At 62.5% G+C, this 230,686-nt stretch carries 200 protein-coding genes, 6 tRNA genes and 1 pseudogene (2 of these 207 only partly in view); 140 read left to right on the top strand and 67 right to left on the bottom strand.

Features of this window, described 5'->3' with window-relative positions:
- The 5 genes and pseudogenes from uxaC to CVS28_RS06590 all read left to right on the top strand — a co-directional run.
- Nucleotides 1-430, top strand: partial view of a glucuronate isomerase gene (uxaC, locus tag CVS28_RS06610; RefSeq protein ID WP_103481051.1) — the final stretch only. 1,028 nt of this gene lie to the left of the window's left edge; only the last 430 of its 1,458 coding nucleotides appear in the window; its start codon lies off the left edge, out of view; the stop codon is at nt 428-430.
- Nucleotides 431-474: 44 nt separating this feature from the next.
- Nucleotides 475-1,899: a mannitol dehydrogenase family protein gene (locus CVS28_RS06605; protein WP_103481098.1), complete on the top strand. Its 1,425-nt coding sequence runs from the start codon at nt 475-477 to the stop codon at nt 1,897-1,899.
- 344 nt (nt 1,900-2,243) lie between these two features.
- Complete coding sequence (uidB, locus tag CVS28_RS06600) at nt 2,244-3,620, top strand: glucuronide transporter (RefSeq protein ID WP_103481050.1); 1,377 nt, start codon at nt 2,244-2,246, stop codon at nt 3,618-3,620.
- Between the two features lie 99 nt (nt 3,621-3,719).
- Entirely contained in the window at nt 3,720-4,949 is a 1,230-nt protein-coding gene (gene manD, locus CVS28_RS06595) for a D-mannonate dehydratase ManD (protein WP_103481049.1), read from the top strand.
- A gap of 41 nt (nt 4,950-4,990) precedes the next feature.
- Nucleotides 4,991-7,249 (top strand): annotated as a pseudogene (locus tag CVS28_RS06590) (gluconokinase, GntK/IdnK-type).
- A 116-nt stretch (nt 7,250-7,365) separates the two neighbouring features.
- Here the strand turns inward: CVS28_RS06590 and manD (CVS28_RS06585) are convergent.
- The 5 genes from manD (CVS28_RS06585) to CVS28_RS06565 form a co-directional block, all read right to left on the bottom strand.
- The gene (gene manD, locus CVS28_RS06585) at nt 7,366-8,592 is read right to left on the bottom strand and encodes a D-mannonate dehydratase ManD (RefSeq protein ID WP_103481048.1); all 1,227 of its coding nucleotides are present in this window, start codon (nt 8,590-8,592) and stop codon (nt 7,366-7,368) included.
- Between the two features lie 73 nt (nt 8,593-8,665).
- Nucleotides 8,666-9,487, bottom strand: coding sequence for a carbohydrate ABC transporter permease (locus tag CVS28_RS06580; RefSeq protein WP_103464586.1), 822 nt, complete (start codon nt 9,485-9,487; stop codon nt 8,666-8,668).
- Nucleotides 9,487-10,437 carry a carbohydrate ABC transporter permease gene (locus CVS28_RS06575; RefSeq protein ID WP_103481047.1) on the bottom strand — a complete coding sequence of 317 codons (951 nt, stop codon included), beginning with the start codon at nt 10,435-10,437 and terminating at the stop codon, nt 9,487-9,489. The genes CVS28_RS06580 and CVS28_RS06575 overlap by 1 nt, the downstream gene beginning before the upstream one ends.
- Nucleotides 10,427-11,785, bottom strand: a complete 1,359-nt coding sequence (locus CVS28_RS06570) for a sugar ABC transporter substrate-binding protein (RefSeq protein WP_165788087.1) — start codon at nt 11,783-11,785, stop codon at nt 10,427-10,429. Before CVS28_RS06570 ends, CVS28_RS06575 begins: the two co-directional genes overlap by 11 nt.
- 38 nt (nt 11,786-11,823) lie before the next feature.
- Nucleotides 11,824-12,885: a zinc-dependent alcohol dehydrogenase gene (locus CVS28_RS06565; protein WP_103481046.1), complete on the bottom strand. Its 1,062-nt coding sequence runs from the start codon at nt 12,883-12,885 to the stop codon at nt 11,824-11,826.
- A gap of 137 nt (nt 12,886-13,022) precedes the next feature.
- Between CVS28_RS06565 and CVS28_RS06560 the strand changes: the two genes are divergently transcribed.
- From CVS28_RS06560 to CVS28_RS06510, 10 genes are all read left to right on the top strand, one after another.
- On the top strand, nt 13,023-13,796 hold the full coding sequence (locus CVS28_RS06560; protein ID WP_133159072.1) for a FadR/GntR family transcriptional regulator: 774 nt from the start codon (nt 13,023-13,025) through the stop codon (nt 13,794-13,796).
- A gap of 490 nt (nt 13,797-14,286) precedes the next feature.
- Nucleotides 14,287-14,838, top strand: a complete 552-nt coding sequence (locus CVS28_RS06555) for a gluconokinase (RefSeq protein ID WP_103464581.1) — start codon at nt 14,287-14,289, stop codon at nt 14,836-14,838.
- On the top strand, nt 14,822-15,331 hold the full coding sequence (gene soxR, locus CVS28_RS06550; protein WP_103464580.1) for a redox-sensitive transcriptional activator SoxR: 510 nt from the start codon (nt 14,822-14,824) through the stop codon (nt 15,329-15,331). The genes CVS28_RS06555 and soxR overlap by 17 nt, the downstream gene beginning before the upstream one ends.
- A gap of 187 nt (nt 15,332-15,518) precedes the next feature.
- Nucleotides 15,519-16,049, top strand: coding sequence for a flavin reductase family protein (locus CVS28_RS06545; RefSeq protein WP_243399730.1), 531 nt, complete (start codon nt 15,519-15,521; stop codon nt 16,047-16,049).
- A 333-nt stretch (nt 16,050-16,382) separates the two neighbouring features.
- Complete coding sequence (locus tag CVS28_RS06535) at nt 16,383-17,729, top strand: hemolysin family protein (protein WP_103464578.1); 1,347 nt, start codon at nt 16,383-16,385, stop codon at nt 17,727-17,729.
- Nucleotides 17,726-18,784, top strand: coding sequence for a hemolysin family protein (locus CVS28_RS06530; RefSeq protein ID WP_103481044.1), 1,059 nt, complete (start codon nt 17,726-17,728; stop codon nt 18,782-18,784). Before CVS28_RS06535 ends, CVS28_RS06530 begins: the two co-directional genes overlap by 4 nt.
- A gap of 87 nt (nt 18,785-18,871) precedes the next feature.
- Nucleotides 18,872-19,792, top strand: coding sequence for a metal ABC transporter solute-binding protein, Zn/Mn family (locus CVS28_RS06525; protein ID WP_103464576.1), 921 nt, complete (start codon nt 18,872-18,874; stop codon nt 19,790-19,792).
- On the top strand, nt 19,789-20,640 hold the full coding sequence (locus tag CVS28_RS06520; RefSeq protein ID WP_243399729.1) for a metal ABC transporter ATP-binding protein: 852 nt from the start codon (nt 19,789-19,791) through the stop codon (nt 20,638-20,640). The genes CVS28_RS06525 and CVS28_RS06520 overlap by 4 nt, the downstream gene beginning before the upstream one ends.
- Nucleotides 20,637-21,515, top strand: a complete 879-nt coding sequence (locus CVS28_RS06515) for a metal ABC transporter permease (protein ID WP_103464575.1) — start codon at nt 20,637-20,639, stop codon at nt 21,513-21,515. The genes CVS28_RS06520 and CVS28_RS06515 overlap by 4 nt, the downstream gene beginning before the upstream one ends.
- A 161-nt stretch (nt 21,516-21,676) precedes the next feature.
- Nucleotides 21,677-23,155, top strand: a complete 1,479-nt coding sequence (locus CVS28_RS06510) for a lipase maturation factor family protein (RefSeq protein WP_103481043.1) — start codon at nt 21,677-21,679, stop codon at nt 23,153-23,155.
- Here the strand turns inward: CVS28_RS06510 and CVS28_RS06505 are convergent.
- A complete protein-coding gene (locus CVS28_RS06505; protein WP_103464573.1) occupies nt 23,152-23,574 on the bottom strand; it encodes a Fur family transcriptional regulator in 423 nt (140 codons plus the stop codon). The two genes, CVS28_RS06510 and CVS28_RS06505, sit on opposite strands and share 4 nt — an antisense overlap.
- A gap of 141 nt (nt 23,575-23,715) precedes the next feature.
- Between CVS28_RS06505 and CVS28_RS06500 the strand changes: the two genes are divergently transcribed.
- Nucleotides 23,716-24,372, top strand: coding sequence for an MBL fold metallo-hydrolase (locus CVS28_RS06500; RefSeq protein WP_103481042.1), 657 nt, complete (start codon nt 23,716-23,718; stop codon nt 24,370-24,372).
- Nucleotides 24,373-24,536: 164 nt separating this feature from the next.
- Here the strand turns inward: CVS28_RS06500 and CVS28_RS06495 are convergent, their stop codons facing one another.
- Nucleotides 24,537-25,616 carry a PLP-dependent cysteine synthase family protein gene (locus CVS28_RS06495; RefSeq protein WP_103481095.1) on the bottom strand — a complete coding sequence of 360 codons (1,080 nt, stop codon included), beginning with the start codon at nt 25,614-25,616 and terminating at the stop codon, nt 24,537-24,539.
- A 61-nt stretch (nt 25,617-25,677) separates the two neighbouring features.
- Here CVS28_RS06495 and CVS28_RS06490 point away from each other — a divergent pair, with 61 nt between their 5' ends.
- The 3 genes from CVS28_RS06490 to CVS28_RS06480 are packed head-to-tail and all read left to right on the top strand — an operon-like array spanning nt 25,678 to nt 28,040.
- A complete protein-coding gene (locus tag CVS28_RS06490) occupies nt 25,678-26,523 on the top strand; it encodes a sulfurtransferase (RefSeq protein WP_103481041.1) in 846 nt (281 codons plus the stop codon).
- A complete protein-coding gene (locus tag CVS28_RS06485) occupies nt 26,520-27,569 on the top strand; it encodes an NAD(P)-dependent alcohol dehydrogenase (protein WP_103464570.1) in 1,050 nt (349 codons plus the stop codon). Before CVS28_RS06490 ends, CVS28_RS06485 begins: the two co-directional genes overlap by 4 nt.
- Nucleotides 27,570-27,611: 42 nt before the next feature.
- A complete protein-coding gene (locus CVS28_RS06480) occupies nt 27,612-28,040 on the top strand; it encodes an HIT family protein (protein WP_103464569.1) in 429 nt (142 codons plus the stop codon).
- Nucleotides 28,041-28,163: 123 nt separating this feature from the next.
- Here the strand turns inward: CVS28_RS06480 and CVS28_RS06475 are convergent, their stop codons facing one another.
- Nucleotides 28,164-28,766, bottom strand: a complete 603-nt coding sequence (locus tag CVS28_RS06475; RefSeq protein ID WP_103481040.1) for a helix-turn-helix domain-containing protein — start codon at nt 28,764-28,766, stop codon at nt 28,164-28,166.
- Between the two features lie 95 nt (nt 28,767-28,861).
- On the opposite strand from CVS28_RS06475, the gene CVS28_RS06470 reads away from it, so the two are divergent.
- Nucleotides 28,862-29,914, top strand: a complete 1,053-nt coding sequence (locus tag CVS28_RS06470; protein WP_103481039.1) for an SDR family NAD(P)-dependent oxidoreductase — start codon at nt 28,862-28,864, stop codon at nt 29,912-29,914.
- Nucleotides 29,915-29,995: 81 nt separating this feature from the next.
- On the opposite strand, the gene hrpA is transcribed toward CVS28_RS06470, so the two are convergent.
- Together hrpA and CVS28_RS06460 are read right to left on the bottom strand one after the other, a co-directional pair.
- Nucleotides 29,996-33,961 (bottom strand): ATP-dependent RNA helicase HrpA, encoded by a 3,966-nt coding sequence (gene hrpA, locus CVS28_RS06465; RefSeq protein ID WP_103481038.1) that lies wholly within the window; start codon nt 33,959-33,961, stop codon nt 29,996-29,998.
- Nucleotides 33,962-33,974: 13 nt separating this feature from the next.
- Nucleotides 33,975-34,820 carry a hypothetical protein gene (locus CVS28_RS06460; RefSeq protein ID WP_103481037.1) on the bottom strand — a complete coding sequence of 282 codons (846 nt, stop codon included), beginning with the start codon at nt 34,818-34,820 and terminating at the stop codon, nt 33,975-33,977.
- Nucleotides 34,821-35,130: 310 nt separating this feature from the next.
- Here CVS28_RS06460 and CVS28_RS06455 point away from each other — a divergent pair, with 310 nt between their 5' ends.
- Nucleotides 35,131-36,990, top strand: coding sequence for an HNH endonuclease (locus CVS28_RS06455; protein WP_165788086.1), 1,860 nt, complete (start codon nt 35,131-35,133; stop codon nt 36,988-36,990).
- 1 nt (nt 36,991) lies between these two features.
- Here CVS28_RS06455 and CVS28_RS06450 read toward each other — a convergent pair whose 3' ends face one another.
- The 6 genes from CVS28_RS06450 to CVS28_RS06425 all read right to left on the bottom strand — a co-directional run bounded on the left by CVS28_RS06450 (nt 36,992) and on the right by CVS28_RS06425 (nt 47,077).
- Nucleotides 36,992-37,636, bottom strand: a complete 645-nt coding sequence (locus CVS28_RS06450; protein ID WP_103481035.1) for a class I SAM-dependent methyltransferase — start codon at nt 37,634-37,636, stop codon at nt 36,992-36,994.
- Between the two features lie 103 nt (nt 37,637-37,739).
- A complete protein-coding gene (locus CVS28_RS06445) occupies nt 37,740-42,005 on the bottom strand; it encodes an alpha-L-fucosidase (protein ID WP_103481034.1) in 4,266 nt (1,421 codons plus the stop codon).
- Nucleotides 42,006-42,241: 236 nt separating this feature from the next.
- The gene (locus tag CVS28_RS06440) at nt 42,242-43,702 is read right to left on the bottom strand and encodes a carboxylesterase/lipase family protein (RefSeq protein WP_103481033.1); all 1,461 of its coding nucleotides are present in this window, start codon (nt 43,700-43,702) and stop codon (nt 42,242-42,244) included.
- Between the two features lie 58 nt (nt 43,703-43,760).
- The gene (locus tag CVS28_RS06435; RefSeq protein ID WP_103481032.1) at nt 43,761-45,173 is read right to left on the bottom strand and encodes a GH1 family beta-glucosidase; all 1,413 of its coding nucleotides are present in this window, start codon (nt 45,171-45,173) and stop codon (nt 43,761-43,763) included.
- 94 nt (nt 45,174-45,267) lie between these two features.
- Nucleotides 45,268-46,230 carry an endonuclease/exonuclease/phosphatase family protein gene (locus CVS28_RS06430; protein WP_103481031.1) on the bottom strand — a complete coding sequence of 321 codons (963 nt, stop codon included), beginning with the start codon at nt 46,228-46,230 and terminating at the stop codon, nt 45,268-45,270.
- Between the two features lie 52 nt (nt 46,231-46,282).
- Nucleotides 46,283-47,077, bottom strand: a complete 795-nt coding sequence (locus CVS28_RS06425; RefSeq protein ID WP_103481030.1) for an AraC family transcriptional regulator — start codon at nt 47,075-47,077, stop codon at nt 46,283-46,285.
- 72 nt (nt 47,078-47,149) lie between these two features.
- On the opposite strand from CVS28_RS06425, the gene CVS28_RS06420 reads away from it, so the two are divergent.
- Nucleotides 47,150-47,659 (top strand): VOC family protein, encoded by a 510-nt coding sequence (locus tag CVS28_RS06420; protein WP_103481029.1) that lies wholly within the window; start codon nt 47,150-47,152, stop codon nt 47,657-47,659.
- Between the two features lie 52 nt (nt 47,660-47,711).
- Here CVS28_RS06420 and CVS28_RS06415 read toward each other — a convergent pair.
- Nucleotides 47,712-47,784: transfer RNA gene (locus tag CVS28_RS06415), tRNA-Arg, on the bottom strand.
- Nucleotides 47,785-47,958: 174 nt separating this feature from the next.
- Between CVS28_RS06415 and CVS28_RS06410 the strand changes: the two genes are divergently transcribed.
- The 10 genes from CVS28_RS06410 (at nt 47,959) to CVS28_RS06365 (ending at nt 61,402) form a co-directional block, all read left to right on the top strand.
- Nucleotides 47,959-49,236, top strand: coding sequence for an MFS transporter (locus CVS28_RS06410; protein WP_103481028.1), 1,278 nt, complete (start codon nt 47,959-47,961; stop codon nt 49,234-49,236).
- A gap of 43 nt (nt 49,237-49,279) precedes the next feature.
- Nucleotides 49,280-50,932: an arginine--tRNA ligase gene (argS, locus tag CVS28_RS06405; RefSeq protein ID WP_103481027.1), complete on the top strand. Its 1,653-nt coding sequence runs from the start codon at nt 49,280-49,282 to the stop codon at nt 50,930-50,932.
- A gap of 3 nt (nt 50,933-50,935) precedes the next feature.
- Nucleotides 50,936-52,402, top strand: coding sequence for a diaminopimelate decarboxylase (gene lysA, locus CVS28_RS06400; RefSeq protein ID WP_243399728.1), 1,467 nt, complete (start codon nt 50,936-50,938; stop codon nt 52,400-52,402).
- A gap of 37 nt (nt 52,403-52,439) precedes the next feature.
- The gene (locus CVS28_RS06395) at nt 52,440-53,777 is read left to right on the top strand and encodes a homoserine dehydrogenase (RefSeq protein ID WP_103464750.1); all 1,338 of its coding nucleotides are present in this window, start codon (nt 52,440-52,442) and stop codon (nt 53,775-53,777) included.
- On the top strand, nt 53,777-54,880 hold the full coding sequence (gene thrC / locus CVS28_RS06390; RefSeq protein WP_103464553.1) for a threonine synthase: 1,104 nt from the start codon (nt 53,777-53,779) through the stop codon (nt 54,878-54,880). Before CVS28_RS06395 ends, thrC begins: the two co-directional genes overlap by 1 nt.
- Nucleotides 54,881-54,907: 27 nt before the next feature.
- A complete protein-coding gene (thrB, locus tag CVS28_RS06385; protein WP_243399727.1) occupies nt 54,908-55,882 on the top strand; it encodes a homoserine kinase in 975 nt (324 codons plus the stop codon).
- A gap of 330 nt (nt 55,883-56,212) precedes the next feature.
- Nucleotides 56,213-58,378: a transcription termination factor Rho gene (rho, locus tag CVS28_RS06380; RefSeq protein ID WP_103481025.1), complete on the top strand. Its 2,166-nt coding sequence runs from the start codon at nt 56,213-56,215 to the stop codon at nt 58,376-58,378.
- Nucleotides 58,379-58,532: 154 nt separating this feature from the next.
- Complete coding sequence (prfA, locus tag CVS28_RS06375; protein WP_103464550.1) at nt 58,533-59,609, top strand: peptide chain release factor 1; 1,077 nt, start codon at nt 58,533-58,535, stop codon at nt 59,607-59,609.
- Complete coding sequence (prmC, locus tag CVS28_RS06370) at nt 59,572-60,462, top strand: peptide chain release factor N(5)-glutamine methyltransferase (RefSeq protein ID WP_103481024.1); 891 nt, start codon at nt 59,572-59,574, stop codon at nt 60,460-60,462. The genes prfA and prmC overlap by 38 nt, the downstream gene beginning before the upstream one ends.
- 73 nt (nt 60,463-60,535) lie before the next feature.
- Nucleotides 60,536-61,402 carry an L-threonylcarbamoyladenylate synthase gene (locus CVS28_RS06365; RefSeq protein WP_103481023.1) on the top strand — a complete coding sequence of 289 codons (867 nt, stop codon included), beginning with the start codon at nt 60,536-60,538 and terminating at the stop codon, nt 61,400-61,402.
- Between the two features lie 84 nt (nt 61,403-61,486).
- Here the strand turns inward: CVS28_RS06365 and CVS28_RS06360 are convergent, their stop codons facing one another.
- The 4 genes from CVS28_RS06360 to CVS28_RS06345 form a co-directional block, all read right to left on the bottom strand.
- Nucleotides 61,487-61,876, bottom strand: coding sequence for a (R)-mandelonitrile lyase (locus tag CVS28_RS06360; RefSeq protein ID WP_103481022.1), 390 nt, complete (start codon nt 61,874-61,876; stop codon nt 61,487-61,489).
- Nucleotides 61,877-61,994: 118 nt separating this feature from the next.
- On the bottom strand, nt 61,995-62,996 hold the full coding sequence (locus tag CVS28_RS06355; RefSeq protein WP_103481021.1) for an NAD-dependent epimerase/dehydratase family protein: 1,002 nt from the start codon (nt 62,994-62,996) through the stop codon (nt 61,995-61,997).
- Nucleotides 62,986-63,969 (bottom strand): glycosyltransferase, encoded by a 984-nt coding sequence (locus CVS28_RS06350; RefSeq protein ID WP_165788085.1) that lies wholly within the window; start codon nt 63,967-63,969, stop codon nt 62,986-62,988. The genes CVS28_RS06355 and CVS28_RS06350 overlap by 11 nt, the downstream gene beginning before the upstream one ends.
- Nucleotides 63,966-64,865 (bottom strand): glycosyltransferase family 2 protein, encoded by a 900-nt coding sequence (locus CVS28_RS06345; RefSeq protein WP_103464749.1) that lies wholly within the window; start codon nt 64,863-64,865, stop codon nt 63,966-63,968. Before CVS28_RS06345 ends, CVS28_RS06350 begins: the two co-directional genes overlap by 4 nt.
- A gap of 195 nt (nt 64,866-65,060) precedes the next feature.
- Between CVS28_RS06345 and CVS28_RS06340 the strand changes: the two genes are divergently transcribed.
- The 14 genes from CVS28_RS06340 to CVS28_RS06280 all read left to right on the top strand — a co-directional run bounded on the left by CVS28_RS06340 (nt 65,061) and on the right by CVS28_RS06280 (nt 77,177).
- Complete coding sequence (locus tag CVS28_RS06340) at nt 65,061-66,944, top strand: nucleoside-diphosphate sugar epimerase/dehydratase (RefSeq protein WP_243399726.1); 1,884 nt, start codon at nt 65,061-65,063, stop codon at nt 66,942-66,944.
- A complete protein-coding gene (locus CVS28_RS06335; protein WP_103481020.1) occupies nt 66,944-67,981 on the top strand; it encodes an MraY family glycosyltransferase in 1,038 nt (345 codons plus the stop codon). Before CVS28_RS06340 ends, CVS28_RS06335 begins: the two co-directional genes overlap by 1 nt.
- Before the next feature lie 145 nt (nt 67,982-68,126).
- Entirely contained in the window at nt 68,127-68,636 is a 510-nt protein-coding gene (locus CVS28_RS06330; RefSeq protein ID WP_207767446.1) for a Cg1360 family ATP-synthase-associated protein, read from the top strand.
- Nucleotides 68,626-68,880, top strand: a complete 255-nt coding sequence (locus CVS28_RS19380; protein WP_103464543.1) for an MFS transporter — start codon at nt 68,626-68,628, stop codon at nt 68,878-68,880. Before CVS28_RS06330 ends, CVS28_RS19380 begins: the two co-directional genes overlap by 11 nt.
- Before the next feature lie 91 nt (nt 68,881-68,971).
- On the top strand, nt 68,972-69,784 hold the full coding sequence (gene atpB / locus CVS28_RS06325; RefSeq protein WP_165788084.1) for a F0F1 ATP synthase subunit A: 813 nt from the start codon (nt 68,972-68,974) through the stop codon (nt 69,782-69,784).
- Nucleotides 69,785-69,871: 87 nt separating this feature from the next.
- Nucleotides 69,872-70,087: an ATP synthase F0 subunit C gene (locus tag CVS28_RS06320; protein ID WP_038463392.1), complete on the top strand. Its 216-nt coding sequence runs from the start codon at nt 69,872-69,874 to the stop codon at nt 70,085-70,087.
- A 75-nt stretch (nt 70,088-70,162) separates the two neighbouring features.
- A complete protein-coding gene (locus tag CVS28_RS06315) occupies nt 70,163-70,717 on the top strand; it encodes a F0F1 ATP synthase subunit B (protein ID WP_370739465.1) in 555 nt (184 codons plus the stop codon).
- The gene (locus CVS28_RS06310; RefSeq protein WP_103464542.1) at nt 70,717-71,532 is read left to right on the top strand and encodes a F0F1 ATP synthase subunit delta; all 816 of its coding nucleotides are present in this window, start codon (nt 70,717-70,719) and stop codon (nt 71,530-71,532) included. Before CVS28_RS06315 ends, CVS28_RS06310 begins: the two co-directional genes overlap by 1 nt.
- Before the next feature lie 114 nt (nt 71,533-71,646).
- Nucleotides 71,647-73,284 carry a F0F1 ATP synthase subunit alpha gene (gene atpA, locus CVS28_RS06305; RefSeq protein WP_103464541.1) on the top strand — a complete coding sequence of 546 codons (1,638 nt, stop codon included), beginning with the start codon at nt 71,647-71,649 and terminating at the stop codon, nt 73,282-73,284.
- A 71-nt stretch (nt 73,285-73,355) separates the two neighbouring features.
- Nucleotides 73,356-74,249, top strand: a complete 894-nt coding sequence (locus CVS28_RS06300) for a F0F1 ATP synthase subunit gamma (protein ID WP_103464540.1) — start codon at nt 73,356-73,358, stop codon at nt 74,247-74,249.
- Between the two features lie 51 nt (nt 74,250-74,300).
- The gene (gene atpD / locus CVS28_RS06295; protein WP_103464539.1) at nt 74,301-75,758 is read left to right on the top strand and encodes a F0F1 ATP synthase subunit beta; all 1,458 of its coding nucleotides are present in this window, start codon (nt 74,301-74,303) and stop codon (nt 75,756-75,758) included.
- A 2-nt stretch (nt 75,759-75,760) separates the two neighbouring features.
- Nucleotides 75,761-76,051: a F0F1 ATP synthase subunit epsilon gene (locus tag CVS28_RS06290; protein WP_103464538.1), complete on the top strand. Its 291-nt coding sequence runs from the start codon at nt 75,761-75,763 to the stop codon at nt 76,049-76,051.
- A 10-nt stretch (nt 76,052-76,061) separates the two neighbouring features.
- On the top strand, nt 76,062-76,493 hold the full coding sequence (locus CVS28_RS06285; protein WP_103481019.1) for a DUF2550 domain-containing protein: 432 nt from the start codon (nt 76,062-76,064) through the stop codon (nt 76,491-76,493).
- Nucleotides 76,494-76,619: 126 nt separating this feature from the next.
- Nucleotides 76,620-77,177, top strand: coding sequence for a DM13 domain-containing protein (locus CVS28_RS06280; protein WP_243399725.1), 558 nt, complete (start codon nt 76,620-76,622; stop codon nt 77,175-77,177).
- 75 nt (nt 77,178-77,252) lie between these two features.
- Here CVS28_RS06280 and CVS28_RS06275 read toward each other — a convergent pair whose 3' ends face one another.
- The 3 genes from CVS28_RS06275 to nucS form a co-directional block, all read right to left on the bottom strand.
- Nucleotides 77,253-77,456: a cold-shock protein gene (locus tag CVS28_RS06275; protein WP_103464536.1), complete on the bottom strand. Its 204-nt coding sequence runs from the start codon at nt 77,454-77,456 to the stop codon at nt 77,253-77,255.
- Nucleotides 77,457-77,658: 202 nt separating this feature from the next.
- Nucleotides 77,659-78,903 carry an N-acetylglucosamine-6-phosphate deacetylase gene (locus tag CVS28_RS06270; protein ID WP_103464535.1) on the bottom strand — a complete coding sequence of 415 codons (1,245 nt, stop codon included), beginning with the start codon at nt 78,901-78,903 and terminating at the stop codon, nt 77,659-77,661.
- Nucleotides 78,904-78,937: 34 nt separating this feature from the next.
- Complete coding sequence (gene nucS / locus CVS28_RS06265) at nt 78,938-79,633, bottom strand: endonuclease NucS (protein ID WP_103464744.1); 696 nt, start codon at nt 79,631-79,633, stop codon at nt 78,938-78,940.
- 122 nt (nt 79,634-79,755) lie between these two features.
- Between nucS and CVS28_RS06260 the strand changes: the two genes are divergently transcribed.
- Nucleotides 79,756-80,079, top strand: a complete 324-nt coding sequence (locus tag CVS28_RS06260; protein WP_103464534.1) for a hypothetical protein — start codon at nt 79,756-79,758, stop codon at nt 80,077-80,079.
- A 10-nt stretch (nt 80,080-80,089) separates the two neighbouring features.
- Nucleotides 80,090-80,881 carry an alpha/beta hydrolase gene (locus CVS28_RS06255; RefSeq protein WP_103481018.1) on the top strand — a complete coding sequence of 264 codons (792 nt, stop codon included), beginning with the start codon at nt 80,090-80,092 and terminating at the stop codon, nt 80,879-80,881.
- 82 nt (nt 80,882-80,963) lie between these two features.
- Here CVS28_RS06255 and CVS28_RS06250 read toward each other — a convergent pair whose 3' ends face one another.
- Nucleotides 80,964-82,391: an AI-2E family transporter gene (locus CVS28_RS06250; RefSeq protein ID WP_103481017.1), complete on the bottom strand. Its 1,428-nt coding sequence runs from the start codon at nt 82,389-82,391 to the stop codon at nt 80,964-80,966.
- Nucleotides 82,392-82,597: 206 nt separating this feature from the next.
- On the opposite strand from CVS28_RS06250, the gene CVS28_RS06245 reads away from it, so the two are divergent.
- The 7 genes from CVS28_RS06245 to CVS28_RS06215 all read left to right on the top strand — a co-directional run bounded on the left by CVS28_RS06245 (nt 82,598) and on the right by CVS28_RS06215 (nt 91,644).
- Nucleotides 82,598-84,763, top strand: coding sequence for a DUF8094 domain-containing protein (locus CVS28_RS06245; protein WP_133159070.1), 2,166 nt, complete (start codon nt 82,598-82,600; stop codon nt 84,761-84,763).
- An 86-nt stretch (nt 84,764-84,849) separates the two neighbouring features.
- Nucleotides 84,850-85,782 (top strand): tetratricopeptide repeat protein, encoded by a 933-nt coding sequence (locus tag CVS28_RS06240; RefSeq protein WP_103481015.1) that lies wholly within the window; start codon nt 84,850-84,852, stop codon nt 85,780-85,782.
- A 151-nt stretch (nt 85,783-85,933) separates the two neighbouring features.
- Nucleotides 85,934-86,725 carry an ABC transporter ATP-binding protein gene (locus tag CVS28_RS06235; protein WP_103464529.1) on the top strand — a complete coding sequence of 264 codons (792 nt, stop codon included), beginning with the start codon at nt 85,934-85,936 and terminating at the stop codon, nt 86,723-86,725.
- The gene (locus CVS28_RS06230) at nt 86,707-88,302 is read left to right on the top strand and encodes a transporter (protein WP_103464528.1); all 1,596 of its coding nucleotides are present in this window, start codon (nt 86,707-86,709) and stop codon (nt 88,300-88,302) included. Before CVS28_RS06235 ends, CVS28_RS06230 begins: the two co-directional genes overlap by 19 nt.
- A 97-nt stretch (nt 88,303-88,399) precedes the next feature.
- Nucleotides 88,400-89,182 (top strand): glucosamine-6-phosphate deaminase, encoded by a 783-nt coding sequence (gene nagB, locus CVS28_RS06225; RefSeq protein ID WP_103464527.1) that lies wholly within the window; start codon nt 88,400-88,402, stop codon nt 89,180-89,182.
- A 264-nt stretch (nt 89,183-89,446) separates the two neighbouring features.
- Nucleotides 89,447-89,770, top strand: coding sequence for a DUF3039 domain-containing protein (locus CVS28_RS06220; protein WP_103464526.1), 324 nt, complete (start codon nt 89,447-89,449; stop codon nt 89,768-89,770).
- Between the two features lie 104 nt (nt 89,771-89,874).
- Nucleotides 89,875-91,644, top strand: a complete 1,770-nt coding sequence (locus tag CVS28_RS06215) for a DEAD/DEAH box helicase (protein ID WP_103464525.1) — start codon at nt 89,875-89,877, stop codon at nt 91,642-91,644.
- Nucleotides 91,645-91,752: 108 nt separating this feature from the next.
- Here the strand turns inward: CVS28_RS06215 and CVS28_RS06210 are convergent, their stop codons facing one another.
- Nucleotides 91,753-92,370: an isochorismatase family protein gene (locus CVS28_RS06210; protein ID WP_103481014.1), complete on the bottom strand. Its 618-nt coding sequence runs from the start codon at nt 92,368-92,370 to the stop codon at nt 91,753-91,755.
- 12 nt (nt 92,371-92,382) lie between these two features.
- Nucleotides 92,383-93,687, bottom strand: a complete 1,305-nt coding sequence (locus CVS28_RS06205; RefSeq protein WP_103481013.1) for a nicotinate phosphoribosyltransferase — start codon at nt 93,685-93,687, stop codon at nt 92,383-92,385.
- 76 nt (nt 93,688-93,763) lie between these two features.
- On the opposite strand from CVS28_RS06205, the gene clpS reads away from it, so the two are divergent.
- From clpS to rdgB, 7 genes are all read left to right on the top strand, one after another.
- The gene (clpS, locus tag CVS28_RS06200; RefSeq protein ID WP_103464522.1) at nt 93,764-94,069 is read left to right on the top strand and encodes an ATP-dependent Clp protease adapter ClpS; all 306 of its coding nucleotides are present in this window, start codon (nt 93,764-93,766) and stop codon (nt 94,067-94,069) included.
- Nucleotides 94,062-94,628 carry a DUF2017 domain-containing protein gene (locus CVS28_RS06195; RefSeq protein ID WP_103481012.1) on the top strand — a complete coding sequence of 189 codons (567 nt, stop codon included), beginning with the start codon at nt 94,062-94,064 and terminating at the stop codon, nt 94,626-94,628. The genes clpS and CVS28_RS06195 overlap by 8 nt, the downstream gene beginning before the upstream one ends.
- Before the next feature lie 61 nt (nt 94,629-94,689).
- Nucleotides 94,690-95,727 (top strand): glutamate racemase, encoded by a 1,038-nt coding sequence (gene murI, locus CVS28_RS06190; RefSeq protein WP_207767444.1) that lies wholly within the window; start codon nt 94,690-94,692, stop codon nt 95,725-95,727.
- A complete protein-coding gene (locus CVS28_RS06185; RefSeq protein WP_103464520.1) occupies nt 95,724-96,521 on the top strand; it encodes an MBL fold metallo-hydrolase in 798 nt (265 codons plus the stop codon). Before murI ends, CVS28_RS06185 begins: the two co-directional genes overlap by 4 nt.
- 153 nt (nt 96,522-96,674) lie before the next feature.
- Complete coding sequence (locus CVS28_RS06180) at nt 96,675-97,202, top strand: hypothetical protein (RefSeq protein WP_103464519.1); 528 nt, start codon at nt 96,675-96,677, stop codon at nt 97,200-97,202.
- A gap of 202 nt (nt 97,203-97,404) precedes the next feature.
- Nucleotides 97,405-98,151: a ribonuclease PH gene (gene rph / locus CVS28_RS06175; protein ID WP_103464518.1), complete on the top strand. Its 747-nt coding sequence runs from the start codon at nt 97,405-97,407 to the stop codon at nt 98,149-98,151.
- Nucleotides 98,151-98,777, top strand: a complete 627-nt coding sequence (gene rdgB / locus CVS28_RS06170) for an RdgB/HAM1 family non-canonical purine NTP pyrophosphatase (protein WP_103464517.1) — start codon at nt 98,151-98,153, stop codon at nt 98,775-98,777. Before rph ends, rdgB begins: the two co-directional genes overlap by 1 nt.
- 128 nt (nt 98,778-98,905) lie before the next feature.
- On the opposite strand, the gene CVS28_RS06165 is transcribed toward rdgB, so the two are convergent.
- On the bottom strand, nt 98,906-99,640 hold the full coding sequence (locus CVS28_RS06165; protein ID WP_243399724.1) for a VTT domain-containing protein: 735 nt from the start codon (nt 99,638-99,640) through the stop codon (nt 98,906-98,908).
- A 205-nt stretch (nt 99,641-99,845) separates the two neighbouring features.
- Between CVS28_RS06165 and CVS28_RS06160 the strand changes: the two genes are divergently transcribed.
- The 6 genes from CVS28_RS06160 to CVS28_RS06135 all read left to right on the top strand — a co-directional run bounded on the left by CVS28_RS06160 (nt 99,846) and on the right by CVS28_RS06135 (nt 104,057).
- On the top strand, nt 99,846-100,205 hold the full coding sequence (locus CVS28_RS06160) for a GntR family transcriptional regulator (RefSeq protein WP_103481092.1): 360 nt from the start codon (nt 99,846-99,848) through the stop codon (nt 100,203-100,205).
- A complete protein-coding gene (locus CVS28_RS06155) occupies nt 100,202-101,149 on the top strand; it encodes an ABC transporter ATP-binding protein (RefSeq protein WP_103481011.1) in 948 nt (315 codons plus the stop codon). The genes CVS28_RS06160 and CVS28_RS06155 overlap by 4 nt, the downstream gene beginning before the upstream one ends.
- A complete protein-coding gene (locus tag CVS28_RS06150) occupies nt 101,146-101,835 on the top strand; it encodes a hypothetical protein (protein WP_207797169.1) in 690 nt (229 codons plus the stop codon). Before CVS28_RS06155 ends, CVS28_RS06150 begins: the two co-directional genes overlap by 4 nt.
- A 129-nt stretch (nt 101,836-101,964) precedes the next feature.
- On the top strand, nt 101,965-102,963 hold the full coding sequence (locus CVS28_RS06145) for a 3'-5' exonuclease (RefSeq protein WP_103481010.1): 999 nt from the start codon (nt 101,965-101,967) through the stop codon (nt 102,961-102,963).
- 50 nt (nt 102,964-103,013) lie between these two features.
- The gene (locus CVS28_RS06140) at nt 103,014-103,421 is read left to right on the top strand and encodes an MmcQ/YjbR family DNA-binding protein (protein ID WP_103481009.1); all 408 of its coding nucleotides are present in this window, start codon (nt 103,014-103,016) and stop codon (nt 103,419-103,421) included.
- Nucleotides 103,422-103,514: 93 nt separating this feature from the next.
- Nucleotides 103,515-104,057: a DUF4395 domain-containing protein gene (locus CVS28_RS06135; protein ID WP_103464513.1), complete on the top strand. Its 543-nt coding sequence runs from the start codon at nt 103,515-103,517 to the stop codon at nt 104,055-104,057.
- Between the two features lie 46 nt (nt 104,058-104,103).
- Here CVS28_RS06135 and CVS28_RS06130 read toward each other — a convergent pair whose 3' ends face one another.
- On the bottom strand, nt 104,104-105,195 hold the full coding sequence (locus CVS28_RS06130; RefSeq protein ID WP_103481008.1) for an ADP-ribosylglycohydrolase family protein: 1,092 nt from the start codon (nt 105,193-105,195) through the stop codon (nt 104,104-104,106).
- A gap of 85 nt (nt 105,196-105,280) precedes the next feature.
- Between CVS28_RS06130 and CVS28_RS06125 the strand changes: the two genes are divergently transcribed.
- From CVS28_RS06125 to CVS28_RS06095, 7 genes are all read left to right on the top strand, one after another.
- Complete coding sequence (locus CVS28_RS06125; protein WP_103464511.1) at nt 105,281-105,637, top strand: YidH family protein; 357 nt, start codon at nt 105,281-105,283, stop codon at nt 105,635-105,637.
- 1 nt (nt 105,638) lies between these two features.
- Nucleotides 105,639-106,046 (top strand): DUF202 domain-containing protein, encoded by a 408-nt coding sequence (locus CVS28_RS06120; RefSeq protein WP_103464510.1) that lies wholly within the window; start codon nt 105,639-105,641, stop codon nt 106,044-106,046.
- A 51-nt stretch (nt 106,047-106,097) separates the two neighbouring features.
- Entirely contained in the window at nt 106,098-107,099 is a 1,002-nt protein-coding gene (locus CVS28_RS06115; RefSeq protein WP_103481007.1) for an aquaporin, read from the top strand.
- Between the two features lie 110 nt (nt 107,100-107,209).
- Nucleotides 107,210-107,572, top strand: a complete 363-nt coding sequence (locus CVS28_RS06110) for an SdpI family protein (protein ID WP_103464508.1) — start codon at nt 107,210-107,212, stop codon at nt 107,570-107,572.
- 78 nt (nt 107,573-107,650) lie between these two features.
- Nucleotides 107,651-108,835: an exonuclease SbcCD subunit D gene (locus CVS28_RS06105; protein ID WP_103481006.1), complete on the top strand. Its 1,185-nt coding sequence runs from the start codon at nt 107,651-107,653 to the stop codon at nt 108,833-108,835.
- Nucleotides 108,832-111,906 (top strand): AAA family ATPase, encoded by a 3,075-nt coding sequence (locus CVS28_RS06100; RefSeq protein ID WP_103481005.1) that lies wholly within the window; start codon nt 108,832-108,834, stop codon nt 111,904-111,906. The genes CVS28_RS06105 and CVS28_RS06100 overlap by 4 nt, the downstream gene beginning before the upstream one ends.
- 100 nt (nt 111,907-112,006) lie before the next feature.
- Nucleotides 112,007-113,338: an MFS transporter gene (locus CVS28_RS06095; RefSeq protein WP_103481004.1), complete on the top strand. Its 1,332-nt coding sequence runs from the start codon at nt 112,007-112,009 to the stop codon at nt 113,336-113,338.
- Here CVS28_RS06095 and CVS28_RS06090 read toward each other — a convergent pair.
- Complete coding sequence (locus tag CVS28_RS06090; RefSeq protein ID WP_103481003.1) at nt 113,307-114,125, bottom strand: alpha/beta fold hydrolase; 819 nt, start codon at nt 114,123-114,125, stop codon at nt 113,307-113,309. The genes CVS28_RS06095 and CVS28_RS06090 overlap by 32 nt on opposite strands.
- A 118-nt stretch (nt 114,126-114,243) precedes the next feature.
- Complete coding sequence (locus CVS28_RS06085) at nt 114,244-115,716, bottom strand: amino acid permease (protein ID WP_103464503.1); 1,473 nt, start codon at nt 115,714-115,716, stop codon at nt 114,244-114,246.
- 233 nt (nt 115,717-115,949) lie between these two features.
- On the opposite strand from CVS28_RS06085, the gene CVS28_RS06080 reads away from it, so the two are divergent.
- The 6 genes from CVS28_RS06080 (at nt 115,950) to CVS28_RS06055 (ending at nt 122,528) form a co-directional block, all read left to right on the top strand.
- Entirely contained in the window at nt 115,950-116,813 is an 864-nt protein-coding gene (locus CVS28_RS06080) for an NUDIX hydrolase (RefSeq protein WP_103481090.1), read from the top strand.
- A gap of 70 nt (nt 116,814-116,883) precedes the next feature.
- A complete protein-coding gene (gene nadA, locus CVS28_RS06075; RefSeq protein ID WP_103481002.1) occupies nt 116,884-118,224 on the top strand; it encodes a quinolinate synthase NadA in 1,341 nt (446 codons plus the stop codon).
- The gene (locus CVS28_RS06070; RefSeq protein WP_103481001.1) at nt 118,221-119,975 is read left to right on the top strand and encodes an L-aspartate oxidase; all 1,755 of its coding nucleotides are present in this window, start codon (nt 118,221-118,223) and stop codon (nt 119,973-119,975) included. The genes nadA and CVS28_RS06070 overlap by 4 nt, the downstream gene beginning before the upstream one ends.
- On the top strand, nt 119,972-120,883 hold the full coding sequence (gene nadC, locus CVS28_RS06065) for a carboxylating nicotinate-nucleotide diphosphorylase (RefSeq protein WP_103481000.1): 912 nt from the start codon (nt 119,972-119,974) through the stop codon (nt 120,881-120,883). Before CVS28_RS06070 ends, nadC begins: the two co-directional genes overlap by 4 nt.
- 3 nt (nt 120,884-120,886) lie before the next feature.
- Entirely contained in the window at nt 120,887-122,101 is a 1,215-nt protein-coding gene (locus CVS28_RS06060; RefSeq protein ID WP_103480999.1) for a cysteine desulfurase family protein, read from the top strand.
- A gap of 133 nt (nt 122,102-122,234) precedes the next feature.
- Nucleotides 122,235-122,528 carry a DUF1540 domain-containing protein gene (locus tag CVS28_RS06055; protein ID WP_103464498.1) on the top strand — a complete coding sequence of 98 codons (294 nt, stop codon included), beginning with the start codon at nt 122,235-122,237 and terminating at the stop codon, nt 122,526-122,528.
- Between the two features lie 32 nt (nt 122,529-122,560).
- Here CVS28_RS06055 and CVS28_RS06050 read toward each other — a convergent pair whose 3' ends face one another.
- Together CVS28_RS06050 and CVS28_RS06045 are read right to left on the bottom strand one after the other, a co-directional pair.
- Nucleotides 122,561-123,076 carry a GtrA family protein gene (locus CVS28_RS06050; RefSeq protein WP_103480998.1) on the bottom strand — a complete coding sequence of 172 codons (516 nt, stop codon included), beginning with the start codon at nt 123,074-123,076 and terminating at the stop codon, nt 122,561-122,563.
- A 24-nt stretch (nt 123,077-123,100) separates the two neighbouring features.
- A complete protein-coding gene (locus CVS28_RS06045) occupies nt 123,101-123,934 on the bottom strand; it encodes a fumarylacetoacetate hydrolase family protein (protein WP_103464496.1) in 834 nt (277 codons plus the stop codon).
- A gap of 113 nt (nt 123,935-124,047) precedes the next feature.
- Between CVS28_RS06045 and CVS28_RS06040 the strand changes: the two genes are divergently transcribed.
- Both CVS28_RS06040 and CVS28_RS06035 read left to right on the top strand, forming a co-directional pair.
- Nucleotides 124,048-125,541 (top strand): M20/M25/M40 family metallo-hydrolase, encoded by a 1,494-nt coding sequence (locus tag CVS28_RS06040; protein WP_165788083.1) that lies wholly within the window; start codon nt 124,048-124,050, stop codon nt 125,539-125,541.
- A gap of 148 nt (nt 125,542-125,689) precedes the next feature.
- Nucleotides 125,690-126,496 (top strand): hypothetical protein, encoded by an 807-nt coding sequence (locus CVS28_RS06035; RefSeq protein ID WP_133159069.1) that lies wholly within the window; start codon nt 125,690-125,692, stop codon nt 126,494-126,496.
- Here the strand turns inward: CVS28_RS06035 and CVS28_RS06030 are convergent.
- The gene (locus tag CVS28_RS06030) at nt 126,493-126,945 is read right to left on the bottom strand and encodes a MarR family winged helix-turn-helix transcriptional regulator (RefSeq protein WP_103464493.1); all 453 of its coding nucleotides are present in this window, start codon (nt 126,943-126,945) and stop codon (nt 126,493-126,495) included. The genes CVS28_RS06035 and CVS28_RS06030 overlap by 4 nt on opposite strands.
- 1 nt (nt 126,946) lies before the next feature.
- Nucleotides 126,947-128,035, bottom strand: a complete 1,089-nt coding sequence (locus CVS28_RS06025; RefSeq protein WP_103464492.1) for an LLM class flavin-dependent oxidoreductase — start codon at nt 128,033-128,035, stop codon at nt 126,947-126,949.
- A 212-nt stretch (nt 128,036-128,247) separates the two neighbouring features.
- On the opposite strand from CVS28_RS06025, the gene CVS28_RS06020 reads away from it, so the two are divergent.
- Nucleotides 128,248-129,720, top strand: coding sequence for an MFS transporter (locus tag CVS28_RS06020; RefSeq protein ID WP_103481089.1), 1,473 nt, complete (start codon nt 128,248-128,250; stop codon nt 129,718-129,720).
- A 112-nt stretch (nt 129,721-129,832) separates the two neighbouring features.
- Here CVS28_RS06020 and CVS28_RS06015 read toward each other — a convergent pair whose 3' ends face one another.
- From CVS28_RS06015 to CVS28_RS06005, 3 genes are all read right to left on the bottom strand, one after another.
- On the bottom strand, nt 129,833-133,111 hold the full coding sequence (locus CVS28_RS06015) for an efflux RND transporter permease subunit (protein ID WP_103480995.1): 3,279 nt from the start codon (nt 133,109-133,111) through the stop codon (nt 129,833-129,835).
- A gap of 52 nt (nt 133,112-133,163) precedes the next feature.
- Nucleotides 133,164-134,663: a malate:quinone oxidoreductase gene (locus CVS28_RS06010; RefSeq protein ID WP_103481088.1), complete on the bottom strand. Its 1,500-nt coding sequence runs from the start codon at nt 134,661-134,663 to the stop codon at nt 133,164-133,166.
- Nucleotides 134,664-134,764: 101 nt separating this feature from the next.
- The gene (locus CVS28_RS06005; protein WP_341476400.1) at nt 134,765-136,528 is read right to left on the bottom strand and encodes an ABC transporter substrate-binding protein; all 1,764 of its coding nucleotides are present in this window, start codon (nt 136,526-136,528) and stop codon (nt 134,765-134,767) included.
- Nucleotides 136,529-136,669: 141 nt separating this feature from the next.
- Between CVS28_RS06005 and CVS28_RS06000 the strand changes: the two genes are divergently transcribed.
- Nucleotides 136,670-136,754: transfer RNA gene (locus CVS28_RS06000), tRNA-Leu, on the top strand.
- Between the two features lie 77 nt (nt 136,755-136,831).
- Here CVS28_RS06000 and bcp read toward each other — a convergent pair.
- The 3 genes from bcp to CVS28_RS05985 form a co-directional block, all read right to left on the bottom strand.
- Nucleotides 136,832-137,311 (bottom strand): thioredoxin-dependent thiol peroxidase, encoded by a 480-nt coding sequence (gene bcp / locus CVS28_RS05995; RefSeq protein WP_103480994.1) that lies wholly within the window; start codon nt 137,309-137,311, stop codon nt 136,832-136,834.
- 426 nt (nt 137,312-137,737) lie between these two features.
- Nucleotides 137,738-137,810, bottom strand: a tRNA-Lys gene (locus CVS28_RS05990).
- Between the two features lie 87 nt (nt 137,811-137,897).
- Nucleotides 137,898-137,970, bottom strand: a tRNA-Lys gene (locus CVS28_RS05985).
- Nucleotides 137,971-138,542: 572 nt separating this feature from the next.
- Between CVS28_RS05985 and ilvD the strand changes: the two genes are divergently transcribed.
- The 6 genes from ilvD to metG all read left to right on the top strand — a co-directional run bounded on the left by ilvD (nt 138,543) and on the right by metG (nt 147,813).
- Nucleotides 138,543-140,291 carry a dihydroxy-acid dehydratase gene (gene ilvD / locus CVS28_RS05980; RefSeq protein ID WP_103480993.1) on the top strand — a complete coding sequence of 583 codons (1,749 nt, stop codon included), beginning with the start codon at nt 138,543-138,545 and terminating at the stop codon, nt 140,289-140,291.
- 427 nt (nt 140,292-140,718) lie between these two features.
- Nucleotides 140,719-142,608, top strand: coding sequence for an acetolactate synthase large subunit (locus CVS28_RS05975; protein WP_103480992.1), 1,890 nt, complete (start codon nt 140,719-140,721; stop codon nt 142,606-142,608).
- A 3-nt stretch (nt 142,609-142,611) separates the two neighbouring features.
- Nucleotides 142,612-143,124: an acetolactate synthase small subunit gene (ilvN, locus tag CVS28_RS05970; RefSeq protein ID WP_103464485.1), complete on the top strand. Its 513-nt coding sequence runs from the start codon at nt 142,612-142,614 to the stop codon at nt 143,122-143,124.
- Between the two features lie 73 nt (nt 143,125-143,197).
- A complete protein-coding gene (ilvC, locus tag CVS28_RS05965) occupies nt 143,198-144,223 on the top strand; it encodes a ketol-acid reductoisomerase (protein WP_103464484.1) in 1,026 nt (341 codons plus the stop codon).
- A 252-nt stretch (nt 144,224-144,475) separates the two neighbouring features.
- The gene (gene serA / locus CVS28_RS05960; RefSeq protein WP_103464483.1) at nt 144,476-146,071 is read left to right on the top strand and encodes a phosphoglycerate dehydrogenase; all 1,596 of its coding nucleotides are present in this window, start codon (nt 144,476-144,478) and stop codon (nt 146,069-146,071) included.
- Between the two features lie 161 nt (nt 146,072-146,232).
- Nucleotides 146,233-147,813 carry a methionine--tRNA ligase gene (gene metG, locus CVS28_RS05955; protein WP_103464482.1) on the top strand — a complete coding sequence of 527 codons (1,581 nt, stop codon included), beginning with the start codon at nt 146,233-146,235 and terminating at the stop codon, nt 147,811-147,813.
- 95 nt (nt 147,814-147,908) lie between these two features.
- On the opposite strand, the gene CVS28_RS05950 is transcribed toward metG, so the two are convergent.
- The 3 genes from CVS28_RS05950 to CVS28_RS05940 all read right to left on the bottom strand — a co-directional run bounded on the left by CVS28_RS05950 (nt 147,909) and on the right by CVS28_RS05940 (nt 152,327).
- Entirely contained in the window at nt 147,909-148,907 is a 999-nt protein-coding gene (locus tag CVS28_RS05950; RefSeq protein ID WP_103464481.1) for a type IV toxin-antitoxin system AbiEi family antitoxin domain-containing protein, read from the bottom strand.
- Nucleotides 148,908-149,081: 174 nt separating this feature from the next.
- Nucleotides 149,082-151,571 (bottom strand): FtsX-like permease family protein, encoded by a 2,490-nt coding sequence (locus CVS28_RS05945; protein WP_103480991.1) that lies wholly within the window; start codon nt 151,569-151,571, stop codon nt 149,082-149,084.
- Nucleotides 151,572-151,574: 3 nt separating this feature from the next.
- Nucleotides 151,575-152,327, bottom strand: coding sequence for an ABC transporter ATP-binding protein (locus CVS28_RS05940; RefSeq protein ID WP_103464479.1), 753 nt, complete (start codon nt 152,325-152,327; stop codon nt 151,575-151,577).
- A gap of 174 nt (nt 152,328-152,501) precedes the next feature.
- Here CVS28_RS05940 and CVS28_RS05935 point away from each other — a divergent pair, with 174 nt between their 5' ends.
- The gene (locus CVS28_RS05935) at nt 152,502-153,614 is read left to right on the top strand and encodes a class I SAM-dependent methyltransferase (protein ID WP_103480990.1); all 1,113 of its coding nucleotides are present in this window, start codon (nt 152,502-152,504) and stop codon (nt 153,612-153,614) included.
- 12 nt (nt 153,615-153,626) lie between these two features.
- Here the strand turns inward: CVS28_RS05935 and CVS28_RS19625 are convergent, their stop codons facing one another.
- On the bottom strand, nt 153,627-153,803 hold the full coding sequence (locus CVS28_RS19625) for a hypothetical protein (protein WP_165788082.1): 177 nt from the start codon (nt 153,801-153,803) through the stop codon (nt 153,627-153,629).
- 107 nt (nt 153,804-153,910) lie between these two features.
- Between CVS28_RS19625 and CVS28_RS05930 the strand changes: the two genes are divergently transcribed.
- A complete protein-coding gene (locus CVS28_RS05930) occupies nt 153,911-154,171 on the top strand; it encodes a metal-sensitive transcriptional regulator (RefSeq protein WP_103464477.1) in 261 nt (86 codons plus the stop codon).
- Between the two features lie 10 nt (nt 154,172-154,181).
- Here the strand turns inward: CVS28_RS05930 and CVS28_RS05925 are convergent, their stop codons facing one another.
- Complete coding sequence (locus CVS28_RS05925; protein WP_103480989.1) at nt 154,182-155,303, bottom strand: winged helix DNA-binding domain-containing protein; 1,122 nt, start codon at nt 155,301-155,303, stop codon at nt 154,182-154,184.
- A 58-nt stretch (nt 155,304-155,361) separates the two neighbouring features.
- A complete protein-coding gene (locus CVS28_RS05920) occupies nt 155,362-156,054 on the bottom strand; it encodes a FadR/GntR family transcriptional regulator (RefSeq protein ID WP_103480988.1) in 693 nt (230 codons plus the stop codon).
- A gap of 237 nt (nt 156,055-156,291) precedes the next feature.
- On the opposite strand from CVS28_RS05920, the gene CVS28_RS05915 reads away from it, so the two are divergent.
- From CVS28_RS05915 to CVS28_RS05900, 4 genes are read left to right on the top strand one after another with little or no spacing between them, the layout of a single operon-like run.
- The gene (locus CVS28_RS05915) at nt 156,292-157,506 is read left to right on the top strand and encodes an aminotransferase class V-fold PLP-dependent enzyme (RefSeq protein WP_243399723.1); all 1,215 of its coding nucleotides are present in this window, start codon (nt 156,292-156,294) and stop codon (nt 157,504-157,506) included.
- Nucleotides 157,507-157,552: 46 nt separating this feature from the next.
- Entirely contained in the window at nt 157,553-158,854 is a 1,302-nt protein-coding gene (locus CVS28_RS05910) for an ABC transporter substrate-binding protein (RefSeq protein WP_103480987.1), read from the top strand.
- Nucleotides 158,855-158,860: 6 nt separating this feature from the next.
- Nucleotides 158,861-159,832: a carbohydrate ABC transporter permease gene (locus CVS28_RS05905; protein ID WP_243399722.1), complete on the top strand. Its 972-nt coding sequence runs from the start codon at nt 158,861-158,863 to the stop codon at nt 159,830-159,832.
- Nucleotides 159,829-160,665, top strand: coding sequence for a carbohydrate ABC transporter permease (locus tag CVS28_RS05900; protein ID WP_103464473.1), 837 nt, complete (start codon nt 159,829-159,831; stop codon nt 160,663-160,665). Before CVS28_RS05905 ends, CVS28_RS05900 begins: the two co-directional genes overlap by 4 nt.
- 200 nt (nt 160,666-160,865) lie before the next feature.
- Here CVS28_RS05900 and CVS28_RS05895 read toward each other — a convergent pair whose 3' ends face one another.
- From CVS28_RS05895 to CVS28_RS05885, 3 genes are all read right to left on the bottom strand, one after another.
- Entirely contained in the window at nt 160,866-161,570 is a 705-nt protein-coding gene (locus CVS28_RS05895) for a response regulator (protein WP_103464472.1), read from the bottom strand.
- A 1-nt stretch (nt 161,571) separates the two neighbouring features.
- A complete protein-coding gene (locus CVS28_RS05890; protein ID WP_103464734.1) occupies nt 161,572-162,825 on the bottom strand; it encodes a sensor histidine kinase in 1,254 nt (417 codons plus the stop codon).
- A gap of 92 nt (nt 162,826-162,917) precedes the next feature.
- Nucleotides 162,918-164,402 carry an SDR family oxidoreductase gene (locus CVS28_RS05885; RefSeq protein ID WP_103480986.1) on the bottom strand — a complete coding sequence of 495 codons (1,485 nt, stop codon included), beginning with the start codon at nt 164,400-164,402 and terminating at the stop codon, nt 162,918-162,920.
- Nucleotides 164,403-164,498: 96 nt separating this feature from the next.
- Between CVS28_RS05885 and CVS28_RS05880 the strand changes: the two genes are divergently transcribed.
- From CVS28_RS05880 to CVS28_RS05815, 14 genes are all read left to right on the top strand, one after another.
- Complete coding sequence (locus tag CVS28_RS05880) at nt 164,499-165,017, top strand: MarR family winged helix-turn-helix transcriptional regulator (RefSeq protein WP_103464470.1); 519 nt, start codon at nt 164,499-164,501, stop codon at nt 165,015-165,017.
- A 5-nt stretch (nt 165,018-165,022) separates the two neighbouring features.
- Nucleotides 165,023-166,183, top strand: a complete 1,161-nt coding sequence (locus tag CVS28_RS05875; RefSeq protein ID WP_103464469.1) for a polyprenyl synthetase family protein — start codon at nt 165,023-165,025, stop codon at nt 166,181-166,183.
- 2 nt (nt 166,184-166,185) lie between these two features.
- Nucleotides 166,186-167,199: a phytoene/squalene synthase family protein gene (locus CVS28_RS05870; protein WP_103480985.1), complete on the top strand. Its 1,014-nt coding sequence runs from the start codon at nt 166,186-166,188 to the stop codon at nt 167,197-167,199.
- Entirely contained in the window at nt 167,196-169,013 is a 1,818-nt protein-coding gene (gene crtI, locus CVS28_RS05865) for a phytoene desaturase family protein (protein WP_243399721.1), read from the top strand. Before CVS28_RS05870 ends, crtI begins: the two co-directional genes overlap by 4 nt.
- Nucleotides 169,010-169,348, top strand: a complete 339-nt coding sequence (locus CVS28_RS05860) for a lycopene cyclase domain-containing protein (RefSeq protein WP_103480984.1) — start codon at nt 169,010-169,012, stop codon at nt 169,346-169,348. Before crtI ends, CVS28_RS05860 begins: the two co-directional genes overlap by 4 nt.
- Entirely contained in the window at nt 169,345-169,662 is a 318-nt protein-coding gene (locus CVS28_RS05855) for a lycopene cyclase domain-containing protein (RefSeq protein ID WP_103464466.1), read from the top strand. Before CVS28_RS05860 ends, CVS28_RS05855 begins: the two co-directional genes overlap by 4 nt.
- A gap of 11 nt (nt 169,663-169,673) precedes the next feature.
- Complete coding sequence (locus tag CVS28_RS05850; protein ID WP_103481083.1) at nt 169,674-170,507, top strand: prenyltransferase; 834 nt, start codon at nt 169,674-169,676, stop codon at nt 170,505-170,507.
- Between the two features lie 22 nt (nt 170,508-170,529).
- Nucleotides 170,530-171,930 (top strand): cryptochrome/photolyase family protein, encoded by a 1,401-nt coding sequence (locus CVS28_RS05845; RefSeq protein WP_103480983.1) that lies wholly within the window; start codon nt 170,530-170,532, stop codon nt 171,928-171,930.
- Nucleotides 171,931-171,988: 58 nt separating this feature from the next.
- Nucleotides 171,989-173,041, top strand: coding sequence for a 3-isopropylmalate dehydrogenase (locus tag CVS28_RS05840; protein WP_103480982.1), 1,053 nt, complete (start codon nt 171,989-171,991; stop codon nt 173,039-173,041).
- Between the two features lie 188 nt (nt 173,042-173,229).
- Complete coding sequence (locus CVS28_RS05835; RefSeq protein WP_103464463.1) at nt 173,230-174,342, top strand: branched-chain amino acid aminotransferase; 1,113 nt, start codon at nt 173,230-173,232, stop codon at nt 174,340-174,342.
- Nucleotides 174,343-174,516: 174 nt separating this feature from the next.
- A complete protein-coding gene (locus CVS28_RS05830) occupies nt 174,517-175,293 on the top strand; it encodes a fumarylacetoacetate hydrolase family protein (protein WP_103464462.1) in 777 nt (258 codons plus the stop codon).
- A gap of 151 nt (nt 175,294-175,444) precedes the next feature.
- Nucleotides 175,445-176,665, top strand: coding sequence for a sensor histidine kinase (locus CVS28_RS05825; protein WP_103480981.1), 1,221 nt, complete (start codon nt 175,445-175,447; stop codon nt 176,663-176,665).
- Nucleotides 176,665-177,318 carry a response regulator gene (locus tag CVS28_RS05820; protein WP_103480980.1) on the top strand — a complete coding sequence of 218 codons (654 nt, stop codon included), beginning with the start codon at nt 176,665-176,667 and terminating at the stop codon, nt 177,316-177,318. Before CVS28_RS05825 ends, CVS28_RS05820 begins: the two co-directional genes overlap by 1 nt.
- A gap of 276 nt (nt 177,319-177,594) precedes the next feature.
- Nucleotides 177,595-179,040 (top strand): amino acid permease, encoded by a 1,446-nt coding sequence (locus CVS28_RS05815; protein WP_243399720.1) that lies wholly within the window; start codon nt 177,595-177,597, stop codon nt 179,038-179,040.
- Nucleotides 179,041-179,137: 97 nt separating this feature from the next.
- Here the strand turns inward: CVS28_RS05815 and CVS28_RS05810 are convergent, their stop codons facing one another.
- A complete protein-coding gene (locus CVS28_RS05810; protein ID WP_103480979.1) occupies nt 179,138-181,297 on the bottom strand; it encodes a YhgE/Pip domain-containing protein in 2,160 nt (719 codons plus the stop codon).
- A 272-nt stretch (nt 181,298-181,569) separates the two neighbouring features.
- Nucleotides 181,570-182,940, bottom strand: a complete 1,371-nt coding sequence (locus tag CVS28_RS05805; RefSeq protein ID WP_103480978.1) for a GAF domain-containing protein — start codon at nt 182,938-182,940, stop codon at nt 181,570-181,572.
- Nucleotides 182,941-183,125: 185 nt separating this feature from the next.
- Here CVS28_RS05805 and CVS28_RS05800 point away from each other — a divergent pair, with 185 nt between their 5' ends.
- Nucleotides 183,126-184,928 carry an NAD(P)/FAD-dependent oxidoreductase gene (locus tag CVS28_RS05800; RefSeq protein ID WP_103480977.1) on the top strand — a complete coding sequence of 601 codons (1,803 nt, stop codon included), beginning with the start codon at nt 183,126-183,128 and terminating at the stop codon, nt 184,926-184,928.
- A 99-nt stretch (nt 184,929-185,027) separates the two neighbouring features.
- On the opposite strand, the gene CVS28_RS05795 is transcribed toward CVS28_RS05800, so the two are convergent.
- Both CVS28_RS05795 and CVS28_RS05790 read right to left on the bottom strand, forming a co-directional pair.
- Nucleotides 185,028-185,525 carry an SRPBCC family protein gene (locus CVS28_RS05795; RefSeq protein WP_103464456.1) on the bottom strand — a complete coding sequence of 166 codons (498 nt, stop codon included), beginning with the start codon at nt 185,523-185,525 and terminating at the stop codon, nt 185,028-185,030.
- 14 nt (nt 185,526-185,539) lie between these two features.
- Entirely contained in the window at nt 185,540-185,872 is a 333-nt protein-coding gene (locus CVS28_RS05790) for an ArsR/SmtB family transcription factor (protein ID WP_103480976.1), read from the bottom strand.
- A gap of 144 nt (nt 185,873-186,016) precedes the next feature.
- Between CVS28_RS05790 and gltX the strand changes: the two genes are divergently transcribed.
- The 10 genes from gltX to CVS28_RS05750 all read left to right on the top strand — a co-directional run bounded on the left by gltX (nt 186,017) and on the right by CVS28_RS05750 (nt 193,607).
- Nucleotides 186,017-187,516 carry a glutamate--tRNA ligase gene (gene gltX, locus CVS28_RS05785; RefSeq protein ID WP_103464454.1) on the top strand — a complete coding sequence of 500 codons (1,500 nt, stop codon included), beginning with the start codon at nt 186,017-186,019 and terminating at the stop codon, nt 187,514-187,516.
- A 5-nt stretch (nt 187,517-187,521) separates the two neighbouring features.
- Nucleotides 187,522-188,319 (top strand): HAD family hydrolase, encoded by a 798-nt coding sequence (locus CVS28_RS05780; protein WP_103480975.1) that lies wholly within the window; start codon nt 187,522-187,524, stop codon nt 188,317-188,319.
- Between the two features lie 131 nt (nt 188,320-188,450).
- Nucleotides 188,451-188,522, top strand: a tRNA-Gln gene (locus CVS28_RS05775).
- Between the two features lie 89 nt (nt 188,523-188,611).
- Nucleotides 188,612-188,684: transfer RNA gene (locus CVS28_RS05770), tRNA-Glu, on the top strand.
- Nucleotides 188,685-188,804: 120 nt separating this feature from the next.
- Nucleotides 188,805-188,963, top strand: a complete 159-nt coding sequence (locus tag CVS28_RS19620; RefSeq protein ID WP_165788081.1) for a hypothetical protein — start codon at nt 188,805-188,807, stop codon at nt 188,961-188,963.
- 135 nt (nt 188,964-189,098) lie between these two features.
- Nucleotides 189,099-189,257, top strand: a complete 159-nt coding sequence (locus CVS28_RS19615; RefSeq protein ID WP_165788080.1) for a hypothetical protein — start codon at nt 189,099-189,101, stop codon at nt 189,255-189,257.
- Between the two features lie 172 nt (nt 189,258-189,429).
- Nucleotides 189,430-189,690, top strand: a complete 261-nt coding sequence (locus CVS28_RS05765; protein WP_103464452.1) for a GlsB/YeaQ/YmgE family stress response membrane protein — start codon at nt 189,430-189,432, stop codon at nt 189,688-189,690.
- A 177-nt stretch (nt 189,691-189,867) separates the two neighbouring features.
- Nucleotides 189,868-190,053, top strand: coding sequence for a CsbD family protein (locus CVS28_RS05760; RefSeq protein ID WP_103464451.1), 186 nt, complete (start codon nt 189,868-189,870; stop codon nt 190,051-190,053).
- 90 nt (nt 190,054-190,143) lie between these two features.
- Nucleotides 190,144-191,997, top strand: coding sequence for a dynamin family protein (locus CVS28_RS05755; RefSeq protein ID WP_103480974.1), 1,854 nt, complete (start codon nt 190,144-190,146; stop codon nt 191,995-191,997).
- A complete protein-coding gene (locus CVS28_RS05750; RefSeq protein WP_103480973.1) occupies nt 191,994-193,607 on the top strand; it encodes a GTPase in 1,614 nt (537 codons plus the stop codon). The genes CVS28_RS05755 and CVS28_RS05750 overlap by 4 nt, the downstream gene beginning before the upstream one ends.
- 195 nt (nt 193,608-193,802) lie before the next feature.
- Here CVS28_RS05750 and CVS28_RS05745 read toward each other — a convergent pair whose 3' ends face one another.
- Entirely contained in the window at nt 193,803-194,333 is a 531-nt protein-coding gene (locus tag CVS28_RS05745) for a DUF1697 domain-containing protein (RefSeq protein WP_103464448.1), read from the bottom strand.
- Nucleotides 194,334-194,562: 229 nt separating this feature from the next.
- On the opposite strand from CVS28_RS05745, the gene CVS28_RS05740 reads away from it, so the two are divergent.
- Nucleotides 194,563-196,389: a CAP domain-containing protein gene (locus CVS28_RS05740; protein ID WP_103464447.1), complete on the top strand. Its 1,827-nt coding sequence runs from the start codon at nt 194,563-194,565 to the stop codon at nt 196,387-196,389.
- Between the two features lie 109 nt (nt 196,390-196,498).
- On the opposite strand, the gene CVS28_RS05735 is transcribed toward CVS28_RS05740, so the two are convergent.
- The gene (locus CVS28_RS05735; protein ID WP_103464446.1) at nt 196,499-197,218 is read right to left on the bottom strand and encodes an IclR family transcriptional regulator; all 720 of its coding nucleotides are present in this window, start codon (nt 197,216-197,218) and stop codon (nt 196,499-196,501) included.
- Nucleotides 197,219-197,431: 213 nt separating this feature from the next.
- Between CVS28_RS05735 and leuC the strand changes: the two genes are divergently transcribed.
- Both leuC and leuD read left to right on the top strand, forming a co-directional pair.
- Nucleotides 197,432-198,904 carry a 3-isopropylmalate dehydratase large subunit gene (gene leuC / locus CVS28_RS05730; RefSeq protein WP_103464730.1) on the top strand — a complete coding sequence of 491 codons (1,473 nt, stop codon included), beginning with the start codon at nt 197,432-197,434 and terminating at the stop codon, nt 198,902-198,904.
- A 12-nt stretch (nt 198,905-198,916) separates the two neighbouring features.
- Nucleotides 198,917-199,516, top strand: a complete 600-nt coding sequence (gene leuD, locus CVS28_RS05725; protein WP_103464445.1) for a 3-isopropylmalate dehydratase small subunit — start codon at nt 198,917-198,919, stop codon at nt 199,514-199,516.
- A 102-nt stretch (nt 199,517-199,618) separates the two neighbouring features.
- Here leuD and CVS28_RS05720 read toward each other — a convergent pair whose 3' ends face one another.
- Nucleotides 199,619-200,578, bottom strand: coding sequence for a hypothetical protein (locus CVS28_RS05720; protein ID WP_103480972.1), 960 nt, complete (start codon nt 200,576-200,578; stop codon nt 199,619-199,621).
- 290 nt (nt 200,579-200,868) lie between these two features.
- Between CVS28_RS05720 and murA the strand changes: the two genes are divergently transcribed.
- From murA to CVS28_RS05695, 5 genes are all read left to right on the top strand, one after another.
- A complete protein-coding gene (gene murA, locus CVS28_RS05715; RefSeq protein ID WP_103464443.1) occupies nt 200,869-202,206 on the top strand; it encodes a UDP-N-acetylglucosamine 1-carboxyvinyltransferase in 1,338 nt (445 codons plus the stop codon).
- 68 nt (nt 202,207-202,274) lie between these two features.
- Complete coding sequence (locus CVS28_RS05710; protein ID WP_103464729.1) at nt 202,275-203,081, top strand: lysophospholipid acyltransferase family protein; 807 nt, start codon at nt 202,275-202,277, stop codon at nt 203,079-203,081.
- Nucleotides 203,078-204,115 carry an NAD(P)H-dependent glycerol-3-phosphate dehydrogenase gene (locus tag CVS28_RS05705; RefSeq protein WP_103480971.1) on the top strand — a complete coding sequence of 346 codons (1,038 nt, stop codon included), beginning with the start codon at nt 203,078-203,080 and terminating at the stop codon, nt 204,113-204,115. Before CVS28_RS05710 ends, CVS28_RS05705 begins: the two co-directional genes overlap by 4 nt.
- A gap of 3 nt (nt 204,116-204,118) precedes the next feature.
- Nucleotides 204,119-205,255 (top strand): D-alanine--D-alanine ligase family protein, encoded by a 1,137-nt coding sequence (locus tag CVS28_RS05700; protein ID WP_243399719.1) that lies wholly within the window; start codon nt 204,119-204,121, stop codon nt 205,253-205,255.
- Between the two features lie 364 nt (nt 205,256-205,619).
- Nucleotides 205,620-207,863 (top strand): alkaline phosphatase family protein, encoded by a 2,244-nt coding sequence (locus CVS28_RS05695; RefSeq protein WP_103480970.1) that lies wholly within the window; start codon nt 205,620-205,622, stop codon nt 207,861-207,863.
- Nucleotides 207,864-207,948: 85 nt separating this feature from the next.
- Here the strand turns inward: CVS28_RS05695 and CVS28_RS05690 are convergent, their stop codons facing one another.
- Complete coding sequence (locus CVS28_RS05690) at nt 207,949-208,188, bottom strand: hypothetical protein (RefSeq protein WP_133159068.1); 240 nt, start codon at nt 208,186-208,188, stop codon at nt 207,949-207,951.
- A 214-nt stretch (nt 208,189-208,402) separates the two neighbouring features.
- Between CVS28_RS05690 and CVS28_RS05685 the strand changes: the two genes are divergently transcribed.
- Together CVS28_RS05685 and CVS28_RS05680 are read left to right on the top strand one after the other, a co-directional pair.
- Nucleotides 208,403-210,259 (top strand): hypothetical protein, encoded by a 1,857-nt coding sequence (locus CVS28_RS05685; RefSeq protein ID WP_133159067.1) that lies wholly within the window; start codon nt 208,403-208,405, stop codon nt 210,257-210,259.
- Between the two features lie 77 nt (nt 210,260-210,336).
- On the top strand, nt 210,337-211,476 hold the full coding sequence (locus tag CVS28_RS05680) for a N5-glutamine methyltransferase family protein (protein WP_103480967.1): 1,140 nt from the start codon (nt 210,337-210,339) through the stop codon (nt 211,474-211,476).
- 3 nt (nt 211,477-211,479) lie between these two features.
- On the opposite strand, the gene CVS28_RS05675 is transcribed toward CVS28_RS05680, so the two are convergent.
- The gene (locus CVS28_RS05675) at nt 211,480-211,965 is read right to left on the bottom strand and encodes a DUF3515 family protein (protein WP_103467236.1); all 486 of its coding nucleotides are present in this window, start codon (nt 211,963-211,965) and stop codon (nt 211,480-211,482) included.
- Between the two features lie 173 nt (nt 211,966-212,138).
- Between CVS28_RS05675 and CVS28_RS05670 the strand changes: the two genes are divergently transcribed.
- Nucleotides 212,139-212,894 carry an alpha/beta fold hydrolase gene (locus CVS28_RS05670; RefSeq protein WP_103480966.1) on the top strand — a complete coding sequence of 252 codons (756 nt, stop codon included), beginning with the start codon at nt 212,139-212,141 and terminating at the stop codon, nt 212,892-212,894.
- A gap of 21 nt (nt 212,895-212,915) precedes the next feature.
- Here the strand turns inward: CVS28_RS05670 and CVS28_RS05665 are convergent, their stop codons facing one another.
- The 4 genes from CVS28_RS05665 to CVS28_RS05650 form a co-directional block, all read right to left on the bottom strand.
- Nucleotides 212,916-215,021 carry an iron ABC transporter permease gene (locus CVS28_RS05665; protein ID WP_243399718.1) on the bottom strand — a complete coding sequence of 702 codons (2,106 nt, stop codon included), beginning with the start codon at nt 215,019-215,021 and terminating at the stop codon, nt 212,916-212,918.
- Nucleotides 215,018-216,076 carry an iron-siderophore ABC transporter substrate-binding protein gene (locus CVS28_RS05660; RefSeq protein WP_103480965.1) on the bottom strand — a complete coding sequence of 353 codons (1,059 nt, stop codon included), beginning with the start codon at nt 216,074-216,076 and terminating at the stop codon, nt 215,018-215,020. Before CVS28_RS05660 ends, CVS28_RS05665 begins: the two co-directional genes overlap by 4 nt.
- 25 nt (nt 216,077-216,101) lie before the next feature.
- The gene (locus CVS28_RS05655; protein WP_103480964.1) at nt 216,102-216,947 is read right to left on the bottom strand and encodes an ABC transporter ATP-binding protein; all 846 of its coding nucleotides are present in this window, start codon (nt 216,945-216,947) and stop codon (nt 216,102-216,104) included.
- Nucleotides 216,948-217,221: 274 nt separating this feature from the next.
- Nucleotides 217,222-218,049, bottom strand: coding sequence for a helix-turn-helix domain-containing protein (locus CVS28_RS05650; RefSeq protein ID WP_103467240.1), 828 nt, complete (start codon nt 218,047-218,049; stop codon nt 217,222-217,224).
- Nucleotides 218,050-218,284: 235 nt separating this feature from the next.
- On the opposite strand from CVS28_RS05650, the gene hutU reads away from it, so the two are divergent.
- The gene (gene hutU / locus CVS28_RS05645; protein WP_103480963.1) at nt 218,285-219,964 is read left to right on the top strand and encodes a urocanate hydratase; all 1,680 of its coding nucleotides are present in this window, start codon (nt 218,285-218,287) and stop codon (nt 219,962-219,964) included.
- Nucleotides 219,965-220,064: 100 nt separating this feature from the next.
- Here hutU and CVS28_RS05640 read toward each other — a convergent pair whose 3' ends face one another.
- On the bottom strand, nt 220,065-221,534 hold the full coding sequence (locus CVS28_RS05640) for an MFS transporter (RefSeq protein WP_103480962.1): 1,470 nt from the start codon (nt 221,532-221,534) through the stop codon (nt 220,065-220,067).
- A 93-nt stretch (nt 221,535-221,627) separates the two neighbouring features.
- Here CVS28_RS05640 and CVS28_RS05635 point away from each other — a divergent pair, with 93 nt between their 5' ends.
- On the top strand, nt 221,628-222,065 hold the full coding sequence (locus CVS28_RS05635; protein WP_103467243.1) for a MarR family winged helix-turn-helix transcriptional regulator: 438 nt from the start codon (nt 221,628-221,630) through the stop codon (nt 222,063-222,065).
- Between the two features lie 141 nt (nt 222,066-222,206).
- Here CVS28_RS05635 and CVS28_RS05630 read toward each other — a convergent pair whose 3' ends face one another.
- Complete coding sequence (locus tag CVS28_RS05630) at nt 222,207-223,001, bottom strand: GNAT family N-acetyltransferase (RefSeq protein ID WP_370739533.1); 795 nt, start codon at nt 222,999-223,001, stop codon at nt 222,207-222,209.
- A gap of 183 nt (nt 223,002-223,184) precedes the next feature.
- On the opposite strand from CVS28_RS05630, the gene CVS28_RS05625 reads away from it, so the two are divergent.
- On the top strand, nt 223,185-223,979 hold the full coding sequence (locus CVS28_RS05625) for an alpha/beta fold hydrolase (protein ID WP_103467244.1): 795 nt from the start codon (nt 223,185-223,187) through the stop codon (nt 223,977-223,979).
- A 66-nt stretch (nt 223,980-224,045) separates the two neighbouring features.
- Here CVS28_RS05625 and CVS28_RS05620 read toward each other — a convergent pair whose 3' ends face one another.
- Nucleotides 224,046-225,644 carry a signal peptidase I gene (locus CVS28_RS05620; RefSeq protein ID WP_165788079.1) on the bottom strand — a complete coding sequence of 533 codons (1,599 nt, stop codon included), beginning with the start codon at nt 225,642-225,644 and terminating at the stop codon, nt 224,046-224,048.
- 61 nt (nt 225,645-225,705) lie between these two features.
- The gene (locus CVS28_RS05615; protein WP_103467246.1) at nt 225,706-226,305 is read right to left on the bottom strand and encodes a hypothetical protein; all 600 of its coding nucleotides are present in this window, start codon (nt 226,303-226,305) and stop codon (nt 225,706-225,708) included.
- 254 nt (nt 226,306-226,559) lie between these two features.
- Here CVS28_RS05615 and CVS28_RS05610 point away from each other — a divergent pair, with 254 nt between their 5' ends.
- From CVS28_RS05610 to CVS28_RS05595, 4 genes are all read left to right on the top strand, one after another.
- Nucleotides 226,560-227,018, top strand: a complete 459-nt coding sequence (locus CVS28_RS05610) for a MarR family winged helix-turn-helix transcriptional regulator (protein ID WP_133162986.1) — start codon at nt 226,560-226,562, stop codon at nt 227,016-227,018.
- 202 nt (nt 227,019-227,220) lie between these two features.
- Nucleotides 227,221-228,237, top strand: coding sequence for a thiamine-phosphate kinase (thiL, locus tag CVS28_RS05605; protein WP_103480960.1), 1,017 nt, complete (start codon nt 227,221-227,223; stop codon nt 228,235-228,237).
- A 22-nt stretch (nt 228,238-228,259) separates the two neighbouring features.
- On the top strand, nt 228,260-229,216 hold the full coding sequence (locus CVS28_RS05600; RefSeq protein ID WP_103467249.1) for a DAK2 domain-containing protein: 957 nt from the start codon (nt 228,260-228,262) through the stop codon (nt 229,214-229,216).
- Nucleotides 229,203-230,686 carry the 5' portion of an ATP-dependent DNA helicase RecG gene (locus CVS28_RS05595; protein WP_243399717.1) on the top strand. It continues 724 nt past the right edge of the window, so 1,484 of the gene's 2,208 nt are visible here — the first part of the coding sequence; the start codon lies at nt 229,203-229,205; its stop codon lies off the right edge, out of view. The genes CVS28_RS05600 and CVS28_RS05595 overlap by 14 nt, the downstream gene beginning before the upstream one ends.

Here is a 230,686-nt window from a genome sequence, read left to right as displayed (position 1 = left end):
TGACATCCCCTTTGCCGTCAGCTACACCGAGGCGCTGCGCCCCATGCTGGAGGACTTCGGCACGGCGCCGGGGTTCCACTTCATCCCCTTCACGATCGATGAGACCGCCTTCTCCCGTGAAATCGCCCCGCTGGCAGGGTTCTACCCGTCGGTCTTCATTGGCGCCCCGTGGTGGTTCCTTGATGCACCCGACGCCATGCTGCGCTTCCGCGCCGCCGTCACCGAGACCGCAGGTTTCTCGCGTTCGTCGGGGTTCATTGACGACACCCGCGCCTTCTGCTCCATCCCGGCCCGCCACAACACCTCACGCCGCATTGAGGCTGCCTTCTTGGCCCGCCTGGTGGCTGAAAGCCGGGTCAGCGAAGCCCGCGCCCATCAGATCATCGTCGACATTGTTGACGCCGCCCCCCGCCGCGCGTTCAAGCTGTGAGCACCTCAATGACCACCAGCCAGGAAACGGAAACCAGTCCCGCCATGACAGCAGTCAAGCCCCTGAACCGCAGCAACGCCGCCGCGGTACCGCCCGCACCCGTGCGCATTGTCCACGTGGGTCTCGGTGCCTTCCATCGCGCCCACCAGGCGTGGTACACCCAGCATGCAAGCGACGGTGCGCAATGGGGAATTGCGGCGTTCACCGGCCGCCACCCCGCCGCGGCCACTGCACTGTCCGCCCAGGACGGTCTCTACACCTTGATCGAACGCGGTGGCAGTGGCGACAAGTTTGAGCTCATGACCTCCATCGTGGAAGCTCACGACGGCGCCGATGTAGCAGCGCTTTCCCGTCTGGTTGCAGCTCAGGCCACGGCCTTGGTCACCCTGACCATCACCGAGGCAGCCTACAACTTGGCGGCCGACGGCTCCTTGGACCTGTCAAACCCGGCAGTCCAGGACGACATTGATGTCCTGCGCACACTCACGGCCGGTGGCCAGGACGACGCCGCCACCGTGACAGCTGCCGGCCGTCTCGTCCAGGCCCTGGCAGCGCGCCGCAGCGCCGGCACGGGCCCCATCGCCGTGGTCTCGTGCGACAACCTGGCCAACAATGCGATTGCCGCGCGCGCCGCCATTGGTGGCCTGGCCGACGTCGTAGATCCCGGCTTGGGTGCATGGATTGCCGAAAATGTCAGTTTTGTGGGCACCTCGATTGACAGGATCACCCCGCGCACCACCGACGCCGAAATCGCGTTGGTTGCGGCGGAGTGTGGCTACGTGGACTCCTCGCCCGTGGTGACCGAACCCTTCAGCGACTGGGTTCTCAGCGGTGATTTCCCCGCCGGGCGCCCGGATTGGGCCAGCGCAGGAGCTGTGTTTGTGGACGAGATTGAGCACTTTGAGAACCGCAAGCTGTGGTTGCTCAATGGCTCACACTCCCTCATGGCCTACGCCGGTCAGCTCAAGGGACACACCACCGTGGCGGAAGCCTTGGCTGACCCTGTGTGCGCTGCCTGGATCACCGAATTCTGGGACGAGGCCCAGGCGAACCTGCCAGCCGAGGGCCTGGCCATTCCTGCCTACCGTGCTGCACTGTTGGAGCGGTTCGGCAATGCCCGGATAGCCCACCACCTGGCCCAGATCGCCATGGACGGATCCAGCAAGCTGCGCATGCGTGCCGTGCCGGTGTTGAAGGCCGAGCTGGCTGCCGGGCATTCCGGCACCGGTGCTGCCAGGATGATCGCCGCATGGGTGGCTTTCCTGCGACGAGCTCACCAAAGTGGAGCGACCATTGCGGATTCTGCCGCAACCGAGCTGGTGGCGGCGTTGAAGCTGGACTCCGGGGCGGATCTCGTGGCCCTGATGGCCATTCTGGATGCGCAGCTGGCAGGCGATGCAGCGGCTGTTGCTGCCGTGACGGTCCTGGCGGATGGCTTTGCCGCTGAGGATGGCGCGGCGCAGGGATAGCTTCCAGCAAGCCGCCTCAAGCCACCGTGAACGGGCAGTAGTTGTTGATGTTCTCGCCCAACATCAACAACTACTGCCCGTTCGGCTTAAGGGGATGGGGTGGTGGCGGCGCGGAGGGGATATGAGAAATTAAAGAAAATGTTGGCAAGCGGTTGCCATTTGTTGTCTTAGCTGGTTAACTGGTGGGTAATACAGCTCACACGCCGGCGTACAAGCTGCGGCAGGCACCCCCGCGGGGATGGCCCCGCAGCGGTCCACCGAAGGGCCATCTGGGACCGGCGAAATGGGAATTGTCCGGCGCAGCACACCTGCGCAGGATTTGGGTAAAGGAGCCCGCATTGACCATGACACAAAAGCAATCCAGCCAGAGCGCGGAAGCGCCGGCCACGGGCGTGCTGTCCAAGATCAGCGTTTTGGGGTACGGCGCCGGTGACGCCGCCAACAACCTCGCCTTCACCACGGCCACCATGTTCTTGTTGCTCTACTACACAGACGTAGCAGGCATCAGCGCAGCCGCAGCCGGCACCCTGCTGCTCGTGGTGCGAATCTTTGACGCCTTCGCGGACATCTTCGCCGGACGCATGGTGGACAAGACTTATCACAAGAAGCTCGGCAAGTTCCGCCCCTACATCATGTTCGGGTCCGTGCCGCTGCTGCTGCTCAGCGTTGCCACCTTCTCCATCCCCCAGATCGGGGAATCGGGCATGTTGCTGTGGGCCTACCTCAGCTACGCACTGCTTGGCCTGGCTTACAGCTTCGTCAACATCCCCTACGGATCTTTCGCCGGGGCCATGACCCAAAATTCCGGTGAACGCGCCAAGTTGGCCAGCGCCCGCACCATCGGCGCCGTCGCGGTCGGCTCCTTCCTGGGCATCTTCATCGCCCCGCTGATGAAGGGCGGGGAGAACCTGCAGCCGCTGTTCACCACCTTGACCATCATCTTCGCCGTCGTGGGCACCGGGCTGTACATGTTCACTGTTTTCACCACCAAGGAACGCGTGGTCCGAGAGGTCTCCAAGGTTTCGATGAAGCAGAGCATCGCCACGCTCAAGGGCAACAAGCCCCTGTTGCTGCTGTGCATCAGCTCCTTCCTGTTCCTGACCGGCCAGCTGGCTCTTGGTACTGTCCAGATCTACTACTTCCGCGACGTTCTGCACAATCTGGGCCTCTATGCTGTGATGTCCATCATCAACATCTTCCTCACCTTTGGCATGGCAGCCATCCTGCCGCGACTGGTGCGGGCCGCCGGCAAGAAGAACATCTACATGGGTGGCGCACTGTTCATGGCCATCGGTGGAATCACCGTGTTCCTCGCACCCAGCTCCATGGTCTGGCTTGCCTTCACCGGCGTCATCATCACGCAGGTGGGCCTTCTGCTGGTCAGCATGCTGGTATGGGCCCTCGAAGCTGACACCGTTGAATACGGCGAGTGGAAGACAGGCATCCGCACCGAAGGAATCACGTATGCGTTGTTCTCCTTCACCCGCAAGACCGGCCAGGCCGTTGGTGGCGCGCTAGCCGCCTTCGCTCTCGCCTGGGGTGGTTACACCGCCGGTGCCGCCCAGCAAACAGAGCAGGCAATCCTGGGCATCCGCGCCGGTGCCGGCCTGCTGCCGATGGTATTCGCGCTCCTGGCGCTGCTCGTCATGGTTATCTACCCCCTGACGGATGCCAAGCACAAGGAAATCGTCGCCGACATTTCAGCTCGCAGCCGCCCTTGATCAGCGGGATACCGACGAAAACTCGTAGCGACAAAGAAATTCTCCTCCTGCAACACCCGCAATTCGCCCTTATCAATCCATTTTGGAAGGACTCCTTTCGTGAAAATCATCTCCGCAGAAGTATTTGTCACCAGCCCCAGCCGCAACTTTGTCACCTTGAAGGTCACCACCGATGAGGGTGTTGTGGGCATTGGTGATGCCACCCTCAACGGCCGCGAACTGGCCGTTGCAGCATATCTGAAGGAGCACGTTGCCCAGCTGCTGATTGGCAAGGACCCGCACCGGATTGAGGACACCTGGCAGTTCCTGTACCGCAGCTCCTACTGGCGCCGCGGCCCGGTCACCATGGCCGCGATTGCCGCCGTGGACATGGCACTGTGGGACATCAAGGGCAAGCTTGCCGGCATGCCGGTCTACCAGCTGCTCGGCGGTGCTTCACGCAACGGCCTGCGTGCCTACGGCCACGCCTCCGGTGCCGACATTCCCCAGCTCTTCGACTCCGTGCATGAGCACCTGGAACTGGGCTACAAGTCCATCCGCATCCAGACAGCCATCCCCGGCATCAAGGCCGTGTACGGCGTTGCGGCTCAGGCGCAGGCTTCCGGTGAACGCTACGACTACGAGCCCGCCGGCCGCGGCGCCCACCCGCAGGAAGAGGACTGGGACACCCGCGCCTACCTGCGCCACCTGCCCACAGTCTTTGAAGCGGTCCGCAACGAGTTTGGCCCGGAAATCCCGCTGCTGCATGACGGACACCACCGCATGACCCCCATCCAGGCAGCCAAGCTGGGCAAGTCCCTGGAACCGTATGACCTGTACTGGTTGGAGGACTGCACCCCGGCGGAAAACCAGGAGGCACTGCGCCTGGTGCGCCAGCACACCACCACCCCGCTGGCCATTGGTGAAATCTTCAACACGGTTTACGACTACCAGACCATCATCAAGGAACAGCTCATTGACTACGTGCGCGCCGCCTCCACCCACTTCGGCGGTATCTCGCCGTTGAAGAAGGTCATGGACTTCGCCGCCCAGTACCAGATCAAGTCCGGCTTCCACGGTCCCACCGACATTTCCCCGATCGGTTTCGCCGCCCAGCTGCACGTGGGCCTGGCCATCCACAACTACGGCATCCAGGAGTACATGCAGCACTCGGATGCGACCAACGAAGTCTTCTCGCAGTCCATGACCTTCAAGGACGGCTACCTGCACCCCGGCGACGCCCCCGGCATCGGCGTCGAATTCAACGAGGAAGCCGCTGCGGCGTTCCCGTACCAGCAGGCCTACTTGCCGTACAACCGCCTGGTTGACGGAACGGTCCACGACTGGTGACCGACGCCTCAACAACAGCAGCACCGCAGCACATTGTGGTGATGGGAGTCTCCGGCTGCGGCAAGACGACGATCGGCGCCCTGGTGGCGCACGAGCTCGGCCTGCCGTTCATGGACGGGGACTCCCTGCACCCGGTGGAGAACATCGCCAAGATGGCTGCCGGCACACCCCTGAACGACGGCGACCGCGCACCCTGGTTGGAGATCGTCGGTGCGGAGCTGGCTGGCTCCGCCAACGGACTGGTGGTGGCCTGCTCTGCACTGAGGCGCAGCTACCGGGACACGATCAGGAGTCAGGCGCCCGGGGCGGTGTTTCTGCATCTGGACGGCACTCGGGAGGTGCTGGGTTCCCGCCTTGAGGGCCGTTCGGGCCATTTCATGCCGGCGGCGCTGCTGGAATCGCAGCTGGCTACGCTGGAACCGCTGGAAGCAGACGAGCGTGCCGTGGTGATTGACATTTCGGCACCGGTCCCGGCCTTGGTGAGTGACGCCGTCGTACGTCTGCAACAAACTACCTAAAGACTCAGAATTCAAAGCACGACGTCAGGAGAAGCAATGACCTACGCAGTGGATATGCGCAGCGCCCCGTTCAATTTGGACGACGCCGGCGTGGCATGGGTGGAGTCGACGATTGGGTCGATGACGCTCGAGGAAAAGATCGGCCAGCTGTTCATCAACCACAACAACAGTTACGCCCCCGAATACCTCGATGAGGTGCTGGAGAACTTCCACGTGGGCGGCATGCGCTACCGGCCGGGGCCCTCCGGTGCTGTGCAGGAACATATCCGCCACGCACAGTCGAAGTCGAAAATCCCGCTGCTGATCGCCTCCAACCCGGAAATGGGCGGAGCCGGCAGCTGCGATGACGGCACCTTCGTGTCCACCCACCTGCAGGCAGGCTCGCACCCGGACAAGACCATTGCCCGCCAGATGGGCCAGGTGGCCGGTGTTGAAACGGCCGCCTTGGGCTGCAACTGGGCGTTCGCGCCGATCGTGGACATCCACTACAACTGGCGCAACACAGTTATCTCAACCCGCTCCTTCGGCAACACGCCCGAGGTGGTGGTTGAGCGGGCCAAGGAGTACTTCGACGGCATCAGCGAGTCAGCCACCGCGTGCGCCATGAAGCACTTCCCGGGCGACGGCATCGACGAGCGCGACCAGCATGTGGTCACCTCCTACAACACCCTCGGCTATGAGGAGTGGAACAAAACGTACGGGCACGTGTACCGCGAGATGATCGGGCACGGCGTGCAGTCGATCATGATCGGTCACATTGGTGCGCCGGAACTCTCCCGGCGCTTCCTGCCCGGCCTGGCCGACGCGGACATCCTGCCCGCCACGCTGGCCCCGGAATTGCTCGGTGGCCTGCTGCGCGGCGAGCTGGGCTTCAACGGCCTGATCCTCACCGACGCCTCCCAGATGATCGGCATGACGCAGGCCATGAAGCGCCGCGATCAGGTGCCTGCGGCCATCGCCGCAGGTTGCGACATGTTCTTGTTCTTCCGCAACCCGGAAGAAGACTTTGGCTTCATGCTCGATGGCTACCGCAACGGCGTCATCACCGAGGAACGGCTGACGGACGCGCTGCGCCGCATCCTGGCCCTGAAGGCGTCCCTGGGGTTGCATGTCAAGGACCGTGGATCCCTGGTCCCGCCGGTGGAGGCGCTGTCCGTGATCGGTTCCGCCGAGCACCGGGCCATAGCCGCCGAGATCGCCGACAAGACAGTCACCTTGGTCAAGGACACTCAAAGCAACCTGCCGCTGACCCCGGAGACGCACAAGAAGATCCGCCTGTACGGGATTTCCGGCGGTTCGGACTTCACCATGGCGGACCCGCTGGGCTACCTGGATGTGGTGGCCGAGGAACTGGAGCGGGTGGGTTTTGAAGTTCACATCTTCAAGACCGCCGACCAGCGCAAGGCGGCCGGGGAGGAGGGCGTGAACTTCATGTCAGTCATCTCCGAGGAGGGCACTGCGGATTACCCGGAGAAGTACGACGCCGCCTTCGTGTTCGCCAATGTGAAGGGATTTGCCCAGGAAGCGGCCATTCGGATCAAGTGGTCCACCCCGATGGCCGCGGAGATCCCGTGGTACGTCACCGAGGTGCCCACCGTGTTTGTCTCGCTCAACCAGCCCAACCACCTGATCGACGTGCCGATGGTCAAGACCGCCATCCACGCCCACGCCGACACCCGCGAAGCCATCCGGGTGACAGTGGAGAAGATCCAGGGCCTCTCCGAGTTCCAGGGCACGTTCAACGAGAACGTGTTCTGCAATTCCTTCGACACCCGGCTCTAGAACCCTGCACGACGGCGCCGGCCCACCGCCGTCGTGCAGGCTCGCCCAGGCGTGAGAAAAAGCAGGCCGCCTGCCATCCGGTTTCCCGAGTGGCAGGCGGCCTGCTTTTTTGCCTGTTACCAGTCGTGGACTGTTCCGTCCAGCAAACGGTTGACGGGCAAGTACGCCGGTGCGTAGTCGAACGTGTTGGCCAATTCGTCGTTGTAGTCAACGCCGAGTCCCGGGTTGTTGCCAGGGTGCAGCAGGCCGTCGGTGAAGGTGTAGCTGGTCTGGAACACTTCCAGGGTTTCGGCGGAGTGCTTCATGTACTCCTGGATGCCAAAGTTGTGGATGGCCATGCCCAAGTGGAGCTGGGCAGCCTGGCCCACAGGGGAAATGTCGGTGGGGCCGTGGAAGCCTGACTTGATCTGGTAGATCGCGGCGAAGTCCATGATCTTGCGCAGTGCGCTGATCCCGCCGGTGTGGGTCACCGCCGAGCGAACGTAGTCGATGAGCTGTTCGGTGATCAGCGTCTGGTAGTCGTGGACGGTGTTGAAGACCTCGCCAATGGCCAGCGGCGTTGTGGTTTGGGAGCGAACCCGGCGCAACCCCTCCTGGTTCTCGCCGGGTGTGCAGTCCTCCAGCCAGAACAAGTCATACGGTTCCAACGACTTGCCCAATGAGGCCGCCTGGTTGGGGGTCATGCGGTGGTGTCCGTCATGGAGCAGGATTAGTTCCGGCCCAAACTCTTTACGCACTGCAGCGAACACCGTGGGGACGTGGCGCAGGTACGCGCGGGTGTCCCAGGTTTCCTCCGCCGGCAGCGGAAGGCGTTTGGCCGGTTCGTAGTCATAGCGTTCCCCCGGACGCTGGTCGCCGGCGACGCCATAGATCTGGCCCAGGCCCGGGACGCCGGTCTGGACGCGAATGGCCTTGAATCCCTGGTCCAGGTGGTTGCGGATGGAGGTGAACAAGGACTCGGTGTCTGAGCCGGAGGCATGGCCATAAGCCAGGGCCCCGATGCGGGACGCGCCGCCGAGGAGCTGGTAGAGGGGGAGGCTGGCGATCTTGGCCTTGATGTCCCACAACGCCACGTCGACGGCGGCAATCGCGGCCATGGTGATGGGGCCGCGGCGCCAGTACGCGCCGCGGTAGAGGAACTGCCACATGTCCTCGATGTTGTGTTCGTCCTTGCCAATGAGCAGCGGCACAACGTGCTCCTTGAGATAGGCCACGGTGGCGAGTTCGCGCCCGTTCACTGTGGCATCGCCGAGTCCCACCACACCGTCGTCGGTGGTGATGCGCAAGGTGACAAAGTTGCGTCCGGGACTGGTAACCAGCACCTCGGCTGTACGAATGGTCAAAACAAACTCCTTTGGGTTAAGAGTGGCGAGGAGCCGGCCAAAAGGCTGACCCCTCGCCGTGGGATTGCTGGAACTAGCCCTTGAAGGCGCCCTCTGCTGCGCCCTGAACAACCCAGCGCTGGGAAATGTAGTAGACAACCAACACGGGGATGGCCGAAAGTACGGCTCCGGCCATGATGGGCCCGTATTGCTGGACGTCGCCGGTGCTCATATGCTGCAGTGCAACCGGGGCCGTCATGACGCCCTGGCCTTTGACAAATGTCAGCGCCAGGAAGAGCTCGCCCCACGCCATCATGAAGGCCAACGATGCTGCCGTGGCCAGGGCCGGTGCGGAGACAGGCAGCAGGATGCTGACAAGTGTGCGCATTTTGGATGCCCCGTCCAGCGACGCGGCTTCCTCCAGGTCCTGCGGGAAGTCCCTGAAGTGGCCCAGAATCAGCCACGTGCACAGTGGAACGGCAAACGTCAGGTAAACCAGCACCAAACCGGACAAGGTGTCGGCCAGACCCAAGTTGCCCACCACCACGCTGAGCGGGATGAACAGCAGAACCATGGGGGTCAGGTAGCTCATCAAGATCAGCTGGCTGGCCGCATTTCGGCCCGGAAACTTGAACCGGGCAATGGCATAGGCAGCCAGCACACCGAGAATCATGGCCAGCAAAGTGGTGGCCAGGGCAACGATGAGGCTGTTGCCAATGTTCACCAGGAACTTGTCGTTGACCAGCACCTTGACGTAGTTGTCTAGGCTCGTGCGATCGGGCAGCCACGACGGCGTCCGGTAGATCGCCGAGCGCGGCTTCAGCGAGACGATGATCATGTAGTAGACAGGCGGCACCACCAGGAGGGCAAGAAACGCCATGCCAAGAATGGTTGTCAGTCGGCCCTGCTTTTGCATCAGATCTCCTTCTTTCTGCGGCTGAGCAACATGATGAACAACGCCATGACCGGGAGTATCACCACGGCGTAGGCTGCGGCTTGTCCCAGTTGGCGGCTCTGCAGGCTCAGGAATGACAGGACCGGGAAGGTCATGGTGGTGGTGGACGGTCCGCCCTGGGTCATGAGCCAAATGTTTTCAAAGCCGTTGGCAGTCCAGATGGCGGAGATGACCGCCACCACGGCAACTGTGGAGCGAATTTGCGGGACCGTGATGTGGACGAACTGCTGCCAGGCTGAGGCGCCATCCATGCGGGCTGCTTCATACAGTTCCTTGGGAATGGTTTGCAGGGCGGCCAGGATGGAGATGGCCCAGAACGGGAAGCCGCGCCATACCGTTGCCAGTACCACTGAAACACGTGCCCATTCGGGGTCGCTGAGGAACGGGATGGGGCTGGTAAAGGTTTCCAGGGCCACGTTGATGGCACCGTACGGTGATTCAAACATCAGGCGCAGGCCCATGAAGGCGACGAATCCGGGCATCGCCCACGGCAGCATGACCAGCAGGCGCCACAGATTGCGCCCCGGCATGGGCCGGTTCAGGATCACTGCCACCACTGTGCCCAAGACCAGCTTGAGAATCAGTGACACGCCAACAATGAGGACAAGGTTTGCCGCTGCTGAGAGGAATCCGGAGTCGGTGACGAGCCGGGTGTAGTTGGCCAGCCCGATGAAAGTGCCGGGGGAGCCAACCATTCGGTCGGTGAAGCTGTACCAGATCGAAGAAATGGTGGGGTATCCGATGAGGATGACGATGACGGCTACTGCAGGCAGGACCAGCAGCAAACCCAGCCGGGCTTCCTTGCCAATAGCTGACGGCCGCCGGCCCTTGCTCCGTCGTGACGCGCCCGCAGGCCCTGCCGGAGCGTGTGCTCCGGCAGCGGCCGCTGCTTGTTTTGTCTTAGCTTGCATGCTGGTTGTAAATTGTCTGGCAGGAAGCCTGCGCTTCGGCCATGGCTTTGTCGATGGAGATCTTATCCACCACTACCCGCTGGACCATCCTCGGGGTGGAGAAGGCGTTCTGGTAGTCGGAGTAGGAGGCGTTGGCGGTGTCCGGGAATGCCGGTGCGGTGCCCTTTTCTGCCTGTTCGAGCAAGCCAGCGTGGACAGGACTGTCGGTGAAAACGGGGTATTCCAGCTGCGATTTCAGCACGGGACCGTAGGTGGCATTTTCCATGAATCCGGCCATGTAGGTGTCATCGGCCAGGGTCGTGAACAGGTCTTGGGCGAGGGTCTTGCCGGCGTCGGAGGTGCTGGTGGGAACTACCCGGTAGCGCGGATCAACCGGGGCAACCTGGCCCTTGGGCCCGGCGGGAAGGGCTGAATAGGCGCTGGACTCGGCGAGGTCGGGATCGTCCTTCTTCATCGACTGGTAGACGCTGCCGGTGTTGACAATGAACAGCGATTCCCCGGAGGTGAAGGAGTTGTTGTCCCCTGCGCCATCCCAGGTGACGGACGACGGCGGGAACTGCCCGTCGTCGAAGGCGCCCTTGATCCAGCCCAGGAAGTTTGCCGTCTCGGGGCTGTTGATGGTGCACTGCTTGCCGGCGTCATCGGCGACGCGGCCGCCGAAGGACTGCATCATGGAGGTGGTCAGGTTTCCGTCAAGGACATTGGAGAGGGCAAAACCCATGCCGAAGGTCTTGGGCGGGTCCTGGGCGGCCTTTGACTGGGAGAGCAGCTCGTCCCAGGTCTTGGGCGGGGCGTCAAAGCCCTTTTCCTTGAGCACGTCGGCGCGGCTGAAGAGCACATTGCCGAAGAATCCGAAGGGAACGCCATAAATCTTATCGCCAAAGCTCGTGGCCTTGGTGGCGGCATCTATCGAGTCCAGCCAGCCGCCGTGGGCGTCGCCCACAGCTGTGTAGGCGTCCGGGACGGGTGAGAGCTGACCGCCCGTGGACATGGTTGACATCAAGTCATAGGGGACAGTCATGGCGCTGGGCAGTGACTTGGCTTCGATGGCTCCGGACGTCTGTTGGACAACCTCGTTTTGGTTGACCTTGACGATCTCGGTCTCGATGCCCAGGTTGTCACCCCAGGCCTTGATGCGGGCTGCTTCGAGGTCGTTGCTGGATTCCGGAAAGGTCAAGCCTATCCAGTAGGTAAACGGTCCCTTGAAGTCCTTCGCGGCCTGGGCCAGTTCGGGCGACGGTGTGCCGAGGCCCTCAGCGGCAACTGCGTCGTTGCCGCCCGTCTCGGCGGAACAACCCGTGGCCAACATTGCTAATACGGCGAGGACGCCGAGTCCTTTGATTTTCATGGAGTGACGCATCATTGTGTCCTTTTGCTCGTTGTGATCTAAAGAATGTTTTGCTTGGTGAAGTGAATGTGGACTTTCAGGGGCGGTCCGCCTTGGGTGGGCGGCTCAAACACCTCCCGGATCCGGTGGAAGGGAACGCGCTGTTCCACCAGCCAGGAGATGTCCGTTTTGTTGTCGCGCAGAAAGTCAAGGGCCGGCTTCAGTCCGCCGGCAAAACGCATCGTGGAGGTGACCCACGACTCCGCCTGGGAAATGTACTTGTAGGGAATTCCGGCTCCGGCGGGAAGATTGCCCACCAGCACCACCCGTCCCGTGCCGGGGCGGGCGGCCCGAAGCGCCAGTTCCACTCCGGCCGGGTGGCCGGAGGCATCGAAGACCACGTCGTAGTGGCTGCCGCCGTTGATGCCGGATTCTGCTTCTTCGATGGTGAGGGCAAGGTCCGCACCGTGTTCGACGGCGGCGCCGGCGCGGCGCTCGCTGACATCTGTGACAGTGACGGATGCGGCGCCCAGGCTCTTGGCCGCCAGGGCCGTCAATTGCCCAATGGCCCCTCCGCCAACAATGAGCACTGTTGCCCCCGCAACGGGGGTCTTCCTGACTGCGTGCAAGGCAACGGCCAGGGGTTCAAGCAGCGCCCCCTCCTCCAGGCTGACTCCATCAGGGAGGGGCAGCACATGTGTGGCCGGAACAGCGAGGTATTCCTGCAGGGCGCCGTCGCGGTGCGGGGTGACTGCTGCCGAGCCAAGGTATCGGGTGTGCGGGCACAGGTTGTCGAAGCCGCTGCGGCATTGCTCGCATGCTCCGCAGGCCAGGCTCGGGACCACTGCCACGGCTGTTCCCAGCGGGAGCCCGGCGACGCCGTCGCCCAATTCGGCAATGGTGCCGCTTGCCTCGTGACCCATGATGAAGGGCGCCTTGATGGTGTACGCTGCCGTGCCCTGAAAGTAGGCGGTGTCGGATCCACAAATGCCCACGGTGTGGATTTTCACCAGGACTTCGCCGGGCTCGGGGACGGGGCGGGGGTGGATCTTCAGGTGCAGCTCGCCGGGTGCGGTGAGCACTGCTGCGGTCTGGGTTTCGGTGGAGATGATAAGTGGCATGTGTCACAAACTATACGACACCTATCTGCCTGTCAACCTATGTGACAGGTTGGATTTGCGTGGCTATGATTGGGTAGTGGAAGCAGTCCACACTCAATCAGCGCCGTTGCCACGGTGAGAAAATCCTAGGGGGATGCGTGCATACGCCATTGACTCGCACCAAGCTCAGCCTGCAGATTTTCGACGCCATGATTGCGCACATTGTGGACAATGACTTGCAGCCGGGCAGTGCCCTGCCGTCCACGGCGGCCCTGTGCGAGCAATTTGCCACGAGCCGACCAGTGGTTCGCGAAGCCCTCAGTGCCCTGGAGGCAGTGGGGCTGGTTGAGGTCCACAACGGGCGCAATGCCGTGGTCAAGGAACTTGACGGGCATTTGATCAAGCTTTTCCTCTCACGTGTACTCCACAACAACACGCGCCCCCTGACGGACATGATGGATGTGCGGGTGCCGCTGGAGGTTCAGGCGGCACGGTTGGCGGCCGAACGCGCCACGGTTGAGGACTGCAGGATTCTGGAGGATCTGCTGCTGCAAATGGACGCGGCGCTTCTTGATACGGCAAACTACCCGGTCCTTGACATTGCCTTCCACCTTGCGATCGCACGGTCCACCGGAAACGGCGCACTGGAATGGTTCAGCGATGCCTTGCGGCATGAGCTGACAACCGTGATGGTGGAGGTGCGCCGCTACCGTGAAGTCAACGATTTGGTGGGCGACGAGCAGCAGCAGCACCGCAGGATCGCCGCGGCGATCCGCGCCGGTGATGTTGAGGGGGCGGAACTGGCCATGCGTGAACACATGAAATCATCCGAAGGCTACGTCCGCATGATCGAGGAATCCCTGCTTGAAGTGGGGGACGGGACCTTGCGGGACATTCTCGCGGCCCGGGCATCCGGGGCAAAGGGCCGCTAGTCAGGTGCCCCGGCCGCCAAAGCTATTTTCCGGGCACGACGGCTTTGGCTATGCGTCGCGCCAGGAGCCAGTGCGGCGCAGCTGTGACACTGGCGCCATGCCCGGTATCAGTAGCGCGCATGCCCAAAGTGGCCCAACTCCCAGGCTGGCGCATAAGCTGCCCAACCCACCCTATTCACGTATCAACGGGCCGCCGGCGCCTGAGCCTCACAAGGCGTCAAACCGACCGGCAGGTGAAGATGTGGTGGCATTATTGACCATGCTGGGTCAGCCCTGGCCGATGACTCAAGGATGGTTGCCAGCTTGAGGCGTGCATCGCCAGCCTGCAAGGCCAGCCACAAGTCACCTTTTAGGCAATGCCCTTGATGGGTGAAACGCCTCCGGGAACCGATAAATGCGGTATCCGGCCCGCCCTTCACAATTCCCGTCGTTGCCCGCTACGACAGAGCTTTTGGGACTATCCGCACACATGTTTGATATACAGGAAACTATGACTACATTCGATTCCGCGTCCGAATCTACCCCGTTGAACGCCGCTGCCCCGCAAGTGGTGGTTATGGGTGTGTCCGGCTCCGGCAAGAGCACCATTGGGGCCTTGGTGGCCGACGCCATGAATATCCCCTTCCTCGATGGTGATTCCCTGCACCCCCTGGCCAACATTCACAAGATGGCCGAGGGTACCCCGCTGACAGATGAGGACAGGTGGCCGTGGCTGGGGATTGTTGGTGATGAATTGGCCAGCGCCTCCGCCAAGGGCATGGTGATTGCGTGTTCGGCCCTTAAGCGCAGATACCGCGACGTCATCAGGGCCAAGGCGCCGGGGACGATTTTCCTGCATTTGGACGGTTCGATCGAGGTTCTCAGCGCGCGTTTGGAAGGGCGGTCGGGCCACTTCATGCCGCCGTCGCTGCTCGCGTCCCAGCTGGCTTCCTTGGAGCCGCTTGATACTGACGAACGGGCAGTGGTCATTGATGTTGCCGCGGGCATTACGGCCATCCTGGTGGAGGCTGAGGCCGGCATCTTGCATGTCCTGGCCAGCTGATCCGGTCGCTTCTGTGCCCGTTGGCCCACTGACGGACGACGCCGGCCACCCCCTCGGTGCCGACGAAGAGCTAAGCGTTGGCCAGGTCGCCCAACGAGCCGGAGTCAACGTCTCGGCCCTGCATTTCTATGAGCGGCAAGGGCTGATCTTTTGCACCCGCACCGCGGGCAACCAGCGCCGCTACCAACGCTCGGTGCTGCGCCGGGTGGCAGTCATCAGGGCTGCCCAGCGGGCAGGGATTCCACTGGCGTTGATCGGCCAGGCCTTTGCTGAACTGCCGCGCAACGGTGTTCCCACTAGAACCGACTGGCAGCGGCTCTCCGCAGCTTGGCAGCACGAACTGGACGCCCGCATACTGGCTCTCGAGAAGCTGCGGGGCAGCCTAGGAGGCTGCATTGGGTGCGGTTGCTTGTCCTTGGCTGAATGCAGCTTCGTCAACCCGGGAGACCAAGTGGGCGGAGAAGGTCCCGGTGCCCGCGCTTTCGATGGCTAAACGGTCCGGCCACCGGGCAGCCAGGCGGCCACACGCCGTCGTCCACTCACAGCAGGCCCCTCACAACACGATGGTGCATGTGAGTGGGATCATGGCGGCCTGACTTGACCTCAACTAAGGTTGAGGTTTTAGAGTCAATGGTGGTTGGCCGGGGTGGCCGAACCGTTGCGAGAGGAATTCCTTGACAATGACTGTGCGTCCGGAAACGGTTCCGGCCCGTAATATGACGAGCGACTTTAAGAATGCTTTTGGCGGACACCCCGCGGGCGTTGCCATTATTACCGCCGACTCCGGCACGGGACCCGTTGGCATCACAGCCTCGTCGGTGGCATCGGTGTCGGCTGAACCGGCCATTTTTGCCTTCTCGCTGGCCGCACAAACCGGATCCGCGGCCGCCATCGCCGTGGCGGATTCTGTCATGGTTCACCTGCTGAGCGCTGACGATCTGCACTTGGCCAAGATATTCGCCAGCCCCGTCACCGAGCGGTTCACCAACACCATGGACTGGACTGCCCTGGAAACCGGTGAACCCCTGCTGCGTCATGGCGGTTACGCTTTGAGAGCAAAAATCCTGACCCGCACCCAGGCCGGCAACTCCTTGTTGCTGGCTGCGCAAGTGCTCGAAGTTATTGCCCCCGCCAGCCCGGGCGCGCCGTTGGTGTACCACCAACGCAACTATCACGGCCTGGCCGGGCACACCATTTTGCCCAGTCAGTAGACGGCTGCCTGTAGGTACAACCCACAGGGCTGTCCGGGAGCGCTCATGTACACTGAAGAGCCTATGGAAAGTAAATCTAGGGGCCGGCGCAACGGCTTGATGGGCGCTTCATTACGCTCACGCAAGCCGCTTGGCAATGCCGGCAAATCCCTCACACGTGACCACAGTTCCTCTTCCTCGACAGCCCCTTGCGGAGCCACATTCTCCTGCGGAGCCACAGACTCCGGCGGAGCAACAGCGGCCGGCCCCGGCGCCGACCACCCTCCGCCGGCGAGCAACCCCCGCCTCAGCGCAGCTTTTGCGCTTGATGCCTTGGAACGGGGGATTCGCTAAATGGAATGGATTCTCCTGGCAGCAGGATTACTGCTGATCTTAGGTACCGGCTTCTTCGTAGCCGTTGAATTTTCCCTCGTTGCCCTTGACCAGTCTTCGGTCCAGCGGGCAGTGGACAATGGCGATAAAGCCGCCCAACCCTTGTTGCGCTGCTTGAAATCGCTCTCCACCCAACTCTCCAGTTGCCAGCTCGGCATCACCTTGACCACCCTGCTGACGGGTTTCTTGATGGAACCCTCGCTCGGTGCGTTGTTGACCGGGCCCTTGGGTGCTGTGGGAGTGCCGGAAGCTGCCGCGTCAGGCATTGCGCTGGCCCTGGCCATGCTGATCGCCACCCTCTTGTCGATGCTGATTGGCGAGCTGGTGCCCAAGAACATGGCAATCGCCAAGTCCTTTGAAATTGGCAAGGTAGTGGCCCGCCCCCAGTTGGTGTTCACGGCCATTTTCAAGCCAGCCATTGTGGTGTTGAACGGCTTCTCCAACAAGGTGTTGAACCTCTTCGGCATGGAGGCCAAGGAAGAGATTTCCGGCGCCCGTTCGCCGGCGGAACTTGCCTCCCTGGTGCGCCGTTCGGCAGCCATGGGCACACTGGATCTAGGCACCGCCACGTTTGTGGCGCGTACCCTGAGCTTCTCCAAGCGCACTGCCGCCGATGTCATGACGCCGCGCATGCAGGTGGAAACTGTGGAAAGCACCCAGTCGGTGGCGGCAGTGGTTGACCTTGCCCGGCGCACCGGTTTCTCCCGTTTTCCCGTCATTGGTGAGTCGCCGGACCATATCTTGGGTGTTGTCCACCTGAAGAAGGCCGTGGCCGTCCCCTTTCACAAGCGTCCCTCGATTGAGGTTGGCGCCATCATGACTGATGTGCTGTTTGTGCCCGAGACGGTACATCTGGACGCCTTGATCCTGGAACTGCGAGAAGGCAATCTGCAGATGGCAGTTGTCCAGGACGAATACGGCGGCACGGCCGGGGTCACCACCTTGGAAGACCTGGTCGAGGAGATTGTTGGCGAGGTTTCCGATGAGCACGACAGGGTCAAACCCGGCCTTTTGCTGGCAGCGGATGGCACCTGGTTCTTCCCGGGCCTGATGCGCCCTGACGAGGTCAGCGAACGCATTGGCCCGCTCAACGTTCCCGATGAGGCCGGCTATGAGACAGTGGGCGGATTCATGATGGCCGAGCTTGGCCGCATTGCAGTAGTGGGGGACACGGTGGCCGTTGAAGGCGGATTGTTGGTTGTGGACAGACTTGAACGACGCCGGATAGACCGGATCCGCTTCATCCCGGCGCCTTCGCCCGATGGTGCGGCAACAGACGCCACCACTGCAGCCGGTGATTCCCGATGAGCCCCTGGGCCGGAATTGCCTGGTTGGTGGTGCTGCTTGCCGGCAACGCCTTCTTTGTTGCCGCCGAGTTTGCCATCATGACTGCCCGCCGCAGCCAGATAGAACCCTTGGCCGACGCGGGCTCCAAGCGCGCCAAGATCACTCTTGGTGCCATGGAAAACGTGTCTCTCATGCTTGCCTGCGCGCAGCTGGGCATCACGGTATGTTCCTTGTTGATCTTGAATGTTTCCGAACCTGCCATCCACCACCTTTTGGCGGAACCCCTGCACGCGCTGGGTGTCCAGGACAATGTGGCGTCTCCGCTCGCCTTTGTGGTGACCTTGGCCCTGGTGACCTTCCTGCATGTGACCTTTGGCGAAATGGTGCCCAAGAACATGAGCGTGTCAGCCGCTGACAAGGCTGCCTTGTTGCTGGCCCCGCCGCTGGTGCTGGTCAGCAAGGTGGTGCGCCCGCTCATTGTGGCGCTCAACTGGGCCGCCAACCACATGGTGCGCCTCTTTGGCATTGAACCGGCGGACGAGGTCGTCTCCAGCTTCACCTTGGAACAGGTGCAGTCCATTGTTGCCGAATCCACCCGCAGTGGCTTGGTGAATGACCAAACAGGCCTCATTACGGGCGCCCTGGAATTCTCCTCGCAAACGGCGCAGGGAATCATGGTTCCCCTGGGGCAACTTATCACCCTGCCCGCCGACGCCACTCCCGTGGACTTTGAACACGCGGTGGGCAAGACGGGGTTCTCCCGGTTTGTGGTGGCCGACGGAACAGGAACGCTGCTGGGCTATCTGCACCTCAAGGACGTTCTGCGTATTCCGCTGGAACGCTACCAAAAGCCCATTGGCGAGGGGCGCGTGCGCTCCATGGTGAACTTGGCCGCCACTGAGGAAATCGAGGACGTGCTCTCCACAATGCAGCGCACGGGCTCACACATGGCACGAGTCATCGATGCGAGTGGCCAAACCATGGGTGTTTTGTTCCTCGAGGATGTGATTGAGCAGCTGGTGGGCGAGATCCGCGACGCCACTCAAACGCACATCCAGGAGCGCAGAAGGAGCTAGTCGCACGGCTTGATGCGAACGATTCCTAATATGGGCTATGCTGGACTTATTGGTAATTGTTCTCATTAGCACTCTCAAAGGACCAGCATGTCTTTTCGCCGCCGCTCACTTCTGTTCATGGGTGCAACCCTGGGCGCCACTCTCACGTTGGCTGCCTGCGGTGGCGGGGGAGAGCCGAGCCAGGTCCCGGAAGGCACAGTGTCGGTGGTTGCCTCCACCAATGTCTATGCAGATATTGCACAAGCCGTTGGTGGAGAGCAGGTCACCGTACACTCCATCATCAGCAAGGCCGGTGCCGATCCGCACGGCTATGAGGCCAACGCCCAAGACAAGCTGGCAGTGTCCAAAGCCCAGATTGGCATTGAAAACGGCGGCGGCTATGACGATTTCTTCGACCAGCTGGCCAAGGGGCAGCTGGAGACCGGGCAGATCATCAACGTGAGCGAGCTGTCCGGCCTGGACATGGGCCCTGGCTTCAACGAGCATCTCTGGTACTCCCTGCCAGTCATGTCCAAGGTGGTGGATGAGATGGCCGCCCGCTTCGGCGCCGCCTTGCCCGAGCAGGCCTCGACCTTCACCGCCCGGGCCGCCGACTACAAGGCAAAATTGCAGGACTTGGACGCTAGGCTGGCGCAGCTGAAGAAGACCCATGACGGCACGCCCGTTGCCATCACGGAACCGGTGCCCCTGTACCTGCTTGAGCAGGCCGGCCTGGTCAATGAAACGCCCGAAAAATTTAGCGAAGCCGTTGAAAATGGTACTGACGCCGCTGCGTCGACCGTGACGGAGATGAAGACCCTGCTGACCGGCGGAACCCTGGCCTTCCTGGCCTACAACGAACAAACCCAGAGCCCGCAAACAGAGCAGCTCAAGGCGGACGCCCAGACCGCCGGACTGCCTGTAGTTGATTTTTCTGAGACACTTCCGGCAGAAACCAGCTACTTGGACTGGATGGTTGGTAATGTTTCTTCCTTGGAACAAGCACTAGCATCCGGCGCGGCCAAGTGAGCCCATCAGCTCCGGCAATCGTCAGCCTCAGCGCCGCCACCTTAAAATATGGCCAGCGCACCCTCTGGAAAGACCTGAATCTCCAGGTAGCGCCAGGAGAGTTTCTGGCTGTCCTGGGTGCCAATGGCAGCGGCAAAACCAGCTTCCTCAAGATTCTTCTGGGCCTTTCCCCGCTCAGTTCCGGGCAGCTCACCATCAACGGCGCCCCAGCCAAACGCGGCAACCGTGGCATTGGCTACATTCCCCAGCAAAAGAACTTTGCCCCTGACACGCCCCTGCGGGCCCGCGACGTGGTGGGGCTGGGCGTTGATGGTGACAAGTGGGGATTCCGCCTGCGCGGCAAGTCCTATCACCAGCGCGTGGATGAACTGTTGGCCCAGGTGGGTGCCACCAGCTATGGCAAGATTCCGGTGGGAATGCTCTCCGGCGGTGAGCAGCAAAGACTGCGTGTAGCCCAGGCCCTGGCCGCCAATCCCCAGGTCCTGCTTTGCGATGAACCGCTGCTGTCCCTTGACTTGAACCACCAAAAAGCTGTCAGCGCCCTGGTGGGCCAGCAAGCCAAACAGCACGGGACCGCCGTCGTCTTCGTCACACACGAGATCAACCCAATCCTGGAACACGTGGACCGTGTCCTGTACCTGGCCGGGGGACGCTTCACGCTGGGCACCCCCGCGGAAGTCATGACCACCGAGGTTCTGTCGAAGCTTTACGGCACGCGCGTTGAGGTGCTGCACATTGACGGCCGGCTGGTTGTTGTTGGCAGGCCGGATTCTGTCCTTGACGGACACCTGCCAGAGGACGAACAAAGCCACAGCCACGACTCCACACACGGTCAGGAGATTCGATGAGCTGGGCAGATTTCACCGCCGCAGTCTTTAACTTCTCCAACTATGCCGAACTGCTGCCGCTGTTCCGCGACACCTTGCTGGCCGGGGCCATTCTGGGTGTGGTGGGCGGGCTCATTGGCACTTTCGTCATGATGCGCGATCTTGCGTTTGCCGTCCACGGCATTGCCGAACTGTCCTTTGCCGGGGCCGCCTTTGCCTTGCTGATTGGTGCCGATGTGATCTTTGGGTCGCTGGTTGGCTCCGTGTTTGCGGCCCTGCTGCTGGGTGTCATGGGGGTGCGGGCGCGGGAGAAAAACTCCGTCATTGGTGTCATCATGCCCTTTGGCCTGGGTTTGGGCATCTTGTTTCTCTCTCTCTATGAGGGCCGGTCCGCCAATAAGTTTGGCCTGCTGACCGGGCAGATTGTCTCGGTGGATTCCACCCAGCTTTCCGTGCTGGCGGGAACCGCCCTGGTGGTTGTGGTGGGACTGGCCAGCATTTGGCGCCCCCTGACGTTCGCCAGCGCCGATCCGGACATTGCCACAGCCCGCGGTGTTCCCGTGCGGACGCTCTCGCTGGCGTTCATGTTCCTGCTGGGCATCGCCGTGGCACTGTCCATCCAGGTGGTGGGCGCGTTGTTGGTGCTGGCCCTGCTCATCACACCCGCCGCTGCAGCCCTGCAGGTCACGGCGGCGCCGCGCATGGTGGTGCTGCTCAGCGTGGGCTTTGCCATGACCGCCACGGTGGGCGGCATCATGCTGGCGCTGGGTGGCAGCATCCCCATCAGCCCCTACGTGACAACGCTTTCCTTTGTGATTTATCTGCTGTGCCGGATTGCCGGAGCGTGGCGCCGGCGGCGGGGTTGGTCCGCACGGCCAAACGCCCTGGCCGTCTAGCCCCACTTTGTGAACTTATACGCAGGACTGGCGCTGGGTTCCGCGCATAAGTAACTATGCGCAGGACTCGAGCTGAGTCTGACGCATAACTTTTCTGCCGGGTGGTTCGGCGTATCATTTGCCGCTAACCACGCGCAGGGCTATGGGCTTAGCGTTTAACCATGGACTGGTTGAACACAGACTGGTTGAATGCAGCCTGGTTGAACACAGACTGGTTGAATGCAGCCTGGTGGGGCACCGCCGACCACGACGTGGCACGCTTTGTACTCCAGCGCGGGATTGCTGCCGTGTATGTGATTGCGTTTGTCTCCGGCGCCCTGCAGTTCCCCGCCCTGTTGGGGGAGCGAGGGCTGCTGCCGGTGCCTCGCTACCTAGCCCGCGCAGCCAGGACGCCCGGGCCCACCTTGTTTCGTTGGCGGTACTCTGACGCGCTCCTACGCACGGTGGCTTGGTCGGGGGCTGCCCTGGCCGCCACAGTGGTGCTGGGCCTGCCCCAGCAAGGTCCCGCGTGGCTGCCCATGCTGGTGTTCCTGGCCCTGTGGCTGCTGTACATGTCCATGGTGAACGTGGGCCAGGTCTTCTATGGCTTTGGCTGGGAAATACTGCTGCTTGAGGCTGGTTTTCTGGCCGCGTTTCTAGGCTCGGATCAAACCACGACGCCGGTCATCACCTTGTGGTTGTTCCGCTGGCTGCTGTTCCGGCTGGAGTTTGGCGCCGGCATGATCAAGATGCGCGGTGACAGGGTGTGGCGCGATCTCACAGCCCTGTACTACCACCACGAAACCCAGCCCATGCCCAATCCGCTGAGCTGGTGGTTCCATCACCTGCCCAAACCCCTGCATAAGGTGGAGGTGCTGGGCAACCACGTGGCCCAGCTTTTCATACCGTTCCTGCTCTTTGCCCCTCAACCGGTGGCAACGTGGGCCGCGGTGGTGGTGATTGCAACACAGTTGTGGCTGGTTTTCTCCGGCAACTTTGCCTGGCTCAACGCGCTCACTCTGGTGATTGCGTTCTCGGCTGTGGGTGATTCAGTGCTGGCCGGACTGCTCCCCGGCGTCCCGGTGTCAGCGGACACCCACGCGGCGCTGGACACCCCGGCCTGGTTTGCCGCCGTCGTACTGGCTATGGGACTGCTGATGCTGGTGCTGAGCTGGTGGCCGCTGAAGAACCTCATCTCGCGGGAGCAGGCCATGAACGCCAGCTTCAACCGCTGGCGGCTGGCCAACGCGTACGGGGCGTTTGGCAGCATCACCCGCGAACGGTACGAGGTGGTGGTGGAGGGTTGGGACGGGCACCGCTGGCTCGAGTACGGATTTCGCGGCAAACCCGGGGATCCAGCGCGCATGCCGCGGCAGTTTGCGCCGTACCACTTGCGGCTGGATTGGCTCATGTGGTTCCTGGCGCTGGGACAGCCCGGCATGCACTGGTTCATTCCGTTCCTGAACAAGCTGCTGGTGGCAGACCGTGCCACGCTCAAGCTGCTGCGCCATGACCCGTTCGGCGGCAGGCCCCCGGAACAGGTGCGGGCCCGCGTGTTCGCCTATAGGTACACCTCGTGGCGGGAATGGCGAAACAGCGGAGAATGGTGGGTGCGCGAACCCATGGGTGATCTGGTGCCGCCCATGAGCCGAGCCAGTTAGGCGCCCTTTTGTTGGGCTGCCGAGCACTCCGGGCAGAGGCCGTAGATTTCCACAGTGTGCTGAACCTGGGTGAAACCGTTGGCCTTGGCGATGGAGGCTGCCCAGCTTTCAACGGCAGGGGCTTCAACCTCCACTGTTTTGCCACAGTTGCGGCACAGCAGGTGGTGGTGGTGGCTTGTGGCGGAGCAGCGCCGGTAGAGGGTTTCGCCCTCACCATTGCGCAGCGTGTCCACCACACCCTCATCAGCCATGGAGGCCAGGATGCGGTACGTGGTGGCGAGGGAAACCCGGATGTCCTGCTCGTGCAGCAAACGGTGCAACACCTGCGTGCTGACAAAGTCGTCCAGCGTGTCCAAGGCAGCGTTGATGGCCACGCGTTGTTTGGTGACGCGCTGCTCCTTCACCGGTGCATCGTTCATGGGTGGACTCACTTTCTCAGGGGCCTGTATCCAATGAACCAGCCTAGCGCACCTAACCGTGAAACCGCTCTTGCCCAGTTCCCTGCCCAGATCCGTGTGCAGTTCCTTGGCGGGGCCGGGTGCGCGGCATAGGCTGACACCATGTTGCTGACAAAATTCACTCACGCCTGTGTCCGCCTGGAGCAGGATGGCCGTGTGCTGGTGCTGGATCCGGGGATCTTTTCCGAGTCCGCCGAGGCTCTTGCCGGGGCCGACGTCGTCTTAGTCACCCATGAACACCCGGACCACTACGACGCCGCAGCCCTGCGCCAAGCCCTGTGTGATGCCCCGCGGCTGAGAATATATGCCCCTGCCGGCGTGGCGCAGGACTTGCAAAACCGGGCACCAGAGCATGCGGCCCGGATTTTTGTCTCGGCGGCGGGGGAGTCTTTTGGCGTGGCCGGCTTTGCCGTGCAATGTTTTGGCGGCCAGCATGCCGTGATCCACCCGTCCATGCCCATGGTGGCCAATGTTGGCTACCTGATTGACGACGACGTCTACCACCCAGGCGACTCACTCATAGTTCCGCACGGGGTCAGCGTGGGCACACTGCTGGTTCCCATCCATGCGCCCTGGTCAAAAGTGTCGGAAGTGGTGGATTTTGTGGTCTCCGTGCGATCCCCGAGGGCATTCCAAATCCATGACGCGCTGCTCAGCGAGAAAGGGTTGGCGTTCACGGAGTCGCATGTGGCCAGGATCGGCGCGCTTCACGGCGTGGCATTCCGCCACCTGGCGCCGGGGCAGTCGGTGGAAATTTAGGGGGTCCTCGCTGACTCTCCCCGCTGACGGCGTGCCAAACCGGCGGGGGAGCATGAAATTTCACCCGCCCCCATTTCAGGGCCCACAGCCACGAGGGCCCCGGGGCGAGCTTGCGAGTCTTGGGAGTGGCTGGGGATCGCCCTCGGCGCCGCGGCCCTGCGGGTCTAGCCGTTCCAGCGTCCGCTGGCGAAGAAATCCTCGATGACACGAAGATGCGGGGCCGGATCCAGCCCCTTCTCAGCCAGCCACGCAGGGTTGTTGTAGCTGCCCGCATACCGTTCGCCGCCGTCGCACATTAGCGTGACAATGCTGCCGGTTTCGCCGCCGGCAACCATCCGGGCCACCAACTGCCACACGCCCCAGAGATTGGTGCCCGTGGACGGCCCGGCGTGCAGGCCCGTGAGCTGGGCAAAGTGCTTCATGGCGGCCACGGATGCGGCGTCCGGGATCTCCAGCATGGAGTCGATGACGCCGGGAACAAAGCTTGGCTCCACGCGGGGCCGGCCGATGCCTTCGATCCGGGAAGATTTGCCCGTGACGGTGCCCAGATCCCCGCTCTTCCAGGCCGGGTAGAAAGCTGAACCCTCGGGGTCCACCACCGCCAACTGTGTGGCGTGGCCGTGGTAGCGGATGTACCGGCCAATGGTGGCCGAGGTACCGCCCGTGCCGGCGCCCACCACCACCCAGGCGGGTTCGGGGAACCGCTCATGGGCCAGCTGGCTGAAAATGGATTCGGCAATGTTATTGTTGCCGCGCCAGTCCGTGGCCCGTTCGGCATAGGTGAATTGGTCCATGTAGTGGCCGTTGCATTCGGCGGCAATGGTGGCTGCCGCTGAGTAGACCTCGTCGGCCTGGTCCACCAGGTGGCAGCGGCCGCCAAATTGTTCAATGAGCGCAATTTTCTCGGGGCTGGTGGTGCGGGTCATGACGGCCACAAAGTCCAGGCCCAACAGCTGGGCAAAATACGCCTCGGACACTGCCGTGCTGCCCGAGCTGGCCTCCACAATGGTGGTGCCTTCATGGATCCAGCCGTTGACCAGGCCAAAGAGGAACAGTGAGCGGGCCAGCCGGTGCTTCAAGCTGCCCGTCCGGTGGCAGGATTCATCCTTCACATACAGGTCTACGCCCCACTGCGCCGGCAACTCAATCTTGTATAGGTGGGTGTCTGCCGAGCGGTTGTTTTCGGCCTGGACTTTGCCAATGGCGTTGCGCGTCCAGGACCAGGAGGCTTGTGCAGTGTTCATGCAATTGAGCGTATCGCAGTACATTTGGTGGAGTATCACCCAATGCCGTGAAGGAGCCGCCATGTCCGTCTTGATGAATGCCGCCACTCTCAATGAGCGCCTGAAGGCCGGGATGCGCACAGTGCTGCTGGATGTGCGCTGGGCGCTGGGTGATCCCCACGGCCGCGAGCACTACGTGGCGGCTCATATTCCCGGCGCCGTGTACGTCGACATGGATTCCGAGCTGGCCTCCCACGGTGCGCCGCAGGACGGCCGCCACCCGCTGCCTGCCGAGGCGGACTTTGCCCAAACGGTCCGCCGCTGGGGGATCAACACCGGGGACACCGTGGTGATTTACGACGACGCCGGCTCGGCCGCTGCTGCCCGCGCCTGGTGGCTGCTGGGTTACGCAGGCCTGGCGAACATTTACCTGCTCGACGGCGGATTGGCCGCCTGGCGCTCGGCCCAACTGCCGCTCGCGCACGGTGCGGAGACCGCGCTGGCCGGAGACGCCGTCGTACAGTTTGGGGCAAAGCAGACCATCGACGGCGATGGTGCCGCCGGGTGGGAGGGGATTTTGCTGGATTCGCGGGCCGGGGAGCGCTACCGGGGCGAGGTGGAGCCCATGGATCCGCGGGCGGGTCACATCCCCGGGGCAGTCAGTGCACCCACCACGGAGAACTTGGCGGCGGATAAGACATTTTTGCCGGCGGATCAGTTGCGGGCACGGTTTGCCGGACTGGGTGTGGCTGACGGTGCGGCAGTGGCCGTGTACTGCGGATCCGGGGTGACGGCGGCGCACCAGATTGCGGCGTTGGAAATTGCCGGGTTCACTGCGGCGTTGTATCCGGGATCATGGTCGGCCTGGTCAAATCAGGCCGGTCGCCCGGTTGAGACGGGCCATAACGGCGATAGGGTTGAAACATGACCCACGTAAAGGCTTACGCAGCCGTCTCCGCCACATCCGGACTCAAACCCAGCACCATTGAACGCCGCGAACCGGGCGCCCACGATGTTGAAATTGCCATTGAATTCTGCGGATTGTGCCACTCAGATGTGCACACCATCCGTTCCGAGTGGGGACCGGCCAAATACCCCCTGGTCCCCGGCCACGAAATTGTGGGCATTGTCAGCAGCGTTGGCGACTCCGTGGAGGGCTTCACCGTGGGCCAGCGCGTGGGGGTTGGCTGCATGGTTGACTCCTGCCGCGAGTGCGACTCATGCCTTGAGGGCTTTGAGCAGTACTGCGAAGCGGGCAATGTGGGCACCTACGGTGTGGCGGATCCCCGCAATGGCGGCGGCATCACCCAGGGCGGGTACGCCCAGGCCATAGTGGTGGATGAAAATTACGTGGTGCACATCCCAGAGGGCATGGACCCGGCTGCGGCCGCTCCCTTGCTGTGCGCGGGCGTCACCACGTACTCACCGTTGAGCTACCTGGACGTGCAGGAGGGCGACACAGTGGGCGTGATCGGCCTGGGCGGGCTGGGCCACATGGGCGTCAAGATCGCCAAAGCGCTCGGGGCAACCGTCACTGTTTTCACCACCTCGCCGGCAAAGGCTGCTGCCGCAAAGGATTTGGGTGCCGATTTCGTAGTTGTTTCCAGCGATCCGGAGCAGATGGCCGCGGCGAAGCAGAGCCTGAACGCCATCTTGGACACGGTGGCCGCCGTGCATGACATCAACCCGTATCTGCGCACCTTGGCGCGCGACGGCGCCTTGATCCAGTTGGGCCTGCCGTCGGAGAAGATGCCTCCCGTTGACCCGGGACTGCTGATTCGCAAGCGCCTGGCCTACGGCGGCTCACTCATTGGTGGCATTGCCGAGACCCAGGAAATGCTTGATTTCTGTGCCGAGCATGGCATTGCCTCCGACATTGAAATCGTGTCCGCACAGGATCTTGATGCGGCCTATGACCGCATGGTGGTGGGCGACGTCAAGTACCGTTTTGTGCTGGACGTCTCCACACTCTAACCACGTTCGTTTTCGTTTTCGATTTCGTTGAGGGAGAAATTCTTGAGCACCTTGTTTAGTAAAATCATCAACGGCGACATTCCGGGCCGGTTCATCTGGCAGGATGCCGATTGCGTGTCTTTCTTGACCATTGGGCCGCTGACCGACGGGCACGCCCTGGTGGTGCCGCGCCTTGAGGTGGACAAGTGGACCGACGCGTCGCCGGAGCTCGTGGCGAAGCTGATGGGCGTTGCCCAAACTATTGGCCAGTCCCAGGTGGCTGCCTTTGGCGCGCCGCGGGCGGGTGTCATCATTGCCGGGTTTGAGGTGGAACACCTGCACATCCACGTGTTCCCGGCCTACGGGCTGGACAACTTCAGTTTTGCAGCCGTGGACAACAACCCGGATCCCTTGGCTATGGACGCCAGCGCCGAAAAGCTCCGCGCAGCCCTGCGCAGCGCCGGCCACGGGGCGTTTGTGCCGGGGGCCTAGCTCCCTCCCGGATCTGTGACGCACTTGATGCGCTGGATAGCGCTTTCCTAGGTGATTTTCGTGCAACAACTGCGTCACAGATTTCTTGAGGGCCGACGGCGGCAGGCACCTTCCGCTGTCGGCCTACTTCTTAGGCGGATGGGGAGGCTGGACTGGCTGGACAGGCACAAAAGCTGCCCGGAAAATGGCGCGCGCCCGTGTGGCTGCCTCGGTCCGTTCGCCGTCAGGTGTTCGGGCCAGCAGCATCGCCAGCATCGAAATGGCCAGCATGACGTCCGCCGGCTCCACGTGAAGCGCTAGGCGCCCCTGGTCCTGATCACGTGCCAGTAAGGCCGCGGCAACAGCCGTCATGCGCGTGGCCAGGTGCTCGGCCCGCTGGTCATTGCGCTCTGAAAGGATCATGTCGATGAGCGCCGTTGAGGCTATGACTTGTTCGGCCACGCTGTCAAAGAGATCCACGAGGGTTGAGTCCGGGCGTGCCCCCAGTTCCTCAAGAGCCGTGATGTTGTCATCAAAAACCGCCACCGCCAAGGCGATCCTGTCGGGGAAGTGCCGGTAGAGGCTGCCTTGACCAACGCCGGCACGCCGCGCCACGGAACTCAGTGGCGCCATGAACCCGGCTTCGGCAAAAACTTCCCGGGCGGCTGCTATTAAGGCAGCCCTGTTGGCTGGTCCCGCGCTGGGTCCAAGATTTACTTTTGCTTTTGCTTTTGCTTTTGTGGGCACACGGCTAGTCTATAACCGGACAGTATTGTCCGGTAGTCTTGGCAGCACCATCCGATCCAGCAGTACTGGACCCATGAAACGGAGAACGTTCTTCCATGAGCAACAACCCCAACAATCTCAGCGGCGAATCATCCATCAACACCTGGCTGGCAGATCCGGCAGGCGGTCCGGTGCTGCGCGCACTTCTCGCGCAGGGGGGTCAAGATGCAGAGTCCCTGCGACCCGTGTCCAAAATGGCGCTGAACCGGCTGGTGCAGGTGAGCCAGGGTGCGTTCACCCAGGACATGGTGGATGGCTTGGTCCAGCGCGTGGAATCCGGCGACATTCCGGCGGAGGCCGAAGCGGTGGCGGCCCCGGCGGCGGCAGCTCCGGCCGCGGAAATTCCGGCCTGGGTGGAGCAGGTCACTGCGGGCCGCTTCTTTGGGAAAACCATCATCATCACCGGTGCAGGATCCGGGATTGGCCGGGCCACCGCATCGAGGGTTGCCCGCGAGGGTGGCCGGGTCATCGCCGTCGACATCTCCGAGGAGCGTCTGGCCGACTTCGCCGCCTCGCTGCCTTCCGGCGACATTGTCACAGTGGCCGGGGATATCACCGACGACGCCGCCGTGGCAGCCATTGTTGGGGCCGCGGGCGAGCGCATTGACGGGCTGGCCAACATCGCCGGGATCATGGACAACATGACCCCTGTGCACGAGGTCTCCGATGACATTTGGAACCGCGTGTTCAACATTAACGTCAACGGCACCATGAAGCTGATGCGCGCTGTTGTGCCCGCGATGCTCGCCCAGGCGCAGGGATCCATTGTCAATGTGGCCTCCGAAGCAGCGCTGCGCGGGTCCGCCGCCGGTGCCGCCTACACAGCCTCCAAGCACGCCGTCGCCGGTCTGACCAAGAGCAGCGCGTTCATGTACGGCCCCAGCGGCATCCGGGTCAACGCCGTGGCGCCCGGACCGGTCATCACCAACATCGAGGCACGCTTCGACTCCCCGCTGGGTGCCTCCCGCGTCCGCCGGGCCATGGCAATCCTGCCCGACGCCGTCGAAGGGGATGCGCTCGCCGCCTCCATTACCTTCCTGCTTAGCGACGACGGCGTGAACGTCAACGGCGTGATTCTGCCTTCCGATGGCGGCTGGTCCGCAGCCTAACCCGCCCGCCCCAACTAGGACGCACTTGTTGCTAAAAATCGCCATGTTTCTAGCAACAAGTGCGCCACAGTTGGGGGGGCGCTAGGCCATGGCCTTCGCGAGAGCCACGCGGATGCGCTTTTCCGACACTGAATACGCCGTCCCCAGCTCCACCGCGAACAGGCTGACCCGAAGTTCCTCGATCATCCACCGCACGTGCTCCAGCCCCGCCGTTGAGCGCTGCCCGGGCACCAGGGCCGCCACGGCGTCGTCGTACTCGTCCTCAAGCCGCTGCACGGCGGCCATGGACTGGGCGTCGCGGGCCACGTTGGAGGGCAGCTTTTCCAAGCGCTTCTCAATGGCCGCCAAATAGCGCGGCAGCTGGCTGAGTTGGGCAAAACCAGTCTTCGCCACGAAGCCCGGATAGACCAAGAGCTCCAGCTGCTGCTTGACGTCGTTCAGGGCGCTGATCAACGGCAAGCTGGTGGTCTCCCGCAGCTTCTTTTGGATGCGCATAGTGGAGGCCAGTACCCGCTCCACGATGGCCGTGACGCTGAAGACCGTGTCAATCAGTTCTGCCCGCACCACTTCATAGAGGGCGTCGAAGGCTTTCTGGTTCCACGGCAGCTCCGCGGGGGTGAGCTTGTCGATCGTGGCCAGCGTGCAGTCGGCAATCAGCTCCGTGACGCTGCCGTGCGGGTTCTGGCTGAAGGTCAGCTTCTCCGTGTTGCTCAGGTGGTCCAGCACATACCTGTCGGGGGAGGGTACGCGCAGCGCCAGCAGCCGGATGACGCCGCGGCGCATGGCAGCCTCCTGCACATCCTGGCGCTGGAACACCCGGATTCCGGCGGTGCTGCCCTCATCCACCAACGCGGGGTAACCGGTCACGGTATGGCCGGCCACCAGGCGCTTGACCTCGCGGGGCAGCGTGCCCACGTCCCATTCAGTCAGGCCGGAGCGTTCCTGGATGCCTGAGTGGTCCGACGCAGGACGTGACGCTCCTGCTGCAGGTGCCGCACCTGATGCCGGAGCGCCCTTCGTAGCAACGCCAATGCCACTCTTTCCGGCTGGGGAGCCAATCGGCGCCCGTCCCGCTTGAGTGGTCTTCGGAGTTGCACCGAGGGACTCGGCAATGGCGCGGCGGGTGGCGCCAGCGAGCTGCTCTTGAAGTTTGGCCAGGTCCTGACCCTCCTCCAAAATGCGGCCATTTTTGTCCACCACGGAAAATGTCATGCGAAGATGCGTGGGCACGGCGTCCCAGTTCCAGGAGCCCGGCGGGATCACATGGCCCTTGATCCGGCGCAGCGCCAGTTCCAGCGAGGGCTCCAAAGCATCCACAGACGGGTCAAAGTCCTCCGCCAGCGCCGCGGCAGCCTGGCGGGCCACATCGGGGGCCGGAATGAAGTTCTTCCGGATGGCCTTGGGCAGCGACTTGATCAGGGCCGTCACCAGTTCCGCGCGCAGTCCAGGAATCTGCCACCTGAACGGGGCCCCCTGCAACTGGTTCAGGAACAGCAGCGGCACCTGAACGCTCACGCCGTCGGACGGGTTCGGGGCAGCGCCGGGCGCCGTGGGATGGAACTCATACGACAGCGGCAGCTCAAACTCGCCCTGCGTCCAGATCTTCGGGAACGCCGCCTCATCGAGGGAGGGCTCCTCCGCCATGACCACGTTGGCGTCAAAGTCCAGCAGCGCCGGGTTCTCGTGGCGGGCATCCTTCCACCACTTGTCGAAGTGCCGCTCCGACACAACATCGCCGCCAACCCGCTCGTCGTAAAACTCAAACAGCGTCTCATCATCGACGCGCAGGTCGCGGCGGCGCATGCGGGTTTCCATTTCCTCAACCTCGGCCAGCAGGGCCTGGTTGCGGTGGAAGAACTTGTGGTTGGTGTGCCAGTCGCCCTCCACCAGGGCATGCCTGATGAACATCTCGCGGCTGAGCTCGGGATCAATGGGCCCATAATGAACCCGGCGGTCCGGGACAATGGGCACCCCATACAGGGTGACTTTCTCGTGCGCCATGACCGAGCCCATTTTTTTGGACCAGTGCGGCTCACTGTACGTGCGCTTGACCAGATCCGGCGCCACCTGCTCGGCCCACAACGGGTCAAACTTGGCAGCCACGCGGGCCCACAGGCGTGAAGTCTCCACGAGTTCAGCGGCCATGACCCAGTCGGGCGACTTCTTGAACAACGCCGAGCCCGGGAACACCATGAACTTGGTGCCGCGGGCGCCCGCATATTCGCGCTTGCGCTGGTCATAGAGGCCAATATGACTCAGCAGGCCCGTCAGCAGGCTCATGTGGATGGCGTTGTGGTTGCCCACAGGGTCAATGGCGCCGCCGGAAACCTTGATGTCCAGCGACTTGCCCATCTGCTTGAGCTGGGCAAACAAGTCCTGCCACTCACGCACCCGCAGGTAGTTGATGAACTCTGCCTTGCACAGGCGCCGGAACGCACTGGAGGACAGCTCCTCCTGTTTGTCCTTGATGTACCGCCACAAGTTCAGGAACCCGGTGAAGTCGGAGTGCTCATCGGCGAAACGCTTGTGCTTTTCCGCGGCAAGCTGCTGCTTGTCGGTGAGGCGTTCCCGCGGGTCCTGGATGGTGAGCGCGGCAGCAAGCACCATGACCTCGGCAGCCACGCCGCGCTTGGCGGCTTCCACGATCATGCGGCCCAGCCGCGGATCCACCGGCAGCTGGGAGAGCTGGCGTCCGACGCCCGTAATCCCGCCTTGGGCGGTTACCGCGCCAAGCTCACGCAGCAGCGTCACGCCGTCGGTGATGGCCCGGGAGTCCGGTGGCTGGACGAACGGGAACTTCTCCACATCCTTGGGGCCCTTGGCAACACCCATGGCCGTCATCTGCAGGATGACGGCGGCCAGGTTGGTGCGCAGGATTTCCGGGTCGGTGAACTCGCTCCGGGCGTTGAAGTCCTCCTCGGAGTAGAGGCGGATACAGATGCCGTCGGAGACACGGCCACAACGTCCCGAGCGCTGGTTGGCCGACGCCTGGGACACCCGCTCGATGGGCAGACGCTGGACTTTGGTTCGGTGCGAGTAGCGCGAGATGCGGGCCGTGCCGGGATCAATGACGTACTTGATGCCGGGGACCGTCAGCGAGGTCTCGGCAACGTTGGTGGCCAGCACAATGCGCTTGCGGTTGCCCGGCGTGAACACGGCGTGCTGTTCGGCCAGGGAGAGCCGGGCATACAGGGGGAGGATTTGAACGTCGCGCAGACGCGGGTTCGTCTTCGCCCGGCCCGCCAAGGCGTCCGCGGCGTCGCGAATTTCGCGCTCGCCGGAGAAGAAAATCAGGATGTCCCCGGGCGCCTCCTTGGACAGTTCATCCACGGCGTCGCACACGGCATCCAGCGGATCCCGGTCTTCTTCACTGTTGCCCCCGTCAAGGCGACGGTCGGTCGACGAGCCGAGTTCGTCGTCGTCCTCGCCCGTGGCTGAGCCGCTCAGCGGGCGGTAGCGGATCTCTACGGGGAAGGTGCGCCCGGAAACCTCCACGATGGGGGCCGGGCCCTCGGGGGAGGCGAAGTGGTTGGCGAAGCGCCCCGGATCGATGGTGGCCGAGGTGATGATGACCTTCAGATCCGGGCGCTTGGGCAGGATTTGGCGCAGGTAGCCCAGGATGAAGTCGATGTTCAGGGAGCGCTCGTGGGCCTCGTCGATGATGATGACCGAGTACTTGCGCAGGAGGCGGTCGCGCTGGATTTCCGCCAGCAGAATGCCGTCGGTCATGAGCTTGATCTTGGTCTGCGGACCCACGTGGCCGGTGAAGCGGACCTGGAAGCCCACCTCTTGGCCGATTTCGACGCCAAGTTCGCTGGCGATGCGCTCGGCCACGGTGCGCGCAGCAAGACGGCGCGGCTGCGTGTGGCCAATCAGGCCCTTCTCGGCCAAGCCCAGTTCCACACACATTTTGGGGATCTGGGTGGTCTTTCCGGAACCTGTTTCGCCGGCAATGATGGTGACCTGGTTGGCGGCGATGGCTGCCATGAGGTCCTCGCGGCGCTCCGAGACGGGAAGCGCGGGCGGGTAGGTGATAGTGAAAGTCATGGTGTCACCCAGTTTATGCGGTTATTGGCGTCGGAGCGCTTTTGCTGGTCGCGGCACGGATTGTGAGCGCGCCCCTTGCTGCCAGTGCCAGAAGCACGACGCCGGCCAGGGCCAGTGCCGCTCCACCGGCCGTCCCGGCGACTCCCCAGTGGGGGAACGCAGCTTCCGCCTCAGCGGTGGCCAGGGCCAGGCCCGTCAAGATGACTGCGGTGCCGAAGTAGGTAAGGAGTGCGCCGTTGGTGAAGGTGAGCAGATTTCGAGCCGAGAGTTCGCGCCAACGGCGGTCAAATGCAGACATGCGCGGATCCGCCAGGGCAAGCGTGGTGTTGAGCCGGTGCAGGGCAAGAACTGCGGAACCGCCAAACGCAACGGCCATGAGAAGGAGGGGCACGCCGTCGTTCTTCACAGCGGTGAACCACGGAACCAGCCCTGCGGTGATGACGAAAGCCGTGAAAGCAGCCAGAATCGCGGCCGGGAGTAGGAATGCGCGCTTAGGCAGCAGCGGGAACCTGGTGTTGCTGGCCGGAATTTTGGTGGCGGGGAGGGCGGAGAACAGGAGCAGCCCGCCGCTGGCCGAGAGCCCGGCGGTGACGGCAACCGGCAGGCCCTCTTGGCCGGACAGGCCAACGGACAGCCGGAAAAAGGTGGCAAACATGACCGCTGCAAAGGCGATTGCTGCCGCTGTGCGCCATTGGGCTTTCTTCATGGCCCTATCCTGCTCAACAGGCGTGGCATGGATCTGTGCCCTGCCGGCGCCAATGGCTAACGGTGCCTTCTTTTTGGCGATCCATGATGCGGTGGCAGTGGCGGCCCAGGCCAGGGCGGCAAGAATCGCCAACGCAGCAATCAATTTGGTCATGGGGGAAAGTCTTTCATGGATCACGCGGGCGCCGGCCTTGTCACTTCCATGTGGCTGGAGTGGGTCATCGTTGCTTCGTGGCCCTTTTCCTGATTGATTCCTCCACAGGCAACGCTGGGCGTGCCGCCATCCACAGATTTCGCTCAAAGGCCTTGCAGGGCTGCCAGAATGTCAGAGCCGGGCGATAGAATCTATGTATAAGAAGAACAGATGTAATCCGTATAAATATTTGATTATCGATTCAGGATTTGGCCACATCAAGGGCTTTGGTTCTCGGAGCTGGAGCTGGACTGGCAAGGCGGTGAGCGGCATGGCTGTACCCGAATGGCTCGACCCCACGGCCATGGACCCTGCCGGGCTGGCCGCCGACGTGGCAGGGGCCGCCGAAGGAGGTATCCCGCCGTTTGGAGCCGTCATCTCTCAGGTGACCGAAAGCCCTGCAAACCCTGGCGCAGCGGCCATGGAAAAGTGCCACGACATGGTGGCCATCGGTACCGCCATGCTGGAATTCTGCGGCGGCTTCTTCGACCCTGTGGTCCTAGCACAGCTGGATGCCGCACTTGCACACGAGTTTTCCCGGCAGGAACGGGGCAAGGTTGCTGCCGCCACAGCGGCTGTGGCGGCGGGTGTCCGCGAAGGGCGCACCGCGGAAGTGCTGGCCCATTTGAGCCAGCGCGTGGCAACAGCTAGGACTGCGTCCACCAAGTCCGAGTCCCAGGCCGCCTTGGCCACAGGGGTCCTCACCTCCCTGGGCGGTTCAGCAGATGCGGGCGGATTTGATCCTCATACTGTGGATCAAATCTCGGGCGCGGCCCTGATCGATCTCATTGGTGTCCTGGAGGAAGCCAAGAATGCCATTTCCGCCACCCAAGCCCACGCCCAGACACTGTTCGTTGCCCAACAGCGGCTTGAACAGGCTCGTGCAGGAATTCCCAAGGAAAAACTGGGCAGGGGCATTGCCCATCAGCTGGCCCTGGCCCGCCATGAATCTCCCCACCGCGGGCGCCAGCTGTGTGAATTGTCTGAAGTTTTGGTGCGGGAATTGCCCTACAGCATGAGGGCCTTTTCACAGGGCCGGATCAGCGAGTACAAGGCTGGGACTATCGCCAAGGAAACAGTGTTCCTTTCATTGGCGGACCGGGCCCATGTGGACCAATCCATCTGCGGGGACCCGGACGCCGTCGGACTTCTGGGCAATAGGGAACTGGGCGCCGCGGCAAGAAAGGCCGCCTATACCCTGGATCCCCTGGCTTTTGTGAAGCGCCATGAGAAAGCCATGGGGGACAGATATGTCTCGCTTCGCCCGGCCGCCGACGGCATGACCTACCTGACCGCGCTGATACCGCTGAAACAAGGGGTCCGCATTCTGACCGCGCTCACCAAGGTTGCCGACAGCCTCAGGGCGTCCGGTGACGAACGGGGCAAGGGGCAGATCATGGCGGATGCGCTCATGCACCGGCTGGTCCAGCATGCCCCCTGCAACGATGGCGCCGGAACACCGAGCGACCACAGGGGTGTGCCGGTGGGAGGTTCTGCGCAGGATCAGGCTAGTTTGCAGGCAATAGCTCTAACGGGCGGGACCCAAGTCCAGACATTGTGCACCACTGTAGATGAAGCCAGTATTTCCTTAGAACTGGTCATGACTGACAGATCGCTTTTTGGCAGTGCAAACGATCCGGCTGTGCTGGTCGGCTACGACCCCATTCCGGCGCCCATTGCGCGCAGCATGGTACTTGGCGGTGGCGGTGGCGGTGGCGGGTCTGCCGCGCAAGTGTGGCTGAAGAGGCTGTTTACGCATCCGGAGACCAACCAGCTCATGGCCATGGACTCTCAAGCCAGACTCTTCCCTGAGGGCATGAAAGAGTTCCTTAGACTCCAGGACCAGCGATGCCAAACACCGTATTGTGATGCGCCCATTCGCGAATACGACCACATCAAGGCCTATGCGGCCGGTGGCGCCACGTCCGTGGACAACGGCCAAGCCCTGTGCTCCGACTGCAACCAGGCAAAGGAAGCGCCGGGCTGGTCGTCCACCAAGGCTGCCGAGGCTTCTGTTGCACGCGAGGGCCCGCCCATCACCGAAATCAAAACTCCAACGGGGCACCGATATATCTCCACAGCGCCCCCGCTGCCAGGCCCTCAAGGACGTCGCCGCAGGCATCGACGGTAACTCACTTCAACCGTACGGCCCGCATGACCTCGTCGTGGATGGTGATGGTTTCGCCGTCGGGCCCTGACGCACTTCGGGGACGGGATGCGGCAACCACCACGTCCCACTGTGAGGGGTCCAAGGCTTCGGCGATCTGCTTGGCAGTGAAGAACATATCCGCACCCAGTGCCCGGTGGGCGCCAGCTGCACTGTCCGACGGCGCGTGCCCCACGATCAGCAGCGTCCCACCCGGGACAACGGCTGCCGCCAGCCGTGCGAACAACTTGTCGCGATCAGGGCGCGGCAGGTGCATGAATTGGGCCGAGATCAGGTCGAACGAGGCTGCCGGAGGAGTCCAGCCCAGCAGGTCGTGGTGCTCCCAGGCGACGGATCCGGGAAGCTCCAGCTCGGCCGCGTGGGCAGCTGCACGCTGCAAAGCAACCGTGGAGATGTCCACACCCGTCACCTGCCAGCCCTGCCCGGCCAGCCAGACGGAATCGGCGCCCTCGCCGCAGCCGACGTCGAGTGCTTTCTTGGGCGCCTGTACCGAACCGGAATCGAGTGCAGCAGCCTCGGCGACGAGTTGCGGATTGGGGTTGCCGCTCCAGATCTTGCCGCTGTTGCCGTAGCGCTCGTTCCAATAGGTCTCATCAAAAATAGTCGTCATGGATACAGGCTACAACGGCCGCCAATCCGCGACGGGAACAGCTGTGCCCGGCACACCGTGTGTACCGGGCACAGACTTTATTCAGTTGTGGTGTTCAGACCAGCTATGCCCGCTTGCCGCGACGTCGGATCATCAGGACAGAAGCTGATCCGGCCAGCAGAAGGACCATCGCCAACAGGAGCCCTGACGTTGCGGTGGACCCTGTGGTTGCCAGATCGCCCTTGTCAGCGGCTGCTGGGGTGGTGGCAGCCGTCGCAGCGGCAGTGGACGGGGAGGTGGCCGATGTTGACGGACCGCCAGCCGCTGCCACGTTCACCGTGATGCTGACTTCAGCTGCCCTTCCGTCACCAGCGGTGCCGCTGATGACAATCGTGTGGACACCCGCGGGGACACTCACTGGCACCGTGGCCGTGAGGGTTGCAGTCCCGTTGGCTGCCACCCCCGCGGTGCCCAGGACCACGGGGTCCGAATGCAGGGTAAAGGTTGCGGTGCTCCCCGGCTTGAAGTTCTTGCCGGTCATGGTCAGCTCGGAACCCGCAGCCACGGTTTCCTTGTTGACCGTGCCCGCCGGCTCACCGCTGGCAGGAGTCGTGGTGGCTGGTGCCGTAGTTGCCGGAACTGTTGGTGGCGCCGTAGTGGGTGGTGCCGTGGTGGGAGCAGCCGTTGTGGGCGGCGCCGTAGTTGCCGGAACTGTTGGTGGCGCCGTAGTGGGAACCACCACCGGAGCCGTGACCTTTAGTGCCGCAGAGGCAGTCTTTGCACCTTGGGTCGCCGCCACTGTGAAGTCCCCGGCAGACGTTGCGCCCGGAACTGTAACGGCAATGGTTGCACCGCCCTGGGCATTCGTGGTGATCTTGCCCAGGCTGATGGCTCCCGGACGCAGTTCCAGCGTGGCTTCCTGATTGGCTGAAAAGCCGGCCAGGGTGACTGTGACGCTCTTGCCGGCCTCAACAGTGGCCGCACTCAGGCTCGTTGTCGGTGTGGCGGGTTCCACCACGCCTGCGACCGTCCAGCCCTTGGAGGCGAACGCGCCAAACTTCTCGGCCAGTGGTTTGCCGCCGATCAACGCTGCCGCGCCTGTGCCGTACGAGGTGACGGTGATTGGCGCAGCAGCCGTTCCATAGCCCCAGAAGGGGGTGTCGGATGCTGTGCAGTCGGTACCGGCCTTGAACGCGATGGTGGCTCCGGTGGCGATTTCCAACTGGCGGAACTGCTCTAGGGAGTTGAATGGGCGGGCCTCGGTGCCAATCCCGGCAAGTGGGGCCTTGCAGTCAACATAGAGGTTCATGGCAGGCGCGGGGGCAGCTGCCAAATCACCGTAGAGCGAGAGGTTGGACAGGTGCGCGGGTGCACGGGTTTCCTTGATGGTGACGCGGAATTCCTGTGCCGTCACAGGGGCGGCAAACTTCAGGATGCGTGTGACACCGATGGTGCCCCCGCCTGTTCCGCCACCGTTGGTGGCGTCATTGTTGACGGCCGTCCACGTGCCATTGACCTTGGCTTCCACAGTGAACTTCTCCACTGTTTGGCCGTGTTCAAGCACGTGTTCGCTCAACGAGATGTTGCTGACGGCCTTGGCCGAGCCCAGATCGATGCCCACCACGGAATCCACGCTCAGGGCCTGGCTGGCGCCCGTGCGGGCATTGTCATCCGTGAGCAACATGGAGTTTTCGCCGTTGACTGACACGGGCAGGCCCAACGCCAGATCATTAGTGAACGACTTGTCCCGAGCCGTCTTGAACCCCTGCAGTGCTGTCACCGAGGCAGGCGCAAACTTGCCCGTGGTGGTGGGGGGAACGTTGAGCAGCAGCACAGAGTTTCGGCCAACGGACTGGTAGTACTTGTTCATCATTTCGGCGGGCTGCTTGGGGGCATCGTTGGGGTGCGCAAACCAGCCCTGGGTCAGGCGCATGTCAGCCTCGCCCGGCCACCAGTGCAGGCTGTTGGCCTGGCCGTTCTTGACCGAACTGATCACGGAAGACCGCGAGCCGAGATTGTCCGAACCCTCTGATGCAACGGACTTGATCTTGCCTCCGTCCGTGGGACGGGTGATGGGCAGCACGCCCCATTCATTGGCACGGGCCACGCCCTGCTCGTTGCCGATCCAGCGAACGTCGTTGCCGCCTACAGCGACCACTGACTGGGGCTGAAGCTTGGCAATCATGTCGTAGAACGCGGGGTAGTCGTAGAACTCCTGCTTGCCCGTGTTGCCTTGGGCGCCGTCGAACCAGACCTCATCAACCTGGCCGTACTGGGTCAGGATCTCGTACAGGGTGTTCAGGAAGAAGGCGCCGTAGTCGGTGGCCTGGTACTTGAAGGAGGGGATGGTCTTGCCTGCGCGGTCATCGCCGGCAACAAGGGTGGGGATGGTGCGTTCGCTCTTGGCGCTGCCGTTGCCGAACACGCCGTCGACTTCCTGGTTGGAGTCGGCGGGGGACATGTACAGGCCAACCTTCATGCCGTACTTGTGGGCGGCCTCGGTGAATTCCTTCACCACGTCGCCCTTGCCGTTCTTCCACGGTGAGGATGCCACCGTGTAGTCGGTGTAGCGGGAGGGGTAGGACAAGAAGCCGTCGTGGTGCTTAACAGTCAACACTGCGTAGCGGTAGCCGTTGTCGCGCAGGGTCTTGACCCAGCTGTCCGCGTCAAAGTCCGTGGGGTTGAAACGGGCGGGGTCTTCGGTGCCGTGGCCCCACTCCTGGTTGTAGAAGGTGTTGATGCCGAAGTGGAGGAAAGCTGTCTGGCGGGACTCCTGCCATTCCAGCTGTGCCTTGGTGGGGCGCACGAGCGCTGATTTGGCCAGGATATTGGCTTCGCAGTCGCCCGTGCTGACGGAGATGTAGTTGGCCGGATCAACCAGAAGAGGCTCGCACACCTCGGGCTCGCCGGGAGTGAGGTCCTGGTACTTCACGGCTGCGGGCTCGTAGCCGGCGGTCAGTGCGGCGAAGCGGGTCTTGTCCAATGATCCCTTGAAGGCACGGTTGTTTGCGGCTTCCTTCACCTCGGCACCGAAGGTTGCCGTGGTGTTGGATGCGGAGTTGTTAATGGCCTGCAGGCCTGTCACGGGCGCCAGCAGCTTCCCGTCCATGCCGGCAACCACCTCGGCGGTGCCGTCGCTCTTGGGCACATAGACCATGGAGAAAGTGTGCGGCTTGTTGACTTCAGGCACCGGAACTGACTCGGAGTAGGTCTTCCAGGAGCCGCTCGCGTTGGAGCTAAAGCCGTATTCAAACGACGTCCCGCCGTTGTTGTAGCGGGCAAACAGATTGCCGCCAACGGCGATCACGGGTGCCTGGGCAACCTGGGGTCCGGACGGTGTGAACGTTGCCTCGGCAACAAAGCCCTTGTCCAGCTTGGTGGTGCCGAGCGGAAAGGCTGTTGCCGTGAAGTCCATACTCTCGTCGGTGGCCGTCAGGGTGGCTTTGCCCCCGGCAACAGTCTCGGTGCCGGCTCGGCGGTTCAGGGTGCCCAGCAGTACATCGCTGCCGGAGGCCATGTAGGCGTTGCCTGCCAGTGCGCCGTCGTAGGAGACGTCAAGCAGATCTGTGGAGGCGGGCTTGGGCTGGTATTCAAAGGCGGAGGGGGCGAAGGCACCCGCTGCCTTGGCCAAGCGGGCATCGTGCAGCATGCCGCTGAATCCTCGTCCGGATCCGCCCGGGTTGATCTCGTAACCGAAACCAAAAATGGAGCCCAGGTTGGCGGCGTTCTTCGCCGGGGCCGTGCTGCTCACGGCTGGCAGCGTCACGCCGTCGAGCATGACGGTGAGCGTGGCGCCTGTCGCCGTGGGGAAGTAGTGGAAGGAAAGTGCGTGTTCCTTGTTCAGGGCCGGGTACGCAAAAGTGGCCTTGTTGGATGTCCAGGTTGATCCGGTGAGGGAGTCGAAACCGTAGCGCAGCTCGCCGCTTTGGGCGCGGATATAGAAGTTGCCGCCAGCGGAGAAAATGGTGGACAAGTCCGCAGAGCTGGCGGGCGTGAACTTCACCTCGCCCAAGAAGCCCTGGTCCGCCGTGTCGGTGCCGGTGGTCATGTCGGTGGGTGCGTAGCGGATGCCCTGGGCGCCGCCCGTGAGCCGCACGCCGGAGAGCGGGACCTGCTCCTCATTGCCGGTCACCCGGTTGAGTACGCCGTGCATGATTTCATCCCCTGTGGTGGTGTAGGCGGTGTTGCCCACCAGGGAACCGTTGAACCCCACGTTGAGCGAATCGCTCGTAGCTGCCTGGGCCGCAAGGTTCGGTGCCATGAGGGCCCCCACCAGGCCCAGCGTGGCAAGCCCGGCCAGGGCAGGGGCTTTCCGGGATTTGCCCCGGGAACTTGGCGGTGCAGGCGCAGGCGCACCTTTCGCCTTGATGCGGACGGAGTCGAAAATCATGAAGGCTTCTCCCTTGTAAATGAACCAGTCTCAGGTCGGCACAGCCATGATTTGGTCAGGCAACGCCGCCCACACCCAACTTAAACATCGGATGTATGTGATTCAAGATACTCGCAGAGGGCTTGTTGGTGCTGAATATTACGGGAAAGTTCTCGATAACAACATTGTCAATTAGAGCAACTTGTCTATTCGTCAACGGGTAGTAGACATCAGATGTTGCGAGGGAGTTAAGCCCGCTACGGAGTGAGTGCTGCGCGTTCGTCATCCCGTGGTGCCAGGACCACGGGGTTGCCTGCGCCGTCGAACATCTTGACGGGCCGGTGAGCTGTCCAAGGCTGCCAGCCGGGGCTCCCGGAAACGGCAAAGTCCACCCACGCCTTGTGCATCTCGGTGGCCAGCGCTTGCGGGGCGGTGCTGCCGGCCAACCCCAGCGAATCGGGGGAGGACAGATCGTCAAAGACAAATCCAAGTTCGACGGCGTGTGCGGCTCGCAGATACTCCACAGGGCTCTGCCAAGCGAACTCATACACAAAAGTGGGCGCCGGTCCGGACAAGCGGGCATCGGCGAGCTGGTTGACTGGCACACGCAGCAGCTTGTCGGTGGCCAGTGCACCGAGGATTTCACCCGTGATGGAGTGGGGGCGGTTGCGCTTGAATAGCATGACGGCGGCGGCGGAGATGCCAACTTTGCGCCGAGCAAGGGCCAGATGGATGCCCTTGAGTTTCATGACCAGACCGGAGGGGACCAGCCACAGCCGGGCCTCGTCCGTGGTTGTCCCAATGAGCAGGGGGATCCCTGTTCCGGCCCCGGAAGTCAGGGCATCGAAGGGGTTCGCCGGCACCAGCGCCGGATCCAGAGTCAGGGCGTAACCTGCCCCTCCCGTAATGGGGGTGGAACCGGCGGTGACCCGTGCCTGGGCGGCCAAAAGTTCCTCAGGAGTCGTCCGGGCAAAGTCGTCCCGGGTGGCCGAAACCTTCAGATCCTTGGCGATCTTGGCGGTGATCCTGCCAGACTTCTTCGCTGGCTGTGCGGTGAGCGGTCCGCTTTGAATGATGGCGCGGCTGAACAGGTCCGATGCCTGCGGGTGGGCCAGCAAGGCTGCCACCGTGTTGCCCCCGGCAGACTGGCCAAACACCGTCACGCGGGTAGGGTCGCCGCCAAAGGCAGCAATTTCAGCCTGGACCCAGCGCAGCGCCGCCAGCTGATCCGCCAGGCCCAAGTTCAGCGGGGCATCCTCAAGGACGGAAAATCCCTCGGCACCCAGCCGGTAGTTGGGCGCCACATAGACCACGCCATCACGGGCGAATGCGCCACCTTGGTACCCGCTCAAGGCGTTGGAACCATGCTGCAGCGAGCCGCCGTGAAACCACACCATGACCGGCAACAGTCCCTCGCCACGCTCGGCGGGTGCGGCAATGTTGAGGTTCAAATAGTCATCGCCGGGGATGATCACTGTGGGCAGAATCCTCGCCATGGCGCCGGCGTAGGGGTTTTGGGGCGCAGTGGGGCCCAGCTCCGTGGCGCTGCGCACGCCCTCCCACGGCGTCACCGGTGCGGGCAGGGCAAACCTCAGTGCGCCTGTTGGTGCGCTGGCGTAGGGTATGCCCAAATAGTGTTCGACGCCGTGACTCACGGACCCTTGAACGTCACCCGCGGAGGTGGATGCCGTGGGGCGTTCGGTGCCGATTTCTGTCACAAGGAGCTCCTTATTTCTGCGGCAGTCCACCAGCTGGTGGCGTCCACGATGGTGTTGCTCACTGTACAGGGGCGCCGTTTGCTTCCATTTTGGTTGGGGCGGCGCTTTTTGTGTGGCGGATCAGCTGTTGGTACCAGTGGTAGGAATCCTTGGGAGTGCGCTTTTGGGTTTCGTAGTCAACATGGACCAGTCCGAATCGCTGAGAGAAGCCCACAGTCCACTCAAAGTTATCCAGCAGGGACCAGTGGAAGTAGCCCCTGACATCGACCCCTGCGTCCATGGCGGTCTTTAGGGCATGCAGGTGGCCGTTGGTGTACTCGATCCGGCGCGCATCCCGCACCCGTCCTTCACCATCGGGACCATCATTGACGGCGGCGCCGTTCTCGGTAATGTAGATGGGCGGCAACTTTTCGCCATAGCGCTCCTTGAAACCGAGCAGCAACTCGGTGAACGCCTCCGGCACAATTGGCCAGTCAAAGTCTGTGCGGGGGTACCCCTCGAGCGTCCGCAAGGAGAACGGCAGGGTCGAGTCCAGGGCATGGCCGTCAATTAGTGCTGCCTCCCCACCTGCGGGCGCACCCACCAGAGTGGGGTTGTAGGAGTTGATGCCGTACCAGTCGATGGGGGTTGAAATGGTGGCCAAATCGCCCTCGGGAATGGGCGGCAGGAAGGGGGCCAACTCCTGGGGGTAGGCGCCAGCGAGAATGGGGTCGGCAAAGATCCAGTTGGCCACGTTGTCGTAGAGCCCGGCAGCCTGCAGGTCCTCTTCACGCTCACTGGCCGGCCAGGTTGCGGCATGGTTGTTGGCGATGCCAATGTTCCCCGCACCGGCGGATCGCAAGGCTTGAACGCCCAGACCATGTGCCAATAGGAGGTTGTGGGCTGCGGGGAGTGCGTCAAAGCCCAACGAAAGTCCTGGCGCCTGGATGCCTGCCCCGTAGCCGAGCATGGTCAACACCACTGGTTCGTTGATGGTGATCCAGCGGGGAATCCTGTCGGCAAAGTGTTCGCCCACAATGAGTGCGTAGTCGGCAAAACGGCTGGCAGTGTCGCGATTGAGCCAGCCGCCGCTCTGTTCGAGTTCCAGCGGGGTGTCCCAGTGGAACAGTGTTGGGCTGGGGGCGATGCCCGACTCCAACAAACCGTCAACAAGCCTGTCGTAGAAAGCCAGGCCGGCCGGGTTCACCGGCCCGGTTCCGCCCGGCTGTATCCGTGACCAGGAGAAACTAAAGCGGTAGGCATCCACACCCAGTTCACTCATGAGCGCGATGTCTTCCGGGTAGCGGTGGTAGTGGTCGCAGGCAACATCTCCGGTGTCACCATTGACTATTCGCCCCGGCTCAGCCACAAAGGCATCCCAGCTCGAAGGGCCCCTGCCATCTTCTTTAATTGCGCCCTCAATTTGGTATGCGGCGGTGGAAACGCCCCACACAAAATCGCGCGGAAAATGGGGGAAAGTGAGTTTTTCCACGGAGACCTTTCATTGACGCCCTTGGGCATGAGCCTCTCGGAAGAGCGGCTGGAAGTCAAGGTTTTCCCCGCTGGGGACCGTCTACAGGTTGAAGCTACAGGTTGAAGCTGGCGTGGATGGCCAGGTGGTCACTGGCCCCGGCGGGCACCACAGAGTTTGAGGTAACGGTCAAGCCGCGTTGGAGAATATGGTCCAGACGGGTGATTGGCATCGGATTGGCAGGCCAGGTGAACCCCGCCAAACCGTCGTCCTGGGCGGGTTCACTCAGGTGTTTGGTGAGGGCGGAGAAGTATCTGTCGGTGGACGCTGCATTAAAGTCGCCCACCGCGATGACCTTCTTGCTCGGGTCCTCGTCTATTGTCTGGGCAAGGCTGGCCAGCATGGTGTCCCTGTCGGAATGCTCCAACGGCCGGGCGGATGCAGCGTGCACCACATAGATGCGCACCAGGCCGCCGGGCGTATCAAGATCCGCCGACAAGGCCCTGTTCCAGCCCAGGCCCAGGCCCTGCGGTGAGGGGTTGAGGATGGGGTAGTTGCTCCACAGCCCAACAGTGCCAATGCGGTAAGAGAATTCGTAGTGGGGGTTGAGCTCGGCGTCCACGGCGTCCCGGGACGCGCCGTCGATCTCCTGCAAGGCAATAACCTGGGCGCCTGTGGCGGCAAGGCTCCTGGCCGAGTCGCCCGCGGTGCCTGATCCGGCCTGAACGTTTTGGCTGACAACGCTCAACGACGCTTCCGATGATGCAGGCGCGGACCAGGCCAGGGGAACCATTCCCGGAATAAAAAGCAGCGCCCAGACCAGTGCTGGCACCAGGACGGCAACGGCCAGCTGCCTGGGTCGCGCGGCGAGGGCCAGCAGGCCAAGGACAGGGATCAGGGCGCCAAACCAGATCAGGCCCGAATCCACAATGAGACCCAGCCCGGCGATTTCCGGGAGCCATGCGTGGGCCAGCAATATGAAGGTCAAAGTCAGGGAACCGAGCAGCACAAAAAGGTTCAGTACCGGGCGTTTCCGGGACCGTCGTGTGGGGCTGTGGTGTTCCTGAAGCAAGTCCATCGGATCAACGTTGTCACGGGATTGTGAGCGAATCCTGAGAGGAAGCAGTGGGTTAGGGGTGCGGTCCGTTCACTGTGCTGCGGTAACTGCTGGGGGAGAATTCCAGGAATCGTTGGAAGTCATTGGCCAGATGGGCTTGATCGGCGTAGCCAAGGTCGGCGGCGATCCCGGCCAGGTCAAGCCCGGGGTGGGTCCGGACCTTGTCGGCGGCCTCCTGCAGGCGCCGTCGTCGAATCAAGGCAGCCGGACTCAGCCCAACGTACTTCTTGGCCAGCCGTTGAAGGGTCCGCGGCGACACCGCCAGCTGCTGTGCTGCGTCCTCGATCCGGACTACTTCCGGTGAGGACCCAAGCAGCTCCGCCATGGAATTGGCCAGCAAGGCTTCGGGGGAGACCTCGGCAACGGTTTCCAGGAGCCACGCCGTGAATTCCTCAACGGCATCGTTTCGGCGCTGAGCGGGGTCGGCGCCACCCATCGCCGCCACCACGGCAGATTGCAAGGCCGGAAGACTCAGGGCCACCTCGCGATCGCGCAATGCTGCGGGATCCGTGGTGAAGGCGGGAATGGCAGCCGGGCGCAGCAGCGCCCCCACGGCCCACCCATGGCCGGTGAGATCACGGTGTGAGGTGCGGGTGGTCGGGCCGGAGAACTCCACTGCGTGGGGCTGAACCACCAGATTGGAGGCGGCGAAGGCTATCAACTGCTGTCGGGATGAACGGCCAGGTTCAATGTCCCATTCCGGGATCCAAAACCACTGCACCAGGTCCTTAACGGAATCTGGTGCGGGCAAACGGTGAAATGTTGGCAATCGGGTGGGGTACAGGATGCCTTTGAAGGGACTCGCCACGCACCGAGTCTACTTTTTGTGCTGTCGCGAATCTACAAGCTTATTTCCGTGACTATGAGTACCGTCGCTTCCATGACTGAAAACAAGAGCCCAGAATTGACCGCAGCAGCCAATGGAGAATTCACCACTCAGGGGGTTCCGCTCGGCTTCACATCCCTGACGCCGTTTCTGGCCATCCCGGGTGCCAAGGTCGCGCTCGCATTCTATGCAGAAGTGTTTGGCGCCCGGGTGCTCGGTGTTACCGAGTTCGACGGCGTGGTGGTGCACGCCGAGCTCGACTTTGGCCAGGGCCGCCTGCAGATCGGTGAACCGAGTCCGCACTACCATCTGGTTTCGTCCCCGGAAGGCGACAACGACTGCTATTCGATGGGCTTCTACTGCCCGGATGTGGATGCTCTGGTGGCCCGGGCTCAGGAGGCCGGGGCAGTGATTCGGGAACCCGTCACCAATTTTGTCTCGGGCGACCGTTTCGCCAGCATCAGGGACCCCTTCGGTGTTCGGTGGTCCATCATGACGCGGGTTCAGGACCTCTCCGAGGATGAAAGCGCGCAGCGGGTTGCGGATTGGGCCGCGTCGCAATAAAGAAGGCATAAAGAAACCCCGCCAATTCAATGAATTGGCGGGGTTTTTTGTGTGCCCTCGGAGGGATTCGAACCCCCGACCTACGGTACCGGAAACCGACGCTCTATCCCCTGAGCTACGAAGGCGTGGCAACCGTGGCTGCCAAAGGGAACGAGAAAGAGCTTAGCAGGTGCGGGGCGCCCAATGTAAAACCGGGTCCACAACAGCCCTAAGCACGTGGCAAGCATCATCACCGCGGCCGCCGAATAATGCTGTCGGGACCAACACCCGCGGGGTAACGTTGGGGCAATGGTGAACACATGGTAGGCAAATTGCGTCCCTCCGCATGGATTCTCGCGGCGGCCATAATCCTGACGGCGTTGACGCTGCGATCCGCTGTGACTGTGGTGCCGCCACTCATTACCAGCATTAACAACGACCTCCCGCTGAGTGCCACTTCCATCGGCATCCTGGGCATGCTTCCCACCGCGGCGTTCGGGCTTTTCGGCTTTCTGACCCCCTATGTGATCCGCTGGGCCTCCCTGGAAAAACTCATCATTCTTTCCATTCTGGTGGGGATTGTGGGTCAGATTGCCCGCGTCCTGGCACCCAACACCCCACTTTTTCTGGTCTTTTCGGTGATTGCCTTTGGCGGCCTGGGCGCCGGCAACGTGCTCCTGCCGCCGCTGGTCAAGAAGTATTTCCCCGCCAAGGTGGGCCTGATGACGGCCCTCTATGTGACAGCACTTTCGCTCGGCACGGCCATTCCGGCCCAGCTCGCGGTCCCCATCGCCGACGCCACTTCCTGGCAGCTTTCCCTTGCTGCGTGGGCCGGGATCAGCACCATTGCCTTGATCCCGTGGCTGGTTGCCTTCATGTCACCACGGACGACGTCGAACCCGGCTTCCCCGAGAACCCCGCCCGCCGCTGTGCCCGCCGAGGCGGACTTGGTGATCAAGTCATCCTCGGCAACAGTCTCACCGGCCAAGGCGCCAAAAATGAACCTGTGGCGCTCGCCCACCGCGTGGGGACTGACGCTCATGTTCGGCTGCACGTCCCTGAATACCTATGCCATGTTCGCCTGGTTGCCGGCCATCCTTACTGAGGCCGGTCTGGACAGGGGAGCCGCCGGCTCAATGCTGGCCCTCTTTGCGGCCCTGGGCTTGCCATTGAGCCTTGCTATCCCTCTCATCGCGGCAAAAATGCGCAATCCCTTCCCGGCTGTGCTGGTCATGCTGGGCTGCTTCATCGCGGGGTACCTGGGGCTGCTGCTTTCACCGGCGTCGGGCACCTGGATTTGGGTGTCACTGGCCGGTTTGGGCCCTGGAACGTTCCCGCTGTCGCTGCTGCTGATCAACCACCGCACCCGGACCCAGCTCGGGGCCGGAGCGCTCTCTGGATTCAGCCAGGGGATGGGCTACACCTTCGCCTGCACGGGTCCGCTGTTCTTTGGCCTGCTGCATCAGTGGACGGGCTCGTGGACGGCCCCGTTCCTGTTCCTGTTCGCCACCTTGATGCTTCTGGGGGCCGGCGCCTGGATCATCTGCCGCCCCAAGATGCTCGAGGACGATTTCGCGCAAGCTCCCGTCAAGTCCTAGCAGGATTGGGGGAGGGAACGGGGAGAACCGTACACTTAGGGGTGTGACTCCTGAAGAACTTTCTGCCGCCATTACCACCTGCCTAAAAGATGCCGTCGACGCCGGTGAACTCAGTGTTCCCGTCGAGGCCCTGCCCACGGAAGTCAAGGTGGACCGGCCCAAGAGCCGCGAGCACGGCGACTGGGCCACCAATATTGCCCTCCAGCTGGCCAAGCCGGCGGGAGTTCCGCCGCGCAAAATCGCCGAAGTCCTCAGCACCCGCCTGGCGCAAATTCCCGGCGTTTCCACGGTGGACATTGCCGGTCCCGGCTTCCTGAACATCATTCTTGACGCTGCCGCTGCAGGCGAACTGGCCAAGGCAATCGTTGAAGCCGGCGAAAGCTTCGGCACCACTGCAGCCATGGCCGGCACCAAGATCAACCTGGAATTCGTCTCCGCCAACCCCACCGGCCCCATCCACCTCGGTGGCACCCGTTGGGCAGCAGTGGGCGACTCCCTGGCCCGCATCTTCCAGTCTCAGGGCGCCGACGTCACTCGTGAGTACTACTTCAATGACCACGGCAACCAGATTGACAAGTTTGCCCGCTCATTGCTGGCCAGCGCCAAGGGCGAGGCCGCACCGGAAGACGGCTACGGCGGCGACTACATCGAGGACATCGCCAAGGAAGTCATGGCGAACAACCCCGGCATCCTTGACTCAGCGGATCCTCAGGAAGAGTTCCGCGCCCAGGGCGTTGAGCTCATGTTTGCCGCCATCCGCGCCTCCCTGCACGAGTTCGGCGTGGACTTTGATGTCTACTTCCACGAGAACTCTTTGTTTGAGAACGGTGCCGTGGAGAAGCTTCTGGACCAGCTCAAGGGCTCCGGCAACATGTACCTCAAGGACGGCGCCTGGTGGCTGAACTCCACCGACTACGGCGACGACAAGGACCGCGTGGTCATCAAGAGTGACGGCAACGCAGCCTATATTGCCGGCGATATAGCCTACTTCAAGAACAAGCGCGACCGTGGCTTTGACCTGTGCATCTACATGCTCGGCGCCGACCACCACGGCTATGTTGCCCGCCTGAAGGCAGCAGCTGCGGCCATGGGCGATGACGCCAACCGCGTTGAGGTCCTCATCGGCCAGATGGTGAACCTGGTTCAGGACGGCAAGCCAGTCCGCATGTCCAAGCGCGCCGGCACAGTGGTCACCATGGAAGACCTCGTGGAGGTTGTTGGCACGGACGCCGCCCGCTACTCGCTGGCCCGCTTCTCCTCCGACTCCAACATTGACATCGACTTGGACGTGCTGACCAAGAAGTCCAACGAGAACCCCGTGTTCTACGTGCAGTACGCCCATGCCCGCACCCGCGCGGTGGGCCGCAACGCAGCAGCCGCAGACGTGGAGCGCACCTCCTTTGATGCAGCATCCCTGACCCACGCAACGGAGTCTGAGCTCCTCGCCGTGCTGGGCCAGTACCCGGGCGTGCTCAACCAGGCCGCCTCCTTCCGCGAACCGCACCGCGTGGCCCGCCACCTGGAAGTCATCGCCGGCGCCTATCACCGCTGGTACGACGCCTGCCGCGTGACCCCCATGGGCGAGGAAGCCATCACCGACACGAACCGCACCCGCCTCTGGCTCAACGACGCCGTGGGCCAGGTTCTCGCCAACGGCCTGTCCCTGTTGGGTGTCTCAGCTCCGGAACGGATGTAAGCCATGACTGACACAACCTCAGCGGTCCAGCAGATGGCCGGCGCCGAGCTGGCACCGGCGTGGCTGCCTGCCGCCGGTGACGTCAATGAGCTTGTCCCTGCCATGTGGGCGCACGACGTCGAACGCGGACCAAACGGGGAAGTCACCATCAGTGGCATCCCGGTGAGTGAACTGAAGGCCCAGTTTGGCACCCCGCTGTTCGTCATGAGCGAGGACGACTTCCGCGCCCGTGCACGGACGTTCAAGACTGCCTTTGATCAGGCATTCAAAGACATTTGCGGCGGCGTGGACGTCTACTACGCAGGCAAGGCCTTCTTGTCCACCGAAGTGGCCCGCTGGGTGGATTCCGAGGGCCTGCGCCTGGACACGTGCTCCGGCGGTGAACTGGCCGTGGCCAAGCGTGCCGGCCTGTCGGGCGCAAACCTGGGGTTGCACGGCAACAACAAGTCCAGCGCCGAGATCAACCGCGCCCTGGACATGGGCCTGGGTCGCATTGTTGTGGACAGCTTGCATGAGCTTGCGCGGGTGGCCGACATTGCGGGCGCCCGCGGCGTGAAGGCCAACGTCATGTTGCGCCTGACCCCCGGCGTGCACGCCCACACGCACGAATCGATTGCCACAGCGCACGAGGACCAGAAGTTCGGCCTCTCCTTCATTGCCGAGGATCCGGAGGCACCCGGCATGAGCGCTGCCGAGGCGGCCGCAAAGCTGGCCGTGGAGTCGGCGAGCATCAACTTCCTGGGCTTCCACGCCCACATCGGATCGCAAATCTTTGAGGCCGAGGGCTTTGAAATTGCCGCCCGCAAGCTGTTGGCTTTCACCAACGAAATCCAGAACAAGTACAGCATCACGCTGCCCGAGCTGGACCTGGGTGGCGGCTACGGCATCGCCTATACGGCAGTGGACACCCCGCGGCCCGCCGCCGAGGTCGCGGAGGCCATGGCCGCCGTCGTCCGAGAAACTTGCGCACAGCTGGGCATGAGCTGCCCGCGCCTGTCCATTGAGCCCGGCCGTGCCATTGTCGGCAGCACCACCTTCACCTTGTATGAGACCGGCACGCTGAAAACCGTGCAGGTTGAGGTGGACGGCCAAGAAGATGTGACGGCGCCGCGCCGCTATGTTTCGGTGGATGGCGGTATGAGCGATAACGCCCGTCCGGTGCTTTATGACGCGGATTATTCGGCCGTCGTGGCCAACAGGTCCTCCATTGCGACTCCAGCTTTGTCCCGAGTGGTGGGCAAACATTGCGAGAGTGGTGACATTGTTGTTAGAGATGTATATCTGCCCAATGACGTGGCGGCCGGGGATTTGCTTGCAGTCCCCGGAACGGGCGCGTACTGCTGGGCATTGGCCAGCAACTATAACTATGTGCCCCGTCCGCCCGTCGTCGCCGTAAAAAACGGCACCGCACGCTTGATTGTGCGGGGCGAAACCGAAGATGATTTGCTGGCACGCGATTTAGGGGCCTAGAGGGACTTTGACAGAGCGCAACACCGCGGACACTGATGTGACCGCCAATAGCAAGACCTTGAAAGTGGCGCTCCTTGGAGCAGGAAATGTGGGCTCGCAAGTCGCGCGCATTTTGCTCGACGACGCCGACGCCTTGGCTGCCCGCACGGGTGCCCGTTTGGAGTTGGTGGGCATTGCCGTGCGGAACGTTGACGCGCCCCGTGAGGTTGAACTGCCCCGCGAGCTATTTACCACCGACGCCTCGGCGCTAGTGCGTGGAGCCGACATTGTCATTGAGCTCATGGGTGGCTTGGAGCCGGCCCGCACGCTGATTCTGGAAGCCATTGAGCACGGCGCCGCAGTTGTCACCGGAAACAAGGCGCTGCTGGCAGTGGATGGCCCCACCTTGTATGAGAAGGCTGACGCCGCAGGCGTCCAGCTCTCCTTCGAGGCTGCCGTGGCTGGCGCCATCCCCATTCTGCGCCCCATCAATGACAGCCTGGCCGGGGACAAGATCACCCGCATCATGGGCATCGTCAATGGCACCACCAACTACATCCTGGACGCAATGGATTCCACCGGGGCCCAGTTTGCTGACGCGTTGGCTGACGCCACTCGCCTGGGCTACGCCGAAGCAGACCCCACAGCCGACATTGAAGGTCACGACGCGGCAGCCAAGGGCGCCATTTTGGCCTCACTGGCCTTCCACACCCGCTTTGCACTGGAGGATGTGGATTGCCAGGGCATCACCGAGGTGACGGCGGCTGACATCGCAGCGGCCAAGGATGCCGGCTACGTCATCAAGCTGCTGGCGATTGCCGAGAAACTTGAGGCAGCGAACAGCGACGGCGCGATCACCAGTGGTGTCAGCGTCCGCGTGCACCCCACCTTGATTCCCCGTGAGCACCCGCTGGGTGCCGTGCGCGGAGCCTTCAACGCTGTATTTGTTGAGGCGGAATCGGCCGGTGAATTGATGTTCTATGGTCGTGGCGCCGGTGGGTCGCCCACCGCGTCCGCAGTCATGGGCGATGTTGTCTCGGCTGCACGCCGCATGGTCTTGGGCGGCCCCGGCCGCACCGAATCAACCATTGAGGTGCTGCCGGTACTGCCGATCGAAGCCGTCACCACGCAGTACTACATTGGCATAGACGCGGCGGACCAGCCGGGCGTTCTGGCAAAGATTTCAGCGCTCTTTGCGCAGAATGGTGTCTCCATTGAGACCATGCGACAAACAGTGCACAGTGAAGGCAACGGCCACGACGGGCCCGGCTCGGCAGAGCTGCGCATCGTCACACACCGTGCCAGCGAGGCTGCCTTGGCAGCAACTGTTGAGGCCATCAAGGGTCTTGACATCATTAATTCCGTAACGAGTGTCTTGAGGGTGGAGGGAGTCTAATGGCTCACCAGTGGCGCGGAGTTGTCCGCGAATATGCAGAGCGTTTGCCGGTCACGGCAGAAACCAAGATCATCACGTTGGGTGAAGGTGGCACACCGCTGGTGTTCGCTACGCACCTTTCCGAGCTCACCGGTTCCAAGGTCTACCTGAAGGTGGAGGGCATGAACCCCACCGGTTCCTTCAAGGACCGCGGCATGACCATGGCCATGACGGCAGCTGTTGCGGCAGGGGCCAAGGCAGTGGTTTGCGCTTCCACCGGCAACACCTCAGCCTCCGCGGCAGCCTATGCCAAGGCTGCCGGGCTCACCTGTGCGGTCTTGGTGCCTGAGGGCAAGATTTCCATGGGCAAGCTCAGCCAGGCCGTGGCCCACGGCGCCACCATTTTGCAAGTTGACGGCAACTTTGACAACTGCCTGGATGTGGCCCGCAAGCTGGCTGACTCCTACCCCGTTTTCCTGGTGAACTCGGTTAACCCGGCACGCATTGAAGGCCAGAAGACTGGCGCCTTTGAGGTAGTTGACGCCCTGGGTGACGCTCCGGATTACCATGTGCTGCCCGTTGGCAACGCAGGCAACATCAGCGCCTACTGGAGGGGCTACCGCGAATACGCAGCCCCCTACGAGTCGGCAACTGCCGGCACCCTGCCTGCAGTCTCCACGCACACCCCCATCATGTGGGGCTTCCAGGCAGCTGGCGCAGCACCGTTCGTGGCCGGCCACCCCATCACCGAGCCGGACACCATCGCCACGGCCATTCGCATTGGCAACCCGGCGTCCTGGGACATGGCCATTGCGGCCCGCGATGAGTCCGGTGGACTCATCGAAGCCGTGACGGATGAAGAAATCCTTGCCGCCCACCGCTGGCTCTCAGCCAAGGAAGGCGTCTTTGTTGAACCGGGTTCGGCAGCAGGTGTTGCCGGCTTGATCAAGAAGCACGCAGCCGGCCAGGTCCCCACAGGCAAGACCTTTGTCGTCACTGTCACCGGCCACGGTTTGAAGGATCCCGACTGGGCCCTGAAAAACGCCGATGGCAGCGCGGCCGAGCCGAAGTCAGTTCCCTTTGACGTGGTCACAGTTGCCACCGCACTGGGCCTGACGGACTAGCAGCACACCATCATGACAGGGCTCACCATGACTTCCCCGCTTCTGAAAACTCCCGCAACCGGGGCCACCGCCACCGTGCGCGTCCCCGGCACCAGCGCGAATCTTGGCCCCGGCTTTGATTCCCTGGGCCTGGCCGTTTCGCTCTACGACACCTTGAGCATCACCGTGTTGGAGACCCCGGCGCTGGAGTTTGAACTAAGCGGGGAAGGGGTTGAGTCCCTGCCAAGGGATGCCAGTCACCTGGTGGTCAAGACCATGGACCTGGTCTGGGAACGCCTGGGCTACAGCCGTGGGGGATTGCGCGTTTCGGCGAGTAACGTACTCCCACACGGCCGCGGCCTGGGCTCCTCGGCGTCGGCCATTGTGGCAGCCATCATGGCTGCCAACGCCTTGGTTGCCCCGGCCGACCAGCAAGACGATGCCTGGGTTTTGCAGCTGGCCTCGGAACTTGAAGGCCATCCGGACAACGTGGCCCCGGCCATCTTTGGCGCCGTCGCTGTTTCCTGGCAAGAAGGTGCCGGTTTCGCCAGTGCCAAGGTCATGCCACACGCAGGGGTCATTCCGGTGGCCGCCATTCCCGATGTGGAATTGAAAACAGAACGTGCCCGCGGCATGCTGCCGGCAACTGTTCCGCACGCAGACGCTGCGGCAAATTCGGGTAGGGCAGCGTTGTTGATGCATGCCCTGAGTGCCGAGCCGATGCTGTTGCTCGCCGGCACCCGTGACTACCTGCACCAGGATTACCGTGCAGAAGCCATGCCCGGCAGTGCAGCCCTGGTGGCGCAATTGCGCCAAGAAGGCCACGCCGCCTTCATTTCTGGTGCCGGGCCAACGGTCATGACACTTGCCAATGGTGTTGAAGAAGCTGAGCTGATAGTGCACCGGATCAACGAATTGGGTGCAAGCACATCCATGCCCGCGATTTCCGGCGTGTCTTGGCGTGTTCTGCGGCTCCAGGTGGACCTTGAAGGTGCTAAAGTGGAAGTGCATCCCAGCTTATAAACACCTTCCTCAAGCTGCTTTTAAACGGCAGTTGCGGAAATGAAGTATGTTTATTGGCCTTGATGCCGCTCTTGTGGCCCGCGTTATCTTGTGCGGTGCCTACTGGATTGAACTTTCGGCAGCCGCCGTAGCGATCCAGAGAGTCACACCATTTGAGATTTGATTCAAAGAGTGAATTTCACCATTCCATTTCACCCCCGTCGTTTTGTGGGGAAACGGAATGGAACCTCAGATTTTCCCTGTGAGCCTGTGCGGCAACAACAGAGCAATCTGACACTAATCATCGCGGCCCCAATAATTGGGCCCGCCATCGAGGGGGAAGGATCCTTCGTGACCGAAACAATTACTTCAGCCGCTGCTCCCACAGCTGCTGATGCGGACACCACAACCAACGCACCTGCCAAGTCCGCGGGACTGGCTGGACTAAAGCTTGCCCAGTTGCAGGTTTTGGCTGGACAGTTAGGCATCACTGGCGGTTCCAGGATGCGCAAGGGCGATCTTGTTGAAGCCATTTCAGCACACCAGCGCGGATCATCGGTTGCCGACCGCCAGAGCCGCGGCACCAAGGCTCCCGCCGAGTCCGCACCGGCAAAGACGGCCGAGCCCATTGCCGAGAACAAGGGCGCTGCCGAGCCTACCTCCGGAGCAACTGACGCAACTGAGCGTCCTGCCCGTGGCCGTGGCCGCACCCGCCGCGCTGCCAGCAGCGACGGCATCATCACCACCGGTACCAGCGCAGAAGCTGGCGTTGTAGCCCAGGCTCCGGCCGCCGTCGAGCCTACCGAGGCTGCTGCGCCTGAAACTGCCGAGAACGACGGCGAAAACCGCCGCCCCACGCGCACCCGCAACCGCCGTGCACAAGGTGGCGGACGCCAGCAGGAGGCTGCAAACGAGGCTCCGGCCGCCGTCGAATCCGCTCCCGCCGAGGCCAACGAGGCCACACAGGCTGAATCTGCCGGTGAGAACGGTGAAGGCAACGATCGCAATCAGCGCAACCAGCGCAACAATAACCAGCGCAACCAGCGCAACGCAGGTGAGCGGAATGTCACCGAGCGCAACACCGGAGAGCGCGCAGCCGGCGATCGCAACGCGAGCACCAACAACGACGACGAAGACGGCTCGCGCAACAACCGCAACCGCCGCAACCGTCGTGACCGCAACGTCAACGAGTCAACCGAGCGCAACGATCGCAGCGGCAACAACGATCGAAGTGGCAACAACAGCCGCAACGACCGCAACGATCGCAACGACCGTTTCCGTGACCGCAACGAGCGCCGCCGCGGCCGCAACGCCGGTCCCGACTTTGATGACACCGAGGTCACCGAAGATGACGTGCTGCTGCCCGTAGCCGGCATCTTGGACATCCTGGAAAACTACGCATTCGTGCGCACCTCCGGCTACCTGCCCGGCTCCAACGATGTTTACGTTTCCCTCTCACAGGTCAAGAAGTACAACCTGCGCAAGGGCGATGCAGTGGTTGGTGCCATCCGTGCACCGCGCGAAGGCGAAGACCGCAGCCAGGCCCAGACCGCCCGCCAGAAGTTCAACGCCTTGGTGCGCGTCACCAGCGTCAACGGCAAGAACCCGGACGAGCTCAAGGACCGTGTTGAGTTCTCCAAGCTCGTGCCGCTGTACCCCTCAGAGCGTCTGCGTCTGGAGACCGATCCCAAGAAGATCGGCCCCCGCGTCATCGACCTGGTGGCGCCCATCGGCAAGGGCCAGCGCGGTTTGATCGTGTCCCCGCCCAAGGCTGGCAAGACCTTGATCCTGCAGTCCATTGCCAACGCCATCACCATCAACAATCCTGAGGTTCACCTCATGATGGTTCTTGTTGACGAACGCCCTGAAGAAGTCACCGACATGCAGCGCACCGTCAAGGGTGAGGTTATTGCCTCCACCTTCGACCGTCCGGCCGATGACCACACCCAGGTTGCCGAGCTCTCCATTGAGCGTGCCAAGCGCCTGGTGGAAATGGGCATGGACGTTGTTGTTCTGCTGGACTCCATGACCCGTTTGGGCCGTGCCTACAACAACTCTGCCCCGTCCTCCGGACGCATCCTTTCCGGTGGTGTGGACTCTGCTGCCCTGTACCCGCCCAAGCGTTTCTTCGGTGCTGCCCGCAACATCGAAAACGGCGGCTCACTGACCATCTTGGCCACGGCACTGGTGGAAACCGGTTCCAAGGCTGATGAGGTCATCTTCGAGGAGTTCAAGGGCACCGGCAACATGGAGCTGCGCCTGTCCCGCCAGCTGGCTGACAAGCGCATCTTCCCGGCCGTTGACGTCAACGCCTCGGGTACTCGCCGCGAAGAAAACCTGCTGTCCCCGGAAGAGGTCAAGATCATGTGGCGCCTGCGCCGCGTTCTTTCCGGCCTGGAAATGCAGCAGTCCCTTGAACTGCTCACCTCCAAGATCCGTGAAACAGGCTCCAACGTCGAGTTCCTCATGCAGATCCAGAAGACAACCCTGGGCTCCAAGGCCGAACAAGACAAATAGCTGTTCAAACTAATCCGCCTTCGTAGAGAAGGGGCCCGCCCAGGCTCCTTCTCTACTTCGGGCGGATTAGTGCGTTAACAGCTTTCCGTGACGGCGCCGGCAGCGCATCATCTTGAAGTTATTAGACTTGACTTACGTCGAGAGAGGTTTTGAAATGTTTGAATCAATCCATGGGCTGCTCGATGAGCATGCCGAGTTGCAGATGCGTCTGAGCGAACCCGAGGTGCATGCTGATCAGTCGCTGGCACGCAAGCTCGGCCGCCGCTATGCGGAACTGAGCAATGTGGTGGAAGGCTACCACCAGGTTGAAACAATCAGCGATGACCTCGAAGCTGCCAAGGAAATGGCTGCCGAGGACGCAGAGTTTGCTGCTGAGGTGCCTGTTTTGGAGGAGCAACTGGCCGCGGCGCAGGAGAAGCTGCGCCGCCTGTTGATCCCGCGCGATCCGGACGACGCCCGTGATGTGATCCTTGAAGTCAAGGCCGGCGAAGGTGGCGATGAAGCTGCGCTGTTCGCCGCCGACCTGGTGCGCATGTACACGCGTTATGCCGAAAATCGTGGGTGGAAGACTGAAGTCATCTCAGCCACGCATTCAGACCTTGGCGGCTACAAGGATATTTCCATCGCCGTCAAGGGCCGTTCCAACGACCCCGCCGAAGGCGTATTTGCCCGCCTGAAGTTTGAGGGCGGCGTGCACCGCGTGCAGCGCGTGCCGGCCACCGAGTCCCAGGGGCGCATCCACACCTCCGCTGCCGGTGTTCTGGTGCTGCCGGAAGTTGATGAGCCCGAGGAAGTGGACATCAACCAAAACGACCTTAAGATTGACGTTTACCGTTCCTCTGGCCCCGGTGGCCAGTCGGTTAACACCACTGACTCTGCAGTGCGCATCACGCACTTGCCCACGGGCATTGTGGTCGCCATGCAGAATGAGAAGTCGCAGCTGCAAAACCGTGAGGCAGGCATGCGCGTGCTGCGTGCCCGCATCCTGGCCCACCAGCAGGCCATCATCGACGCCGAGAACTCGGCCGTGCGCAAGTCGCAGATCCGCACCATGGACCGTTCCGAGCGCATCCGCACGTACAACTACCCGGAAAACCGGATCGCCGACCACCGCACCGGGTACAAGGCCTACAACCTTGACGCCGTCATGAACGGTGACCTGGAACCCGTTGTCCAGTCGGCCATTGTGATGGATGAGCAAACCCGTTTGGACGCCCTGGGTGACCAGTAGCCTTTCTGATGCTGTTTCGGGAGCGACGGCGGCCCTTGCGGCCGCCGGCGTGCCCTCACCGGCGGTGGATGCCCAGCTTTTAGCTGCGCACCTGCTCGGTGTGGGCCGCGGAGAATTGGCTGCCATGCTATTTGGCACAGCTGTAGCACCTGCGGGCTATGCGGAGCTGGTGGCGCGTCGTGCCGCTCGCGAACCCCTGCAGCACATCACCGGTATCGCCTATTTCAGGCACCTTGAACTGGCTGTGGGCAAGGGCGTCTTCGTGCCGCGGCCGGAGACTGAATCCGTGGTTCAATTGGCCATCGACGTATTAGCACGGCTGCGCCAAGAACGCGGTGGGGAGACCGAACTTCTCGCCGTTGATCTCGGCACGGGCTCCGGTGCCATCGCCGGTGCCATGGCCACGGAGGCCGCCGGAACCCGCGTCTACGCTGTGGAACTCAGTGACGACGCATACCCGTGGGCTGCGAAGAATCTGGCCAACACCGGCGCCACCTTGGTTCGAGGCGACATGCGAGATGCTCTGGGCGAACTGGACGGAACAGTGGACGTGGTGGTGTCCAACCCGCCATACATTCCAGCCGATGCCATTCCGCGGGACGTGGAAGTTCGGCTGTACGACCCGCACATGGCGCTTTACGGCGGGGGAGCGGACGGCATGGACATGCCCAAGGCGGCCTTGGCAAGTGCTGCGCGGCTTCTGCGCCCGGGTGGCTTCTTCGTCATGGAGCATGCAGAAGTGCAGGCAGAACAAATGGCGGAGCTGTTTGAGCAGAGCGGACAGTGGCGCAATGTGCGCACACACCTGGATTTGACCGGGCGCGACAGGGCCACCAGCGGCTACCGCCGCTAGATTATTGCGCTCTAACTTCATGATTGGCTGTGCGCGTTCAAATCTATGGGCGCCGTGATGAAAGAATGAACTTGTGAGTACCACTTCTTATAACTGCACCAATGATGCCCAGCGCGCCGAGGGTCTTGCCCACGCACAGAAGGCCATTGCTGCCAAGCAAGTTATCGTCATGCCCACGGATACCGTTTACGGCGTTGCCGCAGACGCGTTCTCGCCCCAGGCAGTGGCCACCTTGCTGGCTGCCAAGGGCCGCGGCCGCAACATGCCGCCTCCGGTGTTGATGCCGCGCATTGGCACCATGGAGGGTCTGGCCACAGAGATTCCAGACGACGCCCGGAAGCTTGCGGAGAAGTACTGGCCCGGCCCCTTGACCCTGATCTTCCACGGCCAGCCCTCGTTGACCTGGGATTTGGGCGACACCGTGGGCACTGTGGCCTTGCGTGTGCCAGATGACCAGTTGGCCCTTGATCTGCTGACTCTCACGGGCCCCCTTGCAGTATCCAGCGCCAACCGGACCGGTCAGCCGGCGGCACAGACAGCCTCCGAAGCCCGTGCGCAACTGGCAGAATCGGTTGAGGTGTATTTGGAGGGCGGCTTCCGTCCGCTGGAGGGAACCGATCCCACTCCGTCCACCATTGTGGACGCCACCGGCCTGCGCCTGCGCGTGGTCCGTGAGGGCGCCATTTCCCTCGCCGACATTCAAAAGATTGTGCCCAGTGCCTTGGGCTCCGAGCCGGAACCGGAAATGTGGTCCCCGCCGAACCTGACCAAGGACGAACCGGCCGAAACTGACGGTGAATCAGTTGAATCCACTGAAGCGGAAGTAGCCGATGAGGCTGCTCCGCCCATCAATCTGAGCAAGCCCGCCCCCGGGTCTGTCCCGAAATCAGCGGCTGAACCCGTGGACTTGGACAACAAGGATCCCGAAACCACGACTTAGGCACCATTCCCTGCGGTGAGTGTGCAGCTGGTGCGAGGTGGGCCCCCCAACTCGCATCAGCTGCACACTCACCGTTTCCTGTGGTCAGCCGAGCTGGACGTGCTCGCCCCATTCGGTCTCCGGCCCGTCCTCGCCTTCGGCCAGTGATTCCCACATGGCCAAATGTGCCATGAAGTGTTCGGGTGCGGCGCCGTGCCAGTGCCAAACGCCCGGGGGAGTGTAGACGGTGTCGCCCTGACGCATCTCAATGATGTCCCCGCCGCGGGATTGCACCAGCCCCATCCCGTCGGTGACGTGAAGTGTCTGGCCATTGGCATGGCGGTGCCAGGCGGTGTGTGCGCCGGGGGCGAAACGAACAAGGTTGACGCGCAGCCGTGAAGGGGCCTCGCCAGCGGCGATGACGTCGAAGTGGACGTCGCCGCCAAACATCTCGGCGGGTCCTTTGGTGGTTGGAGTCTTGGGTACCAGGTGCATTCTTGAGTCCTTGCTGACATGTTGATCGCGGACCTCGGATCTGGTCCGTGGTCACAACCGTATGTCAGGACCGAAAGTTGTGGCAGGCACTGTTGGTACCTGCCACGGCAGAAACTCCCTACAGGGTGAGACTGACTCGCTCCAACAGCGGCCGGATGGCGGACGGGGGCACCAACCCCACTTCTTCGGCCCAACCCGGTGTTTGCTCCTGACCCAGCCACATGAGTTCCACCCGACGAAGGGAACCATGCAGGCGTTCGCCCAAAAGTCCGGACACAAAGTAGCCCGAGGCCAGAATGGGCCGGCACAGCCACGCGGGAATCACCATGGGTGCCTGCCCACCGGCGGCGGCCAGCACGTCCGTGACGGTAAGCCCCTCCCACGGCTGCAGCACCAGCGCCGGGACATGGCCGGCGAATGCACCCGCCTCCACCACAAACCAGGCCAGGGAGTCAATGGAGCTGACGGGTGTTGGGGCGGTTCCGGGCGAGGCCACCGAGGCTAACGGGGACGCCGCAATTTTGGCCAGTGACAAGGTGGTGGACCGGCTGGGCCCCTGGACGGAGGTGGCCCGAATGGTCACCACTGTCGAGTCGGGATCTACTGCCGCAACGGTGTCGCCGGCCAGGACTTCCAGCACCTCTTCGCCGAGAGTCTTGGAGCGTGAGTAGGCCGAGAACGGGGCGCGGACGGAGGTTTCATCGATGACGCGGCGGTGTCCCTGAACCGAGGCGCTGCTCAGATGCACCAAGCGTTTGACCCCGGCGGCGCGCGCGGCCAGGGCAATGACGGCGGGCAGGAGAGCGTTGGCGCCTGTCAGTGATGGGGATTCGGCGTCGCCGGGGGCTGCCAGCCCCGCGGCGTTGACCACCACATCCACACCGTCAAATGCCTGCAGCAGCGCGGCATAGTCAGCGGCGCTCGTGGATCGGCCAGGACTTGTGAAAAGGCGGGCCTGGTCCGCAAGCGCCTGTGCGGTTGTTGCAACGCTGTTGAGCCGTGGCGCTGCGAGCGTGGCAACCTTCAGCCCCCTGCCGCGGAGCTCGGCAACTACGGCACTGCCAACAAAACCGGAGGCGCCCAGCACCAGCCAATGCGCGTGGGTTGGTTCACTGCTCATGCGGACTCACCTGCTCCAGGGCGGGCATCGGCTCAAAGTCCGTGGCGGCAAGAATCCGTCTGGACTCCAACCACCCTTTCCAGAGTTTGCGCCAGCCCCGCAGGGTCCGCTCCACGGCCACCAGCCGCAGCATCTCCTTGGCAGCGGTCAAGGCTGTCCCCAGGGCGAAGCCAACCGGGTTGAAGAGTCCGTGGACCCGTAGGTACTGCCCCACCAGTCCCCGGTTGCGCATGACGTAGTAACGGCTCAGATCTGAGGAGTCGTTGAGGTGCCGAATGCCCAGATCCATGCTGCGCTGGGCGCGAGCCTTATGCAGCACAAACTCGTTGACGTAGCGCACAGGCCGCTGGAGCGAAATCAACCAGCCAAAGGTGGTGTCATCCCAGTTCAGGAAGAATCGTGGATCCGGCAGGCCAACACCTCGCACGGCATCGGCATGCACCAGCATGCCCTCAAAGCAACCCACATTGGTGGCAAATTCGTTGGTCTTATCAAAGACGTCGCCGCGTACGGGCAGGGGGAAACCCAAGAAGGTGCTGAAGTTGTTCTGCCAGTAGAACGGTTCACCCGATGCGTCGTAGCGGCGTCCAATGATGGCGTCGTATTTCTCCATCCAGGGTCCAAAGGCAGCGATCGCCCCGGGAACGGTGGTGACGTCGTCGTCCATGAGCCACATCCATTGGGCGCCCTCGGCCAGGGCACGCTCCACACCTGCGGAGAATCCGCCAGCGCCGCCTGAATTGACAGCAAGCTCGTGATGAATCACGGCGACGGGGGACGGCAGGGCGGCACAGTGCGCCCGGGCCTGCTCAATGACCGAAACGGTGCCGTCGGTGCTGGCGTTGTTGACAACAATCACGCCATCCGGGGCGGGCTCCAGCGCGGCAATCGAGTCGAGCAGATCGGCAAGGTAGTCAGCACGGTTAAACGTGGTGATGACAAGGTAAAACTGCTCCCGCCGGCTCAAACTCAAAACTTCTGGTCCTTCATGGGACCAAATTTTGCCCCACGCAGACCGGCCCCATAGGTGCTGGCCCATTTGAGCAACCCCTTGACGTCGCCCTTTTTAAGGAAGAACAGCGGATAACCCACGGCATCTGCCACCAAGGAGCGCACGCGGCGATGCTTGCGGGTGAGGAATCCGCGGTTGCGGTAGTAGTAAAAACGCTTGAAGGGAGTTTCCGGAACCAGCACGTGCAGGCGGTCGCCCAGGACTTCCTGAACTTCACCCCAACCGGCCGGGTGGGTCAGGGCAACGGAGGTCACGGTGCCAAATTTCACCTTGGCTTCGCGCAGGCGCAGCATGAAGTCAGTTTCATCGCCGCGGATAAACAGGCGCAGATCGGGCAGGCCCACCTTGAAGAAGACATCGGTGCGGATCAAGGCGCCATTGAAGAACTGGCCCACATTGTCAATGAAGCCCAGCGGCTCAACCACTGCGCGGTCATGCGTCAGGTGGCCGTCAATCCGGAACGGGAAGGACAGTTTGGTGGGTTCGCCGGGGGCCACAATCAAGGGCACCACAACGTCCAGGCCGCGGGTCTTGGCGGCCGCCAACAGCGTGGCCAGGCAAGCGGGATCTTCGGGATGGGCGTCGTCGTCCATGATCCACACCCAGTCCGCACCGGAGGCAATGGCGTTCAAGATGGCCAGCGAGAACCCGCCGGCACCGCCCAGATTGGCCAGTGAGCGCACGTACGTAACCGGCGCAGCCGCCTCTGCGGCGATGTGGCCCACGGCCTCGGTGCCTGAATCCACCAAGGCTATGGCGTGCGGGGTGTGGGTTTGCTGTGCAAGGGCCCCCAGCAATGTGCGTACGTCCTCGGGCCTGTCAAAGGTGACGGCAGCGACGGCTACGGTATCGGTCAAGGAGGGTCCTCTCGGGCGGTGCTCGCGGCGAGGCGCGGCATCCGGCACGGCTAAACAGTGAGTAATCATCGGAAGGGATTACTATTCTTGTGTACCCTCCACTTTAGTACAGCCACCATCTTGTGGACTGTTGCGCCGTGGACAACTGGGCCTTAGTCAGCAACAACCGGGCAGAATACGGAAAAACGAATCACGTTGAATACCTCCAGCAAACAGGCAGCCGGCAACCCCGCGGTCATTTCCGGGGACGGGGAGCGCAAGCCGCTGCTGTGGCTCTGGTCACAGGCGATTCTCGATTCCCTGGCATGGGCGGTGGCCCTCTTTTTGGCGGTTTTACTCCGTTATGAGCTCGATATTGGTCTCATAAACTTTGTTGGCTTGGCCGTGCTGATAGGTGTTGCCGTCGCCACGCAGCTCATTGCCGGTTGGTATATGGCCCTGTACCGGGGCCGGTACACCTTTGGCAGCATCCACGAAGCACGGGTGCTCATTGCCGTGACTTTGATTGTGGGTGTTGTCACCAGCGTCTTTCTCTCACTTTTCATCAACGAGCTCCACATTGCCCGTTCAGTGGCCATCATTGCCTTCCCCTTCGCGGCCCTGTCCATGGCCGCCGTGCGGTACGCCAAGCGGCTGTACGTTGAGGGGAAACCGATCTTTGGCGAAGAAGCCCAGCGGACGCTGATTTACGGAGCAGGTTTCCTGGGCAACTCGCTGGTGACCCGCATGGTCCAAGACCCGGAGTCGCCCTACGTGCCCGTGGGTCTCATTGACGACGACGCCTCGAAAAAGCGTCTGCGGTTGAGTTCGGTAGGTGTTCTGGGCGGTGGACGTGAGCTCCCGGAAATCATCAAGCGCACCAAGTCCACAGTTGTGGTCCTTGCCGTGGCGCACCTCAGCGCCAAGCGCATCCGCGAGATCTCGGACAGCGTGTCAGGTCTGGGCGTCAAGGTTCTGGTGCTCCCGCCGCTGCAGGAGATGCTCAGCAGCAACACCAACAGGGACCACAAGGGCGGGTTGACGGACTTCCGGGAGATCGACGTCGCCGACCTCATTGGCCGCACACCCGTGGAAACGCAGGTGGAGGAAATTGCTGGCTACATCAGGGGCAAGCGGGTGCTTGTTACGGGCGCCGGCGGCTCCATTGGCTCCGAACTCTGCCGTCAGCTGCACGGTTTTGATCCGGCCGAGCTCATGATGTTGGACCGTGACGAATCCGGTCTCCAGCAAACGCAGCTTTCCATTGTGGGCCACGGCCTGCTCCAGGATGCCAACATTGTGCTCGCGGACATCCGGGACGCCGAGTCCCTTAATGAGATTTTTGCCCAGCGCCGTCCCGAAGTTGTCTTCCACGCAGCGGCACTCAAGCATGCACCGCTGCTGCAGATGTACCCCAAGGAGGGTTGGAAGACCAACGTGCTGGGCTCCCTGAATGTGCTCCAGGCCGCCCGCAGCGTTGATGTTGAAACTTTTGTGAACGTTTCCACCGACAAGGCGGCCAGCCCCACCACTGCCCTGGGTCATTCCAAGCGTGCAGCGGAGAAACTCACGGCCTGGATGGCGGGGGAGACCGGCAAACGCTATGTGTCGGTGCGCTTTGGCAATGTGATTGGCAGTCGAGGCTCCATGCTGCCGCTGTTCACGGACCAGATCAACAATGGCGGTCCGGTGACTGTCACGCATCCGGAGGTGACGCGCTTCTTCATGACCATCCCCGAAGCCTGCCAGCTGGTCATCCAGGCCGGCGCCATCGGCCACGGCGGTGACGTGCTGATCCTGGACATGGGCGAGCCGGTGCGCATCATGGATGTTGCCGAGCGCATGATCGCCATGTCGGGACGTGACATCAAGATCAAGATCACGGGCCTGCGCCCCTCGGAGAAACTGCACGAACAGTTGACCGGTGAGGATGAGGTCCAGGATCCGGACGGGCACAAGAAGATTTCCCACACCCAGGCACGCCCCCTGAACCCGGCTGAGCTGGATTTGGAACTGTGGCTGCAACGGTGCCGCGACGAGGCGGGTGATGATGCCCCCAGCATCGATGACTCCGACGGCGACGTAGCGGCGGGAGCGTAATGGAACTCGCAGCTTTCATAACAGTCGGTGCCATTGCGTTGATCCTGGCACTGCTTTTGCCTGTGGTGGTTCGTCCGCTGCTGGCCAGGGCCGGCGTCCTTGACGTCCCCAATGCGCGCTCTTCGCACCAAATCCCCACCATTCGTGGCATGGGAATTACGACGGCGGTCGCGTTGCCCGCCGCCGTGCTGGTGGCCATCTTCCTTCCCCAGTCCGGGCCGGGGAACCAGGGTGCCTTGATCCTTGTGGTGATTGTTGCGCTCATGCTGGCTGCGGCAACCATTGGCTGGATTGAGGATATTCGCGGCTTGAGCGTGAAGGTCCGTGCCAGTTTGCAGCTCCTGGTGGGAGGAGCGGCAACAGCCGCTGTGGCCATCATTGATCCGGGCCAGCAACAGCTCTGGCTCATTCCGGCAGGCGCCATTGCCGTGGCCGCCTACATCAACGTTGCCAACTTCATGGACGGCATCAACGGCATCTCTGGAATGCACGGACTGTTGGTGGGTGGCCTGTACGCTTACGCCGGCTACGCCACAGGCCATTCCTGGCTGGTCTATGTTGGCATTGCCATAGCGATGGCTTTTGCCGGCTTCCTGCCGTGGAACCTGGGACGCAACAATGTGTTCCTGGGGGACGTGGGCAGCTATTTGCTGGGCGCCTCCATAGCTGTCACTGCAATGTGCGCTTTCTTGTCCGGCGTTCCCGTGGAGTATATTTTCTCCCCCGTGTTGATCTACCTGACGGACACGTTTGTGACGTTCCTGCGCAGGCTTCTGGCAGGGGAGCGTTGGTATGTGGCGCACCGCGAGCACGTTTATCAGCGCCTGACAATTGTTGGCCTGAGCCATGGTGCGGCCACGGCCGTTGTGTCGCTGGCGACCTTGTTAGTGAGTCTTCTGGGCATTGCTGCGGCTCGGGGCGGGGAAATGGTGCAGCTTATTGCCACGGCTGCCGGCTTCCTGATTGTCCTGACCTATTTACGCTCCCCAACGCTGTTTCAGCGCTACCTTGGCCGGCGGGCCAAGCGCAGCAGCTAAACTTATAGGAACCCCCACGTCGTAATGAACTTCTATGTCGTGTAGAATTCCCTACGGTGACTATCGCACCGCCATACCTTGAAAACGTCACATACGTGCACAATATTTCTTTTCTGCCCCAATCATTCCCCATTTTGGAGTTCCCATGAAGGACAAAGGCGCCCAACACAGCGTTGCACGAGGTCATCTTGTGGCCTCCGGTCCCACTGCGAGCCCCAGTTGGAACATCCTGAAGCGTTGCCTTCTGGTGGGTGGAATGGCCTTGGTGGTCATGGTGGTTGTGGCTTTCTTCTTCACAAACCTCGACGGCGTGCTCAGCGTGCTGTTCGGCTCGCTCCTGGTGATGGCCTTCTTTGGCCTGAGTCTGCTGGTGGGTCACCTCGCCAGTAAGAAGATGCCATCGGCTGTCATGGGTGTGTTCGTCATGACGTACTTCGTCAAGGTTGTGGGTTTCGCGGCAGTGCTTTTTGCGCTCGGCACCCCCACTTGGCTCAACAAGCCCTGGTTTGCGGCTGCCGCCGTCGTCAGTGTCTTGTTGTGGCAGGCCACGGAGGTTGTCATTTTCAGCAAGCAGCGTTTCTTGTTCTTTGACGAACCGGCAGCGGTGGATCCGCAGGACAAAAACGACGCAAAGGATCTGCCTCATGGCGAATAAGAACCCGGCTGACCACGAGCCTCATCACGTGGTAGTTCCACCCAAGTCTGATGCCGGAAAGCTGGACTTCACCTACATTATTGGCGGAATCCTGCTCTGGGGTTTGATAGGGTGGGGAGTGGACAATTTGTTGAATACTGGTTGGATTCTGTTCGCTGCCCTGCCTGTTGGGGCAGTGTGTGGATATTTTCTCGCCCGGCATCATCAAAGGCATGGCCGCCACGATGATACGCCGCAACAATGATTTCCACCATCAGACTTTTTCACGGTGCTGACCATCTTTTGATGGGCCGCCACACTTGCCCTATGACCGAAACTGCAGAGAGGACAGCGCGTTGACCGCGTTTGCGCTTCCGATGGCCTCGAATGACGGTGGCTTCATCCCACCGACGATTAGTGACACCCACCTCCCAGACATCCTTCCCTGGATGGCCGAATACGGCACTGGACTTGGCAAGCAGATGGTAATGATCATCTTGTCGGTGGTTCTGATCACTTGGTTCTTTATGGCTGCGATCCGAAACCCGAAACTGGTTCCGGGCAAAGTCCAATTCTTCGCCGAAGGCTTCTACAGCTTCGCGCGCAACACTGTTGGCCGCGACATCATGGGTGAGAAGAACTTCCGCCCCTGGGTGCCGCTGCTCTTCTCAGTGTTCTTGTTCGTGCTGCTGAACAACCTCTTTGGTGCTGTTCCGTTCTTGCAGCTTCCGTCCTTCTCCCACGCCGGCAGTGCTTATGCAATTGCCTTGATTATCTACTTCACGTGGATCGCTGTTGGTGTTCAGAAGCATGGAATCCGGTTCTTCAAGCTGGCAGTTGTTCCCTCCGGTGTTCCCGGTTGGATCCTGCCCCTGCTGGTGCCGTTGGAAATCATTTCCAACTTCATTGTTCGCCCGCTGACGCATTCCTTGCGTTTGATGGCAACAATGCTTGCCGGCCACATGATTGTGGTCCTGGCAGCCAGCGGTGCACGGTTCTTGATGACGGAACAAGACAACCTCTTGCTCCAAGGCACCGGCGTTGCTGTGATCATCGGTTTTGTAGCCATGTATGGCTTGGAACTGTTGATCATGGTGCTGCAGGCATTCGTCTTCACCTTGCTGACAGCTATCTATATCCAGGGCAGCCTGGAAGCTGACGCACACTAAGTTTTCCTCGCATCACCTTAGTTTTTCTCGAATAAAGAATCACCTCACAACCTGCCGGCACAATGCCGGTATCTTGAAAGGAACGAAATGGAACTCCACGGCTCGCTCAACATGATTGGCTACGGCCTGGCAGCAATTGGCTCGGCTATTGGTGTGGGTATGATCTTCGCTGCCTACATCAACGGTGTAGCCCGCCAGCCGGAAGCTCAGCGCATCCTGCAGCCCATCGCTTTGCTCGGCTTCGCCCTTGCAGAAGCATTGGCCATCCTTGGTTTGGTCTTCGCCTTCGTCGTTGGCGTCTAGTCCAAAGACTTGTGGGTCCTTATCCCAAAGGATCCGTTGTTCATGGACGAATATCAGATTAAGGATTAGTGAGAAATGATTACCGCAGAAGTAATCCTCGCTGCTAGTGAGGGTGCAAACCCACTCCTGCCTAACCCGTGGGAAATTCTAGTCACGGCTGTAGCTTTCGCTGTCCTGCTCTTCGTGGTGAAGAAATTCATCGCACCCACCTTTGAGAAGTCATACACGGATCGTGTAGAAGCCATCGAGGGCGGGATTGAGAAGGCAGAAGAGGCTCAGGCCGAAGCTAATGCCCTCTTGGAGCAGTACAAGGCCCAGCTGCTGGACGCCCGCACGGAAGCCAACAGCATCCGTGAGAGCGCCCGTGCAGAAGGCGCACAGATCCTGGCCGACCTGAAGGAGAAGGCTGCAGAGGAATCTGCACGCATCACCGCTCAGGCCCAGGTTCAGATCGAATCCGAGCGTGTTGCAGCAGTGAACTCCCTCCGCAACGAGGTTGGCACACTGGCAACACAGCTGGCAGGCAAAATCGTGGGCGAAGCCCTCAACGATGATGCGCGTTCCAACCGTGTTGTTGAGCGCTTCCTGACCGATCTGGAAAACCAGGCGAACGCGGGTGTGTCGAAGTAATGGCAGGTGTATCGAGCAAGTCATTGGCAGCGGCTTTGGAGTCGTTGGAACCCAAGCTTGCCACTGCGTCGATCGCATTGGCTAAGGACCTCTTTTCCATCTTGGAGCTCCTTGACAGCAACGCCGGCCTGCGCCGCGCCCTGACTGATCCCTCTCGTGAGAGCGCGGATAAGGCAGCCCTCGTTGCCAAGCTCCTTGCGGGCAACGTTGCTCCGGAAGCACAGAACGTGTTTCTGGGACTGGTTGCCTCACGATGGAGCTCGGCACGTGACCTTGGCGATGCACTAGAAGTCTTGGCAGCAACGTCGGCGATCTCGGTTGCTGAAGGTCAGGGTGACGGCTCTGCCAACCTGGACAAGCTTGAAGAGGAACTCTTCTCGTTTATCCGAGTTGTGGGCTCCAGTCATGATCTGCAGCGTGCGTTAGACGATTCACAGGCCTCGGATGCAGCAAAGAGCGCCTTGGCGCTGCGCGTTGTTCCTGCGGCAAGTACCGTCTCCGCCCTGTTGATCCGCCAGGCCGTACTGGCCCCTCGCGGGCTCAAGCCCACGGCCTTGGTGCAACGTTTCGTGGAATTGGTTGCCAAACGCCAGCAGCGTTGGATTGCCTACGTCAGTGTCACCCGTGACCTGAACGCAGAGCAGTTGACGCGCCTGCAGGCCGGTTTGAACAATCTCTATGGTCGCGAATTGAAGATCAATGTCAATATCGACCCGACATTAGTCGGCGGAATCAAGGTTGTTGTGGGGGATGAGGTTGTTGACGCAACCGCAGCCACACGACTTGCCGAACTTCGCCGCCGGTTGGCAGTCTAAGGAACGTTCGTTTCTTAGCAGCCAGTCCACAACAGACTGAATCAAAAATTTAGGCTACCGCAGCTCACTGATTTATGCGGCGGTATCCACAACTTAGGAGAGCAGGGACTGCAGATGGCCGACTTGACCATCAATGCCGACGACGTCCGCAATGCCTTGAATGAGTTCGCAGCGTCCTATGAACCGGGCAACGCAGAGCGCGTCGAGGTTGGCCGCGTCACCACCGCAAGTGACGGCATTGCCAAGGTAGAGGGACTTCCCTCTGTCATGGCCAACGAGCTGCTTCGTTTCGAAGACGGCACACTGGGCCTGGCCCAGAACTTGGACACTCGCGAGATCGGTGTGGTTGTCCTTGGCGACTTCGCCGGAATCGCCGAAGGTCAGCAAGTCCACCGTACCGGGGAGATCCTCTCCGTGCCGGTTGGCGATAACTTCCTTGGCCGCGTGGTTGACCCCTTGGGTCAGCCGATTGATGACCTGGGTGAGATTGAATCCGAAGGCCGCCGCGCCTTGGAACTTCAGGCACCTGGTGTTACCGAGCGCAAGTCGGTTCACGAACCGCTGCAGACCGGTATGAAGGCCATTGACGCCATGATCCCGATCGGCCGTGGCCAGCGTCAGCTGATCATTGGTGACCGTCAGACAGGCAAGACGGCTTTGGCCGTTGACGCCATCATCAACCAGAAGGCCAACTGGGCTTCCGGAGATGTCAAGAAGCAGGTTCGTTGCGTTTACGTAGCAATCGGCCAGAAGGCATCCACGATCGCTGCTGTTCGCCAGACCCTGGCTGACCACGGCGCGTTGGAGTACACCACCATTGTGGCTTCTCCGGCATCTGACCCGGCCGGTTTCAAGTACTTGGCACCGTACACCGGTTCGGCCATTGGCCAGCACTGGATGTACGCCGGCAAGCATGTTCTGATCGTCTTTGATGATCTGTCCAAGCAGGCTGAAGCCTACCGCGCTGTTTCGCTGCTGCTGCGTCGCCCACCGGGACGCGAAGCCTACCCCGGCGACGTGTTCTACTTGCACTCCCGTCTGCTCGAACGTTGTGCCAAGCTCTCTGACGCGCTTGGTGCTGGTTCAATGACCGGTCTGCCGATCATTGAAACCAAGGCAAATGACGTTTCGGCTTACATCCCGACCAACGTCATCTCCATTACCGATGGTCAGATCTTCTTGCAGTCGGACCTCTTCAACGCCAACCAGCGTCCCGCCGTCGACGTGGGTATCTCCGTATCCCGCGTGGGTGGTTCGGCACAGGTCAAGGCCATGAAGAAGGTTGCCGGTACTTTGAAGCTGGAACTGGCTCAGTACCGTGACATGCAGGCTTTCGCCATGTTCGCCTCCGACTTGGATGCTGCTACCAAGCAGCAGCTGACCCGTGGTGCGCGCCTGATGGAACTGCTCAAGCAGGGTCAGTACGCACCGTTCCCGGTCGAGAACCAGGTTGTTTCCATCTGGATGGGCACCACCGGCCACTTGGACAACGTCCCGGTGGAGGATGTCCTCCGCTTTGAGGCCGAGTTCCTTGACTACCTGCGTCACCGCACGTCGATCCTGACCACGTTGGCTGAAACCAACGTGCTGGAACCTTCGACTGTAGACGCGCTCAAGTCCAACATTGACGCCTTCAAGAAGGGCTTCTTTGCGGAGGGCGACGACCACTTGGTTGGCGCCGGCCACGAGGAGTTCGGTGCTCTTGCCGCCGAGGACGTTGACCAGGAAAAGATCGTCAAGCAGAAACGCTGACACCATCTCTGATTTGGGTTGTTGGCCCTTAACGGGCCAACAACCCAAACAAGGATAAGGAAAGGACAAACATGGGAGCCCAGATACGGGTTTACCGCCAGAAGATCTCATCGACCACGTCGATGCAAAAGATCTTCAAGGCGATGGAACTTATCGCTGCGTCCCGCATTGGAAAGGCACGTGTACGTGTCGCGGCATCCTTGCCGTACTCCAATGCGATTACCCGTGCCGTTTCTGCCGTTGCGTCCCAGTCCGAGGTCGACCACCCGCTGACAACCGAGCCGGATCAGATCCGCCGGGCCGCAGTATTGGTTATGACTTCCGACCGTGGTCTTGCCGGTTCCTACTCCGCCAGCGTTTTGAAGCAGGCAGAGCACCTCATCGAATTGCTGCACGGAGAAGGCAAGGACGTCTCGACCTATTTGGTCGGCCGCAAGGCACAGGCATACTTTGACTTCCGAGGTCGCGATTACGCCAAGGTGTGGACCGGTGGAACTGACGCCCCGGAATTTGAAACTGCACGTGAACTGCGCGTCGCCCTGCTACAGGACTTCGCAACAGACTTTGAAGAGGGTGGCGTGGATGAAATCCACGTCGTTTACACCCAGTTCAAGTCAATGATTCTTCAGGAGCCGACAGTAATTCGTCTGCTGCCGCTGGAAGTTGTTGAGGAAGAAGTTGAATCCTCGGATGACCTGTTGCCGCTGTACGAATTCGAGCCGCAGGCTGAAGACGTCCTGGACGCCTTGTTGCCGCGGTACATCGAATCACGCATCTTCTCAGCATTGTTGCAGGCCGCAGCTTCCGAGCTCGCAGCACGCCAGCGGGCCATGAAGTCCGCAGGCGATAACGCCAGCGATCTGATCAAGAAGTACACGCGTCTTCGTAACAACGCCCGCCAGGCTGAGGTTACGCAGGAGCTCTCCGAGATTGTTGCGGGCGCTGATGCGCTCAACGCGTCTTAGTAGCCCAATTCATACTTATTCAATGCCATCTACACAAGTGAAGTGAGAGAGATGACTGCCCAACTTAACGAGCAGGGAACCGCAGCGAAGGCCGGTGCCACAGGCCGCATTGCGCGCGTCATCGGCCCGGTTGTCGACGTCGAATTCCCGGCTGACGGCATTCCCGCCATTTACAATGCACTCACCACCGAGATCACTCTCAACGGTGAGACCAAGACCATCACCTTCGAAACCAGCCAGCACCTCGGAGACGGCCTCATCCGCGCCATCTCCTTGCAGGCTACCGACGGACTTGTCCGCGGTACCAGCGTGCAGGACTTGGGTTCCCCCATCACCGTGCCTGTTGGTGACGGCGTCAAGGGTCACATCTTCAACGTCTTGGGCGAACCCCTGGACGTGAAGGAATCGGAGCTGAACATCTCCGAGCGCTGGCCCATCCACCGCAAGCCCCCGGCATTTGCCAGCCTCGAAGGCTCCACGGAGATGCTCGAGACCGGTATCAAGTCGATTGACTTGCTCACCCCGTACATCAAGGGTGGAAAGATTGGTCTGTTCGGTGGTGCCGGTGTCGGCAAGACCGTTTTGATCCAGGAAATGATCACCCGTGTGGCCCGCAACTTCGGTGGTACTTCGGTATTCGCCGGTGTTGGCGAGCGTACCCGTGAAGGTAATGACCTTTGGGTTGAAATGGAAGAAGCAGGTGTTCTTAAGGACACCGCGCTGGTCTTTGGCCAGATGGATGAGCCGCCGGGAACGCGTCTTCGCGTTGCCCTGTCGGCACTGACCATGGCTGAGTACTTCCGCGACGTGCAGAACCAGGATGTGTTGCTCTTCATCGACAACATCTTCCGTTTCACACAGGCCGGTTCCGAAGTTTCCACACTGTTGGGCCGTATGCCTTCAGCTGTGGGTTACCAGCCCAACCTGGCCGATGAGATGGGTCTCCTGCAGGAGCGCATCACCTCGACCAAGGGTCACTCCATCACGTCCATGCAGGCCGTCTACGTGCCTGCTGATGACTACACGGACCCGGCCCCGGCCGCGACCTTCGCCCACTTGGATGCAACCACGGAACTTTCCCGTGAAATTGCTTCACGTGGTCTGTACCCGGCCATCGATCCGTTGACGTCCACGTCACGAATCCTTGACCCGCAGTACGTTGGCCAGGCTCACTATGACACGGCTGTCCGTGTCAAGCAGATCCTGCAGAAGAACAAGGAACTTCAGGACATCATCGCGATCCTCGGTATCGATGAGCTCGGTGAAGAGGACAAGATCGTTGTATCGCGTGCTCGCCGTATCCAGCAGTTCCTGTCGCAGAACACCTACACCGCCAAGCAGTTCACCGGCGTTGAAGGTTCCACGGTTTCGATCGCGGACACCATTGAAGGCTTCACGGCCATCTGCGACGGCGACGTCGACCACATTGCCGAGCAGGCGTTCTTCAACATCGGTGGCATGGATGATGTTGAGCGTCAGTGGGCTGCAATCCAGGAATCGACGAAGTAATCATGGCTAACCTCGAAGTTGAAATCGTAGCGGCTGACCACGCTGTTTGGTCTGGCGCAGCGACCCTTGTCAAGGGGTTTACCAGCGAAGGTGAGATCGGGATTCTTCCCGGTCACTCCCCGTTGCTCGCGGTTTTGGCGCCGGGCTTGCTGGAGATCGCACCCGTGGACGGCAACCGTTTTTCGGTTGACGTTGACGGCGGCTTCTTCTCCGTTGACAGCAACCGGGTCGTGATCGTTGCTGATGGTGCTCGTCTCCACGAGGGTACTTCAGCAAACGCAGGGATTCGCTAGCAATCAATTGATGAACCAATTAGGTTTTGCGTTCATCGTCCTAGCAGGAGTTTTTCTGCTAGTTGTAGTTTCACTGTGTCTGTTTGGGGTGCGCCGCATTGTTTTGCGGCGCACCTGGGGCACAGTCGACGCCTCCATTTGCACGGCGAGCAATCGCTGGGCAATGGGGGTTTGTCGTTACCAGGAGTCGGACCTCGAGTGGGTTCGGCTTCTGTCGTTAAGTCCGCTCCCGGCCAAAACCATGAAGCGCAACAAAATTGTGCTGTTGGGTCGCCGCGAGCCCACTGAAAACGAGCTGACGCGCGTTCCGCCCAGCGTTGTCATCGTCATGCTCAACTATGAGGGCAACGAGGTGCTGCTGGCCATGAAGTTTGCCGCCTATGCAGGCCTGTCCTCCTGGCTGGAAGCCGGCCCCCAGCCCGGCCCAGGCCGCTGGCACTAGCGGCAGGCATTGCGGACTGGAGCGCAGGACACTATGGCCCTCTAGTCAAATATTGACCGCGGACCCACCAGAGCCGGGTAGGATCTGATCTTATTCGGCCAGTGGATAGTTGTTATGCTCAACTGCATGAGCAAGTTTATGAGCAGGCGGGTTCTGATTCCGCTTGTACTCCTTATGGCAACTGCTGTGGCCGCGCTTGGACTTTACTTGTTCCAACCGTGGCGGATTTTCACTAGTTCGACGGCGACCGAGGGACTTCCGAGTTTCGCGCCGACCCCCATTCCGAGCTCTGAGTCTGCCGGCGATTCTGCCCCTGCACCCACTCCGTTGGCTCCCCGCGAATTGGTCAGCGGAGAGCTCATCAGCCATGAACACGCCAGCTCGGGATCCGTAAGGATACTGGAATTACCTGATGGCAGGCGGATCCTGCGCTTCGAGGGCCTTGACACCTCCGACGGCCCAGACCTTAAGGTATGGCTTAGTGATGCCCCGGTGATCGAGGGGACGGCAGGTTGGCATGTCTTCGACGACGGGGCGTACCTGAGCCTGGGAGCACTCAAAGCCAACAAGGGTGATCAGAACTATGAGATACCAGCAGGGACGGTGTTGGGCGACTATAGCTCAGTCAGTATTTGGTGCGCGCGATTCGCTGTCTCCTTCGCCGCGGCAGAACTAAGAATGTAGACAAGAAACAGCCCCCGGGGAGCAGTTCATGCCGGGGGCTGTTGATTGTGCCGGAATTCTTGAGGCACGGAAGGACTAGATGGTGGTTACACCCGTGGCCTGGGGTCCCTTGGTGCCTTGACCGACCTCAAACTCGACCCGGGCGTTTTCATCCAAGGTCTTGAAGCCGCCGCTTTGGATTTCCGAGTAGTGAACAAAGACATCCGCCTCGGCGTTATCCGGGGTGATGAAGCCGAAGCCCTTTTCAGCGTTGAACCACTTGACGGTACCCTGTGCCATACGTTTTCTCCTTGTGATGACAGCGCAAATGTACTGCGCCGTGTATTGCCTAGCTCTTGGCATATTGCCTAATTAGAGGCCAAACTCAGCATGGCATGAGTCACATGTCAGGTCAATGAAGTGCACAAAAGAGACGGAAATATTAACTAGTTCAACCACAGAGCGGAACGCATGACGCGCTCCATGGCCACGTTGGCATCAACTACTTCAACCACAGTCCGCCTCGCATGACGCGCTGGAGGGCCAAATCGGCGTCGACTATCAGGAAATCTGCCCGCAACCCACGGCGCAGGGAACCAACCTCGTCGGTCAGACCCAGCACGGCGGCCGGAACCACTGTGGCGGACTTGAGCGCATCGGTGAACTTCACTCCAGCCGCGGTGGTGTGGCGGACTACATCGAGCAAGGTGGCTGTGCCGCCGGCAATGGAGCCCGTGGCATCCAGGGTTGCCACGCCGTCGGTAACGCTCACAGGGGACGGGCCCAACATGTACTGGCCATCTGCCAGCCCGGCTGCGGCCATGGAATCGGTGACCAGCACAATGTTGGCGGCACCCACCAGTTCAAAGACTGTCTGGACTGTTTCCGGATCCAGGTGGGTGTTGTCGGCAATAAGCTCCACGGCCGCGTTCCCGGCCTTGGCAATGCGCAAACACGCGGCCACAGGACCGGGGGATCGGTGGTGCATGGGAGGCATGCCGTTGAAAAGGTGGGTAACCGTGGGGCGGCCGGAAACGCCGTCGAACCCGGTGGAATCCAAGCCTTCACGGGCCTGCTCCAAGGAGTCGGCGGCCGTCGCCGTGTCGCAATCGGTGTGGCCCAGTGACGGTGTGATCCCATGGCTTGTCATCAGGTCAACCAGTTCGGGGGCACCGGGGAGTTCGGGAGCGTACGTCATGGTGGTGATGGTGCCGCGGCCGGCCTCGATCAGGGATCCCATGATCTCAAGGTCAGGTTCCAGCAGGAAGGCCGGGTTCTGTGCACCGCATCGTGCGTGGGAGAGGAAGGGGCCTTCCAGATGAATGCCGGCCAGCAACCCTTCATCAGTCATGTTGGCGTAAATGCCAATGCCCTTGATGAGGTCTTCCGGAGATGCCGTCACCATGCTGGCCAGCAAGGTGGTGGTCCCTGAACGGTGCAGGAAATCCACTGCAATGCGTGCCGAGGCCTCGTCACCGCTGGGGAAATCGCCACCGTTGCCGCCGTGGTTGTGGATGTCGATGAGGCCGGGAATGATGCGCTGGCCTGCCGGGAGGGAAATGATGTTGGCCGCGTCCAGGGATTCCTGGCTGAAGTCGGGCTCGTCGAAATGGTCGGCCCGGCCGGCGTACACAATCCGATCGCCTTCGACGGCGAGCAATCCACCTTCAATGACACCGTGGTCGGTAACTACGGCACCGTGGAGGAGGTATTTGGTGGACACGGGCGCGGGATTCGGAGCAGTCATGGCTCAAGTCTAGTCAGGAACAGCTGGCCTTTGCCTAGAACAGCCGTGAGGCGCTGTCATCTACTCCGCGCATGGCGTCGTAATCAAGTGTCTTGCACTCAATGCCCCTGTCGGTTGCCAGTGTTTTGGCTTGCGGCTTGATTTGCTGGGCGGCGAAAATACCGCGCACCGGAGCCAGCAGCGGATCACGGTTGAGCAGTTCCAGGTAGCGGGTGAGCTGCTCGACGCCGTCAATGTCGCCACGGCGCTTGAGCTCAATGGCCACGGTGGCTCCCTTGGCGTCCCGGGCCAGAATGTCAACAGGCCCAATGGCTGTGAAATATTCCCGGCGAATGAGCGTGAAACCCTCGCCCAGCAGCCCAATCTGTTCGGCAAGCAGGCGCTGCAGATCGGCTTCCACGCCGTCCTTGATCAAGCCCGGATCCACGCCAAGGTCATGGCTGGAGTCGCTGATGTGCTCATAGATGTTGATGATGAGCCTGTCATCGGTCTTGCTCGACTGCACGATCCACTGATCGATCACACCGTTTTCAAGGTCGGCCTCGTCCGGGTTGAGTGTCCGCATGGTGGCGGGCGGACTCATCCAGTTCAGCGGCTTGTAGGAGCCGCCGTCCGAGTGGACCAGGACGGAACCGTCGGCCTTGACCAACAAGAGCCGAACGGCAAGGGGAAGATGGGCTTTGAGGCGTCCGACGTAATCGACGGAGCACTTGGCAATCACTAAACGCACGCCCTCCACTGTAGCCGCTCTCCGTTGGTGGTTGGTGGTGGTTGGACCGAGTGGCCTGGGTGGAAGCCGCTGGGCGCCCTGGACGCTTCGCGCTCGCTGCGCCGGTGCGGCACAATGGAAACATGCCCCGTTCAAACCGCCCGCGCCGTCGTTCCGCTGCCCCCAAGGGCTGGCAGGAGCAAGAGGAGCCGGATCTGGACCGGGCGCGGATGGGAGTTCCGGCCCGCGAGTCAGCGCCCGACGGGCAATGGGCCGTGCGGTCCATCACGGCGAGCAATGCGCAAAAGGTCTACACCTGCCCCGGCTGCCACCGTGCTGTTGAACCGGGGGTAGCCCACTTGGTGGTGTGGCAGGAGGACGCCATGTTTGGCGCCGAGGCCGGCTTGCGCGACCGCAGGCACTGGCACAGCAATTGCTGGCGCGGTCGTAGCTACAAGTACAGATAGGCTAGTGGACATGGTTTTTGACCCCGCATCCCACGACCTGGTTGACGCAGCTGCCCTTGTTTACGTCCGAGCCGCCACCATTTTGCCCGCCATCCGGGAAAATATTGAGCTGAGAACGGCCGACGGCTTGACCCTGGTGGGAGAGTTGGCGTTGCCGGCCGACGGCGTGGTGAAGGCGACGTTGATCACCTTCCACCCGCTGCCCACGCACGGTGGCTTCATGGATTCGCACGTCTACAAGAAGGCCTCCTACCGCCTTCCGGCCATGGCCGGCATTGCCGTACTGCGATTCAACACCCGGGGCACTTCTTCGCCACGAGGCACCAGCGACGGGGTCTTCGAGGAAGGGCTGGGCGAGCGCCTGGACGTTGAGGCGGCTGTCCAGTTTGCGGTTGACCGCGGCCTGCCCAACCGTTGGCTCGTGGGCTGGTCCTTTGGCACCGAGCTGGTGCTGAAATACGGTGCCGTGGCTCCTGTATCAGAGCTTATTGAGGGCGCCGTTTTACTGTCACCGCCGCTGCACCGGGCAACGGATGCGGATCTGGGCGCCTGGGCCAGCTTCGGCAAGCCCCTGTGTGTTCTGGTGCCGGAATTTGATGACTACCTCCAGCCCGCGGCGGCAACGGCCCGCTTCTCCGTGGTTCCTCAGGCCCAACTGGTTGCTGTTGCGGGGGCCAAGCACCTCTGGGTGGGGGAGAAGTACGCAGCCCGTGCCTTGAATGAGATTGCCTCGGCAGTTTTGGGCAGCGCCGTGGAGTTGCCAGGCCAATGGCATGAAGTCGCGGCGCCACTTCAATCCTAGGACTTGCTCATGCGAACGGCCCCGCACCTTGTTGGTGCGGGGCCGTTCGCTGTTTACAACCCAGGTCACGCGGTGAGCTTGGTTAGTTCTTGTCTTGGCGGGCAATGAAGACTTCCCGCACCAGCAGCATGACGGCGGCTGCCGTGGGAATGGCTATCAAGGCGCCCAGCACGCCCAACAGGCTGCCACCGGCAATAACTGAAATGACAGCCACGGCACCAGGAACGGCCACTGCCTTTTGCATGATGCGGGGGGAGATGAAGTAGGCCTCAAACTGCAGGTACGCCAGGTAGGCGACGGCGTAGATCAATGCCACTTGCCAGCCGCCCGTCAGGCTCACGGCGATGACCACGACGGCGGCAATCATGCCGCCTACCAGCGGAATGAACGCCAGCAGCGCCACAACAAACGCCAGCAGGATGCTGAACGGCACATTCAAAATGGTCATGACGATGAAGGCGAAGCTGGCGTTGAGAACGGCCACGCAAACCTGTCCTATGACGTAGTTGCCCACGCCGCGGGTGATTTCCTCGCTTAAATCCTCAACACGGGCCCGGCGCGAGCGCGGTGCCAAGCGGTAGCCCCACTTTTTGATCCCGGGCAGGGAGGCCAGGAAGTACAGGCTCAACACCAACACAATCAAGGTTCCAAAAAGGGCGTTGGCAATGGTGGTTCCAACACCCACCACTCCACCAAAGATACCGCCCACGGCTTGGGCGTCCTGGAAGAATTTGGCAACCTGGGCGTTGATGGTGTCCAGCACGCGATACTGGACATCAAGTTGCTTGAAGAATTCCGAATTCAGGAAGTCGTTGATCCAGCCCGGAGCTTTGTTCACCAGCTGCGTTGTCTGTTCGACGATGGTGGGAATCAGCGTGGCGAAGAAGATGGCCACAAGGCCCAGCAAGGCGCCCAGCACCAGAACTATGCCCAGCGGACGTGGCACGCTGCGCCGCTCCAACCAGCGGACCACCGGGTCCAGACCCAAGGCAATGAACAGGGCTGTGACTATCCACAGCAGCAGCGATTGGGTGTTGGCCAGCATGTAGCTAACGGATAAGGCGATGCCGACACCAACAGTACCCATGAAGCCAAAGTAGATGGGGTGGCGGAAAAGGCCGGAGCTGGGTGCTGCATCAACCATGGCCTGGGTGGCCTTGGCCTGCTCCTCGAAGATGGTCTCCGCCGGCAGGTCAAAACGCACGCGGGGCTGGGCTCCCGGAATCGGCTTGAGAACCTTTTTTGCCACCCACTCCCGCCATCCCACATGGTGACCCGCGCCGTGGCCCGTTCCAGCAGCCGCAGCGGCTGCTACTGGCGCTGGGGGAAGTGGTTGGCTCTGCGAATCCGACCCGGCCCCGTCACTGTCCCCACGAGGTGTGGACTGCCCCGGCGGGGACGTTTCAGAGCCGGCAGGCTCGGGCCTGGCAGGGTTGGGGCTGGCTTGTGCAGAGTTGGTGCCGTCGTCAGGGACGGGGCCAGTTGCGCTTGAATCAGGGGTCGAACTCACGGGTATTGCCTTCGCATCCAGGATTTTGCGGATGATTGGCTCCGCACCACAATTGTGACTCGAGAGTATCAGCGCAGCCCAGTACTGGCGGCATGCATTCGATGAAATAACGTGAGATTCGTCAATTGGGCATGCCCTTAAGATAACGGTTCAGTTACCCTAGAAGGAACGTTCACAGCAGTGTTCCGCCGATGTTAGGTAAGTACGTGCGTTCAAAAATTGCAATTGTCCTGGCTATTTTGGGTTTGTTGGTGTTGGGTTCCGGTATTGGCCAGCGCACCATCTGGCTCCCTGCTGCGCAGCTGACAGCCACCACCCCAGCCGATGTAAGCGCCGCACCGCTGACTGTCATCAGCCCAGAGATACTCAAGACCCGTGACGGTCACTTCACTCTGACCGTCAAAAGCGACGGCCCCATCCAGCTCGCTGTGGCGCGGGAGCGCGACATCATCGGCTGGATTGGCGACGCCGCCTACACGCAGGTGGACGGTGCCAACGACGATTTCACGGCCCTGAGCACACAGAGCAATGCAGGTGCCGCCACTGTGCCCAATCCCGCTGGTTCGGATCTGTGGGTCAGTGAGGAGAAGGCCACCGGCGAGTTGACCTACACATGGCAGGCTCCAGGACATGGTGACTGGGCATTGCTGCTCTCCTCCGACGGCAAGGCTGCTGCGCCGACAAATATTTCCATGACGGTTGACAATCAGGCCGGAACCCCGTGGGCAGTGCCGTTGATGATTCTTGGTTCGGCCATGCTGGCAGCAGCTGCCTTGCTGTTTTTGATTGCACCGCGCAAACCCAAGAGCGGCGAACCTGCTCCCGTTGGCCGACGCGCGGCCGGCAAGGCCCCGGCCGACCCCGCCACGGGCGCTTTGGAGGTCGACAAGCTGGTGGCAGCCCGTGAAGCCGCCAAGTCGGCTGCGGCGACGGGCAAGGATGCCCCGTCCACCATTGCCGAGGCCAGGAACGCAGAGAGGCCCGTTGCAGGCGCCAAGGCTGGCGGGGAAGCCTCGGCCCCGGCCTTTGTCAGCGATGCCACGTCCGCGTTGCCGGCAGTCCTGCAGCCACCGGCTGCCCAAGACCCTGAAGCTGCCTCCGCGGCCGGGGCCAAGAGTAACGACAAGAACGATGACGACTCCACGAAGGGTTCCGGAGGCGGTGACGACGACGGCAAGGGTGCATCGACGCCGGAGAATGATGCTGACGTGAAGGGCGCTGACGTGACCGAAGCCAAGACCGAAGCCAAGAACGATGCCAAGAAAAAGGGCAAGGCGGACTTCAGCGCCAGCTCACCCACAGAGGTTGCAACACCCCGCACCATGCACAAAACCATGAACCACAAGAGCCGTTGGGGTGCGGCATTGGCCGTGATCCTGGTCGCAGGCAGTGTTGGCCCGGCCGTGGCGGAGGATGCCACCACAGGCGCTGCCACACCGGCCCCCACCAGTTCCGCCTCGAGCACGGCGCCCGCTGCCAGTGCTGATGCGAACACGCCCGGCTTCCCGTCTCTTCTGGACAGCCAGGTTCAGCGCATTGCCACCGCCGTGGCCACGGTTGTTGCCTCGGGGGACAATGCCAAGAACGCCAAGGAATTGGAATCACGCGTCACCGGCATGGCCTTGGAGGTTCGCACAGCCAACTACAAGATTCGTTCCCAGGTTGCCAGCGCCCCAGCGCCGGAACCCGTCAGCGCCACACAGCTGCTGGCCAAGGTTGTCACCACCACGGACACCTGGCCGCGGTCAGCCATGTTCGTCACCAAGGGTGAGAACAATGAGCTGCCGCAGTTGCTGACACTGGTTCAGCAAAGCCCGCGGGAAAATTACAAGCTGATCAAGTCCACGCCTTTGCTGCCCGGCCAGACCTTTCCCACAGTGGACAAGGAAGGCACCAAGGAAGTAGCCATTGACGAGAGCGCCGGCCTGAAAATGAGCCCCAAGGACGCCATTGCGGCGCTCAGCGACCGTTTGACCAAGGATGACAGCAAGTTCAAGGACTCCTTCAACGACAGCGTCTACATCACGAGTGTTCTCGATGCGCAGAAGAAGATTGTTGCTGACGCCAAGGATGCCACCAACGTCTTCAGCCATACGGCCGACACCAAATCACCCGTTGCCATGCGCACAGCCGACGGCGGGGCCATGGTTGTGGTGGGATACACCTTCGGCATTGACACAACGTCCAAGGAAGATGCAACCCTCACCGTGCCCGCCGACGCGGCCGTGTTCACCGGCGGCACAGAGACCACCAAGGGCTTCACCTTGAGCTACGCGGAACCTGTTGTCATGTACATTCCGGCAGCCTCCGGTGATGGAAAGATCACGCTGCTCTCGGCAACCCGGGATCTTGTGGGCGGCCAGTTCAAGTAACCCGGCAGCGGGGCGTTGGCAAAGCAAAGTTTCACCCGCGGCGAGATCTTGGAAAAGTCGCGGGCCAGCACAGTTAGAGTGAGTTCATGAGTCAAAATAGCCCCATGGCACCCAACGGAGCGCCCGGGATCAACCTGCGCGGCGCCGTCGACCTTTCAGCGTTGAAGAACCGGGCCGCGGCCGCCCCTTCAACGCCATCGCCCTACGCGGTTGATGTCAACGAGCAAAGCTTCCAGGAACTTGTTCAGCTTTCCTCCAAGGTGCCGGTGGTGGTGCTGCTGGGATCTGCACGCTCACACCAGTCCTCGGTGGTGACAGGCGTGCTGGAGGGGATTGTCAACGAGTACGGCGGGCAGCTTGCCTTGGGCCGGGTGGATGTTGATTCCAGCCCCCAAATTGCGCAGGCGTTTGGTGCCAGCGCGGTGCCTACGGTGGTGGCCTTGATCAAGGGGCAGCCGGTGCCCATGTTCGAGGGTGAACTGCCGGCGGAGCAGATCAAGGAGTTCTTCACCGAACTGCTCAAGGTTGCTGCCAGCAACGGCGTCACCGGAAACTTGGGCGGCGCCCAGGACCCCGAAGCTCCGGCGGAGCCACCGCTGCCTCCGTTGCACCAGGCTGCCCGCGACGCCATCGACGCCGGTGACTTGCTGCTGGCCCAGACCAGCTATGAGAAGGCGCTGGCCGAAATGCCGTCCGACGCCGCCGCAAAGGTTGGCTTGGCGCAGGTCCACCTCATGCGCCGCACAGCGGAGCTGAACGTTGCAGACGCCGAGGCGCTGCGGGCCCGTGCGGCTGGGGACCCGGATGATCTCGAGGCAACCCTTTCGGTAGCTGACTTGGATGTGACGGGCGGCCATGTTGAGGACGCCTTTGCCCGCATTGTGAAGTTCATTGGCACGCACTTTGGTCCCGAACGGGACACCGCCCGGGTGAGGTTGTTGGAGCTTTATGACGCCATTGGCGTCAGCGATCCCCGCGTATCCGCATCCCGCCAAGCCCTGGCACGCGCCCTGTTCTAGCCTGGCGACGCGCAACGAAGCTCCTGTTCTAACCTCCCTGTCATGGAAGGTTGGGGCGGGAGCTTTTTTGCGCCGTCAGGGTCCGCAAGGACAGCCAATCTCATCCTTTGGGATGCCGTGCCCGCACCATCGGGGTTGTTAGGGTGTGCCTATGAGCAACTCCTTTGAGCAAGCAAAAGACACAGGGCTGCCACCGGCCCTCTCCATCCGTGGCTTGACCAAACACTTTGGCAACAAAGTGGCCGTCGATGGTATTGATCTTGACGTCCCCGCCGGGTCCTTTTACGGCCTGGTGGGACCCAACGGCGCCGGCAAGACAACGTCGCTGTCCATGGCAACGGGCCTTTTACGTCCGGACGCGGGGCAGGTTTGGGTGCACGGGGTGGACGTATGGAGCCATCCCCTGGAATCCAAACGCCTCATGGGTCTCCTGCCCGACGGCGTTCGGCTCTTTGACCGGCTCAGCGGGGAGCAGCTTGTCAGCTACGCCGGTTTGTTGCGTGGCATGGACAAGGACACTGTGACAGCCCGCGTCAAGGACCTGCTCTCCGCCCTGGACCTGAGCAAGGATGCCGGGACTTTGGTGGTGGACTACTCCGCCGGCATGACCAAGAAGATTGCCCTGGCGGCGGCACTGATTCATGCCCCGAAACTCCTGGTGCTCGATGAACCCTTTGAATCCGTGGACCCGGTGTCCGCAGCCAACATTCGTGACATTTTGCACGACTACGTCAACACCGGCGGAACCGTCATCGTTTCCAGCCATGTCATGGATCTGGTGCAGCGCATGTGCGACCATGTTGCCGTGATTGCCGGCGGCCGGGTTCTTGCCGCCGGCACGGTCGATGAGGTGCGCGGAAGCCAAAGCCTGGAGGAAAAGTTCGTGGACCTCGTTGGCGGACGCAAGGAGAATACGGGGTTGTCATGGTTGCGCAACTCGTAAGCCTAAAGCTGACCCTGCTGCGCAATTCACTTAAGCGCAGCCCCTGGCAATTGGTGGGGCTCATCATTGGCGGACTGTACGGCCTGGGCGTGCTGGCCATGACCTTGGTTGGCCTGGCTGCCTTGGGTGCGGGTGAGCCCGAACTCATTGGCACAGTTCTCACGCTGGCTGGAGCCGCACTGGTTCTTGGGTGGCTGATCATTCCCGTGGTTGCCGCCGGCCTGGACATGACCCTGGACCCGGCGCGTTTCACCACTTATGCCATCCCGATGAAGTCAATGCTCACGGGCCTGCTGTTGGGGAGTTTCATTGGCATTCCCGGGGCCATCACCCTCCTTGCCTCGCTGGGAACAGCCATCGCTTGGTGGCGCCACCCCCTCGCGGCCCTGGTGGCGCTGCTCTGCGGCGTGTTGGGCGCTGTGACCTGCATTGTGGCCTCGCGGGCCATCACAGCTGCCAGTACCAGCCTGGCCTCGTCGCGCCGTTTCAAGGATGCCAGCGGCATTGTGCTGCTGGTTCCCCTGATGTTCATGGGACCCATCATCAGCGGTGTGAGCTCTGGTGTGGGTGACTTCAAGGAGTACCTTCCGGCGTTGGCGCAGACCGTCTCCTGGACTCCCCTCGGAGCAGTCTGGTCGGTGCCCGCCGCCGTTGCTGCGGGTTCCTACGGTGCTGCCGGGCTCAAGCTCCTCATCGCGGTGGCAAGCATCGCCGCCTTGACGTGGATTTGGCGGGCGTGCCTGAGCAGGGCCCTGGTCACGCCCGCGTTCGCCGGTGGCGGACGGAAGGCAGGGGGCAAGCTGGGCTTCTTTAACTGGTTCCCGGCCACCCCCACAGGAGCAGTGGCAGCACGCTGCCTCACCTATTGGTTCCGGGACCCGCGGTACAGTGCTGGCCTGCTCATTGCCCCGTTACTGCCATTGATCTTTGTGTTTGCAGGGTCCCAGGCGGCCAGCGAAACAGGCGGCACGCAGTCCTTGGGAATTGCCCTGGGGCTGGGCGGGGCCCTTGCGGCATATCTGGTGGTGTGGTCCATCAGCTCCGATATTTCGTATGACAACACAGCCTTCGCCCTGCACATCGCCACAGGGGTGTCAGGGACTGCTGACAGGAGCGGACGGGCGCTTGCTGCGGCCGTCCTGGCACTGCCGCTGGGCATTTTGTACGCCGTGATCGGGGCAGTGCTGGCACATGACCTAGGCCAACTGCTGGCCACGGTGGGACTCGTGCTGGGTGTGGTGGGCTCCGGGCTTGGCTTGGCCAGTGTGTTCTCAGCCCGATTTACCATGGCTGTGCCGCTGCCCGGTGAGAGCCCCATGAAAACGCGGCCCGGCAACGGGCTCTCCTCGGTCTTCATTCAAATGTCGGGGTTTGTGGGCCTGGGCGTCCTGGTTTTGCCGGAGCTCATTCTTGCCATCGTTGCCATGGTGACGGGGCAGCTGCTGTACGCCTGGCTGGCCCTGGCTGTGGGAATCATCCTCGGTGCCGTGTTCCTGGTGGTGGGCATTCGCAAGGGCGCCGCCGTCTTCAACCAGCGTGCCCCCGAGTTGTTGCTTGCTGTGTCGGTGGACCGTTAACGGAACACCAGCAGTAATAGCTAAGGTTAGAGCTGGCAGATTAGCGTTGCAAGAGAATCGCACAGGCACGTACGTGTCGTGAAAGGAAGCGTGTTTCATGGAGGTCATCATCCTCCCCAGCAGTAAAGAAATTGGTGCCTTGGCCGCGGATGCCATTGAGGCCCTGATTCGGCAGAAGCCCAATGCGGTCCTTGGCCTGGCCACGGGTTCCTCGCCGCTGCCGATTTACGACGAGTTGGCACGACGCCACGACGAAGCCGGCCTGAACTTTGAACAGGTCAGCGGTTTTGCCCTGGATGAGTATGTGGGTCTGCCGGTGGGCCACTACGAGTCCTACCGCGAAGTTATCCGCCGCGAGTTCACCAACCGGGTGGATGTTGCAGCAGAAAACGTCCACGGCCCGGACGGTGCCACCGAGGACATCGCAGGAGCCTGCCAGAACTACGAGGTCGCCATCAAGGCAGCCGGCGGCATTGACCTGCAGATCCTGGGCGTTGGCACCAACGGCCACATCGGATTCAACGAGCCAGGCTCGTCGCTGGCATCGCGCACCCGGATCAAGACCCTTGCCGAGCAGACACGCCAAGACAATGCGCGCTTCTTTGATCATCTAGACCAGGTTCCCCACCACGTGGTCACCCAGGGCTTGGGCACCATCATGGATGCCCGCCACGTGGTCCTGGTGGCCTTTGGCGCGGGCAAGGCCGACGCGGTTCGCGACTTTGTGGAAGGACCCGTCTCGGCATCCTGCCCGGCATCCGTCCTGCAATTCCACCCCCGTGCCACCATCATCATTGACGAGGCCGCGGCAGCAAAGCTTGCCGGTGCATCCACCTACCGCCACGCCTTTGACAACAAGCCGTCCTGGCAGGGCATCTAACAGGCAGGACATCTAGCAAGCAGGGCCTCTAGCAAGCTTGCGCCTAAGCAGTTTGACGTGCGGCGGGGAGGGAAGTTAATCACTTAACTTCCCTCCCCGCCGCACGTTTTTTCACAGGCTATTGCCGCCCTGGCTGAAAAAACTGAAACGCCAGCGCAGTTGCTGCTGGAGCGTTGGACTTTGCGCAGCCGCGGTGGACAGCTGATATCCCAAATCGATGGATGCCTCGGTGAGTCGTGATCGTGTTGCCGCTAGAATGGTTTTATGAGTTTGCCTCCAGACCCCTTCGAAAACCAGCCCACGGGAAATCCTGAGCGCAGCGGTGGTTCCACCGCCGTGATCGAGCGCCAGGAATTGCAACAGGAAGTAGAACCTGGCGACAGCGAGCGGTTCTCGCACTATGTTCGCAAGGAAAAAATCATGGAATCTGCCATGACAGGCGACCCCGTGGTGGCCCTGTGTGGCAAGGTCTGGACCCCCGGCCGGGATCCGCATAAGTTCCCGGTCTGCCCAGACTGCAAGGCCATTTACGATGGCCTGAAGCCCGAGGGCGGCAAGGGTAAAGGCCCCAAGGAACCCAAGAAGTAACTTGGCTTCACCCTAAATTTTGTGCGGCCTCATGGCCGTTGTTTTACCGTGCCCGGTTCCGGACGCGGAGCAAAGAATGAAGTGACAAGGATGGCGGAGAATTCGTGACGGAAACATTGTTTGGTGGCCCGTCGCTGCCTCCGGCCTACCCTGAGCGTGCTGCATGGGGAACGGCCCAAAAACTTCGAGCATGGCAGAAAGAAGCCATGGAGAAGTACTTTACCGAAAACCCTAAGGACTTCTTGGCCGTCGCTACCCCAGGCGCCGGTAAGACGACCTTTGCCCTGCACATTGCCACCGAGCTTATGGCCCGTGGCACCATCAACAGGGTCACCATCGTCACCCCCACCGACCACCTGAAACGCCAGTGGGCGGATGCCGCCGCCAAGGTGGGTATCGCCATTGATCCCAACTTCAAGAACGCTGACGGCCGTCACGGCAAGGGGTTCGTGGGTGTCGCAGTGACCTACGCGCAGGTGGCCAGCAAGCCCATGCTGCACCGGGCCAAGACTGAGGCCGCCCGGACGCTGGTCATCATGGATGAGATCCACCACGGCGGTGACGCACTGAGCTGGGGCGATGGTATCCGTGAAGCATTTGACCCTGCCGCGCGCCGTCTGGCTCTGACCGGAACGCCGTTTCGTTCCGACACCGCAGCGATTCCGTTTGTGGAGTACGTCGAAGACCGTGACGGGATTCGCCGTTCCAAGGCCGACTACAACTATGGGTATGGCGAAGCGCTCAAGGATCATGTGGTGCGCCCTGTCATGTTCATGGCCTACTCGGGGCAAATGCGGTGGCGGACCAGCGCCGGTGAGGAAATGGCCGCGACACTGGGCGAAGCTGTCACCAAGGACGTCACAGCCCATGCGTGGCGTACGGCGCTAAACCCGGCAGGGGAGTGGATTCCGGCCGTACTCGCTGCTGCTGACAAGCGACTCACCGAAGTTCGCAGGGCAGTGCCCGACGCCGGTGCTCTGGTCATTGCCACTGATCACGAGGACGCCCGCGCCTACGCCGACCAGCTGAAGAAAATTACCGGCAGCTCTCCCACAGTTATTCTGTCCGACGACGCCAAGGCCTCAGACAAGATCGACGCGTTCTCCGCCGGGGACAATCGATGGATGGTGGCTGTGCGGATGGTGACCGAAGGCGTTGACGTACCGCGCCTGGCCGTCGGTGTTTACGCAACCTCCACGGCAACCCCGCTGTTCTTTGCTCAGGCCATCGGGCGTTTTGTGCGGTCCCGGAAAAGGGGCGAAACGGCGTCGATCTTCCTGCCCTCGGTGCCCAACTTGATGGGATTGGCCAACGAACTTGAGCTCGAACGCGACCACGCCTTGGACCGTCCGGACAAAGATCCCGATGGTTTCATGGAAGAAGACGCCGAGATGGAGGAAGCCAACCGTGAAGAAAAAGCCTCCGACACCATGGAGAAGTTCAAGTTTGAGGCGCTGGAATCCCAGGCGTCCTTTGACCGCGTCTTGTTCGACGGCGGCGAATTCGGCACTGGCGGGGCCATCGGCAGTGACGATGAAATGGACTTCCTGGGCATTCCCGGGTTGCTCGACGCCGATCAAATGGGTGTCCTGCTGCGCCAGCGCCAGGCAGATCAGCAAACCCGGCGCCGCAAGAAGGCTCCCGCAGCGGAGCCTGAAGCGCCGCCCTTGATTGATCACCGAATGTTGATGGATCTGCGCAACGAGCTGGCCAAAAACGTATCGGCGTGGAGTGCCCGCTCCGGTATGCCGCACGGCATGGTCCACAGCGAACTGCGCCGCATCTGTGGCGGACCTGCCGTGGCCCAGGCCAACGAATCGCAGCTGCAGATGCGGATGAAGAAACTCCAGGACTGGTTTATCGGCCGCAAATAAAACTAACCCGCAGAAAACGGCGAAAATCCTCGATTTGGAGGTGATTTTCGCCGTTTTCTGCGGGTCAGTTCTTGGGCCCACGCGGCTGAGCTTGCGAGGGCGTGGGGACTACTTGACCTCCACGCCTGCGTCTTCGAGTTCTTCCAAGACCTCGTCGCTGGCGTCTTCGTCAACGCCCGCAATGTAGTCGCGCAGCACCGTGGTGTTGTAGCCGGCGTTGACGGCATCAAGTGCCGTCGCACGGACGCAGTGGTCGGTGGCGAGGCCCACGATGACCACATCCTCGACGTCGTTCTCGCGGAGCCAGTCATCCAGACTGAGGGGGGACTCGGCGTCCTCATCGGCGGACTCGTGCGCCTCACGTTCGCCGACGGCAACCTCGTCCTCGGGTGCCAGCAGGCCGTCGAAGCCCGAGTAGGCGGCGTCGAACTTGCCCTTGCGGAAGTAAGCGTCAATGTCCTCGGTGTCCAGGTTGCGGTGCAGGGCGGCGCCCTTGGAACCAGCAACGCAGTGAACCGGCCAGCTGGTGCGGAAGTCAGGGGCATCCGAGAAGTGGCTGCCCGGATCCACATGCCAGTCCTGGGTGGCGACAATGAAGTCAAAGTCGGGTGCGTCGGCAATCAACTCAGTGATCTCGCTGGCAAGGTCAGCCCCGCCAGTCACGGCAAGTGATCCGCCTTCGCAAAAATCGTTCTGGACATCAACAATAATCAGGGCCTTGGCCATGAGTAACTCCTTTTAGTTCCTTGGGTTTGTTGCTTGTTCGTATTCAGTGGGGATGACGGCGTCCCCGCGCTGGAGCCGGCGTGCCGCCCCCGGCATCTCCGCCATGGAAGCGGCATGGCGGGCCGTTGCCCGCACCACGCCCTCGGCACCGGTCCACCCAGCTGCGAGCACGCCGCCGGTCATGAACTTGGCCAGCAGCGGCCTGTCGTTATTGTCTGAGGCTGGCTCGTGGCCGATGCCCACAACTTCCGCCGTGGCAATGCCAGAGCCATTCAGGCGGCGCATGGCGTACTTCCGCCCGCCCACGCTGGCCTTGTTCTTGGCGGCCTTGGCCACCGAGACGAACTCGCCGTCGTCACCCTCGCGCGAGACCAGTTTGTACACCATGGAGGCTGTGGGGGCGCCGGATCCGGTCACCAGGGATGTCCCGACACCGTAGGAGTCCACAGGTGCCGCGGCCAGGGCGGCAATGGCGAACTCGTCGAGATCGCTGGTCACTGTGATGCGGGTGCTGGTGTTCCCCAGCGAATCCAGCAGGGCCCGGACGTCGCGCGCCTGGGCGAGAAGATCGCCGGAATCCAGCCGCACGCCGCCCAAGGCGGGGCCCGCAATGGCGACGGCCTTGCGAACTGCGGCTTCGACGTCGTATGTGTCAACCAGCAGCGTGGTTCCGGCACCCATGGAACCGATCTGGGCGCGGAAGGCTTCTTCCTCGGAGTCGTGCAGGAGCGTGAAGGAATGCGCGGCTGTGCCCTGGGTCAGGACACCGTAGCGCAAACCGCACTCGAGGTTGGAGGTGCTGTGGAAACCGGCGATGACGGCGGCCCGGGAGGCGGCAACGGCCGACTCCTCCTGCGTGCGCCGCGACCCCATCTCAATGCAGGGGCGGGCGCCGGCAGCACCGATCATGCGGGAAGCGGCGGAAGCGATGGCGGAGTCGTGGTTGAGCACCGAGAGCACATACGTTTCCAGGATGCAGGCCTCGGCAAACGTGGATTCAATGGTCAGAATGGGCGAATTGGGGAAATAGAGTTCGCCCTCTGCATAACCGTAGACGTCGCCGGAGAACTTGAAATCCGAGAGCCAGGCCAGGGTTTCGTCGTTGACAACGTTGTTGTTGGCCAGGAAATTGAGCTCATCCGGGCCAAAGCGGAAGTGCTCCAAACCTTCCAACAAACGTCCCGTGCCGCCCACAACACCGTACCGGCGGCCATCTGGCAGGCGCCGGGCAAAAGCCTCAAACACGCTGCGGCGGTGTGCGGCACCGGAGTGCAACGCTGCCTGCAGCATTGTCAGCTCATAGTGATCCGTAAACAATGAAGTGCGGGGGTGGCCCCAGTTTGATGGCGTAGTCACGGAATTTACTTTAGTGCGGCAACACTAGAATGGACACATGAGTGTCAGCACAGCCCCGGAAACAGTCCGGGAAGTCTCAACCAGCGAACTCATCTCCCCGGACATCCCGTGGGAATTAATCGTGTGGAACGACCCGGTTAATTTGATGAGCTATGTCAGTTACGTCTTCCAAAGTTATTTTGGCTATTCAGAGGCAAAGGCGGCGAAATTGATGCTGCAGGTCCACACGGAGGGCAAATCCGCCGTGGCCCATGGAGCAAAGGAAAAAATGGAAGCACACGCTGTGGCCATGCACGGATTTGGTTTGTGGGCAACGGTCCAAAAGGGCGGCAACCGTGGCTAAGGCCTTCTCCGCCGGGCGCCGCGGCATTACCGGCTACTTGGAACCTGCCGAGCGCGATCTGTTGCGCAAGCTTTTTGCCGACATCATCACCATGCTTGAGCCTGAAACCCCCGCCCACGAGGACCCGCTGGCGGCTTTGATTGGCCTTGACATGGACGTGCAGGTGCCGGTCGATCCGGCGCTGCTGCGTCTGCTCCCTGACGCCGTGAAGGAGGACAACGACGCTGCCCTTGAGTTCCGCCAGCTCACCGAACGTTCACTGCGCGAGACCAAGATTGGTGCCCTGCGCGCAGCCTCGATGGCGTTGGACTCCGAGAAGCTGGTGTTGGATCCGGAAGCGGCAAAGCTATGGGCCATGGCCCTGAATGACATCCGCCTGGTGCTGGCTGAAAGGCTTGAAATCCGTGACGAGGAAGATGCCGAACGGGTCCATGAAGTTCAGGACTGGGGCGATGCCGAGGATGTGGACAGCTACCTGAGCCTGGTCTACAACTTTGTCTCCTGGCTCCAGGAAAGCCTTGTCCAAGCCATGCTGGCTACTCTGCAGCGCGCAAAGTAGTTGTGTTTTTAGCCGCAATAGCAACAGCTGGGCTGGCAAACAAACTATTGTTGGAACGATCATGAGCACACATCCACGAACAGCCCCAACACCAACCGTTGGCACCACCGGGGCGCAGGGCGCCGTGTCCGAACGGGCCATCGGTATTTTTGATTCCGGTGTGGGCGGGCTGACAGTGGCCCGGGCTGTGATTGACCAACTGCCCAACGAATCCATCATGTACGTTGGCGACACAGCGAACGGCCCCTATGGTCCGCTGCCCATTGCCGAGGTCCGGGCCAACGCCCTGGGCGTCATGGATGAACTGGTTGACTCCGGGGTCAAACTGCTGGTCATTGCCTGTAACTCTGCCTCCGCTGCCGTGCTGCGCGATGCCCGGGAACGCTACACAGCCCGCTACGGGATTCCCGTCATTGAGGTGATCCAGCCGGCCGTTCGGCGCGCCGTGGCAGCAACCCGCAGCGGCAAGGTGGGCGTCATTGGCACCGTTGCAACTGTTGGTTCGCGAGCTTATGAGGACACCTTTGCTGCGGCCCCGGATCTGAGCATCACCTCCGTGGCCTGCCCGGACTTTGTGCGCTTTGTGGAATCCGGCATCACGGCAGGCGCCGAGCTACTCACCACCGCCGAAGAATACCTGGCCCCGCTCAAGGCTGCCCAGGTGGACACGCTGGTCCTGGGCTGCACGCACTATCCGCTACTCACAGGTGTCATCTCCTACGTGATGGGAGACTCGGTCACCCTGGTCTCCAGCGCCGAGGAAACCGCCAAGGACGTCTACAAGGCGCTGGTAAGCCACGACCTTGAGCGCGTTTCCGAGCAGCCGCCCACCCACAATTTCCTGTCCACAGGCGACGCCGGCAGCTTCGGCGTGCTGGCCCGGCGCTTCCTGGGCCCGGAAGTCCGTGGCGTGGAACAAGTCAGCCACGTGGCGGCCCATTACCCCACAGGATCCTTGGCCCGCATCACCCCGGACATGATCGCCGCAGCCCGCAGGATCGCCACCGGGCCAGCGGCCACACACGTCTCCAATTTTGTTTTGGCGGATTCGATGGGCAGACTTGCTATGCCGGGAACAGTTGCGGGGGAGCAAACATGAAGTTAACAATCGTTGGATGCAGCGGGTCATTCCCCGGCCCGGCGTCGCCCGCGTCCTGCTACCTGCTGACGGCGCACGACGGCGTGAGGCCCTGGCGGGTGCTGATCGACCTGGGCAGCGGTGCCCTGGGCGCCGCGCAGAAGTACATGGATCTGGAAGACATCGATGCCATCTTCCTCAGCCACCTGCACCCCGACCACTGCATGGACTTGTGTGGCCTGCACGTGGCTGTCCGGTGGAGCCCCAACGGCTGGAACCGCGACCGGATCGCCGTCTGGGGCCCTGCCGAGACGGCTGACAGGCTCGCCACCGCCTACGGTCTGGAGCTTGATCCGGGCATGCACGAGGAATTTGATTTCCAGAATTGGCAAGAACGCGAAGCCGTCACTGTGGGTCCGTTCAAGGTGACTCCGTACGCTGTGAACCACCCAGTCCCTGAAGCCTATGCGCTGCGGGTTGAGGTCACGGAGTACGACGGAACGGGTCTTGACCGCACGGCCGTCATGACTTATTCGGGGGACACCGACAGCTGCCAGGGCCTGGAAGACGCCGCCCAAGACGCGAATTTCTTCCTGTGCGAGGCGGCCTTCCAGGAGGGCCGCGATGATGCCATCAACGACGTCCACCTCACCGGCAAGCGCGCAGGAGAAGCGGCAGCCCGAGCAAATGTGAAACGCCTGCTCCTGACGCATATCCCCGTCTGGACTGACACCAACACTGTGGTGGCCGAGGCCAAGGAAGTATATTCCGGCGATGTTGCCGCTGCCGTGGCGGGCGTCCACTACACCATCTAGTTTCTTGGATGCCTTGGCTTCTCGGCTTCGCGGCTTCTCGGCGGCGAATATCGTCCCAAAGGATCATCCTTTTTGGCCGGCCGTCCGGTTAGGCTCGACTCAAGACCTGATGGCCTGCGCCGTCGAACATGAGATGAAATAAGGATGCCAACCATGAGTGAAATGCCCCGCTACAACCCCGCACCCGAAGCTTTTGTTCCGGCGCAGGCACCCACTGCCCCGCCCATCATGAACACCATCTTCTTCATGCTTCTGGGCGCTGCGGTGCTGCATATTGTCGCCACTATTCTTGGCATCATGAACGTGACCTCGGATTCCTTCCGCAACCAGGTCGAGCAGCAGCTGTCCGGTCAGAACATGCCTGAGACCACTCCGGAGATCGTGGACGCAACCATTATGTTTACGCTGGTGACCTCCCTTGCCATTGGTGTTGTGGGTGTCATTGTCTACGTGGTGATTGGCTTGTTCATCAAGAAGGGCATGGGCTGGGCCCGCATTGTGGGCTTGGTGTTGGCTGCCTTGTCATTGGGGCAGCTTGTTGGCATGACCATGCCTGGCGGGATCGCCGTCATCTTGCAGGTGCTGCTCGGCATTGCTGCCATGGTCCTGTGCTTCACCGGTCCGGCGGCTGCCTTCTTCACGGCGAAGAAGAACTTCAAGCTGGCGAGCAAGACCCCCTAGCTCCGTATTCCTCCCGTCCAGCGGGCTTCACAAGGCGGCTCCCATCACCGGGGGCCGCCTTTTTCACCACTGCTGACCGTAGCCGCGAGATGCATGGTTGCACGCGGCATTGTGCGGCCACGGTCAGCAGTCGATGCCAGTAGCCGCACTCCCCAACCCCGCTGCTCCCGCTCGTGGCCCCTCGGGCGCTAGGCTTGTCACCATGACATCCACTGAAACTGTTTCCTTGCGCTCTGACGGGCGCGCCAATGACCAACTCCGCGACATCACCATCACCCGCGGCTGGTCCAAGCAGGCCGAAGGCTCGGCACTGATCGAATTCGGCAACACCCGCGTGTTGTGCACCGCATCCCTGACACCTGGTGTGCCGCGCTGGCTCAAAGGCGAAGGCACCGGCTGGGTCACGGCCGAATACGCGATGCTGCCGCGCGCCACGAACACCCGTAACTCCCGCGAATCCGTCAAGGGCAAAATTGGCGGCCGCACCCATGAGATTTCCCGTCTGATCGGCCGCTCATTGCGCTCCATCATCGACCTCAAGGCCCTGGGCGAAAACACCATCGTGCTGGACTGCGACGTTCTTCAGGCCGACGGCGGCACCCGCACGGCAGCGATCACCGGCGCCTATGTGGCACTGGCCGACGCCATCGCCTACGCCAAGGAGAACAAGCTGATCGCCAAGAACGCCCAGCCGCTCATTGACACGGTCTCCGCCATCTCCGTGGGCATCATCGACGGGGTCCCCATGCTGGACCTGCCCTACGTTGAGGACGTCCGCGCCGAGACCGACATGAACGTCGTCGTCACCGGCTCCGGCAAGTTCGTCGAAGTCCAGGGCACCGCAGAAGGAGCACCCTTTGACCGTGACGAACTGAACCAGCTGCTCGATCTGGCCCTCATCGGCACCACCGAACTGACCCGGATTCAGCGCGAAACCCTCGGCCTCTGATGAGCGCACCCAAGCTGGTTTTGGCCACCCACAACCAGGGCAAGCTGCGTGAGCTGCGTGAATTATTGCGCGGCCAGGTGCCGGGTTTGGATGTGGATGCTGACGTGGTCGACGCCGGAGCTCTCGGAGCGCCCGACGTAGCCGAAACGGGTGTCACCTTTGCACAGAACGCGTTACTGAAGGCGCACGCCGTGGCACAGTTCAGCGGAGCCCTGGCCATAGCCGACGACTCAGGATTGGCCGTAGACGTGCTCGGCGGTGCGCCCGGGATCTTCTCTGCCCGCTGGGCGGGGACACACGGCGATGACACGGCCAATCTCAATCTGCTGTTGGCGCAGCTCTCAGACATTGCCCCCGATCATCGTGGTGCCCGCTTTGTGTGCGCTGCGGCGTTGGCCAGCCCCGACGGCTCGGTGGACGTTGTGGAGAAGGGGACCCTGGATGGAACCCTGCTGAGCGAACCACGGGGCGAGGGTGGCTTTGGCTACGACCCCATCCTGGCGCCCCTGGGCCTGGACAAGTCCTGCGCGGAGCTGACAGGCGCTGAAAAGAACGCCATCAGCCACCGCGGCAACGCGTTCCGTGCGCTGCTGCCGCACATCATCAAGGCCCTCTCCCAACTATGACGCAGTAGGTGCTAAATTCACGGCGATTTCCAGCACCTACTGCGTCATAGTTGGGTGGGGGAAAGCAAAAAGCGACCCGCAGCAATTTGCTGCGGGTCGCTTTTCGATGGTTGCGGGAACTGTGAAAATTACGGGGTGGGCTCGGCCTGCTGCGTGACCTTCTTCTTGCGACGGCTGCTCAGGGCCTTGAGGAACTCGATGCCAATGGGGATGACCGAGACGGCAACAATGGCGATGAAGATGATGTCGAGGTTGTCGCGCACCCACGGCACCTTGTTGCCCAGGAAGTAACCCAAGTAGGTGACTCCGCCTGCCCACAGCACGGCGCCAATGGCGTTGAAGAGCAGGAACTTGCGCATGTCCATCTTGGCGACGCCCACAATGACGGGAACAAAGGTGCGCACAATCGGGACGAAGCGGGCCAGGATCAGGGCCTTGCCGCCGTGCTTTTCGAAGAAGGCGTGTGCGCTGTCCACATGTTGCTTCTTGAAAAACTTGGAGTCGGGCTTGTTGAAGATGGCGGGGCCGGCCTTGTAGCCGATGTAGTAGCCCATCTGATTGCCTACGAAACCGGAGACAATCAACATCCCCATCAACACATAGATGTTCACGGGCATGGCGCCGGTGCTCACCAGCAGGCCGGCCGTGAACAGCAGTGAATCGCCCGGCAGGAAGAAGCCCACCAGCAGGCCGGTTTCGGCGAAGATGATGGCGCAGGCAATGATCACTACCCAGAAGCCCAGGGCGGAGTTGTCCAGGATCTTCATGGGATCCAGCCAGTCGGGGAGGAAGCCGAGGGAGGGTACGGCTCCGTGTCCCACAAGCGCGGGCAGGGCAGAGTCACTGAGTGCGGTTAGTATCACCGTTCCAGATTACGGCACTTAGCTGGACGCTTCCTCCATCCATGGGCTGATGTTTCGGCACCCCTTGACTATTACTTCATTGCTTGTATGGTTAGTTACATGAGTAATGAACCAATGGGGTTGGCTAGCGGTCCGGGCGGCCGGGGCTTGGCGGTGATGGCCGGTGATTGATGACAGCAAGCCGATCTTTTTGCAGATTGCGGAAATGATCGAGAACGACATAGTTGACGGGGCTCTGGGCGAAGAGACGCAAGTACCTTCCACCAATGAGTTTGCGGCTTTCCACGGGATCAACCCGGCCACGGCAGCCAAGGGCGTCAACCGCCTTGTTGATGACGGGATCCTTTACAAGAAGAGGGGAATCGGCATGTTTGTTGCCACCGGATCCCGCGCCGTGCTGATGGGCCGGCGCCGGGAGGATTTTTACGAACAGTTTGTCCGCCCGCTGGCCAGTGAGGCCCGCAAGTTGGGGATCGACGGCGTTGCGCTGGCGGAGATGCTGGCCCGGGACCCGGGCGCAGGGGAAGAAAACACCAGAGCCAATGCGAAAGAAGGCGCGTTATGAGCACATCCATTGTCCAGGTGATGGACCTTCGTCGGCACTACCGTGACGTCCAGGCCCTCGATGGTGTCAGCCTCAGCCTGGAGCGGGACAAGATCTACGGCTTGCTGGGCCGCAACGGCGCCGGCAAGACAACCCTCATGTCCATCCTGACTGCCCAGGGTTTTGCCAGCAGCGGATCCGTGAGCGTCTTCGGGGAGCACCCCTATGAAAATGAAAAAGTGCTCAGCAGGATTTGCTTCATCCGTGAATCACAGAAGTACCCGGATGACTTCAAGCCGGTGCACGCTTTCAAGGCAGCAGCGTTGTTCTACAAAAATTGGGACAACGCGCTGGCCCTGCAATTGGCCAAGGAATTCCAACTGCCCATGAAGCGCCGAATCAAAAAGCTCTCGCGCGGCCAGCTTTCGGCAGTGGGCGTCATCATTGGGCTCGCCTCACGTGCGGAGTTGACCTTCTTCGACGAACCCTATCTGGGCCTGGATGCAGTGGCACGGCAGCTCTTTTACGACAGGCTGTTGGCTGACTACACGGAATTCCCGCGCACCATCGTCTTGTCCTCACACCTGATTGACGAGGTGGCGAATCTGCTCGAGCACGTCATCATCATTGACAAGGGCCGCATCATCCTTGACGACGACGCCGAGAACATCCGCGGATCAGCCATCAATATTGCCGGCACCAGTGCGCGCGTCGAGGCATTTGCCGCAGGCCGCAGCGTCCTGCACAGGGAGAGCATCGGTGCGTTGCTGTCGCTCACCCTGGAGGGTTCCCTGACGGCCGCCGAACGCCGCGAAGCCCAAGAGCTTGGCCTGGAACTGGGGCCGGTGTCGCTCCAGCAGTTTGTCATCCGAAAAACGCTCGACGCCGAGGCGGCCCTGGACGGCCCGTCCCCGGACCCCGTCGAAGCAAACCCGAAGATCACCCGGACAGGAGCATCACGATGAACCGCGCACTGGGAGTTGCCAAAATGCAGCTCATCAACAAATGGACGTTTCTGGGCATACCTGCTGTGATCATCACAGGATCGTTCCTGCTCAGCATGGTCATTTGGGCCCTGATCCCGGACTCGGTGGGCGTCAAATACTCCGGCGCTGGCCAGGCGGTCATGTGGTACTTCTTTGGCCTGGGCATCCAGTCCCTGACCCTGAGCTTCCCGTTCTCGCAGGGCCTGAGCATCAGCCGCCGGAACTTCTTCCTTGGCACGGTGGGGCTGTTCACTGTGCTTGCTGCCGGGATTGCAGCCCTGTATGTGGTGCTGGGCCTCATTGAAAGCGCCACCAACGGCTGGAACCTGCAGGGCCGCATGTTTGCCATCTCCTGGGTCGCGGACCAGCCGTGGTTCATCCAATGGTTCTTTTACTTCGTCATGATGATGTTCCTGCTCCTGCTGGGTTTCTGGTTCGCCACCGTTTACAAGCGCTGGCAGGCGACGGGAACGCTGGTCATGTCGCTCTCGCTGGCGGTGCTGCTGGTGGGTGCCATCGCCCTCATCACGCTGCAGGGCTGGTGGCCAGCGGTCGGAGCGTGGGCCATCACCCTGACGCCGGCCAGCATCGGAGTGCTGGCTCTGGCCCTGGTTCTCATGCTGGGAGTTGGCGCCTACCTGACACTGCGCCGGGCCACACCCTAGAGAAATTCAAAGGTAAGTCCGACGCCGGAACGCAAGCCCCGGCGTCGGACTTACCTTTGCGCTGGGGCAGAGGTGTGACGCGCGGCTCGAGATGTATTAAGCGTCCGCGGCGGGCGGTAGCCTTGATGGGTGCCTCTGGACTTTACTGCCATCGATTTTGAAACCGCCAACGGATTTAGGGGATCGCCCTGCTCCGTTGGTCTGACAAAGGTCCGTGGCGGGGTGATTGTGGATGAGGGCTACTGGCTCATGCGCCCGCCCGTTGGCCATGACCACTTTGACTCCCGAAACATCACCATCCACGGGATCACCCCCGACGACGTTGCCACCGCCCCGCGCTTCCGTGAGGTCTTTCCGGAGGTGCTGGACTTTATTGGCCAGGATGCCCTGGTGGCGCACAATGCCGCCTTTGATGTGGGCGTGATCCGTTCGGCGTCGGAAGTCTCCGGCATGGCCTCGCCGGCCTTTGACTATGCGTGCACGGTGATCCTGTCCCGCAAGAACTATTCACTCCCGTCCTACTCGCTGCCGTTCGTGGCGCAGGAGGCAGGAGTCCCGCTGCTCAACCACCACGACGCCACAGAAGATGCGCGGGCCTGCGCCGGGATCATGGTGGACATTGCCGCCAAGCACGGCGCCAACAGCGTCCAGGACATTTTTGCCTCGATGAAACTGGCCATGCCCCACGTTGACGCCTACGACCCTGCCCGGGACGAGATGTCCAAGGCCACCCGCTCGGCCCTGGAGAAGATGGCGGAGATGAAGGCGGGGATTGCCGGCGGTGCCGTCCGGGGCGGCCGCGTCAGCTGGTCCACGGAAGGCCCCAACCCGCTGCCGAATTCACACGCCGATGATTCACACCCCTTGTTTGGGCAGACGCTGGTCTTCACCGGCGACCTGAGCCTGGGGCGTCCCGAGGCAAAGCAGCGAGCAGCCGTGTACGGTGCCCAATGCGCCAGTAATGTGACGCTCAAAACCACTGTGCTGGTGGTGGGCAGCGGGTTCACGGCCACCGATCTGCGCAGCGGGCGGCTCACCTCCAAGGCGCAGCGGGTGCTGGAATTGCAGCGCCGCGGCCAGGGCATTGAGGTGCTTTCCGAGGGCGAATTCATGCAGATGATCGGCTAAGACGCAGAACCCGCTGGTGCCACCGGGGCCCGCGCGCCTAGGATGCTCCCATGGCCCATCCTCGAATGTACAGCGACGATGACCCATTCCTGCTCCGGCTGCGGGGCCTGTGCTTTGCCTTCCCGCAGGCCATCGAGAAGGAAACTTTTGGTCGGCCCACGTTCAGATGCGGCAAAATCTTTGCGTATTACGGCCAGGGCCAAAGCGGGCACCCCCGGCCCGCCTCCATCCAGGTGCTGCCGGAAGCTGACGAGCGTGAGGCGTTGCTGGCAGACCCGCGTTTCTACCTCCCCTCCTACATTGGACCGTACGGCTGGGTGGGGCTCGATCTGACCCTGGCCGAGCCGGATTGGCAGGAAATTGCCGAGCTACTGGACAGCTCCTACCGCCGGATTGCACCAGCCGCCTGCTTGGTGCTGCTGGAACGCGACGGCTCACCGGCAGACCGCCGGCCGTAGCCTGCCCCCGCGCCCGGCTGTCAAATGGCAACCGGCTGTCACATGGGGCAACAATGCTTTATTTCCAGTGCTGCCGCGTCCTACTGTGGGAACATGACACAGCTAGCGAAGTTCCACGCCGCAGCCGATTCCGTGCAGCCTCCCCGGCCCGGCGCCCTCAAGCGGTTCTTCGCCTTCCCGAACCCGGTCAATGAATACGCGGCACGATTCACCGCCGGCATCATTGTGGTCCTGGCACTGGTGGCAGTGGTTGGATCGATCGTGTGGCTGGTGGGGATCATCGCGGCGGGATTTGCGCTGCGCGTAGCCTTTGGCCCACGCATTTCCCCGGCCGCCCAACTGTCTGTGAAGGTCCTGGCCCCGCGCCTGGGCGCACCCAAATTGGTGCCTGGCCCGCCAAAACGGTTCGCCCAGGGGATTGGTGCTGTCCTGTCCATCGCGGCGTTTGTGCTGCTCCTGTCAGGCGTGGCACCCCTTGGCTGGTTGCTCATGGTCATGCTGCTGATGGCCGCCTCGCTCGAGGCGGTTATCGGTTTGTGCCTGGGCTGCCTGATCTTTGGCTGGCTCCAGCGCCGCGGGCTCATCCCCGCCAGCATCTGTGCCGAATGCGCCAACTTCACGCTGCGCACGCACTGACTGGGCACTAACTGACTGCGCAATAGTTGAGAGCGCCAGCGCCAAGTTACTCCCCGGTGGTGAGCTTGATGAAGTCAGCTCCCAGGCGGCGAATCAGGGCCGGTGCCTCGCACAGCGTAAGCCACGACGGCGGCAAGGCCGCTTCCCCGTAGAGCGCACCAAGGATGTTCCCGGCAATGGATCCGGTGGAATCACTGTCGCCGCTGTGGTTCACGGCCAAACGCTGTGCAGCGAGAAAGTGTTCCACGGGCGAGGACGACGTTGCTGCGGTGGCCAGCACTGCGTAGAGGGCCACAGCCAGAGCCTCCTCCGCCACCCAACCCAAGCCCAGCGCGGCGGTGAGGGAATCGCCGTTCAGGGGTTCGCCGTCGTGCGTGGAAAGCGTAAGGGCCGCCGCCAGACGGGCGAGCAGCTCGGCGTCGGGGGAGGGCTCGGCAGCGGCACGGTCCCGGGCGGACTCGGCCGCAGCCCGGAGCGGCAAGCCGCCCACCACCAGCTCATGGATGAGCCAGCTAAACGCCCCGGAGCTCTGGCGCGCGGAAGGGTGTCCGTGGGTCAGGGACGCGGCGTCGGAACTCATCTTGTAGACGGTTTCGGCCTCAACATTGGGCAGCAGGCCGTAAGGAGCGGAGCGCATGACCGTCCCGCAGCCCTTGGAATCAAGGTTCACGGGCCGGAAAGCCGTGCCCATCTCACCCGTGGCGAGCCCGCTCAGGCAGGCGCTTCCCGGGTGGCGCTGGTGGTGCAGGACGCTCTGGGCATCAATCCAGCGCGGCGCCTGCTCGGGGGCGTGCTCGGCGCCGGGAACACCCTGGGTCTTGAACCAGCGCAGGTATGCCAGCCACTGGCAGGCGTTGATGTCCGCGCCCACGCCGTTGTTGGCCCATTCCAGGACATCCAGCAAACCATCCAGAGTGTAGAGGGTCATCTGGGTGTCGTCGGAAAAATGCACCGGCATCTGAGCCTGGGACAAGTCAACCAAGCCGGACGGGCCGTACCGGGCGGTGATTTCTGCCAGCGAATCAAACTCCACCAAATAGCCGAAGGCGTCGCCCAGCGCGCCTCCCATGAGTGTTCCTTGGACGCGGCTGGCAAAGCTGGCCGTTGGCTCGCCGGGGGACTGCGCTGCAATTGTCATGACACTAATTTACCGTCCTTCGGTGGGACATTCATGCCCAGTAGACTCGTAGCTGAACAACCACCCCACACTAATGAGGAGACCCATGCGCGAGCCTGCGTGGCGACGGACCGGGACGATGCCTGACTACAGGTTTTCCCTGGCCAACGAGCGGACGTTTTTGGCCTGGGTGCGCACTGCACTGGCCCTGCTGGCAGGGGCTGTGGCCATTGACCAGCTGGCACCGGAGATAGCACCGCCGGTGGTGCGCATCATCTTGTGCATGGTGCTGGCCCTGATTGGGGCCGTGCTGGCGGTGGTCAGCTACCGGCGCTGGGCCCATCAGGAACAAGCCATGCGCAACGATGAAGAGCTGCCGCATTCCTGGCTCATGCTCGGGATGACTATTGTGGTCTCTCTGGCGGCCATCGTTTTTGCCGTCCTGATTATGGTCCGGCCCTAATTTGGGTGCCACGCACGCCCCGGCCAGGGACCCCGGGCTGCAGCCCGAGCGGACGGCTCTGGCCTGGCGGCGCACCGTCATGAGTGCAATCATCGCCAGTGTCCTGATTTGGCGCGGCTGGATCCAAGCCCTTGCGGGTACCCAAACTGCTGCCGAGAGTGCCTCATTGATAGGCCAGGGCAGCCCGGCCCATATCGTTGGGCTGGGCATCTGCGCCGTGGTGGCCAGTGTGACAACCATCATATTGGTGATGTGTTCGGTGGTCCGGATCCGCCTGCTGCACGCCGGGGTTGGGGTGTTGGAGAGCAGTGCCCACATCACCGTGCCGACTCTTATGGTACGCACAGCATCGGCCGCTATAGTTGCTCTGGCGCTCGCCACCATGTGTGCCATGGCCTTGGGGATTTAGTCCCCGGCGCAGCCCTTGACTTTATGTTTCCTACCGAAGGATTTCAACACCATGACTACACCCGGAACGGCTACGGCGCATGCCTACCCGCTCAGTACCCGCGTTGCCATTGAGGGGCTGGGCAGCTTCTTCATTGTGTTTGCAGGTCTGGCCACGGCACTGTTTAGCGCAACGGGGTCAGGCTCCACAGTGGGCTTCGCCTACGGGCTGGCCATGGTGGCCGTCATCATTTCCTTCGGGCACATCTCCAACGGCTACTTCAACCCGGCGTTTTCGTTGGGCATGGCCGTTGCCGGCCGCCTGAAGTACTCGGCCATGGCCCTGTACATCGTGGCCCAGACTGTTGGCGGCCTGCTGGCAACTGCTGTATTGCTGGCCCTGGTCAAGGTCATGCCGGCCGGTGCCACCCCCGAAACGCCCAAACTGTTCGGCGCACTGGCCAACGGTTTTGACTCGCATTCCCCGTCCCAGGTGCCCATGGTGGGCGTGCTGATCGTGGAAATTGTTGCCGTTGCCGTGCTGACGGCACTGATTCTGGGCATAACCTCTGCCCGCAACACCACCTCGCTTGGCCCCGTCGGCATTGGCCTGGGCTTTGCTGTGGCCATCGGCATCACCATGCCCCTGAGCAACGGTTCGCTGAACCCGGCCCGCGCCACCTCCGTGGTTTTCCTGGCCGAGTCCTGGGCCGCCGGCCAGCTGTGGTTGTTCTGGCTCGCCCCGCTCTTTGGTGCAGCCTTGGCCGCAGCCATTTTCCGTTCCTTCGCTCCTTCCGCGTCCCTGGTTGCTGCGGATCTGACGGACGACGCCGCTGCTCCCGCAGCTGATGCCGCCACCATTGATTCTTCCGATTCTTCGGATTCTTCGGCAACGCAGGTCGAGACGGACAAGCTGCCCAAGCCAGTGCCTGCATCCGGCCACGACGGCGCAGCTGCCCGGAAGGCTGCCCCGACTGAGGGTGCTAAGACTGACGGTGCCGATAGTGACAGTGCCGCTACTGACAGGGCCGTGATTGACGACGCCCAGGCGTTCTTCGACGGCCGCAAGAAGTAACCCGCATTTCCTTTTCCAACTGACCCGCAGAAAACGCCGAAAATTCACGGTTTTACCGTGATTTTCGGCGTTTTCTGCGGGTCAGTTGGCTTTGGCGCTAGGCTTGGTGGATGCTGATCTTCTCCCTCCTGTTTCTTGCCGCGTGCTCACTGGGCATTGCTGCCGCCAATCATGCGTGCGCCGCAGGGAAAATCAAGAAGAATCCGTTGCTTGGCATTCGAACAGCCAAAACTATGGTCAATGAGGACACCTGGAAGGCCGGGCACGCCGCCGCCGTGCAGCCGCTCTGGGTCAGTGGCATTGCCGCGGCAGCCATTTCCTTGGCCGGGTTATTGTTCTTGGAGGACCCCAACACCCAGCTCGTCATGGTTTTCCTAGCGTGCGCCCTGCTGGTCACAGCAGTCATTTACGGTGCCAAGCTGGCAAATGTTGCTGCTGTGGAAGCTTTGACCGTAGAAAAAGCGCGCCGCTAAGCTTCTTCCCCGGTCTGGCCTCCACCCGCACGCCCTGGCTGTGACAGAAATGTCGGTGCCCTCCTATAGCGTGGAACCATGAAGCTACTTCACACCTCCGACTGGCATTTGGGCAGGTCCTTCCACGGTGTTGGCACCCTCGCTGCACAACACCGGTTTGCCGATCAGCTCCTGGAAACAGTCACCTCAGAAAACGTCGATGTGGTCCTGGTTGCCGGGGATGTCTACGACCGCGCACTGCCCAGCGTGGATGTTGTGAATCTCTTCGATGACATCCTGGCCAGGCTCAACGCTGCCGGCGTGCAGGTGGTGGTGAGCAGTGGCAACCATGATTCCGCGACACGGCTTGGCTTTGGTGGCAGGCTGCTGGAGAGCGCCGGTGTGCATTTGCGCACGCGGCTGGCGGATCTGGCCGTGCCAATTCTGCTTCCCTTGGATGGCGGTGCCAGCGGCGACGACGGCGAGCCGCCTGCCACCGTTGCCATTTACGGCATTCCCTTTCTGGAACCCCGACTGGCAGCCCAAGATCTGGGCGTGGAAAACCCCACACACTTCAGCGTGACGGAGGCAGCCCTCAAACTCATTGCTGCAGATCTGGCCACGCGCGCGCCAGGAACCCCCAGTGTGGTTCTGGCCCACACCTTTGCCAGCGGCGGGATCTCCTCGGCCAGTGAACGTGAACTGTCCATTGGGGGTGTTGGTGCCGTCCCCCTGGACCTTTTTGAGCCCTTCAGCTATGCGGCACTGGGGCACTTGCACGGGCCCCAGACGCTGAGCCATTCGGTGCGCTACTCCGGTTCGCCGCTGCCGTACTCCTTCTCCGAAGCCAAACACAACAAGGGTGCGTGGCTGGTGGAAATCACTGCCACGGGTTTGGGGGAGGTGCGCAAGGTGGACTGGGCGCCGGAGCGTGGGTTGAGCATCCTCAGCGGCAAATTGGAGGAGTTGCTCTCGTCAGTCGATTTTGACCAGGCGGAAGAACACTTCTGCCAGATCACCCTCACCGACAACGACCGCCCAGAACAGGCCATGGAGCGGCTGCGTGTGCGGTTCCCCAACACGCTGGTGTTGATGTTCGCCCCGGACATTGCGCGTGAGTCCGATCAACAAAGTTACGGTGAGCGGATTTCCGCCGCGGCCAATGAGCTGGACCTCTGCTGTGGTTTCCTTGACCATGTGCGGCACCGGCCCGCGAACGACGACGAACAAAAAGTTTTGCGCGAAGCCTTGACTGCGGTCCGGGTACAGGAGGCGTCCCTATGAGGATTCACCGTTTGGAAATCCAGGCCTTTGGTCCGTTTGCCGGGCGTGAAGTGGTGGACTTTGACGAGTTGGGTGCCCAGGGCCTCTTCCTGCTCAATGGTTCCACGGGAGCCGGGAAGACAAGCGTCCTGGACGCCATTGCCTACGCCCTCTACGGACAGGTTCCAGGAGCAAGGCAGGGCACCAGCGGGCAGCTGCGCAGCCACCACGCGGGCGAGGGTGTTGGCCCCGAGGTTTTGTGTGAATTCAGTGCCGGCGGGCGGCGTTTGGAGGTCCAGCGCAAGCCCGAGTGGATGCGTCCGGTAAAGCGCGGCCAGGGCACCACCCGGGAGCAGGCCAGCACCCAATTGCGCGAGCAAACCGCCGACGGTTGGGAAGTGAAGTCCACCCGCAACGATGAAGCTGCGGCTGAAATTCAGGGACTGTTGGGCATGACCATGGCCCAGTTCACCAAAGTGGTTTTGTTGGCCCAGGGGGATTTTGCCGCGTTCCTGCGTGCCACTGCCGAGGAACGCCAAACATTGTTGCAAAAACTCTTTGGCACCGACATTTACAAGGACTTGGAGGTCCGCCTGACCGCCGAGTCCAGACAGGCAAACACTGATGTTGCTGCCGGTCTGAATGAGTTGGCAGCTACGCAGCAGTTGGCCCGCAGCCAGAGCGCGCCCACCCTGGCCGCCGACGTTGCCGCTCAAGCCCAAGCATCCCCGCCCGAGCAGGACACGGACGCAGTGGACATTGCAGAACTTGCCGGCCTGGAGCTATTTGCCGAACTGGGTCGACAGGTGGCGCTGGCGGTTGCGGCCGCGCAAGGCCGTGCGGCGCAGGCAGAGCAACAACACGATCACCTTGAGGAGGCTGTGCGGGACGCGCAGGCCCGCAGCGCGCGCCACACGGCGCTGGCTTCGGCAGTGGCGGAACAGCTCAGGCTCGCCGGGCTGGCTGAGCAGTCCCGGCTATGGCGCCACCAGCAGGAACAGCACCACGAAGCCCAAGTCCTTGCGGCGGTGGTGGATGCTGCTGTGACAACATCTCAGGCTGGCCAGCAGGCGCGCGCAATGGTGGCCTCTGCTGCGGCCAGTTTCAGCACCAATGAGGTGGCCGTGGCGTTGCTGGGCCAACCCGTGGATACTGCTGGCGCCAGCGCCTTGGAAACCGTGGACCGTGAGCTGACAACACAGCTGGCCGCTGTGGCAGCCGTGCTGCCGGATGAAGTGCGGCTCGGTGAAAAAACCACCTTGCTCGCCGGCAACCGGAGCTCGCTTTCGCTTGTCCTGACGCTCCAGCAAGAGCAAGGCGAAGCAGTGGGTGCGGCAAGGACACGACTAGACCAGATTCAAGGACAGCTGACGGCACTGCGTGAGGGCGCGCAGAGCGTGGAACTCACACAACAAGCAGCACAGCAGGCAGAGAGCCTTGTTCACACCATCATCGAACACACAGCCCAACAACTGTTGGTCACGCACCTGGCGGAGGCAGAAAGCAGTGCGCGCGGCCAGGCTCTCGACGCCAAGGAAACGTGGCTTCAGGCCTTCGATCGCCGGCTCAGCCAGGTTGCCGGTGAACTGGCGGCCGACTTGGTGGACGGCGACCCGTGCCAAGTTTGCGGCAGCACAGTGCATCCGGACCCCTCTCCCTTAGCCAGCTCCGGAGCAGACCTGCCCAAGGCCGAGAAAGCAGCCAAGCAGGCCCACGAACTGGCCGAGAAAATGGCCAATACGGCACGTACGGAGCTGGCTCAGGGCCAGAGCACTTTGGCCGTTCTGGTGGAACGCGGAGGAACGGGCAAGCTCAACGACGCACAGGATGCGGTGGTGCAGGCAACGATGGCCCATGAACGGGCCAGCAAAACTGTGAGCGAGATTGCCGCCCTGGCCGCCGAGGCCGCCACCCACGAGGAACACCTTGCCGCGGCCCGGTCAGCCGGCCTGGCCGCGGCAGAACGCGCGGCTGCACTGAGTGCCACCAATGCGGCATTGGGCCAAGAAATTGAGCTCCTGAATGAGCAGCTGACGCTGGCCCGCGACGGATACCCGTCGTTGGCGTTGCGGCAGGCCGCCCTGACCCAGGCACAAGTGCCCGCCGATGCGCTTTTGCGAGCCGTCCGTGAGCGCGGCACGGCGATGCAGGCCCAGGAAGCGGCAGCCATTGCCCTGACACAAGCCCTGGCGGCATCCGACTTTTCCGATGTTGCACAGGTCAAGGAAGCCCTGCTCAGCCCTTCGGAGGCGGCGGCCGTGGACAAGGACTTGAAGGACTACACCAGGGCTGTTGCTGTCAACGCGGACAGACTGGCGGCAGCCGACGCGGTACTGGCCGCTCAGGAAGCAGCGGCAAACGTCCCCGTCCCCACAGTTGCGGAACTAGAGGCCCTGCGCAGTGCGGCCAAGGACGCCCAAACTCACGCACGTGCCGGTGCCGTGGCTCTGGGGCTGGCAGAATCGGCTGCGGGCCAGCTTGCGGCCACGGAAATTTCCTTCAGGAAGCTGGAGGCAACCGTGGCGCCACTGCGTGAACGGGCTGCTTTGTTGGCCGGGCTCGCTGATGTGGTGCGCGGATCCGGTGACAACAGGTACAAGATGACGCTGACCAGCTATGTTTTGGCGGCCCGGCTGGAACAGGTGGCCCAGGCGGCGTCCCTGCGCCTGTCTACCATGAGCGACGCCCGGTACACCCTGCGCCATAGCGACGCAAAAACCGGCGGAAACAGAAAATCGGGGCTGGGCCTGGAAGTCGTTGACCAGTGGACCGGCGTGAGCCGGGACACCGCCACGTTGTCCGGTGGGGAGTCGTTCATGGCGTCCTTGTCCCTGGCGCTGGGATTATCAGATGTTGTGCAGCAGGAATCCGGCGGACTGGACATGGAAACCCTCTTCGTTGACGAGGGCTTTGGCAGCCTTGACGAGCAATCCCTGGAGCAAGTCATGGATGCGTTGGAAGGCCTGCGCGACGGCGGGCGCATGATTGGCCTGGTCAGCCACGTGGCGGAGATGAAGACACGGATCCCCATGCACCTGCACGTCTTGAAGGGCCGCAGCGGTTCCACCCTGACAGTGGGAAGCCTCGAATAGTTCCGGCCCGGCCCGATCCCCACTAGACTGGAAACGTATTTGGGTTCGGTGTACCGGGTGGGGGGACGGTGCACGCGTATTTTGAGCTGACCGGATACACATGACTTCCTCACTTCCCAGCCTCCCGAACCCCATTTCCACCCCTGAGCCGCCCGCCCCAGACAACGCGGGCAAGGGTGGCCGTTATGGCATGCTGCCTCGGCTGGCCGGGAAAAGCTACATCCCGCTGGGCCTCTTTGCCCGCGTGCCCCTGGCCATGCTCACCATTGGTGTCCTCACTCTGGTCACGGCCGTCAGTGAGTCCTATGCGATTGGTGGCTACGCCGCCGGTGCCGTGGGTGTAGGTGCGGCCATTGGTGCCCCCTTGGTGGGGTATCTCGCCGACAGGTTCGGCCAAAAACGAGTCCTGCTGGTCTCCGCGGTGTCCAACGCCGTGCTGGTGTGCGCCGTGGTGCTCATGGCCTACGGCATCGGCGAATTCACCGTTGGCGCCACCGTGGCCATGCTGGCCGCTGCGCTGCTGGCCGGGGCCAGTTCTCCCCAGGTGGGGCCGTTGTCCCGGGTACGGTGGATGGCGCTGAGCAAGAAGCTGCCCAAGAAGGAACAAGGCCCACTGGTTGACACGGCCTTGTCCCTGGAAGGCACCGCCGACGAAGTGACCTTTGTGCTGGGGCCGGCCCTGGTTGGCCTGCTGGCATCACTCGTGGCACCCTGGCTGCCACTGGTCCTGGCCGCAGCCATGACGGTGACACTGGTGACACTTTTTGCCATCCACCCCACCCAGGCCGCCGTCGGAGCACGCCAAAACTCAGTGACCAGCAACGCCGGATACATCCCCGCCGAACCCATCAAATGGTTGCGTGTTGCCGTCCCTGTGTTGGGCATGGTCTGCATGGGGGCGTTCTTCGGATCCTCCCAGACAGCCTTGACGGCGTTCACCGGTGTGCACGGTTCCGTGGACCAGGCCGGACTGATGTATGCCGTCATGGGTGCCAGTTCCGCAGTGACCGCCCTGTCCGTGGCCTATTGGCCCGTGGCCTTCAGGCACGCCTGGCGCTGGGTGCTGACGGCCGGGCTGATGGCCGCCGGGACCCTGGCCTTCCTGCTGCCGGACTCCCTGGGCTCCATGATCATCGTCCTGTTGCTGGTGGGCCTCCCTGTTGGTCCCACCATGGTCACCATTTTCAGTGTGGGCAGCGTCATTGCCCCGCCACAGTGGATGGGCACGGTCATGACAGCCCTGGCCAGCGGCATTGTGGCAGGCACCGCGCTGGGATCCTCGATCGCCGGTTCGCTGGCCCAAACCGTGGGCTACCACACGGCATTCGTGGTCCCCATTGTTGCCGCCAGCGCCCTGTTTGTGATGGGTGTTGTCTCAGCCGTTGTGCTGCGAAAAAACCTCAGCCGAGGAAATTCAGCGCAGCAGCCTTAAACTCTCTGGAGGTCACCGTGTTGTTGTGTGTGCGCCCCGCTACGACCATCATGGTGGCACCGGTGCAAAGCCCGGCCAGGCGGTCCATGGTGGCGGCCCTTTCATCATGTTCCCCGGCAACCAGTAAAACGGGCATGCGCGGCACGGCGTCCGTGGGATCAAAGGGTTCCATTTTGACTGCCTGAATCAGTGACAGCAGGGCGAAAATGTCGTTGGAGGGGACCAGCTGGGCCATGTTGAGCAGCCATGCTGTTGACTCATCGGCAATGGGGGTGCCGTCGTTGAGGAAATTCTGGGCCGCGGCCAGGTCAAAATCAGCCAGCGGGTCCTGTGGATTGGGTCCGCCCAACACCATTTTACGGACCAGTTCCGGCTGCGTGGCGCCAAATTCCCAAGCCAACCGCGAACCCAGTGAATAGCCGATCACATCGACACCGCTGCCGGGTTCCCCGGGCACCAAGGGGCGCACTCCTTGATCGACGAGGACTTGCAGCAGATCGGCGCGGATCTTTCCCGGCGTATAGGAGTCCAAGTCGTACGGGGAGCTGCTGCTGCCATGGCCGGGCAGATCCACGGCAATCACGTGGCGCCCGGCATCATTGAGGGCCTTGACCCAGCCGGTTTTGACCCAATTCAGCTCCACGGATGAGGCAAAGCCGTGAATCAAAAACACGGGAGGCAGTGGGGCCGGTGTGGCACTGTCAAAGACCAGAACGTTCAGCCCTGTATCCCCGCCTTCCACGCTGTGGGGAGCCACCGCTACTGTGTGCTTGCCTGGGGCATTCATGACTCCACCTTCCACGCGGTGGCCCGCGCCGCCGTCGTACGTCCAGAGTAGCGAAAACTTCAGGCGAACGGTGAACGGTGTGCGCGCCGTTGCGCACGCCGTCCAACTGAGGGGTGGTTTAGCTTGACACCGGACGGCGCTGGAAGCGTTGAGCCAGTGCGCAAACAACGGCGATGCCGGCCACGAGGGTGAACGTGCCGAACAGCTGGCCCCGGCTGGATTCTCCGATGAAGCCCACGGCAAAGATCGCGGCCAGAAGTACCAGCCCGAAGATGGTCAGCGCGGGAAACGCCTTCATGCGCAGGGGCAGGACGGTACCGTCCCGGTCCGCGCGTCGCCGCAGGATCAGCTGTGATACCAAGGCGATGCCCCAGACGATCAGGCAGGTGGACCCCACCAAGTTCAGCAGCGCGTCGAGGACCCGGTTCGGGAACAGCAGCTCCAGGACTACAGCGGCAAAGCCGAAACTGACCGAAACGGCCACGGCTGCCAAGGGAACCTGGCGCGCGGTGGTGCGGGAAAAAATGCGGGGGGCCTCGCCACGGTCAGCCAGCGAATAAATCATGCGGGAGGCGCCGTAGAGGTTGGCATTCAACGCCGAGAGCAACGCAGCCACGGCCACCAGCGTGATTGCCGTGCCGGCCCATTCAATCCCGGCGACGTTGAGCACGGCAGCGAACGGGGAGCTGAGATCCGGTGAATTCCAGGGCAAAACTACCGCGATGATGAAGATGGAGCCAATGTAGAACACCAGGATGCGCCAGACAACTGTGCGCACCGCAATGGCCACACTGCGCTGGGGATCCGCTGTCTCCGCGGCGGCGACCGCCACGATTTCCGTGCCGCCAAAGGCAAAGACCACCACAAAGAGGCCGGTGGCTATTCCTGACAGGCCGTTCGGGGCAAAGCCGCCGTTGTTGACTAGATTGCCCAGTCCCGGTGACGGTGTCCCGGGCAGCCAGCCCAGCAGGAGCAGCGCGCCAAACACGAGGAACAAGACAATGGCGCCAACCTTGAGCAGCGCAAACCAAAATTCAAATTCACCATAGTTTTTCACCGACGTCAGGTTAATCGCCGTGAAGGTGACCATGAAAATCAGGGTCAGCGCCCAAACGGGGATGACCGGCCAAACACTGACTAGCAGGGCGGCCGCCCCGAGTGCTTCGGCGGCAATCACCACCACCAGCTGCAGCCACCACAGCCAGCCCACCGTGGAACCGGCCACCGGGCCCATGGCCTTTTGCGCGTACACGGAGAACGCGCCGGAGTTTGGGTGGGCGGCAGCCATTTCACCCAGCGCCCACATGACCAGGATGATCAGGGTGCCCGCGGCCAGGTAGGAAATCAGGACGGCGGGCCCGGCCTCGGCCAAACCCTTCCCGGAACCCAGGAAGAGCCCCGCACCGATGGCGCTGCCGAGCCCCATCATGGTGAGTTGGCGTTGTTTCAGCGAGTGGCCCAGGCCCCCACTGCGGGCGTTGGAGTGGTCCTTCACATCTCCCCCGGGGGTGCCCGAGCCTGCTTGTGAGGGGGCGCTTTGATTGGCGCCTGTATCAACAGGCCCCTTGGGTGTTGGCTTTGAGGGGCTCATGGGGCAAGTGCTTCCTGGGTGTGGGACATACCGCAAGAGCTGAGAAAGCAAGCGGTGCGGGCAACAAGTCGATAGTGCCCTGCCTAGGATTATCCCCCGAAAACAGCGGGACTTTGTCATCGGCTTATGGCGGGGATCACTCTGGACACTATTTGCTGATGCGTTGTTTGAGTCGTAAGCTTAGTTGTAGTCAAGTTGACTATAACTAGATTTGATAGTTCGGGGTGGTGAAAATGCAGCAACAGTCCAGGCTTGGTTCCAGCGTAGGGTCAGGCACGCTCGCCGGCATTGCCCCGGCCGCGGCGCCCCTTGAGGTCCAGCTGCCAGAGGTCCAGCTGCCAGAGGTCCAGCTGCCAGAGGTCCAGCTGCCAGAGGTCCGGCTGCCAGCGGTCCCGCTGCCTGTGGGGGCCGCCAATGTGAGCGAACGGCTGGCACAAGCACCTGCCCTGGCAATTTCCACCGTCATCTTTGCCCTGCGGCCCAGCGAATCCAGCGGCCGCCCCACCCTGTGGCTTCCTCTGGTGCGCCGCATCCGTGAGCCGTTCATTGGGCAGTGGGCGCTGCCTGGCGGTCCGCTGACCCAGGCCGATTCCCTGCAGGATGCTGCCGCCCGCAACTTGGCGGACACCACCGGGCTGGCGCCGAACTATCTTGAACAGCTCTACGCTTTCGGCGGCCTGCACCGCTCACCCAGCCAGCGCGTGGTCTCCATTGTGTATTGGGCCATGGTCCAATCCACCGAGGCTGCCATGGCCAGGGAATCCGAAAATGTGAAGTGGTTCCGGGCTGACGAGCTGACCGAGCTGGCCTTTGACCACAAGCAAATTGTTGACTACGCCCTGTGGCGCCTGCGCAACAAAATGACCTACGGCTCCATCGCCTACTACCTGCTGGGTGAGAAGTTCACTTTGGCACAGGTGCGCGAGGTGTATGAGGCCGTGTTGGGCAGGACCGTGGATCCTGCCAACTTCCGCCGCCAGCTCAAACAGGCGGCGCACATTGAAGCCACGGACGAGTACCTGCAGGGCGGCAAGCACCGTCCCCCCAGGCTCTACCGCTACACCGGAGACACCTTCTCCGACTCGCCGTCACCCTAGGCACCAGCAACTCCCCAAAACCCCAGCATTTTCCTGTTACCGGACCAACGTCACCGCTACGGAGCAAGCCATGTCATCTGTCAACACCACCATCCAGCTCATGACCCGTGAGGAAGCCCTTGCCGCGGGCAAGGCCGGCCGCGAGCAGTCCAGCTGCAGCACCGAGCTCTCCAAGGGCCCCTGGGAATTTGACCTGGCCGAGGCGCTCGCCGGCACTCCGGGCTACGGCCCCGGCGCCTCCAGCGAGGACAAGGCCCCCCAGGAGACCCCCCAACAGGGCCAGCTGCCGCAGGAATACAAGGACGCCTCCGACGCCGAGCTCAAGGCGCGCATCCTTAGCGCTAAGGCTGAACTGGGGGAACGCGTCGTCGTGCTGGGGCATTTCTACCAGCGCGATGAGGTGGTGGAATTTGCCGACTTTGTGGGGGACTCCTTCCAGCTGGCCAACGCCGCCAAGAACCGCAGCGAGGCCGAGGCCATTGTCTTCTGCGGTGTGCACTTCATGGCCGAGACGGCCGACATGCTCTCGGGCAGTCACCAATCGGTCATCCTGCCCAACCTGGCCGCGGGCTGCTCCATGGCTGACATGGCGGATCTGCCCTCCGTAGAGGCCTGCTGGGCCCAGTTGGAAAAGCTCTATGGCACCGAGCCCGACGCCGAGGGCCGGGTTCCTGTCATCCCCGTCACCTACATGAATTCCTCGGCTGCGCTGAAGGCTTTCTGCGGTGAGCACGGCGGCATTGTGTGCACCTCATCGAACGCCTCAACAGTGCTGGAATGGGCTTTTGCGCGGGGCCAGCGCGTGCTGTTCTTCCCGGACCAGCACCTGGGCCGCAACACGGCCAAGGCCATGGGTGTTGCGTTGGCGAACATGCCGCTGTGGAACCCGCGCATGCCTCTGGGCGGCAACAGCGAACAGGTCATGGCCGATGCCAAGGTGGTGCTGTGGCAGGGGTTCTGCTCCGTCCACAAGCGCTTCACCGTGGCGCAGATTGCGCAGGCCCGGATTGATTTCCCCGGCGTGCGGGTGGTGGTGCACCCGGAGTGCCCCATGGAGGTGGTGGATGCCGCTGACGAGGCCGGCTCCACGGACTACATTCTCAAAGCCATCCAAGGCGCCCCGGACGGCAGTACCTTCGCCATTGGCACCGAGATCAACATGGTTAACAGGCTGGCGGCACAGTACCCGCAGCACACCATCTTCTGCCTTGACCCGGTGATCTGTCCCTGCTCCACCATGTACCGGATCCACCCCGGCTACCTGGCCTGGGTGCTGGAGGGGCTGCTGCGCGGTGAGGTGCTCAATCAAATCACGGTGCCGGAAGCCACGGCCGTCAACGCCCGCATTGCCCTGGAACGGATGCTCGCGGCCAAGCCCAGCCAGGCCCAACCAGCTGCGCCGCTGTCATGACAGCCCGCAACTCGCACCTGGTGGTGGTGGGCAGCGGCATAGCTGGGCTGTACAGCGCGCTGCTGGCCGCCGAGGCGGGACTGCGGGTGACGCTGCTGACCAAGGGCAAGCTCGCCCACAGCAACACCCACTTTGCCCAGGGCGGGATCTGTGCCGTGCTGTCCCCGGGAGAGGCCGCCCCCGGGGACAGTGTTGCCGCGCACATTGCCGACACGCTCAAGGCCGGGGCGGGACAATGTGATCTTGAAGCCGTGCGCATCCTGTGCAGCGAGGCAGCGTCAGATATCGCAGCGCTGGAACGTTTCGGTGTGGCGTTTGACCGAGACCCGGAGACCGGGCGCCGGGCGTTGGGCCTGGAGGGGGCGCATTCGGCTGCCCGCATCCTCCACGCGGGCGGCGACGCCACAGGGGCGGCCATCGCCGACGGCCTGATCCGGGCCGTGCTTGACGCGGCCGCCCTGGGCACCCTCACCATTGAAGAAGACGCCTTTTTGCAGGAATTGCTGGTGCGGCAAGGCCGTGTGACGGGTGTGTTGTTCCGCCGTTCGCGCGAGGCCGCGGACTCCGTGACCCTGCCTGCCGATGCCGTCCTGCTGGCCACCGGCGGTGCCGGCCAGCTCTTTGAATTCACCACCAACCCCGAGGTGGCAACGGCCGACGGCGTGGCCGCCGCGTGGCGGGCGGGGGCACTGCTGGCGGACCTGGAGTACTTTCAATTCCACCCAACCGCCCTGGCCGTTGGCAAGAACTTCCTCATATCCGAAGCCGTACGGGGAGCCGGGGCCGTGCTCCGCGACGCATCCGGCGAGGCCTTCATGCTCAGCTTCCACCCCGACGGCGAGCTGGCGCCCCGCGATGTGGTCTCGCGCAGCATTGCCGCCCACCTGGCCCGCAGCAGCGAAGGTGCCGCGTCCGCAGATTCGCCCCGGACCGTTTTCCTTGACGCCACGGCCGTGGAGAAGCTCCATGGTGCCGGGTACCTGGCCAAGCGGTTCCCCACGATTGACGCCATGACCGGCGCACTGGGCTTTGACTGGTCACGGGAATGGCTGCCGGTTGCGCCGGCGGCGCATTATTGGATGGGTGGGGTGGCCACCAACCTCAACGCCCAAACGTCCCTGCCCGGGTTGTACGCCGCAGGCGAGGTGGCCTGCACGGGAGTCCACGGCGCCAACCGGCTGGCCTCCAACTCGCTCCTTGAGGGGCTTGTCTTTGGCCGACGGGGCGTTGCTGCGTTCCTTGCCGAAACACACGACGCCGAAACGCAGGGCGCCGAAGCGCAGGACGCGCATCCGCTCGCCGCCAGTTGGCCTGAACTACCCGTTACGGGCACGGTGCGCCCGGGTGTCCTTGAACCGACAGCCACGAAAAAGCCCACAGCCCCGGCGGCAGAGCCGTTTAGCCGTCTGGCCCTGCGCTCCCTGATGAGCGGCCATGTAGGTGTGGTCCGGGACGGGGCGGGCCTGCGTCACGCCCAAGCCGTGCTCGCTAACTGGCGCTCGCAGTCCCTCGGCGAAGGCATCGCAGGAACCTCGGCGGAGGCCGCCGAATCCAGGAACCTGCTCTTGGTGGCAGAACTTCTGGTGCATGCGGCCCTGGCCCGTGAGGAGTCGGTGGGTGCCCATTGCCGCAGCGACCACCCCGGTGGCGACCAGGGCACCCGTGCCTCCCGCTTCTGGATCAACACCAACTCCTGCCCCGCCACGGAGCAAACCACCAGCCTTGCCGAACTTGAAAGTGAATCAGTATGAACGCGCTCCACACAGTCCCGCCCGCAGCCACCGCAACAGCCACGTTGCCAGCCCTCCCGGCCACGGCCGTGGAGACCATCCTGCGGGCTGCCTTCCTGGAGGATGCCCCGTATGGTGACATCACCTCCGCCACCTTGCTGCCCGCCCAGGCCCAGGCCACGGCCTGGCTGGTCGCCCGGGAACCGGGCATCTTCTCCGGCGGCGAGGTGTTCACAGCTGCCATGCTCATGCAGGACCCCAGGGCCCAGGTTGAGCAGCTGATTGCCGATGGGCAGCCTTTTGACGCGGGCACCCGCATCATGCGCGTCACGGGTCTGGCCCGCGGTGTGCTGACGGCTGAGCGCATTGCCCTGAACCTGACCCAGCGCATGAGCGCCATTGCAACCCAGACGGCGGAATATGCGGCCCTGATCGCGAACACCAAGGCAAGGGTGACGGACACCCGCAAAACCACCCCGGGTTTGCGCGTGCTCGAACGCCATGCTGTTCGCTGCGGCGGCGGACACAACCACCGGTTCTCGCTTTCCGACGCTGTCCTGGCCAAGGACAACCACCTGGCCGTCTTGACCGGGGGAGACCTGGGCGAGCTGGCAGCTGCCCTGTCCGGGGTGCGGGCGCAGTTGCCTCACACCGTCCACTTTGAGGTTGAGGTGGACAGCATTGAGCAAATCGAAGCAGTGCTGGCAGCCGGCGTGGACACCATCATGTTGGACAACTTCAGCAATGAGCAGCTGGTGGCGGGTGTTGCCTTGGTCAGTGGCCGGGCGCTGGTAGAGGCCAGCGGCAACGTCAACCTGGGCACCATCGCCGCGATTGCCCAAACAGGTGTGGACATCATTTCCGTTGGCGCGCTCACCCACAGCGTCCGGGCCTTGGACCTTGGCCTGGACATCGCCATCGAGGCCTGAGCCGTGATCTTCCTGGACGCCGCAGCCACCACGCCCGTCCGGCGCGAGGTCATTGAGGCGATGTTCCCGTATCTGACGAACCAGTTTGGCAACCCCTCCAGCCACCATGAGCTGGGGCAGCTGGCAGCCACAGCCTTGGCAGCGGCCAGGGAGCAATGCGCGGCCGTTCTGGGCTGCCACGCCGAGGAATTGATCTTCACTTCCGGAGGTACCGAGGCGGACAATCTGGCGCTCAAGGGCATTGCCTTGGCGCGTCGGGCCGCCAATCCTGCCCGCAACAGGGTTGTCATCAGCGCCATTGAGCATCCTGCCATTGCCGACTCCGCCGACTACCTGAGCCGGGTTCACGGTTTTGTGGTTGAGCTGGTGCCCGTGGGCCCTGACGGCGTGGTGGATCCTGCGGTGTTCGCCGCGGTGCTGGGCGGTGCTAGGGCAGGCAGTGCTGGGGCAGGCAGGGACGACGGCGGCACGCAGGTGCCCGGCGCGGATGTGGCCATCGCTTCGGTCATGTACGCCAACAACGAGGTGGGCACGATCCAGGACATCCCCGTGCTGGCCAGGATTGCCCGCAGTCACGGCGTACCGTTCCACAGCGATGCCGTCCAGGCGGCTGGCTGGCTGGATCTGGACGTCAACCGGCTCGGTGTCGATGCCTTGAGCATCTCCGGGCACAAGCTGGGGGCACCCAAGGGTGTTGGCTTGCTGTACGTGAAGGGCTCAGTGCCGCTGGAACCGCTGATCCACGGTGGGGGCCAGGAAGGCGGCATCCGCTCAGGCACTGAAAATGTGGCGTTCGCCGTGGCCCTGGCCACGGCGTTGGGGCTCTCCGAGACGGGCCGGGCAGAGTCCGCGGTTCGCGTCGCTGCCCTTCGGGACGGCTTCATAGACAGCGTGTTGGAGCAAATTCCTGCGGCCAGTTTGACGGGTCATCGCAGCAGCCGCCTGCCCGGCGTGGCATCGTTTTGCTTCCCAGGGACCAGTGGGGAGTCGTTGCTGTTGGAACTCGAGCGGCAATCCATCATGTGCTCCTCCGGATCGGCCTGTGCCGCCGGCTCCGATGAACCCTCAGCCGTGTTGAGCGCCATGGCTGTGGAACGCGCCGTGGCGCAGACGGCCTTGCGATTTAGCTTGGGCGCGGACGTTGCCGAGAATGATTTGGTGCTAGCTGTGCGTGAATTGGTGGCGGCCGTGGCCACGGTGGGCAAGCTGGGACGCTGAGGCAAGGCGAGCCCAGAAATCAGCAGGCGAATTAGGGCAGAAAATTGGCACTAATTAGTTGGCCGTGTTTGGGCGTACGGTAGGAAGAAATCGGGCCACGCACGGCCGGATTACTGCACGCAAGGAGAGCATCATGACTGCCACAGTTCCCGTCACCGAATGCGCCGTGGAAAACTGTTCCTTCAACGATCACACCCATTGCGGGGCCGCGGGCATCACCATTGGTGGTAACGCCGACCACGCCCAGTGCGCCACCTTCATTGATACCGGCGTTCATGGCGGCCTGCCGAAGGTGCTGGCGTCAGTGGGCGCTTGCCAGCGCACCGAATGCATCCACAACGATCACCTTATGTGCGGTGCCGACTCGGTGCGTGTGGGGCCCGGCGCAGACAACGCCGACTGCCTGACCTACGAGCACACCAACTAGCGAACTGCTGCGCGCCCGGCTTCGCCGCGACGCTAACCCGTGGTGGCGGGGCGGCGCAGCCTGCGGAAAATCCAATACCGCATCATCAGGAAGCGGGTCAACGCAGAGGCAACATTCCCGGCGACTATCACCACCAGCTCCACAAGAAGTGAGGCGTTGGGGGAGACCTCGTGCAGGACCCACAGACTGCCGCTGGTGAACATCAGCGCCAGCAACATGACCCACAGGCCGCGCCGCTGGTCCCGCCACCACAGCGCCCGGTCCGTGATGCCAAAACTCAGTCTCCGGTTCAGGTCAGTATTGAGCACCGAACAAAGGATCAGGGACAAGGCGTTGGCCCATTGCAGGCCCAGCAGGGGGCGCAAACTGGCAAAAATGGTCATGGAGATCACTGTGCAAATGATGGCGACCAGGGCAAAGCCGCGCAATTGCGCGGCCAGCACTGGGTAGCGCTGCAACCATTGCGGGCGCGCAGAAAAGAACCCGCTGGGCCCTGCGCCAATGTCAGGATCCACGGGGGATGGTTCGGTAGCTGCTGTCGTTGCCATGGATAACCAATAATGCCAGCGGAACTAGACCCCGGCAACCACGGGGTTGCGGAGTTCGCCAATCCCGCCCACCCGGCAGATGACTTCATCTCCCGGGGTGATCTGGCGGCACTCGGCCGGGAATCCTGTCATGATGACGTCCCCGGGCACCAGGGTCATAAAGCCGCTCAGGTACACCAGAATCTCCTCCACGCCCCACCCGAGATCGTTGCTGGAGGCCGGGGCCAGCTCTGTGCCGTTGTGCACAATACTGATGGGCACGCCGTCGTCCGCCAGACCAACAACAATCCACGGGCCCAAGGGGGTGAAGGTGTCCGGGCTCTTGGCGCTGATCCACAGCTCATCGGACTTTTGCGCATCGCGGGCGGAGACGTCGTTGCCAATGGTGAAGCCCAGGATGGCTTCACGCGCATTCTCCAGGGTCAGGTTCCGTGCGGGCTGGCCTATGACGACAGTCAGTTCGGCCTCCGGGTCAACGTAGCCCACGGTGGGGCTGAGCTCAATGGCGTCGCCGGGGCCAACCACAGAGCTGGCGGCCTTGTGAAAGGCCTGGGGCGGCAGGGCACGGCCGGGGGCGCCGGTGTTGTGCGCCATGCCGAAGACATTGGCGGGGGCGCAGGGGGCCAAGAACGTGAACTGGGCCTCCGTTACAGAATCTCCCACGGCCCAGCCGTCACGGGCAGCGGTGTTTTGATTGGCGGCCGAGGTGGGGAACGGGGTTTCCATCCGCGTCCAGATGCGGCCCTCGGGGCTGTCAAAGTCGGTGGCGTCATTGCGCACAAAGAATTGCTCGGGCAGCGGCGCCGCCACAGCGTCAAGGGGGCGGACACGGGCCAGGCGGTACGGGGCAACAGTCATGAGGACATCCTACCTCCATGCGGCGGTGATTAATGAGAACAGTCCGCGATGGGCGGCAGGTGTCACGGCCGGCGGTGGGCAAAATCACAGTCCCGTGGCATAGAATCCGTGTCATGCCTAAAGGTTCAGCAATTAATCGCGCGCTGGCTGCAGCGGTGGGCGTTGGTGCCGCCGGTGCCGCAGCAGTCATTGCAGCGCGGGCCTACCGTGCAGGGGCGGCCCCGCCGGTGGGTGACCACGGTGCAGCCCCGCATCCCGGTGCGATTGGCACCGAGTATGCCCACGCCGCCGCAGAACAGCTCAGTGAGTTGATCACGTTCCGCACCGTCTTCTCAAGCTTTCGCGACAGGATCGAGCTGGAACAGTTCACGGGCTTCATTGAGGCGTTGGAGAGGTTGTATCCGAGCGTCCATGCCACGCTGGGCCGGGAACTGGTCAATGGCCATGCGCTGCTGTTCAAGTGGTCCGGGACCCGGGCCGACGCCGGCGCCAAGCCCACCGTGCTGATGGCCCACTATGACGTGGTTCCCCTGGATTCGCGCGATGACTGGATGCATCCGGGCTTCTCCGGCCATCAGGATGGTGAGTTCGTGTGGGGCCGCGGCGCCCTGGATGACAAGGGCGCACTGGTGGTGATCATGGCGGCCATTGAGTCCTTGATCAAGGAAGGCTTCAGGCCCGCCCACGATCTGTACTTGTCTTTTGGCAACAACGAGGAAACGGCCGGCGACAGTGCCCAGGCGGCAGTGGACCTGCTGACACGCCGCGGGGTGCAGCCTTGGCTGGTCCTGGATGAGGGCGGCGCAGTGGCGCTGGACGCCTTCCCCGGCCTGGACGCACCGGCGGCTGTCATTGGCGTGGCCGAAAAAGGCATTCTGGACTTGGAAATCCTCACCCGCAGTGCCGGCGGACATGCTTCCACACCCCCGCGCATGGGCTCCACCTCCCGGCTGGCCCAGGCCATCATGGCGCTGGAGGAGACACCGTTTCCGGCCTCGATGCCCGAGCCCATTGCCGAAATGTTACGCCGCATAGGTACTCACAGCGGATTTGCCATGCGGCTCGTGACGGCCAATATGTGGGCCTTCAAACCGCTGGTCACCCAAGTGTTGGGTTTGGTGGGGGACGAAACCAGGGCACTGACCCGCACCACGGTGGCTGTCACCATGCTCGAGGGCAGCAAGGCCTCCAATGTGCTGGCAGCCACGGCCCGTGCCAATGTCAACATTCGCATAGCCGCCGGGGAGAGTGTGGACTCGGTGGTGGACGCCGTGCGGGAGATCATCGACGATCCCAGGGTGCAGCTTACCGTCCGTTCGGGTCACAACCCCTCGCCAATTTCAGCCTTTGACAATGAGCAATTTGCCTTGCTGAGCCGGGCCGTGGCCGCTTCCTACCCACAAGCCGTGGTGACCCCGTACATCCAGACGGGGGCGACCGATTCGCGATTCTTCACGGCCATCTGTCCAGCTGTCTACAGGTTTTCACCGCTCCTGATGGACGCAGGGGACAGGGCCAGCCTGCATGCCGTCAATGAGAAGGTCCGCATCAGCTCGCTGGGCGCGGGAGTGGTGTTTTACCGTGAGCTCCTGGCCGGCCTGGCCTGACTGTGGCAGCCGGCCCCTTTCCCTGCTGACGCAACACTGCCCCGGCGAGTCTGCCGCCAACACGCAACCGTGGCGCGCGTCCCGGCTGTAGCCTGTGCAACAAGCGTGTGCAACAGCTAAGGAAGCAACAGTGGGGAAAGGACAGCGCATGAGAATGCAGTCAAGCGGGAATCCGGCCACGGGCCTCAGGGCATGGGCCGCGGCCGGGATTGTGGTGGCTGCCCTGGCTCTGGCAGGCTGTGGCGTCTCGCTCGGTATTCCCGAAAAAACCTCGGCGCCGGCGCCCAGCCCAAGCGCCAGCAGCCCAACGGTGGTTACGCCGTCGGCCGGCAGTTCCGAAAGCGCCACCGGGTCCCAAGCCGCCGCCTCCCAGAGCTCCCCGGCGTCGGCCTCCTCCGCAGATTGGAAGAATTTCACCGACCCGGGGAAAACAGTGAGCTTTGAGGTGCCACAGGACTGGAGTGTGCAAGTCCTGCCGTCGCCGGGCGCCGGTGCGCTGCACCTTGAGGTGAAGGACCCCGCCGGAACCCTGATGGCCACCTTGAATACCCACATCACGGGGCTGGGCGGTGCCTGCCAGCCCGCCAGCAGCAGGCCCTACACGGTGCTGGCCAGCCTCCCGATGGTGATTCCTTCGGACAACACGGCTCCCGCCGCCGTGGAACCGCGCTACGTCTACAGGGTGATCCAGGGCGCCACCCACTTCTTCGCCTCCTACGGCCTCACCGACCAGTCGGCGGGCCCGGATGGCAAAGCCTGCCTGGTGTACAACACCGTGACTTCGAAGAAGCTGGGCGTCTACATGTTCGGCGATGTCCTCCAGTTCACCAGCGCACTGGACGGCTCGCCCGGTTTGCGGGCCTTCGCCACCATCGCCGACGCCCAGGCCCATATGCGCAGCGCCGAATACCAGAACATTCAAAAGATGGTCACATCGTTGAAAGTCCTGGGCTAGCGCTGGGCCACCGATTCGCGCAGCTTGCTGGTCAACTCCAGCAGGGTGCGCATCTCCTCATCGCTGAGCGCCGTTTCCATGACGTCCAGAATGTTGTGCACATGGGCCCTGCCCACTTCCTTTTGCAGCGCCGCGCCGGCCTCGGTCAGACCAATGAGCACCCCGCGCCGGTCATCTTCTGCCGTTTTGCGCTGGATCAAGCCCCGCGCCTCCAGCCTGTCCACCATGCGGGAAATGCTCGGCTGGGTCAGCAAAACGTTGTCATTGAGTTCGTTCAGGCGCACCCAGCCAGTGGGGCACTGCGAAAGGGTAAACAAAACGTCGTATTCGCGGCTCCCCACCTTCTTGAAACTGGGCTCCTTGTGAAGTTCGCGCATGACGGCCACTTGGGACCTCAACAGCGATTCCCACGACGCTGTAGCCAAGCGGCGGTGTGTAGCGGCAGACATGCTATTTCACCTCCAGTGAGCGGGCTGCCTCGCGGCGGGCCTCGAAGGTGGGTGCGTCGGGGATGTGCGCCGGGCGGTTGGCAGCAAATTCCTTGCGCAGGGTTGGCAGGACGTCGGAGCCAAACAGGTCAAGCTGCTCCAGGACAGTCTTCAGCGGCAGGCCGGCATGGTCCACCAGGAAAAGCTGGCGTTGGTAGTCACCGTAGTAGTCGCGGAAGGTCAGGGTCTTTTCAATGAGCTCAGCCGGGCTGCCAACAGTCAGCGGGGTCTGGGAGGTGAAATCTTCCATGGACGGTCCGTGGCCGTAGACAGGTGCATTGTCAAAGTAGGGGCGGAACTCCTTGACGGCGTCCTGGGAGTTGGGCCGGATGAAGAACTGCCCGCCCAAGCCAACAATGGCCTGGTCAGCCTGCCCGTGGCCGTAGTGTTCGTAGCGCTCGCGGTACATGCTGATGAGCTGCTGGTAGTGCTCCTTGGGCCAGAAAATGTTGTTGGCGAAGAAGCCGTCGCCGTAGTAGGCGGCAATTTCGGCAACCTGTGGCGTGCGGATGGAACCGTGCCACACGAAGGGGGCAACGCCGTCGAGTGGGCGGGGAGTCGCCGTGAAGCCGCGCAGGGGAGTGCGGAACTTGCCCTCCCAGTTCACCACTTCCTCGTCCCACAAGCGGCGCAGCAGGGCATAGTTTTCAACCGTCAGCTCAACACTGTCCTGCTGATTCTTGCCAAACCACGGGTAGACCGGGCCGGTGTTACCGCGACCCAGCACCAGATCCACGCGGCCCTCGGCCAGATGCTGGAGGGTGGCGAAGTCTTCGGCGATCTTCACCGGATCATTGGTGGTGATCAAGGTGGTGGCCGTGGAGAGAATGATCTTCTCAGTCTGCGCGGCGATGTAGCCCAAGATGGTGGTGGGCGAGCTGGGATAGAACGGCGGGTTGTGGTGCTCGCCGGTGGCAAAGACATCCATCCCCACATCTTCTGCGTGCTTGGCAATGGTGGTGATGGCCTTGAGGCGTTCATGCTCCGTGGGGGTCCGGCCCGTGGTGGGATCCATGGTGATGTCGCCTACGCTGAAAATACCGAACTGCATGGTGTGCTCCTTCGCCCCGGGATCACCGAGAGATATATGCGTTTGTATCTAATATAAGGCTCAACCCCACGGGGCGTCAAAATGTTCCCGCCAGGAAATTTCTGTCACTTCGGGACAATAATCGGCGCAATACCCACGCATGTTACCGGCGGGTACTAGGATGCTTTCAAGCGGCATGTAAGGCATGTCACAAGTATCTGCGGAGGATGGCAATGGCTTCATTGCGCACGGGCCTGGCCGGCAACACAGTTCGGCTGGCCCCCACGGCCACGGCGATGGTGGGTTTTTTGGTTTTGGTGGAACTGACCAGCGGCATCCTGCAGGGGTATTACACCCCGTTGTTGACCGACATTGCCCGCTTTCTGGGCATCCACGACGCCGACGTCAACTGGTTCGAGGCCGCGCAGTTGATGGTCAGTGCCTTGGTGGTGCCGGTGCTGGCCAAACTGGGCGACATGATTGGTCACCGCAAGGTGCTGCTGATCTCCACGGCGTTGACGGCCGCGGCCTCCTGGGGTGTAGCGTTTGCGCCCAATTTTTGGATCTTCATCATCGCCTGGGCCTTGCAGGGCTTCTATGTGGTCTGGCTGCCGCTGGAAATTGCACTCATCTACAGCCGCTCCCATCAGCGTCCCGACGGTGCCGCGCTGACCCGAAAATCGGCTGGCATCCTGGTGGCCGGCCTTGAAGTTGGTGTGATCGCCGGAGCCCTCGCCGGCGGCTTCCTCGGCGGCATTTTCGTCGACAAATTGTGGCTGGTGCTGATGATCCCGGCCATTGCCGTCACCCTGTGCTTCTTCGTGATCCTCTTCGGTGTGCCGGAATCGGAGAACCGTACAGGTGGCAAGCTGGACCTTATGGGGCTCACACTGCTCTCCACGGGGCTGTTGCTGATCACCGCCGGGCTGACGTTCATGCGCATCAACGGCCCCGGCACCTGGTGGGCGTGGGCTGCCGTGGTTATTGGCATTGCCTCGCTGGTGCCCTTTACCCGCTACGAACTGGGCCACAAGGACCCCTTGATCGACATCCGTTTGCTGCGCCAACCCAGCATGTGGCCCGTGCAGTTGACGGCGTTCCTGTTCGGCGTCTCGGTGCTGGGCGCGCAGGCGCCGCTGTCCACCTTTGCCCGCACCAACCCCGACGAAGTGGGCTACGGACTCGGCGCCAGCTCCGGGCTGGTCTCCATCTTGATTGGCGTCTACGTCTTGGGGCTGTTGGTGGGTGCGCTGCTGTATCCACTGGTGACCCGCTGGACGACGCCGAGAATCACCTTGATGAGCGCAGCGTTCCTCGTTGCTGTGGGTTACCTCTTGTTCCTGCCGTTCCACGGATCCATGAGCCAGGTCCTGACCAACATGGCCATTGCCGGGATTGGCAGTGGCGCCCTGGTGGCGGCACTGCCGTCAGCAGCTGCGGCTGCGGCGCCGTTAACCCAAACGGGCATGGCCACCGGGCTCACGAATGCCACCAAGACCCTTGGCGGGGCGTTTGCCTCCTGCGTGTTTGGCATTGCGCTGGCCGGGCAGGCGCTCGGATCCCTGACGGCAGGGGCCGGGAGCACTGCGGCACCGCTGGAGGGGTACATGCTGGTCTGGACCATCTGCGGCGTGACCGCGCTGGTGGCCGCCGTCGCCCTGTACTTTGTGCCAAAGTTGGCCTTCGGTCCCACCCTCCCGCACTAAGAATTTGCCCCCAGAGCCATGACTGCGGTTGCCCGGCTTGTCTGCGGTTCAGAAACCGTCGACAAGCCGGTCAACCGCAGTCATGCCGATCGGCGGCTTGCCGGCCGTGGGTTTAGTCGGCGGCGCGGCGGCCGCGGACCTTGGGTATGGCTCCTGTGGTCCAGTCTTGGAACGCGGCACTGGAGTCCATGGGTGACATCGTTCCAGTGGCGGCTGCCGCACCGCCGCCGTGATCCGGCTTGTGGACCACCTTGAGTGCCTTGATGAGGTCGTTGCGTTCCTTGCGGCCCTCCACCAGGCGGTACAGCACCGGCACCAGAATGAGCGTCAACGCCGTCGAGGAGATCAAGCCACCCACCACCACAATGGCCAGGGGCTGCGAAATAAAGCCGCCGCCGCCTGTCAGACCCAACGCCATGGGCGTGAGGGCAAAGATGGTGGCCAGCGCTGTCATGAGGATGGGGCGCAGGCGCTGGCGGGCACCGTGTTCAATGGCGTCGGCCACGTTCATGGCGGGTCTGTCCCCGGAGGGCTGCCTGTACTGGTTGATCAGATCGATGAGCACAATGGCGTTGGTGACAACAATTCCCACCAGCATCAGCATGCCGATGAGCGACGGCAAGCCCAGCGGCACCCGAGTGATGAGCAGCAAGCCAATGGCTCCGGTGGCAGCAAAGGGGATGGAGACCAGCAGGATCAGTGGCTGAATCAGTGACTTGAAGGTGGCCACCATGATGACGTAGACAATGGCGATCGCTGCCAGCATGGCCAGCCCCAGCTGGGAGAAGGAATCGTTGAGCTGTGTTGCGGCACCGCCAATGCTGGCGATGACCCCTGCCGGCAGGGTGGTGGCATCCAGGCGCTTTTGCACCTCAGCACTCAGGGACCCCAGAGAGTCTCCCTCGGGAGTTACGGAAACTGTGGCCGTGCGCTGGCCGTTGGCGGAGGTGATGGTCAGCGGGGCTTGAACTTCCGCCACGGTGGCCACGGCGGAGAGCGGAACCGGCCCGCCAGCTGTGAGGAGTTGGGCGGCAGCAAGTGCCGTCACGGAATCAAACTTGGTGCCTACACCAATTTGGACCTTGTAGTCGGTGGTGTCGATGCGCACTGTGCCGCCCGGGATGGGGCTGACTGTGGCGGCGAGCAGGCCGGTGATCTGCGTTTCATCCAAGCCGGCGGCAACAGCCTTGGCCCTGTCAACACTGACCTGCACCACTGGCTGGGATCCACTGAGGTTGCTGTCCACGGACTGCGAGCCGGGCACCCCTGCCAAGGCCTTGACCAACAGGTCGCTGGCTTCTTGCAGTTCGGCACCCGTGGTGGCCTTGACGGTGATGTCCACTGAGTTTGAGGTGCCGAAGCCGCCGCCCTGGGAGCCCAGGCTGATGGTGCCGGCGTCCTTGATGCCGTCGATGGCTGCCACGACGGTTGCCTGCAGTTCGACCTGATCGGCATCGGGATCGGTGATGACCTGGAACGCGGCGCTTGAGGCCCCTGTTGACAGCAGGGCGGAGAAACCACCGGAGCCGTTGCCCACTGTCACCTGGACGTCGGTGACGCCGTCAATGCCGCGCAGCACCGACTCCACCTTCTGCGAGGCTTGGTCGGTGACCGCCAGGCTGGTTCCCGGCGGCATGTCCTGCTGAATGCTCAAACTGTTCTGGCCCGTATTGCCGAGCAAATTGGTGGGCAGCAGCGGCGTCATGGCAAGGGTTGCCGCCAGCACTATGCCGCCGGCCAGCAACGTGACCACGGGGTGCTTTTGCGTCTTGGCCAGAAGGGGCAGGTAGCCGCGCTGAAGCCAGGATGAACGTTCCTTCTCCTCCACAGCGCTCAGCAGCGCCTTCCCGCTCAAGGGGGTTCCGGCGTCGTCCGCGGAGGTGTGATCGGCAGCGCCGGGCGAGTTCAGGAACCAATACGCCAGCACAGGAACAATGGTCAGCGAGACCAGCAGCGAGGCCAGCAGGGCGAAGGTGACAGTGAGTGCGAACGGCCGGAAGAGCTCCCCGGCCAGGCTGCCCACGAACGCAATGGGCAAGAACACTGCCACGGTGGTCAGTGTGGAGGCGGTGATGGCTGCCGCAACCTCGCGAATGGCGGCCAGAATGGCTGTCTTCTTGTCTTCGCCGTAGCTGAGGTGCCGCTTGATGTTCTCGATCACCACAATGGAGTCGTCCACCACCCGCCCGATGGCAATGGTGAGCGCGCCCAGGGTGAGAATGTTCAGCGAATATCCCGTGACCCACAGCCCAATGAACGTCACCAGCAGTGAGAGCGGGATGGAGATGGCTGTGACAAGGGTTGAGCGCACCGACATGAGGAAAATCAGGATGATGACGACGGCGAACCCCAGTCCCAGCAAACCCTCCACCGTGAGGTCGTGGATGGATTTTTCGATGAAGGGGGCCTGGTCCAGGACTGTTGTGAACGTGGTGTTATTGCCCAGCGAGGCGGCCAGGCCGGGCAGTTCTTCGTTGATTTGCCGGGACAGGGAAACGGTGTCTGCGGCAGGTTTTTTAGTGATGGACAGTGCCAGCGTGGGTTGGCCGTTGGTGCGTGTGATGGAGGTGGTGGGGTCATCGGCCAGGGCAACGCTGGCAACGGAGGCGATGGTGGGGGGAGTGCCCGATTGCGCGGCGCCGGGAACTGGCGTGCTTGCCAGTGGCAGTGCCTTGACGGCGTCGAGGGAGTCCACCGGGCTGCCAGCCTGGATGGGCAGGGTTAGGGTGTCGGTGCTCAAGGAGCCCACGGGAACCAGGCTGCCGTTATTGCTCAGGGCCTTGGCGATGGAGCCGGGGTTGACACCAGCGGCGGCCATTTTGGCCGGGTCCGGCAGAATGGCAATGTGCTGGGAGTTGGCGCCGCTCAGATCGGCGCCGCGCACGCCGTCGATCTTCAAAAGCTTGGGCACGGCAACGCGTTGCAGGTCAGTGTTCAGGGCTGCCAGATCCTGATCGGAGGAAACGGCCAGGAAGACGATGGGGAAGTCCGCGATGCTGCCGGCGATGGGCTGCGGCTGGACGCCTTCGGGCAGTCGCTGGCTGACATTGGAGATGGCCCGATCAATCTGGTTCCGGGCCCGGTCAAGGTTGGTGCCGTAGGCGAAGGCCAGATTGATGGTGGAAACGCCGCTGCGCGAGGTGGATATGCTCGATTCCAGCCCCTCCACCGCGTTCAGCGCGGCTTCGAGGGGTTCGCTGACTTGCTTGTCGATCACAGCAGGGGACGCGCCGGGCATGGCCGAGACAACAGTGATCTGCGGGAATTCGATGCTGGGGATCAGTTCCTGCTTCAGCGAACCGAGCGTGATGACCCCGAAAACCACCGCAAAGATGGTGATCAGGGCAATCAACGCCCGGTTGCCCAAGGACATTTTTGCCAAACTAAACATCAGCACGCTCCCACGCCGTCATGCCGGTTCCACCCGGCACTGCGAGGGAACTTTAGGCTTTTTCCGTCTTCAACTGCAAAGAAGCTGCCGTGGCGGCCAGGCTCTTTTCAAAAAGATCCGCGTCATCGTTGAGTTTGGTGCCATAGGTGGGCATCATGCCACGCAAGGATTCCTGCCATTCAAGCTTGAACTTGCGTGGGAAACAACGCTGCAACAGCTCAAGCATAATGGGGACAGCGGTGGAGGCGCCCGGGGAGGCACCCAGCAGGGCCGAGATGGTTCCGTCGGCCGCCGTGATGACTTCGGTGCCGAACTGCAGCACGCCGCCTTTTTTGGCATCCTTCTTGATGATCTGCACGCGCTGGCCAGCAGTGATGAGCTCCCAGTCCTTGCCCTCGGCGTCGGGGAAGTACTCGTGGAGCGCGTCAACCTTGCCGCTGCGGGACTTTGTCACTTCGCTGACCAAGTACTTGACCAGGTCCAGGTTGTCCTTGCCAACAGCCAGCATGGGGATGATGTTGTTGGGGCGGATGGAGCCGGGGAGGTCCATGTAGCTGCCGGTCTTGAGGTACTTCGTGGAGAAGCCGCCGTACGGGCCGAACAGCAGTGAACGCTGGCCGTCAACGTAGCGGGTGTCCAGGTGGGGAACCGACATGGGAGGGGCGCCCACTGAGGCCTGGCCGTACACCTTGGCGCTGTGCTTGGCAGCAATCTTCTGGTCCGTGCAACGGAAGAACTGGCCCGAAACCGGGAATCCGCCAAAGCCCTTGCCCTCGGGGATGCCCGAGCGCTGGAGCAGGTGCAGGGCGCCGCCGCCTGAGCCGATGAAGACAAACTTGGCCTTGACCTTGCCGTACTCACCGGAGGCGGGGTGCTTGAGAGAAACGTCCCAGCCGCCGTCGGTGGTGCGTGCCAGGTCCGTGACCGTGGTGCCGTAGTTCACTTCGACGCCATTGGTGTCCATGTAGCCGATCAGCTCACGGGTCAAGGCGCCAAAGTCCACGTCGGTGCCTTCGGCGGCACGGGTGGCTGAAACTTTTTCCTGCGGGTCGCGGCCCTTCATCACCAGCGGAGCCCACTTGGCGATGGTTGCCGGGTCTTCGCTGTACTCCATGGAGGCAAAGACAGGGTTGGGCTTGAGGGCCTCGTGCCGGGCCTTGAGGAACTTCCTGTGGGCTTCGCCAATGACGAAGCTCATGTGCGGAACCGTGTTGATGAAGCCCTTGGGGGAGCCAATCAGCGATTCGTCCACCAGGTGCGCCCAGAACTGGCGTGAGAGCTGGAACTGCTCGTTGATGTTGATGGCTTTGGCCGGGTTTACCGAACCGTCGGCGGCCGCCGGTGAGTAGTTAAGCTCACAGAGCGCGGAGTGGCCGGTACCGGCGTTATTCCAGGGGCTCGATGATTCCAATCCCGGAGTATCGAGCTGTTCAAACAGCACAATCTTCCAGTTTGGTTCGAGTTGCTTGAGCATGGTGCCCAGCGTGGCGCTCATGATGCCGCCTCCGATGAGAACAACGTCAGCGTCTTTGGTGTTCGAAATGAAGGTCACAGTCAACTCCGGTAGAGGCTCTTCCTAGCGGTAGAAGCGTATCGCGGTACGTGCGTCATGCCTAAATCCACACAATGGGGCTAGCCGGCACCCCAGCGTCATCAGCCCGTTTTTGGCGCCAGCACCACGTGGTTGAAGACCTCATTTAAGACCGGGCTGAGCGGGTAGGAGACCACTTTGTCAGACAGTGCAATGGCTGAGATGGGGAAGGCGATCGGCACGGCAGGAACCGTTGCGGCCAGCTGCTTACTGATGGATTCGTACGCGGCAACACGGTCAGGCCCGTTGGGCATGCTGCGTGCGCGGGTGATTTTGGAGACCAGCTGGGGATCATCCAGACCAAGCTCGGCGCCGGGGGAGCCGAAAAGGGGACCCACAAAGTTGTCCGGATCCGCGTAGCTGCCATTCCAGCCCAACAGACTCAGCGCGTGGTCGCCGTCCTGGGTCACAGCAGTCACGTAACCATCGCTCCACGGCACGGGAACGGGCTTGATGTTGAAGCCAACGGCCGTGAGCTCGGCGGCAATGCTGGCGTACACCTTTTCCGGGGAGGGAAGGTAAGTCCTGGACGAATTTGTGGGGTAATAAAACTTCAGCTCTTCGCCCTTATAGGAGGATTCGGCCAGCAGGGTCTTGGCCTTGGCCTGATCGTAGAGGATCCCAGGAACTTTGTTGTTGAAGCCGCTCAGTTTCGGTGGGATGAACTGGGCGGTGGTGGCGGTGCCGGCAATGAAGTAGTTGTTGACGAGGGTTGTCTTGTCAATGGCCGCGGCAATGGCTTCTCGCACCTTTTGATCGGCCAGAACAGGAACCTTCTGATTGATCCCTAAATACATGACCGAGAACGGGTCACGTTGGAGAACTTGCTTGCCACTTTTGATGAGTTTATCTAAATTGCTGGGCGTCACCGGGTCAAAGCCGTCCAGCGAGCCGTCCTCCAAAGCGGCCAGCCGGGTGGCGGGCTGGTCGAAGGTTTTGAAATTCAGTGTGGTGATTTGGCCCTTTTCGCCCCAGTATCCGGCATTGGCATTCATGGTGACGGTGCCGGCGCCGGCTTGGGTGAAGGTGAAGGGTCCGGTGCCCACGGGGTGCAGTGCGTATCGTGACACCTTGCTGGTGGCATAAGTCTGGTCCAAAACATCCGCAGTTCCCGTCGTCAGGGCCGTGGGTGAGGCGATGGCGAAGGCTGGCAGGGTCAACGCCTGCAGGAAGCCTGTCAACCGAATGTTCAGCCCCAGGGTCACCTTCAAGGGCCCGTCCACGGTGCAGCCCTTGTAGAGCGAGTTCGCAGCATCGTCCTTGAAGCCGCGGAAAACCTGCTTGAACATGGAGGCCGAGCCGTCACCTCGGGTCGCAGCCGACATGGAGTACCAGCGCTCAAAGTTGGTGCACACCGCTTGGGCGTCGAAGGCTGTGCCGTCGTGAAATTTGACCCCAGGGCGCAGCTCAAAGGTGTACGCCAAGCCGTCATCGAGCTCCTGCCAGCTGGTGGCCAGGCTGGGTGCCGGGGCGCCCGTCACGGGGTCAATGGTCAGCAAGCCCTCAAGAACCTGCCGCGTCACCCTGTACGACTCCGTGTCCTCCACCAGTGCCGGGTCAAAACCCAGGGGATCCGAGCCAACACCAAAGTTAAATGTCGTGGCAGCAGCAGCGGTGGCAGTGGCCGATGCCGGGGCTGAGGGGCCGGGCACGGGAGCAGCCGTGCAGGCGGACAGTGCAAGAAGGACGACGGCGGCCAGGGCCACGGTGCCCCGGCTGAAGGCACGCTGTGGTTGGGCACTCTGGCGTGGCTTGCGCCCAGTGGCTGTGCGCCAGGGAACCTTCACTGTTGCATCCTTGTGCTGGGGGCCGGAAGGGCTTGGCACGTTCGAGTTCTCCTTGCAGCACGATTATTCCATCAGCCACTCATCATAGTGTGAGTTACTGGACGGTTCCTTGGAAGGGCTGCAAGGGTGGTCAGGAGCACTGGCAGGAACCGGTAGTATTGTTCATGCTTCAATGCACCCGCGCGAGTGGTGGAATTGGTAGACACGCAGGTTTTAGGTACCTGTGCCTTCGGGCGTAGGGGTTCAAGTCCCCTCTTGCGCACCAATAAAGGCCCCGCTGATGAAAATCGGCGGGGCCTTTTGCGTGGGCGCTGACCCTGGGGAGCGGCTGGGGAGCTAGACCTAGGCGGCCACGGCGAGGCCCAGATCCCGGCGAAGTTTGGCAACATGGCCGGTTGCCCGGACGTTGTATTGGGCCAGCGCCACTTTCCCCTCACCATCAATGACGATGGTTGAACGGATCAGGCCCTGGTAAGTCTTTCCGTAGTTCTTCTTCTCACCCCAGGCCGCGTAGGCCTCCGCCACCGAGTGGTCCAGATCGCTCACGAGTGGGAAGGTGAGTCCCTCCTTTTCCGCAAAGCGGGCCAGTTTTTCCACCGGATCGGGGGAGACGCCCACCACCACGTAGCCTGCGGCCTGCAGCGACGCCAAATTATCGCGGAAATCGCAGGCCTGCTTGGCGCAACCCGGTGTCATGGCTGCGGGGTAAAAGTACAAAATCACCTGGCGACCCGAGAAGTCAGACAGTGATGTTGTGCCGCCTTCAGCATTGGGCAGGGTGAAGCTGGGGGCGGGGTCGCCGGGCACTAGACGCTCAGTCATTGAATACTCCTGGTTCGCCCCGCCGCACCGCCTGGTGGCGAAAGCCGGGGAAATAGTTTTGGGCACTCGCTCCAGCCTAATGGGTTGACGTGAAGGCCGACGCCGGCCACCCAAGCTGGGTGACCGGCGTCGGACGTCGTTCTTCTCGATCTTGGCAGGGCGGGGTGTCAGTCAATTGCCCCGGCAAACAGGTCTGTTCGGGTGCTGGGATACACCGAGGCGATGGCGGGTCCGTTGATGCGGCCGGAGTTGTCAGGATCCACGGGCGCCTGCCAGGAGACGGCAGTGGAACCGCGGATTGGGATATTACGAGCCTTGAGCTGGTGCAACAGGCCCGCGCCAATCTGTCCTGAGATGTCCTGAGACCGGGCAATAAAAAAGCCGCTCCGACACCGGTTGTTACCAGTTTCGGAGCGGCTTTACCCGTGCACCCCTCCGGACTTGAACCGGAAACCCATTGATTAAGAGTCAATTGCTCTGCCAATTGAGCTAGAGGTGCGTATTTAGTTATCAGCAGCAAGAACTGCTTCGCAGTAAAAAACCGCACCAACACCGGTTGTTACCAGTGTCGGAGCGGTTTTACCCGTGCACCCCTCCGGACTTGAACCGGAAACCCATTGATTAAGAGTCAATTGCTCTGCCAATTGAGCTAGAGGTGCATCTCTTCGCTGCTGGGAAGCACTTCGGATTGTTTCCGTCGTGTTCCTCGCAACGACATGAAACTATACGGCTTTTTTGGGCAAGTGTGAAATCGAAATGTCCAATTTTGCCCATTTTGGGCCGCAGCTCACCAAAAGATCCGGTAACTTCCGCGGATTTTCGCGGTTCCTGCCGCAAAAATTCATTTGAGTTTATTCTTAAGTGCCGCAGCTGCACGCCGCAGGGGAGCGTGGTGCGTCATCCCAAGTTGCTCGCGAATTCATTGCTGTGTGGCTTGTCGTGGCCGCTGCCCGGGCCTTCAGCTGCGCATAATGCGCAGCGCCAGCACCGCGGCGTGCGCATGGCCAAAGTTAACTTCGGCTATGCGCCAGCGCGGGGGTGCTGGCACTGCGCCGCTGTCATTCCTGCGCAAGCGAAGCGGCTGGCAGCGCGCAGGGGCAAAGCCACCTGGGGCATGCGCAAGCGATTTCGAGAGCATTTCTCAAATGAGGCACGCACCCCTTTCGTGAGCACTTTAGATGAGTCTCGCAGGGGAGTGGCTCAGCTCACGTTTCGGTCATAGACTGCCACCATGAGTGCCGAGAGCAATTCAGTAGAGCCAGCAGACGACGTCGTCCGAACAGCAGACGGGCGCCCGGACATCAAGCCGCGCAGCCGGGTTGTCACCGACGGCATACACGCGGCACCCTCACGCGGCATGTTCCGCGCGGTGGGCATGGGGGATGACGACTTTAGGAAACCGCAGATTGGTGTGGCGAGTTCGTGGAATGAGATCACCCCGTGCAACCTCTCCCTGAACCGTTTGGCCCAGGGCGCCAAAGAGGGCGTGTTCGCCGCCGATGGCTTCCCCATGCAGTTTGGCACCATCTCCGTCTCCGACGGCATTTCCATGGGCCACGAGGGTATGCACTTCTCGCTGGTCTCTCGGGAGGTGATCGCCGATTCAGTGGAAACCGTCATGATGGCCGAGCGTCTTGATGGTTCGGTGCTGCTGGCCGGCTGCGACAAGTCCCTGCCCGGGATGCTCATGGCGGCCGCCCGGCTGAATCTAGCCAGCGTGTTCTTGTACGCCGGCTCCATCATGCCCGGCTTCGCCAAGCTGGAGGACGGCACGGAGAAGGAAGTCACCCTGATTGACGCCTTCGAGGCCGTGGGTGCCTGCGCCGCCGGCAAGATGAGCCTGAAGGACCTTGACTCCATTGAGCGGGCCATCTGCCCGGGTGAAGGCGCCTGCGGTGGCATGTACACGGCCAACACCATGGCGTGCATCGGCGAGGCCCTGGGCATGTCCCTGCCCGGCTCGGCTGCCCCGCCCAGTGCTGACAGGCGTCGTGACATGTTTGCCCGCCAGTCCGGAATGGCCGTGGTGAATCTCCTCAAGCAGGGGATCCGCGCCCGCGACATCATGACCAAGAAGGCGTTCGAGAATGCCATTGCCGTCACCATGGCCTTCGGCGGCTCCACCAACGCCGTGCTGCACCTGCTCGCCATAGCCCGCGAGGCCAATGTCGAGTTGACCCTTGCCGACTTCAACAGGATCGGCGACAGGGTCCCGCACCTGGGCGACCTGAAGCCGTTTGGCCGCTATGTCATGTTCGACGTGGACAAGATCGGGGGAGTGCCTGTCATTATGAAGGCCCTGCTCGACGCCGGACTCATCCACGGCGACTGCCTCACCGTGACGGGAAAGACGGTGGCCGAGAACCTGGCCGACATCAACCCGCCGGATCCCGATGGCAAGGTCCTGCGCGCCATGGACAATCCCATCCACAAGACCGGCGGGATCACCATCTTGCACGGTTCCATGGCCCCGGAAGGCGCCGTGGTCAAAAGCGCAGGTTTTGATTTGGACGTGTTTGAAGGCACCGCGCGGGTGTTCGAGCGTGAACAGGGCGCTCTCGATGCCCTGGATAAGGGGCAAATCCGTGCGGGGGATGTGGTGGTGATCCGCTACGAAGGCCCCAAGGGCGGCCCCGGCATGCGCGAAATGCTCGCCATTACCGGCGCCATCAAGGGCGCCGGCCTGGGCAAGGATGTGCTGCTGCTGACTGACGGGCGCTTCTCCGGCGGCACCACCGGGCTGTGCATTGGCCACGTCGCCCCTGAAGCTGTCGACGGCGGCCCCATCGCCTTGGTGCGCGACGGGGACACAATCCGCGTGGACATCGCAGCGCGCAGCTTTGACCTTCTGGTCGACGAGGCGGAGCTGGACGCGCGGCGGATTGGCTGGGAGCCGTTGCCGCCCAAATTCACCACGGGCGTTCTGGCCAAGTACGCCAAATTGGTCAACAGTGCCTCAACCGGCGCATATTGCGGCTAATGCCGTCAACGCAGCGGAAATTCCCGGTGGGAGCAGCGTGAGCGGACTGTTCCCTTGGGCCCAACAACCCCGCCATTCCGCGCCCTGACCAAACTGTGGACACAGTGTCCAAATAGTGAGATGCCCGCGCGGCTCGTTTGACACTTAAGAGCTGAAAACGGGAGACTACACATATGCAACGAAAGCTCCCAGTCGTCATACGTTAGCGCGTGACGCAAAATGACCGCACCCATGGTCATGGCCCTGCGATTCTCCAATGAGAGAGCGTCGCAACACGTGCATACCCCTCGATGAGAGCCTCATGGGCTGAGGGGTTTTTTGTTTCCACCACCAGCGGCAACTCGTACTACTGCGTGAACCATCCAGATTTTCCACGCAGCTGAAGAAGACTTACCTAAGAAACATGAGTTCCCCAAAGGAAGAACCGATGAGTAAAGGAACGCCCGCCAGCCCAGCGCTGATGGCAGCCAAGTCCTCCGGACACGGTACGCAAGCTAGCCCCGTCTCAGGTGCCGCCAGCACCGTTAGCCCAGTCTCCGCCGTCGTGGGTCCCAACAACGTTGTGGCTCCCATTCAGATGTCCGGTTCCGAGGCCATTGTGCGTTCGCTTGAAGAGCTTGGCGTCAAGGACATTTTTGGTCTTCCCGGTGGTGCCATTCTTCCCACCTATGACCCGCTCATGGCTTCCTCTCTCAATCACATTCTGGTGCGCCACGAACAAGGCGCCGGCCATGCCGCCCAGGGCTACGCAATGGTCACCGGCGGTGTTGGCGTGTGCATTGCAACGTCCGGCCCCGGTGCCACGAACTTGGTTACGCCCATCATGGATGCCCACATGGACTCGGTGCCCCTGGTGGCCATCACGGGCCAGGTTTCCAGTGCCGTGATTGGCACGGATGCGTTCCAGGAAGCGGACATTGTGGGCATCACCATGCCCATCACCAAGCATTCGTTCCTGGTGACCGACCCCAACGACATCCCCCGCGTGCTGGCCGAGGCATTCCACCTCGCCTCCACCGGCCGCCCGGGCCCCGTCCTGGTTGATGTTGCCAAGGACGCCCAGGTGGGGCAGATGACCTTTTCCTGGCCGCCGGTCATTGACCTGCCCGGCTACCGCCCCGTATTCCGCGGCCATTCCAAGCAGCTGCGTGAAGCGGCCCGCCTGATCCGCGAAGCCAAAAAGCCTGTTCTTTATGTGGGCGGCGGCGTTGTCAAGGGCAATGCAGCTGCGGAGCTCATGGTTCTGGCGGAACTGACGGGTGCCCCCGTTGTGACCACCTTGATGGCCCGGGGCGTATTCCCCGATTCGCACCCCCTGCACGTTGGCATGCCCGGCATGCACGGCACCGTTTCGGCCGTCACAGCCCTGCAGCAGTCGGACCTGCTCATCACCCTAGGTGCACGCTTCGATGACCGCGTCACTGGTGTGCTGAGCAGCTTTGCACCGCACGCCAAGGTCATTCACGCCGACATTGACCCGGCAGAAATTTCCAAGAACCGCACAGCAGATGTTCCCATTGTTGGCTCGGTCAAGGAGATCATTCCGGACCTGAGCGCCGCCGTGAAGGCGGAGTTCGATGCCTCCGGCACGCCGGACCTCGGTGACTGGTGGGCGTTCCTGGGCAACCTGCGTGACACCTACCCGCTGGGCTGGACCGAACCCGAAGACGGGCTCATGTCTCCGCAGCGCGTCATCTCCCGCATCGGGGCCCTGACAGGACCCGAAGCCGTTTACACCGCGGGCGTTGGCCAGCACCAGATGTGGGCGGCCCAGTTCATCAAGTACGAGCGTCCCCGGGCGTGGCTGAACTCCGGCGGTGCCGGCACCATGGGTTACTCGGTTCCCGCGGCCATGGGTGCCAAGGTGGGCGACCCGGACCGTGTTGTGTGGGCGATCGACGGCGACGGTTGCTTCCAGATGACCAACCAGGAGCTGGCCACCTGCCGCATCAACAACATCCCCATCAAGGTTGCCATCATCAACAACTCTTCCCTGGGCATGGTTCGCCAGTGGCAGACACTGTTTTACAACAGCCGATACTCCAACACCGACCTGAACACAGGCCACGACACCATCCGGGTTCCCGACTTCGTGAAACTGGCTGAGGCCTACGACTGTGTTGGCCTGCGCTGCGAACGTGTTGAAGATCTGGACGCCACCATTGAGGCCGCCCTGGCCATCAATGACCGCCCCGTCATCATTGACTTCGTGGTCAGCCCCGATTCAATGGTGTGGCCCATGGTGCCCTCGGGCGTCAGCAATGACCAAATTCAGGTAGCCCGGAACATGACCCCGGTGTGGGACGAGGAGGACTAGAACATGACTCGACATACTCTTTCCGTACTGGTTGAAGACAAACCAGGTGTGTTGACACGTGTTGCGAGCATGTTTGCCCGCCGCGCCTTCAACATCAACTCCCTAGCCGTTGGCCCCACAGAGATTGCCGGGATTTCCCGCATGACAGTTGTGGTTGACGCCGACGGTGACTTGATTGAACAAGTCACCAAACAACTGAATAAACTGGTCAACGTCATCAAGATCGTTGAACTTGTTTCAGAGAATTCCGTGCAACGGGACCACATCCTGGTCAAGGTACGTGCGGATGCCGCGACGAGACTGCAAGTCACCCAAGCTGCAGATCTCTTTCGGGCCTCGGTGGTGGATGTGTCCACAGACTCATTGACCATTGAAGCCACAGGCTACGCGGACAAGCTTGCAGCATTGCTGAATGTTCTGGAACCCTTCGGGATCCGGGAAATTGTGCAATCAGGCACCTTGGCTATTGGGCGCGGTTCCCGCTCCATGAGCGACCGGGCACTTCGCGCTTCCTAGCGCACAGGCCCCTGGGGCCACCAACAAATACTTTTCACAACCAGCAACACACCATTTACCAAGGAGTTACACAGTGACCGAGATGTTCTACGACGACGATGCCGACCTGTCCATCATCCAGGGTCGCAAGGTCGCCATCATTGGCTACGGCAGCCAGGGCCACGCACATGCACTGAACCTGCGCGATTCCGGCGTCGACGTCCGCGTTGGCCTCAAGGCAGGCTCCAAGTCCATCGCCAAGGCAGAGGCAGAGGGTCTGCGCGTCCTCAACGTGGCCGAGGCAACCGCCGAAGCCGACGTCATCATGATCCTCACCCCGGACCAGGTGCAGCGCTTCGTCTACGCCGAGGACATTGCCCCGAACCTGAACGCAGGCGACGCCCTGTTCTTCGGCCACGGCTTCAACATCCGCTTCGGGTACATCACCCCGCCGGCCGACGTCGACGTTGCCCTGGTTGCCCCCAAGGCTCCGGGACACACCGTACGCCGCGAATTCGAAGCCGGCCGCGGCATCCCCGACCTGATCGCCATCGAGCAGGACTTCACCGGTGCCGCCAAGGCACTGGCACTGTCCTACGCCAAGGGCATCGGCGGAACCCGTGCGGGCGTCATTGAGACCACCTTCACCGAAGAGACCGAAACCGACCTCTTCGGCGAGCAGGCAGTTCTCTGCGGCGGCACCTCACAGCTGGTCCAGTACGGCTTCGAAGTTCTGACCGAAGCCGGCTACAAGCCGGAAATCGCCTACTTCGAGGTCCTGCACGAGCTCAAGCTCATCGTTGACCTCATGTGGGAAGGTGGCATTGCCAAGCAGCGCTGGAGCGTTTCCGACACCGCAGAATACGGCGACTACGTCTCCGGCCCGCGCGTCATCACCCCCGAGGTGAAGGAAAACATGAAGGCCGTCCTGGCCGACATCCAGAGCGGTGCCTTCGCAACGCGCTTCATCAACGACCAGGACAACGGCGGCGTTGAGTTCAAGGCCTTGCGCAAGAAGGGCGAAGAGCACCCCATCGAGGCCACCGGCCGCGAACTGCGTGGACTGTTCTCCTGGATCAGCAACAGCGACGACTACACCGAAGGCTCCGTAGCCCGCTAGCACAGGCAGTTGCGTTTCAAGTTCTTGCGTCGCCTGCCGGACCCACCTGGGCTCGGCAGCCGACGTCGAACTTGAGCCAAGCAGCGCTCCACATGTGAGTTGCATCGCTTGCGTCGGTGCACTTGCCGATTGTTACGGTGAGGAAGCCGGGCTCCCATAAACTGGAGTCCGGCTTTTCTGTTGGAATATCAGCATAAGAACCATCACCAAAATCCCCACAAGAACATAAACGAAAGCTAAAGAGGTCACCAGGTGAGCGCCACCAAGCCAGTAGTACTCCTCGCTGAGGAACTTTCGCCCGCCACCATTGAGGCGCTGGGTCCCGATTTTGAGATCCGACATGCCGATGGGGCAAACCGCTCCGAACTGCTTTCTGCCATCGTTGACGTCGACGCGATCCTGGTTCGCTCCGCAACGCAGGTGGACGCCGAGGCCATTGCCGCAGCGAAGAACTTGAAGGTCATTGCACGTGCCGGTGTGGGGCTGGACAACGTGGACATCAAGGCTGCAACGCAGGCCGGCGTCATGGTGGTTAACGCCCCGACGTCGAACATTGTCTCCGCCGCGGAACTGACCATCGGCCACATCCTCTCCCTGGCCCGGCACATTCCCGCCGCCAGCACCGCGCTGAAGAACGGCGAGTGGAAGCGTTCCAAGTACACCGGAACCGAACTGCTGGAAAAGAAGCTGGGCATCATCGGCTTGGGCCGCATTGGCGCCTTGATCACCGAGCGCGCCAAGGCCTTTGGCATGGAGATCGTTGCTTACGATCCCTACGTCACCTCAGCCCGCGCGGCCAGCCTGGGCGTCCAGCTTCTGACCCTGGATGAGCTGCTGGAACAGTCGGACTTCATCACCATCCACATGCCGCGCACACCGGAAACCCTGGGCATGATCGGCACCGCAGCTTTTGCGAAGATGAAGAAGACCGCCTACGTCATCAACGTGGCCCGCGGTGGCTTGATCGATGAAGCGGCCTTGAACATTGCCTTGCGTGAGGGCGAAATCGCCGGTGCCGGCATTGACGTTTTCGTCAAGGAGCCCGCCACGGACGTTGACTTCCTCGGTCTGGACAACGTTATCGCCACACCGCACCTGGGTGCCTCTACTGATGAGGCGCAGGAAAAAGCCGGCGTCTCCGTCGCCAAGTCGGTGCGTCTGGCCTTGGCTGGCGAGCTCGTTCCGGACGCCGTAAACGTTGCCGGCGGCGTCATTGCCGCCGAGGTCCGCCCCGGCATCCCGCTGATCGAGAAGCTGGGACGCATCTTCACCGCACTGTCCCACGCCTCCGTGACCCAGATCGACGTTGAAATTGCCGGTGAAATTGCCGCCCTGGACGTCAAGGCTTTGGAGCTCTCAGCGTTGAAGGGTGTCTTCAAGGACATCGTCTCCGAACAGGTTTCCTACGTCAACGCACCGGTGTTGGCCGAACAGCGCGGCATCAAGACCCACCTGATCACCACCTTGGAATCAGCTGACTACCGCAACGTTTTGACCATCCGCGGCGCACTCTCGGACGATTCACAGATCTCCGTTTCGGGCACCCTGACGGGTCCGAAGCAGATCCAGAAGATCGTTTCAGTCAACGGCTACGAGCTCGAAATCCCCATGAGCGATCACCTTCTGGTCATCTCTTACGCTGACCGCCCCGGCGTTATCGGCACCTTGGGCCGTCTCCTGGGCGAGAACGGCATCAACATCGCCGGCATGCAGGTTGCCCGCAACACCGAGGGCGGCCAGGCACTGTCCTTGTTGACAGTCGACAGTGCCGTCCCGCAGGCTGTGTTGGATTCCATCAAGACCGAAATCGGCGCCACCATGGCCCGTGAAGTGGACCTCGAGGACTAATCTCCTTTTCCAACTGACCCGCAGTAGTGGTCGAAAAATCGCGAATTTTCGTGTTTTTTCGACCACTACTGCGGGTCAGTTCGTTTTGGGGCCATGCCACCATGGTCCGTGGGGACGGTCACGAATCGGTGTTTTAGCCGGGTTCACGGTAAATTCGTAGGGTGACATCTACTGAATCGGCCAAGACGCCCTACTACCTGACCACCGCCATCACGTACCCGAACGGTGTCCCGCACATTGGGCACGCCTACGAGTACATCGCCACGGACGCCATGGCACGCTTCAAGCGCCTGGACGGGTACGACGTCATGTTCTTGACCGGCACAGATGAGCACGGCATGAAGATCGCGCAAACGGCTGAGAAAGAGGGCGTCACGCCCAAGGAACTCGTGGACCGCAACGTTGCCGTCTACAAGGAAGCCCACGCGGCCCTGGGCATCAGCTACGACCGGTTCATCCGCACCACGGACGCCGACCACTACGCCGCCTCGCAGGCCATCTGGAAGAAGATGGAGGATGCCGGGGACATTTACTTGGGCAAGTACGAGGGCTGGTACTCCGTCCGCGATGAGGCCTATTACGGCGAGGACGAGACCGAACTGCGTGAAGACGGTCTGCGCTACTCCAAGGTCACCGATACCGAGCTGACCTGGACGGAAGAGGAAAGCTACTTCTTCCGCCTCTCCAACTACCAGGACAAGCTGTTGGCGCTCTACGCTGACCAGCCCGAATTCGGCTCCCCGCGTACCCGCTTCAACGAGGTCATCAGCTTCGTCAAGGGCGGCCTCGAGGACCTGTCCGTCAGCCGCACCACCTTTGACTGGGGCGTTCCCGTGCCCGGCAATGACAAGCACGTCATGTACGTGTGGGTTGACGCGCTCACCAACTACCTCACCGGCATTGGCTACCCGGACGTGGATTCGGCATCGTTCCAGAAGTTCTGGCCCGCCGACGTGCACATCATCGGCAAGGACATCTCCCGTTTCCACGCCGTCTACTGGCCCGCGTTCCTGATGTCCGCCGGGCTAGAACTGCCTCAGCGTGTCATGATCCACGGTTTCCTCCACAACAACGGCGTGAAGATGTCCAAATCCCTGGGCAACGTGGTGGCCCCGGCCGACTGGGTTGCCCAGTACGGCCTGGACCAGGTGCGCTTCTTCCTGCTGCGCGAGGTCCCCTTCGGCGCCGACGGCTCCTACAACCATGACGCCGTCGTGAGCCGGATGAACTCCGACCTTGCCAACAACTTGGGCAACCTGGCCCAGCGCTCCTTGTCCATGGTGGCCAAGAACTGCGAGGGCGTGGTGCCCACTCCCGGCGCATTCACCGAGGCTGATGAGGCCATCCTGGCCGCGGCCGCTGCGCTGTTGGAGCAGTCCCGCGCTGCCTACCAGGTACAGGATTTCCACGGTTCACTAGAGAAGATTTGGCATGTGCTGGGCGACACCAACGCCTACTTTGCCGACCAGGCCCCGTGGGTGCTGCGCAAGACAGATGTGCCCCGCATGGAAACGGTGCTGTACGTGACCCTCGAGGTGCTGCGCATGGTCTCGATCCTGGTTCAGCCGGTCATGCCCGACGCCGCCGCGAAGCTGCTGGAGGTGCTGGGCCAGGGAACTTCCCCGGACGACGCCGTTCGCCAGTTCGCTGCCTTCACCTCACCCCTGGTGGCCGGTACAGTCTTGCCCGCACCGGCGCCGATCTTCCCCAAGTATGAGGAACCGGCACCGGTAGAGGCGTAACCGCCAGGCCTGTTGCAAGAGACGGCGTTCGCGGTTAAAGCCGGTGTTCTACCACCGGCTTTAACCGCGAACGCCGTCTCTTTTGTGCAGGTGAACTATTTTTGCCGAAGGCCGGCCTGACGGAGCAGGGCGATAAACCGTTCCCGGTTCAGCATTTCCGCCCACGTCCACCGAACAAATCCGACGTCCTGGGATCGGATCTGGTCTTCTCGCTGCTTTTCCTTCAAAACCCGGTCCTGAATGGACAATCCGCCGCTCCAACCAGCCCGGAGGTACTTCTCCTTGCCGTCGAACTCCCCAGCGAGGCGGAGTTGTTCAAACCAGAAGTCGACAAAGGCGTCGCTCCCGTCACGCAGCGTGAAGTGTTTCTGCAGCACGGGTATTGGAAATCCGAACATGTGCATCTTGGCCCGGCTAATCGACTCTCCGGCAGAGCCGGAGAGTGCTGAGGCGAAATTTATGACGGCCATGGCCCGCACATTGGCAGCCCTGCTGGGCAGTAGATCGGCAGCGGCCGCGAGCTGTTCGCGCCCCAATGGTGTTCCTTGCGGGTAGTTGCTTTGCCACCGGGGCTCCCCGGGTTGGGGATCCCTATCTGCCTGGGTGAACTGGTTGTAGATGTGTTGGCGGTTGGGGACGCGCAGACTGGAATCACACACCGCCACAGCGTAGGGAAAGGGCAGGCTCAAAATCAATTGCGTGACAGTTGTGAGTTTGTCCGTGAGTTGGAACGGACCGCAGTGAACCACCCCTTCGGTCATCGAACCGCGGTGGCGAATCACGCCATTCTCGGTGCGCCCGCCGCGAGTCACCTCCGTCATGACGTGAAGTCTTTGGGGCGACCCCACGATCCACAAACCCCACAACAGCGCTGCCGTGGCATGGCAGAGTACGGGTTGCCGTGGTGCAAGTTGTTGAAAGGCCAGTGCCCTCAGGCCGTATTGCTGCAAGGGGTGGAGTTCCCGGAAGTCGGATGCAGTGACATAGACTCCGCGGCGCAGTCTGGTGAGTTCGCCCTTGTTGCACAACGCCACCAGTTTGCGTCTGTCCTGCCCCACACTTTCCAAATCGGATGGCAAAATCAGCCGTGGCATGCTCATGTTCTACAGGGTTTCACCACAGCCAGCGCTGCGGAAGAGGCACTTTTGCGGCTGTGGATAACTTCGGCTCCTTGCCGAAGTCAGAAAAGACGGCGCTTGCGTAAAAAGCTGGCCGTGGAGCACCGTCTTTTTGCGCAAGCGCCGTCCCTTTTGCCGGGGGAACCGAAATTAGTCCATGGCCAGTCCCTCAACGGGGGAGAGTTTCGCAGCGCGGCGGGCGGGGATCACGGAGGCCAGCAAGCCGGCCACCGCGGCAACGAGCACCACGGCGAGGATTTGGCCCCACGGGATGACAGCTGCAACATCAGCAAAGCTGCCCAGAGCTGATTGGGCACCAGCCCAGCCATACACGGCGCCCAGGACGGAGCCGATGATGGCCGCCACCCCAGCAATCAGCACCGCCTCAATGGCGAGCATGCCCCGCAACTGTCCGCGGGTCAGGCCCAGCGCCCGCAACAGCGAGTTTTCCCGGGTCCGTTCCAGCACTGACAGGGAAAGCGTGTTGGCAACGCCGATCAAGGCGATGAACACCGCCACGGCCAGCAAACCCGTGACCACGAGCAAGAGCATGTCGATCACCTGGTTGAACATGACCTTTTCCAGGACACCCCCGCTGATCTGGTTCTCGTCTAGGTGCAGTGTCTGCGCCAAGGAGGTGCGCAGGTCCATCAACGCATTCGCATCCAACGCCGGGTCAACCGTGATCCACAGCGGTGCCGTCATTTGGGTATGCAGCGGATCGTCCGCCGGCAGCGCGTGGAATGCGTCCAAGGAAACCAAAGCAGTCATGCCATAGGCCGTGGAGGAGGTTGCCGTCAGGTTCGTGGTCTGCGTCCCGGCGAGCAGGCTGCCCGCACTGCCCGGGGTGCCCTTGGGGAGTACCACGGAAGTGCGGGAGGGACGGTTTGCCGGATTTGCCAGCAAGGCGAGGGCATCGGCGTCGGAAATTCCGTAGGCCGGGAGCTGCGTGTTCCCGGCCGTCACCAGGCCCACCAGTTCAAGCCGGGCAATGTGTGTCACACCGGGAAGTGCTGAGGCGGTGGCCATATCGGCCTCCGAGATGGCGTCCCCGCCGGGGACCGTTTGTGCCGCTAGATCCACCGGATAGGTGCCGTCGAGCTCGGAATCGAAGGCGTGCCGGGCAGTTGCTGCGCCCGTCATCATCATGGTCACCAGCGTGACGCCAATGAGCAGGGCCGACGCCGTTGCGGTGGTCCTGCGTGGATTACGCACGGCGTTGGCCGCTGCCATCTTCCCGGGCACACCGGCTGGTCGGGCCAAGGTTCCGGCGAGCGAAACCAACTTGGGCACAAAGAGCGTCGCGGCCATCAGGAATCCGATGAATGACGCCGCGCCGGAGGGGAGCGCCAGCAGCAGGTTCGCGGAGATGCCGCCGGCAATCAGTCCCACACCGCCAGCCAAGATCAGCACCACTCCAATGGTCAGGCGGATGCGGCCTCCGGTGTTGTGCATCGTCGCGTCATCAGCGGGTCGCAGTGCGGCCAGTGGCGCTACGGCGGTCGCCGCCCGAGCCGGCACCAGTGCAGCCAGGACGGTGAGCAGGGTGCCCACCACAATGCCGGCAATAATGGCCGACGGCGGCACCGCCAGGGTGGCGAAGCTGAAGTCCGGGTTTTGGCTCAGCAGGGTCAAAACGAGGGCCATGGTGCCCGTGGCGGCCAGAACGCCCAGAACGGAGGCCGTGAAGCCGACAATGAGGGCCTCCACAATCACCGAGCTCCGGACTTGGCTGCGGCTGGCGCCCACACAGCGCAGCAGTGCCAGTTCGCGGGTCCGCTGGGCCACCAAAACGGAGAAGGTGTTGGAGACAACCAAAGCGGAGACCAACAGGGCCACGCCAGCAAAGGCAAGCAGGACAATGGTCAGCTGGTCCTGGCCGCCGGTAAAGTTCGCCACCTGTTCGGTGGTCTTCTCATCCGGGGTCATGATGGTTTCGATGGGCTGGTCCAGGGCGGCAGCCAGGGACGCCTTGGCCTCTGCAATGGATGTGCCATCCTTCAGGTTTGCCGAGATGGTGCGGTAGCCGTCGTCCGGGGTGCCTAAGCTATTCACCGCCGCCGGGGTGCCGACGAATTGGGCAGTCCCCGATGACTGGGGGTCAGCGGAGGTCGCCGTGATGCCCGTGATCGTGGCCGTCAGGCTTGGTTTCTTGACGTCACCGAGTTCGCCGGTGCCTTGGCCGGTCAACGTGGTCTTGCCGCCTATTGCCAGCGAGTTGCGTTCGGCAGTGACGGTGTCCACCACAACCTCTTGGTCACTTCCGGGCCATGTTCCGGACAGGAGCTTGACGGGTTCCAGGGATGGGAACGCGGACATGTTGCGGAATGAAGCACCAATGGAGGACTTGCCCAGATCAGTCTGGATGTAAAGCGTCCTCTGGGCGTACGACTCGCCAACCCCAGCGGAGGCCGCCACTGTGGCTGCCGCCGACTCCGGAAGTGGATTGTTCCCGTGCGGGGAAACCACCAGATCCGCCGAGGCGTAGGCCTGTCCAATGCTGGCCTTCAGTGAGGCCTTGGTGGAGGCGTTGACCATTAAGGTGGCAGACAGGAATGCGACGGCGAGCAGCACGGCCAAGGTGATGGCTATGAAGCGCCGGGAATGAGTCTTGAGCTGACTCAGGGCTACTTGCAGCATGGTTTACGCCCCCAGGGAGGCCAGCGAAGCCAGCACGGACTCGGCGGTGGGGTTTTCCAGCTGGCCCACCAGTTCGCCGTCGTTCATCAGGACAACGCGGTCGGCATAGGAGGCGGCAACGGGGTCGTGGGTGACCATGATGATGCTCTGGCCCATTTCACGCGAGGACCGGCGCAGCATGCCCAGCACCTCGGCGCCGGACCGCGAATCCAGATTTCCCGTGGGCTCGTCGCCAAAAATGACGTCGGGTCGGGTCAGTAACGCGCGGGCCACGGCAACGCGCTGCTGCTGGCCGCCGGAGAGCTCGTGCGGCTTGTGTTTGAGCCGGTCCGTGAGGCCCAGTGTGGTGGTGATGAAGGAGAACCACTGTGCATCCACGGTTCCCCCGGCCAGGGCCACGGGCAAGGTGATGTTGGCTTCGGCGGTGAGAGTGGGGACCAGATTGAAGGCTTGAAAGACAAAGCCGATACGGTCACGGCGCAGTTGCGTCAGCGCCTTGTCGTTCAGTGCCGTCAGCTCGGTGTCGCCCAAGTGGATGGTGCCGGAGTTCACCGAATCAAGCCCGGCCAGGCAATGCATGAGGGTGGATTTGCCGGAGCCGGAGGGGCCCATGATGGCCGTGAACTGGCCGGCCGGGAAATCCAGGTCAACCCCTTTCAGGGCGCTCACCTCGGTGTCACCCTTGCCGTACGTCTTGCGCAGACCGCGGGCCTGAACCGCCATGGTGCGCTGGGAATTCTCAGTAATGATCGTCATGGCTCCAGCCTAGGTGCGGCCCTGCGCCGGGCGGATCGGAGCCTGGGTGGATATGTGCCCCCTGCCCGACGCCGTTCCCTCCTACCACGGGCGGAGTTGCCTGCTGCCGGGGTGCCGCCATTTTCTGCCCCGTTTCCCATTCCACAGAGCGGGCCAGCGGAGGAGAATGGGCCCATGAGCGAAGCCCGGAACGAGGAGAATGGGTCTGCTGGCACGGCCGCCTACGTGGACCGGATTGTTGCTGCGGCCCTGGGGTTTGCTGAAATGGCGAGCATTGCCCTGGGCGATCGCCTGGGCTGGTACCGTGCACTCGCCGGTGCCGGGGACGCGGGACTCACCCCGGATGAGCTGGCCCAGCGCAGCAACACCCAGCCCCGTTACGCGAAGGAATGGCTGGAACAGCAGGCCGTGGCCGGTTTGCTCACCGCCGTGCTGGATGCCGAACCGCTGGGCGGGCCCAGCTACCGGTTTGCCCTGCCGGCGGGAGCCGCAGCCGTGCTGGTCGATGAGGATTCCCTGGAGTACACGGCGCCCGTGGCCCGGATGCTGGTGACAGCTGTGGGGCATTTCCCCGATTTGCTTCAGGCGTACAGGGAAGGTGGGGGAGTGGCCTGGTCCGAGTTGGGCGACGGCGGCCGGGAATCCCAGGCCGAGCTGAACAAGCCATGGTTCGATCAACGCCTCCGAGCAGCCCTGGCAGCGTCGGCGGAGCTGCACGCCATCCTCTCCAGGCCCGGCGCCCGGATCATGGATGTGGGCGCGGGTTTTGGCTGGTCCTCGCTGGCACTGGCCGACGCCTACCCGGGTGCCGAGGTGGTGGGTGTCGACATTGATGAGCCCTCCATCCGCCGGGCCAGGGAGAACGCCGGCGAACGCGGCAGCTCCGGACGGGTCAGCTTCGCGCTCGCCGATGCCGGTGATATGGCGGCGCCGGGCAGTTGCGACGCCGTGTTCATTTTTGAGGCCCTGCATGACATGCCGTTCCCCGTCCGTGTGCTGTCCGCCATCCGCAACTTCATCAAGCCCGACGGCGCAGTGGTGGTCATGGACGAGGCCGTTGCGGACACCTTCGCCCCGGCCGGTGACGAAGTGGAACGGCTCATGTACGGTTACAGCCTCCTGGTGTGCCTGCCGGACAGCCTTTCCACGCCCGGCTCCGTGGGCACGGGGACGCCCATGCGGCAAGCAACACTTGAGCGTTACGCCGTCGAGGCCGGATTCTCGCGCGTGGAAAGGCTGCCCATCGAGGACTTCACAGTGTTCCGCTTCTACCGGCTGCATGTGTGAGCGGGGCCTGAACTACTTCTTGGCGAAGAGCCGGCTGAACCATCCGCCGGATGCGGGTTCCCTGGGCGCGGTCCTGTCACAGTTGCAGCGGGCGGTGGCGGGGATGTGGCGCATGACGTCTTCGACGTGGTTGCCGCAACCGGCCCAGGTGGTCTTGGCGCAGGTCTTGCAGCTTGTGGCTCGACACATGGTTTTCTCCTTGTCATTTGGATACCCCTAGGGGTATTGAGTGATGATCATCTTACATACCCCTGGGGGTATCGTAGAATCGAGATATGCCTGCAACGAGGAGCATCATGAAGTTGTCATCGGAGAGTTCACGCCCAGTCATCAACAGGCTGCGCCGCGCCCACGGCCAACTGGCCGGGGTGATCCGCATGCTGGAGGAGGAGCAGGACTGCGAAAACGTTGTCATGCAGCTGGCTGCGGTGAGCAAGGCCCTTGACCGGGCAGGCTTCGGTTTGATCGCCGAAAGCCTGAAGGAGTGCCTGGCCAGCGGCGACTCCGAACAGCTGGACAGCGGCAAGTTGGAGAAGCTGTTTCTGTCCCTGGCCTAGGCATCCCCAACTAGGGCAGCAGCCATTGTGTGGAAGTGGGCAGTCCCAGAAAGCAGCCGTAGGCCGCAACGGAGTCTTCCACGGCGGCCACCTCGGCGGCGCTTAAGGATCGCAGCGGGGCCAGCTGGATGACCGCTGCCGCAGCCGTGAGCACATGCTTCCACGTTGCAGCCATGAGGCCGTCGATGAGAACCGGGTGGTACATCATGGCCGCCGGCTCAAGGCGCTGCCCGGCCGGGGTGAACAGGAAGTGCTTGGATTCAAAGTACGACATCACGTACTCGTCATAGCACTGGGCCAGATCCACCCGTGGCGGGGCAGGGGCAGGCGGCACGGTGCTGCGCGGCTCCCACCAGAGGGTCACGCCGTCGAGCATAAACTGTTCAAACCGCCCCGGGGAGTCCTCCACAGCGGCGGCCACACCAGCCCGCGCGTCGGGCATGCGCAAGCCGCTCCACACGGCAAAATCCTTGACGCTGGCCGGCCCGCGAGTGCTAAGGTACCGTTCGGCCAACAGCTTCAAGGCAGCGGCCCTGTCCAGGGGAGCGCTGGCCGGAACCTGTTCGTCGAAGAGGGCGTAGCTGCGCTGTTTACCCACGGAAGCGCCACTGATGATGACTTGCTCCAGTTCTGCGTGCATCATGGCATACGTCAGCCGCAGCCCGGATGACTCCACACCGGAGTCCGCCAAAGCAGCCTGCAACTGCGTCCGGGTCCTGTGCCGGCCACCAGCCAGCTCGACCGCAAGCACCTCGTGAACCTGATTGAGGGTGGCGGCATCCAAGCTGGATTTCCGGTAATACGAGTCATTGATCCGGTGAATGGTGGGGGCGCTCAGGGCCAACAACCACCGGGCATCCGACGGCGCCACAAAGTGCCAGGTGGGGCGCAGCACGTGGGTGCGCAGGATCTCGCCACGGTCGACGGCGGCGGCCAGGTCGGCGGCCGTGTTGCCATCGGTCCCGGGTGCCCGGCGCTGCGCCGTGGCCCACAACGCATACGCGTACTCCTGCGCCTGCATGGCCACGTACTGGTGCACCACTGCGCCGGCGCTCGCAGCCAGCGGCGACCACAAACTGTGTCGGTGCATGCGCACAGTCACCGCGTCGCGAATACTCAAAGCGCTGGCCATAAATTCACCCTATCCGCAGCGTGGAGCGGGCAACAGTGACTGTTCCGGCGCGACGGCGCTAGCTGTCCAGCTGCGGTGCCGGCCGGAACTTCTTGAGCCAAAATTCCGACTGGGCAATGTGCCCCGCGGTGGCGGTGGCTGCCGAAGCGGGGTCCCTGTTGCGGATGGCCTCGAGAATGTCGCGGTGGCCCTTGTTGCTGACCTGGCGCACAGTTGCCCCTTCGGCGCTGTCAAAGATGTTGAAGTGCCGCCCGCGGGATCGGAACAGGCCCATGAGTCCGGTCAGGGTGGAATTGCCGCCGGCTTCGCAAATGGCCTCATGGAAGCGGGCATCCAGTGCGGAGATGTCGGCAGAGTTGTCGGTAGCCTCCATCTGCGCCACCAGGCCGTCCAACTCGGCCATGAGTTCCGGCGTTGACCGCGCGGCAGCCCCGGCCGCGGCGTGGGATTCCAGAGCCCGCCGGATTTCAAAGAGTTCCAGAACGCTGTCAAACGGGAAAAGGTCCACCAGAAGGGCAAAGCCCTTGAGGATCTCCGCCGGCTCGAGGGACGAGACATAGGTCCCTGAACCGTGCCGGGCCTCCATGACCCCCAGGGCGGACATGGCCCTGATGGCCTCACGCAAGGAACTTCTTGACACGCCCAGCTGGGCTGCGAGTTCACCTTCCGGGGGGCATTTCTGGCCGGGGGCGAGTTCGCCGGAGGCAATCTTCGCCCGCAGGCCGTGCATGGCGGTTTCCACTGCGCTCATTGGCACTCCTCGATCACTGTTGTCACTTTAGTCGCACACAGGCCTCACTGTACAGATTCATCATATGATTTCCCAAAGTCCTCAGATCTCTTAGTGTAATTATCTTGAAACAACGCAGAAACATCCATCAGATTGACTAAGTCATCAGATGAATTTTTTGACTCATCTCTTGTCTTGGCCTCAAATGTGAGATAGCTTACTGAACACCAACCACCTGCCGCCAACAGAAAGTACTCCGTGGCTTCTTCTCTCCTCACCGCCCCCGCTGCCTTGCTGACCCCCGAGGGGAAGCCGGCAATCTCAGATTGGAGCCTTGGCGCGGACAAAGTTCATCTCAACCACGGTTCCTACGGCGCCGTGCCCCGCGCGGCCCAGGACAAGGCGCAGCAGTTGCGGGCCCGCATGGATGAGAACCCCTGCACCTGGTTCATGGGCCAGGCCGCGGCACTGGCCGCCACCCGCCCCGACATTGCGAATTTTCTGCAGGTTCCCGCGGATGACCTGGCGCTGGTGGTCAACGCCAGTGCAGGTGTTACGGCCGTGTATAACTCACTGCCGTTCACCGACGGCGCGGAAATCGTCACCACGGACCACACCTACGGGGCTGTTCTTGAGGGTGCCCAGCGCATTGCCCGCAAGCACAACGGCCGCGTGGCCGTCGCGGAAGTTCCCCTGGACGCGGACGCGAACCTCGTCGTTGAACTTGTCATGGCCCAGGTCACCGGGCGCACGGCACTCATCGTCATCGACCAGATCACCTCGGCCACGGCGCGGAGCTTCCCGGTGGTCGAAATCGCCAAGGCCGCCAAGGCTTTGGGTATTCCCCTGATGGTCGACGGCGCCCACGCACCCGGCGCTTTGGCGCAACCGGTTCCCGACTTTGAAGGTTTCTGGGTGGGCAATCTGCACAAGTTTGCCTGTGCCCCGCGCGGCACCGCGGCAGTGGTGGCGCGCGGGCCCTTGCGCAAACACCTGCACCCGTTGATCGACTCCTGGGGCTTCCCTCACCAGTTCCCCGAAAGCTTTGACCATGTGGGCACCCAGGACATCACCTCATGGATGGCCGCAAGCACATCATTTGAGACCATCGAGACCCGCTACGGCTGGGATGCGTGCCGCAGCTACGCAACCGCGCTGGCCGACTATGGTCAGGGAGTTGTGGGGGAGGCCCTTACAGCCGGGACGGGCGCCGATGCGTCGGTCGACGTCGGCATGCCGGTGGGGCACTTGCGGCTGGTCCGCCTGCCCCAGGGCCTAGCCACCACGCACGAGGATTCCCACGCCGTGCGGGGCTGGATTTCAGCGAACCTTCATTTTGAAACCGCCATCACCACCTTCGGCGGAGCCGGCTACCTCAGGCTGTCCTCGCACCTGTACAACACCCCGGCCGACTACGACGGCTTTGTCGAACGGGCCGTCCCCGAACTGCTCCGGCTGGCAAAGCTCCGCTAACAGCCAGTAACTTTCTTCCCCGACTCACTGCTTTGAAAGGTCACCAATGAAATCCAAAATCACAACCATAGCCGCACTGGGTGTCGCTGCCGTCCTGGCCCTTTCGGGTTGTGGAGGAGGCGGGAATAGCAATTCTGCCGATGGCAAGGTCACCCTCAAGATGGTGGAGAGCCTGACCAACCCCACACGCACAGAAACCCTCAAGACCCTGTTGACGGGATTTGAAAAGGCCAATCCCAACATCAAGGTTGACTTGATTTCACCGCCAACGGACTCCGCCGATCAGAAGATCCAGCAGATGCTCCAGTCCGGCAAGGGCGTTGACGTGGTTGAGGCACGAGATATCACCGTGGGCTCCTTTGGTGCCAACAAGTGGCTGTACGACATGAGTGCCGATCTGAAGGGCTGGGAGGGCTGGGAAAACCTGACCGACAACGCCGTCAACTATTCCAAGCAGGACGGCAAGACCTACTACATCCCCTACGGCTTCTACGGCCTGTCCCTGTTCTACCGCACCGATTTGGTCAAGGAAGCCGGTTTCTCCGGACCTCCCGCCAGCTGGTCGGACCTGCTCAAGCAGTCGGAAAAGCTCAACCAGCCGGACGCCAACAAGTTCGGTTACGCCTTCCGTGGCGGAACTAACGCCAACTCCAACGCCGTCGCCGTGATCGAGGCCTACACGGCTGATCAGATCGACAAGGAGAACGCGTTCAAGCTGAGCAACGGGAAAACCATCTTCTCCGCCCCCGAGGCGCAGCAGGCCATGGACGACTACTTGGAGATCTTCAAGAAGGGGTCCCCGCCGTCGTCAGTTGCCTGGGGCTACCCGGAAATGGTCCAGGGTTTCAGCAACGGTTCCACAGCATTCCTGCTGCAGGATCCTGAGGTGATTGCCACCATCAAGGAATCCAAGTCCATCAAGGCCGATCAGTGGAGTGTTGCGCCGCTGCTGACAGGACCCACCGGCAAGGCCATCCAGCCGGTCGCCACGGCAGGCTGGGGCATCGCCGAGGCCAGCACTGCCAAGCCCGAGGCCATCAAGCTCATCAAGTACCTGTCCCAGGGCGAGCCCGCAACCCAGTTCAGCAAGGACAACTCCCTGGTGCCCATCCTCAAGGCCGCAGCCAAGGACCCGTTCTACAGCGAAGGCCCCTGGGCTGCCTACGTCACCATGACGGAGAACCCGGACACCTACATCTCAGCCGTCCAGCCCCGCGGCGTTGCTTGGTGGACCGAATGGATCAAGAAGTCCGACGGCGAACTGCAGCGGGTGCTGACCGGCAAGATGACCACCCAGGAGCTGCTGACCAGCTGGGACAGCTACTGGACCGAAAAGATGGCGGGCTAGTCACTCGTGGCACTCAAAACAAGGCAGGAGGTGGTGCGCGGGTCAAAACCGGCCGGCGCACCACCGGCACCGCACACGAACTATCGCCGGAAGAAGCGCTTCAACGCCAGAACCGCCTTGACGTTGCTGGCGTTCATGGCACCGGCAGCCATTTTTGTAGGAATCTTCACCTACTATCCGATGATCTCCGGCAGCCAGATGGCGTTCCGCAACTGGAACCTCAACGACCTATCGGACACCTCCTGGGTGGGCTGGGGCAACTTCATTGCCCTGTTTGAAAACCCGGAGTTTGGCACCATTGTCCGCAACACTGTGGTCTGGGTGGTTGGGTCGTTGGTGCCGCAGGTGGTTATCGGCTTCGCCCTGGCACTGTTCCTCAAACGCAAGTTCAAGTTCCGTGGCGCCTACCAGGCGTTCATCTTCTTCCCGTGGGCCGTGTCGGGGTTCCTGATTGGCATGTTGTTCCGCTGGATGTTCAATGCCGAATTTGGTGTGGTCAACGACCTGCTGATGAAGGTGGGCATCATTGACACACCCATCCCGTGGCTGGCCGAACCCGGCTTCGCCATGACGGCCATCATTGTGGCCAACATTTGGTACGGCGTCACCTTCTTCGCCATCATGATCCTGGCCGCCCTGCAGTCAGTCTCGGATGAAATGTATGAGGCGGCAGCCATTGACGGCGCCGGCAAGATCCGCACGTTCTTCAGCATCACCTTGCCAGCCATCTCCGTGACACTGGGGCTGACCATCCTGCTGCGCATCATCTGGATCTTCAATTTCCCGGACATCATCTGGGCCATGACCGGCGGCGGACCTGCTGATCAGACCCACATCATCACCACTTACATGATCAAAATTACGCAGGAGGGCGATTACGGCCAGGCCTCGGCACTGGGCTTGATAGTGGTCTTCACCTTGATGCTGTTTGCCGCGTTCTACCTGATGGCCGTGCGTCCCCGAAAGGCAAACCGATGATCAACAAAGAAACGGCCCTGGCCCGCACCAGCAAGATCATCTTCTTAGGGCTCTGCCTGATTGTGACGATTTTCCCGCTGTACTGGATTGTTGTCACGTCCCTGAAAGCGCCCGGCACCATCTATTCGCTGCCCCTGGACTACTGGCCCAAGGAACTGTCCTTTGAGAACTACATTGGCCTGTTCACGAAGTCCGATTTTGGCGTGTACATGCTTAACAGCCTGCTGGTGGCAACCGTGGCAGCCACCGTGGCGACGCTCATCTCCCTGCTCTCTGCGTACGTGTTGGCGCGGTTCCAGTTTTCCGGCCGCGGCTGGGTTCTGGCGGCGTTTCTGCTGACCCAGATGATCCCGGGCTTCATCGCCCTGGGACCGCTGTACATGATGATGACCAACTTCAACCTGGTCGATTCAAAGACCGGTTTGATTCTGGTGTACATCGCCATCTGCATCCCGTTCTGCACCATCATGCTGCGCGGCTTCTTTGAAAACGTCCCCGACGCCCTTGAAGAGGCGGCCATGATCGATGGTTGCTCCCGGCTCAGCGCCCTCTTTAGGGTGCTGGTTCCGGTCATGATGCCCGGCATCGCGGCAAGTTTCATCTTCAACTTCGTCAACTGCTGGAACGAGTTGTTCCTGTCGGTGACGCTGATGAACAGTGACGAGAACAAGACCATCCCCACGGCGTTGGCAGGTTTCATCTCCAGCTTCAACATTGACTGGGGTTCCATGTCCGCCGCGGCCGTGCTGACGGTGGTGCCCACACTGGTGATCTTTGCCTTCGCCAGCAAGTTCATCGTCCAAGGCCTGACCGCAGGGGCCGTGAAAGGCTAGCACTTTTCTGGCACGACGGCGTTTCGCGCCTTCCTCGTCCACCTCACGCACGTGGACATGGCCGTCCGGTCATGTGCCGACGGCGTGCCAAACCGGTGGGGACATATGAAATTTCATGGGCCCCCACTCGTTAGGCACGCCCTCGGCGCGAAGTCGGCCAGTTTGGCACGCCGGCGAGGGCGTGCGCCCGCTGTGAAGTGCTAGCGCGGGGTGACGATGCCCGTCTCGTAGGCAATCACCACCACCTGGACCCGGTCGCGAGCGCTGAGCTTGGCCAGAATGTGGCCCACATGGGTCTTGACAGTCGCCTCGGACACAAAGAGCTCGATGGCGATTTCCGGGTTCGACAGGCCATTGGCAATGAGCACAAACACCTCATGCTCGCGGCCTGTCAGGCTGGCAACGGCCGCCGAATGGGCGTCATTGGCCGGGCTCGGCGCCGACAGCATGGGGGCCACATGGTCCAGCAGGCGGCGCGTGGTGGAGGGGGCAATCACGGCATCCCCGGCAAATACCGTACGAATCGCACCCAGGAGTTCCTCCGGCGGGGCATCCTTAAGCAGGAAACCGCTGGCACCCGCCTGAATGGCTGCGAGCGCGTACTCATCCAGGTCGAAGGTAGTGAGCACCACAATCTTCAGCTCGGCCAGCCACGAACCGGCCGGTGCGGCCTTGATGCGCTCCATGAGCCGGCGGGTGGTCTCAATCCCATCCATCCCCGGCATGCGGACATCCATGAGCACCACGTCGGCTGCTGTGGCGGAGAGGGCGCTCAAGGCCTGGATCCCGTTCCCGGCTTGGAGGACCACGTTCAGGTCAGCCTGGGAATTGATGAGCATGCCGAGGCCGGAACGGACCAGTTGCTGGTCATCGACCAGGGCGACGCGGATGGGGTTGGAAGTCATGTTAGGTCTCCGTGTAGGGGATAAAGGCTGTGATGGCGAAGCCGCCGCCGGCAACAGGCCCGGCGGTGAGGGTTCCATCGTAGAGTTTCACGCGCTCGGCCATGCCGCGCAGGCCGTTCCCGCCGCAGTCGCGAGGGTCCGCAACGGCGGAGGGCCCGCCGTCGTACACGGGGATGGGGCCGGTGTCAGCGAACGACGCCGATGCACCCCTGCCGTCGTCTGTCACCGACACGTCCAGGCCGCGGGCGCTCCACACCAGTGTCACGGTGGCCATCACCTTGGGCCCGGCATGTTTCATGACATTGGTGAGCCCCTCCTGGACCATGCGGTACGCGGTCAGCTCGGCGCCCGCCGGCAGCGGTCGCCGCGATTCGCCCTTGACCTCATAGGCCACCGGGAGGCCGGCGGCGCGGATGCCCAGCAGCAGCTCATCCAGGTCAGCCAGGCCGGGCAGGGGGCGCATGGAGGCTGCGGCATCGCCACGCAAAACGCCCAGCAGGCGGCGCATCTCCTGCAGCGAGGACCTGCCGGTCTCGGCAATCGTGGCCAGGGTGGCCGGGGCAATGTCCGGGTTGGCCACGGCAGCGTACCGGGCGCCGTCGGCCTGGGTGATGATGACGGAGAGGGAATGGGCCACAATGTCATGCATTTCGCGGGCAATGTGGGCGCGTTCATCACTGGCGGCCAGCTCGCGCTCATGCTGGGCCTCAATCTCCAGGCGGTGGGCGCGGTCCTCGAGGGCTTGTTCGCGCAGGCGCTTGGTGCGTGTCAGATCCCCGGCTGTCCAGCTGAACAGCACCAGGACCCAGACCACCAGAATGAGCACGGCCCCGTACGGCAGGTCGGCCAGGGAGGTGGAGGTGAGGTTGTAAAAGTAGCGGGTGACCAGCATGACGGCACCCACCATGGCCAGTCCGAGCCCACCCAAACTGGCCCAGCGCGGGCCAAAGGCTGCCAGGGCATAGACAATCAGCGGCACCGCAATGTCTGCTGGCATGGGCTGGACATGCAGTGCCCACTGGGTAATGGCCACCACGGCGACGATGATGCCGGCCATGACCGTGCGGGTCCGGCGCCAGGCAAGTGGCACTATGAGGGCCGTGGCGAAGATCCCGGCTACCACTACATCGCTCGTGGAGTTTGAGTATCCGCCGTCCATCACGCTGAGGGGCATCGCCACCAGCCAGAGCACTGCCATGAGGACAAAGTCCACGGCAAAGCGGTGCCGCCGGAACCAGTCGTAGATGGAATGCATAATCACTCACACCACTTTAGGCGGCTGCCGGGCCCGCGGCATCCTGCCCAGGGTGGAGACTGGCTGGGAACTCGCCGGGGACCGGCCGTCCCTCAGGGTTGTTGGCTCGCGGCGGCGGTGATCCTGTTGGCCATGTTCTTGAAGATGATGCCATGGAAGGGGAGTACCGCCAGCCAGTACAGGCGTCCGGACAGGCCGCGCGGGAAGAAGATGGCCCGCTGGCGGAACACGCTGCCCTCCTCCGTCCCGTCGGCAAACAGTGGCGTGACCTCAAATTCGAGCCAGGCTCGGCCCGGGACGATCATTTCGGCCCGCAAGCGCAGCAGCTTCCCACGTTCCAAGGTTTCCACCCGCCACCAATCCACGGCGTCGTTGAGCTGGAGGCTGTTATTGCTGCGCCGCCCCCGGCTCAGACCGACGCCGCCGGCCAGCTTGTCCATCCAGCCGCGCACCGTCCAGGCGAATGGCAACGAGTAGTAGCCGTTCGCCCCGCCTATCCCTTCCATGACCTTCCAGACGGCACTGGCGGGAGCCGCAGTGGTTTTGCTGCGTTCATCGGTGAACACCGTCTGCCCCGCCCATTCGGGATCGCTGGGCAGCGGTTCTGCTGGAGCGCTCACGGCGTGGGCTGTGGCCCACGTGGTTTCCACCGTGTCCGTCTCGATCTTGTTCAGCGCCAGTTGCACGGCGCGCATATAGGGGGTCAGGCCGCCGTCGGGCTCGGGGATGTAGGTGGCAATGTCATTCTCGGTCGCCACGCAGTCATGCTGCAGGGACTCCACCAAGGGGATGGCCAGGCTGCGCGGGACAGGGGTGACAAGGTTGACCCACTGGGCGGCAAGCCACGGTGTCAGGACGGGAAGGGGGAGGACCACTGGCTGGCGAAAATCAGCCGCGACGGCGTATGTGCGCATCATCTGCGCGTACGTGAGAACCTCCGGTCCGCCAATGTCGAAGGTCCTGTTGACTTCTGCCGGTAGTTGGCTGGCGCCCATCAGATAGTGCAGCGCGTCCCTGACGGCAATGGGTTGGATCTTGTTCAGTACCCATTGGGGGGCGGGCATGACCGGCAGGACATCTGTCAGGTGCCTCACCATCTCGAAACTGGCCGAGCCGGAGCCAATGACCAACCCCGCCTGCAGGACAGCGGTGGGCGTTCCCGAGGACAAAAGAATCTCGCCCACTTCCGTGCGGGAGGCCAAGTGGCGGCTTAGCTGTCCCTGCGGGTGCAGGCCCGAGAGATAAATGAGCCGGTGGATTCCTGCTTCCCGGGCAGCCTGGCTGAGATTGCGTGCACACAGCCTTTCCACGCGCTCAAAGTTGGCGGCCGCGTGCCTGTCGCCGGACATGGAGTGCACTAGGTAGTACACAATGTCTGCTCCGTCGCACAGATTTCGAGCAATGACCGGATCCTCCATGGAGCCCACTGTGATCTCCACCTGTCCTCGCCACGGCACATCTCGGAGCTTTTCCTGATCACGGGTCAAAACCCGCACCTGGTGGCCGGCCTCCAAGAGCAAGGGAACAAGCCTCCCGCCAATGTATCCGGTGGCTCCGGCAACGGCTATCACGCTCATGTTGCAAACTCCTTGCTGGACTGGTGCTGTACAAAACCTCTTCCTTCCACCATTATGTAATTAGATTTTCTGATTATCAAGAGATGGAGGTGTTTCATGCAGAACTCTCACGGCGGCCGCCCCCCAATGCAGATGCATCCGGCCTCGGTGCTGGTTCGGCAAATTCTTGTCCTGAATGAGGTCATGGAATTCATCATGCGCCGGGAAATGGACCTGAATGAAACAGATTTCCAGGCCATGCAACACCTCATGAAGCAGCGGTCCATGTCCCCAGGTGAACTGGCCAAGGTGCTGCACCTGACGGCGGCGGCCACCACCACTGTCATCGATCGGTTGGCGCGGAAGGGTCACATCACCAGGACCCCCCACCCCACTGACAGGCGTCGCTGGCTCATCAGCCCCAGCGAACAATCCGTACGCGCAGCCATGGAAAATCTCATGCCGATGATCCTAGATGTGGACAACAAGGTACGCAGCTACAACGACCGCGACCAGGCTGTCATCGTCGATTTCTTGAACAGTGTGGTGGCCTCCATGGGCAGCCGAGTCGCCGCGTTGGAAAATGGCCCAGCACCGATTCCCCCAACCGTTCACACTGATAGCCGAAAGGTGTAAAGATCATGCCAGCGAAGAAAGAAAGCCAGCTCGCCCAGCCCAGGGCCAGGGAGTCCGGGCCGCAAGGTGAAACGCTTCTGGCGTACAGGGGTCACTTCTCCGAGGTGGCCACTGCCTCGGAGCCCTTGGACTGGGAGGCATTCCAAGGAAGCGTCAAGGATGTACTGGACCAATACTTTGACTCTCAGCGTCTGCGTGCCGGTGGCTACTCGCCAGCATTTGGCGAGTTATGGGACCGCATGGCAGCCACAACTACCGGCGGCAAGTGGATGCGCCCCAAACTGGTCTACCTGACGTATGAGGCCTTCGGTGGGAAGGGCTGGCGGGCGTGCAGCGAACTGGCCGCTGCCTTTGAAATGCTCCATGCCGCGCTGCTGGTGCACGACGACGTCATCGACAGGGACTTTGTCCGCCGCGGGGTGCAAACCCTCGGCGCCAGCTACCGGGACCTGGCACTACGTGGCGGCCACAGCAGCGCCGACGCCGACCACGCAGGGTTCTCCGCGGCCATCATTGCAGGGGACCTGCTCCTGACCGGATCCCTGCGGCTGGCAACCTCTGCAGCAACAGGGCACGGCCAAAGCGCCGCAATTCTTTCAACCATCCACGAGGCCATCTTTGCCGCCGCTGCCGGCGAGCTGGATGATCTGCTGTTCTCGCTGGGGCGCAGCGATCCCGGTCTGCTCGATGTGCTGAACATGGAACGGCTAAAAACTGCCGTGTACTCCTTTGAAATGCCCCTTCGTGCCGGCGCTCTGCTGGCGGGTGAATCTTCAGCCACGGCCGATGCGCTCGCAGCCGTGGGGCGTGACATTGGCGTGGCCTACCAAGTGGTGGATGACGTCTTGGGCACCTTTGGCCAGCAGTCCGTCACCGGCAAGTCAGTCGACTCGGACCTGCGTGAAGGCAAGCGCACCATTCTGACGTCCTTTGCCGAGGGCTCGGAGGAATTTGTGTCCGCAGCGGCCGCCTTCCGCGCAGGGGACGGCGACGCCGAGGTTGTCCGCACCGTGTTGCGCCAACTGGGTGCGCAGGAGCAGGCCTTGGCATTAGCCAAGAACCTGGTGGCGGATGCCATGGGCAAGGCCGCTGAGCTGGCCTTGCCGGAGTCCCTGTTTCTGGAACTGACGCAAATCTGCGACTACGTGCTGAGCCGGAGGAGCTAGCCATGGGAATCGATCCTTTGAGCCACTATTCCGAGACAGCCGCGCGAAGTGCCGCGGTGGTGATCAAAAGCTATTCGACGTCGTTCGGCATGGCCTGCTGGCTCCTGGGGGCCAAGACGCGCCGGGACATTGGGAACATCTATGCACTGGTGCGGGTGGCCGATGAGGTGGTGGACGGCGCGGCAGCGGCCGCCGGCCTGGACACGGTGGCGGTGTGCGCCCAGCTTGACGCCTTGGAGCGGGAAACCGAGCAGGCCCTGAGCAGTGGCTACAGCACCAACATGGTGGTTCATGCCTTTGCCGGCACCGCCCGGCGTGCAGGCATTGATGCCGCGTTGACCAAGCCGTTTTTCGCCTCGATGCGCACGGACGTTTCGCGCAGCACCCATTCGCCGAGCACCTTGGCGGAGTACATCTACGGATCCGCCGAAGTGGTGGGCCTGATGTGCCTGAAAGTTTTCCGGGCCATGGAAGGCGCGCCGGCCGGACACGAGCAGCAGTTGCTGGATTCGGCCCGCAGCTTGGGCGCCGCCTTCCAAAAAGTAAACTTCTTGCGCGATCTGGGGGCCGACAGTGCTGAGTTGGGGCGCCTGTACTTTCCGGGATTGGACCCGGCGGCTTTCAACGACCGGCACAAGGATGCGCTCCTTGCCGAGATTCGCCACGACCTGGCAGTTGCCCGGACCGGTATGCCCTTCCTTGCCCCGCCGGCCCGCCGGGCCGTGCATTTGGCGCACGATCTCTTTGCCGCCCTGGTCACAAAGCTGGCACGCATCCCCGCAGCCCGGCTCACCCAGCAAAGGGTTCGGGTGCCAGGCTGGCACAAGGCGTTCATCGCCGTGAGGGTGTGCCTGCGCGGACACCGAGTCCTCAGCAGGGAGAGTTCCCCGGTGCAGCCGAGTCCGCAGGTTCCGGCATGGACGCCTTCGGGCTCAACAAACCCCGAAACAACCGTGTCCGAGCTGAAAGTGCCCGAAACAAGCGTGCCCGAAACAAGCGTGGAGGTGTCCTCATGAATGGCATGCGACGGCCGGCCATGCACCTGGCAGGGCTCATTTCCGCCCTTACCGGAAAAGCGGGCTCCAAACATACCGGCTCCAGACATGCCGGCACCGCACCCAGGCAGTGCGTGGTCATTGGGGGAGGCATCTCCGGCCTGGCCACTGCGGGCCTGTTGGCCAAAGACGGTCACAGCGTGACGGTGCTGGAAAAGCAGGAGCAACTCGGCGGCCGTGCAGGTCGCTGGGAACGCGATGGCTTCACGTTTGACACCGGCCCCAGCTGGTACCTCATGCCCGAGGTCATTGACCATTGGTTCAAGATGATGGGCACCAGCGCCGCCGCCGAGCTGACACTGACCCGCCTGGACCCTGCCTACAAGCTGTGGACGTCCCGCGGAACGGAGCGGGCGAGCGCCGCGGACACGCAGCCGGGGGCTGAGTCCACGGTGGTCCGCACGGGCCGTGCCGAAGCCGTGGACTTGTTCGAATCCCAGCAACCGGGCTCCGGCGCCCAACTGGCCAGGTACCTGGATTCCGCCGAGCTGGCCTACACCCTGGCCAAGCGGCATTTCCTCTACGACCCCTTCGGCTCGCTGCGGGGATTGGCCACGCCGGCTGTGCTGCGCCATGCCCCGAGGCTGGCCCAACTCCTGACCCTGTCCCTGCACCGTTTTGTGTCGGGGAGGTTTACACATCCGCTGCAACAAAAGATCCTGGGCTATCCCGCAGTATTTTTGGGCACCAGCCCCTACAAGGCGCCCTCGATCTATCACCTCATGAGCCATCTGGACCTCCAAGACGGCGTGCTGTACCCGCAGGGCGGCTTTGCCGCGGTGGTCGACGCCATGGAACGGGTCATCCGCAGGGCGGGTGTCCACATCGTCACCGGGGCCACAGTAACCCAAATTGTCACGGGCCCGGCGGATGGCGGAACCCGGTGCGAAGCCGTCGCCTGGCGTGACCGCGACGGCGTCGACCATCGCAGCGGCGCCAAACTAGTGGTGGGCGCCGCGGATCTGCACCACATTGAAACGGCGCTGCTGCCGGAGCAGCTCCGCACGCGGTCAGTGAAAAAGTGGGCCAAGACTGATCCCGGCATCAGTGCAGTGCTGGTGTGCCTGGGCATCAGGGGCGAAGTGCCGGACCTGGCCCATCACAACCTCCTGTTCACCGACGACTGGCAGGACAACTTCGCCCGGATCGTTGAGGGAAAGGCGCTCGCGGACACCACCTCCATCTACGTTTGCCGCCCCACCGCCACCGATTCCGCCGTGGCCCCGGCCGGAGCTGAGAACTTGTTCCTGCTCATCCCCGCTCCCGCCCTGCCCCAGTGGGGCAAAGGAGGGTTCGACGGCGGCGGCTCGCCCCAGGTGGAACAGGTTGCCGACGCCGCGATCGCCCAGCTGGCGCTGTGGAGCAACACGCCGGATCTTACCGAGCGCATCATGGTGCGGCGCAGCTATGGCCCCGCGGACTTTGCTGACAATGTCAATGCCTGGCAGGGAAGCGCCTTGGGCCTGGCGCACACCCTGGAACAAAGCGCCTTTCTCCGCCCGTCAAACACCAGCAGTAAAGTGGCTGGCCTGTTCTACGCCGGAAGCTCGGTGCGCCCCGGCATTGGGGTGCCGCTGTGCATGATCAGTGCCGAGATTGTGCTCAAGTCTGTGCGCGGAGACAAGACCGGGGGCCCGCTGGCCGAGCCCGCCCCGGATGAGCGAGCATCGGGTGACGGTCACGTAGCCGACGGCGCTTCAGTTGACCCCGCTTCAGTTGAGGCTGGCTTGGGTGCAACCGAGCCGGATCATGCTGTGACGGTGGTTGCCCCTTGATCTACCTCATCATCTTGCTGCTCCTGCTGGGCTGCATGGCCCTGTTGGATGCGCGCTGGAAACTGTTCCTCTTTGCCCATCCGTGGGCGGCGGCCTCCGTGCTGGCGATCGGCACAGCCTACTTCTTGGTGTGGGACGTGGCGGCGATTGCCGCTGGCATCTTCTTGCACCGAGACTCCCACCTCATGACAGGCATCATGATTGGCCCGCAGCTTCCCCTGGAAGAAGCGTTCTTCCTCTTGTTCCTGTGCTACCAAACCATGATCTTGTTCACCGGAGCGCTGCACATCTGGCACCGCATGGGGCGCCTGCGCCGGGCAGGGGAACAATCATGACCTTTTCCCAGCTCAATGCGATCTTTGTGGCTGTAGCCGTGCTGGTCATGGTGGTGGCACTGGCCCGGCAGCCAGGGGCGGCTGCCAAGCGCACCTTGATGGCCGCCGTCGTCGCAAGCATTGCCGTACTAGTGGTTCTGACGGCCATTTTTGACAACGTCATGATTGCCTCCGGCCTGTTCGACTACGCCGGGCACACCCTCAACGGCCTCCGGGTTGGCTTGGCGCCCATCGAAGATTTTGCCTACCCCATTGCGGCTGGATTGCTGCTGCCGGGATTGTGGCTGCTGTTCACGAGGGGACGGCGCCCGTGAAGAACTTGTTCATGACGTCCAGGCCGGTGTCGTGGGTCAACACGGCCTACCCCTTTGCTGCCGCCTACTTCCTGGCAACAGGGCGCCTCGATTGGGTCTTCGTGCTGGGGACCTTATTCTTCCTGATTCCCTACAACCTGTTGATGTACGGCATCAACGATGTCTTCGACTACGAATCGGACCTGCTCAATGCGCGCAAGGGGGGCGTGGAGGGCGCGGTACTGGACCGCAGGCACCACCGCTTCATACTGTGGGCGGCCGTCGTGTCAACCGTGCCCTTTCTGGTGGTGCTTGCCTTGGTGGGGGACACCGTGGCGAACATCGTCCTGGCCGTGTCCATCTTTGCCGTGGTGGCCTACAGTGCGCCCGGGCTGCGCTTCAAGGAGCGCCCATTTCTGGACTCCATCACCTCCAGCACGCACTTTGTCTCACCGGCGGTCTATGGCCTGGCACTGGCCCAGGTGCCCTTCACCGGCGGCATCGCGGCGTTCCTGGCAGCCTTCTTCCTGTGGGGTGTGGCAAGCCATGCCTTTGGGGCAGTGCAGGACATCGTCCCGGACCGTGAGGGGTCAATAGCCTCCATTGGCACCGTGCTGGGGGCGAGGTTCACCGTCCGGTTTGCCTTTGCCGCCTATGCCGGTGCCGGTGTGCTGATGCTGTGGACGGCTGTGCCGTTTGCTGCGCTGCTCGTGGTGCCCTACCTGCTCAACGTGGCACCCTACCTGCGGGTCACCGACGCCACCTCGGCAACCGCGAATGCCGCCTGGAAGCGCTTTTTGTGGCTGAACTACCTCACCGGATTCCTGGTGACCCTGACATTGATCTGGCTGATCCTGAACCGCTAATGCGGAACGAAAGGTGCATGAGATGAACGTATCCCTAGTCTGGTTCCGGGATGATCTGCGCGTGGCAGACAACCCCGCCTTGCTGGCGGCCGCCGCCGATGGCGACGTTGTGGCACTCTACGTCCTGGATGAGGAATCGGCTGGCATCCGGCCCCTGGGCGGTGCCGCAAAATGGTGGCTGCACCATGCACTTTCGGATCTAAAGCTCGAACTGGCGCAGCTGGGCATTCCCCTGCTCCTGCGCAGGGGTGCCGGGGCTGACATTGTCGCGGCTGTTGCTACGGAGCTGGGCGCCGGATCGTTGTCTTGGAACCGCCGCTACGGGGGTCCGGAACGGGACGTGGATACCGCCGTCAAGGAATGGGCGGGCGAGCACGAAGTTCACGCCGAAAGCTTCCAGGCCTCGCTCCTGCACGAACCGTGGACTGTGCGCACGGGGGCCGGGAACCCCTACCAGGTGTTCACCCCCTTCTGGCGGTCCCTGTCGGAACAAGACTTCCGGGCGCCCCTGGGCCTGCCCAGCGCCGACCACGGATTCCGCGGGTCCCTTCCGGAGAGCGAATCGCTGGACGCGTGGGCCTTGCTGCCCACCAGACCCGACTGGGCCGGGGGTCTGCGCGAGACGTGGACTGCCACCGCTGCAGCGGGCGCTGAAGCGTTGGCGGAATTCCTTGAGCAACGAGTCGGTGACTACACCGAAGCCCGCGACCGCCCGGACCAGCCGGGCACCAGTCGCCTGTCTCCCTACCTGCGGTGGGGCCAGCTCAGCCCCTTCCAAGTCTGGGCCGCGCTCGCCGAGCGTCGCCGCGACGGCGCCGCGGGCTCTGCGGGTCCAGCCGTGTTTGCCTCGGAACTTGGCTGGCGCGAGTTTTGCTGGCACCAGCTCTACCACCACCCGGATCTGGCCACGGTAAACCTGCGCCGGCAGTTTGATGACTTTCCGTGGCGAAATCCGGAGCTGGCACAAACCCCGGCAGGAGCGCCCGGCGAGGACTCCGGCGTCGAACATCTGCGCGCCTGGCAACAAGGGCGAACGGGCATCCCCCTGGTGGATGCGGGGCAGCGGGAGCTGTGGCACACGGGCTTCATGCACAACCGGGTCCGCATGGTTGCGGCCAGTTTCCTGATCAAGAACCTGGGGATTGACTGGCGGGTGGGGGAGCGGTGGTTTTGGGACACGCTGGTGGATGCCGACGCCGCCTCCAACCCGGCCAACTGGCAGTGGGTGGCCGGATCCGGGGCCGACGCCTCGCCGTTCTTTAGGATCTTCAATCCGTTGACGCAGGCCAAGAAGTTTGATCCGGCGGGCAAGTACGTGGGCCGCTGGGTGCCGGAACTTCTGACCCCGGACTATCTTGAGCCCGTGGTGGATCTGGCGAAATCTCGCCTGGACGCGTTGGAGGGTTACGCCTCCATCAAATGATGTCTCATATTCTGAGATCGTTTGACCATCATGTGGATGGTTTCGCTAGGCTAAATTCATGAGCGCATCGATTGACATTGCAGTTATTGCCGGCGACGGCATCGGTCCCGAGGTCACAGCTGAGGCCGTCAAGGTCCTGAAGAAAGTTACGGCATCCGAGGGTGTCGAACTGACGCTGACGGACTACGCCCTGGGCGCAGAGCACTGGCTCGCCACGGGTGAGACGCTGCCCGAGGAAACCATCGAGGCCCTGCGCGGCCACGACGCCATCTTGTTCGGCGCTGTTGGTGCGGCCCCCGGCGACACCCGCATCCCCTCCGGCTTGATCGAGCGCGAGATGCTGCTCAAACTGCGATTCAGCCTTGACCACTATGTGAATCTGCGCCCCTCCTTCCTGTACGACGGCGTCGCCTCGCCTTTGGCGAACCCCGGCACCATTGATTTTGTTGTAGTTCGTGAAGGCACCGAAGGCCCGTATGTGGGCAACGGTGGCGTGCTGCGCAAGGGCACCCCGCATGAGGTAGCCACCGAGGTTTCCGTTAACACGGCCTTCGGCGTGGAGCGTCTGGTCCGTGATGGCTTCCGCCGCGCCAACGAACGCCCCCGCAAGAAGCTGACATATGTGCACAAGCACAATGTGCTGGTCTACGCCGGCCACCTGTGGAAGCGCACAGTTGAGGCAGTTGCCGTGGAATTCCCGGACGTCAGCGTGGACTACCTGCACGTGGATGCCGCCATGATTTTCCTGGTCACCGACCCTGCACGCTTTGATGTCATTGTGACCGACAACCTCTTCGGTGACATCATCACCGACCTGGCCGCAGCCGTCACCGGCGGCATTGGCTTGGCCGCTTCCGGCAACATCAACATGGACAGGACAGCGCCGTCCATGTTTGAGCCGGTCCACGGCTCGGCCCCCGACATTGCCGGCCAGCAAAAAGCAGATCCCACGGCAGCGATCCTGTCCGCGGCACTGCTGCTGAACCATGTGGGCTACCCGGACGCGGCCGCCAAGGTGGAGGCCGCCGTGGCTGCCGACATCGCCGGCCGCAGCACACAAGCAGCCCGTTCCACGCAGGCCGTTGGCGACGCCATAACGGCAGCCCTTTAGGCGCTGCATGTCGGGCGCGGCTGACCGGCCGCGACGCACCGGCGGGCAGGAGTAGGCTTAACCCATTAGGTGAATGATCCGTAACTCAAATGTGCGGCGCACCACCACGAGAATCTTGATAAATTCCCGGCACCGAACTCCGCCCCAGGCTGCTCTCAGCACGGGGCGAACAACCCTGTGGAGGAAGCATGACCCAGAACGCCAATGAGCTGAGCTTTTCGCAGACGCTTAGTGAGAACCCCAAGAGCAGTGCAGAGCGTGAGGCCATTTTGGCCAACCCCGGCTTTGGCGACTACTTTACGGATCACACGGCCGTTGTGGATTTCAAGGTTGACGCCAGCGGTGCAGGTGGCTGGTCCAACGCACGCGTGGAGCCCTACGGTCCCATCGCCATGGACCCGGCCGCCGCCGTGCTTCACTATGGCCAGGAAATTTTCGAGGGCATGAAGGCCTACCGCCACGCCGACGGTTCGGTGTGGACGTTCCGGGCCGAGGCCAACGCCGCCCGTCTGAACACCTCCGCGCGTCGGCTGGCCCTGCCGGAACTGCCGCCGGAAACATTCATTGAATCGCTGCGCCAGCTGGTTGCCGTGGATCAGGAATGGGTGCCCAGCGGCGACGGCGAGGCCCTGTACCTGCGCCCGTTCATGATCGCCACCGAGGCGTTCCTGGGTGTCCGCCCGGCCCGCGAAGTCTCTTACCGGGTCATCGCCTCCCCGGCCGGCAACTACTTTGGCGGCGAGCTGAAGCCCGTTTCGATCTGGCTCACCACCACCTATGCCCGCGCCGGCGAAGGCGGCACGGGCGAGGCCAAATGCGGCGGCAACTATGCCGCATCGCTGGCAGCGCAGATGGAAGCTGAAGCCCAGGGTTGCAAGCAGGTATTGTTCCTTGACCCGTTCAACGACAACGCCGTTGAAGAGCTCGGCGGCATGAACGTCTTCTTCGTGTTCAAGGACGGGACGCTTGTCACCCCAGCACTTAACGGGCACATTCTGCACGGCATCACCCGCTCCTCAGTCATGCAGTTGGCGGCGGACCGAGGCATGAAAGTTGAAGAACGCAAGATCACCATCGATGAATGGCGTGACGGCGTAGCCAACGGCGAGATCACCGAGGTGTTCGCCTGCGGTACGGCCGCAGTCATCACCCCCATCGGCGAGCTGAAGACGGCTGAAGGTACCATCTCATCCCCGGCTGACGGCATCGGCGAAGTCACCGCCGCCATCCGCGAACAGCTGCTGGGCATCCAGACGGGCGCCGTAGAGGACCTGCACGGCTGGCTGACCCGCCTGGCCTAGCCTTCTCCAACTGGCCCGCAGAAAACGGCGAAAAATCACGATTTTGACGTGTTTTTCGGCGTTTTCTGCGGGTCAGTTGGGGTTTCAGCCCGACGGCGGGATGCACCGTGCGCTGCCGTCCGGCCACCGCGCCACGGACTACTTCGCCAGCACTTTGCCGATACACTAAAACACATGCGTATAGCCCGTTTTGTTGTTGATAATGACCCGATGTACGGCATTGTGGAAGGGGAGGTCGGCAGTGAGATTGTCACTGTCATCAAGGGCGATCCTTTCTTCAATGGCGTCGAACTCACCACCATCAAGTACCCGTTGATCGATGTGCGCCTGGTAGCCCCGATCATTCCGCGCAGCAAGGTCATAGGGGTGGGCCGCAACTTCGCCGACCACGCCCGCGAATTGGGCAACGAGGTGCCTGAGAGCCCGCTGCTGTTCCTCAAACCCAACACCTCCGTGATTGGCCCCAACGAGCCCATCGTTTTGCCTGAATTCTCCGAGGAGGTCTCCTACGAGGCCGAGCTGTGCGTTGTCATTGGCCGCATCTGCAAGGACGTCCCGGAGTCACGGGTGGATGAGGTCATCTTCGGCTACACCTGCGGCAACGACCTCACGGCCCGCGACGTCCAGGCTGGCGACGGCCAGTGGGCCCGCGCCAAGGGCTTTGACACGTCCGCCCCGCTTGGCCCGTGGATCGAAACCGAGCTGGACCCCGATGACGTGTCCATCAAGGGCTGGCTCAACGGCGAATTGCGCCAGGACGGCAGCAGCAACCAGATGGTCCGCAGCGTCCGCGAACTCGTCTCGATCGTCTCGCACGCCTTCACCCTCCTGCCGGGCGACGTCATCATGACAGGAACCCCGGCCGGTGTTGACCTGCTCAACGACGGCGACCGCTATGACGTCGAGATCGAGGGCATCGGCCGCCTCTCCAACCCCGTGGTCCGCCGCTAGTCCCCAGCCGCTCCTGTGCGCCGCCGTCGTGGACTCACGACGGCGGCACTGCAGTTTTAGGTGAAATGTGGGTTTGTTGGGGGATGGGTTGTGCGGGAGTGACAACTTTAGTTGGATGCGTCGGCCATGGCGGGACTTTTAGGCTCGAAGTATGAACACAAAAAAATTGCTTGATGGCAGCGTGTGGCGAACGGTGCTGCTGGTCATCGTCGTGGCCGCTGCCGATGTGCTGCTCTCCGTCATCTCGGTCGGATTGGGCATGGACAGTGGATCTGTTCCCGACCCGGAGCATGCTGGCATTGAATGGGCCCGATTCGGATTCGCTCCCCTCTTAGCTCCGGTGGCTGCCGTTGCCCTCATCTGGCGGCACCGCTTCCCAAAATCCGTGGCCGCATTAACTGCAGTCCTTGGTGCGCTGTCCTTCAGCGGCATCGCGTTCTTTGTGGCCTTGTTCCTGCTGGCCAAGCGCCAACTGTCGTGGTGGGTCGCGGTCATAGTTGCCCTATCCATCGGAGCCGAAGCGCTGCTGGGCATGGGGCCATGGGGCTGGGATGTTGCGCTGGTTGGGGTGGTCCTGCTGGTGGCCATTGCTGGTTGGGGGGCCTATCGCGGCCAGAGGGCCAGGTTGCGGCAATCGCGGCTGGTCTCCCTCAAGGAACGGGCAGGGCGCGTCGAAGCGGAACGAGTTGCTGACATTGAAACGAGTAAGTTGGCCGAGCGCCACCGGATCGCCCGCGAAATGCACGACACCCTGGCCCACAGGATGTCGCTGGTGGCTGTTCAGGCCGCGGCCTTGCAGGTTGACGCCCCCGACGCCGAAACAGCCGAAGCTGCCACATTGATCCGCGAAACTGCCCATGCCGCGCTCGGCGAACTGCGCGATGTGCTGGGTGTTTTGCGCGAATCCGGAGCGTCGCACGCCGCATTGGCCCGCACAGCGCCGTCGGGGATCGAAGAGATCGCAGGACTCGTGGCCGAATGGCGGCAGGCCGGTCTGAACGTTGGCTACACGCCCAACCCAACCTTGGGCAACGGCATTCCTGACGCGCCCAGTCGGGCAGCCTACCGGGTGGTGCAGGAGGGTATGACCAATGTGGCCCGTCACGCCCCCGAGGCAGCCGCAGCCGTGACGCTTGAGCGGCGCAGCGCTGAATCCGGCGGCTCGGTCCTCCACATCTCAGTTGTGAACGGTACCAGCGGCATGGGCGAACCGGCGCTGGGGGCCGGCCTGGGCTTGATCGGCCTTGCCGAACGGGTCCAACTCCTGGGCGGCACCGTGGACCACCGGCCAACGGAATCCGGCTTTGAATTGCGTGCAGTCATTCCGCTCCAGCAGCAGGGCAAGCAGGAATTTACCGGAGATGCGCTGTGATGGATAAAATCCGGGTGATTGTTGCCGATGACGAGCAGCTGGTCCGTGCTGCCCTGGTGAAAATGGTCAACTCCCGCCTCGACATGACGGTGGTTGGCGAGGCAGCCAGCGGACCGCAGGCGGTGAGGTGCGCGCAGACCCAGCGCTCCGACGTCGTACTGATGGACGTTCGGATGCCCGACGGCGACGGCATCACCGCAACAGCCCAAGTGCGCGCGCTGCAACAGGCTCCGCAGGTTCTGGTGCTCACCACCTTTGACCTTGACGACCACGTTTTTGCCGCCCTGGAAGCTGGGGCTGCGGGCTTCATGCTCAAGGACACCGAACCGGAACGGCTCTTTCACGCTATAAGGGCGGTCGCGGCGGGGGAGGGCATGCTTGCTCCCACGGTGACGAAACGTCTGATCGAGCGGACCCGCATGCGTGCCGCGGCGACAAAGGCGAACGCGGCGCTGGCCCGGCTGGACCGCTTGACGGCGCGCGAGGCCGAGGTGCTCCACGCCATGGCGCAGGGGATGAGCAATGACGGGATAGGGCAGAATTTGTTCCTCAGTGAGGCCACGGTGAAGACCCATGTCTCGCGGATCCTGGCCAAGTTGGAACTGGACAACAGGGTTCAGGCTGCGCTCCTTTTTCGCGACGCACAGCACTGAACCGCCTGTACTTGTCCCTGACCGACCCGATTCATGAAAACTTTCTTGCCGAATTTATGACTGGTCGCTCCGCGCCGAAAATTCGCGGGTATTGATGTATTTTAAAGCGTCAGTTCTGTCATCCCAGACAATTTAAGGGCAAATTTTGCTGTGATTGGCATCACGCACTTATTTCGTCGTAGTACGCTTGTGTAGCCCTTTGAGCCTGTGTTTGTGATAAAACCACGAATATTAGACTTCTGTTAGTGGGGCGAACCTCGACTAAAAGGACCTTGCGTGAGCACCGAAGCAACTGACACAGCAACACCTCTGGCCGGCTCGGACGACATCACAGCCGAGGGATACCAAAAAACTCTCAACCGTCGCCAGGTCACCATGATCGCGATGGGTGGCGCCATTGGTGTGGGCTTGTTCATGGGAGCCGGTGGCCGGCTCGCATCAACCGGTCCGTCCCTGATCTTCTCCTATGCCATTGCCGGCGTCATTGCCTATCTGCTGATGCGGGCCTTGGGCGAACTCATCATGTACCGCCAGACCTCGGGATCCTTTGTTTCCTACGCTGGTGAACTGTTCGGCAAAAAGGGCGCGTTCCTCTCCGGCTGGATGTACTTCATCAACTGGGCCATGACGGGCGTGGCTGAGCTCATCGCCATCGGCCTATATTTCCAATACTTCTTCCCAGGTGTTCCCGTTGAAGTGAGCGCCTTCTGTGCCTTGATCCTGCTGGTGGCGGTGAACCTGCTCAGCGTGAAGGCCTTCGGTGAATTTGAGTTCTGGGCCTCCTGCCTGAAGGTCGGCGCCATCTTGATCTTCCTCGCCGTGGGAACGTACATGGTAATCACCAACGCCTCCGTGGGCGCCGGGCAGGCCAGCGTTGGCAACCTGTTCCACGAACAAGGCGGCATGTTCCCCAAGGGCGGCCTGGTGATGATCCTGGTTTTGAACGCAGTGATTTTTGCCTACAACGCCATTGAACTGGTGGGCATTACGGCCGGCGAAATGAAGAATCCTGAACGCGAAGTACCCAAGGCCATCCGCGCAGTGGTGGTTCGCATTGTGGTGTTCTACGTTGGCTCGGTCACGCTGCTGGCCATGATCATGCCCTCGGACCAGTACAAGTCCGGTGAGAGCCCGTTTGTCACGGTCTTCACCGCCATGGGCCTTGACTGGGTGGGCTCGGTCATGAACTTTGTGGTCATCACCGCAGCCCTGTCCTCTTGCAACTCCGGGCTGTACTCGATCGGACGCATCTTCCGCACCATGGCCAACAACGGCCACGCACCCAGCTGGCTGACCAAGATGTCCTCACGCCACGTGCCGTACGCAGCCATCCTGAGCATCGCCGGAGTTTACGTGGTGGGCGTGCTGGCCAACATTTGGCTCGGTGGCTCGCACGCCTTCGACCTGGCGCTGAACACCGCCTCGATCGGTGTGATCTTTACCTGGGGCTCCATCTTCGCCAGCCAGATCATGCTGCGCAAGAAGAAGGGGCAAGTCTCATCCCTGCCCATGCCCGGTTCGCCCTGGACCAGCTGGGTTGGCCTGATTGCCCTGCTCATCATCACGGTACTGATCGGTTTCGACACCATGACGGCCCCGGATGGCAGCGTATTCATGCTGGGCCTGTGGACGCTGTGCACCATCCCGTTCTTTGCCGTGGTCCTGTGGATTGGCTGGCAGTTCGTGAAGAACAACGAGCCCAAGAGCCAACTGTTCAGCTGACATCAGCCAAAAATGCCGCCGCTCCCGCAAAATGCCACCCATATACCTGTGGCAAAAAGCGGGAACGGCGGCATTTTTCGTTGGCACCTGTTGGGCGTTAGTCCCGCCGCGTTGAAGCTCGACGGCGGAGCATGAGCGTCAGGGCAATGGCCACCAGAAGTGCGCCGACGATTGCCAGGATGGGAGCCGGTGATGAGACTGCTCCGGCCGGGGTTACGGCCGAAACGCCGGAATACAGATCCGAAGTGCCGTCGGCTACTTCGCTGTTGCCAGCAGCCAGTGCATCCGCCCCGTCAGCCATGAGGCTGGCTCCGTTGGCCAGGGCGGAGGAGCCGGCGGCAAGTTTCGAGTTTCCATCTGCCAGCGCCGTGTTGCCGGCAGCAAGTTTTCCAGCACCTTCGGCCAGCGTCTTGCTTCCGGCCAGCAGGCCCGATCCGGCCTGATCCGGAGTCCCCGCGACGCCCTCATTGAGTGCCTCGGTGCCGGCGGCGAGCTTCTCCGTGCCCGATTCCAGGTTCTTGGTCGCGTACAGCAGGCCGGGGCGCTCGGGATCTCCGGGTGTTCCGTCCATGCCGAAAACCAGCTGCTGGGTGCCAGCGGAGAGCTTTTCCGTGCCAGCAGAGAGCTTCGAGCTGCCGGCGGCCAGTTCAGCAGTGCCGTCAATGAGACCCGGAGTGCCAGCTGAGCCTGTCAGGCCGGAGGCGATTTGCCCGGTGCCGGCGGAGAGCTTGCCGGTGCCAGTGGAGAGGGTGGTGGATCCGGCTGCCAGAGACTGCACCGCGTTGAGCAGGCCTGGCTGGGAGGGATCATTGGGCATGCCATGGACGCCCACCATCAGTTGCCGGGTACCCGCGTGCAGTGCCGTGGTCCCGTCCGCGAGTTGCTTGGTTCCCTCGGAAACCGCAGCGGCGCCGACCGCGAGTTTACGGGTGCCGGCAACAAGTCCTGGTTGGGTGGCATCGTTGGGCACGCCATTGAGCCCTGCGGACAGTTGTGTTGTTCCATCGGCCAGTTGTTTGGCTCCGGCCGATAGGTGCTGCGCACCGGCCACGAGGCCTGGATTGCCGGGATCGGTGCTGTTGAGTTTTTGGCCCAACACGCCAAAGCCGGCCTTGAGCTGCTGGCTCCCGGCGGCAAGATCCGAGCTTCCTGCGGCAGCCTGCTGGGCGCCTGCCTCCAACGCGGCCAATTTATCCAGAAGTGCGCCCACAGGTGTGGCCGGGTTGGCTTTGGAATAGGCAAGCAGCTGTGACATTCCCTCGCTCAAGGCCGCGATGCCCCCGGCCGGAGCACCCGCAGCGGAACCCTGACCAGCCAACTGTGTTGCCCCGGCTGCCAATTGGTTCACGCCGTCAGCCAGGTTTTGCGGTTCTGCACCGGTGGACGAGGCGGAAAGACCTGCCGAGAGCTGCGAGACACCGGCGGCCAGCCCTTGCGCCCCGGTGCTCACTTGCTGGGCTCCGGCGTTGGCCTGTGCGGCGCCGGCACCGAGAGCTGCAGCGCCGGTGGAGGCTGTGGCTGCCCCGGCACTCAGCTGCTGCGCTCCGGCGTTAATTGTGGCTGCACCAGCCGCCGCATCGCCAGCGCCCTTGTTCACTGCCCCAATGCCGGGTGCCAGCTTGGTGGCAACGCCGTCTGCCAGGGATGCGGCGCCGGACTGGAGCGCCTTGGACCCGGCGAACAGTTCCTGAGCGCCGGCGTTGGCGGCAAATACGCCAGGGGCAAGCTGGTTCTTGACGCCGTCGGCGATGGTTGAGGCACCGGTCAACAGGTCCGTCCCGCCGGCAGCCAGCTGATTGGCGCCATCGGCAACGGAGTAAACGCCCGGGGCGAGCTTGTTGCGGACGTCGGCCGCCGTTTTGGCCGCTCCGGCTGACAATGCGTGGGCGCCGTCATTGGCGCCCGCGAGTCCGGGCAGCAGCTTGTCTTCAACGCCCTCGCTGAGCGCCGTTGCTCCGCTGGAGAGTTTGCTGGCGCCGTTGCTTGCGTCTGTGGCGCCCTCAGCCACTGTGGCCGCACCCTTTGACAAGGCGGCCGCGCCCTCGTCCAGATCGGTGGCGCCCTGCTGGAGCTTGTTGGCGCCGGCCGAGGTGAGCTTGGTGCCATCGTTGAGCTGTGAAGCGCCGGTGGCAATCTTGGTTGTGGTCAGGGCGAAGAACACGATCAGCCCCAGGACCAGCAGGGCAAGAACGGCGTGGGCAATGTAATGGTTTCTGACGGTCCTGTGCTGCGGCACGCCTGTATTGCTGCGGGTCATGGGCAGTTCCTCACGAAAGTTGGAAGTATGTGATGTAGCTAACAACTTAAGCTACTGCCGAGTAACATACATGAGGAGGTGGCACTTAAGTCAACCGTTATGAAACCGTGACCCAAGGAGAGGTGAGTGTGATTGCGTTGGGCCTCACGCTCTGACTGTCATCCGCGCCCGCAGGAAGGGAATGCCAGCAGACACGGGCAGCCGCTAATTGGCCTACAAATTTGTCTATGAACAGCAGACGGTTGGTGATGTTAGGTCCCCACCGACGGGATCTAAAGCAGCTCGTTTTCCAGCCGCTGTGCACGGGCGGCGAAAACTGCCGCGCGCGGATCGGAGCCAGGCACCAGCTGCGCCAGTGCCGCCACTGCGGCGCAGTCCCCGGCGCCCATGTCTGTTTCCAGCCACCTCGAAAGCACCGGCACCGATGCACCCGAATGCACGGCGTTGCGCACCGAATCATCCAGCTCCTGCCGCAGCAACTCCACGGCCAGCGCTGTTGACCGCGTCAGCAGCGGCGCCGTGTAACCTGCTAAACCGGCATGTATATCCCCGCCACGCAGCGCTGTCCACACAGTGCAGGCATCCACCTGGGCACGGACGGACTCGGCCAAACGGTACGGATTCGATGCGATCACGGGCCCCAGCGCAGCCTTGAGTCGATGCATCTCGATGCGCACCGTCGCCGCGGTTCCCTGCTCCCCAAGCAACTCATAGGCGAGCTCGTCGGCGCTCCACCCCTGCTGCCGCGAACACAGCAGCGCCACAATTTCCGCCCGCCGCAGCGCCAATGGCACACGGCGCCCATCAGCGTGCACCAGGGTTGGTTTCTCACCTAAAAGTTCAATGGCGGCAATGCCATGGCCTGTATGTTCGACGCCGGGCCCGTCACCTTGGGCTGACAACGCGCCGGTAGTAGTTCTGGAACCGGCAGTACCCCCACGAGCTCGGCCCAGGGAATGCCCGCGGCCGATGATTTCCTCGGCCGCCCGGACCGCGCACCGCACCATCCGCAGGGAGTCTGCAGTCAACGTCGCCAGCGGGCCCGAGACATCCAGCACGCCGAGTAAGTCTCCGCTGACGGGGTGGCGGATCGGGGCAGCCGTGCACGCCCAGTCATGGTGGGTGCGCACCAGATGTTCAGCGGAAAACAACTGACCGGGTAAACCCGTGCGCAACACCTCACTAATGGCGTTGGTGCCAGTTCCGGATTCGGACCAGTCGGCGCCCTCCACAAATTCCAACGATTCGCCCAGCGTCAGCGCGTCCTTGCTGCCGATCCGCCACAGCACCTCACCCATGGCGTCCGTAACGATCAGCAATTGCTGGCCGTCAGGGGAGTCGTCGCCCAGCAGCTCTGTCAAGGCGGGCACGGCGGCAGCCAACGGGTGGCTGGAACGTAGGCTGACGGCGTCCAACGGCTCCCGCACGTGCTTGGGGCTGTGCTGGTCAGGGCTTATCCCCAAAGCCAGCGATCTGCGCCAGGATTCTTGGATGCCTGCCGAAATTTCCGGCCGGTGTGCACCCGATATGACGTCGTCGTGAGCAGTCCGTAACAGCCGCGCATAGTTGACCGGATCGGAGAAGCGCAGGGCCGCGATGGCCGGAGACGGCGTTGACCCGGAGCTTGGCAGCAGCTGGAACATGCACTCTCCCTTGAGTTGAGGACCTGGGCCGTGCGCGGAGAATCTTGGGGTGTAACGCCCATGCAACCCCCGCAGGGCTTTACTTGTGAGATCAATCACGTTTGACAAGCCTACGCTCCCGGCCTTCCGGGTGAAACCGCAGGAATCCCGCAGTCAAATTTCCTGATGTACACAAAGGAGTGAACATGTCACACACCCCGGATCCAACCCCCGCGAGCATCGTCGCGGACTGGCTCGCCAACCTCAACTCGGCGCTCCAGGCCAAAGACGTTGCCGCGGCCACTGAACTATTTGCCGAAGACAGTTACTGGCGCGACTTCGTTGCCTTCACTTGGAACCTGAAAACGTTTGAAGGGAAGGGGCAGATCGCTCAGATGCTCGCGGATCGGCTGGAGCATGTGGCTCCGAGCCAGTGGGCCATGGCCGAGGACGCCACCGGTGACACTGAAAACACCGAAGCGTGGATCACCTTCGAGACCGGCGCCGCCAATGGTTACGGCCACCTGCGGCTCAAGGACGGCAAGTGCTGGACGCTGCTGACTACCATGCAGGAACTGAAGGGTTTTGAGGAGAAGAAGGGCGTGCGTCGGGAGCGGGGTGTTGCCCATGAGATCACTCGCGGCCGCAAGTCCTGGCTGGAACGCAAGGAGGAAGATCAGGCACGGCTGGGTTATGACGAGCAGCCGAACACTCTGATCATCGGCGGCGGTCAGGGTGGCATTGGCCTTGCTGCCCGCCTGCGCCGTCAGGGCGTGCCCACCATCGTGGTGGAGAAGAACGCCCGCGCCGGTGACTCTTGGCGCAATCGCTACAAGTCCCTGCACCTGCACGATCCCGTTTGGTATGACCACCTGCCGTATCTGAACTTCCCCGATGACTGGCCCGTTTTTGCAGCCAAGGACAAGATCGGCGACTGGCTGGAGCACTACACGGCCATCATGGAGCTGAACTATTGGGCCAGTACGGAGGCCACCAAGGCCGCCTATGATGAGGCCGCCGGTGAATGGGTGGTGGAAGTGAAGCGCGACGGCGTTCCCGTCACCTTGCGCCCCAAGCAACTCGTGTTTGCGCTCGGCGTCTCCGGGTACCCCAATGTCCCCGACTTTGACGGCAAGGAGAGTTTCCTGGGGGCGCAATACCATTCCTCCAAGCATCCGGGCGGCGGTGACTGGACGGGCAAGAAGGCCGTTGTTATCGGCTCCAACAATTCAGCCCACGACATCTGTGCCGACCTCTGGGAACACGGAGCCGATGTCACCATGGTGCAACGTTCCTCCACGCACATCTCCCGCAGCGAATCGCTCATGGATCTGGGTTTGGGGAACTTGTATTCCGAGAAGGCCCTGGCCAATGGGGTCACCACTGACAAGGCTGATCTGCTTTTTGCCTCGCTGCCCTACCGGATCCTGCCTGACGCCCAGAAGCCCGTCTATGCCGAGATGGCCAGCAGGGATGCAGAGTTCTATGACAGCTTGGCCGCGGCCGGTTTCGACCTGGACTTCGGAGAGGACGGCTCCGGATTGTTCGTGAAGTACCTGAGGCGCGGCTCCGGCTACTACATCGATGTGGGCGCCTCGCAGCTGATCATCGACGGCCGGGTCAACCTCGCCACCGGTCAGGTAACCAAGATCACCGGCAATGCCGTGGTGATGGAGGATGGCTCGGAACTCGAAGCCGATGTGATCGTGTACGCCACCGGGTACGGCTCCATGAACGGCTGGCTCTCGGACCTCGTCTCACCCGAGGTGGCCGACTCCGTGGGCAAATGTTGGGGCTACGGTTCCGACACCACGCGGGACCCCGGCCCTTGGGAGGGCGAGTTGCGCAATATGTGGAAGCCCACCAACGTCGAGAACCTGTGGATCCACGGCGGCAACCTGCACCAGAGCCGGCACTACTCCAAGTACCTGGCCCTGCAGCTAAAGGCGCGGATGGAGGGATTGGACACGCCCGTCTACCAACGGCAAGCCTCGCACCACACCCACTGATCCGGATGAGGTTGGGGAAAATGCCGCCGCTCCCGCAAAATGCCACCGATATACCTGTGGCAAAAAGCGGGAACGGCGGCATTTTTCGTTCAGGGACTCCTAGCTGACGGACTGCCCGGCAAGGATTGCATCGATCTGGCCCAAGGCCTGGCCCATGCCCTCTTCCATGCCCATGGCGATCATCTGCTCCATCTGTTCGGCCGTTTCAAAAACACTTGACACGGTCATGCGCGTGCTGTCGCCAAAGTCCTCCAGGGTGACAGTCATGCGGGTCACGCCCATGGCGTCCACATGATCCCCGTTCTCGTCGGCAAAACCGTCGTCCAACTCCAGCATGTGCGGCGCGGCGACGGCGGTGATGTGCCACCAGCCCCGGGCCTTTTCGCCGTCGGGCCCGGTCATGAAGTAGGCGATCTTCCCGCCTCGTTTGAAGTCGAAGTGTTCAAAGGTGGCCGGCCACGTGGGCGGGCCCCACCAGCGTTCCAGCTGGCGTGGATCCGCCCAGATCTGCCAGACCCGTTCGACGCCGGCGGCGAACTCGCTCACGATGGTGAAGCTCAGTGCCTCGGGGTTTTTGGTGGAACTAACAACAGTCATGGCGATGCCTTTCGTTATCCTTGTGCCACAATGTCTGCGATCCGGGCGGCCCGCTGGTGCCAGATCGCTTCGTATTCACTTAGCAGCTGCCGGGCCTTGTGCAATCCTTCATGGTTTGCCCGCACCAGTTGCTCCCTGCCGTGCTTTTCCTTGCTGACAAGGGCCGCGCGTTCCAATACGGCCACATGTTTCTGGACCGCCGCGAAACTCATGTCATAGAGGGCCGCCAATCCCGACACCGAATAGCTCTCCACAGTGACCCTGCGGACAATGTCACGGCGGGTGGAATCTGCGAACGCCTGAAACAGGCGGTCAATGTCGGGTTCACTCAGCTCATCTACAACCATTTGGTTGTACGTTACGCCGTTGCGGGAAGGGCTGTCAATGGTTTCGTAACTATTCCCTTGAGGAAGCCGCGGTCGTGTGCCGGCACATCAGCGGCGCTGGGTTCGTCGGCAGGGCTGCAGGGGGCGGCTAAACTAGATCTCATCATGACTAATGCTGCCTCGATCCCCACTGTCACCGCCGAAACTCCTGTACGGGTACGGTTTTGCCCCTCGCCCACCGGAACGCCCCACGTCGGGTTGATCCGCACGGCCCTGTTCAACTGGGCCTACGCCCGGCACACCGGCGGGAAGATGATCTTCCGCATCGAGGACACCGACGCCAAGCGTGACAGCGAGGAAAGCTACCTCCAGCTTCTGGATGCCCTCAAGTGGCTCGGGATCACCTGGGATGAGGGTGTTGAGGTTGGTGGCCCGCACGAACCCTACCGCCAGTCGCAGCGCGGGGAGATCTACACCGACGTCATTGCCAAGCTCGTTGCCGGCGGGCACGCCTATGAGTCGTATTCCACACCCGAAGAGGTGGAAGTTCGCCACAAGGCGGCCGGCCGGGACGTTAAGCTTGGATACGACAACTTTGACCGTGACCTCACGCCTGAGCAGATTGCCGCCTACAAGGCGGAGGGACGCCAGCCGGCACTGCGCCTGCGCATGCCGGACGCTGACATCACGTTTACAGATTTGGTCCGGGGCGAGATCACCTTTAAGGCAGGATCAGTCCCGGACTACGCAATTGTCCGCCCCAATGGCGCGCCGTTGTACACGCTGGTTAACCCCGTCGATGATGCCCTGATGGGTGTCACCCACGTGCTGCGCGGCGAGGACCTGCTCTCCTCCACGCCCCGCCAGATTGCCCTGTACTACGCGTTGTACGAGGTTGGCGTGGCGGAATACATGCCGCTGTTTGGCCACATGCCCTACGTCATGGGGGCCGGCAACAAGAAGCTGTCCAAGCGTGACCCCGAGTCCAACTTGTTCCTGCACCGAGACCGTGGCTTCATCCCCGAAGGACTGTTGAACTACCTGTCCCTGCTGGGTTGGTCGCTCTCCGCCGATGAGGATATTTTCACCGTGGCCCAGCTCGTGGAAAACTTTGACATCCACGACGTCCTGGGCAACCCGGCGCGCTTTGACATCAAAAAGGCCGAGGCCATCAACGGAACCCACGTGCGCCTGCTTGATGCCACAGATTTCCGCAACCGCCTGGTCCCTTACCTGCAGGCTGAGGGAGTCGTGGGGGAGACCCTGAGCGCCCGCGAGGAGGAAATCCTCACCGAGGCCGCCCCGCTGGTCCAGGAACGCATCACCTTGCTGGGTGAGGCTCCCGAGATGCTGGCGTTCCTTTTCAAGAAGGACGACGCCGTTGACGTCGCCGAGGATGCGCTCAAGGGCATGCCCGAGAACCTCACAGAGGTCCTGGATGCTGCGCTGGCGGCGTTGGAGCCGTTGGAGGAGTGGACTGCCGAGTCGATCCAGACAGCCCTCAAGACGGCCCTGGTGGAAGGCCTTGGCGTCAAGCCGCGCCTGGCCTTTGGCCCCGTCCGTACGGCCTTGTCCGGCCGCAAGATTTCGCCGCCGCTCTTTGAATCCATGGTGATCCTTGGCAAGGATTCCTCGCTGACCCGCCTCAAAGCGTTTAGGGGCTAAACACCTTGACGCTGAACGCTTCACAAAACACCCTTGAATCCGCTGCTTGTGCAGGGCGAATCAAGGGTGTTTTGTTTGATATTGATGAAACCATCGTTGACCTGTACCGGGCCATGGCCGATGCCATGGTCTTTGCCTCACAGCGGCTGCTGCCCAACGCCACCGCTGCGGACTGGGACAGCTTTGCGGCCCTGTACATGGCGGATCCGCACAAGTACTACGATCGCTACGTCCAGGGCGAATTCAGTTTTGCCCAGCAGCGCGGCCTGCGCGCCCGCGTCGTCTTTGACCACTTGGGTTTCACCGGCTTTGACGGCGCGGTGGAGCAGCGCTGGATTGCTGAGTTCGAGGAAGCCCAGCCACGCTCCATCCGGGCCTTTGCCGACGTCGTGCCGCTCCTTGACGCCCTCGACGCGGCGGGCATCCCCTATGGTGCCGTGAGCAACAACGTTTACGACTACCAGCGTGCCAAGCTGGATGCGGCCGGCCTGGCGCGCATCCAGGTCCTGGTGGGCATCGACACCGTGAACGTGGCCAAGCCCGCGCCGGAGATCTTCCTCGAAGGCTGCCGCCAGCTGGGCACCGCACCGTCGGAAACCCTGTACGTGGGGGACAACTTCATGATCGACGGCGTCGGCTCAGTCAGGGCGGGACTGCTCGGTGTATGGCTGAGCCGGGAAGGCAAGGCAGCGCCGGGTGTTGCTGACAACGACGCGCAGGCTGCGGCGCGCATTGTGAGCGTGGCAAACCTCGCTGAATTGCTCGCCATTGTGGGGATTCAGGCACCCGCCGATTGGCTGTGACGCACAACTCAGCCAAAAACAGCATTCTCGTTTTGGTGTTCGGCAAACTCTCGGGTATAGTTTTATCCCGGCGCGAGAGCCGCTGAAAGACCGGGGAAACCCGCGGATTTCAAGGCAAATCGCGTAGCCATTGGGATATGGTGTAATTGGCAACACATCGGTTTCTGGTACCGACATTCTAGGTTCGAGTCCTGGTATCCCAGCGCTTTTACAAGCTGCCTTCCAATTGGCATGTGGAACGAAGTTCAGGTAATATTCTTGAAGTTCAATCGCAAAAAATTGAATGTATTAGGGCCCCATCGTATAGCGGCCTAGTACGCTGCCCTCTCACGGCGGTAACGCGGGTTCGAATCCCGCTGGGGTCACAAGCAAGGCCGGGAAGCTGAAAAGCTTCCCGGCCTTTTGCGTTAACAAAGCAGGCTCATGGTCGGGGCCAAGCGGCTGCTGAACTTCCATCAGCGTGGCTGGGGTAGTAGGTTTGTTCGATGGTTCAAATAATTTCTGTTCTTCTTATCATCTGGCTGGTCCTCGCGATCCTTGGTTTTGTGGTCAAGGGATTGCTGTGGCTGGCCGTTATTGCTGCTGTCTTGTTTGTGGGTACGGCTGCGATTGGTTGGGTGCGGCGCAACGCGCTGAACAAGTAATTTGGATGAGGGCTGAACAAGTAATTTGGATGAGGTCGGTCGCGTCATGCGGCCGGCCTTTTTCATGCTCGCTGCGGCTTCGATTGCTTCGGGACAGATATTCCATTCATCCGAGGTCAGGCGTATGCTCTGCGCATGGCTACTCTCGTGATTGTTTTGCTGGCGGTTTGGTTGATCGTTGCTGTGGTCGGGTTCGTCTTCGAGGGCTTGATGTGGCTGGCAGTTGTAGCCCTCATTCTTTTCGTGGCCACGGCCGCTGTCGGTTGGGTCCGGCGGAAGGCGGTCGAGCGGTAAGTCTCGCGCCGCGGCTTCATCTGCCTCCATGACTTACCTGCTCATTGCGTCCTTATGTTCTCGTCGATTGGGCTGTTCTCAATTTGATGTTCGCGTTACTGCTCAGTAAGGTTGCTGGGTGCATCGTGATTTGATGCTGGGACTAAAACCTTCATCCGAACGGAGTAAAGACATGGGTTTCATTGGTTGGATTATTTTGGGTCTGATTGCTGGTGCCATCGCGAAAGCGATCAAACCGGGTGAGCAGGGTGGCGGCTGGCTCGCGACTCTGGTGCTTGGTGTTGTTGGTGCCATTTTGGGCGGCTGGATTGGTAGTGCCTTGTTCAACGTTGGTATCAACGAGTTCTGGTCAGTATCGACGTGGTTGCTCGCGATTGGCGGCTCGTTGGTTGTCCTGGTTGTCTGGGGATTGTTGACGCGCAAGAAAGCCTGATTGCTGCACACGAGGGAGGTTCCGAGCTGAAATGGTTGGAGCCTCCCTTTGCTTTGCCCCAAGCCCTCATGGCGTCCCAACGGACCATGCCTGAGTCGCCAGACACTCAGGCAACGTCCAGACTCCTTTCCTAGGGTGGAAAGTGTTCTAGTTGGATTCGAGTTGAAGGAGGACCTCATGGGTCTCGGAGATAAGATCAGCAACAAAGCCCAGGAAGTAGCCGGCAAGGCGAAGGAAGCCCTGGGCGACGCAACGAACAATGAGAAGCTTCAGGCCGAGGGTGCCGGCGAACAGGCCGCAGCCAAGGCCAAGCAGGCTGGCGAGCATGTCAAGGACGCCGCGAAGGACACCTTCGGCAAGTAGCTGAGACGGTCCGTTTGGCCAATTCTGATGAAGCCCCGCCGTACCCACGGCGGGGCTTCTTTGTTGTCTTTTCGCAGATTTGCGCCAGCAATGGCTTTCTCTCATGCATTGTGCTGGCATGATGAAGCTGTGAACCCCACCGACGCACGGCCGCCACGGTCCAATCCGCCACAGGATGACAACGCAGCCTCCTTGGCACAAATCTCTGCCGTGTCCCTGTTGGAGAGCGTGCGGGCCGAACTGGCCGCCCTGGATTTTCCGCTGGGGCTGCCCGGGGTGGAGAACGCCCGGTCCACAGCAGCAGCCGCTCTTGGCCAGCTTGATGACTACATCTTGCCGCGGTGGAAAAGCTTGGATGCTCCGCTGCTGGCAGTGGTGGGAGGGTCCACAGGGGCGGGGAAGTCAACACTGGTCAACGCCTTGGTGGGCCATCCCGTGACCCGATCCGGGGCCATCAGGCCCACCACGCGCCAACCAATTCTGCTCCACAACCCGCAGGACGCCGCCTGGTTCACCTCGGTGCGCGTGCTGCCCACCTTGCACCGGGTCCACGGGGAACTGGTTAAGGCCAACACTCCGGCATCACGGGCGGGCGTGGCCCCGGATGCTTCGGCCATGACTTCCTTGGTACTAGTTGCCGATCCGGCGGTGCCGCCGGGTGTGGCACTTTTGGATGCACCGGATGTGGACTCCGTCTCCGATGACAACAGGCACCTGGCCGGGCAGCTGCTGGCGGCCGCTGATTTGTGGCTCTTTGTCACCACAGCCAACAGGTACGCGGACGCCGTGCCGTGGAAACTTCTGCTCGATGCCGCCTCCCGGGACATCACCGTCGCCATCATTTTGGACCGTGTTCCGCCAGGAGCCGAGCAGGAGATAGCTGCCGACCTCCAGGGCATGTTGGTGCGTGAGGGCTTGGCCGGCGCGCAGCTGTTTGTGGTCCCGGAAATGGCATTGGATGATTGGGGCATGCTGCCGCCGGCAGCAGTTGCCCCCATCAGCACCTGGCTGGCCACCATCAGCGAAGACTCCTCCGGCCGGGCAGAAATTGTGCGAAGGACCCTCAATGGGACTGTTCGCTCACTTGCCGGGCGCCTGGAAATTCTGTCCGGGGCAGTGGTGGACCAGCAAATGGCCGGCCAGCAACTGGCCCAAGACGTGCGGGCAGCCTTCGCCGACGCCGCAGCGCGCATCAGCAAGGCCACCAGTGACGGGACCTTGCTGCGCGGGGAGGTGCTGGCCAGATGGCAGGACTTTGTGGGCACAGGTGACTTCTTCAGGGCCCTGGAAAATGGCATTGGCCGCATGCGGGACAGGATCGGCGCCTTCTTCAAGGGCCAGCCTCCGCCCGCCGTCAAGGTGGAAGTGGCCATTGAGTCTGGCTTGCAGGCGGTCATCGTGGATCAGGCGGCCCGTGCTGCCGAGGACGCCGATCAGCGCTGGCGCTCTGATCCAGCCGGCAGGCAGCTGCTGGGCATGGATGATTTGTCGGCCCTCAGCCCAGATTTTCCGGCCGAGGTGGCTGGCGAAATCCGTGCGTGGCAGGGCGAGGTCGTGGCGTTGATCCGGGCCGAGGGTGCCACGAAGCGTTCACAGGCCAGGTGGCTGTCTTTTGGTGTCAACGGTTTGGGTGTGGTCCTGATGGTGGTGGTCTTTTCGTTCACAGGGGGACTGACGGGGGCCGAGGTGGGCATCGCTGGAGGCACCGCCGTCGTGGGCCAAAAGGTTTTGGAGGCGATTTTTGGCGAGGATGCCGTGCGGCGCCTGGCCAGGGACGCCAAGCGCTCCCTGGATGCCCGTTGCGCGAGCCTGTTGGAGCGCCAGCAGGACCGGTTCCTGAGCAGGCTGGGTCCTGTTTCGGGCGCCGCGGATCCACAGGTGGGTAGCCTGGACGCATTGGTGAAGGAACTGGCTGTTCTGGGCGGGATGGGGGAGCACGCATGAGCCGGCATCGTCAGGTGAGAGCCGAATCCACGCTGGCCCGCCAGCTCGCTGCGCTCAACGAGGCCATGGAGTTGGGTGAGGGTCGTGTGGACGATGCCGCGCTGGAGCAGGTTTTTGGGGTGTTGGAGCGGGCCAGCTCGCGCCGTTCCTTGAGCGCCGATCACACCGTGGTGGGATTCTTTGGCGCCACCGGCAGCGGGAAGTCCTCGCTGTTCAACGCCGTGGCCGGCACGGATGCCGCGCGGGTTGCCGTGCGCAGGCCCACCACCAGCGAGCCGCTGGCCATGGTGTGGGGCATGGCGGGCAGTTCGCCCCTGCTTGATTGGCTGGAGGTTGCCGAGCGCCGTGAGGGTGCCACCGTGCCTTCCTTGGTGGACGACGCCGGAGGGCTGGTGCTGCTGGATTTGCCGGATTTCGATTCGGTCCAGTTGCGCAACCGCGAGATTGTGCAGCGCCTGGCGGGCCAGGTGGATGTTTTGGTGTGGGTGGTGGATCCGCAGAAGTACGCCGATGCGGCCATTCACAATGAGTTCATCAAACCGTTCTCGGCCCACGCGGCGGTGACGCTTGTGGTGTTGAACCAGGTGGACAAGTTGGCCCCGCATGAGGTCAAGCCCGTGCTGGAATCGCTCTCCGCCATCCTTGACCGGGACGGGTTGGGCAGCGTGAAAGTACTGGCTGTTTCCGCCCTGACGGGCGACGGAATGCCCGAGCTTCGCCAACGCATCGCAGCCGTGGTGAAGGCCAAAGCGGCCCAGGGGGCCCGGCTGGCTGCGGATGTGACGGTGGCGGCAGAACGGCTGGCGCAGGCTGCAGGTGACGGTGATGCCGCCGGCGTGCACCAGCAGGACCGGAAACAGCTGGCTGCCGGTCTGGCCGAGGCCGTGCACGTTGAGAGCATAGCCGCCGCCGTGCGCACCTCCTTCAGGCTGGAGGCGAGCAAACGAACCGGCTGGCCCGCCACGCGCTGGCTGACCCGGTTCCGCAGGGACCCGCTGCGCCGCATGAGTTTGCGCCGCGACGACGCCCCCGAGTTGAACAGGACCTCCCTGCCCCCGGCAGGCGCCGCAGAGCTGGCCCGGATGGATTCCTCTGTGCGGGACTTCTCCGATGCCGCCAGTGCCGGATCGTCAGGCCCGTGGCGGTCGTCGATTCGTGCCGCTGCCCGCAGTAACCGTGACGGCTTGCCCGACGCCCTCGATCAAGCTGTGGCAAGCACCGATTTGAAGGCCAATTCCCGGGCATGGTGGTGGCCGGTGTTTTCCGTGATCCAGTGGGTGGCGCTGGTGTGGGCGGTGGGCGGGTTGCTGTGGCTGGGAGTCTTGGCCGCGCTGGGGTATTTTCAGCTGCCCGTTCCGGAAACCCCCAAGGTTGAGGGCTGGCCGCTGCCCACCTTGATGGTTCTCACCGGCGTGGTGGTGGGCATTTTCCTGGCCATCACCAGCAAGTTCCTGGCCCTGGCCGGGGGCAAGGGGCGTGCTGCCTTGGCCCGACGGCGCCTGCGCGAAAGTGTTGCCGGCGTTTCCCAAACATTGGTGGAGGAACCCACAGAGGCCGAGATTGGGCGCTACCGGGCGTTCCAGGAAGCCCTGGCTGCCGCGCGCCACTAGAACTGACCCGCAGGAAACGGCGAAATGTGCGCTTTAGCGCCATTTTGCGCACGACGGCTTTGGTTATGCGTCGCGCCAGGAGCCAGTGCGGCGCAGCTGTGACACTGGCGCCATTCCCGGTACTAGTAACGCGCGTGCCCAAAGCGGCCTCAGTATCCAAGCTGCCAACCCACCCTATTTACGTATCAGCTCTTGTTACGCCATCGCGTCGCGGCACTTGAGCAGGGTGCGCAAGTTGCGGGTCGTCGTCGTACTTTTATAGCGCGGCTTGGCTGTGAGTTTGCTAAAGGGGCTGTTGAGGGTGCCGCCGGATTCGGCCAGCCACGCAAGCGCCTCGGGGATGAGCCTGGCCAGTTCGACGTCGGGCAGCTCGCTGCCGTGGGCGGCGAGTTCGTCCAGGACGGCGGGGTCGCTGGAGAGTGTTACGTAGCTGTGCTGGGAGGCGTCATCGGCCGGGTAGGGGCAGACATCAACAATTTCCTGAACTTGTTCCTGATCCAGCACCACCACCCAGGCGTCGTAGCCAAATGAGTCGCGCAGGAGCGTTTCTACACTCGTTTTCAACTCCGCTGCGTCCATGTCCGTGGAACACACAACGTTGCCCGAGGCCAGCAGGGTTTTCACCTTGGTCAGGGGAAGTGTGGCCAGGGCCGTGCGCAGATCAGCCATTTTGACGTTGATGCCGCCAACATTGATCCCGCGCAGGAACACAGCGTAGTTGCTCATGCTAGAACAATACTCCGGGACGGATCGCGGCCGTCAACGCATGACTGCCCGCGCCATATTGTTGCCGGGCAGGGAGTCAACTACCCAAAGCAGCGGCGGTGATGCGTGGCGGGTCCATTGCCACATACTCTTGGTGCTGCCCAGAATGACGGTGGACTTTGTCGACCGGAAAGTATCGCAGACAGCTAGGGTATAGGAAGTCACATTTACCTTTTCTGGGGGAGAACACATGCGCGCACTCGTGCGGAAGCGACTGCTGGTAATACCCGTCCTGGCAGCGCTGCTGTTCGGGTTGCTGGGCCTGACTCCGGCTGTGGCCGCCGGAGCCTTGCTGGCACCGGTGCCGGGTATTTCCGGGACCGCAGGGCTTGGAACGCAATTGGTCGCAGTGCCCGGGGTGTGGACGCCTGAGGCAGTGTTGACGTATCAGTGGTTGCGTTCGGGTGTGGCGGTTTCTGGTGCGACGGATTCCTCGCTGCTGTTGGGTTATGCGGATTTGGGCCAGGCGATATCGGTGACGGTGACAGGGAACAAGGCTGGCTATGCCAGCGTTTCACGGACCAGCGCCGCCGTTGTAGCAGCAGCACTGGTGGCCCCGGTGCCGAGTATTTCCGGTACCGCTTCAGTGGGTTCAACAGTGGTAGCCGTTGCCGGGGCATGGACCGCGGGGGTGGCGTTGACGTATCAGTGGTGGCGTTCGGGTGTTCCGGTTCCCGGTGCCACGGGCCCATCCCTGCTGTTGGGTTCGACTGATGTGGGCAAGAACGTCTCTGTGACGGTGACAGGATCCAAGACGGGTTTCTCCACCGCTTCGCGGAACAGTGCCTCCGTTGTTCCCGGCGCCGGGCTTACCCCGGTGCCGAGTATTTCGGGGACTGCCGCGGTTGGTTCAACATTGGTAGCCGTTGCGGGGGTGTGGCCTGGCGGGGCGACCTTGACGTATCAGTGGTTGCGTTCGGGGACAGCCGTTCCTGGTGCCACCGGATCGTCGTTGCTGGTGGGTTCAGCGGATTTGGGCAACACCATGTCTGTGCGGGTCACGGGGTATCAGGCGGGCACTGCGTTCGCCTCCATGACGAGCAAGGCCAGTGCCGTGGTTATTGCCGGGGCCTTGCTTGCGCCGGTGCCGGGTATTTCCGGGACTGCCAGGGTTGCTGCGACGCTGGCGGCCATTCCTGGGACATGGACTGCGGGGACTGCGTTGAAGTACCAGTGGTTGCGTTCGGGCGTGGCGATTCCCGGGGCCACCGGCTCGAGCCTGGCGCTGGGTCCGGATGACCTGGGCAAGGCCATGACCGTGACGGTGACAGGAGTCTTGGCCGGCTACACCACGGCATCCAGGACGAGCCAGGCAAGTGCCGTGGTGGTTGCCGGCACTTTGTTGGCGCCCGGGCCGGTGGTGTCTGGTACTGCCGCGGTTGGTTCAACACTCACCGCCATTCCGGGGGCGTGGACTGCTGGCACGGCATTGAAATACCAGTGGTTGCGGTCCGGGGCGCCGGTTTCGGGGGCGACAACCTCAACCTTGCTGCTGACGCAGGCTGATTTGGGCAAAACAATGTCGGTGACGGTGACGGGGTCCCTGTCCGGCTACACGACTCAATCCAGGACGAGTGCGGGCAGTGCGACGGTGACTGCGGCCAGGCCCACAGCTCCCTCGCTGAACGATCCGTTGGTGGCTGAGTCGTTCAAGCTGGTGAATGATTACCGCATCCAGAACAAACTCCAGCCCCTGAAATGGAACCCCGGTGTGGCCACATGGTCGCAGAAATGGGCTGACCATCTCTTGCTCGACTTTGCTTCGCCGAATTGGAATGGGACCTGGCACAGCTGGAACTTTTACACGAACTACCCCGCCGGGTGGACTGGTGCCGGGGAGAACGTGGCACTGAACACCAGTGCCAAAACAATGTTTGACTGGTGGGTCAATTCACCCGGGCACAGGGCAAATTTGCTCAACCCCAAGTTCACGGACTTTGGTTTTGGCTACGCCAAGTACACCAGCGGACCCTATGCTGGACTGGCCATGGGCGTACAGAATTTCGCCATCTACTAGATCCCGGTAAGGGTGCTGACAGCAGGCCAACCGGCGCAAGCAAGGTGCCCACAGTCGCAGAGACTGTGGGCACTGTGCATACATTGAGTTTGCAGTGTTCTCGGTTGGTTTAGGAAGCGCTCTTGCGCAGTGCTTCTGTCAGGATGCGGGATGCGTTGCAGACAATTTCCGCGTGCAAACGGCCGGGCTGGCGGGTCAGGCGTTCGATGGGTCCGGAGATGGATACTGCCGCAATAACGCGACCGGAAGGACCACGAACCGGAGCCGACACCGAGGCGACCCCGGGCTCACGTTCGCCCAGGCTCTGACCCCAGCCGCGCCGTCGAACGCCGGCCAAGACGGTGGGGGTGAAACGGGCGTTGTGCAGGCCCTCGAGCAACCGCTCGTGATCTTCCCACGCCAGCAACACCTGGGCCGCGGAACCGGCCTTCATGGTGAGCTGGGTGCCCACGGGAATGGTGTCGCGCAGTCCGATGGGGCGCTCGGCCGAGGCAACGCAAACGCGCGAATCGCCCTGGCGGCGGAAAATTTGGGCGCTCTCACCGGTGGAGTCGCGCAATTGCAGCAAAACAGGTCCCGCCGCGGCTATTAGCCTGTCCTCGCCGGCAGCCGAAGCCAGTTCAACGAGCCTGCTGCCGAGCACAAACCTGCCCTGCATGTCCCGGCTCACGAGCCGGTGATGTACCAAGGCTAGTGCCAACCTATGCACTGTGGGCCGGGCCAAACCGGTGGCAGCAACGAGCTGAGCCAGGGTTGTGGGGCCGGCTTCCAATGCATCAAGCACAAGAGCCGCTTTATCGATGACGCCAACGCCACTTGAATTGTCCATGTAATGATATTGACGTCTCATTATGTGAGATGCAAATCGAAGGATTGGCTTCTCCCCGGATCCGGCTGGAACAGTAGAGGTATACAAACCAAAGAACACCCTTGGAAGCCAAACAAATTCTATGCGAATGCGATGGTTGCCGGGGGCTTCAACAGATGAAGGGAGCTGACCGTGACCGAGGCAACCGCGCCCGTTGCGCACGACTCAGCACAGGTGCCGAGCGTTTCGACAACGACTCCGCGAAAGACCGCGAAGACGCTGGCTGAAAAAGTATGGCGAGATCACGTTGTCACGCAAGGCGAAGGCGACGGCGATGCCGCACAGCCCGACCTTCTCTACATCGACCTTCACCTGATCCACGAGGTAACCTCGCCTCAGGCTTTCGAGGGCCTGCGCCTGGCTGGCCGGCCGCTGCGCCGCCCGGATTTGACCATCGCCACGGAGGATCACAACACCCCCACGCTGGCCATCGACAAGCCGATCGCTGATCTGACCAGCCGCACCCAGATCCAGACTCTGCGCAATAACTGCGCCGAATTTGGTGTGCGCCTGCACTCCCTGGGCGACGCCGAACAGGGCATCGTTCACGTGGTGGGCCCGCAGCTGGGACTCACCCAGCCCGGCATGACTGTGGTTTGCGGTGACTCGCACACCTCCACCCACGGTGCCGTAGGTGCCCTGGCGTTCGGCATCGGCACCTCCGAGGTGGAGCACGTCATGGCTACCCAGACGCTTCCCCTGAAGCCGTTCAAGACCATGGCCATCAACGTTGAAGGCACCTTGCGCCCCGGCGTAACCTCCAAGGACATCATCTTGGCCATCATCGCCAAGATCGGCACCGGCGGCGGCCAGGGCTACGTGCTCGAATACCGCGGCTCAGCCATCCGGGCCCTGTCCATGGACGCCCGCATGACAGTGTGCAACATGTCCATCGAAGCTGGAGCCCGCGCAGGCATGATCGCCCCGGATGAGATCACCTTCGAGTACCTCAAGGGCCGTGCCCACGCTCCCGTTGGTGCTGATTGGGACGCGGCCGTTGAATACTGGAAGTCACTGACCACAGAGGACGACGCCGAATTTGACGCCGAGGTCTTCCTCGACGCCAACACCTTGGACCCGTTCGTCACCTGGGGCACCAACCCGGGCCAGGGCGTGTCCCTGAGCGACAACGTACCCAACCCCGAGGACTTCGCTGATGAAAACGCCAAGGCTGCAGCCGAACGCGCACTGACGTACATGGATTTGGTTGCCGGCACTCCCATGAAGGACATCCGTGTTGACACGGTGTTCCTGGGCTCCTGCACCAACTCCCGCATTGAGGACCTGCGCGCGGCGGCAGACATCATTCGTGGCCGCGAAAAGGACCCCAACATTCGCATGCTGGTGGTGCCCGGCTCCGCCCGTGTCCGTTTGGAAGCCGAGGCCGAAGGTCTGGACCAGGTGTTCAAGGACTTTGGTGCTGAATGGCGTTTTGCCGGTTGCTCCATGTGCCTGGGCATGAACCCGGACCAGCTCGAACCGGGGGAGCGTTGTGCATCCACCTCCAACCGCAACTTCGAGGGACGCCAGGGCAAGGGCGGCCGAACCCACCTGGTCTCGCCAGTGGTGGCAGCCGCCACCGCCATCCGCGGAACTCTCAGTTCGCCGTCGGATCTGGCCCCCGTCCCCGCCAACACCGTAGCGTAAGGAGCTAACACTATGGAAAAGTTCTCCACCCACACTGGCATTGGCGTCCCGCTGCGTCAAAGCAATGTTGACACGGACCAGATCATCCCCGCCGTCTACCTGAAGCGGATCACCCGCACCGGCTTTGAGGACGCCCTGTTCTCCAGCTGGCGCAAGGACCCCGAATTCCTCCTGAACCAGGAACCGTACAAGTCCGGCTCGGTGCTGGTTGCTGGCGCCGATTTTGGTACCGGATCCTCCCGCGAACACGCAGTATGGGCGCTGAAGGACTACGGCTTCAAAGCTGTTTTGTCCTCCCGCTTTGCCGATATTTTCCGCGGCAACTCAGGCAAGCAGGGACTGGTGGCCGCCGAGGTTGCCCAGGATGACATCGAGCTGATCTGGAAGGTCCTGGAAAACGCCCCGGGCACCGAGATCACCGTTGATCTGGTATCCAAGATGGTCACCGCTGGCACAGTGGTGGCTCCGTTCCAGATCGACGACTACACCCGCTGGCGCTTGCTCGAAGGCCTCGATGATATTGGCCTGACGCTGCGCGACGAGCCGGCCATCACGGCATTCGAGGCCACCCGCCCGTCCATCAAGCCAACCACGCTGCCGGCGAAGTTCTAACTTCCGCACGACGCCGCACTGGCATGCTGTCGACACGGTCCTTCGCTGTTGATATATCAACAGCGAAGGACCGTTTCGCTGTCCGGAGTCAATGAGGGCCGGCTATTTTGACGGCAGGCCTGCCTCGCGCAGCATTCGAATGAGCCGCTGGGGATTGCGTAAGTCCTGCCATTCCCACCGCACCACGTTGTAGCCAAGCGCCCGCAAACGGTTCTCTCGGTTCTTCTCCTCAATGACTGTTTGGGCAGGTGACTTCCCGTTGAGGTAGCGCTGGGCGGAATACTTCTCGTGTCCATCGAACTCGCCGAGAGTCTTGAACTCCTCCCAATCAAAGTCCGGGAATCCAATCCGTCCCAACCCATCCCGGAACTCCCGCTGCAGGGAAGGTTGCGGGAAGCCATGCTCAATCATGATGGCCCGGCTCAATGACTCCCCGGCTGACTGGGACTTGCCGTCAGCGACTGCAAGGACGCGTCGTGCCCGGGTTCGCGCGGTGGCGTTGGGCAGCAATTCAATGGCTGCCCGGACATGCTCCCTTTGAAACGTCAAGGGAACGTTCACGGGTGATCCTGGAAGTATCTGTTGTGCCAGTACTCTGTCCATGGCTGGCAATGAGTGGCTCAGGGGCAGGCGGACGGCCAGGTCCCGGGCCGTTTGTACAGGCGGTGTCAGCAACAAGCCATACATTTCCCACGGTTCCGGATACCCTGCCAACGCCTCCATTCGCTGGACCCCGTTGCTGCTGCGACCCCCACCCTGCCCGGGCGGCACAAGTGTCTGCACCCGGTTGGGTATGGAGATCAGCGGCAATCCCATAATCTGGGCTGCTGATTCGCGCGCGAAAATGGGGCTCCTGAGCGCCAATTCGTGCACTGCCTGGATTTCGATCCGGTACTTGTGCCAACGTGGCAAGGCGTCCCAGGCATCTGCCAGCAGGTACAGTCCGTGACGCACTCGAACGAGCTCACCGGCAGCAGCCCGTTTGGAGAGTTGCCGGGAAGCTGTTTCGCTCACAAACTTGTTCGGTGCCGAGATAAAGTGCGGAACCTCGAATTCTGACATGTCTCCATGGTGCGGCAACTTTTCCGCCCAGGATGCGTCACCGCCGTCGAACGTGGACAAGTGCAGACGTTGCTGGGCCTGTGGAGGAAGCAACCGGCAGGCGAGGTGCCCGGCATGGTGGCAGCCAAGAGCTGACGACGTCGGTATGGTGATCCGCTGGTGATAGAGCGACAGCGTGGCGCGGGCACAGCGGGCACGGTGCATTTCAGCATCTTGAGCGGGAGAAACTATGCTTGACGCAGGCCCAAGCCGGTACAGGGTGCGTAGGTGGAACAAAGGATTAGGTGACGATGAGCAGAATTCTGACGGTACGTGGTGGTGTCCCGCTCAAGGGACGGGTCCAGGTGCGCGGCGCTAAGAACTTGGTTCCCAAGGCGATGGTGGCAGCACTTTTGGGTAGCACCCCATCGACTTTGCGCAACGTCCCCGAGATCAAGGACGTTGAAGTCGTCACGTCCCTGCTGCAGTTGCACGGCGTCACAGTGGAGAAGGACGCCGTCACGGGTGACCTGACCATGGACCCGGCCAATACGAAAATGGCCAACAGCGCCGAGATCAACACCCATGCCGGTGATTCACGCATCCCCATCTTGTTGTGCGGACCGCTGATTCACTCCATTGGCCATGCCTTCATTCCGGATCTGGGCGGCTGCAAGATCGGTGACCGCCCCATCGACTACCACCTGGAAGTGCTGCGCAAGTTCGGCGCCGTGGTGGAAAAGACCGGCGGTGGAATCTCCATCACAGCCCCGCTGGGCCTCAAGGGCACCAAGATCAGCTTGCCGTACCCCAGCGTGGGTGCCACGGAGCAGGTTCTGCTCTCCGCCACGCGTGCAGAGGGCATCACAGAGCTCACCGGCGCAGCCACGGAGCCGGAAATCATTGACCTCATTGCGATCCTGCAGAAAATGGGTGCCATCATTTCGGTGCAGACTGACAGGACCATCCGCATTGAAGGCGTTGAGGAGCTGACAGGCTACGACCACACAGCGCTGCCTGACCGCAACGAGTCGGCGTCTTGGGCGTCGGCGGCCCTGGTCACCGGCGGCGACATTTACGTTGCAGGCGCCAGCCAGCGGGACATGATGACGTTCGTGAACACCTACCGCAAGATCGGTGGCGGTATGGACATCCACGACGACGGAATCCGCTTCTTCCACAAGGGCGGCAGCTTGAAGCCGCTCATCATGGAAACGGACGTCCATCCAGGCTTCATGACGGATTGGCAGCAGCCACTGGTGGTTGCCCTGACCCAGGCCGAAGGCGTCTCCATTGTGCACGAGACAGTGTACGAAAACCGCTTTGGGTTCACCGAGGCGCTGACCCGGATGGGCGCCAACATCCAGCTGCACCGCGAATGCCTGGGCAGCATCCCGTGCCGCTTTGGGCAGCGCAACTTCATTCATTCGGCCGTCATTTCAGGCCCCACACCCCTGAAGGGTGCGCACATCAATGTTCCGGACCTGCGCGGCGGGTTCAGCCACATGATCGCCGCCTTGGCCGCTGAGGGAACGTCCACGGTGACGGGCATTGACGTCATCAGCCGCGGCTATGAGCACTTCACCGCCAAGCTGGACGGCTTGGGCGCCGATTTTGATGTGCACGATTCCCCGCGGATTTCGAGGTAGGACCAGTGAACACTGACCTTCCCAGCAAGGGCAAGCCGGCACACAAGCGCCCCTTCAAGCCACGCGGCATGAAGCTGAGTACCCGGATGTTCTTTGCCACGGTTGCCGGCATTGCCAGGAGCGCCATCAACGTGCTCATGGGCAAGGAATGGTACGGCCTGGACCGCCTGCCGGTGGATGAGGGATTCATTGTGGTGCCCAATCACTGCACCGAAATTGACCCCATCGTGGTGGGTCACCTGCTGTACAACCAGCGGATCATGCCGCACTTCCTGGCCAAGGATGGCTTGTTCAACACTCCCATTCTTGGCACTGCCCTGCGCGGCGCACGCCAGATTCCGGTGGAGCGCAGCGGCGCCGGTGCAGGAAAGTCCCTCGTCGTCGCCCGGGAGGTGCTCGACGCTGGCAATGCAGTTGTCATCTACCCCGAAGGCACCCTCACCAGGGACCCCGAGCTGTGGCCCATGAAGGGCCGCACGGGGGCGGCCCGCCTGGCCCTGGCCACCGGCGCCAAGGTGGTTCCCGTGGTGCATTGGGGTGCGCAGGAAGTGTTCCCTCGCTACGGCAAGGGCGTGAAGATCTTCCCGCGCAAAAAGGTCAAGGTGGTGGTGGGTCACCCCGTGGACCTGAGCGCATTTGCCGGCAAGAGCGCTGACAAGGCAACCCTGGAGGCCATGACTGATGTCATCATGAGAGACATCACCGCACTGTTGGAGACGCTGCGTGGCGAGAAGGCCCCGGCGCAGCGCTGGGATCCGTCCGCACACCAGCAGTCAAGCCACGGCCGCTTTGAAGAGCGTGGTTCCGCTGCCGATCGGGCGGGCAAGAAGACCAAGAACGACGCCGGAACAACAGAAAAAGGGGACCTGACGTGAGTTACGTGGATGGAATTGCGCCGGTCAAGACTGCAGTTTTGGGCGCCGGCAGCTGGGGGACCACCTTTGCCAAGATCCTCGGCGATGCCGCCGAAGGCACCGATCGCAAGATTGTGCTGTGGGGCCGCCGCCAGGAAGTGGTCGACCAGATCAATGGCCACCACAGGAATCCGCGCTACCTCTCCACCACCGAGCTGCCTGCCAACATCAGCGCCTCGATCGACGTGGAAGAAGTGCTCAAGGATGCCCAGCTGGTTGTCTTGGCGGTGCCAGCACAAACGTTGCGTGAGCAGTTGCGCGGCTGGGCCGGACACCTCGCCAAGGACGCCGTCGTGGTCAGTCTGATGAAGGGGCTGGAGCTGGGCACCGACCAGCGCATGTCCCAGGTTATTGAGACGGAACTGGGGCTCAGCCCAGACCGGATTGTTGTGGTCTCCGGGCCCAATCTGGCCATGGAAATTGCGCGCCAGGAGCCCACCGCCTCGGTGGTGGCGTGTTCGGATGAAAACACGGCCAAGTGGGTGGCAAACGTGTGCAAGCCCCGATATTTCCGCCCCTACACGGTTGATGATGTGGTGGGCGTGGAGATTGGCGGGATCGTCAAAAACGTCATTGCCCTGTGCGTGGGCATTTGCGAGGGCCAAAAAGTTGGCGACAACACCAAGGCCTCCGTCATCACTCGCGGCCTGGCAGAGACCACGCGGCTGGCGCTGGCGCTGGGCGGCAAGGCCGAGACCCTGTCCGGTCTGGCCGGTCTGGGCGACCTCGTTGCGACCTGTTCGTCCTCGCTGAGCCGCAACCACACCGCCGGGCGCATGCTCGGGGAGGGGCTCACCCTTGATGAGGTCAACAACCGCATGACGCAGACGGCTGAGGGCATCAAGTCCGGCCGGGCCGTGTCTGATCTGGCCGCGAAGATGGGTGTTGATATGCCCATCACCAACGCCGTGGTGGGCGTGCTGGAGGGTAAACTTACTGTCGATGAACTGGGCCCGCTGCTGTTGGCCCGCCAATTGAAATCCGAAGGCGACTGACGCGTGACTACTGATTCCCCCGCAACAACTGCGCCCATCCGCGTGGCCATCCTGTTTGGCGGCCGCTCCAGCGAGCATGCCGTCAGCTGTGTCACTGCCGCCGGCGTCCTGGGCGCCATCGACCGTGGGAAGTACGACGTCGTTCCCATCGGTATTGCGAAAAACGGCCAGTGGGTCTTGGCCGGGGATGACCTCTCGGCGTGGTCGCTGAAGAACGCCTCCCTGCCCGAGGTGGTGGCGGGGGACAAGACCGTTTCGCTCACCCAGTTCGGTGATGCCCGCCAGCTGGTGGTGACCGAAGCAGCCAAGGTTCCGCAGGTTCTCGGCTCGGTGGATGTTGTTTTCCCGTTGCTGCACGGTCCGTGGGGAGAAGACGGCACTGTTCAGGGGCTGCTTGAACTCAGTGACACCCGCTATGTGGGCGCAGGCGTGTTGGCCTCCGCCCTCGGCATGGACAAGCACTTCATGAAGGTGGTGTTTGAGGCTGCCGGGCTGACGGTTGGTCCCTACGTTGCCGTCACTGACCGGGAATGGACTGTTGACCCGGCCAAGGTTCGCACCCGGGTGGAGGTCTTGGGTTTCCCGGTTTTTGTGAAGCCTGCGCGCGCCGGTTCCTCCATGGGAATCTCCAAGGTTGATTCGCTGGATCAGCTTGATGCTGCCATCGCTGAAGCCCGCGAGCACGACCTCAAACTGGTCATTGAGGCTGGCATCGTGGGCCGGGAAATTGAATGTGCCGTCTTGGAAGGCCGGGGCAGCGATGCGCCGCGCGTTTCCCAGCCGGGTGAGATTGCCATGGTAGATGGCGAACATCACGCGTTTTACGACTTCGAGGCCAAGTACGTACAGGGCGACGCCGTCAGCCTCAGCTGCCCGGCCGACATGCCGGAGGATGACATTGCCCGGGTCCGGGAACAGGCAGCCCTGGCGTTCGACGCAGTGGGTGCTGAAGGGCTCTCCCGCGTGGACTTCTTCTACACCCAGGCCGGTGAGCTGATCATCAACGAAATCAACACGATGCCCGGCTTCACCCCGAGTTCCATGTACCCGCAAATGTGGGCCGCCTCCGGCCTGGACTACCCGGAACTCATTGACGAGCTGCTGCAGCTGGCGTTGAACCGCAAGGTGGGCCTGCGCTAACCCCCAATATCCGGGGGTCGAGCCTGTCGAGACCCCAACGCTCCTTCACATAAGGGGCCATTTTCCCGAACGCTCCTTCACCTGCTGAAGGAGCGTTTCGTGATTAAGCCCCGGATCTGAGCGAGGGTCTGAGGGGAGAAAGCGGTGAGGGGCCCAGTGTCTGCCGCGAGAGCGTGTGAAAGGGAGGGCAGACGGCCGTCGTTCATGTCCGCCGTGTCCCACGTCACCCGACGGGGTGAACGCATTTGGCTTGTATTGACAAGCAGTGTTCACGCTGCGATCACCGGCTTAAAACGGAAACTTTCATCTGGCTCATTATCGTTCAAAAGGTGCCAACAACGGCACCAGAGACGAAAAAGAGATCATGCGCTCATCACATCGCGTCGTCCGCCCACTTGTAGTGACTGCCGCCGTGGCGGTGGCTGCCATGACGTTTTCACCCGCCGCCTCCGCAGCAGTCCCAGGCGCTCCCTATGAAGGACTGCCCTCGGGCACCAAGATCCAGAAGTCGCTGGTGATCGGCCTTGACGGGGCTTCGATCAGCGTCATGGACAAGACGGAACTGCCGGCCATCGAGTCGGTCCGCACAGCGGGCATGACGGCCGTCAGTAACCTCTTTGCCAACCCCATGGCGCCCACGGTCTCGGGACCGGGCTGGAGCTCCATTGCCACCGGCGCGTGGCCGGACAAGCACCAGGTGGTGGACAACAGCTTCACTGGCAACAACCTGGAACAGTTCACCAATTTCCAGGACCGCCTGGAACACAGCGACTCCGCCACGTCCACGCTGGTGGCCGGCACCTGGGGACCCATCCCCGATATCATCTTCAACTCCGGCACGGACCTGAAAATCTCCGCTGGATCGGACAACAACACCACCGCCAAGGCTGTTGACTACCTCAAGAATGGCAACCCGGACAGCACCTTCGTTCATCTTGACGACGTCGACGGCGCCGGCCACAACTCTGGCAGCAGCAGCGCCAATTACCAGGCGCAGTTGAAGATCACCGACGCCAAGGTTGGCGAGATCCTCGCAGCCGTCAAGGCCCGCCCCAGCTACGCGGCGGAAGAGTGGCTCATTGTTGTCACGGCGGACCATGGCCACACGCCCACCGGCGGCCATGGCGGCAGCACCCAGTTGGAACGCCAGTCCTTCGTCATCGCCCAGGGCCCCGGCATCCCCGCCAATTCCACGCGCGAGGACGTCAAGGTCACGGACATCGCCCCCACAGTGCTCAAGCACCAGGGCGTGGCGATCGATCCGGCCTGGAACCTGGACGGCAAGCCCATCGACGAAATTGTCCCGGACGCCTTCGACACACTCCGCGGCCAGCTCAAGCCCCGCGCCGATGAAACAGCCGTGGGAGCGGACGTGCTCGGCTGGACCCACACAGCCCCCGAAGGCTGGAGCATCGACAATTCAGCCATGCCCACCGGCGGAATCGCCGAGTGGAGCGGCTGGTCCTTCGCCACCGACGAGTTCTGGACCAACATCGAGCGAAACCAGGGCCGCGAAACCAGCGTCCGCAACCGCAACGTCTTTGCTGTGGCGGACTCGGATGAGTGGGATGACAAGTCCCACGCCGCCGGAAAATTTGATTCCACCTTGGTCAGCCCCGCCTTCCCGCTCAACGGCAACCCTGCCGCCTCGGTGAACTTCGCCAGCAACTACCTCATCGACGGCCCCCAATCCGCTGAGGTCTTCATCAGCTTCGACGGCGGCACACCCCAGCTGCTCAAGGCCTACAAGATCGACACGAACAGGATGGAAAGCCTGCCGCTCGACATTCCCGCCGGCGCCAAGGAAGCACAGCTGCGCTTCAAGTACACCGGCACCAACAGTGCGTTCTGGACGGTTGATGCGGTCACGCTCACCCAGGAAGCCTGGACAGTCCCGGTCACCACCGCCAGCATCGCACAAGCCCCCGCTTCGGGCTGGTACACCACTGCCCCGACCTTGACCTTGAGCGTGCAGGGAGGCGCCGCGGCCCTGGCTGCAGAGTCCGGAATTCGCACCGAGTACCAGCTGAACGACGGCGAATGGGTCCCCTACGTTGCTCCCATCCAGCTCGCCGACGGGGAGACCAAGGTGAACTACCGCTCCGTCAATGGTGGTAACGGTACCGAGGAGACCAAGACCTTGGGCACCATCAAAGTGGACACCGTGGCTCCTGCCTTGACCTCGGTGGCAGCGAACCGCACCGCTGTGGCTTCGGCAACGGATGCCGGCTCCGGCATCGCAACACTGGAATACAGCGTTGATGCCGGTTCCACCTGGGCGCCGTACACAGCAGCAGTGGTTGCCGGAAACAAGGCGGCGACCGTGTTGTTCCGAGCCACTGATGTGGCTGGCAACGCCACTGCAACGCAGGAAGTCCGGTTCGTGGCCGTGGGAGCGCCAAGCGAATCAGCACAACCCTCTCCGTCAACAAGTGCTCCCGGCAGCGCCACGGCTCCTGGCACTGCCGGCACAGATCATGCGGCGCAGGACTCGGGTGGGCTGGCTTCCACCGGTGCCAGCGGCGGCTTGATCTGGCTCTCCTCAGCGGCGCTCATGCTGGTGCTCGGCGGATTGGTGCTGCGCCTGCGCAAGCGAGCCCGCGCCTAGCAGGGCTCACGCCGCAAGACGATAAAGCAATGCCCCGTTGTCTGCCGCCCCTTGGCATGGCAGCCGGGCATTGCCCGTTCCATGGTTATTCGCTGATCTTGATCCCCAGGAAGCCCGTGGTCCTCAACAGGTGGATGATGCGCTGAATGGAGCCGGTCAGGCACACAACTCCGCCACCCACCACGGCCAGCAGCAGCGCAATGAGCACCGCCGTGTTGCAGGAGCCGGGAGGGAAGACTATAAGACCGGCAATGCCGGCAGTCATGACTGCCCCGCCAATGAGCATGAGTTTGATGCCGGGGCGTCGCCTTGGTGTGTCAGCCATGGTAGAAAAATCTAGCACCAAAGATTCAGGCCCTTGACACAAGCCAGCAATAAGTCGAAATTGCGCAAGCCCGCCCCTATGCTGGGGCATACGACAGTTTTTGTGCGGGGGGTCACAGTGCTGCTCGTGGCATTTGTGTTTGGCCGTCAAGGCAGCGCACAAGGAAATTGACGCTGAAATTGGCGACTCCCACACAGAATCATTGAGGAAATCCGTGTCAAAACGTTCAGCTGTCTTCAGCCGTGCCCACGGCGTCCCATCACCTGCTGCGAGCGTAGTTGCTGTGCTGGCCGGGGTGGCACTGCTGCTGAACGGTTGTGCGCTGATGCCTGACGCCAAGGCCGCCTCACAGGAGACCCGGACAACAGCCCAAGGGGCTGTGCTGGAACTTGCTGGCGCAACCATCACCGTGCCCGGCACAGCAGTGGCCACGGACACGGCTGTGAGCGCCTCGCTGGGAAGGCCAGCGGCGGCGCCCCAGGACGGCGGCGTACTCAGGACGGTTAGTCAGAAACTGCAGCTGACTTTGGGCGCACCACTGGCCGATGGTGCTGCCATGAGCGTGACGCTCACACTGGATCCGCAAGAATACGCAAAGGGCTTCAGCCCCAGCGTTGATTCCCTGGCACTGGTCCACCAACGCAAGGATGCCGCCGAACCGGAATTAATGAGAGTGGCGTGGAATCCAGACACCAAGGAAGTTAATGCCCAGGTGCCAGCTGATGGTGAGTTTTGGGCTGTCCACGTTGACGTTTCCCAAGTGTTGAAAACCGTGCAATCCGGTGTGGAGAAAACCGCGGAAATGGCGGCCAGCAAGCCAAGCTGCGTGGGGCAACAGGCAGCGGCTGCGGGCATGACATTTGATGCACCCTCTCCGGCGGGCGCCTGGATTTGTTTGCGTGAGTCCACCGGCAAGGTGGTGGTTTCCGTGAGCGCCAGTACGTCAGTTCCGCTGCGTCTGGCCACGGCCGAACAGCGATTTGGCGCTGCTGTGCCCAATCCCACGATACTTAACCCGTACTTTCAGCAGGTGTTCACACCGCTGGTGAAAGGCGCCAACGGGCGGGCGGGTGCCGTGCCCGGGGCCGCCGTGGAGTTTGAGCTGTCGGCCGCCGGGGCTGATCAGACGGAGTGGACATTCCAGCCATACCCTGCCTTGTTCTTACTCAACTACCTCAGCATCATGGTGGCTGCCACTCTTGAGAGCCGGGAGAACCTAGAGGACTTTGATGCCACCACCGCCGCGTGTGTGGCTCCACTGGTGGACACCACCATGGAACAAATCTCCCTGGCCAGCAGCTGGGCTGTGCCGTTTGTCGAAGGCTTCATGGATTGTGTCGCCAAAACGGTGCAGATCAGTCCGCGGATGGATGTGATTCTTGGCTCGCTCAATGCCGTCCCGGAACTGGTGGCCAGCTCCGCAGCTGCGCTGTGGGAGCAGGGGTTTCTGGGGGAGCAGGCAAGGGAGAGTGTCACAGTGAACATTGCAGGCACCATGCAATGGGCCAGGTATTCCGGGACCCTGAATGCGGCCAAAATCAGTTTTGAACACCCGGCCGGCTGGACCGTCATGGATGGCTCAATCAACCAGCAGTTTGGGCAGCGCAACAGCGTGGTGGTTTACGATCACAGCGGCAGCAAGAAAGCTGAACTCACGGTCATGGACAGCGTCCACGCGGGCATCGCCGGGACGCTGGTGCCCGTGACGGTGCTTGGCACCGTAGCTGGAGGCGCCAAGCTTTCGGCCCCGGCACCGTTCGCTGTCCAGTCCTTGGCCATGGACTTGGGTGGCAAGGACCAGTTGCGCAAAAGCAACCTGTGGCCGCAGAATGTCAAGCTGGCCGCGTCCATCAGTGCCGCCGCCGCTGAACCCACCCAGCGGGCACCAGGTCAGCTCACCGGCACGGTCACGGTGGAGACTGGGGTGAAGTCTGCCGTCCACAACACAACCACGCGCCAGGTCAGCTTCAGCCACGTGAGCAATTTTGATGACATGGCGTCGGCACAAAACTATGCCGGGGGAAGCGAATTCGCAGCCATCCAAAAAATGCTGGCCTCGTTCACGGGCTAAACTAGGGCGTTAGTCCTGTCCTGTGGGCACTCGCCAGCACTGCTTGGCCCCGGCAATCATTCGAGGAGCCCCACCCCATGAGCACTGAACCATTGCCGCCGTCGAACACCATTTCCTGGACGCACGGCGAGGCGCAGCACAACGTCCCGTGGTACTCAGCCAGCGGTGCCGCAGCGCCCCAAAAGGTCCAGGCCGTGGATGACTCCGTGACCGCCGACGACGCCTACCGCCTGGCCGCCCAGGGCACAGCATTGTTGTGGCAGGGTGATTATCACAATGCCCGCCAGCTGCTCTCAGCCATGGCCCGGCGCCTGCCCACCTTTTCCCGGCACGACGGCGAAAGCGTCGCCCAAGCCTTCTACCGCTACCGCCAGGGACGGACGCAAAGGGCAAGGATGCTGGGCCTTGTGCTGGTCCCCTTGGAGCCCGGCCCGGCCGTTGCCTTGCGCCGCGCCCCGGACGTTTCAGCAGCCTGGCAAGCCGCTGCCGGTGACGTGGACACCCTGACGGTTGCCCCGTTGCAGGACGTGCTCGGCGCCGTGGGCGCTTTCGAATGGCGCCGCAACGGATTGTTTGTGCAGGAACTCGATGACCTCATCTACCCGCACTATGGGACGTTTGCGCCCATCCGCAGCGAATACTTGGCGTTGGTGGCGCAGGCGCCCCTGCCAACCAGAGAGCTGGCCTTTGACATTGGTACGGGCACCGGGGTGCTGGCGGCCATTTTGGCCAAGCGCGGGGTGAAGACTGTCATTGCCACGGACAGTGAACCACGGGCCATTGCCTGCGCCCAAGACAACATGGAACGCCTGGGTCTGGCCGACGCCGTGGAAGCGAGCCTGACCAACATGTTCCCGGACGGGCGTGCGCCCCTGGTGGTGTGCAACCCGCCGTGGCTGCCCGGAACGGCCAATACGTTGTTGGACAACGCCGTCTACGATCCCAAGAGCCGCATGCTCAAGGCCTTCCTGACGGGCTTGGGCGGACACCTGGAACCCGGGGGAGAGGGCTGGCTGATCATTTCAGACCTGGCCGAGCACCTTGGCCTGCGCTCACGAGAAGAACTGCTCGGGTGGATCGAGAAAGCTGGGCTCACGGTGCTGGATAAGGTGGACACACCAGCCAAACACCCGCGCTCCATGGACAGCAGCGACCCGTTCTTTGACGCCCGCAGCAAGGAAGTTACGTCCTTGTGGAGGCTCGGCGAACAGGTGTAGCAGCTAGCTCTTAGGGGTTTCCAAGTCCCCGGCGCCTACGCAGCTGCGGGTGGCTGGAATCTTCGCAGCCGCGGCAGAAATCTGCGTCAAGACGGTGTCCGAGGGAATCGTGTTCTCCTTTAGCACCAGTTCGGTGGCCGGGGTGCGCCCGTACGTGGTGATGGTCCATGTTTCCTCTTTTTGCTTCAGGACCCAGTCCACGCCGTTGACGCTCACGCACTTGTCCGTTGTGGGTCCGAGTACCGTCACACCGCAGCGCAACACCACCAGGGACGGCTCGCCCCAAGCTGCCGTGGCCTGGCTTGTGGTGGTCCGGCGCTTGGCGTCGGCCAAGGAATCCGGCAGCGCCACCATCATGGGGGCACACGCCGGATTGTTGGCGTCCTCGGCGGCGGTGATGGTCACGGACGGTGCACAGGCCGTCATGACAAGCAGGGAAGCGGCCGCCAGGGCCACAAGTGGACGGCGGGAAGGCACAGACAAACGCATGCTTCAAGCCTAGCTGCTGGCCACCGCGTTAATTGCCGCAGTGTACGCCCGGCCAGGCAAGGCGGTGGTCAGCCCGGCCCGGGCCAGTGGTAATCTCTGACGGGCGGACAGGCCCGGCACTGCAACGCGCAAACGGCCCCGGAAGACGGTGCCCCGAAAGACGGTTGGATCCTATGAACTACCTGAGCATCAACGGCGAAGAATTGTATTCGGAAGTTGCCGGCGCGGGAGATGCGGTCCTATTGCTGCATGGGGGTTTCTGCTCCCTGGAGTCGCTGCGCGGGCAGTTTGATGAGTTGGCGCAGAACTACCAGGTCTTTGCCTTTGAACGGTCCGGCCACGGGCGTTCGGCTGACATCGACGCCGACTACAGCTACGCCCGCGGCATTGCTGACACTCTCGCCTATCTTGACGCCCACGGCCTGCAATCGGTGCATGTGATCGGCTACAGCGACGGCGCGATCATTGGCCTGATGCTGGCACTGGAACATCCGCAGCGGGTGCGCTCGCTTGTGGCCATCAGCGCCAACCTTGATCCCGCCGTCTTCACCCCCGCAGCCGGCAACGGCCCCCGGCTGGATTCCCCGCCGTCGTCCGCGCAGGGGGAAGTGAAGCCGGATCTGGAACGAATGCACTATGGGCGACTCTCCCCGGATGGTGCCGGCCATGCCGACGCCGTCCTCGCCAAACTCATGCGGCTGTGGACCAGCGAGCCCCAGATCGATCCTGCCAGCCTGGCTGCCATCACCGCACCGACGCTCATCATGTCCGGGGACCGGGACTCGATCCCGCCGGCCCACAGCCTGCTGATCGCGGCGTCGATTCCGGGCGCGCAGCTGTCCATAGTGCCCGGAACCGGCCACGGACTGATTGCCGAGCGCCCGGAACTGATCGGCACCCTCGTCCGGGACTTTCTGGCCCAGCTTTGACCTTGCTCCAACCGCTGGCCGCTAACCCCGCGAGCGTCGCAGCAGCCACACAAAGTAGGGGCCGCCGATCAAGGCAATCATGAGCCCGGCCGGGATCTGGGCGGGCGAAATCAGGGTCCGGCCCAGAATGTCGGCGACGGACACCAACAGCGCGCCCAGCAGCATCGAGACCGGGATGAGCCGGCCATGCCGGGCACCAACCAGGGCCCGGGCCAGGTGCGGAGCCACCAGCCCCACAAAGCCGACGGCGCCAATCGCCACCACGCTCAGGGACGCCAGAACGGCGGCCGCAGCCAGCAGCAGCAGGCGCGTGCGCTCGGATCTGATCCCGAGGATGCGCGGGGTGTCCTCATCGATGGCCAGCAGATCCAGCTGGCGGCGCATCATGAACAACAACGGCACCGCCACAAGCAGCCCCAAGGCCACCGGGGCAACATCGGGAAACGTCCGGCCATAGGTCGTGCCGGAGAGCCAGGTCAGGATCCGGGGAGTGTTCCACGGATCGGCACGCAACAGCAGAAACGTTGTCAAGGCGCTGAGGCCATAACCGCACCCAATGCCGATCAACACAAAACGATCCGGCAGGAATCCGCCGCGCCACGCCAACAGGGCGATCAAAGCGAAGGTGGCCAAGCCCATCACCACCGCCATGATGATCAGGAGGGGGCGTCCGCCAGCCCCCGAGGTCACCACACTGACGGCACCCAAACCTGCGCCGGCCGTAATGCCGAGCAACCCCGGCTCCGCGAGGGGATTGCGAACGGTGGCTTGAACCACGCAGCCAGCCAAGCCCAGTGCAGCACCGGCCAGGGCGGCAGCAGCCACCCGCGGGCCGCGTTCATCCAGGGCACGGCCAATCAAGTCAGGCGCGGCACCTTGGAGCCACAGCGCAATGTCACCCAGCCGCAGCCACAAACTGCCTGCCAACAGACCCATGACAACGGCCACGAGGAGTATCACCGCGGCAATCGAAAGGGCCGCCAGGAAGCGGCGGCGGGAGTGGATGCCGACCCGGGCATGGGGTGGCTGGCGGATGGGGCCCGAATCACGCATTCGCATCGCGAGGATGACAATCAGAACGGCACCGAGCATCGCCGTGGGAATGCCGGTCGGGATGGAGGTGGCACCTTCGGCGCTGAGAATGCCGCGCAGCACGGCGTCGGCGAGCAGGATCAACAGCGCGCCAAGCAGCCCGGACAGCGGCACCAGGAACAGGTGCCGGTGCAGCGCCTGGACGCGGTTGGCGATGAGGCGGGCCAGTACTGGGGCACCGAGGCCCACAAAAGCGATGGGGCCGGCTAGAGTCACCGAGATGCTGGTCAGCAGCACGGCGCAGATCACGGCGATGAGCCGGGTTGAACGGATCGGCACACCGAGTGTTGCGGCGGTGTCGTCGCCCAATTTCAGGACGTCGAGCCGCCGGCACAACAAAAATGCCACGCACAAGACCACGATGATGACAGGGGCGGCCCGGACCGAGGCGTCAAGGTTGAGTTGGGCCAGCGAGCCGCTGCCCCACGCGAACAGGCCCGTGGTGTTTTCCTTGAACAGGATCAACAGCATGGCCGTGGCAGCATCCAAGGCCATGGCCGTGGCCGAACCGGCCAGGATGAGCCGGGTGGTTCCGTTGCCGGCGCTGTTGCCGGCCAGACCCAGGACCAGGGCGGCGGCCAGCAGGCCGCCGACAAAGGCAACGCCGCTGGACGCCCACAACGGCACGGCCAAGCCAAAGGCTGCCACGAGCGAGAGCGCAAAGTAGGAGCCTGCTGTGACGGCCAAGGTGTCCGGGGACGCCAGCACGTTTCGGGTGATCGATTGCAGCAGTACGCCAGCGACACCGAGGGCAAAGCCCACGGCGACGCCGGCGAACAAGCGGGGGAGGCGCGAGCCGGTCAGCACGTCGATGACCGGCACGCCGCCCACCTTCTCTTGCGCCCCGGTGACCAGGCGCAGCAGCTCCGCCGGGCCCACGCCGGAGGTGCCCTGGGTCATGTGCCACAGACCCACGGCCACGATCGCGAGGACCAGGACGGCCAGAACGCCAACCCCCGCGGCAGTGTCGCGGGGGTTGGCGTGAAGCTTTTGGGACAGGCTCCCAGGTGTTGCAGTGGGGGTGAGAGTGTTCACCCCTTGAGGAGGGCGTTGACGAACGCGTCAATGGCCTGTTGGCAGGACAGCGGCCCGCCGGCGCCCCAGACGCCTGCCGGGAACGCGTAGGAGCGGCCTTCCTTGACGGCCGGCAGCGCGGTCCAGATCGGGTTCTTGGCCAGTTCGGTCACGTAGCTGTCCGCGGTGTCGTCGTTGGAGTAGAACAAGTTGGCGCCGCCCACCGCGGTCAAGCCCTCAATGTCGGTCTGTCCCAGGCCGTAGGCCGGGTCCACGCCGCCGTTTCCGTAGCTCTTGTCGATCTCATCGGTCCAGGCCGTGGTCATGCCCAGTTCCTCGCCGAGGGCGGTAAACAAGGCACCCTTGCCGTACGGGCGGATGGTGACGTTGCCGCCCTCGATCCAGCCGTCAAAGAACAGGAAGCTCGACGTCGGCAGGCCGGCGGTCTCGACCTTGGCCTTGGCGTCGGTGAGGTACTTGTCAAAGCTGCCCAGGACCGCTTCGGCACGCTCGGTGCGGCCCGTGGCCTCAGCGATCATCGAGAAGACGGATTTCATGTTGCCGATGGGGTCGGCGCCGTTGGCTCCGAGGGTGGCGAGCACGGGCACGCCGCGCGCCTCGAGCTGTGTGATGAGCTCGTCGTCGGCGCCGAAAGCCTCGATGATGATCAGGTCTGGGTTCGCGGCATAAAGGGTGTCCAGGTCAGGCTCGCCGCGAGTACCGATGTCGACCACCCCTTCGGGGATGGTCTCGGCGCTGACATACGTGCCGTAGCCGGCCGAATCGGAGACCGCGACCGGGGCGACGCAGAGCGTGAGCGCATCCTCAATCTGCTGCCATTCCAGCACGGCAATCCGCTCGGCGGGCTTGTCGAGCTTGACCGTGCGGCCCACGCCGTCGGTCATGGACACTGCGCCCGTGGCGGTGGTTGTGGTGTCGGCTGCGCAGTCCTGCGAGGCGGCAGCGACTGCCGCATTTCCGGCGCTGTCAACGGTGGTGGTGCCGCAGCCGGTGAGGGCGAACGCGGCGACGGCGAGTGTTGCCGCGGCAGCCGTCAGGGAAGGAATACGGATCATGAGGATTCTTTCGGGTTGGGTGAAACTAGGAAAGTTGGGCAGATGCTGCCCGGACCCGAGGCGAATGGCGCCCGAGCGGATCGATGCGAAGACGGTTGCTGTGCTCGTCGAAGCTGACCTCTACCCGGATGGAGTAGACCTCACCGATGTTTTCGGCGGTGAGCACCTCGGCGGGCTGGCCGGAGGAGTGAATACGGCCTGCGGACAACAGCAGGAGATTGTCGGCGATGCGGGCCGCGTGGTCGAGATCGTGCAGCACAATGCCCACGGCAACGCCGTGATCATCGGCCAAATCACGCACCAGATCCAGGGTTTCTATCTGGTAGCGCAGATCCAGGTGGTTGGTGGGTTCATCCAACAGCACGACGCCGGTCTCCTGGGCCACACAGGCGGCCAGCCAGACCCGCTGGATCTCGCCGCCGGAAAGCTCGCCGACGGAGCGCTCGGCCATGGTGCCAACGCCCGTGGTGCCCATGGCGTGGTCGATGGCGGTGCGGTCCTTCGCGGACAATCCGCCAAAGCCCCGGCGGTGCGGATGGCGGCCCAAGGCAACAACTTCGCGCACGGTCAAGCCCTGCGGGGCGGGCCGGGATTGGGAAAAGAGCGTGACCTCGCGGGCAAAATCCCGCGCGGAGAGCAGGGACGCAGCGCGGGCGTCTTGGCCGTCGCGCCCGCCAAGGATGGTCTCTCCCTCGTGCACGCGGTGCAGCCGTGCCAGCGCGCGAAGCAGTGTTGATTTTCCGCTTCCGTTGGGGCCCACCAGGGCTGTCACCTGGCCGGGTTCGAGGGTGAGTGAAACCCCGTGCACCACTGTGTCGCGGCCGTATTGCAACACCAATTTTTCCCCGCTGAGCGAGGTTGCCGGAATCACGCCGGGCTGCCAGTGGCAGGGGCTCGCAGATCAACGTGCGCGGTGGGGGTGGGAAGCATGGCCGGACCTAGGGCAGAAAGTGAAAGGATCAGGCGCGGTACGCCAGTCCGGGGTGGGCAGGCGCCCTGCCTAACGAGCGGTGTAACCGCTGACGCTGTTGGAGGTTAGGTTCGCCTTGCCTTAGTGAGTATATGGGGCACCCTGAGGTGTCCGCAATCTGGATTGTGGGACAGTCGATTCGGGTTTTCGGACACTCCCGGTGTGTGCTGGAGTGTTATTCCAGTGCACCGGCGAATGCGCCGGGGGTGGTGCCCAGAACGGTGCGGAACGCGGCAATGAAGGAGCTTGGTTGCGCGTAGCCCACCATCTCCGAGGTGGCGCGGACGTCCCAGCCCTCGGACATCAGGGCCAAGGCCCGGTGGACCCGCAAAGCCCGCCGCCACTGCGCGAATGACAGGCCGGTGGCGTGACGAAACGCGCGGGTGATGGTGCGTTCGCTCATGTCCAGCAGCCGGGCCCAGTCATCGAGGGAACGCCCGTCTGAGGGGTCGTTGAGCAGCGTCTCTGCAATGGGGTCAATCCTGGTGTCACCCGGCAACTGGAGTTGGAGCTGCTGCCGCGACGGCTCCAACACATCGAACACCACGGACTCGGCCCGGACCCTGGCGTCGCTGAGAAGATCCGTGCGGGCGAGATGCTTGAGCAGGGATTCCAGGAGCGGATCCATGGTGATGACAGTGGGCCCGTCAAAGCTCAGCGGTGTGCGGTGCGGAGAAAAGAAAGCGCTGTGAAATTCAACGTTCGCGGTGAGTCGCCCGGCGTGGACCTGGCCCTCGGGCAGCCACAGGCCTTCCCCCTCGGACACGGTGAAGACCAGGCTGCCCACGCGCGCCGTCAGGGTGCCGCCCCGAACCCACACGAGTTCGTGCAGGAGGTGCGAGTGTGGTTCCCACTCCAGGGGAGCCTGGGGACTTTCCGATTCGGCAAAGATGACAAAGGAGTCCAACATGCTCGCCGGTGCGGACATCCCTTGGCGGACAACGGTGCTTGGCTCGCGCCGCCACGCTCCGTGTCCGGCATCGGGGAGCGGTGCAAGGGTCATGCGAGTGAGTGTACCGGAGCCAGGAGGTGCGTGGTTGCCGTGGGATGCCCAGCCTGTGGCGAGGCGAGGCAACAAGGTGACGTCCCGCCGTCGTAGTTCGGGATTGTCTGGAATCACAGACGCAGTGCGTGCCGAACCCCTAGGATTGCGTGGCGCTGCGGAGTTGGATAAGAACATAAGAACTTTTGCCGGACTCTTCCGGCCTTGAACGCCGAACCGCTAGCAAAGGAACCTCATGGCAACGATGCATGACCCGTCCCGCACCATCCGCGCAGCCCGTGGCACAGAACTCTCGGCCAAGTCATGGCAGACTGAGGCGCCCCTGCGCATGCTCATGAACAACCTTGACCCCGAAGTTGCCGAGCGCCCTGAGGACTTGGTGGTGTACGGCGGGACGGGCCGCGCGGCACGCTCGTGGGAGGCGTACGACGCCATTGTTGCCACGCTGAAGACCCTCGATGACGACGAAACCCTTCTGGTGCAGTCCGGCAAGCCGGTGGGCGTGTTCCGCACCAATGTGTGGGCGCCGCGCGTGCTTCTGGCCAACTCCAACCTGGTGGGCGACTGGGCCACCTGGCCGGAGTTCCGCAAGCTGGAGGCTGAAGGTCTGATGATGTACGGCCAGATGACGGCCGGCTCCTGGATTTATATTGGCACGCAGGGGATCCTGCAGGGCACCTTTGAAACCTTCGCCGCCATTGGCGAAAAGCGCTTTGGCGGCAGCCTGGCCGGCACGCTGACCCTGACGGGCGGCTGCGGCGGCATGGGCGGTGCCCAGCCGCTGGCCGTCACCTTGAACGGCGGCGCATGCTTGATCGTTGATGTGTCCGCCGAGCGCCTCCAGCGCCGCGTGGGCAAGCGCTATCTGGACGAACTGGCCCCTTCTTTGGATGCGGCCCTTGAGCGGGTGTTGGAGGCCAAGGCTGCCAAGACCCCGCTGTCCGTGGGTGTTGTGGGCAACGCTGCCGAGGTGTTCCCGGAGATCCTGCGCCGCCACCAGGCCGGTGAGTTCACCGTGGATATTGTCACCGACCAGACCAGCGCCCACGATCCGCTCTCCTACCTCCCCACCGAGTACACGGTGGATACGTGGGTGGCGGAGTCCGAGGCTGATCCGGAGGGCTTCACCAAGAAGTCCCAGAATGCCATGGCCCGCCACGTGCAGGCCATGGTGGAATTCCAGGACGCCGGCGCCGAGGTTTTTGACTACGGCAACTCCATCCGCGACGAGGCCCGCAAGGGCGGCTACAACCGGGCCTTTGAATTCCCCGGCTTTGTGCCGGCCTACATCCGCCCACTGTTCTGCGAAGGGATGGGCCCGTTCCGCTGGGTTGCCCTCTCCGGGGACCCCGAGGACATTCGCGTCACCGATGAGGCACTGAAGGAGTTGTTCCCTGAGAACGCACACCTGCACCGTTGGATCAACGCCGCCCAGGAACACGTTGAATTCGAGGGCCTTCCCGCCCGGATCGCCTGGCTTGGCTACGGCGACCGTGCCAAAGCCGGGGTGATGTTCAACCAGTTGGTGGCGGACGGCAAAGTCAAGGCACCCATTGTGATTGGCCGTGACCACCTCGACTCCGGCTCGGTGGCTTCCCCCTACCGCGAGACAGAGTCCATGAAGGACGGCTCGGACGCCATTGCGGACTGGCCGCTGCTGAACGCCATGCTCAACACCGCATCCGGAGCCACCTGGGTTTCCATCCACCACGGCGGCGGTGTGGGCATTGGCCGCTCAATCCATGCCGGTCAAGTGTCAGTTGCCGACGGTACGCCACTGGCCGCTGAGAAGCTGGCCCGCCTGCTCACCAACGATCCCGGCATGGGCGTCATCCGCCACGCCGACGCCGGCTACGAGCGTGCCATTGACGTTGCCGCCGAGCGCGGGGTTCGTGTCCCCATGCAGGAGCAGTAAACTCGTCCAAAACATGAAATGACGCCGATATGGTCCGGCGCTGGTGATATATCAAGCGCGAATGACCGTATCGGCGTCATTTTCTGATGAACTTAGTGACCTACTTGGTGAGGGCGGGTTCTTTCTGCGCAGCAACGTCAAGCGGGACACTCGTGGCCGTCGCGGACTTCTTCTTGGCTGCTGCGGGGATGCATGCGGCCATGACGGCGGCGAGGAGGGAGATGCCAGCACCGAGAATCAAGGCCATCCGGAAACCAGCTTCCGAGGGGATGGGAACACCGTGGAAGTCTGTCGTCATCTGCGCCAGGACCAGGCCGACGACTGCGGCACCGGCAGTGGTACCCAGTGACCGCATCAGCGTGTTAAAGCCATTGGCGGCAGCGGTTTCACTGCGTGGTACGGCACCCATGATGATGGCCGGCATGGCACCGTAGGCCAGGGCCACACCACTATTGACCACAAGACCTGTCGCCAACAAGCCCCAGGTGCTGCCCATGCCCAGCAGGCCAACACCGTAGCCGAGCGCAATAACCGCAACGCCCAGAACCAAGGTGAATTTGGGCCCGCGTGCGTCGGAGAGCCGCCCGCCCAACGGAGCGAGCACCAGCATCATGAGTCCTGCCGGAGCCATCCACAGGCCGGCGGCCAGGATCGACTGACCCAGACCGTAGCCAGTCTCGGCAGGCATCTGCAGGATCTGGGGCATAACCAGCATGCTCGCGTACATTCCGAAACCAACAAAGATCGAGGCGATGTTGGTGAGCAGCACGCGCGGGATGACAGCTGTGCGCAAGTCAACCAGTGGATCCTTGGTGCGAGTTTCCCACATGCCCCACAACAGCAGCGAGATGACCGCGAGGGCGAACAGGCCCAGTGTCAGCGGATCAGTCCAGCCCCACGAGGAACCCTTGGAGACGGCCAGCATGAGGGAGACCAGACCAATGGTGAGTCCAATGGCGCCCAACCAATCGAAGCGTTGACCGGCTGCACCGGCGGGCAGGGTGGGAATGAACTTCCAGATTGCCGCGACCACGATCAGTGTGACGACGGCGCTACCGAAGAACAGTGCTCGCCAGTTCGCGAACTCAACGACTGCTGCCGCAATCGGCATGCCGATGGCACCGCCGACGCCCAGCGTGGCGCTGACCGTGGCGATAGCAGACGATAACCGTTCCTTCGGGACAAGGTCGCGCAGCATGGCGATGCCCAGAGGTACCATTCCGGACCCCAGCCCCTGCATGGCACGTCCAATGATCATGACCTCCACCGTGGGGGCCATGGCGCATACGATCGCACCAAGCATCAGAGGCATGGCCAAGATCAAGATCATGCGTCTTTTGCCGAAAAGGTCACCCAAGCGACCCGAGATCGGCACTGCCACGGCGGCGGCGAGCAGTGTTGCCGTGATGATCCAGGCAGTGTTCGACGCCGAGGTGTTGAAGATGGTGGGCAGCTGGGGGATCAGTGGCGTAACCATCGTCTGGGTGATGGACGCGGCGATGCCTGCGGAGGCAAGGACGCCGACGACTAGTCCTGAGCGCGTGATTCCGGCTGAGGTTGCTTTGGACACGATGGCCTTTCAGAATAAATGTGCAGAGTACATAAATTATTCATAGTACATGTTCAGTTAGACTCTTAGAAACACACGGGAGGATTTGAATCGATGGAACGCCGCATCGCGGACATTGAATACGAGCAGATGCTGCTGAGCCGCTTCACCGTTGCCCAGCATCGCGATGGCGACGGGCTGGACCGAAGCGTCTACCTGCTGATGAGCCGAATCGCCAGCCAAGGCCCCATGTCAATCGGCGAACTCAGCACGGCCTTCCGCCTGGACGCGTCCACCCTGCAACGCCAAACAACAGTGGCGGTGCGGGAAGGGTTCCTCGAGCGAATTCTCGATCCGGCGGGCAGTGCTGCCCGCAAATTCTCGCTGACGACTTCGGGTCAGACCCGGCTCAGGGAGGTCAGCGAACACTCGGTGAGCGCGCTGAAACGTATTTTGGCCGACTGGCCGGATGCAGACGTGAACATGTTCGCGGATTTGATGCACAGGTTTAACGTCTCGATCGAGGACTATCGCGAAACGAAGGCCAAGTAGGAGCTCGGATGCCACATTGTGGCTCCCCGCAGGCGCCCACGCTCCTGACCGGCACCGAAAACCAGTGACGCTGACGGCCGCCGGGCTCAGGCTTAGATTACCCGTTCCGGCGCGGCGCTTTGGCATGTACGGCGTCGTGCTTCAGCGGCGCCAGTAATACGGGATGGTGGTGGAGACCTTCAGCAGGCCCGAGCGTTCCAGAATGGGGCGGGAGAATTCGGACGAATCGCTGTGGGCCAGCGTCTTTCCCTGCTCCAGGGCGGAGCGGGCCCTGGCGGCCGTCAGCGCCCGGTAGATGCCGCGGCCCCGGTAGGCCTCGAGGGTGGACCCGCCCCAAATGCCCGCGAAGTCGGTGCCGTGCACTGGCTCGAGCCGCCCGCAACTGACCATTCGGCCGTCGGCCTCGGCCACCCAGAGTTCCATGCCGTCGTTGCGGGACAGACGGGCCAGCAGGGCATCGGCCATGCGCGTGTCGACTGCCTCGCCAAAGGCTTCGTCGGCCATGGCGCTCATGGCCCGGACATCGGACTCGGCGGTGACTTTTCGCAAGCTCACGCCGTCGGGTTCGGGCACGTTGGCGCACAGGCCCTCAAGTGGGCCCACCATGATGGATTCGGCCTCTTCAGGGGCGAAGCCGTGAGACACGAGCGCTGCGGGCAGCCCGGGGGAGGCGTCGTGCATGCGGACCTTCCACTCAACCTTGTCGATCCCGGGGTCGGCGCGGTAATGCTTCAGTGCCGCGGACACCAGCCCCGGCATGTCCGCGGCCAGGGCACCTCCCAGATCCCGGTACGTGATGAAGCCGAGCCCGCCGGCGAACGTGGCCAGGCGCAGGGGACCCAATTTAGTCACGCTGAGCGCGCTGGGTGTTTCGGCGTCGGTGCGGAGTTGCTCGTCGTAGGCCTGCAGGTAGCGCTCTTTAATAGTCATTGGCATCAGCTTCTCAGGCGCGGACGGCCGGGGCAAGTGCCCTGCGCCACCCGCAGCGACGTTTGAGTGCAGTGGCAGCTCAGTCCACACCACCGGATCTTGGTGGAGGCCGGCCAGGCAATTGCGCAGGAGAGCCGCAAGGGGGTCGGGGCCGGTGCCGTGCATCTGCAGGGGGAGTAACCTGATCCCATGGAATCCGAGGTGAGGAATCTGGTCCTGGGAACCGGCATCTCAGTGCCGTGCCTCATCCAGGGTGATGCGCGGGCACAGCCGCTGTTGCTGCTCCATGCGTGGGGTGAGTCCCGGCGCAGCTTTGAGCGGATGTTGCCGTTTCTGGACAACTTCAGGGTTTACGCCCCCGACCTTCGCGGCCAGGGCGATGCGGACAAGCCGGAGGACGGGTATTCCCTGGCCGAACAGGCCGGGGACGCCGCAGCAATTCTGACTGTCCTCAAGGTGCGCAGCGCGTTCGTGCTGGGTTCCTCCAGCGGCGGGTATGTGGCGCAGCAACTGGCGATCATGCGCCCGGACCTGGTTGCGGCGCTGGTCCTGGTGGGATCTCCCGTGACCCTGCAGGGGAGAGCCCCTTTCGCGGCCGAAGTTGAGGCACTGACAGACCCTGTCGCGGAGGACTGGGTGCGGGACTCACTGTCGTGGTTTCCCTTGGTGCAAGAGGTGCCGACGTGGTATCTCCAGGACCGTGTCAGCGACGGCGTCAGCATGCCGGCGCACGCGTGGAAACGGATTCTGGCGGGGTTCTCTGATGCAACTCCGCCCACTGAGGCCGGGGCCATCCAGGCACCCGCGCTGATTCTGTGGGGCGCCCGCGACAACCTGCTGCCACGCTGGCAGCAGGACGCCCTGGTGGAGCGCATCGACGGGGCGGTGTTGAAGGTCTATCCCGAGGCGGCGCACCTGGTTCTTTGGGAATGCCCCGAGCAGGTGGCGATGGATGCGACGGAGTTCCTGCTATCCCTTGGTTGATGTCCCGGCCCAGGGTGTCGCCCGCTGCAACTGCCCTGGCGGAGAAATGCGCTGCGACACGGAGTTTTAGGGCCGCAGCCCCGACGCTCGTCCGGCAGCGTAGTGCGCCGCCACTTCGCTGTCAGTGAGGGCTTTGCCATTGTAGATGGCAACATCGTCAAGCTCGCCCTGGTAAAAGGCGCTGGTACGGTTTGTGGTCCACGTATTGCCAGGGCCTGTTCCGATGATCCAAGAACCAGTCGTGACCGGGCCGGATGTGACGCCCGCCGAAAAGTTGGTTCGCACTCCGTCCACGAAGAGTTTAATGCCCGCACTGGACATAGTCGCGGCAACATGATGCCACTTGCCGTTGTTAAATGCGCCAGCTGCGGCTGGTGTTGTCAGGTACTGGACGGTATCAGGTGTCAGTCCAAATCGGAGTTGCCCATTGTTGAACATATAGAGCACCCGATTGTCGGAGGCGGCTATCGCGCCATTCTGCGGTGTCACGAAGGACATCAACTTGCCGCCACTAGTGGTGGTGGTGCGAAACCACATTTCGTAGGAAAAGACCTGAGGTGCTGCCATTCCTTGCACAGGGGTGGTGATGGAGTTAGTGGACCCGTCGAACGTGGCTGCGTTGCCGCCGTCGTCCGCGCACGCGCCGTTATTTGCTGGCGCGGCCGGCCGGACGCCTTGGAAGGTGCCGTTGCCTGCTCCCGGGGTAACGGAATCTGCAACGGCGGCGTCGGCGTCTGCGTTGAATTGGTAGAAGGTACTGGGGCTGGCGGCCAAGACTGCCGGGCTGCAGCGGAAGAAGGTATTGGCGGCGAAAGAGTTTGTTGCATTTACCGTGGTGGATGTGTAGGCCGCTTGTGCTGCCACCGGCACGGTACCGAGCACCAGAGCTGAAACAACGACGGCGGCAGTTCCGGCACGCAGACTGCGCCGACCCGTGGGGCGGGCCCGGAAAGCAGTGGGTGCCCTGCCCGTTTCGCCACCCAGGCCCAAGGCAGCCAATCCGCCGTCGGCATTGGGGCGACCGGCGGGACTGTCGCTGCTACGCGTGCCAGCTCCTCGCTCCGGTGGATCGCCCCTGTGCCTGCTACGCTGCAGTGCGCGATCCAGCGTTGTGGCCCAGCATAATAGGACCAGAGTCCCGGCGAGTAGAGCCAGTTTGAGCCATTGGGCCGAGTTGAACCAGTACCCCGGGAGGCCGGCATACGGAATCCGTAGGAAGCCCACACCGTGGACTGCATCGGGACTAACTGTCGAGGCGTCATCGGTGGCGTTTGCATCGCCGCGCAGCACCAGTGCGCCAGTGTCATCCTGGCGCACTACTCGGTGTAGCCGCAGCCGGCCTTCTTGATCGGGATCTTCAGCGAGAACAACCCTGCCCGATTTGTATTCGGTGGGATCCACAGGGCGGACCACCACAACGTCACCGGTGAAAATGCGTGGTTCCATGGAGCCACTCATGACAGTGGTCGGCTCCCAGCCCAGCAAGACCGGCAAGGATGACCACGCAGCCAAGCTGACAGTAAAAATCAGTGCAGTGCGTGCCAGCGTGGCAACCACCAGTAGTACCCAGCCACTGGAGGTTGAACCGGATTCCCCGCTGACCTCCGCAACAGTCGCAGCATCGTCGTCCGGACTGCGCGGCGTCGACTGTGTTGCGGCTGACATGGCGATCCTGCCTCTCATTGCTCAGTGTCTACATCAGTGCGTCGGGCTATTGGGATCAGAGTTAGGGATTGATCTGGGATCCGGCGCCCTGGTCTGCCGTCCAGATGAAGTCAATGGACGACGACTTGGTGGCAAAGGCTGCGGAGGTGGCGGTCGGATCAAAGACCCAGTCGATCAGGTAGGACTTTGTTTCGGCTGCGGCCGTCGGCGTCCAAACGGGCACGCCCGACGTCGCAATAAACGACGTCAAGGTAACGCCGGCTGTGGTGGCGATCGGGGCGGTACTGACAGCGCAGGCAACCGCGGGCGTGGTGACCTTGACGAAGAGTGCATCGTTGAGCTCCGCCTTGGACCCAACTGCTGCGGCCGTCTTGGCTTGCATCTTCACTGTGGTACCCGAAACGATTTTGTCCGCCGTGACCGTGATGCACTTGGAACCCCAGTCGCCGGGCTTGATGTTTGTCGCTGTGAACAGGGCCGTCGCCGGTGACGAGTTGCTCAGCGCGATAGCGCCGGAGTTCCAGCTATTGGTGGGGTTGGTGGTGGTGGCGCTGAAAGCCGAGTACGAGGCCTGTGAGACCAAGAGGCCGCTGACGATCAGCGCGGCGGGAAGTGCTGACCATTTGACGATGCGGGCAGTGCGGTTGGACATGCGAGCCATGGAATTCTCCTGAGACGAGATTTTGAAGTGAAAGGTGGCCGCGTTCGTCCGGTAAGAACACACCCGGCGCAATATGTCTTGCGGTTAAAGTAAACCTATCAGGAGTAACTCGATAATCAAGTAACTTGCAGTTAAAGTAACTAGTGTCACAAACTGTGTACCTTCAGCAGCTAGGCGGGCCTCGGAGGGGCAATATTGGTCGCTTTATAGTAGAGTTAGTTGCCAGCCAAACATTTTTGTACACCTAGGGAACCGTGAATAATAGCCAGGATCATTACCGCAGAGTGGCCTCGGCCATGAGGGTCTTCAACGCAGGTTCAGACCGCCTTCGAGCCACGTTGGCCGCCAAGCTCGGCATCGGGACTTCGGAGATGCGGGCCATGTCTTTTGTCGAGGAGGCAGGCATGCTAACTCCCAAGGAGTTGTCGGTCCTGATGGACATCACAACTGGTTCCATGACGGCCATGGTTGACAGGCTGGAAGCAGCGTCCATGCTGGCACGGCAGCCGCACCCCACTGACCGCCGCAGCATCCTCCTGACGCTTACCCCTGCAGGGCTACACGCAACCCAATGGGCAGATGGTGTCTTCGCGGATGCCATTGCTGCGGTCTACCAGTATGACGAATCCCGGGACGCGGCCGGGGACGCCGTATTCCTCGAGACCGTCGGCGCAGCACTAAACGCAGCTGCCCTCGTCAAACAGGAAGCCTGACTCACTGTTGGGAGCACGGTCCCATCGTGACTCACCTGACTCCCATCCGGCCGTGAGCCAACATCTGAATGCTAGGGTTCGACATCACCTGCACTATCCAGATCCAGGTTGGTTCGTTTTCCTCAGATGCGGTGGCAGGTCCCCGGGCTGCCTCTGTGAGGTCGCAGCCGCCAGTGTCGCACCCACCGGCTACGGTTAAAGCATGACCCTCACTGTGGCCCAACTCTCCGAATCCGAGCTCCTGGCCCGGATTTTCCCGCGCCTGCACGCTGGCAGCTCCATGCTGCTGGGCCCGGGGGACGATTCCGCCATCATTGCCGCACCCGACGGCCGTACGGTCATTTCCATTGACACCCAAGTCCAAGACAAGGACTTCCGTCTGCTCTGGCCCAACGGCGGCACTTCCTCCGGATTCGACGTCGGGTGGAAGGCCGCCGCCCAAAACCTCAGCGACATCAACGCCATGGGCGCCGTTGCCACGGCCATGGTTGTCAGCCTCACCTTGCCGGGGACGACGCCGGTCACCTGGGTTGAGGACTTTGCCGACGGCTTGAGCGCGGCGATTGTTGCCCTCGGAGCGCCGCAGTGCTCAGTGGCCGGGGGAGACCTCTCCGGCGGCAGCGAACTGGTGGTCACTGTTGCCGTGACCGGCTCACTGGACGGCCTTGCACCAGTGCTGCGCAGCGGAGCGCAGGCAGGAGATCAAATAGCTGTCTGCGGGAACATGGGTTTTGCGGCCGCCGGTTGGGCGCTGCACGAGAGTTCGATTCTCCCGTCCACCCACAGTCCGGCGCTGGCCACCGCCGCAGCTCTTTTCTCCCGGCCCGAGCCACCCCTCTCCGCCGGGCCCGTTGCAGCACGCGCCGGAGCCACCGCCATGATGGATATTTCCGACGGCCTGTTGCGCGATGCCACCAGGCTGGCCGCCGCCAGTGGGGTCACCCTCGACTTGGACGGAGCGGTGCTCCGCGGGGTGGCCCGCGCGCTTGAGGATTGCGCCGTCGTGCTTGACACCGACCCCCTCACCTGGGTGCTGACGGGAGGCGAAGACCATGGACTGTTATCCACATTCCCGGAGGGTGCCACACTCCCGGACGGCTTCATTAGGATAGGCTCGGTACTGTCCTTGGACGTGGCCGGATTGGCTGTGACCATTGACGGACAGAACTTCAAAGGTGCCTCAGACGGCGCCGTGGGATGGGATCATTTTGCAGTCTAAGATCGCCGCAACTGCGCCCGTAGTGCGCCGCTGGTTGGCCATGGCTGAACAAACGCTGGCCAATCATAGTGACCGGCTCAACGCCATCAACATCTACCCGGTGGCGGATGCGGATACCGGCACAAACCTTTACCTGACGGTCAAGGCGGCAGCGCATGCAGTGGCTGAAATGGAGCCTGCCGACGTGGGTGCCACCATGAGCGTTGCAGGGCGCGCAGCCATGGAGCAGGCACGCGGCAACTCGGGCACTCTTTTGGCGGTTTTCCTGGTGGCGCTGGCCGAGCCTCTCGCCGGTGCACAGCGCCTCAGCGGCCCCTTGCTGGCTGCTGCCTTGCACCGGGCCCAGTTGCGGGCCTGGAGTGCTTTGAGCGAACCCATGCCCGGGACAATTTTGTCAGTGTTGGAGGCGGCCGCCCAAGGTGCAACGTCGGTGCAATTCAGTCTCGGCGGCGATGAATCCAACCAGGCACTGGCCCAAACCATTGACGGCGCAGTGGTTGCGGCACGTGAAGCCGTGGTGCGCACGGAGTCCCAACTTGGTGTGCTTAGCGCAGCCCATGTGGTGGATTCCGGAGCCGTTGGCGTGTTGCTGATTCTTGACTGTTTGCGCTCCGTGATTGTGGGCGAGCCGTTGCAGGAGGACCTGCTGGACGGCTTGTCAGGCTACAAGGTCCAAGATCCCAACATTGCCGTGTTCATGCCGGAGCAGGAAGGCGTGGAGGTCATGTGCACCATTCAGCTGACGCCTCTCGCGGCAGCCGGATTGCGCCTCCAGCTCGACGGCCTCGGTGACTCGGTGATCATGAGCGCCGTTTCCGAACAAGCCGATGCCACCGGCGCCTACCCGTGGCGGTTGCATGTTCACGTGCCCTCTGCCACCGTGGCACTTGAGGCAATCCAGGCTGTGGGTGATCCAAGCAATGTGAGCATTTCGGCGCTAACAGCCAATGCCACCGAGGACGCCCATGACTTCATCTGAACCAGAACCGATCTACCGAGACCTGGGCCTAGAGCTGTCCAGACTTGTTGGCACCGCCACCGCCAAATCGGTGGCCAAGGCCCTGGAGATCACCACTGTGGGCGGCATGCTCCACCAGTTCCCGCGGCGCTACCTGGCACGCGGGGATCTGACCGACCTTGACCAACTTGAAGTCGATGAGGAAGTCACCATCCTGGCCAGGGTGGTGAACCTGTCAACCCGGTACATGCAGACCCGCAAGGGCACCATCAGTGATGTTGTCATCACTGATAATTCAGGTCACCCGTCGTCACTAAAAATCAGTTTCTTCAACGGTTTCAAGGCCAAGGCGGAGCTAAAAGCCGGCGTGCTGGCCATGTTTTCCGGCAGGGTGTCCCTGTACAACGGAAGCAAGGTCCTGACCAACCCCGGCTATGTCCTGCTGCCCGACGACGAGCTTGCTGAGCACGAAGTTGAGGTGCAGGCCGCCAAGCCCGTGCCGATTTATCCGGCAACGGCAAAGTTCCCCAGCTGGAAGACCCAAAACGTCATCGAGGCTTTGCTGCCCACACTGGACCTGGCGAAAATTCCGGATCCCGTCCCCAAACACATTGCTGCCCGGGAACGGCTCATGCCCCTGTGGGAGGCGTACACCGAAATCCACATGCCCAGCGACATGGACGCCTGGCCCAAGGCCCGCAAGCGATTCCGCTTTCAGGAAGCCCTGGCCCTGCAGACGGCCCTGGCCCAGAAGCGCTTCGAGTCGATGCACCAAAACGCCACCGGCCGCCCCCTTGTCCGGGGCCGGCTCCTGGATGCCTTTGACGACCGGCTGCCGTACACCTTGACGGCCGGGCAGCTGGACATTGGTGAACTGATCGCTTCCGAAGTGGCGGCGGGCCATCCCATGCACAGGCTGTTGCAGGGTGAGGTGGGCTCGGGCAAGACAGTCATTGCCCTGCGCGCCATGTTGCAGGTGGTCGACGCCGGCGGTCAGGCCGCGTTTTTGGCCCCCACCGAGGTGCTCGCCGCACAGCACCTGCACTCCATTTCGGCGCTCCTGGGCGCCCTGGGTGCCGGAGCGCTGCTGGGCGGGCCCCATGCCACCGCCGTGACCCTGCTGACCGGATCCATGCCCGCCGCGGCCAAAAAGAAGGCGTTGCTGGCGGCAGCCTCGGGCGAAGCTGGCATTGTGATTGGCACCCACGCGCTCCTCTCCGACCACGTCCAGTTCGCGGACCTTGGCTTGATTGTGGTGGATGAGCAGCACCGTTTCGGCGTGGAACAGCGCGACGCCCTGCGCGCCAAGGCGCTCAAACCGCCGCACCTGCTGGTCATGACGGCCACACCCATTCCGCGAACGGTGGCCATGACAGTCTTTGGTGATCTGGAAGTCTCCGAACTGACAGAACTTCCGGCCGGGCGGGCCCCCATCACCACCCATGTGGCGCCCCTGGCTGAACACCCCAGTTGGGAGTCGAGGGTCTGGGC

Origin of the sequence: Arthrobacter glacialis (genome assembly GCF_002909415.1) — a bacterium.
Lineage (GTDB): Bacteria > Actinomycetota > Actinomycetes > Actinomycetales > Micrococcaceae > Specibacter > Specibacter glacialis.
Note: the sequence above shows the minus strand (reverse complement) of the source record. Positions and strands in the feature narration are given on the sequence as shown.

Bases quoted from the DNA above. Each gene is read 5' to 3' on its own strand.
- CVS28_RS06605 (WP_103481098.1), top strand. From the start codon at position 475: ATGACAGCAGTCAAGCCCCTGAACCGCAGCAACGCCGCCGCGGTACCG.
- uidB (WP_103481050.1), top strand. From the start codon at position 2,244: ATGACACAAAAGCAATCCAGCCAGAGCGCGGAAGCGCCGGCCACGGGC.
- CVS28_RS06580 (WP_103464586.1), bottom strand. From the start codon at position 9,487: ATGCAAAAGCAGGGCCGACTGACAACCATTCTTGGCATGGCGTTTCTT.
- CVS28_RS06575 (WP_103481047.1), bottom strand. From the start codon at position 10,437: ATGCAAGCTAAGACAAAACAAGCAGCGGCCGCTGCCGGAGCACACGCT.
- CVS28_RS06570 (WP_165788087.1), bottom strand. From the start codon at position 11,785: ATGAAAATCAAAGGACTCGGCGTCCTCGCCGTATTAGCAATGTTGGCC.
- CVS28_RS06565 (WP_103481046.1), bottom strand. From the start codon at position 12,885: ATGCCACTTATCATCTCCACCGAAACCCAGACCGCAGCAGTGCTCACC.
- CVS28_RS06555 (WP_103464581.1), top strand. From the start codon at position 14,287: ATGACTACATTCGATTCCGCGTCCGAATCTACCCCGTTGAACGCCGCT.
- soxR (WP_103464580.1), top strand. From the start codon at position 14,822: ATGTCCTGGCCAGCTGATCCGGTCGCTTCTGTGCCCGTTGGCCCACTG.
- CVS28_RS06545 (WP_243399730.1), top strand. From the start codon at position 15,519: ATGACTGTGCGTCCGGAAACGGTTCCGGCCCGTAATATGACGAGCGAC.
- CVS28_RS06535 (WP_103464578.1), top strand. From the start codon at position 16,383: ATGGAATGGATTCTCCTGGCAGCAGGATTACTGCTGATCTTAGGTACC.
- CVS28_RS06530 (WP_103481044.1), top strand. From the start codon at position 17,726: ATGAGCCCCTGGGCCGGAATTGCCTGGTTGGTGGTGCTGCTTGCCGGC.
- CVS28_RS06525 (WP_103464576.1), top strand. From the start codon at position 18,872: ATGTCTTTTCGCCGCCGCTCACTTCTGTTCATGGGTGCAACCCTGGGC.
- CVS28_RS06515 (WP_103464575.1), top strand. From the start codon at position 20,637: ATGAGCTGGGCAGATTTCACCGCCGCAGTCTTTAACTTCTCCAACTAT.
- CVS28_RS06510 (WP_103481043.1), top strand. From the start codon at position 21,677: ATGGACTGGTTGAACACAGACTGGTTGAATGCAGCCTGGTTGAACACA.
- CVS28_RS06505 (WP_103464573.1), bottom strand. From the start codon at position 23,574: ATGAACGATGCACCGGTGAAGGAGCAGCGCGTCACCAAACAACGCGTG.
- CVS28_RS06500 (WP_103481042.1), top strand. From the start codon at position 23,716: ATGTTGCTGACAAAATTCACTCACGCCTGTGTCCGCCTGGAGCAGGAT.
- CVS28_RS06495 (WP_103481095.1), bottom strand. From the start codon at position 25,616: ATGAACACTGCACAAGCCTCCTGGTCCTGGACGCGCAACGCCATTGGC.
- CVS28_RS06490 (WP_103481041.1), top strand. From the start codon at position 25,678: ATGTCCGTCTTGATGAATGCCGCCACTCTCAATGAGCGCCTGAAGGCC.
- CVS28_RS06485 (WP_103464570.1), top strand. From the start codon at position 26,520: ATGACCCACGTAAAGGCTTACGCAGCCGTCTCCGCCACATCCGGACTC.
- CVS28_RS06470 (WP_103481039.1), top strand. From the start codon at position 28,862: ATGAGCAACAACCCCAACAATCTCAGCGGCGAATCATCCATCAACACC.
- hrpA (WP_103481038.1), bottom strand. From the start codon at position 33,961: ATGACTTTCACTATCACCTACCCGCCCGCGCTTCCCGTCTCGGAGCGC.
- CVS28_RS06460 (WP_103481037.1), bottom strand. From the start codon at position 34,820: ATGACCAAATTGATTGCTGCGTTGGCGATTCTTGCCGCCCTGGCCTGG.
- CVS28_RS06455 (WP_165788086.1), top strand. From the start codon at position 35,131: ATGGCTGTACCCGAATGGCTCGACCCCACGGCCATGGACCCTGCCGGG.
- CVS28_RS06450 (WP_103481035.1), bottom strand. From the start codon at position 37,636: ATGACGACTATTTTTGATGAGACCTATTGGAACGAGCGCTACGGCAAC.
- CVS28_RS06445 (WP_103481034.1), bottom strand. From the start codon at position 42,005: ATGATTTTCGACTCCGTCCGCATCAAGGCGAAAGGTGCGCCTGCGCCT.
- CVS28_RS06430 (WP_103481031.1), bottom strand. From the start codon at position 46,230: ATGGACTTGCTTCAGGAACACCACAGCCCCACACGACGGTCCCGGAAA.
- CVS28_RS06420 (WP_103481029.1), top strand. From the start codon at position 47,150: ATGACTGAAAACAAGAGCCCAGAATTGACCGCAGCAGCCAATGGAGAA.
- CVS28_RS06410 (WP_103481028.1), top strand. From the start codon at position 47,959: ATGGTAGGCAAATTGCGTCCCTCCGCATGGATTCTCGCGGCGGCCATA.
- lysA (WP_243399728.1), top strand. From the start codon at position 50,936: ATGACTGACACAACCTCAGCGGTCCAGCAGATGGCCGGCGCCGAGCTG.
- thrC (WP_103464553.1), top strand. From the start codon at position 53,777: ATGGCTCACCAGTGGCGCGGAGTTGTCCGCGAATATGCAGAGCGTTTG.
- thrB (WP_243399727.1), top strand. From the start codon at position 54,908: ATGACTTCCCCGCTTCTGAAAACTCCCGCAACCGGGGCCACCGCCACC.
- prfA (WP_103464550.1), top strand. From the start codon at position 58,533: ATGTTTGAATCAATCCATGGGCTGCTCGATGAGCATGCCGAGTTGCAG.
- prmC (WP_103481024.1), top strand. From the start codon at position 59,572: ATGAGCAAACCCGTTTGGACGCCCTGGGTGACCAGTAGCCTTTCTGAT.
- CVS28_RS06360 (WP_103481022.1), bottom strand. From the start codon at position 61,876: ATGCACCTGGTACCCAAGACTCCAACCACCAAAGGACCCGCCGAGATG.
- CVS28_RS06355 (WP_103481021.1), bottom strand. From the start codon at position 62,996: ATGAGCAGTGAACCAACCCACGCGCATTGGCTGGTGCTGGGCGCCTCC.
- CVS28_RS06335 (WP_103481020.1), top strand. From the start codon at position 66,944: ATGGAACTCGCAGCTTTCATAACAGTCGGTGCCATTGCGTTGATCCTG.
- CVS28_RS06330 (WP_207767446.1), top strand. From the start codon at position 68,127: ATGAAGGACAAAGGCGCCCAACACAGCGTTGCACGAGGTCATCTTGTG.
- CVS28_RS19380 (WP_103464543.1), top strand. From the start codon at position 68,626: ATGGCGAATAAGAACCCGGCTGACCACGAGCCTCATCACGTGGTAGTT.
- CVS28_RS06320 (WP_038463392.1), top strand. From the start codon at position 69,872: ATGGAACTCCACGGCTCGCTCAACATGATTGGCTACGGCCTGGCAGCA.
- CVS28_RS06315 (WP_370739465.1), top strand. From the start codon at position 70,163: ATGATTACCGCAGAAGTAATCCTCGCTGCTAGTGAGGGTGCAAACCCA.
- CVS28_RS06310 (WP_103464542.1), top strand. From the start codon at position 70,717: ATGGCAGGTGTATCGAGCAAGTCATTGGCAGCGGCTTTGGAGTCGTTG.
- atpA (WP_103464541.1), top strand. From the start codon at position 71,647: ATGGCCGACTTGACCATCAATGCCGACGACGTCCGCAATGCCTTGAAT.
- CVS28_RS06300 (WP_103464540.1), top strand. From the start codon at position 73,356: ATGGGAGCCCAGATACGGGTTTACCGCCAGAAGATCTCATCGACCACG.
- atpD (WP_103464539.1), top strand. From the start codon at position 74,301: ATGACTGCCCAACTTAACGAGCAGGGAACCGCAGCGAAGGCCGGTGCC.
- CVS28_RS06290 (WP_103464538.1), top strand. From the start codon at position 75,761: ATGGCTAACCTCGAAGTTGAAATCGTAGCGGCTGACCACGCTGTTTGG.
- CVS28_RS06285 (WP_103481019.1), top strand. From the start codon at position 76,062: ATGAACCAATTAGGTTTTGCGTTCATCGTCCTAGCAGGAGTTTTTCTG.
- CVS28_RS06280 (WP_243399725.1), top strand. From the start codon at position 76,620: ATGAGCAAGTTTATGAGCAGGCGGGTTCTGATTCCGCTTGTACTCCTT.
- CVS28_RS06275 (WP_103464536.1), bottom strand. From the start codon at position 77,456: ATGGCACAGGGTACCGTCAAGTGGTTCAACGCTGAAAAGGGCTTCGGC.
- CVS28_RS06270 (WP_103464535.1), bottom strand. From the start codon at position 78,903: ATGACTGCTCCGAATCCCGCGCCCGTGTCCACCAAATACCTCCTCCAC.
- CVS28_RS06260 (WP_103464534.1), top strand. From the start codon at position 79,756: ATGCCCCGTTCAAACCGCCCGCGCCGTCGTTCCGCTGCCCCCAAGGGC.
- CVS28_RS06255 (WP_103481018.1), top strand. From the start codon at position 80,090: ATGGTTTTTGACCCCGCATCCCACGACCTGGTTGACGCAGCTGCCCTT.
- CVS28_RS06240 (WP_103481015.1), top strand. From the start codon at position 84,850: ATGAGTCAAAATAGCCCCATGGCACCCAACGGAGCGCCCGGGATCAAC.
- CVS28_RS06235 (WP_103464529.1), top strand. From the start codon at position 85,934: ATGAGCAACTCCTTTGAGCAAGCAAAAGACACAGGGCTGCCACCGGCC.
- CVS28_RS06230 (WP_103464528.1), top strand. From the start codon at position 86,707: ATGGTTGCGCAACTCGTAAGCCTAAAGCTGACCCTGCTGCGCAATTCA.
- nagB (WP_103464527.1), top strand. From the start codon at position 88,400: ATGGAGGTCATCATCCTCCCCAGCAGTAAAGAAATTGGTGCCTTGGCC.
- CVS28_RS06220 (WP_103464526.1), top strand. From the start codon at position 89,447: ATGAGTTTGCCTCCAGACCCCTTCGAAAACCAGCCCACGGGAAATCCT.
- CVS28_RS06210 (WP_103481014.1), bottom strand. From the start codon at position 92,370: ATGGCCAAGGCCCTGATTATTGTTGATGTCCAGAACGATTTTTGCGAA.
- clpS (WP_103464522.1), top strand. From the start codon at position 93,764: ATGAGTGTCAGCACAGCCCCGGAAACAGTCCGGGAAGTCTCAACCAGC.
- murI (WP_207767444.1), top strand. From the start codon at position 94,690: ATGAGCACACATCCACGAACAGCCCCAACACCAACCGTTGGCACCACC.
- CVS28_RS06185 (WP_103464520.1), top strand. From the start codon at position 95,724: ATGAAGTTAACAATCGTTGGATGCAGCGGGTCATTCCCCGGCCCGGCG.
- CVS28_RS06180 (WP_103464519.1), top strand. From the start codon at position 96,675: ATGAGTGAAATGCCCCGCTACAACCCCGCACCCGAAGCTTTTGTTCCG.
- rph (WP_103464518.1), top strand. From the start codon at position 97,405: ATGACATCCACTGAAACTGTTTCCTTGCGCTCTGACGGGCGCGCCAAT.
- rdgB (WP_103464517.1), top strand. From the start codon at position 98,151: ATGAGCGCACCCAAGCTGGTTTTGGCCACCCACAACCAGGGCAAGCTG.
- CVS28_RS06160 (WP_103481092.1), top strand. From the start codon at position 99,846: ATGATCGAGAACGACATAGTTGACGGGGCTCTGGGCGAAGAGACGCAA.
- CVS28_RS06155 (WP_103481011.1), top strand. From the start codon at position 100,202: ATGAGCACATCCATTGTCCAGGTGATGGACCTTCGTCGGCACTACCGT.
- CVS28_RS06150 (WP_207797169.1), top strand. From the start codon at position 101,146: ATGAACCGCGCACTGGGAGTTGCCAAAATGCAGCTCATCAACAAATGG.
- CVS28_RS06140 (WP_103481009.1), top strand. From the start codon at position 103,014: ATGGCCCATCCTCGAATGTACAGCGACGATGACCCATTCCTGCTCCGG.
- CVS28_RS06135 (WP_103464513.1), top strand. From the start codon at position 103,515: ATGACACAGCTAGCGAAGTTCCACGCCGCAGCCGATTCCGTGCAGCCT.
- CVS28_RS06130 (WP_103481008.1), bottom strand. From the start codon at position 105,195: ATGACAATTGCAGCGCAGTCCCCCGGCGAGCCAACGGCCAGCTTTGCC.
- CVS28_RS06125 (WP_103464511.1), top strand. From the start codon at position 105,281: ATGCGCGAGCCTGCGTGGCGACGGACCGGGACGATGCCTGACTACAGG.
- CVS28_RS06115 (WP_103481007.1), top strand. From the start codon at position 106,098: ATGACTACACCCGGAACGGCTACGGCGCATGCCTACCCGCTCAGTACC.
- CVS28_RS06110 (WP_103464508.1), top strand. From the start codon at position 107,210: ATGCTGATCTTCTCCCTCCTGTTTCTTGCCGCGTGCTCACTGGGCATT.
- CVS28_RS06105 (WP_103481006.1), top strand. From the start codon at position 107,651: ATGAAGCTACTTCACACCTCCGACTGGCATTTGGGCAGGTCCTTCCAC.
- CVS28_RS06100 (WP_103481005.1), top strand. From the start codon at position 108,832: ATGAGGATTCACCGTTTGGAAATCCAGGCCTTTGGTCCGTTTGCCGGG.
- CVS28_RS06095 (WP_103481004.1), top strand. From the start codon at position 112,007: ATGACTTCCTCACTTCCCAGCCTCCCGAACCCCATTTCCACCCCTGAG.
- CVS28_RS06090 (WP_103481003.1), bottom strand. From the start codon at position 114,125: ATGAATGCCCCAGGCAAGCACACAGTAGCGGTGGCTCCCCACAGCGTG.
- CVS28_RS06085 (WP_103464503.1), bottom strand. From the start codon at position 115,716: ATGAGCCCCTCAAAGCCAACACCCAAGGGGCCTGTTGATACAGGCGCC.
- CVS28_RS06080 (WP_103481090.1), top strand. From the start codon at position 115,950: ATGCAGCAACAGTCCAGGCTTGGTTCCAGCGTAGGGTCAGGCACGCTC.
- nadA (WP_103481002.1), top strand. From the start codon at position 116,884: ATGTCATCTGTCAACACCACCATCCAGCTCATGACCCGTGAGGAAGCC.
- CVS28_RS06070 (WP_103481001.1), top strand. From the start codon at position 118,221: ATGACAGCCCGCAACTCGCACCTGGTGGTGGTGGGCAGCGGCATAGCT.
- nadC (WP_103481000.1), top strand. From the start codon at position 119,972: ATGAACGCGCTCCACACAGTCCCGCCCGCAGCCACCGCAACAGCCACG.
- CVS28_RS06055 (WP_103464498.1), top strand. From the start codon at position 122,235: ATGACTGCCACAGTTCCCGTCACCGAATGCGCCGTGGAAAACTGTTCC.
- CVS28_RS06050 (WP_103480998.1), bottom strand. From the start codon at position 123,076: ATGGCAACGACAGCAGCTACCGAACCATCCCCCGTGGATCCTGACATT.
- CVS28_RS06045 (WP_103464496.1), bottom strand. From the start codon at position 123,934: ATGACTGTTGCCCCGTACCGCCTGGCCCGTGTCCGCCCCCTTGACGCT.
- CVS28_RS06040 (WP_165788083.1), top strand. From the start codon at position 124,048: ATGCCTAAAGGTTCAGCAATTAATCGCGCGCTGGCTGCAGCGGTGGGC.
- CVS28_RS06035 (WP_133159069.1), top strand. From the start codon at position 125,690: ATGAGAATGCAGTCAAGCGGGAATCCGGCCACGGGCCTCAGGGCATGG.
- CVS28_RS06030 (WP_103464493.1), bottom strand. From the start codon at position 126,945: ATGTCTGCCGCTACACACCGCCGCTTGGCTACAGCGTCGTGGGAATCG.
- CVS28_RS06025 (WP_103464492.1), bottom strand. From the start codon at position 128,035: ATGCAGTTCGGTATTTTCAGCGTAGGCGACATCACCATGGATCCCACC.
- CVS28_RS06020 (WP_103481089.1), top strand. From the start codon at position 128,248: ATGGCTTCATTGCGCACGGGCCTGGCCGGCAACACAGTTCGGCTGGCC.
- CVS28_RS06015 (WP_103480995.1), bottom strand. From the start codon at position 133,111: ATGTTTAGTTTGGCAAAAATGTCCTTGGGCAACCGGGCGTTGATTGCC.
- bcp (WP_103480994.1), bottom strand. From the start codon at position 137,311: ATGACTGAGCGTCTAGTGCCCGGCGACCCCGCCCCCAGCTTCACCCTG.
- ilvD (WP_103480993.1), top strand. From the start codon at position 138,543: ATGAGTGCCGAGAGCAATTCAGTAGAGCCAGCAGACGACGTCGTCCGA.
- CVS28_RS05975 (WP_103480992.1), top strand. From the start codon at position 140,719: ATGAGTAAAGGAACGCCCGCCAGCCCAGCGCTGATGGCAGCCAAGTCC.
- ilvN (WP_103464485.1), top strand. From the start codon at position 142,612: ATGACTCGACATACTCTTTCCGTACTGGTTGAAGACAAACCAGGTGTG.
- CVS28_RS05950 (WP_103464481.1), bottom strand. From the start codon at position 148,907: ATGCCACGGCTGATTTTGCCATCCGATTTGGAAAGTGTGGGGCAGGAC.
- CVS28_RS05945 (WP_103480991.1), bottom strand. From the start codon at position 151,571: ATGCTGCAAGTAGCCCTGAGTCAGCTCAAGACTCATTCCCGGCGCTTC.
- CVS28_RS05940 (WP_103464479.1), bottom strand. From the start codon at position 152,327: ATGACGATCATTACTGAGAATTCCCAGCGCACCATGGCGGTTCAGGCC.
- CVS28_RS05935 (WP_103480990.1), top strand. From the start codon at position 152,502: ATGAGCGAAGCCCGGAACGAGGAGAATGGGTCTGCTGGCACGGCCGCC.
- CVS28_RS19625 (WP_165788082.1), bottom strand. From the start codon at position 153,803: ATGTGTCGAGCCACAAGCTGCAAGACCTGCGCCAAGACCACCTGGGCC.
- CVS28_RS05930 (WP_103464477.1), top strand. From the start codon at position 153,911: ATGAAGTTGTCATCGGAGAGTTCACGCCCAGTCATCAACAGGCTGCGC.
- CVS28_RS05925 (WP_103480989.1), bottom strand. From the start codon at position 155,303: ATGGCCAGCGCTTTGAGTATTCGCGACGCGGTGACTGTGCGCATGCAC.
- CVS28_RS05920 (WP_103480988.1), bottom strand. From the start codon at position 156,054: ATGAGCGCAGTGGAAACCGCCATGCACGGCCTGCGGGCGAAGATTGCC.
- CVS28_RS05910 (WP_103480987.1), top strand. From the start codon at position 157,553: ATGAAATCCAAAATCACAACCATAGCCGCACTGGGTGTCGCTGCCGTC.
- CVS28_RS05900 (WP_103464473.1), top strand. From the start codon at position 159,829: ATGATCAACAAAGAAACGGCCCTGGCCCGCACCAGCAAGATCATCTTC.
- CVS28_RS05895 (WP_103464472.1), bottom strand. From the start codon at position 161,570: ATGACTTCCAACCCCATCCGCGTCGCCCTGGTCGATGACCAGCAACTG.
- CVS28_RS05890 (WP_103464734.1), bottom strand. From the start codon at position 162,825: ATGCATTCCATCTACGACTGGTTCCGGCGGCACCGCTTTGCCGTGGAC.
- CVS28_RS05885 (WP_103480986.1), bottom strand. From the start codon at position 164,402: ATGAGCGTGATAGCCGTTGCCGGAGCCACCGGATACATTGGCGGGAGG.
- CVS28_RS05880 (WP_103464470.1), top strand. From the start codon at position 164,499: ATGCAGAACTCTCACGGCGGCCGCCCCCCAATGCAGATGCATCCGGCC.
- CVS28_RS05875 (WP_103464469.1), top strand. From the start codon at position 165,023: ATGCCAGCGAAGAAAGAAAGCCAGCTCGCCCAGCCCAGGGCCAGGGAG.
- CVS28_RS05870 (WP_103480985.1), top strand. From the start codon at position 166,186: ATGGGAATCGATCCTTTGAGCCACTATTCCGAGACAGCCGCGCGAAGT.
- crtI (WP_243399721.1), top strand. From the start codon at position 167,196: ATGAATGGCATGCGACGGCCGGCCATGCACCTGGCAGGGCTCATTTCC.
- CVS28_RS05855 (WP_103464466.1), top strand. From the start codon at position 169,345: ATGACCTTTTCCCAGCTCAATGCGATCTTTGTGGCTGTAGCCGTGCTG.
- CVS28_RS05850 (WP_103481083.1), top strand. From the start codon at position 169,674: ATGACGTCCAGGCCGGTGTCGTGGGTCAACACGGCCTACCCCTTTGCT.
- CVS28_RS05845 (WP_103480983.1), top strand. From the start codon at position 170,530: ATGAACGTATCCCTAGTCTGGTTCCGGGATGATCTGCGCGTGGCAGAC.
- CVS28_RS05840 (WP_103480982.1), top strand. From the start codon at position 171,989: ATGAGCGCATCGATTGACATTGCAGTTATTGCCGGCGACGGCATCGGT.
- CVS28_RS05835 (WP_103464463.1), top strand. From the start codon at position 173,230: ATGACCCAGAACGCCAATGAGCTGAGCTTTTCGCAGACGCTTAGTGAG.
- CVS28_RS05830 (WP_103464462.1), top strand. From the start codon at position 174,517: ATGCGTATAGCCCGTTTTGTTGTTGATAATGACCCGATGTACGGCATT.
- CVS28_RS05825 (WP_103480981.1), top strand. From the start codon at position 175,445: ATGAACACAAAAAAATTGCTTGATGGCAGCGTGTGGCGAACGGTGCTG.
- CVS28_RS05820 (WP_103480980.1), top strand. From the start codon at position 176,665: ATGGATAAAATCCGGGTGATTGTTGCCGATGACGAGCAGCTGGTCCGT.
- CVS28_RS05810 (WP_103480979.1), bottom strand. From the start codon at position 181,297: ATGACCCGCAGCAATACAGGCGTGCCGCAGCACAGGACCGTCAGAAAC.
- CVS28_RS05805 (WP_103480978.1), bottom strand. From the start codon at position 182,940: ATGTTCCAGCTGCTGCCAAGCTCCGGGTCAACGCCGTCTCCGGCCATC.
- CVS28_RS05800 (WP_103480977.1), top strand. From the start codon at position 183,126: ATGTCACACACCCCGGATCCAACCCCCGCGAGCATCGTCGCGGACTGG.
- CVS28_RS05795 (WP_103464456.1), bottom strand. From the start codon at position 185,525: ATGACTGTTGTTAGTTCCACCAAAAACCCCGAGGCACTGAGCTTCACC.
- CVS28_RS05790 (WP_103480976.1), bottom strand. From the start codon at position 185,872: ATGGTTGTAGATGAGCTGAGTGAACCCGACATTGACCGCCTGTTTCAG.
- gltX (WP_103464454.1), top strand. From the start codon at position 186,017: ATGACTAATGCTGCCTCGATCCCCACTGTCACCGCCGAAACTCCTGTA.
- CVS28_RS19620 (WP_165788081.1), top strand. From the start codon at position 188,805: ATGGTTCAAATAATTTCTGTTCTTCTTATCATCTGGCTGGTCCTCGCG.
- CVS28_RS19615 (WP_165788080.1), top strand. From the start codon at position 189,099: ATGGCTACTCTCGTGATTGTTTTGCTGGCGGTTTGGTTGATCGTTGCT.
- CVS28_RS05765 (WP_103464452.1), top strand. From the start codon at position 189,430: ATGGGTTTCATTGGTTGGATTATTTTGGGTCTGATTGCTGGTGCCATC.
- CVS28_RS05760 (WP_103464451.1), top strand. From the start codon at position 189,868: ATGGGTCTCGGAGATAAGATCAGCAACAAAGCCCAGGAAGTAGCCGGC.
- CVS28_RS05755 (WP_103480974.1), top strand. From the start codon at position 190,144: ATGGCTTTCTCTCATGCATTGTGCTGGCATGATGAAGCTGTGAACCCC.
- CVS28_RS05750 (WP_103480973.1), top strand. From the start codon at position 191,994: ATGAGCCGGCATCGTCAGGTGAGAGCCGAATCCACGCTGGCCCGCCAG.
- CVS28_RS05745 (WP_103464448.1), bottom strand. From the start codon at position 194,333: ATGAGCAACTACGCTGTGTTCCTGCGCGGGATCAATGTTGGCGGCATC.
- CVS28_RS05740 (WP_103464447.1), top strand. From the start codon at position 194,563: ATGCGCGCACTCGTGCGGAAGCGACTGCTGGTAATACCCGTCCTGGCA.
- CVS28_RS05735 (WP_103464446.1), bottom strand. From the start codon at position 197,218: ATGGACAATTCAAGTGGCGTTGGCGTCATCGATAAAGCGGCTCTTGTG.
- leuD (WP_103464445.1), top strand. From the start codon at position 198,917: ATGGAAAAGTTCTCCACCCACACTGGCATTGGCGTCCCGCTGCGTCAA.
- CVS28_RS05720 (WP_103480972.1), bottom strand. From the start codon at position 200,578: ATGTCAGAATTCGAGGTTCCGCACTTTATCTCGGCACCGAACAAGTTT.
- murA (WP_103464443.1), top strand. From the start codon at position 200,869: ATGAGCAGAATTCTGACGGTACGTGGTGGTGTCCCGCTCAAGGGACGG.
- CVS28_RS05710 (WP_103464729.1), top strand. From the start codon at position 202,275: ATGAAGCTGAGTACCCGGATGTTCTTTGCCACGGTTGCCGGCATTGCC.
- CVS28_RS05695 (WP_103480970.1), top strand. From the start codon at position 205,620: ATGCGCTCATCACATCGCGTCGTCCGCCCACTTGTAGTGACTGCCGCC.
- CVS28_RS05690 (WP_133159068.1), bottom strand. From the start codon at position 208,188: ATGGCTGACACACCAAGGCGACGCCCCGGCATCAAACTCATGCTCATT.
- CVS28_RS05680 (WP_103480967.1), top strand. From the start codon at position 210,337: ATGAGCACTGAACCATTGCCGCCGTCGAACACCATTTCCTGGACGCAC.
- CVS28_RS05675 (WP_103467236.1), bottom strand. From the start codon at position 211,965: ATGCGTTTGTCTGTGCCTTCCCGCCGTCCACTTGTGGCCCTGGCGGCC.
- CVS28_RS05670 (WP_103480966.1), top strand. From the start codon at position 212,139: ATGAACTACCTGAGCATCAACGGCGAAGAATTGTATTCGGAAGTTGCC.
- CVS28_RS05660 (WP_103480965.1), bottom strand. From the start codon at position 216,076: ATGATCCGTATTCCTTCCCTGACGGCTGCCGCGGCAACACTCGCCGTC.
- CVS28_RS05650 (WP_103467240.1), bottom strand. From the start codon at position 218,049: ATGACCCTTGCACCGCTCCCCGATGCCGGACACGGAGCGTGGCGGCGC.
- hutU (WP_103480963.1), top strand. From the start codon at position 218,285: ATGGCAACGATGCATGACCCGTCCCGCACCATCCGCGCAGCCCGTGGC.
- CVS28_RS05635 (WP_103467243.1), top strand. From the start codon at position 221,628: ATGGAACGCCGCATCGCGGACATTGAATACGAGCAGATGCTGCTGAGC.
- CVS28_RS05630 (WP_370739533.1), bottom strand. From the start codon at position 223,001: ATGCCAATGACTATTAAAGAGCGCTACCTGCAGGCCTACGACGAGCAA.
- CVS28_RS05625 (WP_103467244.1), top strand. From the start codon at position 223,185: ATGGAATCCGAGGTGAGGAATCTGGTCCTGGGAACCGGCATCTCAGTG.
- CVS28_RS05620 (WP_165788079.1), bottom strand. From the start codon at position 225,644: ATGTCAGCCGCAACACAGTCGACGCCGCGCAGTCCGGACGACGATGCT.
- CVS28_RS05615 (WP_103467246.1), bottom strand. From the start codon at position 226,305: ATGGCTCGCATGTCCAACCGCACTGCCCGCATCGTCAAATGGTCAGCA.
- thiL (WP_103480960.1), top strand. From the start codon at position 227,221: ATGACCCTCACTGTGGCCCAACTCTCCGAATCCGAGCTCCTGGCCCGG.